Origin of the sequence: Bacillus sp. FSL K6-0268 (assembly GCF_038005425.1) — a bacterium.
Taxonomy (GTDB): Bacteria; Bacillota; Bacilli; order Bacillales; family Bacillaceae_G; genus Bacillus_A; species Bacillus_A thuringiensis_S.
The window spans coordinates 4,604,653-4,835,338 of the sequence record NZ_JBBOTF010000001.1; the positions used below are offsets into that span (position 1 = coordinate 4,604,653).

The window sequence follows — 230,686 nt, forward strand, 5'->3', positions numbered from 1 at the left end:
TATGAGTCGCAATATCATATATAGTAAGTTTCGGTTCAAAGATGTATACCTCCCATTCCGATTTGGATTATCCTAATTCGTTCAACTTATAACTAGCGTGCTCTGCTGATTAAAGTCTTACTTTAGCGGCAGTAAATCTCCCGCCAAAGCCCAATTGATGAAGGCCAATAATCAGTGGAAGATGCCCAACTGATTAAAGTGTTACTTTATGTTATAGTGGAATGATGGATTTAGCCTGCTTTTTTCGGTATATGAATGGCTGTGAAAGCCTATTCGTGATGCTACTACTATATGGTAAAAACTTCATTTTCTCTTCTTTTTATTTTACCTGTTTCTTATTAGAAAAGAAAGAAGAGACGACTGTTTTCAAAAATGTATACATGCTTAAATTTTTTTGGTGAAAGTCTCTTTTTAGAATGTATAAAAAATTGAAGGTGTTATCGATAAATAGGCATCTGTATAGCATGTATAACGATAGGTTTAAAGGTATTTTTGTTTGGAAATGAGTTCATTATTTTCAGAAAGGAAGTGTAAACATGATTAGTCAGTCAACGTTATTTTTATTCATACTACTTATTATAGGACTTATTGCTAAAAACCAATCGCTTACTGTAGCTATTGGGGTGTTATTTCTATTAAAATTTACGTTTTTAGGAGATAAGGTCTTTCCTTATTTACAAACGAAAGGAATTAACCTAGGTGTAACGGTCATTACAATAGCGGTGCTCGTACCGATTGCGACGGGGGAAATAGGTTTTAAACAACTTGGAGAAGCGGCGAAATCGTATTATGCGTGGATTGCTTTAGCTTCAGGTGTAGCAGTCGCTTTGTTAGCGAAAGGCGGCGTGCAATTGTTGACAACGGATCCTCATATTACAACTGCGCTTGTTTTTGGGACAATTATAGCGGTTGCGTTATTTAATGGGGTTGCTGTTGGTCCGTTAATTGGGGCTGGAATTGCCTATGCGGTTATGAGTATTATACAAATGTTTAAATAAGGAATTTTATAGTAATATAAAATTTTTGAATTCTTTCTGTTCACAAAAGTCAGATAATTGTTTATAATAGGATTAGAAACTTTGAAAAGTTACATAACAGCAGAGACTTTACACCAGATAAAATAAAAACAACATAAAACAATTTTATAATGATATTGTTTTATGTTGTTTTTATCATAAAACTCTTCGGAATGTATTTTCCTCACTAACTTGTTGTTTTGAGCGTGAGGATTCGGGGAGACATTCACGCTCATGCTTTCCATGTAAACCATGGACAATAAGAGGGGAACATCGCAACAAATTTGCATGATCGTGCATTTTGCTTGCCTAAAGAGTGAACGGGCGTTCATAATTCATAAGGGGAGCAAATAGATATAAGGAGCAAGGTTGGGAGAATTTTCAGGAAAAGGAGAGAATGTCATGACTGTTATTCGAGGTTTAGAAGGGGTAGTAGCAACAACATCATCTGTGAGCTCTATTATTGATGATACATTAACTTATGTTGGGTATAATATTGATGATTTAGCTGAGAATGCTACGTTTGAAGAAGTAGTGTACTTATTATGGCACCGCAAGCTTCCTAATGAAAAAGAACTAGCGGAATTTAATGAAATTGTATCTGAATACTATAAAGTTCCAGGTGAGATTTTAACATATTTGAAACAAGTAGATTTAAAAATTGCACATCCGATGTCTGTTTTACGAACTGCAATTTCCATGCTATCATTATACGATGAGAGCGCTGAAATTATGGATGAAAAGTCTAATTATTTGAAAGCGGTTAAATTACAGGCTCAAGTGGGAACTTTAGTTGCTGCTTACGCGAGAATCCGTAAAGGTTTAGATATTGTTGAGCCAAGAAAGGATTTATCATTAGCTGCAAACTTCTTGTACATGTTAAATGATCGCGAGCCAAATGAAGTTGAAATTGAAGCTTTTGATAAGGCACTTGTACTTCATGCAGATCATGAGTTAAACGCTTCTACATTTACTGCACGTGTTTGCGTAGCTACACTTTCAGATGTATATTCTGGTATTACAGCAGCAATTGGTGCATTAAAAGGTCCTCTTCACGGTGGGGCAAATGAAAATGTAATGAAGATGTTAACTGAAATTGGCGAAGAAGAAAATGTAGAATCATATATTCATAATGCTCTTCAAAATAAAGTGAAAATCATGGGCTTTGGCCACCGTGTGTATGAGCAGGGTGATCCACGTGCAAAACACTTACGTGAAATGTCTAAGAGATTATGCGTGCTTTTAGGAGAAGACAAATGGTATAATATGTCTATCAAAATTGAAGACATTGTAACAAAAGAAAAAGGTCTTCCACCAAATGTTGATTTCTATTCAGCTTCTGTATACCATTGTTTAGGAATTGACCATGACTTATTTACACCTATTTTTGCAATTAGCCGTATGTCAGGCTGGTTAGCTCATATTCTAGAACAATATGAAAATAACCGTTTAATCCGTCCACGTGCTGATTATAATGGACCAACGCATCAAGTGTATGTTCCAATCGCACAAAGATAAGCAAAAAACACTATTTTGATAGTGAAAATACGCTTTCAAAAGTCTGATTTTTTCGGAAAGATGTAATGATTAGAATATTTTAATTTGACTAACGGTTTGAACTGAGGGGTTATTCCCTCAGTTTCATACATATGAAATTTCAAACATGGGGGTTATCACATTGACGACAGGTGAAAAAATTACTGTAACTAATGGTGTTATGAATGTACCAAACAATCCGATTATTCCATTTATTGAAGGAGATGGAATTGGTCCTGATATTTGGGCAGCTGCATCTCGCGTAATAGAAGCAGCAGTTGAAAAAGCTTATGATGGTGAGAAGAAAATCGTTTGGAAAGAAGTGCTTGCAGGGGAAAAAGCATTCAACCAAACAGGCGAGTGGTTACCAGAAGAGACTTTAAATTTAATCCGCGAATATTTAATCGCAATTAAAGGTCCACTTACAACTCCAGTTGGCGGTGGTATTCGTTCTCTAAACGTAGCACTTCGTCAAGAATTAGATCTATATGTATGTCTACGTCCAGTTCGTTATTTTGAAGGTGTTCCTTCACCTGTAAAACGTCCGGAAGATACTGATATGGTTATTTTCCGTGAAAATACAGAAGACATTTATGCTGGAATTGAATATGCACAAGGATCTCCAGAAGCAGAAAAAGTTCTTGCTTTCTTAAAAGAAGCAATGGGTGTTAATAAAATCCGCTTCCCAGAAACATCTGGTATTGGTATTAAACCAATCTCAGAAGAAGGGACAAAGCGTCTTGTTCGTGCTGCAATTCAATATGCAATTAACGAAAAACGCTCTTCTGTTACATTAGTTCATAAAGGAAACATTATGAAATTTACAGAAGGTGCTTTCAAAAACTGGGGTTACGAAGTAGCGGAACAAGAATTCGGCGACAAAGTATTTACTTGGGCTGAATATGATCGCATTGTTGAAAAAGATGGTAAAGATGCAGCGAATAAAGCGATGGCAGACGCTGAAGTGGCTGGAAAAATCATCGTAAAAGATTCTATTGCAGACATCTTCTTACAACAAATTTTAACTCGTCCACGTGAGTTCGATGTTGTTGCAACAATGAACTTAAATGGTGACTATATCTCTGATGCACTTGCTGCACAAGTAGGTGGAATTGGTATTGCACCTGGTGCAAACATTAACTATGTGACTGGACATGCTATCTTTGAAGCTACACATGGTACAGCTCCAAAATATGCAGGTTTAGATAAAGTAAACCCATCTTCAGTTCTTCTTTCAGGTGTATTATTATTAGAACACTTAGGATGGAACGAAGCTGCGAAATTAGTAACAGATTCAGTTGAGAAAACAATTGCATCAAAAGTAGTAACATATGACTTCGCTCGCCTAATGGAAGGTGCAACAGAAGTGAAATGTTCTGAGTTTGCTAATGAGCTTATTAAAAACATGGATGTAGCGATAATCAAAAACGCATAATTAAAGCGGGGGGTAAATTATGACAATCAAACGCAAGAAGGTTTCAGTCATCGGTGCAGGATTTACAGGAGCAACAACGGCATTCTTATTAGCACAAAAAGAACTTGCAGATGTTGTATTAGTGGACATTCCACAACTGGAAAATCCAACAAAAGGGAAAGCGTTAGATATGTTAGAAGCGAGCCCAGTACAAGGTTTTGATGCTAACATTATTGGAACATCTGATTACGCAGATACTGCTGATTCTGACGTTGTCGTTATTACAGCAGGTATTGCACGTAAGCCTGGTATGAGCCGTGATGACTTAGTAGCAACGAACTCTAAAATTATGAAAAGTATTACGCGCGACATTGCAAAACATTCACCAAATGCAATTATTGTTGTGTTAACAAATCCAGTTGATGCAATGACATATTCTGTATTTAAAGAAGCAGGATTCCCGAAAGAGCGTGTAATTGGCCAATCGGGCGTATTAGATACAGCTCGTTTCCGTACATTCATCGCACAAGAATTAAATCTTTCTGTAAAAGACATTACAGGATTTGTTCTTGGTGGACATGGTGACGACATGGTACCTCTTGTGCGTTATTCTTATGCAGGCGGTATTCCGTTAGAAACGTTAATTCCGAAAGAGCGTTTAGAAGCAATCGTAGAACGTACACGTAAAGGTGGCGGTGAGATTGTAGGCTTATTAGGAAACGGTAGTGCATATTACGCACCAGCAGCTTCTTTAGTTGAAATGACAGAAGCAATCTTAAAAGATCAACGCCGTGTATTACCAGCTATTGCGTACCTTGAAGGTGAGTATGGTTATAGTGACCTTTACTTAGGGGTACCAGTAATTCTAGGTGGTAACGGAATTGAAAAAATTATTGAATTAGAACTTCTTGCAGATGAAAAAGAAGCGTTAGATCGCTCTGTAGAATCTGTACGTAACGTAATGAAAGTTCTTGTTTAATAATTGAATAGTAGTGAAAAAGATTCGGGATTCCGAATCTTTTTCTACTATTTACCGAATTGTTTTTTTGAAATAATATGAAAACGCTATCATTTGTAATATCCTATAATGAAACTGTAGATTTATACTATACATTGCCCTCATCATAGTAAATTTCGGATAAGGTATCGCTTTTAGTAGGATAATAAGGTGAAAAAATCGGAGGGGGTTGTAACATGTTAAAGAAAAAAGTTCAAATTGGTCGTAAAATGGATGAAATTACAGTAGGAGAGAAATTATCTATCACTGAAAAAATTGAGGATAAAGATTTGTTATTGTACTTAGGGTTAACGAATGATGCCAATCCATTATATATTCAGCATGATTACGCATCCCAAACTCCGTATGAAAAGCCGATTGTACCAAGCATTATGCTAACGGGAATGATTACAACGGCAGTTACGAAATATTTACCGGGTCCAGGAAGTCATATTACTAGGAAGGACCTTACGTTCGTGAAGCATGTTCACCATTATGAAACGTTACAAATCCACTTTGAAGTTGTGGCTGTTTCTGAGGAGGAACATACAATTGATATGCTTGTATCTGCTCATGATGAAAAAGGAGAAACTGTTGTAAAGGGTTCATTAACAGTAACGCCACCTTATAAATCTGTTTCCATTATGGAAAAAGCATTAGATAATTTTTAAAAGATGAAAATATGAATAGCGCTAGCATACCTTGAATAAGGATGCTAGCGCTATTTTTAGTTGAAGAATCCTTCTTTGAACCCTTCAGCAAATTCTGAGCAACCCGTTTTAATCGTATCCCAGCTCGGAGCGTTGAAAGCAAGGATACATGTGACTGCTAAAGATAGAATGGGTAGTATTAGTCGCATAATAGACCTCCTGATTGTATTAATTTATATATTAAGATTAATGATATAAATATCGGTAATTGAAGTCAATGAAAGGAGTGATTCTTTTAAGTGAGGTGGAAAAAAGAAGAAGTTATCTTTGAAACGATACGAGAAACTGAAGTGTGGGGCGATTTGATCGCGAATGAAATGTACGGGAGATTATTTGATGGATATGAAACGCTAGATTATAAAATAGCGTATGCTCTTTCGTTTTTCCTAGCACAAAATCAAGATTTTATCCCGCATTAACGGGCAGTAAGATCCCACCTCAAAATTCAGCGAAAGCAAAGAAGTTAGGTCGGGAATCAACTGCCCGTAAAAGCCCGATTGATTCAACTAATAATCAGTGGGGAATGAACAACCCCCACTGATTAAAGTTTCACTTTATAGTTCATACGGAAGTGAGCTTTAAAGAAGAGAGAGCAATCTATAAAGTTTGGCAAAATCCTGTGTAGTTGCAGGTGAAGCGTAATTACGTCTACTTTCTCAATTCTACACAAACGATCTCCATGAATAGACAATTATATTGAGAGGGACCTTGTTTTCTAGTATGATGAGAATAACGGGGGAAATACTAGGATGAAGAAGGTTTCAAGTCTATAACTTGGAGGAAAAGAATGAACAATCGTATTTTAGTAGTTGATGATGAGGAATTTATCTTAACTTTAATTGAATTTAATTTACAACAAGCTGGGTTTGAAGTTATAACAGCGATGGATGGAGAAATGGCGCTTCAAAAAGCGACAACAGAACGCCCAGATTTAATTATATTAGATTTAATGCTTCCGAAAATGGATGGTATGGAAGTGTGTAAAGAATTACGATTGCAGCGCGTTATGACGCCGATTTTAATGTTAACGGCAAAAGATGATGAGTTTGATAAGGTGCTAGGTCTTGAACTTGGGGCAGATGATTATATGACGAAGCCATTTAGTCCAAGAGAAGTTGTTGCTCGTGTGAAGGCAATTTTGCGCCGCACGAAATTACAACAAGAAGAACAAGTTGCAGAAGCGCCAGATGAAGATAGCATTACAATTGCAGAACTTAAAATTTTACCGGAGTTTTATGAGGCTTATTTCCAAGGAAGAAAGCTTGAATTAACACCAAAAGAATTTGAACTACTTGTGTATCTCGCGAAAAATAAAAGTCGCGTGTTGACGCGTGATCAATTATTAAGTGCTGTATGGAATTACGATTTTGCTGGTGATACACGAATTGTTGATGTTCATATTAGCCATTTGCGCGATAAAATTGAACAAAATACGAAAAAACCGACGTACATTAAAACGATACGTGGTTTAGGATATAAATTAGAGGAGCCAAAAGGGAATGAATAAATTTCGTTCCAGGCTTCTTTTTACATTTGTTTCTCTTATTGTATTTATTTTAGTTGGACTAGGCTTATTGCTAGAAACTGTGTTTGAAAACTACTATATAGATCATGCTAAAGAGAGAATGGTAAAAGAGACGGAGTATGTTGCGGCGTTAGCAGAAGAGCAAGGTTTTGATAAGGTCCTAAAAAATCCATACGTATTTGAAAAGTTAGAAGAAAAAATACCAGCTTCTATCGTATTTGTGAATGAAAAAAAGAAAGTTCAATATAGAAAAGGACAAGAATTGGCATTTAGTCCAGAGACGATTCAAGAACTTTCTTCGGAAGTGGCAAAACAACGAAGTAAAGTGATTACGAAAGAGACAGATCGAAAGAATCAATTTTATCATACGGTGTTCGTTCAAGATGTAGAAGGAAAACAAGGATACATTTTGGTGAAAAGTACAATCGATCCTTTAAGAGACGTACATCAAAAAACGTGGGGATTATTAATTATCGGATTTGTCATTGCTTGTCTCGTAGTTGTATTTTTAGGTATGAAAATTACAGGGCAATATATTAGGCCGATTGAATCAGTTACGAAAGTTGCAATTGAATTGGCGAAGGGTAATTATAAAGCACGTGCATACGAAAGTCATTCGGACGAAACAGGAATGCTGAGTAAAGCAATTAATATTTTAGCTCGTAACTTACAAGAGATGACACTGGAACAAGAAATGCAGCAAGATCGTCTGCATACGTTAATTGAAAATATGGGAAGCGGAATGATTTTAATTGATAGCCGCGGATATATAAACCTTGTAAACCGCTCTTATAAGGAAACTTTTCACGTAACAGATGAAGAATATTTAGATCGCTTATATTATGAATCGTTTCATCATACAGAAATTATTGAGCTTGTAGAAGAAATCTTTATGACAGAAGTGAAAGTGCGTAAACAAATGTTATTGCCACTTGGAATTGAGCGGAAGCACTTTGAAGTATATGGAGCACCGATTATCGGGACAAACCATGAATGGAAAGGGATTGTTCTCGTATTCCATGACATAACAGAGTTAAAGAAATTAGAACAAATGAGAAAAGACTTTTTAGCGAATGTTTCTCATGAATTAAAGACACCGATTACTTCTATTAAAGGTTTTTCAGAAACACTCTTAGACGGAGCGATGGATAATAAAAAATTCTGCGAACATTTCTTGCACATTATTTTAAAAGAAAGTGAGCGCATGCAAGGGTTAATTGAAGATTTATTAGATTTGTCGAAGATCGAACAACAAGGATTTAAATTAAATATGGGAACCGTTGATATGAAGGGGCTGCTTGAAGATATTCATATGGTGCTTGATAATAAAGCAGGAGAAAAAGAAATCTCTTTACAAGTGAATGTATTAAAACGTGCCTCTGTTATTGGAGATCCAAGTCGTCTGAAACAAATCTTTATTAATTTAATTAATAACGCGATCGTATATACACCGGCTGGAGGCGTTGTTTCAGTAGAGTTAGCGGAAGATAAATATAATGCTTATATAAAAGTATCGGATACTGGAATTGGTATTAGTAAAGAGGAAATTCCGCGTATTTTTGAACGCTTTTACCGAGTGGATAAAGCGAGAAGTAGAAATACTGGTGGTACAGGCCTTGGATTATCAATTGTAAAGCATTTAGTAGAGGCGCATCAAGGTACGATTACAGTAGATAGTGAAGTTGGAGAAGGGACAACGTTTACAGTTGTTTTACCGAAATCAGCAACTGAAAAATAGGATGAAGGATGTTTACAATATATTAACAATGTCTTAATTAAATATTAATAAAGCTCTGTTAATATAATACATGAAAACCCCTTCATCCAAGGAGTAATTTTGGACGAGAATAGTTAAACTGTTCTCGTCACTTCCCTTTATGCCAATATAAGTCTGTTTTATATATGAAAGAAAAGAACCGTTATTTTTCTTCTCTCTATTAGTCATGTTAATATAGAGAGAGGAAAGGAACGGTTTTTTTCTGTGAAAAAAATCATTTCAAATTTGCATGGGGAGGTTTCTGATTTGGAAAAAAAGGTCGTATTAGTAGATGGTAATAATATCGCGTATCGTGCTTTCTTTGCACTACCGCTTTTAAATAACGACAAAGGTATACATACGAACGCAATTTACGGTTTTACAATGATGTTAATGAGAATATTAGAGGAAGAAAAACCGACGCATATGTTAGTAGCATTTGATGCGGGTAAAACGACATTCCGTCATAAAACATATAGTGAGTATAAAGGCGGACGTCAAAAGACCCCACCTGAATTATCAGAACAATTCCCGTTTATTCGTGAGATGCTTGATGCATTCAACGTACCGCGTTATGAATTGGAAAATTATGAAGCGGATGATATTATGGGAACGCTAGCAAAAGAAGCAAGCGAACAAGGAGCAAGTGTAAAAGTTATTTCAGGAGATAAAGATTTACTTCAACTTGTTTCTGATAACACGCTTGTATGTATTCCGCGAAAAGGGATTACGGAAGTAGATGAATATACGAAAGAAGCTTTATTTGAGAAATATAGCTTATCACCAAAGCAAATTATCGATATGAAAGGTTTAATGGGAGACCAATCAGATAATATTCCGGGTGTACCAGGAGTTGGTGAAAAAACTGCGATTAAATTGTTAACACAGTTTGGAACGGTTGAAGAAGTGTATGACAATCTAGATCAAGTAAGCGGGAAGAAATTAAAAGAAAAACTGGAAGCAAATAAAGACCAAGCTCTTATGAGTAAAGATCTTGCAACTATCATTACAGATGCGCCGATTACAGTGCATGTGGATGATATGGAATATAAAGGATATGAAGCAAGTGATGTCGTTCCAATGTTCGAGAGTTTAGGATTTACATCTCTTTTAAATAAATTAGGTGTTACGCCAGAAGAAACGGCTCCAGCTGAATTAGATGATATTACATTTGATATTGTGGAAGAAGTTACCGAAGAAATGCTTCAGCAAGATAGTGCGCTTATTGTTGAAGTACAAGAAGATAACTATCATAAAGCAGATATTCAAGGTTTTGGTATTCAAAATGAAAATGGTTGCTACTTTATTCAAAAGGACATTGCTCTTAAGTCAGATGCATTTAAAGACTGGCTTGCAGATGGAGAGATGAGAAAGCATACATTTGATGCGAAGCGTGCAATCGTTGCACTGAAATGGAACGGTATAGATATACAAGGGGTTGACTTTGATCTATTAATCGCTGCTTATTTACTTGATCCGGCTGATACAGATAAAGATTTCCGTACTGTAGCGAAAATGAAAGAAACGCATGCTGTGAAATCTGACGAAGAAGTTTATGGAAAAGGCGCGAAGCGTGCTGTTCCAGAGTTAAAAGTAGTAGCGGAGCATGTAGCTCGTAAAGTGCATGTATTATATGATGTAAAGCAAACATTCGTTGAAGAGTTAGAGAAGAATGAGCAATATGAACTGTTTACAGAGTTAGAATTACCACTTGCGCGTGTATTAGCTGATATGGAAGTAAAAGGTGTAAAAGTTGATACAGAGCGTCTTCGTAATATGGGAGAAGAACTTGCAGGCAGATTAAAGGAAATGGAACAGGAAATTTATAAGCTTGCGGGAACAGAATTTAATATTAATTCACCGAAGCAGCTAGGTGTTATTCTGTTTGAGAATTTAAACTTACCGGTTATTAAAAAGACGAAAACAGGTTATTCTACGTCAGCTGATGTACTAGATAAGCTTATGGATCACCATGAAATTATTCCAAACATTTTACATTATCGTCAATTAGGGAAACTAAATTCAACTTACATTGAAGGTTTACTGAAAGTTGTACATGAAGATTCATCTAAAATTCATACTCGTTTTAATCAAGTGTTAACACAAACAGGTCGATTAAGTTCGACGGATCCGAACTTGCAAAATATCCCGATTCGATTAGAAGAAGGAAGAAAGATTCGTCAGGCATTTGTTCCATCAGAAGAAGGTTGGATTATGTATGCGGCTGATTATTCACAAATCGAGCTGCGTGTATTAGCTCATATTGCAAATGATAAAGGGCTAGTTGAAGCATTCCAACATGACATGGATATTCATACGAAAACAGCTATGGATGTATTTGGCGTTGAAAAAGATGAAGTAACTTCAAATATGAGACGACAAGCGAAAGCTGTTAACTTCGGAATTGTGTATGGTATTAGTGATTATGGTCTTTCGCAAAACTTAGGGATTACAAGAAAAGCAGCAGCGGAATTTATTGAAAAGTATTTAGAAAGTTTCCCTGGTGTACAAGAATACATGGAGGACATCGTAAAAGATGCGAAACAAAAAGGATATGTGGCCACATTATTAAATCGTCGCCGTTATATTCCAGAAATTACGAGTCGTAATTTCAATTTACGTAGCTTTGCTGAGCGTACAGCGATGAATACACCAATTCAAGGTACTGCAGCAGATATTATTAAAAAAGCGATGATTATTATGGCAGATCGTTTAGAAGAAGAAGGCTTACAAGCGCGTCTTCTTCTACAAGTACACGATGAATTAATATTTGAAGCACCAAAAGAAGAAATTGAAAAATTAGAGCAGCTTGTACCTGAAGTAATGGAGCATGCAATTGAACTCGCAGTTCCGCTGAAAGTTGATTATTCTTACGGTCCAACTTGGTACGACGCAAAATAAGGAAGTGATGAAATGCCTGAATTACCAGAGGTTGAAAACGTCAGACGGACACTTGAAAATCTTGTAACAGGAAAAACGATTGAAGATGTTATTGTTACTTATCCAAAAATAGTGAAACGACCGGATGATGCAGAAATCTTTAAAGAAATGCTAAAAGGCGAGAAGATTGAAAATATAAAGCGAAGAGGAAAGTTTTTGCTTCTATATGTAACAAATTATGTTATTGTTTCACATTTGCGTATGGAAGGTAAGTTTTTACTACATCAAGAGGATGAGCCGATTGATAAACATACGCACGTCCGTTTCTTATTTACAGATGGAACTGAATTACATTATAAAGATGTGAGAAAGTTTGGTACGATGCATCTCTTTAAGAAAGGTGAAGAGATGAATCAAATGCCTCTTGCTGACTTAGGTCCGGAGCCGTTTGATGCTGAATTGACACCGCAGTATTTACAAGAAAGATTGCAAAAGACAAATCGTAAAATAAAAGTTGTGCTATTGGACCAGCGTCTTTTAGTAGGGCTTGGAAATATATATGTTGATGAAGTTTTATTCCGTTCTCAAATTCATCCGGAACGGGAAGCTTCTTCTTTAACAGTAGAAGAAATTGAGCGGATTTATGAGGCTACCGTTACAACGTTAGGTGAAGCGGTAAAACGTGGCGGAAGTACAATTCGGACGTATATCAACTCACAAGGGCAAATTGGTTCATTCCAAGAACTCCTAAATGTATATGGAAAAAAAGGAGAGCCGTGTGTAACTTGTGGTACGATATTAGAAAAAACAGTAGTTGGCGGGCGAGGAACGCATTACTGCCCAGTTTGTCAGCCTAGAATATAGAAAAGAGATAACATCGGATAGGCATTTGTCATATACATACAGCAGAGCTATGTATAAGGGAGGAGCTTACCGATGTACCTTTATTTATCTCTTATTTTATTAGCTTTTACATTAAGCTTAGATAGCTGTAGTGTAGGGCTAACATATGGGTTAAGAAGCGTAAGAATTCCACTAAAATCAATTATAATTATCGGAATCTGTTCAGCGGCTGTTATGCTTGTTTCAATGGGAATTGGACATATGATCGCGAAAATATTTTCACCTGTTATCGCAACGCGTATCGGTGGGCTTGTTCTTATTGGAATAGGGATTTGGGTGTTATATCAATTTTTTCGAAGTGAGAAAAAAGAAGAACCGAAGCAAGAGGAGAAGGTCTGGAAATTAGAGATTGCCTCGCTAGGGCTAGTAATTCAAATTTTACGGAAACCGACTGTAGCAGATTTTGATAAATCAGGCACCATTTCTGCAGGAGAAGCATTACTTCTTGGTATCGCTCTTTCTGTAGATTCATTTGGTGCCGGAATTGGTGCATCTTTATTAGGGTATGCACCCGCTATGATGGCGATATTAGTTGCAGTTATGAGTTCTTTGTTTTTGTTTATTGGAATGAAACTTGGGACGGTTTTATCGAATGTGAAGTGGTTACAAAAATTTACATTCCTGCCTGGAGTATTACTCATTATTATTGGAATTTGGAAAATGTAAGTATGGGCGTGGAACATTAGTTTCGCGCCTTTTATTATGAGGAGGATTATGATGACAGTAGTAATTGGATTAACAGGAGGCATTGCAAGTGGAAAAAGTACAGTGTCTCAAATGTTTCGTGAATTGAGCATACCAGTTATTGATGCAGATATTATTGCGCGAGAAGTTGTAGAGCGAGGAAAACCAGCATATAACAAAATAGTAGAAGTATTTGGAACGGAAGTGTTGCAAAAAGACGGAGAACTGGATCGGCCGAAATTAGGGAGTGTCGTTTTCTATAATGAAGAAAAACGATTGCAGTTAAACAAAATTGTTCATCCTGCAGTACGTGAGGAAATGAATAGACAAAAGGAAATGTACATAAAAGAAAGTATGCAAGCGATTGTGTTAGATATCCCTCTTTTATTTGAAAGTAAATTAACAAGTCTCGTTGACCGTGTTTTAGTTGTAGCAGTTACTCCTGATACACAATTAGAACGTTTGATGAAACGAAATGGTTTTTCCGAAGAAGAAGCAACGGCGCGTATTCAATCTCAAATGCCGTTAGCGGAAAAAGTGAAAAATGCAGATGAAGTGATAAATAATGATGGCACAATTATGGGAACGAAAACACAATTGCAGGTGATTTTAAAGAAATGGAACATTATTGACTAAAAAATTGTGAAATTAATGAAAATGCTTAGTGACATATCCCCTTTTTGTGTTATACTATTATTGGGATTGGAGATAAATAGTATAACGCATTCAAGGGGGATAACATATTATGACTCGTGTGGCAATTAATGGATTTGGACGTATTGGGAGAATGGTATTTCGTCAAGCAATAAAAGAAAGCGCATTCGAAATTGTAGCAATCAATGCAAGCTATCCATCTGAAACGTTAGCACACTTAATTAAATATGATACAGTTCATGGTAAGTTTGACGGAACAGTAGAAGCATTTGAAGATCACTTATTAGTTGATGGAAAAATGATTCGCCTTTTAAACAACCGCGATCCAAAGGAATTGCCTTGGACAGATTTAGGTGTTGAAGTTGTAATTGAAGCAACTGGTAAATTTAATTCAAAAGAAAAAGCAATTCTTCACGTTGAAGCTGGAGCGAAAAAGGTTATTTTAACAGCGCCTGGTAAAAATGAAGATGTAACAATTGTAGTTGGTGTGAATGAAGACCAATTAGATATTACAAAACATACTGTTATTTCAAATGCATCTTGTACAACAAACTGTTTAGCGCCTGTTGTAAAGGTGTTAGATGAGCAGTTCGGAATTGAAAACGGTTTAATGACGACTGTTCACGCTTATACAAATGACCAAAAAAATATTGATAACCCACATAAAGATTTAAGAAGAGCGCGTGCTTGCGGACAATCAATCATTCCGACAACGACAGGTGCCGCGAAAGCGCTAGCAAAAGTTCTTCCGCACTTGAACGGAAAACTTCATGGTATGGCACTTCGTGTACCAACGCCAAACGTGTCTCTTGTTGACTTAGTAGTAGACGTAAAACGTGATGTGACAGTTGAAGCTATTAATGAAGCTTTCAAAACGGTTGCAAACGGTGCGTTAAAAGGTATTGTAGAATTCAGCGAAGAGCCTTTAGTATCTATCGACTTTAATACAAATACACACTCAGCTATCATTGATGGTTTATCTACAATGGTAATGGGTGATCGTAAAGTGAAAGTACTTGCTTGGTATGATAACGAGTGGGGCTACTCTCGTCGTGTTGTAGATCTTGTAACGTTAGTTGTTGAAGAGTTAGCGAAACAAGAAAATGTGCAACACATTTAAGTGAATAAGGGGGAGGGCAAGGCAATATTTGCCCTCTTTTTTTATTTTTTTCTGAAAAGGAAAAAAATTATATGAGTATATTTTAAAAAGTGGACATACCACGAAACGTTGTGATTACTGCATTTGTGAATCGTTTATTTTTTTTAGGGAAAAGTAAAGAGGAAAATATGACAGAAAATCGAAAAAACTGTTGTTGCAAAATGAAAATAAACAAAGTATACTAACACTCGTAAACTTAAGAGCTGAGGTACGTAGTCACTACTTAAAGGGTTAGGACCTCTCTGGACTAACTTTCCCCCGTGGTAGTGGAGCAAGCCAAATTGCAAATTAGTTTTCAATTCGAACAGTTAGAATAAATTTACAAGGGGGAACTGTAGAATGGATACTATGGATACGATGGGTCGTCACGTGATCGCTGAACTTTGGGATTGCGATTTCGACAAGCTTAATGACATGCCGTATATTGAACAATTATTTGTGGATGCAGCACTAAGAGCTGGTGCTGAAGTGCGTGAGGTTGCTTTCCATAAATTTGCACCACAAGGTGTAAGTGGAGTAGTAATTATCTCGGAATCACATTTAACAATTCATAGCTTTCCGGAGCACGGTTACGCGAGTATTGATGTTTATACTTGTGGGGATCGTATTGATCCAAATGTTGCTGCAGAATATATTGCAGAAGGTTTAAACGCGAAAACGCGTGAGAGCATCGAGCTTCCTCGAGGCACTGGTAGCTTCGAAATTAAGCAGAGAGAAACAAAAGCTCTTTAAAAAAGAACATAATTGATTTAAAATGTAAAGAGGTGTATAATGCACCTCTTTTTTAGTTTATAAAAAAGAGGTAATATAACGTACTGGTTAGTTGAATAAATTGTACTCTTGCAAATGAGGTAGTGCCCTATATACCATCTTATTTTTAAGGATGAGATGATAAAGTGATGCGCTGAAACTTAAAGTGGTAAGAGAGTTAGAATGAGTTATATAATATTGTATATATATTTTAGGTGAAGTGAGTAGAGAAAAATAAAGAGTATAGTGTAAAGGAGTGAATGAATTGCGTTGTCCATCCTGTTCTCATAATGGTACAAGAGTGTTAGATTCGCGTCCGGTAGACGAGGGGCGCTCTATTCGAAGAAGGAGAGAGTGTGAAAGTTGCTTAAGTCGCTTTACGACCTTTGAAAGGGTAGAAGAGTCACCTCTTATCGTTGTAAAAAAAGAAGGCACACGAGAAGAGTTTAATAAAGAAAAGATTTTACGTGGTTTAATTAAAGCGTGTGAAAAAAGACCAGTATCTTTAAGACAATTAGAAGAAGTAACACAAAGCGTGGAACGTGAACTGCGTAATTTAGGTATATCAGAAGTGAAAAGTGATATGATTGGTGAAATTGTTATGGAAGAACTTCGCGATATTGATGATGTTGCTTACGTACGCTTTGCTTCTGTATATCGTCAATTTAAAGATTTAAATGTATTTATTGAAGAATTAAAAGATATACTGCAAAAAGAAAGAGAGTAGAAGTTGTATTTTATTCTCTTTACATACCGTAAGTAATAGGATAAGAGAGCTAGAAGCGTAAGCTAATAGCTCTTTTTCACTAAGAATTTATATAATGAAGATAGAACGAATGAAGTAGAGGATAGATTGGATGAGAGAAAGGAAAAGCAATAATGGAAAAACAGTCATGGATGGAGCTATTGCCGATTGATCGTTATAAAGTAAGTGCGAAAGGGCTACTGCATAATTACGACCGAAAAGTATTAACGATGTTGTATCAGCCGTTAATAGGTAGTAGAGCTTTTAGCTTATACATGACACTATGGGGGGAGCTAGAGCAAGATCGTGTATTTGGAAAAGAGAATACACATCATTCCCTTATGGTGACTATGCAAATGCAACTTCCTGAAATATATGAGGAACGAGTAAAGTTAGAGGCAATTGGGCTTTTGAAGGTATATATTAAGAAAGAAAAAGATATTCGAATGTTCATATATGAGTTGCAACCACCTTTATCTCCAAAGCAGTTTTTTGATGATATTGTTTTAAGTATCTTTTTATACAATCGATTGAGTCGGACAAAATATAATCAAGTAAAGCAATATTTCTTAGAAGAAGAATTTGATTTTGCTTCTTATGAAAATGTTACGCGCTCTTTCAATGATGTGTTTGGTTCGTTTAATCCAGGACAGCTTGAGCATGCGCAAGAAGATCTTCGTATCCCAAAAACGACAACTATGCCAAGTAACGAGAAGGGAGACGCTCCGAAAGTTTGGAATGATTTCTTTGATTTCTCTTTATTTGTAGATGGATTGTCCGCTCTTGTTCCTAAAAAGTCGATTACAGGTCAAGTAAGAGACTGCGTTATAACACTTGCTTACGTGTATGGTGTAGATGTGTTATCGATGCAAAATATCGTTCTTGGTGCGGTGACAGAGATGCAAACAATTGATATGGAAAGGCTTAGAAAAGGAGCTCGCGATTGGTATCAATTTGAAAATGGTCAAGCATTACCGGTATTAAGTGAAAGAGTACAGCCTCATGCTGCACGTACGATGAAAGAGAAAGAGCCTTCATCGCAAGAGGAGATGCTAATAAAGCAGCTAGAGGAAATCTCGCCAAAACAATTATTGAAAGAGATTTCTGGTGGTGCAGAGGCAACGAAAGCGGACTTGCAAATCGTTGAAGATGTCATGATTAATCAAAAATTGACACCAGGAGTTGTGAATGTACTTATTTATTACGTTATGCTACGCTCAGATATGAAACTTGCGAAAACGTATGTCGAGAAGATTGCTGGGCATTGGGCACGTAAAAAGGTTGGTACAGTAGCGGACGCGATGGCGTTAGCGAAAGAAGAGAACCGTCAATATCAAGAGTGGGCTGAGACGAAGAAAAAAGGCCGTACGGCGAAGAAAACGGTACGGAAAGAAATGGTACCAGATTGGCTTAAGGAAGAAGAGCCGAAGGAACAAGAGAAAGAAACGGCGAAGAAAGATGTAAGTGTAGAAAAAGATGCAAGTACGTTAGAAGATGAACGAAAACGATTAGAAGAAGTGTTAAAAAAATATAAGCGTGATTAATAGAAGAGAATGAACGCTCTTTGAGATAATATGAAGTGACCTCCTAGATTATCAAGTCAGGGATTTTAACCCATAATAATGAATGAAAACATTATGAATGGGGTTATACCCTATGATAATAGGAGGCCACTATGGAAAATATAATATATATTGGGATGGATGTCCACAAGGAAAGTTTTAGCTTATGTGCACTACACGGAACAACTGGGGAAATTGTAAGAGAAGCACGATGTGCTTCAAATGTATCTCTCGTAAAAAAATTCGTTGAGAAACTGAAAACAAAATATGGTGAAGATATAAAAATTAAAGCTGGATATGAGGCTGGTTGTTTAGGGTATTCACTTCATAATCTTCTTGAACAAAATGGAATTGATTGTGATATTTTAGCTCCCACAACAATGTACAGTTCATCAAAAAACAAAATGGTGAAAAATGATAAATTCGATGCCAAAATGATTGCTCTTAATTTAGCAAATGGCACCTATAAAGAAGTATATGTTCCAGAAGAAGAGGATGTTGCCGTGAAAGAGTATATCCGCATGTTAGGTGATTTTAAAACATCTTTGAAAAAAATAAAACAACAGATAAAAGCATTCCTTTTAAGACATGGCTATGTGTATGAAGGGAAATCAAGCTGGACAATCGCTTATATGAAATGGTTAAAGAATCTTGATCTACAAGGATTATTCAAAGAAACGTTAGGCGAATACCTATTACAGTATGATGTTCTAGTCGATAAAATTGAGCGGTTCAGTTTGAGATTAGAAGAATTATCTCATCGTGAAAGGTACGAAGAACCAATCGCAAAGTTAAGATGCTTAAAAGGTATAGATACAACATCGGCAATGACTGTTCATGTGGAAATTGCAGACTTCACTCGTTTTCCCACGGCTAAAGCATTTATGGCTTATGTAGGATTGACGCCAAGCGAAAGCTCAAGTGGAGAGAAAATCAGTCGACGTTCGATTACAAAACAAGGAAATTCGACCGTTAGGTCTACTCTTGTAGAATGTGCAAATGCGTTGGTAAAAGGAGCAATCGGATTAAAATCGAAGCGAGTGAAAGCAAGACAAAAAGGGCAACGAAGCGAAGTGATTGCTTATGCGGATCAGGCTGTAGAAAGGTTACAAAGAAAATATTATCGCATGATATATCAAGGGAAGCCTAGAAATGTTGCCGTTACAGCTATCGCAAGAGAACTGGGGTGTTTTATATGGGGATTAGAAACAGGTAAAATTCACCGAAAATAAAGAGGGAAGGATATGAAGTTGATTGATTCATAGTTAGAAATCAAAGGTATCAATTGATGGCATAGATGAGCTTCAGAGATAGTGAATTACAGGTCTGGCTATCTATGACTCACCTCTTCTGGCATGGCTGAAATTCTGATAAACAAGCTATTTATTAGAATTTGAAAAGGTGTGATCCACGCAGTGAGATTATAAGAGCCTAACGACGAACCATTAACCTGAGGTAACCAATCCACGAATAACAGAGTGGTTAACTGTCGATAGATCTTATTTCTGAAGCTTTTGTATGCCATCAAGAAAAATATTATGGGTGAAAAACTATTGACAAAGGTCACTTCATAACAGGTGAGAAAATGGAGCATATTCAAAATTCATTTGCAAAATTAATGGGAAATGAAAAATTTAAAAATAGATATGAAGTATTAAAGGCAGAAGTAATGGCGCATCCGCGTGTGAAAGAATTTATAGACGAACATAAAGGTGAAGTAACGACTTCTATGATTGAGCGCAGTCTTGTGAAGCTATATGAATATATTGGACAAAGTGTAGGTTGCGTGGATTGTCCGGATTTAGGTTCATGTAAAAATATGCTGCAAGGGTACGAGCCAAAGCTTGTTATTCAAGGGAAAATGATTGATATTCAATATGATCGCTGCGTTAGAAAAGTAGCACATGACGAGAGAAAGAAATATGAAAAACTCGTTCAAAGTGTATATATGCCAACGGATATTTTACAGGCAACTATGGAAAACTTAGACCCTTCTGATTTAAATGCACGTATCGATGCAATTGGTGCAGCGAATGAATTTTTAAGTACATATGAACCAGGTAAAAAAGCACAAGGTTTATATTTGTACGGTAAATTTGGTGTAGGAAAAACGTACCTTTTAGGAGCAATTGCGAACGAGCTTGCTCGAAAGAAAATAAGTTCGATGCTCGTATACTTCCCAGAATTTTTACGTGAAATCAAAAGTTCGATTCAAGATAATTCGATTGGTGAAAAGATTGATGCGGTTAAACGCGTACAAGTTTTAATGTTAGATGATATCGGGGCAGAAGCAATGTCAAGCTTTGTGCGTGACGATGTGCTTGGTGCAATCTTGCAATTCCGTATGTTAGAAAACTTACCGACGTTCTTTACGTCTAATTTTGATTTTAAACAACTGGAACACCATTTAACGTATACACAGCGTGGTGAGGCTGAAGAAATGAAGGCAGCACGTATTATGGAACGAATTAAATATTTAGCGAAACCAATTCCGATTGGTGGGAAAAATCGTCGTCATAAGTAAAAGAGCAAGCTGAGTGAACTGCACCCCAATTGTTAGACACAGTCTAACAATTGGAGGTGCAGTTTTTCTATGGCTAAATTTACAGCTGATGAAAAAATACAAATCGTTCTACGTTATTTGAACGGAAATGAAAGTTATCGAGAAATGGGTAGATCGCTCGGTATAAGTGACACAATCATTTTGAATTGGGTAAACCAATATAAACAGAATGGTCTGGAAGCTTTTCTAAAACGATGTACAAATTACACACAACAATTTAAACTAGACGTACTAAACTTTATGATTGAAAACGGTATGTCCTTATTTGAGACGGCAGCTATCTTTAATATTCCTGCCCCTTCAACGATTTCTGTTTGGAAAAAACAGCTCGAAACACAAGGAATTGATGCCCTTCAATCTAAGAAAAAGGGGCGTCCATCCATGAAAAAAGATTCAAATAAACAATTAAAACAACATTTAGCTGAAGGGTCAGTCGAAGCACTTGAAGCACGCATTAAACAGCTTGAGATGGAAAATGAGTACTTAAAAAAGTTAAATGCCTTAGTTCAAAACAAGGAAAAATCACAAAACAAGACAAAGCGCAAGTAATCTATGAATTAAGGCATAAATATTCGGTGAAGGCACTCGTGGAGCTAGCTACTATTCCTCGAAGCACGTATTATGATTTAGTAAAGAAAATGAATCGTCCAGATGTAGATGCCGATTTGAAAGCTGAGATTAAAGCGATTTATGAGGAAAATGAAGGTCGTTATGGTTACCGTCGCATTCGTGATGAATTAACGAATCGTGGCCAGAAAGTGAACCACAAGAAGGTTCAGCGCATTATGAAAGAGCTTGGGTTAAAGTGTGTTGTGCGTATGAAGAAATATAAATCCTATAAAGGAAAAGTCGGTAGAATTGCACCTAATATTTTAGAGCGTAATTTTCATACAGATGCACCGAATCAAAAGTGGGTAACAGACATCACAGAGTTTAAATTGTTTGGAGAAAAACTGTATGTATCACCTGTATTAGATTTGTATAATGGTGAAATTATTACCTATACAATTGGTTCTAGACCGACGTATTCGCTTGTTTCAGACATGTTAGAGAAAGCATTGGAACGTTTACCTGAAACGCACCAGCTACTGATGCATTCGGATCAAGGATGGCATTATCAAATGAGACAATACGTCCGTACACTAGAATCAAGAGCTATCGTCCAGAGTATGTCTCGAAAAGGCAACTGTTACGACAACGCAGTAATAGAAAATTTCTTTGGGATTATGAAATCGGAGTTCCTCTACATAAAAGAATTTGAAAATGTAGAGCACTTTAAAATAGAATTAGAAAAATATATAGATTATTATAATACGAAACGGATTAAGGCAAAATTAAAAATGAGCCCGGTACAATACCGGACTCACTTTTATCAAGCTGCCTAATCAAATAACCGTGTCTAACTTTTAGGGGTCACTTCATGAGAAGCTTGCTCTTTTGTATTATAGTGATATTTTCTTTTCAAATATGAGGTCGAAATATTCAGGTTGTCCAAAACTGCCAATCGTAGGGGCGACAATCTGTACGAACCTCCAGTCATCTCTAGCATGTTCTTGAATAATTTCTTGGTAGTCTTCAGCTAGTTTTGAGCGAGTGAGCCCCCAATGGAATTCGACTTTTACGAATTTATATTCGAACATTCACATACCCCCTTTTAGTGATAAATAAAGTATACAATAAAAAATTCATAGTAGCTTGTATCATTTTTCTCTCCCTCCCTTAATATATATAAAATTAGCAAGCCAGATTGAGTGGATTTTCTAACGATAGGAAATGTAATTCTACTAAGAGTGAACTTCACGCGGAAAGGACTCTTATAGGATTTGTAACGTATAGATACAGTCCTTTAGAGCAGGGATAAAAGGGGGGACAAAAGTGATTGAAATTTGCTTCGAAGAAAAAAATGATGCTATGCACGTATATAGACAATTGCTGAAAAGAGCGGAAGTGTTATATAAGGAAACGAGTGTGTATTTACAGGAGCAAAAAGTGGTGATTCACATACCAGTACATGAATCGAATTATATTGAAAAGATCTTATTGCCAGTAATGGTGTATTTCATTGTGAATGTGAAACAAAATGAGTGGATTTATACGATCTTAAAAGAAAAGTTTTTTTATGAAGAACAAGAAGAGTGTCATCAAATATTGCACATGGCACATGAGATTTTAAAGGGAAGAAGAAAAGGTGTAGCTCAGGATTTAACTCGTAACGCATTTGAGTCATATATTAAGTCTTCTTTAAATAATTGGCTTTGTGATCCGCTCTCATTCTCGTTTTCATCATATATCCGTTTTCGTCTTCGTACATATAGGGAAATGGTGGCTAAACTTGCGGAAGTGGCAATTGATGAGTATAAGATGGAGCAAGAATACCAAATGTTCATTGAAACGCTTCGGCAACAAGTGAGTAGCCGTAAATCACGCTTGTCCTGTGTGCATCTTATTTTTGATGAAAGCTTTATCTTTTATGATGATAAAGGTAGACGTTTAAAACAGGAGAAGTTGGTCCAATATATAGATGAAGAATTATTAAAGCAAAATGATGTATATATTGATACAAAAGTAATTGCGCCGCTTCTTTCTATTTCGCCAAAAAAGATTTATTTATATACGAAGGAACAAGACCATAATATGATTATTACTTTGCGAAATGTGTTTCAAGAACGGGTCCAATTACATGGATTACATGATTTTGAGCGCAATGTGAAAAATTTAAAAAATAAAGGTAACGCCCTTGATTTTCTAAGTTTTTGAGCATATAATTACCTACATAAATGAAATATATCGAAATGTCATGATGAGGACATGAGTAGTTTTCTACGATTTTCAGAGAGGGAAGCCTTAGGGTGTGAGCTTCCTAGTACGGGATTATTACTTACCACCTCTAAACTTTAGCAGTGAACGATTCTTTTAGTAATTGCTAACGGACAACACCGTTATGTTGAACTTGAGCAATTAACGATCATGTTAATTGGAACAAGGGTGGAACCACGAATTCAACACTCGTCCCTTTTTATGGGATGAGTGTTTTTTATTTTGAGAAAAAGAGGAGTGACCAGTGATGGCAGATGTAGTTAAAATTACTTTCCCTGATGGAGCTGTGAAGGAGTTTCCAAAAGGCGTAACAACTGAAGAAATCGCAGCTTCTATTAGCCCAGGCTTAAAGAAAAAAGCTGTAGCTGGAAAATTAAACGATGAGATGATCGATCTTGTTACACCAATCGAAGAAGATGGTGCAGTTTCTATTATTACATTAGATTCTGAAGATGGCTTATATATTTTACGCCATTCAACAGCCCACCTTTTAGCCCAAGCGTTAAAACGTTTATATAAAGATGTTAAGCTTGAGCTTGGCATTGGCCCAGTAATTGAAAATGGCTTCTATTACGATATCGATATGGAAGAAGCAATTACAGTTGAAGACTTCAAGAAAATCGAAAAAGAAATGCAAAAAATCGTGAACGAGAACTTAGAAATCGTTCGTCATGAAGTACCACGTGCAGAAGCACTTCGTCGCTTTGAAGAAATTGGCGATGAGTTAAAATTAGATTTAATTAACGACCTTCCAGAAGATGCAGTTATTTCAATCTATGAGCAAGGCGAATTCTTCGACCTTTGCCGTGGTGTTCACCTTCCATCTACAGGGAAAATTAAAGTGTTTAAATTATTAAGCGTTGCAGGTGCTTACTGGCGCGGCGATAGCAATAATAAAATGTTACAACGTATTTACGGTACTGCATTCGTTAAGAAAGCAGAACTAGATGAGCACTTACGTATGCTTGAAGAAGCGAAAGAGCGCGATCACCGTAAATTAGGTAAAGAATTAAAACTATTTACTAATAGCCAAAAAGTAGGACAAGGTTTACCACTTTGGTTACCAAAAGGTGCAACAATTCGTCGTATTATCGAGCGTTACATCGTTGATAAAGAAGCAAGCTTAGGTTATGATCACGTATACACTCCAGTATTAGGAAGCAGAGAGTTATATGAAACTTCTGGTCACTGGAACCACTACCGTGATGGCATGTTCCCATCAATGGAAATGGATAATGAAGAATTAGTTCTTCGTCCAATGAACTGTCCTCACCATATGATGGTTTATAAAAATGATATTCACAGCTACCGTGAATTACCAATCCGTATTGCGGAACTTGGAACAATGCATCGTTATGAAATGTCAGGTGCGTTATCTGGATTACAACGTGTACGCGGAATGACTTTAAACGATGCGCACATTTTCGTTCGTCCAGATCAAATTAAAGAAGAGTTAAAACGTGTTGTAAACTTAACTCTAGAAGTGTACAAAGATTTCGGTTTAGAGAACTACTCATTCCGTCTATCTTATCGCGACCCAGCAGATACTAAAAAGTATTATGCGGATGATGAGATGTGGGAAAAAGCACAAGGTATGTTAAAAGAAGCTATGGATGAAATGGGTCTTGATTACTATGAAGCTGAAGGTGAAGCGGCATTCTACGGTCCAAAACTGGATGTTCAAGTTCGTACTGCTCTTGGAAAAGACGAAACACTTTCAACTGTACAATTAGACTTCTTACTTCCAGAACGCTTTGAATTAACTTATGTTGGTGAAGACGGTAAGCAACATCGTCCAGTTGTAATTCACCGTGGTGTTGTATCAACTATGGAACGCTTCGTAGCCTTCTTAATTGAAGAATACAAAGGTGCATTCCCAACTTGGTTAGCTCCAGTTCAAGTACAAGTAATTCCAGTTTCTCCGCAAGTACATTTAGACTATGCGAAGAAAGTACAAGACGAATTGCGTCGTGCTGGTATCCGTGTTGAATTAGACACTCGTGAAGAGAAGATTGGTTACAAAATCCGTGAAGCACAAATGCAAAAAATTCCGTACATGCTTGTAGTAGGTGACAATGAAGTAACTGAAAACGGCGTAAACGTACGTAAATATGGTGAACAAAAATCAGAAACAATCGCATTAGATGCTTTTGTTGACATGATTAAAGTAGAAGGAAAACGATAAGAAAAAGCCGCGGTATACCGCGGCTTTTTTATGTAATATACTTGAGGGGAATTAGAAAAAATACCCATGTAACACTTATCGTAAAAAAGTATTGCAAGTATGTTAGTTGTTTGTTACAATATTTCTTGTTGTTAGTAAAACACATCGCGTCTTCTTGACAGACGTCATGTCCTATGATAAACTCATCAAGGATAATAGAATATTGTTTTGTGGAACAAGTAGAAGCACCCGCTTCTCACCTGATGGACGCATTCGCAGTTAGCAGGTAAATGTATTTCTTACTTAAGATTTTACAAGTGTGGGTGTCGTATGCCCGCACTTTTTTTGTCGGGTTCTATGACTACAAAATATGTTCTGAGAAAACCTTGGAGGTGGCTTACTATTAGCAAGGATATGATGATTAACGAGCAAATTCGTGCACGTGAAGTACGTTTAGTTGGCGCAAATGGCGATCAACTTGGAATCAAGTCTCGTAATGACGCTTTAGACTTAGCTGCAAATCTTAATCTTGATTTAGTATTAGTTGCTCCAAATGCGAAACCGCCAGTATGCCGCATTATGGACTACGGTAAATTCCGCTTTGAGCAACAGAAGAAAGAAAAAGAGCAGCGCAAAAATCAAAAAGTAATTAGCATGAAAGAAGTTCGTTTAAGTCCAACAATTGATGAACACGACTTTAACACAAAACTTCGTAATGCTATCAAGTTTTTAGAGAAAGGCGACAAGGTTAAAGCGTCAATTCGCTTTAAAGGACGTGCCATTACTCATAAAGAAATCGGTCAACGTGTTTTAGATCGCTTCTCAGAAGCTTGTGCTGAAGTTAGTACAGTTGAATCTAAGCCTAAAATGGAAGGACGCAGTATGTTCTTAGTTTTAGCACCGAAAAACGATAAGTAATAGATAGAGGAGGAAATACCTATGCCTAAACAAAAAACTCATCGCGGCGCTGCAAAGCGTTTCAAAAAGACTGGATCAGGTAAACTGAAACGTTCTCACGCTTACACAAGCCATTTATTCGCTAACAAATCTACAAAAGCTAAACGTAAACTACGTAAAGCTGGTGTAGTAAGCGCTGGTGACTTCAAACGCATTCGTCAAATGCTTGACAACTTAAAATAAGTTCGGCTGATATATAGAACAATTAGGAGGTAATATTATGCCAAGAGTAAAAGGTGGTACAGTTACTCGTCAACGTCGTAAAAAAGTTATAAAATTAGCAAAAGGTTACTACGGTTCAAAAAATACATTATTCAAGGTTGCTAACCAACAGGTTATGAAATCTCTAATGTATGCATTCCGTGACCGCCGTCAAAAGAAACGTGACTTCCGTAAATTATGGATTACACGTATCAACGCAGCAGCTCGTATGAATGGTCTTTCTTACAGCCGCTTAATGCACGGTCTTAAAAATGCTGGCATCGAAGTTAACCGCAAGATGCTTGCTGACTTAGCTGTTCATGACGAAAAAGCTTTCGCTGAATTAGCAACAGTTGCAAAAAACAACATTAACTAATTAATTAGTTGAAACCTTAGAAGAATTTTCTTCTAAGGTTTTTTGTTTGTATTCAGAGAGAAGTTTGAAGTTCTAAAGATTAACGGATGTGCTGTTATCGATATGACAAAATTAATATAAAAACTATAGCGGTATAGAAGAATATATATGTGAAGTCAGGAGAATCCTCCTGGCTTTTTTTAATTCTGCTCTTTTGGAAAGAAGAGTATCTTTCCTAGCCGAAACGACACTGCTATAATGGAAAGATGATATGGAACTTTCATCAGATGAACAATTTAAGAGCGATGACTGAAACGTATTTGTAAATTAAGGACAAGCTATTTTATAAAGAGGTAGATAGCTGACTTATTCATAAGAACTGAAACATAATAATGAACTTTGAGATGAAACAACATTGTTGCGTAAAATGCGATGTTGGAGGAGGACAATAGAATGGACTTACTACAACTATTTAAATTACAAAAAGAATTAGATGACCGTATTGCAAAAGAACATGACTTACAACCGAAAAAATTGTTAAAAGAAAAAATGTTAGCTCTTCTTGTAGAAATTGGAGAACTTGCAAATGAAACACGTTGTTTTAAATATTGGAGCAACAAACCAGCTTCGGAACGTGGAGTAATATTAGAAGAATACGTAGATGGTTTGCATTTTATTTTATCAATCGGAATTGATTTAGGGATTGATAAAAACTTCCTATTCTATAAATGTGCACAAACGAATAAAACACAAGTGGAAATTTTCTTAGACACATACGCGAAAGTAATTCGTTTTACAGATCAACCATCTATTACAAACTATATTGAATTATTTACGAGCTATCTTCGACTTGGACAAGCGCTTGAATTTGAGCAAGAAGAGATTGAAAAAGCGTATTTAGATAAAAATGAAGTAAATCATCAGCGTCAAACACAAGGATACTAATTTAATTTTTGAATATTTCAATTTAATTATTGTATAATGAATTGACTGAAGAAAAAGGAGGGTGTTGGCAATGACAAAATTAGACGCGACATTGACAATGCTAAAAGAATTAACAGATGCACGTGGTATTGCCGGTAACGAGCGTGAACCACGCGAAGTAATGAAGAAATATATCGAGCCATTTGCAGACGAGCTTTCTACTGATAATTTAGGAAGTTTAGTTGCGAAAAAAGTAGGGGAAGAAAACGGCCCGAAAATTATGGTTGCAGGTCATTTAGATGAAGTTGGCTTTATGATTACGCAAATTGATGACAAAGGTTTCCTACGCTTCCAAACGGTGGGTGGCTGGTGGTCACAAGTTATGCTTGCACAGCGCGTGACGATTGTAACGCGTAAAGGAGATGTAACAGGTGTAATTGGTTCAAAACCACCGCACATCTTACCTCCAGAAGCACGTAAAAAGCCAGTTGAAATTAAAGACATGTTCATCGATATCGGTGCTTCTAGCCAAGAAGAAGCAATGGAGTGGGGCGTACGACCAGGAGATCAAGTTGTACCTTACTTTGAATTCCAAGTGATGAAGAATGAAAAAATGTTACTTGCAAAAGCATGGGATAACCGAATCGGTTGTGCGATTGCAATTGACGTATTAAAACAATTAAAAGATGAAAAGCATCCAAACGTTGTATACGGCGTTGGAACTGTACAAGAAGAAGTTGGTCTTCGTGGTGCAAAAACATCTGCGAATTATATTAAACCAGATATCGCGTTCGCAGTAGATGTTGGTATCGCTGGAGATACACCGGGTGTAACGTCAAAAGAAGCGCAAAGTAAAATGGGCGATGGACCACAAATCATTTTGTATGATGCTTCTGTTATTGGACATACAGGTTTACGTGATTTCGTAGTTGATGTTGCTGACGAATTACAAATCCCATACCAATATGATTCAGTAGCGGGCGGGGGAACTGATGCGGGTGCGATTCATATTGCTGTAAACGGTATTCCTTCTATGGCAATTACAATTGCAACGCGCTATATTCATTCTCATGCAGCAATGTTACACCGTGATGATTATGAAAATGCAGTAAAGTTAATTGTAGAAGTTATTAAACGTCTTGATAAGGATGCTGTACATAACATTACATTTAATTAATAGAAAAAGCGAAGGAGATTTTCCTTCGCTTTTTTATGTTTTAAAAAGGTCGTTCTAATCCTGCTGCAGTATGAGCGCCTAAAATAATTAAACGAGTTAATTGCATCGCCATAAAATGCGGGGTATATATCATTCCTCTTTTTAACCATGACATAATCATTCCGATGTGAGCCCCTGTCACATAACTAATCAAAATATCACGAGGAACCATAAGATCTTCGTCATCTGGTTGGGAAATAGACAAGCTTAATGTTAAATGCACTTGTATCGTTTTCATCATTTTATAAGAGTAGTTTCCGGCAGCTTTATCCCCAAGCATAACGTTATAAAAGTTTACATTTTCTGCGATATGTTCGAATAAAGCCAAAAATGTAGGATGAGGTGAATCGAATGTAAGTTGAAAATCTTCTTTATTTCTATTTTTCGGTTTAATTACTTCTGCTAGCTTCTCTAACATTTCTTCAATACTTTTGTCTAATAGGTCATATTTATCATGGTAATGGCTATAAAATGTAGCGCGATTTACAGGAGCACGTTCTGCGATATGTTGCACAGTTACATTTTCAAAGCCTTTTTCGCCTACTAAAGCGACAAAAGCATCCTGAATGAGTTGTCTCGTTCGCTTTACACGTGGATCATTTGTATTTTTAATAGACATTTTACTTCTCCTCGTTTAATTTTCTATACTTAAACAACATATTGGTATTATATTGTTGTTTAAGCAACATTTCATACGTAAATTGTCGGTTGTAGATTCAAAATAATTATTTATAATTATAAACGATAGTCCTTCAGAAATCAGCACCGCTCGCAGGTAGATAAGTTTCGATTTACGCTGCAGATGGTGTGATTTTTTCGTTAAAAGGTTAATATAATTAACAATTAAACAATCTAAACAATAAGGACATAAATAGTTTAGAAAAAAATTATATGCGATATAAGGAGAGGAATGCAATGAATCAGTTTCGAAGAATGGTAATTATCAACATTATCACATTAATTGTACTAGTTGGCGGCGGTATTGGCGGTTATTACTATTACAACCAAACGGAAAATTACTTAAAAACAGACAATGCAAAGATCGATGGAAAGGTAATTCCGGTTGCTTCACCAGTAGCAGGGAAACTAACTGACTGGAAAGCTGAAGTTGGAAAAAATTACAATGAGAACGATAAATTAGGAGCTGTTACTGTAGCAGCAGCTAATGGAGAACAAACAGTAGATGTAACAATTCCACAAAATGCAACGGTTGTACAATCAAACGCAACAACAAATGCTTTCGTTGGAGCAGGTAGCCCGATTGCTTACGCATTTGATATGAACAATTTATGGGTAACAGCAAACATTGAAGAAACAGATGTTGATGATGTTCAGAAAGGTCAAGACGTAGACGTGTATGTAGATGCATACCCAGATACAACGTTAACTGGGAAAGTAGAACAAGTTGGTTTAACAACAGCAAATACATTCTCGATGTTACCATCAAGTAATTCAACAGCGAACTATACGAAAGTAACACAAGTAGTGCCAGTTAAAATTTCATTAGATCATAGCAAATCAGTAAATATTGTTCCTGGAATGAATGTGTCAGTTCGTATTCATAAGTAAGGGGGAGATGAGATGTCCTCAATTGCAATTGTAGGATATGCACTATTTTGTATAATCGTCTTCTTCCTTGTAAATCGTCTTTTACGAAAGAAAAAAACGAACGTGGGAGAAGAACAAGTCCCAGCCGTAAGTAAAATAGAAGTAAGTAAGCTAGAAGCAGTAGAGAAAGAAAGTGAACAAAAGCAAGAAGCCGAAATTTCTAATGTAGTTGAATTAGAAACAGGCAAGCAAGAAGAAGTAAAACAAGAAAAAGAAATGCCGAAAAAACAAACGTCTATGCCTATAGAGGATGTAAATGTAAAAGCAGTTGTAACAGTATTAATTCTCGGCATGTTCGTTTCTATTTTGAACCAAACAATCATTAACGTTGCATTGCCTCCGTTAATGAATGAATTTAACGTATCAACTTCAACGGCGCAATGGTTAATTACAGGGTTTATGCTTGTAAATGGTATTTTAGTGCCGATTAGTGCCTTTTTAGTTTCACGATTTACGTATCGTAAATTATTTGTAGCGGCAATGTTATTCTTCACAGTAGGATCTATCATTTGCGCTACTTCAGGAAACTTTACAATGATGATGACAGGCCGCGTAATTCAAGCAGTTGGTGCGGGTATTTTAATGCCGGTTGGTATGAATATCTTTATGACATTGTTCCCGCCTCATAAGCGCGGAGCGGCGATGGGATTACTAGGTGTTGCAATGATTTTAGCACCAGCTATCGGACCAACTGTAACAGGTTGGGTGATTGAAAACTATAGCTGGAACTTAATGTTCTATGCGATGTTTATTATCGGTTTAATTATTACGTTCCTATCTTTAAAATTCTTTACACTAGCTCAGCCAGTGTCTAAAACGAAATTAGATATATTCGGTGTTGTTAGTTCAAGTATTGGACTAGGAAGCTTATTGTACGGATTTAGTGAAGCTGGAAATAATAGTTGGACTAGTGCAGAAGTCATTATTTCACTTGTTATCGGTGTAATTGGTTTAGCGTTATTTATTTGGAGAGAGTTAACAACGGACAATAAAATGCTTGATTTACAAGTATTTAAATATCCAGTATTTACTTTTACTTTAGTAATTAACGCAATCGTTACGATGGCATTATTCGGGGGTATGTTATTGCTTCCAGTATATCTGCAAAACATTCGTGGCTTTACGCCAATTGAATCTGGTTTACTACTTCTTCCAGGATCATTAATTATGGGGATCATGGGACCAGTAGCGGGTAAATTATTCGATAAATATGGCATTCGTCCATTAGCGATAATTGGATTGGCAATTACGACGTATGCGACATATGAATTTACAAAATTATCGATGGATACACCGTATAGCGTTATTATGACGGATTATATTATACGTTCAATTGGTATGTCATTCATTATGATGCCAATTATGACAGCTGGTATGAACGCACTGCCGATGAAATTAATTTCTCACGGTACAGCAACGCAAAATACGTCAAGACAAGTAGCTGGTTCAATCGGAACAGCGATTTTAATCACACTTATGACGCAACAAACAACTGCTCACGTAGCAGATTACGGCAACATGTTAACAACATCAAACCCAATTTTAGTTGATAAAGTACACGGTATGGGGCAAAGTTTAGCAGCGATTGCCGGATCAGCTCAAGCAGGAGATGCGATGAGCACACAACTATTATATGGACAAATTTCAAAGCTATCTGCAATTAACGGTATTAACGATGCCTTCTTAATTGCAACGATACTAGCAGGTATTGCTTGGGTGTTATCGTTCTTCTTACAATCAGGCAATAAACCAAATAGAAAAGCAGGGAATTAAATTTCCTGCTTTTTTGTTTTCTTATAAAAAGATGCAATTAGATATAGAATGAATCACCTGCAGACATGAGTTCCCAGAAAATAACTCCTAATAGTCCCGCAATAAAAATAATGAATCCCATGTTGCGTATACTTTTAATTTTCATTTGTAATCCCCTTACCCCTGCTAATAATCCAGTTAAAGAAAACAATATCCAGTATAAAGTAGTTGAAATAGGGAGGATTGTCTCGCTATTCACCCCCATGCTCCAAAAAACAAAAGGTAGCGTTACAAAGGAAAAGCTAAGTACCCCCATTAAACCAACAAATAATTTCCGATGTTTAATACTAGTAATAATTAAAAAAATACCACCGAAAAATCCGCATAAGACAAGAAGTGGCATATAAACAATCCAAAGGAAGCTAAACATATATAATCTCCTTTTATGTAATGAGTTATATTTTACTACATCAGGTTCATTTTGGATATTATTAATAAATATGTATAAATTGATAGAAATGGGTAGTAATGATACGGATTATCCAAAAGTGCTAATTGAAGAAGAGTTTGAAGTTGTGATAAAAGAGTAAAAAGAGGTATCGTGATGATACCTCTTTTTAACTGAAGAATGCCAACGTATTATTTATAATATGAAATAACATAGCTGGAAGAATGGATTTTGTTTTCTTACATAAAATAGCCATTAATAATCCCATGAAGAAAGTAATTACCATTACTCCAAGTGAGTATGTATGAGCGATACCAAAGAAGAAACTTGTTAAGACTGCTGCAATCCAAAATGGAAAGCGCTCAGAGAAGAAATGAAGTATAAAACCACGGAAAATAAGTTCTTCAAAAATTGGTGTGAGTATTGCAAATCCGAGAAGTAATAGTATTTGATATTGCTTAAAAACGTCTAAGTTTAGTGCGGAAGATTGTTGCTTTGTTGCGTCTTGGAACACATAATTTAATAAGAAGTAGTTGATTATGATGTTTATAGCGAAGAAAAGAAGTAAATATACGTATGTGCGCCATTCTTTCAGTGCTTTAAAGTTAAAAGAGTTCAGTAATAATCTTTTCGCAGGTTTGAATTTAAAAATAAAGAATAACAACATGGCTAGTTGTAACCCTATACTTGCGGTGTTTGCAATAGATTCATACAGGGCAATTTGCTTTTTATTTGTAAGACTAGCCGTATAAATTGTTAAGGGCATTATTGCTAGGAACAAGGTAATGAGTCCAGTTCCGAAAAAAGCGAATAAAACGGAGCTAATAAATTGTCCCCATGACATAGAGTGTTTCTGTTCATCAGAAAGTTGTGTAGCGGATTGCATCTGTGAAATCACCTCTTTATATTTGTATATTAAATTATAGATTAATTTGTTTCTGAATGTAACATTTAAATATTACATACAAAGGTGTATTTTTCGTAAAATAATAAAAGAGGTATCACCCTGTAGTGATGCCTCTTTCTCATTGATAACTATGTTTTGCCTTGTTATTCAATTTTGCTTGCTCTATTTGCAATTCACGCTCTACCAATCGATCTAATTGCTGAATAGCTTTAGGTGCTTTTTCATAAGAAATCGTTCTATAATGATGAGCTCCGCCTGGTTCTTCATCTGCTTCGTCTGCCCATTTAATAATGCTTTGAAGAGATGTTCTTTCAATTTCTTGTTCCACTAAGAAAGAATCTGTATGCAGAAGAATCGCGATAGAAATTTCTTTTGCTAGTTTTGGATGTTCTCCCAATCTAATAAGCAATTTATGTGCTCTTTCTGCACCTTTAATTGCATGGATATCATTCTTTTTATATAAGTCATAGTCCCATTCGCCGCCTGTGTACCACGTATGATGTCCGATATCATGAAGGAAACCGGCTTTTGTCGCAGCATCGACTGAGGCGTGGTGCTTTTTAGCTAAGTGAAACGCATGGTAAGCGACAGCGATCGCGTGGACCATTCCGGAACGGTTTACGTATTTTTGTGTAATGTGATGTTTAAAAACTTGTTCAAGCGTAATACGGTGCATAAAACATTCACTCCTTTTATCTAATGATGTATACGAAGAAAAATCGATCGGTTTAAATGTATTTTGAACATTGTACTCCATCATAGTTCGTTAGTAAAGTAGAAATGTTTAGGAGAAGAAAAATTTTTTTCGTAAAAAAATCACCTTAGCTTATGCGAAGGTGATTTTCAAATTGCTTATTTTTTTAATCCTTGCTCTAGTGTTTCTAACATTTCGTGCTTTTCATTTTCATCAGCGTTTTTCCAAATGACTTCAAATAAGACGCCAAGACCTGGAAGCATTTTTTCTTCACCGCTTTGAATTGCATCGACAATTGTTTCTTGTAATTGATCTTGTGAATTACCAGATACATTCGCTAATACGGCACCGCGTAAATTAAAACTCATTGTTTTCACCTCTTCTTCAGAATTGAAACTGACGTTAGTTTTTGTTCTTTTTTATGTAAATATGTATGAAAAATAGGCTATAATGATAAGACAAGAAGAGAGGGAACTACATATTATGAAAAACATTGATTCAGTACAAAATCCGCGTGTAAAGCAGTGGAAAAAGCTGCAAACGAAAAAAGAACGCGATAAAAAAGGTTTATTTTTTGTAGAAGGATTCCACTTAGTCGAAGAAGCTTTGAAGGCAGGAATTGTAACAGAACTTATCGTTTCAGATCAGACAGACCTTCCGAAAGATTGGACAGTTAATGATGTAGAAATGTATATCGTGCCTGAGGCTATTGTAAAAATACTTCGTGAAACAGAAACGACGCAAGGTGTATTTGCTGTTTGTGAGAAGCATGAGAAAGAAGTAGCTCTTACTGATGGAAAATTCCTTTTATTGGATGAACTGCAAGACCCAGGTAATTTAGGAACAATTATTCGTACAGCTGATGCAGCTGGTATTCACGCCGTTGTGCTTGGAGAAGGTTGTGTTGATGTTTACAATAGTAAAGTACTCCGCTCTACACAAGGTTCTATTTTCCGCTTGCCAATTGTAAAAGGGAACTTAGAAGAATGGGTAGACAAGTTAAAAGAAAATAACGTTCCTGTATATGGAACAGCTCTTGAAAATGGAGTTCCGTATGGTGAGGTAACTCCGGCCGGAAGTTTTGCATTAATTGTTGGAAATGAAGGAAATGGCGTACGCCAAGAAATTCTTACAAAAACGGATCAAAACTTGTATATTCCGATTTACGGCGGGGCAGAATCATTAAATGTTGCGGTTGCAGCAGGGATTTTAACGTATTATTTACAAAGCCCAGTTGCGAACAAATAAAAAACTTCTTATAATAAGTTGAAGTACATTATATTAAAAGTTAAATAACGAAAAACGTTGATAGAGAAGAGTAGCTTACAAAATCGCCATATAGGGAGAGAGTGCCGTAGACTGAAAGCATTCTTATGGTAGACGGAAGTGAATTCACCTCTGGAGTTGACGCCAGGACCATGTATATGTAAAGGCGTTCCGGTCAGAATTGATCGTTATAACTAATGAGTGGGCAGACTTGTTCTGTCAATTTAGGGTGGTACCGCGAATTTACCTCGTCCCTTTTTGGGAGCGAGGTTTTTTTATTTTTAAAATTAGGAGGGTTCCAAAATGGAAGCACGTTTAAAAGAGCTAAAGCAAAAAGCGTTAGAGCTTATTGAAGAAGCGAAAGAGCTAAAGGGCTTAAACGACGTACGCGTAGCGTATTTAGGAAAAAAAGGTCCAATTACAGAAGTATTACGCGGCATGGGAAAATTATCAGCAGAAGAGCGTCCACGTATGGGAGCATTAGTGAATGAAGTACGTGAAGCGATTCAAACGCGTCTAGAAGACAAAATTAGCAACTTAGAAAAAGCAGTAATTGAAGCGAAATTAGCTACGGAAACAATTGATGTTACATTACCAGGTCGTCCTGTTGAAACAGGTTGTCACCATCCGTTAACAGCTGTTGTTGAACAAATTGAAGATGTATTCATCGGTATGGGTTATGAAGTAGCTGAAGGAACAGAAGTAGAAAAAGACTACTACAACTTCGAAGCACTAAACTTACCGAAAGATCACCCAGCACGTGACATGCAAGATACATTCTACATTACAGAAGAAACGTTACTACGTACACATACATCTTCTGTGCAAGCACGTACGATGGAAAATAATAAAGAAAAAGGCCCAATCAAAATTATTTGTCCTGGTAAAGTGTATCGCCGCGATGATGATGATGCGACGCATTCACATCAGTTCATGCAAATTGAAGGCCTTGTAATTGATAAAAACATTCGTATGAGTGACTTAAAAGGTACACTGCAAGTATTCGTGAAAAAGATGTTCGGTGAAGATCGTGAAATCCGTCTTCGTCCAAGTTTCTTCCCATTCACAGAGCCATCTGTAGAGATGGATATTTCTTGTATGATGTGTCATGGCAAAGGTTGCGGCACTTGTAAAGGAACTGGCTGGATTGAAATTCTAGGCGCAGGTATGGTTCACCCGAACGTACTTGAAATGGCTGGTTATGATTCAAAAGAATATCAAGGTTTCGCATTCGGTATGGGCGCAGAGCGTATCGCAATGTTGAAATACGGCGTAGATGACATTCGTCATTTCTATACAAATGATGTACGTTTCTTACAACAATTCAAACGAGCGTAAGGGAAGGAGAGGATAAATATGTTCGTATCATATCGTTGGTTACAAGAGTATGTAGATATTAAAGATGTAACAGCACAAGAACTAGCAGACAAAATCACGAAAAGTGGTATTGAAGTAGAAGGCGTTGAAGTATTAAATAAAGGTGTAAAAGGTGTTGTAGTTGGTCACGTATTAGAATGTGAAAAACACCCAGAAGCTGATAAATTAAGCAAATGCTTAATCGATATCGGTGAAGAAGAGCCAGTTCAAATTATTTGTGGAGCTGCTAACATTGCAAAAGGTTTAAAAGTGCCAGTTGCAAAAGTTGGTGCTGTACTTCCTGGTAACTTCAAAATCAAAAAAGCAAAACTACGTGGTGAAGCTTCTCACGGTATGGTTTGTGCTCTTCAAGAGCTTGGCATTGATGGAAAGTTAGTTTCAAAAGAATATGCAGATGGTATCTTTATCTTCCCAAGTGACGCTGAAGTTGGTGCAGATGCACTTGAAATTTTAAACTTACACGATGAAGTACTTGAGCTTGGTTTAACACCAAACCGTGCAGATTGCTTAAACATGTTAGGTGTTGCATATGAAGTGGCTGCTATTTACGGCCGTGAAGTAAAACTTCCAGCTATCGACTTACAAGAAACAGCAGAAAAAACTTCTGATTACATTTCTGTAAGTGTAGAAGCGAAAGAAGAAAATCCATTATACATTGCAAAAATGGTGAAGAACGTAAAAATTGGTCCATCACCAATGTGGATGCAAACCCGTCTTATGGCAGCTGGCATTCGTCCAATTAGCAACGTAGTTGATATTACAAACTACATTTTAATGGAATACGGTCAACCGTTACATGCATTCGATTACGATAAATTAGGTTCAAAAGAAATCGTTGTTCGTCTTGCAAAAGAAGGCGAAAAAATTGAAACATTAGATGATCAAGAGCGTACATTACAAAGCCACCATCTTGTAATTACAAACGGAACAAAAGCTTTAGCTGTTGCTGGTGTAATGGGTGGGGCGGATTCTGAAGTTACAAATGAGACAGTAAACGTTCTAATTGAGTCTGCATACTTTGCAGGTCAAACAGTGCGCCGCACATCAAAAGACTTAGGTCTTCGTAGTGAATCAAGTGCACGTTTTGAAAAAGGAATCGACCCAACACGTACATTTGAAGCAATTCAACACGCAGCTGCCTTAATGGCGAAATATGCTGGCGGTGAAGCACTTGAAGGTGTAGTAGAAGCTGATAACTTACAAGTACAAGAGCGCACAGTATCTGTTACTGCTGAAAAAGTAAACCGTGTATTAGGTACAAATATTTCTGCGAGTGAAATGGGTACAATGTTCGCGAACTTGAAATTTCCATTCACAGAAGTAGAAGGAACATTCCATGTAAATGTACCAGCACGTCGTCCTGATATTACAATTTCAGAAGACTTAGTAGAAGAAGTGGGCCGTCTATACGGTTATGACCACATTCCAGTTACATTACCTTCTGGAACGATGACTCGTGGTAAATTAACATCAGCACAAACGAAACGTCGTAAAGTACGTCGCTTCTTAGAGGGTGCTGGTTTATATGAAGCAATCACGTATTCATTAACGAGCGCTGACAAAGCGAAACAATACATGATTGAGCCAAACGAAAAGGCACCTGTAAACCTTGCACTTCCAATGAGTGAAGAGCGTAGCCAACTTCGTTTAAGCTTAGTGCCACAATTGCTAGAAGCAGTTTCATACAATGTTGCTCGTAAAAACGACAGCGTTGCTTTATACGAAGTAGGTTCTATCTTCTTACCAACAGAAGCAGGAGAACTTCCGAAAGAAGAACAACACCTTGCAGGTGTTATGACAGGTCTTGCTCTTCACCATGCATGGCAAGGTGAGAAGAAAGTAGTAGACTTCTTCGTTGTGAAAGGTGTACTAGAAGGACTATTCGACGTACTTGGCGTTTCAAACCAAATCACATATGCACCAGCGAAACGTGAAGGTATGCACCCAGGTCGTACAGCTGACATCGTATTAGATGGCGAAGTAATTGGTTTCATCGGTCAATTGCACCCAGAAGCAGAAAAACAATTAGATGTGAAAAATACATTCGTATTTGAACTATCTCTTGTAAAAATATTCGGTGCAGACGCTGAAGAAACTTACTACTCAGCAATTCCGCGTTTCCCATCTATGACACGTGACATGGCTGTTGTAGTAACAAAAGAAACAAAAGCTGGTGAAATGAAGCAAGTCATTGCTGAAGCTGGCGGAGAACTTTTGAAAGACGTAACACTATTCGACTTATACGAAGGTGAAAAAATGGAAGAAGGCAAGAAATCACTTGCATTCTCTATGACTTACTTCGATGCAGAACGTACGTTAACAGATGAAGAAGTAACAGAAGCGCATAACCGTGTATTAACAACGGTAGAAGAGAAATTTGGTGCGGAGTTACGTAAGTAATTAGAGAATTGCCGGATTCATTCCGGCAATTTTTTTATTGCACAATCGTCGACAGATGTCGGTAAGTCGATATATTACAAAAATCGCTTATATATTTTATGGCATCTTGCATCTTTCTCTCGAATGTAGTACATTAATTTTAGTTTAACAAAATGAAAGACGATGATAAGGAAAAGTAGTATATACTATAATCCAAAGCGAGTCAGGGGCGGTGAGAGCCTGATGAGGCGGTATATGTGAAGAACACCTTGGAGTTGCTAACCGAAATTGAATCTTGTATTCAAGAGTAGACTTAGACGGGAAGCCGGCCTGTTACAAACCGGGAAGTATGTATTACATACGAGTTAAAGTTGGTCTTTATGACAAATTGGGTGGTACCGCGAAGTTTAACCTTTCGTCCCTTTATGGATGAAAGGTTTTTTTGTATTTAAATATATCAGCAAAGGGGAATTTCACTATGGAAAACACATTAGTAAAAAGTCTGTATAGAGATACAGAAAAGTATGCAGGTCAAACAGTACAAGTATCAGGGTGGATTCGTAATTTACGTGATTCAAAAGCATTTGGTTTCATCGAATTAAACGACGGTAGCTTTTTCAAAAGCGTTCAAATCGTTTTCGATACAGAATTAGAGAACTTTAAAGAAATTGCAAAGCTTCCACTTAGCTCTTCAGTGAAAGTAGAAGGTAAAGTAATTGCAACGCCTGGAGCGAAGCAACCATTTGAAATTAAAGCAGAAAAAATTGATATCGAGGGCTTATCAGATTCTGATTACCCACTTCAAAAGAAGCGTCATACGTTTGAATACTTACGTACAATCGCTCACTTACGTCCAAGAACAAATGCATTCTCTGCAACGTTCCGCGTACGTTCTATCGCAGCATTTGCGATTCACCAGTTCTTCCAAGAGCGTGGATTCGTACATGTTCACACACCAATCATCACTGGTAGTGATACAGAAGGTGCTGGCGAAATGTTCCGCGTAACAACACAAGATTTAAACAACGTACCAAAAGGTGAAGACGGACAAGTTGATGAGTCAAAAGACTTCTTCGGTAAAGAAACAAACTTAACAGTAAGTGGACAGCTGAACGCTGAAGCGTATGCATTAGCATTCCGTGATGTATATACATTCGGACCTACATTCCGTGCAGAAAACTCAAACACAACTCGCCACGCTGCTGAGTTCTGGATGGTTGAGCCTGAGATTGCATTCGCTGAGTTAGGCGATGTAATGGATCTTACAGAAGATATGCTGAAATATGCAATGAAATATGTATTAGAGCATGCACCAGAAGAAATGGACTTCTTCAACAGCTTCGTTGATAAAACAGTTCTAGAGCGTATGAACAACGTGATTAACTCTGACTTCGGTCGCATCACATATACAGAAGCAATTAAAGTACTTCAAGAATCAGGTGCTGACTTCAAGTACCCAGTAGAATGGGGTATTGACTTACAAACAGAGCATGAAAGATACTTATCAGAAGAGATCTTCAAACGCCCTGTATTCGTAACTGACTACCCGAAAGACATTAAAGCGTTCTACATGCGTATGAATGAAGATGGAAAAACAGTAGCTGCTACTGACCTTCTAGTTCCTGGCATCGGCGAATTAATCGGCGGAAGTCAACGTGAAGAAAGAATGGACGTTTTAGTAGACAGAATTAAAGAATTAGGTATGAACGAAGAGGACTACTGGTGGTACTTAGAACTTAGAAAATACGGCGGTACAAAACACGCTGGATTCGGTCTAGGTTTCGAGCGCTTCCTAATGTACATCACTGGTATGGCTAACATCCGTGACGTAATTCCATTCCCAAGAACTCCAGGTTCTTCTGAGTTCTAAAATATGAAAAAAGCGAGAGGATTTCCTCTCGCTTTTTTGTTTGCATAGTTTATGACCCCGTAGCAAAAAGTAACGCGAAGGGGTGAGTATAAAATGAGTAAAAAAGTGAAAAAAGATCATTCAAGATCGAGCCTAGGTTCTCCGGAAGTAGAAGGACAAGGAACGACGACACATGAAACAGGTTCTCATAAGGTATCTTCATCTAATAAGAAGCAGAAACAAAGCTAACATAAAAAAGGAGAGTCTTAGGGGCTCTCCTTTTTATGTATTACATCTTGTTATCGTTAATCTCTTTTGTAATTTGATCTATGTCTTTGTCTAATCGATCTAAATAGAAAAACCATAGTAAACTCATGAACACGTGATAGATGGCCATAACGCTAAGGCTATCAGATATGTTTTCGAATGTGGATTTAGTAGTGAAGAAAGTGCCCCAAACAGTAGAAATAATGAAGTAAGAAAGTGGACCTACGAGATGTACGAAAACATATAATAACTTTTTCACTTTTACAGCGTTTATATAAATTCCCTCCTTTAAATTATTGAATGCAGGCTTTTCACTTAGTATCTGAATGTTTTCTCTAATTTTGAACTGTCTTTCGTGTGGATCGCCTAGTAAAATATTTAGAATCATTTGTAGAAGTAGCAATGGGAATCCCCTCATATGTTAGAATAATCTGTATATTGTAATTGTCACAAAACTATAAGGACAATAGTAGGGTGAAACAAAAAACAGGAGTTTGTAGGCTCCTGTTTTTGTCGATACTATTTTAATAAGCGAAACGCCTTCTCCGTATTAGCGAAATGCAGTTTCACAAACTCGGGTAATCGTTCTTTACCAAGCTTTTGAATTAATTTAGCTGCAGCAATATCAACTTGTTTACCAGCACCTTTTGGAAGTGGCATACCAGCTTTTTTGCTTAGTTCGTCAAACTGTTTTACGAATGAGTAGCGAGCTAAAATAGAAGCAGCGGCTACTGCTAAATGGACGCTTTCACCTTTCGTCGCGAAATAAACATTTTCACGCTGTACCTGTTTTTGTTTTGCTAAATATTTATAGTATGTATCAGGTTGTGTGAATTGATCGATTAAGACGCCTTCAGGTTTTGTAGGTGCCATTTTACCTAATAAGTTTGTAATAGCTTTATTATGTAGCAAGGCTTTTAGCTTACCTTGGTTGTTTCCTTTATCAAATAGCTCGTTATATTTTTCATTATGAAGGACAAGAGAGCTGTAAGGAACAACATGTAGAAGTTGTTTCGCAATGGCAGTAATTTGATCGTCATTTAAGTTTTTAGAGTCTTTTACACCAAGTTCTTTTAGTAGTGGAATTTGCTTTGCATCTACATATACAGCAACGACTGTCATCGGTCCAAAGAAATCTCCCGTACCAACTTCATCAGACCCTACAATAGACATTGTACTGATGGAAGCAGGCGGTGCATAACGATGTGAATCGACAGTTTTTTTTACAGCTGTTTTGGGTGTTTGAGAGACAGTTTGCCAACGAGAAGCTTCTGCTTCAGCGCGGCCTCCTTGGAACATTACTTTTCCAGATTTATACGCTGTAATCGTGCAAGATGGTACCTTTGCCATGAAGATCCCGCCTTGCGGAGTTTTCGGGCTAAGCGAATGTTTATATTGTTGTTTCATGTCTTCAATTACTGTAGAATTTGTTTGAATTACGATAGAATTTGACATAATGGTCGCCCCTTTTTTTATATTGTTATTTTTATCATATCGGATTGTTCTTTCTGTTTCCATATTATGAAGGTTCATGGTATGATAAACTTTAGGATTCTGTACGTGATTGGAGGCCGGTGAGTTGTCACAACAAAAGGGAAAGAAAAGTCGAATTAATGTAGAAATCTATGGTCAACAATATTCAGTTGTTGGCGATGAAAGTACAAGTCATATCCGCATGGTAGCAGCGATTGTGGATGATAAAATGCGCGAACTCAATGCCAAGAATCCTTCGCTTGACACGAGTAGACTAGCGGTATTGACGGCGGTAAACGTCATACACGATTACATAAAATTAAAAGAAGAACATGAGAAATTGAAAGAAAGTATGACAAAAAAAGGAATGGAATAACATGATTGATATTATTATCATTTTACTGCTTGTTATGGGATTTTTCCTCGGCTTACGCAGAGGGTTTATTCTGCAACTTGTAAAGTTAACAAGCTTTATTATCGCATACCTTGTTGCATACTGGTACTGTAAAGATTTAGCGCCAGCACTTGCGAAATTTATTCCGTATCCATTTGATAAAAACGTATCTGTTCCAGAATGGATTGATGCAAATAATATTGAGACAGTATTTTATCAAGCGCTTGCGTTTATCATATTGTTTATTATCACTAAAATTGCACTTTCATTACTTGGTAATTTGTTAAATATGTTTGCAGAAATACCGGTTTTAAAGCAAGTAAATGCGTTTGCGGGGGCAATCCTCGGATTTTTAGAAGTATATATTATTTTGTTTGTCTTAATTATCATTGGAAACATACTTCCGATTGAACAAGTACAAACACCATTACAAAAATCATCAATTAGCAAAATAATTGTAGACGATACACCGATTCTATCTGAAAAGGTGAAGGAACTATGGCAGACAGGTAGCAGAGTATAACTTCTCTTTTTTCGGAAAGAGAAGTTTTTTTCTATGAAAGAAAGGCGGGGCAATGATGAAAGTAAATAAAAAACAAGTTATCAAATTATTAGAGACAATCGGGCTTTTTATGGAACTAAAGGGTGCGAATCCATTTAAAATATCTGCATTTCGTAAAGCGGCAGCAGCATTAGAAAGTGACGATCGTAGTCTTTCTGAAATTGAAGATTTCACAAAGATTCCAGGCATCGGAAAAGGAACAGCAGCCGTTATTCAAGAATATATAGAATCGGGAACATCTGAAGTATTACAAGAACTTGAGAAAGAAGTACCAAGTAGCTTATTGCCGTTATTAAAACTACCAGGACTTGGTGGTAAGAAGGTAGCTAAGTTATATAAAGAACTTGGTGTTGTTGATATGGAATCGCTAAAAGCTGTTTGTGAGGAAAATAAAGTACAGGCTTTAGCAGGTTTCGGTAAGAAGACAGAAGAGAAAATATTAGAAGCAATCGATCAAGTAGGCTCTCGTCCAGAGCGTTTACCAATCGCGATGGTATTGCCTATTGCCGGGGAAATAGAGGAGAAATTGTCGAATATTGCTGAAGTAATTCGTTTCTCTCGCGCTGGTAGTTTGCGCCGCGCGAGAGAAACAGTGAAAGATTTAGATTTTATCATTGCAACCACAGAACCAGCAGCGGTACGTGAGCATTTACTACAATTCGATAATATGATTGAAGTAATCGCAAGTGGAGATACGAAAGTTTCGGTTCGTCTTCAATATGAATATGATATTTCAATCGATTTTCGTTTAGTAAAACCAGAAGAGTTTATTACAACTCTTCACCATTTCACAGGATCAAAAGACCATAACGTAAAAATGCGTCAAATCGCAAAAGATAGAGGCGAGAAAATTAGTGAGTACGGTGTAGAAAACTTGGAAACAGGTGAAGTGAAAACATTTGAGAATGAAGAAGACTTCTTCGCTCATTTCGGTCTGCCATTTATTCCGCCAGAAGTGCGTGAAGATGGAAAAGAAATTGAATTAATTAAAGAGTATCCGAACTTAATTCAGTTTTCCGATATACAAGGTGATTTACATATGCATACAACTTGGAGTGACGGTGCTTTTTCTATTGAAGAAATGGTACAAGCGTGCCGTGCTCGTGGATATAAGTTTATGGCGATTACTGATCACTCGCAATATTTGAAAGTAGCGAATGGTTTAACGAAAGAGCGTCTTCGTGAGCAAGCGAAAGAAATTGAACGTATGAATGAAAAGTATCCAGACATTACAATTTTACGCGGAATTGAAATGGACATTTTACCAGATGCCTCGCTTGATTTTGATGATGAAGTATTAGAAGAATTAGACTATGTCATTGGAGCGATCCACTCTAGCTTCTCACAAGACCGTGAAACGATTATGAAGCGTCTGCGTACTGCACTTGAGAATAAACATGTCACAATGATTGCTCATCCGACAGGACGTCTTCTCGGGCGCCGTGAGGGTTATGATGTAGATACAGATTTATTAATTGAACTCGCAAAAGAGACAAATACAGTTTTAGAATTAAATGCGAATCCGAACCGTCTAGATTTAAGCGCGAAATTATTAAAACAAGCACAAGATGCTGGTGTAAAAGTAGCGATTAATACGGATGCTCATACACTTGAAATGTTAGAAGATATGGAAACAGGTGTAGCTGCAGCACGTAAAGGTTGGATTCAAAAAGATAACGTGATTAACACGTGGGATATTGAACGTTTATTAGACTATATTAAACGTAATAAGTAACACAAGGGGGACCTGCAACATGTTAGAAAGAACGTTGCGTGTATTAGAATACAATAAAGTAAAAGAACAATTACTTGAACATACAGCCTCTTCACTTGGCCGTGATAAAGTGAAGCATTTAGTGCCGAGCACTGATTTTGAAGAAATTGTAGAAATGCAAGATACAACGGATGAAGCAGCGAAAGTCATTCGTTTAAAAGGTAGTGCACCATTAGGTGGCATTACGGATATTCGTTCAAATGTGAAGCGTGCAAAGATTGGAAGCATGTTAAGCCCGAATGAGCTACTTGATATTGCGAATACGATGTATGGTAGTCGCAATATGAAACGTTTCATTGAAGATATGGTTGATAACGGTGTCGAGCTTCCGATTTTAGAAACTCATGTCGCTCAAATTGTATCTTTATATGATTTAGAAAAGAAAATTACAAATTGCATCGGTGATGGCGGTGAAGTAGTCGATAGCGCGAGTGATAAACTGCGTGGTATTCGTACTCAAATTCGTACTGCGGAAAGTCGTATTCGTGAAAAGTTAGAAAATATGACGCGTTCTTCAAACGCGCAAAAGATGCTGTCTGACTCGATTGTAACGATTCGTAACGAACGTTACGTAATCCCAGTAAAACAAGAATACCGCGGCGTATATGGTGGTATTGTTCACGATCAATCTGCTTCTGGACAAACGTTATTTATTGAACCGCAAGTCATTGTAGAATTAAATAATGCACTACAAGAAGCACGAGTTAAAGAAAAACAAGAAATTGAACGTATATTATTAATGTTAACAGAAGAAGTGGCAGTAGAAGCCGATATCGTTTTATCAAACGTAGAAGTAGTTGCAAATCTTGATTTCATCTTTGCGAAAGCTTTTTATGCGAAGCGAATTAAAGCAACGAAACCAATCGTAAATAACGAGCGTTATATGGATTTAAGACAAGCTCGTCATCCGCTAATCGATCCAGAAATTATTGTGCCAAATAACATTATGCTAGGTAAAGATTTCACGACAATTGTTATTACAGGACCGAATACAGGTGGTAAAACAGTTACGCTGAAAACAGTTGGTATTTGTGTATTAATGGCGCAATCTGGTCTTCACATTCCAGTAATGGATGAGTCAGAGATTTGTGTATTTAAAAACATCTTTGCTGATATTGGTGATGAGCAGTCGATTGAACAAAGCTTAAGTACGTTCTCCTCACATATGGTGAACATTGTAGATATTTTAGAAAAAGCTGATTTTGAAAGCTTAGTTTTATTTGATGAATTAGGTGCTGGAACAGACCCGCAAGAAGGTGCTGCACTAGCAATTTCGATCTTAGATGAAGTATGTAACCGCGGTGCTCGTGTTGTTGCTACGACGCATTACCCAGAATTAAAAGCATACGGATACAACCGTGAGCAAGTTATTAATGCGAGTGTTGAGTTTGATGTAAATACATTAAGTCCAACTTATAAATTATTAATCGGTGTACCAGGTCGCAGTAACGCCTTTGAAATTTCAAAGCGCCTTGGATTATCTGATCGCGTTATTGATCAAGCACGTAACCACATTAGTACAGATACAAATAAAATTGAAAATATGATTGCGAAGTTAGAAGAAAGCCAGAAGAACGCAGAGCGTGACTGGAACGAAGCAGAGGCACTTCGCAAACAATCTGAGAAACTTCATCGTGAGTTGCAACGTCAAATTATTGAGTTTAACGATGAGCGTGATGAAAAATTATTAAAAGCGCAAAAAGAAGGGGAAGAAAAAGTCGAAGCTGCGAAGAAAGAAGCAGAAGGTATTATTCAAGAACTTCGTCAATTGCGTAAAGCACAGCTTGTAAATGTGAAAGATCATGAGCTTATTGAAGCGAAGAGCCGTCTAGAAGGCACAGCGCCAGAGCTTGTGAAGAAACAAAAAGTAAACGTAAAAAACACTGCGCCGAAACAACAGTTACGGGCAGGTGATGAAGTAAAAGTATTAACGTTCGGTCAAAAGGGTCAATTACTTGAAAAAGTAAGTGATACAGAGTGGAGCGTACAAATCGGTATTCTGAAGATGAAAGTAAAAGAATCTAACATGGAATACATTAACACACCGAAGCAAACAGAGAAAAAAGCAGTCGCAAGTGTGAAGGGTAGAGATTACCACGTTTCATTGGAACTTGATCTTCGCGGTGAACGTTATGAAGATGCAATGATGCGCGTTGAAAAATATTTAGACGATGCCCAGCTTGCAAGTTATCCTCGTGTATCAATCATTCACGGTAAAGGAACAGGAGCGCTTCGCCAAGGTGTACAAGATTACTTGAAGAAGCACCGCGGCGTGAAGAATTACCGTTACGGTGACATGGGCGAGGGAGGCCTAGGCGTAACAGTTGTCGAATTAAAATAGAAAACAACGAAACAAAGGGGAAACCATTATATGTTTATGGACAAACTTGCAAAAGTATTGTTAGCTTGTTGTGGAATATTTTTGGTGATTGGGGTTATTTATTTAGTTGTTTTTGCGAATTGAAAAAGCGTCAATCGTGGCATAATGATATTGCCATAGATTGACGCTTTTAATATATGTGAAAAGGAATAAAACATGAAAATCAACCAATACATAAGCGAAGCAAAATCCTGCTCAAGACGTGAAACAGATCGCCTCATTAAAGCTGGACGCGTGGCTATTAACGGCGAAATATGTACGCACGGTGCACTCGTGAGCGATGGTGATGTAGTAACGATTGATGGGCAGGTTATTGCAAAAGAAGAGAAAGAGAAGGTGTATATAGCCTTTCATAAGCCGGTCGGAATTACTTGTACAGCAGCCGATCATATTGAAGATAATATTATTGATTATATCAATTATCCAGAGCGAATCTTTCCAGTTGGGCGATTAGATAAAGCATCAGAAGGACTTATCTTATTAACGAATGACGGTACGATTGCGAATCAAATTTTACATGGTAATCATGAGCACGAGAAAGAATATGTTGTCACAGTCGATAAACCTTTTACGGACTGGTTTATTAATGAGATGTCCAGCGGTGTAAAGATTAAAGATGGTATGACGAAGCCGTGTAAAGTGACGAGAGTCGATCAATCAACATTTCGTATCATTTTAACGCAAGGGATGAACAGGCAAATTCGTAGAATGAGCCGTGCTTTCGGGTTTACTGTAATAAAGCTAAAGCGAGTACGCATTATGAATATAGAGCTAAATGAGCTTGAAGTAGGAAAGTGGAGGAGCGTTACATCGGAGGAAATAGACATTCTAATAGATCAGTTATAGGGAGGAAAAGTTTTCTCCCAATATTTTTTGTCAGAAAAAATAAAACTATTGATTTTTTAAAAAATAGCCCATATAATAAAAAACAACAAGTTTCGACAAGATATTTTATAAAAGTAATGATGAGGACATGAGTTGTATTTTACGATTCTCAGAGAGGGGAGCCTTAGGCTGTGAGCTTCCTAATACGAAAAGACAAGCTTACCACCTCTAAACTTCAAGAGTGAACTGCATGCATGATGCATTGTAATTCTTGGCGGATAAAACCGTTATCAATTTACACGAGCTATAAAATGAGCTTATTTCGTTATAAATTCATTTTATTAGAATAAGGGTGGAACCACGATTTCAACACTCGTCCCTTTGTTAGGGACGGGTGTTTTTTGCGTTCTTTTACGGGGAAGTGTGCTTGAAAGAGGATATGTGACGGATTCTTTTTCAGAATATTTTGTCAATTAATTATTTTAGGAGGTTAGTAGAAATGAAATCATCTTTAAAGTTTTCAGAGATGTTTGCAATAAGTTTAATGTTATTTGCACTGTTTTTTGGTGCAGGTAATATGATTTTTCCACCAGCGTTAGGGCAAGGTGCTGGAACGGACGTATGGATCGCGCTGTTTGGTTTTATTGTAACAGGCGTTGGACTACCTTTATTAGGCGTAATTGTTATAGCTTTAAAGGGAGATATTAATGAGCTAGCAGGACGTGTACATCCTATATTCGCACTTGTTTTTATCACTGCCATTTATTTATGTTTAGGCGTATTCGTAAGTGTGCCGCGTACAGGAACAGTAGCTTATGAGATGAGTGTTGCACCGTTTTTACCAAGTGAGATAGCAGGTCAGTCATATCCACTTGTTATCTTTACACTTATTTTCTTTGCAGTAACTTTCTATTTAGCTTTAAATCCTTCGAAATTAGTGGGGCGTATTGGTAAAGTGCTAACTCCAATATTATTAGCTGTTATTGCAATTATCGTAGGTAAAGCACTTATTACACCAATTGGAGAATTTGGTGCACCGACAGAAGTGTATAGTGCTCCTCTCTTCAAAGGATTTATTGATGGATATTTAACTTTAGATGGACTTGCAGCACTTGTATTCGGAAATGTTGTAATTCATGCGTTAAAAGAAAAAGGCATTACAAATAAAAATAGTATTGCAAAAGTAACAATCTTTGCAGGATTTATTGCAGCGCTTGGTCTACTACTTGTGTATTTAGCGCTTGCTTATCTTGGAGCTTCTAGTGTGTCACTTGGAATGGGCGCAAACGGAGGAATTATTTTAACAAATGTGGTGAATCATTTATTTGGCAGTTACGGAACTTTATTACTAGGGATCGCAATTACAGCAGCATGTTTAACAACTTCTGTAGGTATTGTTGCAGCTTGTGGTGATTACTTCTCTTCCTTATTACCAAAGCTTTCTTATCAAAAAGTCGTTTTCATTTTCTGTGTATTAGCATTTATGGTAGCAAATCTTGGGTTAACTCAGTTAAATGCATTAGCATTACCAATCTTAATCGCTATCTATCCAATTGGAATCGTACTTATCGTATTATCACTTGTTGAAAACTACGTTCGTCTTCCATTAGCGATGTATGTGGGGGGGATTGTAGGAGCATTTGCAATCAGTTTCTTTGATGGATTACACAATGCAAACCTTCAAATTGCAGCGCTAGCACCTATTTTAGATAAGATTCCATTATATAGTGTAGGAATTGGTTGGTTAGTTCCAGGCATAATCGGTATAGGATTTGGTTATATAGTTTCTAAGTTTCAAAAGCAGGAAATTGCTGTAGAAAAATAGAGAAAAGAGGCTTTCTATAATAGAAAGTCTCTTTTTTTGTAGAAAAAGCCATATATAGAGAAATTCAGATATTAAAAATTTTATACGTAATATAGTTGACAAAAAATTTATGAGTAGGCTAAGATTGACTTAGTTGTGGAAATATTGGAAGGGAAGTGAGGGATAAGGGGTTTCTATAACTATAGTGTTGTTATGGGAAGAGGTGAAAGAAGAGGCGAAGAGATAGTTTATTTTTTTTGATTTATATTGAGAATGATAATCAATAAAAAAGTTTTATAATTTTTTCTCAGTTTCTATGCCTTTGTATAAGGAATAGGGTGAGATATTATTTTTAATATTCAATGAGAATGATAATCAATAATACTTATGTTACATAAAAGAATGCTAATTAAATAATAGGTAAAAGAGATTATTTTTTTCTTATAAATTGAGAATAATTATCATTTTCAAAAAGTGAAATGAAAGATAACCAAGGAGGAAACAAGAAAAATGAAAAAGGTTTCTGTATTACCCGCTTTTATTATAACGTTCGTATGTATGCTAGCTTTTCTTGTAATGCCATACGGAAATGCTTCAGCAAAACTAGCTGATGGTACTTACGATATTAATTACGTAATTCAAAAAGCGGAAAATGATTCAGCTTCAATGGCAAATGACTATTTTGAAAAGCCAGCAAAATTAGTAGTGAAAAACGGTGAGATGAGAGTACAAGTTCCGATGAATCATAGTGCTTGGATTACAGAATTTAAAGCACCAGAGAACGGGGATTTTGTTGATGCGAAAGTTGTTAGTAAAGATGAATCGGCAGATAAAAGAACAGTAGAGTTTAAAGTAGATGATTTATCCAAACCGGCAGCTGTAAAAATTCATGTTGTTGTACCAAATGCAAACTATGACCACCACTACACAATTCGTTTTGCTTTTGATGCAAATGTAAAAGCTGTAGGTGGCGATAACGGCATAGCTGCTACTACAAAAAATAATGATCAAGCGAAAACAGATACACAAGTAAAAGAAGAGAAAACAAAAGTAGAGAGTAAGGAAACAGCTAAAGAAGTGAACAAAGAAACAAAAAATGAAAATGGAAAAGCTGAAAAAACAGATAATCCAAAAACAGGCGATGAAGCACGTATTGGATTGTTTGCAGCGTTAATTCTTATTTCAGGTGCTTTCTTAATTCGTAAAGTGAAGTTGAGTAAATAAATCTTTTGAAGGGTGATGAATATATGTTTAAACAATTTAAAATGATTATTGCCGTATTTGCTGTTTTATTTACGTTTATCGCAACACTAGGTTTACAAGATGCAAAGGCTGCTACAAAACTAGCTGATGGAAAATATAATATTGCTTTTACTGTATGGAAAGGCGATAAAGATGAATCGTCTAGAATGAATAGTTATTTTGAAAGCCCAGCAACATTAACAGTTAAAAATGGAAAACAATATGTTTCATTTAAAGTGAAAGATAGTGCTTCTATTAAAAGTTTCCAAGTAGAAAAAGATGGTCAATTTGTAGAAACAACCGTGTTAAGTGAAAACAAAAAAGATAATACTAGAGTTGTAGAATTTGAAGTTGCTGACTTGTCAAAAAAACTAAATGGCAAGGTGAAAATTAATATTCCAATTATTAATTATAATGCTTCGTATGATATTCGCTTTGTATTTGATGGGAATAGTATTAAATAATTTTCAAAAGGGAGAGTCGTTCCATTGAACAGGTATACAAAAATTATTGTTGCTATGTTTTTAATGATATTTACATTCGTATCAACATTACAACCACTTGCAGTTCAAGCAGCTACCAAGTTGGCTGACGGTGAATATTCAATTGGCTTCAAAGTTTTAAAAGATACATCAGATGAAGAATCAATGATGAATCAATATTCAGTAAGCCCGGGAACTTTAAAAGTGAAGGATGGGAAAAAGAAAGTATCCTTTACATTAACAAATAGTTCATGGATTACGAAGTTTGAAACAGAAAAAGCAGGTAAGCTAGTTGCGACAAATGTAATTAGTGAAGATAAAGAAAAAGATACAAGAGTAGTAGAATTTGATGTAGAAGATGTAGAGAAGGTATTAAATGCAAAAGTAAAAGTAGATATTGATTTTTTAAATTATCATCATGAGTACGACGTTCGTATTGCATTTGATCAAAATAGCATTACACCAATTCATGTAGAAAAACCAAATGAAAAAGAGGACCCAGCTAATAAGCCAGATCCAAATGAAACTACCGATCCAGGTCAGAAGCCCGACCAAAAGCCTGACCCAGATCAACAACCAAATTCTAACACAATTACAGATGGTGCGTACAGCATTCCATTTAAAGTATTAAAAGATCAAACAGATGAAGAATCTAAGATGAATACTTACATGGTAAATCCAGGAGTATTAAAAGTAGAAAACGGTAAGAAAAAAGCAATTGTAACACTAAAAAGTAGCTCATTAATTAAAAATTTCCAAACGGAAAAAGATGGCGCATTTGTTGATGCAAAAGTAGTGAGTGAGGATAAGGAAAAAGATACAAGAGTAGTAGAGTTTGAAGTAAACGATTTATCTAAAAAACTAAATACAAAAGTATTTATCGAAATGGCATCAAGAAATTATAAGCAAACGCATGATGTACAACTTTTATTTGAACAAGATAAACTTGAACAAATTAAAAATGAAGAGAAACAACCAGAAGTAGAAAAACCAGAAGTAGAAAAACCAGAAGTAGAAAAACCAGATGAAAATAAAAAACCAGATGCTGAAACAATTAAAGATGGTGAATACAGCATCAATTTTAAAACGTTAAAAGATCAAACAGACGAAATTTCAATGATGAACACATATACAAAAAGTCCAGGTGTGCTAAAAGTAAAAGATGGTAAGAAGTATGTATCATTTACGTTAACGAACAGTTCTTGGATTACAAAATTTGAATTTGAGAAAAATGGTTCGTTTGTTGATGCAAATGTAATAAGTGAAGATAAAAAAGCTGATACACGCGTAGTGGAAGTAGAAGTGCCAGATTTATCGAAAAAGTTAAATGCAAAAGTAAAAGTAGATATCGATTCAATGAATTATCACCATTTTTACGATATTCAATTTGCATTTGATAAAGGTAGCATTAAGCCGTTAGATAACCAAGGTGGAAACGACAATCAAGGCGGAAACAACAACCAAGGTGGAAATAACAACCAAGGCGGAAACAACAACCAAGGCGGAAACAACAACCAAGGTGGAAACGACAATCAAGGCGGAAATAACAACCAAGGTGGAAACGACAATCAAGGTGGAAACAATAACCAAGATAATAACACAACAATTGATCCAAAAGCTCTTAAAGATGGTGAATACAGCATTGGCTTTAAAGTGTTAAAAGATCAAACAGATGAAATCTCAATGATGAACACATACACAAAAAGCCCAGGTGTATTAAAAGTAAAAGATGGTAAGAAATACGTATCGTTTACATTAACAAATAGTACATGGATTACGAAATTTGAATTTGAGAAGAATGGTTCTTTCGTTAATGCAAAAGTGTTAAGTGAAAATAAAGAACAAAATACAAGAGTAGTAGAAGTAGAAGTAGAAGTAAACGATTTGTCTAAAAAATTAAATGCAAAAGTAAAAGTTGATATTGATTCAATGAATTATCACCATTTCTACGATGTTCAATTTGTATTTGATCAAGACAGTATTAAAGCTTTAGGGAACCAAGGTGGAAACGACAACCAAGGCGGAAACGACAACCAAGGCGGAAACGACAACCAAGGTGGAAACAACAACCAAGGTGGAAATAATAACCCGAGAGTAATAGTTGATCCGAAAAATTTAGTAGATGGCCAATATGATATTACATTTAAAGTATTAAAAGATAAAACAGATGAAATTTCAAAGATGCATGACTATGTTGTAAATCCAGCGAAATTAATCGTAAAAGATGGTAAAAAATACATTGAGATGACGCTGAAAAATAGTGCGTGGATTACGAAATTCCAAACGGAAAACAAGGAACTATTCGCTGATGCGAAAGTAGTAAGCGAAGATAAAAATGCAAATACGCGAGTAGTACAGTTTGAAGTAGAAGATCTATTTAAAAAATTAAACGCAAAAGTAAAGGTAGACATCGATGAGATGAACTATCATCATTTCTACGATGTACAAATTCAATTTGATACAAATAATATCGGCGCGTTAGGAACTATTAAAGAGGAACCGAAGAATGAACCGGAAAATCCAGTGACTACACCGAAAGTAGATAATGTAAAAACAGTAGGTACTCCTGATTTTAACCGAAATGCAGATGGTCAGAAGAAAAAAGAAGATACAAAAAATGATTCAAAAAAAGAGAAAAACTCAAAAACTGCAGATACAGCACAACTTGGTTTATATATGGTGTTACTGCTAGGTTCACTTGCTTTACTAGTTCGTAAATATAGAGCAGGTAGATTGTAATTTTTGGAGTCTTGATGCATGTTCGCGTGCATCAAGACTTGTTTCATATTGTATGGAAGGGAGTGGTGATTGAGAGTGAAGAAAATCGTAAGTGTACTAATGGCTATCATTTTGTTAATGAGTATAGCCGGGTGCTCGTCACCAAAAAAAGAAACAGCAAAGCAGGTAAAGAGTGAGAGTAAAGAGCGCGTTGTTGCAACAACAGTGGCTGTTACTGAAATTATGGATGCGTTAGAAGTAGATTTAGTCGGTGTTCCAACAAGTTCTAAAACTTTACCGAAGCGATATAAAGGTTTACCTGAAGTTGGGAATCCAATGAGTCCAGATATGGAAAAGGTAAAGTCATTAAAGCCTTCAGAAGTGTTATCTGTGACAACACTTGAATACGAATTAAAGCCAGTTTTTGATGGTGTGGGTATGAAAGCAAACTTTTTAGATTTAACGAGTTTAAAAAATATGCAAAGTTCTATTAGCGATTTAGGTAAGAAATATGGACGTGAAAAACAGGCTGAAGCAGTAGTAACTAAGTTAGATAAAAAGGTTGCTAGCATTCAAAAGGAAGTAAAAGGAAAGAAAGAACCGACAGTGCTTATTTTATTAGGTGTGCCGGGAAGTTATTTAGTAGCAACAGAGCATTCTTATATTGGAGATTTAGTAAAACAATTAGGTGGTAAAAATATTGTGCAAGGTGAACAAGTAGAATATTTAGCTTCTAATACAGAGTATTTAAAGAAAGCTGATCCAGATATTATTTTACGAGCAGCTCATGGTATGCCTGATGAGGTTGTAAAAATGTTTGATAAAGAATTTAAAACAAATGATATTTGGAAACACTTTGCTGCGGTTAAAAATAACCGTGTTTATGATTTAGAAGAGCGTTTATTTGGAACGACAGGCAATTTAGCAGCAATTGAAGCTTTAGATGAATTGAAAAAAATGATGTATCCGTGATGCATTTTAATATAAAGGAAGAGTAGAATGAATAAAAAAACTTGGAGTTTCCTCATTGTTACTGCATTGCTCATTGTTATGACATCATTGTCAGCGATGAAAGGGAGTTTAGAAGTAGGTATTGTTGAACTTGTACAAGGGATATTTATAGGTGGAAATGAAGATGTTGAAGTCATTAAAGATTTACGTTTCCCTCGTATTATTATTGCGCTGTTCACTGGAGCGGCTCTTGCTGTTTCAGGGGTGCTTTTTCAAGCTGTTATGAAGAATCCACTCGCTGATGCTGGGGTAATCGGTATATCTTCAGGAGCAAGTTTTATGACACTCGTTATTATTACTTTGTTCCCGCAATTCTTTTTCTGGACCCCCGTATTCGCCTTTTTAGGTGGTGCGCTTGCGTGTTATCTCGTTTATTCGTTTTCATGGAAGTCAGGGTTAAGCCCACTTCGCATTATTTTAATTGGTATTGCCATTAATGCGATGTTTACTGGATTAAATGAATCATTCGTTACGATTTGTGGGTATTTTATTAAAAGTATTAAGCAAACGACGACTTCTAACATAACAATGAAGACGTGGGGCGATGTAGAAATAATGGTGACTTATGGAACGATTGGTCTTATTCTTGCTCTGTTCGTAGGAGCTTGGTGTAACTTATTATCGCTACAAGATAAGACTGCGAAAAACTTAGGCTTGCACGTGACGAGAGTTCGTCTTATTATTTCTGCCATTGCAGTACTCTTAGCGGCAGTATCAACAGCGATTGCAGGTGTTATTGCTTTTGTAGGATTGCTAGTTCCGCATATTTCAAGACAATTGGTCGGTTCAGACCATAAAGTATTAATTCCATTTTCTGCTCTTGCAGGGGCGTTATTAATTTTGACGGCGGATACGATTGGAAGGTTAATTGTGCCACCTAATGAAATTCCAGCAGCAACAATTATGGCGGTTATTGGTGGTCCATTCTTAATATTCTTGCTTAGAAAGAGTGATAAAGTTCATGGAAATTAAAAATGTAACCTTTTCATATGATAACGTAACAAATCGTTTAAAGTCTGTTAGTAGTGAAATAGAAATTGGGAAAATTACAACAATCATTGGCCCGAATGGATGCGGGAAATCAACATTACTTAGTGTCATGTCTAGAAATCACGTTCCTAGCAGTGGAGAAGTAATACTTGATGGGAAAGCGATTAGTGAATATAAACCGAAAGAGTTTGCTAGAAAGCTAGCAGTTGTCCACCAACAAAATGAGGCTCCAGCAGATATTACAGTGGAAAAGCTAATAAGCTTTGGGCGTATGCCATATAAAAATATTTTCTCTCCGCAAACAGATGAAGATAGAGAAGCGATAGAGCGTGCACTAGTATGTACGAATTTACAAAGTAAGCGTGATAAGCCAATCTATGCTTTATCCGGTGGAGAGAGGCAGCGAGTTTGGATCGCAATGACATTAGCTCAAAATACACCAATGCTTTTCTTAGATGAACCGACAACCTATTTAGATATTTACTATCAGCTAGAAATATTAGAATTAGTGAAAGAGTTAAATGAAGTGTATGGATTAACGATTGTAATGGTATTACATGATATTAATCAAGCCATTCGTTATAGCGACCATATTATCGTTATGAAAGATGGAGAGATCATTACGAAAGGTAATCCTAATGATGTAATAACAGAAGAGATGGTTAAAGCAATATATGGTGTAGATGTCATTGTAAAACAGGATGAAGATACTGGATTATATATGGTACCTATGGGAATCTAAAGGCTGAGTATAATCCGTTTTGAGGTGATAATTTGAATAGCAAGAACGGACGGAAAAAGAATTCTTTTTTTCAACGCATACTTACAATTGCGTTTTTAGGAATCTTTTTCTATTCAATGTATGAGTTGGGTGGGATTTTCATGGATTATTATGAAAATCGTAAAGTAATGGCTGAGGCACAACATATTTATAAAAGAAGTCCAATGGAAGAAAAATCGGAAGACGGAGAGGTACGTAAACAGTTTCAGGATCTCCAGAAAATTAATCCAGAGATAGTCGGATGGATTACGATGGATGATACACAAATTAATTATCCAATCGTTCAAGCAAAAGATAATGATTACTATTTATTTCGTAATTATAAAGGTGAAGATATGAGAGCGGGAAGCATTTTTATGGACCATCGTAATGATGTGAAATCTCAAAATCGAAATACGATTTTATATGGCCATCGTATGAAAGACGGTTCTATGTTTGGTAGTTTAAAAAAAATGTTGGATGAAGACTTTTTCATGTCCCATCGTAAATTATATTACGATACATTATTTGAAGGATACGACGTTGAAGTTTTTTCAGTATATACGACAACAACGGACTTTTATTACATTGAAACGGATTTTGAAAATGATGCAGTATATACATCGTTCTTAAAGGAAGTTCAAGAAAAATCACTGTACAAAACGGATACGGAATTGACGGCTAATGATGAAATCGTAACACTTTCTACTTGTGACTATGCGCTTGATCCAGAGGCTGGAAGGCTAGTTATACACGCAAAGTTAGTAAAAAGAAATTAAAGAAAAAAGTATAGAATATGAGAAGTGATAGATAACGCTTCTCATATTCTATACTTTAAAAAAGAACTGTTTTTACTGTGCTGCAGCCATTGGCATACGTACAACTTTTACATCATAGTAAGCAATTTTATTATCAAGAATATATTCTGGCATTCCACCTTGATGTGAGTGAGCATCTTTAAATGCGGCGCTCTTTGTCCAACCTTGGAAATCTTCTTTTGCATTCCATCGAGTGCTAATTGTTACCTCATCATAATCAACTGTATTTTGCGTTAAAAGAACTTCTAGACCTAAAAAGCCTGGCATCGTTTCAACTTTACCTACTTTATTAAAACGCTCAATTAATTTATGTCCATTTCCCTTTGTAATTTTAGCTGTATTTGTAACAATAATCATGTTTATTCCTCCTATAAATGTAGCTATATTTTCAAGAACTCATATACATTAAATGATAATGAAAATCATTATCATTGTCAATGGTAAATGTGAAATATATAATTTTTTTCTATTATTTTGGACAGTGAGATTTCCATTTCAAAACGTAGTAAATATGTGGCGGTTAAGTGCGAGAATGAGCGAGTTGTACTAGCAAAGCAATAATATGGTATAGTGAAACGAGGCTGTTTTTTCGGGCTCGTTTTTTAAATGCTTCCTATAGAGAAAGCATGCAAATGGAAAGGAAGTTATTATATGCGATCAGAAGTAACTATAAAAATAAAACCGAAATTTATAAAAGAAATTAAAAGTGGATATCCACTTATTTTAAAAGATGCAATTCAAAATTTAAACGATGTTCGTGAAGAAGGGACAATCATCAAAGTAGTAGATGAGAAGAACAACTTTGTCGGAAAAGGTTATTATGGAAAACAAAATAAAGGATACGGCTGGATTTTAACGAGAAAAGAGAGTGAACAAATTAATCAATCTTTCTTTGAAAGTAAAATCAAATCTGCCTTACATAAACGAAAACAATTTTATAAATCAAGTGATACGACAGCATTCCGCGCCCTAAACGGTGAAGGTGATGGTCTTGGCGGACTAATTATCGATTATTATGACGGCTACTACGTAGTAAGTTGGTATAGTGAAGGGATTTATACTTTCAGAGATGAGATTATAGCAGCTCTGCAAAAAGTAGCAAACTTTAAAGGCATTTATGAGAAGAAGCGTTTTGATACGAAAGGGAAATATATTGAGGGTGATGATTTCGTAGCAGGAGAGCGCGGTGAGTTCCCGCTTATCGTAAAAGAGAACGGTGTGAACTTCGCTGTTTATTTAAATGACGGGGCAATGGTTGGTGTATTTTTAGATCAACGTAACGTTCGAAAACAAATTCGTGATAAATATGCAAAGGGAAGAACAGTGTTAAATATGTTCTCTTATACAGGTGCTTTCTCTGTATTTGCAGCGCTTGGCGGAGCGAGTAAAACGACGAGTGTTGACCTTGCAAATCGTAGTTTAAGTAAAACGATTGAGCAGTTTAGTGTCAATGAAGTTGATTATGAAGCACAAGATATTATTGTAGAAGATGTATTTCTTTACTTCAAATATGCAGCTAAGAAAAAGATGAAATTTGATATGGTCGTACTTGATCCTCCAAGCTTCGCCCGATCAAAAAAATATACATTTAGTGCAGCAAAAGATTATAAAAATTTATTGAAAGAAACAATTGCTATTACAGAAAATAACGGTATTATCGTTGCTTCTACAAATTGTAGTGCATTCGATATGAAAAAGTTTAAAGGCTTTATCGATACAGCCTTTAAAGAAATGAATGGCAAATATAAAATATTAGAAGAACATTCTTTACCAGAAGATTTCCGTACCATTGATCAATTTAAAGAAGGAGACTATTTAAAAGTAGTTTTCATCGAGAAAATTAAAGGTTAATAAAGAAAAAGGAGCTCGAGTTTACTTGAGCTCCTATTCTTATTGAACGATATTTTGTACTCTACCGACTTGCCCGTCCTGCAATCGCACTTTAATGCCATGTGGATGGGAAGGGGAGTTTGTTAAAATATCTTTTACAATGCCACGTGTTAATTTGCCTGTTCGTTGATCTTGTTTTAATACAATATCAACTTCAAGGCCGGGTGCGATATTAGAACGTTTTTGTCCGTTCATTTACACACCTGTACGTCTACGTTGGTTGTTTGTCTTCTTTGTTTGTTGGTTTTGTAATTTTTTCGTTTCTTGGTTTTGATTTTTTGCATTTTGACCATTTCCATTTCCTTGCTTTTTCTTAGCAAGTTGTTCACGCATTAAATCAGCTAAGCTTACTTTTTTGTTTTCTGACATGATAAGTCTCCTTTATATAAAGTTAATTATGAACAATCGTAGTGAATTTCATCATATCATTGTTAAGGAAGGAAGGGAAGTTGGTTTGAAAATTCATATAACTGTTTCCAGCATTCATTCGTTGCGATACAATTGATATGTTAATGTTTGTAAAAAAAGGGGATAGACATATGTCACATCATATTTTATTAGTTGAAGATGATATTTCAATTCAAGAGATGGTGGAAAAATATTTATTAAAGGAAGGCTTTCAAGTTACGATGGCGTCTGACGGGGAAGCAGGGGTGCAAACCTTTTTTAAATCATCTTTTGATTTAGTGATCCTTGATATAATGATGCCGAAGTTAGACGGATTAGAGGTTGTACGTATTATTCGTGAAAAAAGTGCTGTTCCGATTTTAATGATGTCGGCAAAAGATACAGATGTTGATAAAGCTGTTGGCTTAGGACTTGGAGCAGATGATTACATTTGTAAGCCATTTTCTATGATTGAATTGGCTGCACGTGTAAAAGCAGGGATTCGGCGGTCTACGAAATACTCGGCTACAGAAACAACAGAAAAGATGATTCAGATTGGCGATTTAACAATCGATCCAATTAATTTTACTGTAGAAAAAAACGGGAACCCTCTCAAGCTCACTTTAAAAGAATTTGAGATTTTAAAACTGTTCGTAAAAAATCAAAATCGTGTATTTACAAAAGCGCAAATATATACGTTAGTTTGGAATGAAGAGTATTACGGTGATGATAACGTTATTAATGTTCATATGAGAAGATTGCGTGAGAAAATTGAAAGTGATCCATCTAATCCAGAATATATTAAAACGTTATGGGGCATCGGCTATAAGTTGGAAGTGATGTAATATGGTCAATTTGTTAATAGGTATTATTTTTATATTGTTATGTGTTATTTATATGCAATATAAAATGAGAAAACATAGTAGTAAAAATTTACGATACACATATGAAAAGTTAGAAAGTATTGTAAATGACAAAACAGGCGAGACGTTACTCGTTATGACAGATGATCTAGAATTGCAAAAATTATTAGTGGCAATTAATCAATTATTAGATGCAAAACAGAAAACGAATGCAGATCATGCCAAAGTAGAAATTTCGATGAGAAAAATGCTTTCAAATATTTCGCATGACTTGAAAACACCACTAACAGTTATTCTTGGATATACAGAAATGTTAAATAAGGATAAAACGATAAGTGAAGAAGAACAACAAATATTACTTGAAAAAGTGCATACGAAAACATTAGAAGTGATGGAGCTAATTCATAAGTTTTTTGATTTGGCAAAATTAGAATCTGGTGACAAAGCAATTGAAATGACAAAAGTAAATATGAATGAAGTTTGCCGCGAGAAGATTTTATCTTTTTATGATTTAGTGACGACGAAAGGTTTTCAGGTTCATATTGATATACCAGAAAGAAATATATACGCACTTGGAAATGTAGAAGTATTAGGCAGAGTATTGAATAATTTAATATCAAATGCAATTACATATGGAGATGATGGAAAGACACTCGGTATGACTTTAAGAGATGATGAAACGAGTGTGTATATAGACGTATGGGATAAAGGAAAAGGAATTGATGAATCTCATATTGATAAAGTGTTTGAGCGAATGTACACACTTGAAGATTCAAGAAATAGATCGTACCAAGGAAGCGGTCTAGGATTAACGATTACGAAACGGCTTGTGGAAGCGATGGACGGAGAAATACATCTTTCTAGTAAGCCCTATGAAAAAACAATTTTTACAGTTGTATTAAAAAAGATGCTGTTTTAGCTTGTAGAGAAGTAAATTCTACAAGCTTTTTTTCAGCGTAAGGAATTTGTAAGGAACGGGTAAGAAAAAAGAGATTTCTGTTGTCTATTATAGAAATATAGAGTATTGCGAAAGGGGAAAGTAACATGACATATATAGTAAAAACAAACCAGTTAACGAAAGTGTTTAAAGGGAAAGAAGTTATTTCCGGTGTTAACATGCATGTGAAAAAAGGAGAAATTTATGGTTTTTTAGGACCAAACGGTGCTGGTAAAACAACGATTATGAAAATGATTACAAATTTAATAAAACCGACGAGTGGTGATATAGAAATTTTCGGTGAGAAATTAACAGATACATCGTATGAAGTATTAAAAAGAATGGGGACAATTATTGAATACCCAATCTTTTATGATAAATTAACGGCGAAAGAAAACTTAGACCTGCATTGTGAATATATGGGCTACTACGATAAAAATGCAATTGACCATGCTTTACATTTAGTGAAACTACAAGGGGTAGATAATAAAAAAGTAAAAGATTTTTCATTAGGAATGAAACAACGACTCGGTATTGCAAGGGCAATCGTGACAAAGCCAGAATTGCTCATTTTAGATGAACCAATTAACGGTTTAGATCCAATTGGCATTAAAGAGTTACGAGACTTATTTAAAATGCTCTGCAAAGAATACGGTATTACATTATTAGTTTCTAGTCATATTTTAGGTGAGATGGAATTAATGGCCGATACAATTGGTGTGATTCAAAATGGAAAACTAATAAAAGAAGTTTCAATGAAGAGTATTAACGGAAAGCAAACAGAGTACATTGAAATCACTGTTCCTGATGTGAAACGTGCAGCTTATATTTTAGAAGATAAACTTGGTATAAAAAACTACAAAATAATGAGTGGAACCATGATTCGTGTGTATGATACGTCAGTGTCTCAGCAGGCCATTTCAAAAGCACTTATTATGAACGATGTGGAAATTGAAAGTATTAATAAGAAACATAGTTCCTTAGAAGAATATTTCTTAAATGTAATGGATGGAGAAGGTATTCATGCTTAATGGACTGTGGCTGAACCTGGTAAGTGGATTTATCGTAATGCTAATAAGTGGAATTTTATATTATAGAAAACCAGAGCGGAAATGGTTGTTAATTCTACTAGTGATAGGAATGTTAAGCTTCGTTACTGCTGGAATTAGAATGTTAGCAGCATAAAGACAGTTATATAAAGAATGGAGGAGTGGTTTGTATGCTTAGATTAATGAAGCTCGAATGGAAGAAACATAAATTATCTAGTTACTTTAAAGGGGTAGCAATTTGTATTATAGCAATTTTCGCTGCAGTAAGCCTTATGGCGTTGGGAATTAAAGCCGAGGGAGACGTGCTCTTCTTTGACTTCACGCAACAAATGGTTTTAATAAACACTTTTATTAGGATAACATTCATTATTTTTAGTTCGGTCATTTTATCACGGTTAGTAATAGACGAGTATAAGAACAAAACAATGCAACTATCGTTTATGTACCCGCTGCAAAGGAAAATGCTAATGAGGGCGAAATTAACAATTGTTTTTTGTTTTTGTTTTGTGAGCACGATTATCGCTACTTTCATTATTAGTTTGCTCGTTTATTTTGTGAGTCCAATGATGGGACTGATTGAAACACCTGCTACGATAGGCGAAATAATAGCTATCGTTCCAGCTACTATTATAAGTGCATTTATGATATCTGGTATAAGTTTAATTCCTTTATTTTTTGGAATGAGAAAGAAATCGACACCTACAACGATTACTTCCGCAGTAATAATTGGTATGCTGATTAGTGGTAACGTTGGGGCTGGAAACGGTCAAGTAAGTATGTTTGATTTTATAGCTATCCCAATTGTGCTCTGTTTATTAGGGATTTTCATTAGTTATCTATCTTATCGTAAAATCGACAAGGTTGATGTGGCATGAAGTAAGCTTAAAACAACAACGAACTGGGGTATGAATGGTGAAAAAGATAATAGTAATTGCAATTTTACTTATTACAATTGCTAGTGTGGTTTTGGGGGTTAAGGTGTTTCAGGGGAAAGGAGGACTATCATGTTACGTCTTATGAAGCTAGAATTGAAAAAGTTTAAGCTTGGCTGGTACGTAAAAGGGGCAGTTATTGCAAATATTACTATACTGGCATTAATGATCTTTACGAGCATCGTTGCTCAAGTAGAAGGTGATCCGGAAATAAGAGATCCGCAGATGATGTTGTTAACGGCTAGTACATTAGTAAGAGCAACATTTATTGTTTTTGGTAGTGTGTTAATCGCAAGGTTAATAATTGGTGAATATAAAAATAAAACAATAATACTTATGTTTTCTTATCCTATTAATCGGAGAAAAATGATGATTAGTAAGTTGGTCATTACAGCGACATTAACATTTATAACAGTTATTGTATCTAACATTTTAATAGTAGGAGTTTTCTTTGGGATAGATAGCTATTTTTCAATTCTTCCTAATCCATTTACAGTAGATCAATTAGTGCAAGAAGGAATAAATCTTGTTCCTTTAGCTATTGCAACTGCGGGAATAAGTTTAATCCCGCTATATTTCGGAATGCGTAAACGTTCAGTGCCAACTACAATTGTTTCATCTATTATTGTTGTGTCAATCGCAATTAATAACCAGCCAATATTTCCGATAGCGACTTTTCTACCTCTTCAATTCACATTTTCAGCGATCGGTATGGTGATTGCTTATTTTGGGATTAAAAATATTGAGAGTGAAGATGCATTATAAAGTTTCACATGAAACAAGTTACAGAAAAAGACAAGATATGTAAACATCTTGTCTTTTTTGTCGTTACATTTTAGGAGCTTCCATTCCAGCCGCAGCCCATTCTTCTTTTGCGGGACCATATACGCCAGGAACTGTTAAGCCGGCTTGTCGCATTAAAACCGTCATTTGCCCGCGGTGGTGATTTTGATGATTAATGAGTGTCATTAAAAATATAGAATTCGGCATAGGGCGACCAAAGAAGTCATTAATAGTAGCTAAGTCTTTATCAGTCCATTTACTTTGAAGTGTTTCAACAAAAGCCGCGTTTACTTTACGGTATTCATCTGCAATTGTTTTTGCAGAAGTTGGAACAGGATAATCTTTCGTTTCTCCTTCAAACTTTAGCCCTGTGCCAGATAGTATCACAGGAATTGCCGTCACGATATGCCAAGCAACTCTTCCTAAAGTCCAATGTTCAGGTGCAATTTCCTGTGATAAAGATGCATCGGTTAATGAATCAAGCATTTTCTGAGTAGACTCTGCTTCGTATGTCCATGATTGTAAAAAGCCTTCAATTGTTTGGTACATTATTGTTATCCCCCTCTACTTATGTTCATAGATTAAGTTCGAGAAGAAATGACAAGTTCCCTTTATGTTTTAATGATGGTATTTAAAATTTTATATATAAATTTTATGATACTATTGAGTGTATATAGAATTATATTAATTTAGGGAGATATTATGAAAAGATTGATTTTAGGAATCATAATTTTATTTTTAATGGTAGGATGTAGCAATGAAACCTATAAAAAAGCAATGGATCAAGGGAAATTGGCGTTAGCGAGTAAAGAATATGACACGGCAGTAGCATCATTTGAGCTAGCATTAGAAGAGAAAAAGGATGATAAAGAAGCAAAGGTATTAAAAGACCAAACTACTAAGATGATAAGTTCGATAAAAGAGAAATCGAGTGGAAATATAGAACAAGCAATAGGTTTGTTTCAAGAAGTAGAAAAGATGAAAGATGGTTCCGCAATCCTTCAAAGTCAAGCGAAAGAACAAAAAGATTCGCTCATAGAGCATAAAGAGTTAAAAGGTCAATATATAGGTCAATTGGAAAAGGCAGAGAAGTTAAAGAGTGATAAAAAGTATGAAGAGGCTAAAGGGATAGTAAATAAAATTGTTAACGATACTGGCCAAAATCAACAATTTATTTCGGAAAATCAACGGGCCGAAGAGCTGAATAAGCAAATCGATGGCTTACTAACTCAACAAGCAGAAGTTAAGAAAAAAGAGGAAGAGTTAAAAAATGAAAAGAAAAAAGAGGCTGATATTGGAAAGTTAAAGGGGTCTTGGATGTCATCAGAAAGTACAGACAGGCCAGTTGGGTTGGAAATAGAATCTATTAATAGTGAGAAAACAGGCGGAGAATTTATGGAACATAATATTTTTGGGAAAGGGACTACTATAGGAGACTTTCGAATATTAAGTGTGGACCAAGGGATTATTTCTGTAGAGCTTGTATTTTTAGTGGGGGAAATAAAGCATAAGGCTGATTTGAAAATTGAGGAGAACACATTAACTGTACATCATGAGTTTATGGGGAGTACTAAATCTGTGAAATTAGTGAGATCAGAGTAATTTATCCGGCTATTCGTCGGACAGTAAAACTTCCACCTCAAGATTCGGCTGGAGCAAAGAAGTTAGGTGGGAGATCCACTGCTCATAAAAGTCCGATTGGTGTGGGCTAATAATCAGCGGGGATGAAGAAACCCCCCACTAATTAAAGTTTCACTTTATTTAGTATATAAAAAGGAGGCTTCTAAAACGAAGCCTCCTTTTTAATTAACCTTCTTCCCACTCTTCCTCATCAACCATAAGAAATAAGGTGCTCCAAGTACAGCAACGACAAGTCCAGAAGGAATTTCTTTCGGATATGCAATTGTTCGTCCGAGTAAATCAGCAATGGAAAGAAGGATTGCTCCAAATAGTGCGGAGCAAACGAATAATCTTTGATGATTCATACCAACGACGATTCGTGCTAAGTGTGGCGCAACAAGACCTAGAAAGGCAATTGTACCGACAGCTGCGATATTTACAGATGCAAGTAGTGTTGCTAACACAATGAGGGCAAGGCGCGTTTTATTTACTGGTTGCCCGAGTCCCGTTGCTAAATCGTCTCCAAGTACGAGAACATCAAGTTGTTTTATTAAGAAAAAGATAATGAATACAAGAATTAGCGATGGATATAGAATGATATTTTCTAAGTGATTCCATCCTCTTGCATACGTGCTACCTGATAGCCATGTTAAAGCAGCAGCAACGTTCAAATTTGCTCTAACGATAAAGATTTGAATAATCGCTGAACCGAGAGCTGAAATACCAATTCCTATTAAAGCAAGGGCTGTTGGGCTAAATCCTGATTTCCATGAGAAGAAGAGAACAATTCCAACTGAAAGTAGTCCGCCGATAAATGCACCAATTGGTAGGAAGAAACCAGGAAGTGCGGGAAAGACATACATAATAGTTAAAGCACCAACACCAGCTCCCGATGAAATACCAATAATAGAAGGATCGGCGAGTGGGTTTCGTAATATACCTTGGAAAACAAGCCCACTTATTGCAAGGCATGCGCCAGCAATAGCAGCAACGAGCATTCTTGGTAAACGAAGGTTCATCATCATATTTTTATCAAATTGTGTTAATTGTCCTGATATAACATTTGTAATACTTTCGATATAAGCGTTACTACCGATTGTAACACCAAGAGTAATTGTCACAATGCAAAGTGTGATAGAGATAATGATTACCTTTTTATAAGAGTAATAGCGAGAACTAGCTCCAGCTGCATTCGCTCCGTTATCATTCATATATTGTTTCGATTTCATCATTCGATAGACTAAGTAAATAAGCCAAGGTGATCCAATCATTGCCGTGACTGCTCCGACAGGAAGTTCAGCCCCAGTTGGATCTATTAGTCTACCAACGACATCAGCTCCAAGTAATAGTACAGCTCCCCATAAGAAAGAAGAGAGAAGGAGAGTAAAGTGTTGACGGTAGCCAATAAGACGCATTAAATGTGGTGCAACTAAGCCAACAAATCCAATTGGTCCAACAACAGTTACAATTACTGCTGTTAAAAAGATCGCAGCAATGAAGGCGATAAGACGTGTTACTGCTGTTTTTTCACCAAGAGAAACAGCGACATCATCACCAAGTAAGAGAATGTTGAGTTTACGAGACATAAATAGTAAAACTAGGAAAGAAATAATGATAAATGGAAAAGCAAATTGAACGCCATCCCAGTTATTTTGAATAAGAGATCCAGCTCCCCATAAAAATAAACCAGCTGTTTCATTTTCATAGAAAAGCTGCATCGTTCCAGTAAAGGCAGAAAGCATTAATGTAACGACCATACCAGCTAGTGCCATTCTAAGTGGGGTTCCCTTTTTTCCACCAGAAATACGGTATACAAATAAAGCGGTAATAGCACCGCCGATAAATGTGAAAAGAAGTGAATTAATTTGCAGACCTTTTGGTAAAAAAATTGTAGCCGCTACTAGAAAGAAATATGCGCCAGAGTGAATACCCATTGTACTGGATTCAGCAAGTGGATTTTTCGTTAATGTTTGTAAAATGACCCCAGATGCAGCAAGAGCACCTCCAGCTAAAATGGCAATTACGGCCCTAGGTAATCGAAGCATAATTAAAGTTTGATGCTCTAGTGATTGGTTCGGTGAGATAAGAGCATCAATAATCATACTATAGGAAATGTTTGCTTGACCTTGTCCGATATGAATAAAGAAAAGGAGGAGCAAGAGAGCTGCTCCTCCTCCGAATACAAGACTTGCTCGAAGTGTATGTTGTAGGCTATTCATTGTGTAATCACTTCTTCGCTGTCATTACATCTGCTACTTGTGTTGCTAAAGATGTTGCAGACTCAGGACCACCGAAAATCCAAGTGTCGCCTTTTAATTTATACATTTTGTTTTCTTTTTTGAACTTTAATTCTTCCCAAGCAGGGTTGCCTTTTAGTTGAGTGTCAAAAATGTTATCTTCATCCGCTACAATGTAAATGAAGTTTGAATCTTGTACACTTTGTAATGATTCTACAGTTGTTTGTTTGAAACCATCTGGCTCAGATTTTCCTGCTTCAAAAGTATTTGTTAAACCTAATTTTTTTGTAACTTGTAAAGCTAAAGAATTGTCAGTTAAGATACGGAATGTTGGTACGTTTTTAGCAGTAAATGCTTGTGCCATTGCGATGTTTTTATCTTTTAAGTCTGCTTTCTCAATTTTTGCTTTTGCATCAGCGAAGGCTTTATCCATATCAGCTAATACTTTTTTACCTTCTTCTTCTTTTCCAACTGCTTTTGCAATTTGTTTAAATGTTTCTGTCATTTCAGCAAAGTGATCGTTATTGCTTGTTGATGGATCAAACATAACTGTTGGTGCAATTTGCTCTAATTCATTTTTAATTGCTTTACTACGGAATGAAGCTGTGATAATTAAATCTGGTTTTAAACGGCTAATTTCTTCTAAGTTTGGTTGTTGACGTGTCCCTACATCTACAACATCTTTACTTGGTTTTGTTTTTGTATTTACCCATTTATTATAATTCTTAATGTCTGCCATCCCTACTGGCTGAACACCAAGTGCTAATAAGTCTTCTGAATATACCCACTCAAGTACAACTACTTTTTTCGCTGGTTTATCTAACTTTGTTTCCCCTTCAGCGTGTTTAATTGTTATAGCTTGATTTTTATTGTCCGCTTTTGTTTCCTTTTTCTCCTCTTTTTGCTGTCCGCATCCAACAGCGAATAGAAGAACTACTATGAAAATACTGAGAATTTTCTTCATCTTCTGCCCCCAAATTAAGTGTTTTTTGTAACTAGCACCATAAGTGAAAATGGTTATCAATTACAACACCCAAATCATACTATGAGGATAATTTAAGTGTCAATATTTTTTTAAAATTTTGAATAAAAATAACAAGTTATACGGATTTTTATATATTATAGTTGCTATTTATGAAGAATCAGCCTCTTTACTAAAAAGATTGGCGAATGTGGAAAGTTTAAATGGGAACTTGTCTGTGTACGAAAGCGTAATGTGTATGGTTAATAATCTGTGGAGATGGGGCGAAAGTACAAGCAAAAGGAGAGTGAATCGCATGTAATAATTACTAGAATGTATGGAGGAAATCTGTGTTTTATCCCCCACTAGGCTAAGTATTTCTTTGTTATTTAGATAGGTGTTTTTTGATTCGGTGATTGCGCTAAAAAGATCGAATGTAAAGGAAGTGATCAACATGTCTTCATGGAGTAATAACATAAATGGATATTGTGGGTGTAATAATCAAAATGGTGTACATGTTGATTCATGCTGTTTTAGTTGCGATGGGACAGTTCCTAAGGTTGGTCCAACCGGTCCGACGGGAGCGACAGGAATAACAGGAGCAACAGGCTCAACGGGAGCGACAGGAGTAACAGGCGACACAGGGGCAACGGGAGCGACAGGAGTAACAGGAGCGACGGGAGTAACAGGCGATACAGGTCCAACGGGAGCGACAGGAATAACAGGGGCAACGGGAGCGACAGGAATAACAGGAGCAACAGGCCCAACGGGAGTGACAGGAATAACAGGGGCAACGGGTCCAACAGGAGCAACAGGTGGCACAGGCCCAACGGGGGCGACAGGAGTAACAGGAGCGACGGGAGTAACAGGCGATACAGGTCCAACGGGAGCGACAGGAATAACAGGGGCAACGGGAGCGACAGGGATAACAGGAGCAACAGGCCCAACGGGAGCGACAGGAGTAACAGGCGATACAGGGGCAACGGGAGCGACAGGCCCAACAGGAGCAACAGGCACAAGTATAACGGCAACATACGCATTTGCAAATAATACGTCGGGAACAGCAATATCGGTACTACTAGGTGGAACAAATGTCCCGCTTCCAAACAATCAGAATATCGGTCCAGGTATTACAGTGTCTGGGGGGAACACAGTATTTACGGTTGCAAATGCAGGGAACTATTATATTTCATATACAATTAATATAACCGCTTCATTATTAGTTAGTTCACGAATTACAATTAATGGGGCACCGCTTGCTGGGACTATTAATTCTCCTGCATTAGCAACGACATCATTTAGTGCGACAATTATTACGACCCTTGCGGCGGGGAGTGCAATTAGTTTGCAATTATTTGGTTTGTTAGCTGTTGCGACATTATCAACAACTACCCCAGGAGCGGTATTAACGATTATAAGATTAAGTTAATGACAAACTCTCTTACTCTTTTAAGATTAGGAGAGTTTCTACATATAATAAGAAGTTAATGAAGTAAAGCATAGTTATAAAAAAGTCAGAATATTATGATTGTAACGCTATGGTGACTATAATATAATGAAAATAACCATCATGAATGAACATTCATTTATCCCGCATTAACGGGCAGTAAGATCCCGCCTCAAAATTCAGCGAAAGTAAAGAAGTTAGCTGGGTGATTAACTGCCCGTAAAATCCCGATTGGTGTGGGCTAATAATCAGTGGGGCTGAAAAATCCCCACTGATTAAAGTTTCACTTTATTTTTTATGTATTTGAAGGGGGAATGAAGGTGGAAAAAACATGGTTGAAAAGTTATCCAGAGGAAATTCCTAGTACGATTTCTTATGATATTCAGCCACTTCATGGATATGTAGAACAGATGGCTTCTCGCTACCCAGAAAAGAAAGCGCTTCACTTTTTAGGGAAGGATATTACGTTTTCGGACTTCCATGATAAGGTGAAGAGGTTTGCAAATTATCTTCAAAAGCTCGGTGTGGAAAAGGGTGATCGAGTTGCTATTATGTTGCCGAATTGTCCGCAAGCTGTAATTGGTTATTACGGTACATTACTTGCGGGAGGTATCGTAGTACAAACCAATCCACTGTATACAGAAAGGGAATTAGAATATCAGCTTCATGACTCGGGAGCAAAAGTAATTCTTTGTCTCGATTTAGTGTTTCCAAGAGTAACGAATGTTCAATCTGCTACAAAAATTGAGCATATTATCGTAACTCGTATTGCAGACTTTTTACCATTCCCTAAAAATCTATTGTATCCATTTGTGCAGAAAAAACAGTCGAATTTAGTTGTGAAAGTATCAGAGAGTGAAACGATTCATCTTTGGAATTCAGTAGAAAAAGAAGTGAATACGAATGTTGAGGTGCCTTGTGATCCTGAAAATGATCTAGCTCTTTTACAGTACACAGGAGGAACAACCGGATTTCCGAAAGGAGTTATGTTAACGCATAAAAACCTCGTCTCTAACACGTTAATGGGAGTTCAATGGTTATATAATTGCAAAGAAGGAGAAGAAGTCGTTCTTGGGGTTCTTCCATTTTTCCATGTTTATGGTATGACAGCTGTTATGAATTTAAGTATTATGCAAGGATACAAAATGGTCCTTATTCCAAAGTTTGATATGAAAATGGTTTTTGAAGCGATTAAGAAGCATAAAGTGACATTGTTTCCAGGGGCACCAACTATTTATATCGCTCTTTTAAATAGTCCGCTTTTAAAAGAATACGATATTTCTTCTATTCGTGCTTGTATTAGTGGATCAGCACCACTGCCAGTAGAAGTACAGGAAAAGTTCGAAAAAGTTACAGGTGGTAAACTAGTAGAGGGATATGGTTTAACAGAATCATCTCCGGTTACACATAGTAATTTTTTATGGGAAAAGCGAGTGCCGGGTAGCATTGGAGTTCCGTGGCCAGATACAGAGGCAATCATTATGTCACTTGAAACTGGTGAGGCATTACCACCAGGAGAAATAGGGGAAATTGTAGTGAAAGGTCCTCAAATTATGAAAGGATACTGGAATAAGCCAGAGGAAACAGCGGCTGTATTGCAAGATGGCTGGCTCCATACAGGTGACGTTGGATACATGGATGAAGATGGATTCTTCTATGTAAAAGATCGCAAGAAAGATATGATTGTCGCGAGTGGATTTAATGTGTATCCTCGTGAAGTTGAAGAAGTATTATATGAGCATGAAAAAGTGCAAGAAGTAGTGACAATTGGAGTTCCAGATCCGTACAGAGGAGAGACAGTTAAAGCATTTGTTGTGTTAAAAGAAGGTACGGAGTGCTCTGAGGAAGAATTAAATCAGTTTGCACGTAAATATTTAGCGGCTTATAAAGTGCCGAAAGTATATGAGTTTAGAGATGAATTGCCGAAAACGACAGTAGGGAAAATTTTACGCCGTGTTTTAATGGATGAAGAGAAGAGAAAGAATGAGGATGAGCAAACGGGCTAAGGCCCTTTCTTTTTGAAAAAATAGGATTGACACTTTTCTAAATAGTCAGTATTATAAGAATATGAATGACTATTCATTCAGTCATCTTCTTGAAGGGGACAGTAAAGTGAAGAAAAATAGACCGAAATACAATCAAATTATTGATGCGGCAGTCATTGTGATTGCGGAGAATGGGTACCACCAAGCGCAAGTTTCTAAAATCGCAAAGCAAGCTGGGGTAGCTGATGGCACGATTTATTTATATTTTAAAAATAAAGAAGATATATTAATATCCTTATTCCAAGAGAAGATGGGAGATTTTGTCGAAACAATTCGTCAAAAAACAGCAGGAATTGAAAGCGCTGTATCGAAGTTATTCATGTTGGTAGAAACGCACTTCTTGCTGTTGTCACAAAATGATCCCCTTGCTATCGTTACGCAATTAGAGCTCAGGCAGTCCAATCAAGACTTGCGCCTTAAAATAAATGAAGTATTAAAAGGCTACTTACAAGTTATGGATGAGATTTTAGAGACTGGTATAAAACAAGGTGAATTTCAAGCAGATTTAAATGTTCGCGTGGCAAGACAAATGATCTTTGGAACAGTAGATGAAGTTGTGACCAATTGGGTAATGAGCGATCATAAGTATGATCTGGTCGCACTTTCAAAAACGGTACATGGGCTACTCATTGCAGCTTGTGGTTATCGTCAATAATGGGAGGGATCATGTTGAAATTCCTATCTGTAAGAGTTGAAGATCATATCGCGGTGGCGACGTTAAATCATGCACCAGCAAATGCGATGTCTTCACAAGTTATGCATGACGTTACTGAATTAATTGATCAAGTGGAAAAGGATGATAACATTCGTGTTGTTGTTATTCACGGTGAAGGACGTTTCTTCTCAGCAGGAGCAGATATTAAAGAATTTACATCTGTTACTGAAGCGAAGCAAGCAACAGAATTAGCACAGCTTGGACAAGTTACGTTTGAGCGTGTTGAAAAATGTTCAAAACCAGTTATTGCGGCAATTCATGGAGCGGCACTGGGCGGCGGCCTTGAGTTTGCTATGTCTTGCCACATGCGCTTTGCAACTGAAAGTGCAAAACTTGGTTTACCTGAATTAACACTTGGATTAATTCCTGGCTTTGCAGGTACACAGCGCTTACCACGTTATGTTGGGAAAGCAAAAGCTTGTGAAATGATGTTAACAAGTACACCAATTACTGGTGCAGAAGCATTGAAATGGGGACTTGTTAACGGATTGTTCTCTGAAGAATCACTTTTAGATGATACGCTTAAAGTCGCAAAACAAATTGCTGGAAAAAGTCCAGCAACAACTCGTGCTGTACTAGAGTTATTGCAAACGACCAAATCGTCTCATTACTATGAAGGTGTACAACGTGAATCACAAATTTTTGGTGAAGTATTTACGAGTGAAGATGGAAGAGAAGGTGTAGCTGCATTTTTAGAAAAGCGTAAACCTTCATTTAGTGGCAGGTAGTTCAATTATTTTTTTAATATAAATTAACAGAAAATTAAAATTGATAGAATCTTTCTGAAAAACAAGGGGGTAAATGGAATGAACATCTACGTACTCATGAAACGAACATTTGATACAGAAGAAAAAATCGTAATTAAAAACGGTGCAATTTACGATGGCGAAGCGGAATTCATCATCAACCCTTACGATGAATATGCAATTGAAGAAGCAATTCAAGTAAGAGACGCACAAGGTGGAGAAGTTACAGTTGTAACAGTCGGTGGCGAAGATAGTGAGAAAGAACTTCGTACTGCATTAGCGATGGGCTGTGATAAAGCGGTATTAATTAATATTGAAGATGATGTAGAAAATGGTGACCAGTTCACGACAGCAAAAGTGCTTGCTGAATATTTAAAAGATAAAGATGCAGATCTAATTTTAGGTGGAAACGTTGCAATTGATGGTGCATCTGGACAAGTAGGTCCACGCGTAGCTGAAGCGTTAAATATTCCGTATGTAACGACAATTACAAAACTTGAAATTGACGGTACAAATGTGAAGATTGAGCGTGATGTTGAAGGTGATACAGAAGTGATTGCAACTTCATTACCAGTGTTAGTAACAGCACAGCAAGGTTTAAATGAACCTCGTTATCCATCGCTTCCAGGTATTATGAAAGCGAAGAAAAAGCCACTAGAAGAATTAGAATTAGATGATTTAGATTTAGAAGAAGATGATGTGGAAGCAAAGACAAAAACAATTGAAATCTATTTGCCTCCTAAGAAAGATGCAGGAAAAGTGTTACAAGGCGAGCTGCAAGATCAAGTAAAAGAACTTGTATCGTTGCTCCATACAGAAGCGAAAGTAATCTAATAAAATACGAAATTATATATGCAGGAGGGAAAATCTATGGCTCGTAAAGTATTAGTAATGGGTGAAGTTCGTGATGGATCGCTACGTAACGTTTCGTTTGAAGCGGTAGCAGCAGCAAAAACAATTGCAGAAGGCGGTGAAGTAGTAGGTCTTCTAGTTGGAGACAGCGTTGCCTCTTTTGCAAATGAATTGATTCATTACGGTGCAGATCGCGTTGTGACAGTTGAAAATGATAAATTAAAATCATATACATCTGATGGTTATGCACAAGCGTTTTTAGCTGTACATGCTGAAGAAAATCCAGAAGGTATTGTCTTTGGACATACAGCACTTGGTAAAGATTTATCACCAAAATTAGCAGCGAAGCTTGAAGCTGGTTTAGTTTCTGACGTAACTGCTTTAGAGGTTGAAGGTGGAAATGTTATCTTCACTCGTCCGATTTACTCTGGTAAAGCATTCGAGAAGAAGATTGTAACAGACGGCATCTTATTTGCGACAGTGCGTCCAAATAACATTGCAACTCTGGAAAAAGATGAGTCTCGCAGCGGTGACGTATCTTCTATTACAGTTGATGTGAAAGATTTACGTACAATCATTCAGGATGTTGTCCGTAAAACAGCAGAAGGTGTTGATCTTTCTGAAGCGAAAGTTATTATCGCTGGCGGACGCGGTGTGAAGAGTGAAGAAGGATTTAAACCATTAAAAGAGTTAGCTGACGTACTAGGCGGCGCTGTTGGGGCATCTCGTGGTGCTTGTGACGCTGAATACTGTGAGTACTCATTACAAATTGGTCAAACTGGTAAAGTTGTTACGCCAGACTTATACATTGCATGTGGTATTTCTGGTGCGATTCAGCATTTAGCAGGTATGTCTAACTCAAAAATAATCGTTGCGATTAATAAAGATCCAGAAGCAAGTATCTTCAAAGTAGCTGACTACGGTATTGTCGGTGACTTGTTCGAAGTTGTACCTCTTTTAACAGAAGAGTTTAAAAAGTTAAAAGTACATTCATGATTTAAGTACCCTTGAGTTCCAAGTGAAGTACCCCTATATATAGAAAAAGGTGAGAGATCCCCTGTCTCTCATCTTTTTAGTATTTAATCCGTATTTTTATATAGTATAAAGGAACATTTTTTTGTTACAATACATAACGATACATATTATTCGCCACGTATATAAGTTAATGATATACTCTTGGTAGAATATACTTGAAGGAGGAAATAAAATGGCAATTGTAAACGCAAATGACCAAAGCTTCGCAGCTGAAACTAGCGAAGGTGTTGTATTATTAGATTTCTGGGCACCTTGGTGTGGACCTTGTAAAATGATCGCTCCTGTATTAGAGGAAATCGATGCAGAATTAGGCGAAAAAGTAAAAGTAGTAAAAGTAGATGTTGATGAAAACCAAGAAACTGCTCGTCAATTCGAAGTAATGAGTATTCCAGCTCTTTTCGTATTAAAAGACGGTAAAGTAGTTGATCAAGCGTTAGGTTACAAACCGAAAGAAGCGTTAGTAGAATTAGTTTCTAAACACTTCTAAAATAAAAAAAGCTACCAAATGGTAGCTTTTTTTATTTTCTTTTTTAGATCCTTTCCGTTACAATAAAGGAACGTATGTTGGGTGTTTTGGCATAGTATGTTTTCAAGTGAAAATAAAAATGCTAAGCATGTAGAAATGGAGGGAGACGAGTGCACGAACATTTGAAAGAAAAGTTGGCTATTTTACCAGATCAACCTGGTTGTTATTTAATGAAAGATAAGCAAGGAACGGTTATATATGTCGGAAAGGCAAAAGTGCTTAAAAATCGTGTGCGCTCGTACTTTACTGGTTCACATGATGGGAAAACACTGCGGCTTGTAGGAGAAATTGTTGATTTTGAATATATTGTAACCTCTTCGAATTTAGAAGCACTTATTTTAGAGTTAAATCTAATTAAAAAATATGATCCGAAATATAATATTCAATTAAAAGATGATAAAACATATCCTTTTATTAAAATTACAGCGGAGAAACAACCGCGCTTACTCATTACTCGAAATGTAAAAAAGGATAAAGGAAAGTATTTTGGTCCTTATCCAAATGCACAATCTGCTCATGAAACGAAAAAACTGCTAGATCGTATGTATCCACTTCGGAAATGCACGAATATGCCAGATAAAGTTTGTTTGTATTATCATATGGATCAATGTCTAGCGCCTTGTGTGAAAGAAGTGACGGAAGAACAAAATAAAGAAATTGTAGATGAAATTATTAAGTTTTTAAATGGTGGGCATAAAGAAGTTCGTTCAGAATTAGAAATAAAAATGTATGAGGCCTCAGAGAAACTAGAGTTTGAACGTGCAAAAGAGTTGCGTGATCAAATTGCTCATATTGATGCGATTATGGAAAAACAAAAAATGATTATGAGTGACTTAGTGGATCGCGATGTGTTTGGATATGCAGTGGATAAAGGATGGATGTGTGTTCAAGTTTTCTTCGTTCGAAAAGGCAAGCTAATTGAACGTGATGTTTCTATGTTTCCGATTTACGATGAACCAGAAGAGGGCTTTTTAACGTTTATCGGCCAATTTTATGAAAACAGTAGTCATTTTAAGCCGAAGGAAATTGTCGTTCCAGGAAGTATAGACTCGGAATTAGTAGAGCGCTTTTTAGAAGTGGAAGCGACACAGCCGAAACGTGGTAAGAAAAAAGACCTTGTAGAATTAGCAAATAAAAACGCAAAAATTGCTCTTGAAGAGAAGTTTTACTTAATCGAACGTGATGAAGAACGAACGATTAAAGCGGTAGATCATTTAGGAAAGCAGCTTGGAATTGAAACACCGTATCGTATTGAAGCGTTTGATAACTCAAATATTCAAGGAACAAATCCCGTTTCTGCAATGATTGCTTTTATCGATGGGAAACCAGCGAAGAAAGAATATAGGAAATATAAAATTAAAACGGTTCAAGGGCCAGATGATTATGAGTCTATGAGGGAAGTTGTGAGACGCCGTTATACAAGGGCGCTTAAAGAAAATTTACCTTTACCGGATTTGATTATTATTGATGGCGGAAAAGGCCACTTGGCGGCTGCAAGTGATATTTTAGAGGATGAGCTCGGATTATATATTCCGATGGCAGGTCTTGTAAAAGATGACAAACATAAAACCTCCCATTTAATTATTGGAGATCCCCCGGAACCTGTGGTGCTTGAGAGAAATAGCCAAGAATTTTATTTATTGCAGCGTATTCAAGACGAGGTGCATCGATTTGCGATTACATTCCATCGTCAATTACACGGGAAATCTGTCATTCAATCAGCATTGGATGACATTCCAGGAATCGGTGATAAACGGAAAAAGGTATTGTTAAAACATTTTGGTTCATTAAAGAAGATGAAAGAAGCTTCTGTAGCAGAATTTGTCGAAGCAGGTATGCCAAAAAATGTTGCAGAGACGATTTATACGTATTTAACAGATAAGAAGACGTTGTAGTTTACAACGTCTTCTATTTTTTGTTATAATTTCTGAAGATTTAAAATAAATAGACGTGAATGAAAATACAAAAAAGTCAACTAAACTGATATGTCTAGTTGACTGTAGGTAATGCTTACACTTCAATGAGATCTTTTATATCCCATTTCACAAGAAATGTAATAGAGTCAGAACGTTTTTTCTTTTCTTCATATGACTCTGCAACGACGTTCCGTTGCTTTTGAATTTGTTCAGCGATGAATCCAGCTTCTAGTTGATAAGAAGAATGCCTTTTTTGTTTTTGACGTTCTGCAATGAGTGTGCCTTTAAGTTGGAACTGCATTTCACGACGCTTATGTTCAATAATGCTTAAAGTGCCCCAGCCAGCCTTTTCAAAGAACTGAATGACTTCTTCAATTGTTTCTAGCGGATATTTTCTTGCAAGGTTTCTACCAGACCAGTATAAAATACCATCTAAATCGTTGCCGATTAAATCAGGTAGTAATTCTTCACGTAGCAATTCATAAGCGAAGGCGTTCAATGAAACATCTTCTAAAGATGTTATATCGATTGTATTTTTACTCACAATATTCCCCTCTTTCTATAGGGATTATTATATAACATTTTTCATTTATAAAAACAGATTTTTCTTTAGGGAAATCTCAATATCTGAGAAGAAAAAAAGAATTGGCAAATTATATGCAAATTATGTATACGTTTTCTTGACGCTTCGACAAAAATAGGGGTAAAATGAACTTGTTATCAAATTATGCTGAAATATTTCGAATAATTTTTTCAGTTTTTCTTATGCCAATAGTGAAAAAACATTATTGTTATAAATTAATCTGAAAACAGCAGTCAAACATTCAAGGGGGTAATGGGGACATGAAAGGCCGCGAGTATACGTTTCGTAAGTGGCACTCATTAATGGGGGTCATCCCGGTTGGTGTCTTTTTGACGCAACATCTAATTGTAAACAACTTTGCAACAAGAGGAGCAGAGGCTTTTAACAAAGCTGCAGGCTTTATGGAGCTCCTTCCATTCCGGTATGCGCTAGAAATTTTCATCATCTTTTTACCGATACTGTACCATGCTATATATGGCTTATATATTGCATTTACAGCTAAGAACAATGCGGTTTCTTACGGTTATTTCCGTAACTGGATGTTCGTCTTCCAAAGAATTTCAGGTATCGTTACGCTGATTTTCATTTCTTGGCACGTCTGGGAAACTCGTATTCAAGCAATGTTAGGTAAAGAGGTAAACTATGATATGATGGCAGATATTTTAAACAATCCAGCTATGTTTGCATTCTACTTAGTTGGTGTTGTTTCAACAATTTTCCACTTTGCAAATGGACTATGGACATTCTGCATCAGCTGGGGAATTACAGTATCTCCACGTTCACAAAGAATCTCTACTTATGTAACATTAGCTATTTTCTTAGGTCTATCTTATGTAGGTGTGAGTGCATTATTAGCGTTCATCGATCCACAGCTAGCAAATCAGTAAGGAGTGGGAGAGCATGAAAGGGAAACTTATAGTAGTCGGCGGTGGCTTGGCTGGCTTAATGGCAACGATTAAAGCGGCAGAAGCAGGAGTGAATGTTGAACTGTTTTCTTTAGTACCAGTAAAACGTTCACATTCTGTATGTGCTCAGGGCGGAATTAACGGTGCCGTAAATACGAAAGGTGAAGGGGATTCTCCATGGATCCACTTTGACGATACAATTTATGGTGGGGACTTCTTAGCGAACCAACCACCAGTTAAAGCAATGTGTGAAGCAGCACCTGGTATCATTCATTTAATGGACCGTATGGGTGTTATGTTCAACCGTACGGAAGAAGGACTTCTTGATTTCCGTCGATTTGGTGGAACACAACATCACCGTACAGCATTCGCTGGTGCAACAACTGGACAGCAATTACTTTACGCATTAGATGAGCAAGTACGTCGTCATGAAGTAGCAGGACTTGTAACGAAATATGAAGGTTGGGATTTCTTACGAGCTGTTGTTGATGATGAAGGTGTGTGCCGAGGAATCGTTGCACAAGACTTACAAACTATGGAGATTAAAAGTTTCGGAGCTGATGCCGTGATTATGGCAACAGGGGGCCCTGGTATCATTTTCGGAAAATCAACAAACTCCATTATTAATACAGGTACAGCAGCGTCTGCTGTATATCAGCAAGGCGCATATTATGCAAATGGTGAGTTCATTCAAATTCACCCAACGGCAATTCCAGGAGACGATAAATTACGTCTTATGAGTGAATCTGCACGTGGTGAAGGTGGACGTGTTTGGACATATAAAGATGGTAAGCCATGGTACTTCTTAGAAGAAAAATATCCGGCTTACGGAAACCTTGTACCTCGTGATATCGCAACGCGTGAAATCTTTGATGTTTGCGTAGAGCAAAAACTAGGTATTAACGGTGAAAACATGGTGTACTTAGATCTTTCTCATAAAGATCCGAAAGAACTAGATATTAAACTTGGTGGAATCATTGAAATCTATGAGAAATTTACAGGTGATGATCCTCGTAAACTACCAATGAAAATCTTCCCAGCTGTTCACTATTCAATGGGCGGACTATGGGTTGACTATAAGCAAATGACGAGTATTCCAGGTTTATTTGCAGCAGGTGAGTGTGATTATTCTATGCACGGTGGTAACCGCCTTGGTGCAAACTCACTATTATCAGCAATTTATGGTGGTATGGTAGCAGGACCAAACGCAATTGAATATATGAAAGGTCTTTCTAAATCATCAGATGCTGTTTCGTCTACTGTATATGAGCAAAATGAATTAATCGAAACAGAGAAATTTAACAATATTTTAACGATGGATGGTAATGAAAATGCATATGTTCTTCATAAAGAGCTTGGAGAATGGATGACAGATAACGTTACAGTAGTTCGTGAAAATAAAAAGTTATTAGAAACAGATGCGAAAATTGAAGAGTTAATGGCTCGTTACAAACGTATTAACATTAACGATACAGCGAGATGGAGTAACCAAGGTGCTTCATTTACACGTCAACTTGCAAATATGTTTGAGTTAGCACGTGTTATTACAATTGGCGCATATAACCGTAATGAGAGCCGCGGGGCGCATTACAAACCTGAATTCCCAAATCGTGATGATGCAAACTTCTTAAAAACTACGATGGCAAAATTTGAAGGAGAAGGAAATGCACCAGCATTCCATTACGAAGACGTTGATGTTTCATTAATTAAACCACGTAAACGTGATTATTCTTCAAAACATGATGTAGCTGCTAAGGGTGAAGAGAAGGGGGATAAACAACATGTCTGAGAAAACAATCCGCCTCATCATTACGAGACAAGATGGACCAGATGCACAAGCGTTTGACCAAGAGTTTGAAATTCCATATCGTCCGAATATGAATATTATTTCGGCGCTTATGGAAATTCGTCGTAATCCTGTTGATTCAAAAGGGAATCAAACAACTCCGATTGCATGGGATATGAACTGCTTAGAGGAAGTATGCGGAGCATGTTCAATGGTTATTAACGGAAAGCCACGTCAATCATGTACGGCTCTTATTGATCAATTAGAACAGCCAATTCGCTTAAAGCCGATGAAGACATTCCCAGTTGTACGTGATTTACAAGTTGACCGCAGTCGCATGTTTAATGCTCTAAAACGCGTTAAAGCTTGGATTCCAATTGATGGTACGTATGACCTAGGTCCAGGACCAAGAATGCCTGAGAAAAAGCGTCAATGGGCTTATGAGCTTTCAAAATGTATGACATGTGGTGTTTGCTTAGAATCATGTCCAAACGTAAACAGTAAGTCTGACTTTATTGGACCAGCGCCGTTATCACAAGCTCGCTTATTCAACTCACATCCAACGGGTGAAATGCATAAAGCAGATCGCTTACGTGCAATTATGGGAGATGGAGGACTAGCGAACTGTGGTAACTCTCAAAACTGTGTGCAATCATGTCCGAAGGGTATTCCTTTAACAACTTCAATTGCGGCATTAAACCGTGATACAACAATTCAATCGTTCAAAGATTTCTTTGGTAGCGATAATAACTATTAATAAATATTGCCTCTTCATCTTGAAGGGGCAATATTTATAACTGTATTTTTCAGTTTATTCTGTTTTTTTGAGAGGAAGAGGAGATAACGTTGAAGAGAATTTCTTATATTGAAGACTTCGAGAAATGGGAAAGTGGTTTTTTATTTTACAATCCTGTAAAGGTTCGTTTTGGTGAAGTAGATATGTTTGGACATGTAAATAATGTCGTTGCTTTTACTTATTTTGAAGAAGCTCGTATCGCGTTGTTTAAAGAACTTGGATTTATGCAAGAGTGGACACATACATCATCAGACACGATGATCGTTGTTGCGGATTTACAATGTAATTTTATTAAGCAAATATATTATGATGAACAGTTGAAGGTGTATGTAAAGGCAGGATCGGTTGGGAATTCTTCTTTGGATTTACATTATATGGTGAAGAATGCAGAAGGAGAGGTTTGTTTAGTAGGTCGTGGAATGATGGTTCAAGCGTCGAAAAAAACAGGAAGAGGCGAACCGTGGCCTGAAGAATGGAAGAAGAAATTACTACAATGATAGAGTGAAAGAAAAATAAGAGAGCAATTTGCTCTCTTATTTTTTGTCTTCCATCGCTTCTTCTAATGTTAAGTGATGTTTATATAGGTATGTAGCGTATGGATTACCAACGTAGCGTAAGTGCCATGGTTCATATGCATATTCTGTTGTATCTGTTTTATCTTCTAAGTAACGAATGACAAAGCCGAATTCATGAGCGTGTTCCGCGACCCATTTTCCTTCTGCTGTCTCCCCGAAAATAGGCTCTAATTGAAATTTAGCTGTTTTTGAACTAATATCCATTGCTAAACCCGTTTGGTGTTCACTCGTACCAGGAATTGCGCTTACTGAATTAGCCTCAGCTTTTCCTTGACGCCTAACGTATGTATCATGCAACGATTTTTGGCGTTTGTATGAACGATAACCAGATACAGCTGTAAGATCAAGCCCTTCTTTTTTCGCAGCTTTGAACATGTTTTCAAGTGCCTCTGCAGCATCTTTGCGTAGCAATGTTTTTTCTTTATCTTTTGGACTAGCAAATGGTACGTTTGGTCTCGTTAAGTCTTCAGGAATGTATCCATCTGGTAGTTTTCGATGTTTATTAATTAAGACAAGATTAGATTTTGGATTTGTTACAACTGAAAAGTTATTGTCTATTTTCTTTGCATTATGATCAGCTTTTGGAAAAGCAGGAATCTCTTCTTTTGGGTGGTTAGTATGTTTTTGACTTTCGACAGCTTTCGCTTCATTATGTAGTGGTGATTTAGAACCAAAGTAAGTGAAAGATGTGATACCGATTACAATAGTAGTGGCAGAAATAATTATTATCTTTTTCATAATGCCTTGTAATCACAGTCCCTTCTTAATAAAATGTGTATCGTTTTTTTATTATAAGTCTAGTTTGTTGGAAAAGGAATATAAGAGTCATAACGTAATAGAAATGCAAAGAAAATGTCAGAAAATGTGTGAATTTGTAGTATTTTTTTATATAATTCATTTCTTATCTTTCATGAATTGCATTTTTTATGTAATATATATACATAAGAAGATGTAGCGATTATCGAGAATAAAGAACTTCTTGTATAGACTAGGAGTGAATGGGAATGGATTTTGCAACAATTATTGGACTTGTTTTAGGATTTTTAGCAGTGGTAGTAGGGATGGTCGTCAAGGGCGCTGACGTAACAGCCTTATTAAATCCTGCCGCAGCATTAATTATTTTTATCGGTACATTTGCTGCAGTATGTATTGCATTTCCGATGAATCAACTAAAAAGGGTTCCAAAACTATTTAAAGTTCTTTTTGGTTCAAATAAAAAGGATTTAAGTTATGAACAGTTGCTAGAATTATTTGTTCATTGGACATCTGAAAGTAGAAAATACGGTATTTTGTCTTTAGAGCAACAATTAGACAAAATTCAAGATGAATTTCTTTTGCGCGGTATGAAATTTGTGATTGATGGCGTATCCGCAGAAGATTTAGAGCAAATTTTGGAATCTGAATTAGAGGCAATTGAAGAAAGACATGCAAAGGGAGCTGCTATTTTTTCACAAGCTGGTACGTATGCACCGACATTAGGAGTTTTAGGTGCTGTTATCGGTCTTGTAGCTGCGCTTGGTAACTTAACTGATATTGAAAAGTTAGGTCATGCTATTTCGGGTGCATTTATTGCAACGATTTTTGGTATTTTTTCAGGGTATGTATTATGGCATCCATTTGCAAATAAGTTAAAGCAAAAATCTTCAGCTGAAATTGAGAAAAAACGTTTAATCATTGATTGTTTATTAATGTTACAAGAAGGTACATATCCGTTTATTATGAAGAACCGCATTTTAGGTGCACTTTCTGCAACTGAGCGTAAAAAGCTAGAAAAAGGAGCAGAAAAAAATGCGGAGTAAGAAAAATAGAAGAGGCAAAAAGAAAAAACATGATGAGCATATCGATGAAACGTGGTTAATCCCATATTCTGATATGTTAACGTTGTTATTTGCATTGTTTATCGTTTTATTCGCAATGAGTAGTATAGATGCTGCGAAGTTTAAACAGATGGCAGTTGCTTTTCGAAGTGAATTAGCCGGGGGAACAGGTAACAAAGAATTTTTAAGTGATCAAAAGCCAAATGATGAAAAAGAATTATCGGCAAGTAGCCTTGAGGCAGAACAAGCAAAAAAACAAGAAGAAGCTAGAGCTAAAGAAAAAAAAGAGATGGATGAATTGAAAGCATTACAAAAAAAGATTGATCAATATATTAATGAAAAACAATTATCCTCTTCTTTTCAAACTAAATTAACTGAAAAGGGATTAATGGTGACAATATTAGAAAATATACTGTTTGATTCGGGGAAAGCAGATGTGAAATTAGAATCTTTAGGGATTGCAAAAGAAATGTCTAGCTTACTTGTTTCAGCGTCACCTCGTGAAATTACAGTATCCGGTCATACGGATAATGTCCCTATTGCCAATGCACAGTTTGCGTCGAATTGGGAATTAAGTACGCAGCGGGCAGTTAATTTTATGCAAGTATTACTGCAAAATAAAGAATTACAACCAGAAAAATTTAGTGCGATTGGTTACGGAGAATACCGTTCGATTGCTCCAAACGATACACAAGAAGGAAAGGCAAAGAATAGACGTGTGGAAGTATTTATCTTGCCTTTAACAGAGAAAGCAAAATAAAGAGGATGGCGAATGCCATCCTCTTTATTTTACTTCAAATGATTTTAAGTTGTCGCGACGGATTTTATCTTTTTCTGCATCTGATTTTTTGAAATCATAATCATATAAAGCGCCTTCCCAATCGCCATACATTGGATTCGGGAAAATAATGAATTTCTCACCAAATTGTACTTTTGAATCTTCTACTGTTTGGTTACGATCTTTTACAGATTTTCCATCAAAACCTGTGAAATCAGATAAGTTATCACCGAAGAATAAGACAATATCATGAGTTTGAGAAACGAGTTCACGGCGTTTTTCTTTTCCTTTTTCTTTCGGATCTTGTAGTAATATATGTTCTTTCGTTGCTTGAGGAGCACCTACACGCTCAAGATTTTTAATTGTTGCATCTAGTTGGTTCGTTTTACGATTTGAGATATAGTAAATATCTACACCTTTAGACTCTGTATATTTTAAGAAATCAATTGCGCCTGGAAGGGCTTCAGCCTCAGCTTTGTTAATCCAATCATCCCATTTGTAAGGATAACCTTTGCCTGTTTTTACGCTCATTGCTTGATGAGGACTGTTATCTAAAACAGTTTCGTCTAAATCAAGTACGATAGCAGGTTTTTTCTCTGTCCCTTTTGCAAGAACTGCATCAAGTTTTAATTGACCAATGTTGTACCCTTGGTAGTAAAGTGCTTTCGTTTCACCGGCTGTTTGATACCATAAATCAGCCATTAATTGTTGTTCTGTTAATTTTACTTTCTCTTCTTTCGCCACTGTTTTCTCTGGTGTTCCTGAACATGCTACAAGTGATGTAGATAGAACCGCTACAGATAATAAAGTGGTAATGCCCCTCTTCATCTTCATATGTATCCTCCTTGATGTTAGAAAATCATTTTATATTATATATTAAAATATAATATTTTTATATGAACATTTGCATATTGTCTTTTATATATATAGTAGTATGTCCTATATTAGAAAGATGAGCAAAATAATAACAGTTGTTTTGACAAGTTTAATTGTCGAAATGACAATTATAATTGACAAAGAGCGCTTTATTATTTACAATTTTAACTAAATAGAACAAATGATGGATTAATGACGGTGTTTACATATAAGAGGATGAAGTGTAGCGCTATATTTTGTCTTGAATAAACATAGTCTTTGAAAGAGAGTACGAATGATACTAAAAGGGAGGCTTTAAACTTTGAGTTTACAAATTCAAAACTTAACGAAACAATTTGGGGAATCAAAAGCTGTTAACGGTTTACAAATTTCGTTACCAAAAGGTGAAGTACTAGGGTTACTTGGACGAAATGGTGCAGGGAAAACAACAACAATCAAAATGCTTCTCGGATTATTAACGCCTAATGAAGGTTCGATTACGTGGGATGGAAAAGCATTTGGGAATAGTGGCGTAACAATTGGGTATTTACCAGAAGAAAGAGGTTTATATACAAAAAGTAGAGTAATAGACCAGCTGCGATATTTTGGTAGATTAGAAGGGATGTCGAAGAAAGAAGTAGATCACGCTATTGATCACTGGTTAGAGCGTTTAGCGATACCAGAATATAAATTTAAAACGGCTGGAGAGCTTTCAAAAGGGAATCAGCAAAAAATCCAATTAATTGCTGCTCTTCTTCATAATCCGGAACTTCTCATTTTAGATGAACCATTCAGTGGCCTTGATCCAGTTAATGCCGGGATGTTAGCTAGTATTATTGAAGAACAAGTACAGAGCGGAAAGACGATTATTTTATCAAGTCATCGTATGGAACAAGTAGAGGCTTTTTGCCAACATGTATGTATTTTGAAAAAAGGTGAAGCAGTCGTAAAAGGACAGCTAAGTGATATTAAGAAAGAATACGGTTTCCGTAATTTAACGATTGAAGATACAGTAGAGAATGAAAAGGGATTAGAAGCTATACATGTATCGTATGAAAAACAACAAGGCCTTCTTTATGTGAAAGTACAAGGCGATGCGGAAGCTCTCGAGATTTTGCAACAGTTGCAAGAGCAAGGTGTTAGCTTACGACAATTTAAAATGTTAGAGCCGACGTTAAACGAAATCTTTGTAGAGAGGGCGAAATAACGATGCGTAAATTTTCTCACGTATTTTCATTTTATTTTAGGGAAGCGTTTTTATCTAAAAAATCATTAATTACGAGTGCGATTTTATTTTTAGTTGTGTTTGGGATTTTTGCATTTAATCATTTTACTTCAGGCGATGATAAAAATAAGGATAAAGATAAAATTGCAGTTGTAGTAGAGAGTTCCACATATAAAGTACAAAAAGATGAGCTAAATAAGCTATTGCCATCAGCAAAAATAACACTGGGTTCAAAGGATGATTTTGATAAACTGCATAAGCAAGTAGAAGATGGCGATTTAGATGGTCTATTCCATGTGACGGAAAAGGGTGGGGCTCCATCGATTACATATATGTATAATGGATTTCCAAGCCAAGCAACTTCCGCAATTATGGCAGGATATTTAAAGCAACAATATACGATGGTGACGATTGCCAAAAATAATGTTTCACCAGAAATTGCACAGCAATTACAAACAGAAATTCAAGTAAAGCAAGAAGCGATAAAAGATCGTACATCTTCTTTCGGAATTGCCTATTTCTTTACATTTGCTTTATATATGTTTATTGTAGCGTTCGGAAATACAATCGCAATGAATATTGCATCTGAAAAGGCGTCACGTGTAATGGAAGTAATGCTTCCGAAAGTGAAGCCTCTTACAATGATGTATGCGAAAATTTTAGCGGTTGTTTCAACGGCGTTATTGCAACTTGTCATATTGGCGTGTGGTTATCTTATTCCATATTTGTTGGGTTGGGTTGATTTAGAAAGTGCCTCACTATTTGGTATTCCAATTGACTTTACGAAATTAGATGCAAAGGTTATCAGCATGTTTCTTGTTTATTTCATTACGGGATATTTACTATATGCGATGATGTATGCTGCTGCTGGAGCTGTCGTGTCTAAGACGGAGGATTTACAAGCTGTATCTTTCCCGGTAATGATTTTAATTATGGCTGCATTCTTCATTAGTATTAAATCATTAAGTGATCCGAATAGTACTATCGTTGTTGTAAGTTCTTACGTTCCATTTTTTACACCGATGGTTACCTTCTCACGTATTGTAGCTGGTGAAGCAGGTATGCTAGAAATTACGATAACATTAGCGGTCTTATTGGCGACAATTGCGGTATTAAATGCTGTTACAAGCCGCATTTACGTAAACGGCGTAATGAATTACTCAGATAAAGTTAAATTTAAAGATTTAGCGAAATTTATAAAGCGTCAATAATGAGAGAAAAGCATGATTTCCTATTGAAATCATGCTTTTTCTTTATGTATAAATTAAAAATAGTATATAATAATAAGAGTTGTCTTTTAATAGAATGAATAAAAAGGAGGGTGTGCAGATGGGGATTAGTAGTCGTTTTACAGTAGGTGTTCATATGCTGACATTACTTGCGATAGATCGAAACTCTCGCTGTACCTCTGAATGGATTGCCGGTAGTGTGAATACAAATCCAGTTGTGATTCGTCGCATTACAGGAATGTTGAAGAGAGCAGGACTTGTTGATGTACAAGCTGGTAAAGGTGGTACGACACTTGCTCGAGATTTAGAAGAAATTACATTACTTGATGTATATAAAGCAGTGGAAGTTGTAGAAGAAGGACAGCTATTTTCCTTCCATGAAAATCCCAACATTGAATGTCCAGTAGGAGCTAATATTCAATCAGTATTAGAAATTATTTTAATGCAAGCGCAAGAAGCGATGGAAAACGTACTTGCAAATGTAACGGTAGATCAATTAGTTACAAATTTAAAGTCTAAAATGAAAGAATAAAAAAGCGAGCTTCCTCATAATGAGGGCTCGCCTTTTTTTATTCAGAAATATTGAAAATTCTATTTTTCAGTATTTAAAATGAATTTACCTACGATAGCTGCGAAGATACCACCAAGAATTGGTGCTACGATGAATACCCATAGTTGAGAAAGTGCTTCTCCACCAACAAATAAAGCTGGTGCGATACTACGAGCTGGGTTAACAGATGTTCCAGTTAACGGAATTCCTAATAAGTGAATTAAAACTAATGTGAAACCAATTACTAGTCCCGCTAAAGAAGAACTGCCTTTTTTACCTGTTACAGCGACGATAACTAAAATGAATACGAAAGTTAAAATGAACTCAACTAAAAATGCTCCAGATAAACCAAGAGTTCCGAAACCATTTTGTCCTAAATTATCTAAAGGTGTTTTAGCAGATTTTAAAATTGTTACTAACGTTGCAGTTCCTAATAAACCACCTAAAATTTGAGCTAATACATAATAACAAAGTTCCATAGCGTTCATTCGTTTGTTGATGAACATAGCTATTGATACTGCTGGGTTAATGTGACATCCAGAAATTGTTCCGATGCTATATGCCATAGCTACAATAGATAGACCGAAAGCCATAGCGATTCCTAATGTTCCAATTCCTTCAATTCCGCCGCCAGTGACAGCTACTCCAGTTCCGAATAATACAAGTACAAATGTACCAATAAATTCAGCGATTGCTTTTTTTAACATAATTTACCTCCTATTAATGCGCATGAAACGTATTATAACATAAGTTTTAGTATAAACAGCCAATGAAGTACTATTCTGATAAGGCGAAATAGGGGGACAATAAAAAAGGGTATGGTTCATCTCTATAGAACCATACCCTTTTTTTATGCTGATTTTTTCTGTTTAACGACTGGAACAGAACGGTTTAAAATACTATTTGCAACCATTCCTAACATAATAATAATCATTCCAATGAGGGAAAGTCCTCCAGGGAATGAACCATTTAAGAAAATGATTTCGCCAAGCACGGTAAATACCATCGTTCCAGCTTGTGTTGCTTCAACTGCCCCGAGTAAGGCGAGGTTATCTTTTGCTAAGTCAGTAGCAAAGAAAAATGTCATCGTTGCAATAACGCCGGAACATAATGCTAATAAAAGCCCTTGAAGCATTTGGCTGGATGTTGGAATGCCAGTAGTAGAAAATCCATATACACCAAGCAAAATTGTTATAGGAAGACTTCCAATAGCCATTCCTAATACACGTTGGAACGTATCAAGGCGTCCGCCAACAAGTTCCATCATTTTTCGGTTACCGAACGGATATAAGAAAGCGGCTAATACGACAGGTAAAAAACCTGAAATGAACTGAGTCATTGTAATATGGCCTGCTGCAGTTGCTTGCATACAAATTACACCAAGTAAAATAAATAATGCAACATATAAGCTACGAAGTGGAATTTTTCCACGTACAAGTTTCGTACCTGATTTTGTTTCTATTTTCACGAAAAATAGTGGTGATAGTAGTAAACCAGCTAAAATCGTAACTTGCCAAGTTCCAGCAACGAGCCAAGCTGGAGAAAAGACAGCTGCGAAACTTAATAAAGAATAAAAACCAATACCTGCAACGGAACCCCATCCGATCCATGCTAATGGATGTTTTTTTAATTCTTCCCATAATCCCCTAAAGTTTTTGCGAAATAAAACGATAAGGAATAAAATAGGAAGAGCAAATAAAAAACGGAAGGAAGCTGTCCAAGCCCAGCTCGTTCCAGATACATTCATTGCTCTATTAATAATAAAGGTTGCAGAAAAAAAGGCAGATGATAAAAGACCTAATAAAATTGCGCGCATAAAGTATAGCACTCCTTTCGAAAATAAATAATTATGTATAGTATGATATACTTTAATTAAATAAAAGTAAACTATTTTATACTTTAAGGTGGTTTTATATATGAAAGAAAATGAAGATATACAAACGAAAGAAGTCATTCAACAAGTTGGACAGTTATTGAGACAAATTCGAAATGAACAGAAATTAAGTTTAGAAGAATTAGCTCATAAAACAGGAGTAAGTAAATTAACATTAGGAAAAATTGAAAGAGGGGAAACAAATCCGACGCTAGCTGTCATTTGGAAAATAACGAAAGGGTTATCAATTCCTTTATCCAGATTGATGGTTGTTGGAGAACCTGTAGCTGTTGCGCGCTGTGGAGAAGGATTTGCAGTAGATGAAGGACAAGCGTGGCATTTAGAAACGATGTTCCGTTATACGAAAGAAACAGGGATGGAAATGCACCGTGCTTGTTTACGATCAAATAGTATATATGAACCAGAAGCTCATCATGAAGGTGCGATTGAGCTTGTAACGATAATGAAAGGGAAAGTGTCTATTCAAGTGGAGAATGATGTATACGAATTAAATGAGTTTGATTCCATCCAATTTGAAGCGAATAAGAAGCATGTTTATAAAAATGAAGAAGAAGAAGTGGCGGTATTACATTTAACGATGAAATATTCTTCATGAAAAAATCACCTATAGAATTCTATAGGTGATTTGCTCTTCTTAAGTATATGAAATGATACCATTAGTACGAACGTGGCATAAGTAATAAACAAATGAAATAAACTAAAAATCCTGTCCCAAAACATAAAACAGCAATAACCCAAATGATACGAATAAGAGTAGAGCTAATATCAAAATATTCTCCTAAACCACCACATATACCAAATAGCATTTTATCAGTTTCGGATTTACATAACTTTTTTGACATATTCCAATCAACTCCTTTTTATATCAAACTGCATACTTTTATTCTATATGGAAATTTATGAGAAGACTATGGGGTTGTATTACATTTTTTTTTGAGAGACGATCATATTAATTGTCTTAATTTTCAGTGGATATTAAACTTGTAGTTATGAGGTGATTTTTAATAAAGGGTGGGGAAATAGGGATGACAGTATATTGGTTGACTAATGTAATGCTTGAATCAAGGTATACATATGAAGAAGAGAGAATTTCGCGAACAGAAACAGAATTATGTAGTTTACTCATTGAAGATGGACGAATTAAAAAAATTATAGAAGGGGTTGTTCAAGAAGAAGATATAGTAATGCTTGATGCTAAGCACTTATTGATGTTGCCAGCTTTCGAAGAGATGCACATTCACATTGATAAAACATATTATAGTGGCCCCTGGAAAGCTTGTAAGCCAGCAGAAAGTATTTTTACACGTTTTAATGAAGAAGAAAAAATTTTACTAAAGCAATTAGCAACTGCTCAAGATAGAGCGGAAAATATGCTAGAGTTACTACTGCAAAATGGTGCAACGAATATTAGAACGCATTGTAATGTTGATCCGATTATTGGACTTGGTAATTTGGAGGCGACGTTAGCGGCATTAGAAACATATAAAAATCGAGTGTCTAGTAGAATTGTTGCGTTTCCGCAACATGGATTATTGCGCAGTAATTCTGTGCAACTCGTGAAAGATGCGATGCGTATGGGTGCTCATCTAGTCGGAGGAGTAGATCCAGCTACAGTGGATAATGATATTGAAAAATCATTACATACAATTATGGATATCGCAGTAGAATTTAATGCGGATGTTGATATTCATTTACACGATGAGAATAATCTTGGAACGTTTACGATGAAGAGATTGGCAAGTTTAACAGAAGAAGCAGGGTGGCGAGGGCGTGTAACAATTAGTCATGCACTTGGACTTGGTGGTGTTACTGATAAAGAGGCTGAAGAAGTGGCAGAAAGACTCGCAGCTGTAAATATTGATATTACTTCAACAGTACCAATTGGTAAACAAGTAATTCCAATTCCGTTATTAGATAAAAAAGGTGTTAAAGTTTCATTAGGAAATGATAGTATTACAGATCATTGGTCACCGTTTGGAACAGGTGATATGCTTCAAAAGGCAAATCGATTAGCAGAGCGTTTTGGATGGAGTGACGAAAGGTCTTTAGGAAAAGCAATTCGCTTTATTACGGGAGGAAAAGAAACGTTAAATAATGAAGGGAAGCGGGTATGGCCGAATGTAGGGGATGAAGCGAGCTTTGTTTTGACAAATGCGACATGCACTGCTGAAGCGGTAGCACGCCAAACAGAAAAAAGTTTAGTCGTGTATAAAGGAAATATTGTTGTTGGAAGCTTAAATGAGCTGGAATTCAATAATCTTGTGTAGAAGAATCGTTTAAATACCTTGGGGAGGGTTCTAATTGTGAATATAGAACTCTTCTTTTTTATTCTTACAATATATTTTTTATAGGAAAGCTAGAAGGGATGGACATTTTGGACAATCAACATAACCAAAATCATATTATGGGAACTTTGCAATGGTTTATATTTCTATTAGCAAATTCAATCGCACTACCAATTGTCGTTGGTGGATTATTTCATTTTACGACGGAAGAAATATTTTATTTAATGCAGCGTACGTTTTTTGTAGTTGGTATATCTTCTTTCTTACAAGGATGGATTGGGCATAGACTTCCAATTGCGGATGGACCAGCTGGATCTTGGGTTGGTGTATTTACAGTACTTGCTTATGCAACTGCCGGACAAGATCAATTGCATAGTACACTGCAAATTTTAGAGTTAGGAATGATAATCTCCGGTGTTATTTTAATAGGATTAGGAGTAACTGGTTTTATAGGACGTATTTTATTTTTATTTACGCCAGTTGTGACAGGGACGTTTTTACTTTTATTATGTTTACAATTAAGTGGTGTATTTTTAAAAGGAATGCTAGGAATTACAGCTACTATTTCTCAAATCGATGGATTTACAGCGATAATTGCGTTTAGTATATTTTTGTTCGTTATTATACTGTCTAATTTTGGAAGAGGTTTTATCAAAAGTTATGCAGTTTTAATAGGATTAATTAGCGGGTGGATTATTTTTCTCATTGCAGGAAAAGTGACGGTTCCATCTCAAGTAACTCATTTTGTACAACTTCCACAAATGTTTGCTTGGGGACTTCCAAAATGGAATACTGGTATGGCAGTATCCAGTTTCGTTATGGTATGTATTTTAGTTTCAAATACAGTGGCAGCTATTATAGCGATTAATCAAGCTACCATTCATAAAGCAACTATTGAACAAAAACAGTTGAAGGATGGTACGTGGGTTGGAGGGATTTCGCATATCATTTCCTCCGTATTTTCAACTGTAGGTATCGTTCCGTTACCAGCAACGGCAGGATTTATACGCTTAACAAAACAAAAATATATACGATCGTTCTTAATGGCATGTGCGTTACTAGTCGTAATGTCTCTTTTTCCAAGTATTATTCGTTACTTAGCATCTTTACCATCGGCTGTCGCATCGGCTGTTTTAATGGCTTCGTTCGTACAATTAATTGGAATTGGATTTAATAATATAAAACAAGTGCCGATGAGTGAAAGGAATGTAACGATTTTAGGAGTGGCAGTATTATTTGGAAGTGGCGTTATGTTTTTACCGTCTGGAGCACTCCAATCCTTGCCGTCTGTTATGCAATATATATTCGGTAATGGTTTATTTGTAGGTACGGTTGTAAGTATATTGCTAGAACAAATATGGTGCGCTGGAAAGTAAGTGGATAAAAAGAGTGTACGCACTGTATAAAAGTCTAAAATAACATAGGAAATAAAGCCCATTTTCATTCACCACCTGCACATTTCGTTCATACAATATCTTGACTAAATAAACACCCAACTTACACATACACAGCTCTGGCTTAAGCAAGGAGGGTTATACCAGTTGAAGGAAAAAGCGTATCAATCTAAACCTTTACTCACAAAGAGAGAAAGAGAAGTATTTGAATTACTGGTTCAAGATAAAACAACGAAGGAAATTGCAGGTGAACTTTTTATAAGTGAAAAGACAGTTCGCAACCACATCTCAAACGCAATGCAAAAGCTAGGGGTTAAAGGACGTTCACAAGCAGTTGTGGAGCTTCTTCGTATGGGAGAGCTCGAACTATAAGAAAGCAGCCGACTTTTATACAAAGAGTCGGCTATTTTTTTGTTTGCTTCACTTGCTATATGAATGATAAGAACACTCCATACATAAATAGGTAATAAGGAGGGGATAAGTTGAAAAGGATACTGTTAGTTTCAACAAGTGCTCATGATATGAATGGACACCCGACTGGTTTGTGGCTTGAAGAGCTCGCAGCTCCTTATCATTTATTTAAAAAGGCTAAGTTTGATGTTGATATTGTGTCAATAAAAGGCGGGAGAGTACCTATAGATAGAGTGTCTATTCCGAATGGTATACCTCGTGAATTCAAGCATGTAGCTTCTTTATTGCAAAATACGAGGCCGATTTCAAATGTTCATTTCTCGGATTATGATGCGGTTTTATTTGGTGGTGGCCACGGGGCGATTGTAGATTTTCCAGGTAATCCATATGTAGCAAATTTAATTGAGAATATGTATAACGATAACCGGATTGTAGCGGCTGTTTGTCACGGAGTAAGTTCCTTTGTCGGTGTGAAAAATAAGGATAGCTCGTTTTTTGTTGCCGGTAAGCGTATAACAGGTTATACAAACGATGAAGAAAAAGCTGTACATTTAGAAAAGCGCGTTCCGTTTTTGTTAGAAAGTAAGTTGAAAGAAGAAGGAGCTTTGTTTTATGTAGCTCCCAATTTTACGCCGCATGTGGTAGTAGATGGGCATTTAATTACAGGACAAAATCCACAGTCTAGCGTGGAAATAGGTAAGGCTATAAAAAGGGCTGTAAATAAATTATAGAAAAGGTGCTCGCTACTCATAAAGGTAGCGGGCATTTTTATCCCGCTATTTGCCGAGCAGCCCGTAAAAGCCCAATTGGTGAGGGTTGATTAAAGTTTCACTTTATCCTAAAATTCCCCCCTCAAAATTGGTTTGTAACCGTCCAGTTGGTGATAATGGATTATAGTTTTTTATGTATAGTATATGAAAATGTAATAAACTAAAAAGGCGTAATAAGTATAATAACTTCATTTATAATCATTCGTGAATTTGCTATACTATTTTGTATGGACAAAAGGGGAGGCTCTTTTAAATGAGAAAAGTCGCATGTGCAAATACTTATATTAATAAAATAAAGCCCGTTATTAGAAAGACGAGTTTTAGCCAATTGAAAATAGATGAAATTGCGAAATATATGGATATTAGTAAAGCTACTTTATATAAACGTTTTTCTTCGAAAGATGAAATTATTGAGGCGGTAGTAGAGGATTTCATGAATTATCTACTCGAAGGTGATGTGGATAATCAAGATGAAAGCATGTCTTTTGCAGAACGTTTCCAAAAGACGTTTATCCACTCTTTAAAATGTGTGACATATATTTCGGATGTTTTTTTGCAAGATTTGAAAGAAGCATATCCGCATTTGTCAGATCAATTAGTCGCTGCACAACAAAATCGTAATCATAATTTGCAAATGTTTTTTGAAGCGGGTATGGAACAAGGCTACTTTAATAAGATGAACGCACAATTATTTATGGTGCAAGATGATGTGATGTTAAGACGTATTATAGATCATTCTTTTTGTATTCAGTACGATATTACGTTAAAGAAAGCGATACTTGATTTTTATCAATTGAAGAAGTATCAACTTTTTAAACCAGAGTATATAGATGCAATTGATAATTCGGAAATTGAAAAAGAAGTTATTGCTATTTTGCAAATGATTTCGTAAAAAAGCAGATCTCCCTTAATAGAGGGAAATCTGCTTTTTTAGTACATATTATTTTTGCAACTGTTTTAATACTAATTCGGCTACTGGACCACCTGAAGCTGGGTTTTGACCAGTGATAACACGATTATCTTCTAAAGCATAAGCTTCCCACGGTTGCGCGGCTTTTTCGTAAAGTCCTCCATTTTTAATGAGTTCATCTTCTGTTAAAAATGGAACGAATTGATCTAATTCAGCTAATTTTTCTTCTTCATTTGAAAAGCCTGTTACCTTCTTACCACTAATTAAACGATCCCCATTACTTAATGTAATATGAAATAAACCAGCAGCTCCATGACAAACGGAAGAAACAATTCCGCCGTTTTCATAAATGTTGCGGCAAATATTTTGAAGTTGTTTATTTTCTGGGAAGTCCCAAATAACCCCGTGACCACCTGCGTAATAAATAACAGCGTAGTCTTCTGGATTCACTTCACTCGGTTTCATTGTAGAACCGAGGCGATTCATAAACTCTTTCTTTTGATACCATTCCCAATCGACGCTCTCCGCCATTGCTAAACTATGTGGATCAATTGGTGTATAACCGCCTTGTGGGCTGACATAATCGACTTCGTAACCCGCTTCTTCTACTTTTTTTACGAAATGTACAGCTTCACCAAGCCAAAGTCCGGTAGCCCTATTTAAATTTGGATATTTTTCTACACTTGTTAATACAACTAACATTTTTTTCTTCATCATAATCCTCCTATAATGTCTCTTCTATATAAAAGTTCTGTATTCGTTTCGTTTTATTAAGTTAAAAAATGCAAATTTGAATAATCATGCCAGTCCTTTTCATATCGGATTCGAAATTAGTGTATAATAAATTTCGAACAAAGTAAACTAAAAAGACTAAATTAGTTTATTTTGTATATTTTTCGTTGACAAACTGTAATGCTGAAACTATGATAGTTCCATGAATATCGAACAACATTCTTGTTTCGTGTCGAATTCAATTTACCCCGCTATTTTCCGGGCAGTAAGACCCCCACCTCAAAATTCAGCGGAAGCAAAGAAGTTAGGTGGGGGATCAACTGCCCGTAAAAGTCCGATTGATGAGGGCTGGTTAAAGTTTCACTTTATCGCGCGATAAGGTAATACCTTTTATACATTTAATGAAGTTGTTTAGTGGTGATACAACATTTAAATAACTTCATTTTTTTATCTATAGTTTGACAGTTTTAAAATTGCAATCAGGAGAGTGTTACACATGGGGAAAGATATAAGTAACCATTCGAAATGGTTTGTTTTTACATTATGTTTTATTGTTTTGTTAGGACCGATGAACGCTGTGTTATTTAATGTAGCGCTAGAGGATATTGCCAATGATTTATCAATTAGTCAATTGAAAGTAAGTTGGGTTGTAGTAGGGTATTCTTTAGTCGTCGGTATCGGTTCGATGATATATGGAAAACTGGCTGATCGTTACAGTGTAAAAAGGCTATTAATTATTTCTATTATCATATTTGTAGCGGGTTCTATTGTTGGTTTTTTGAATCAATCTTATGAGATTATCATTTTCGCAAGGTTAGTGCAGGCGAGCGGAGGAGCAGCGTTTATTGCGCTTAGTATGATTGCGGTGGCGAAATTAGTTGCTCCAACTAAAAAACCGGGTGCGTTAGCAATGATTAGTTCTTCTATTGCATTAGCAGTTGGTATTGGACCTTTAGTTGGTGGGGCAATTACAAATACGTTAGGGTGGCCGTATTTATTTTTATTTATGGTTATTTCAATGGTTGGTATTTTCTTGCTCGTAAAATTTATGCCAGAAGAGGTGCAACATACCGATGAAGTGTTTCACTTGGATTTCATTGGAGCAGTTTTATTATTTGTATTGATTACGACCGTTTTATTAGGAGTGAATATTAATAGTTGGCTTTTTTTGTTATCTGTTGCTTTCCTATTTTTATTCAAGGCTCATATGAAGAGAGCAGAGTCGCCGTTTATTGATATTGAGTTGTTTACAAATAAACCATTACTGCGTTTAATAGCGGTCGGATTTATCATTAATGTGGCGTTATGTGCTAGTTTATTATTATTACCATTACTGTTAGGAAGAGGGCACGGATTGTCTCCGTTCGTTATTGGAATTGTATTGTTTGTTGCATCTCTCTTTGGTATTGTATCTAGTTTTATTACCGGAAAGATTATTCCTGCGTTTGGGAATGTGAGGATGATGTATGTAGCGTCTGTAGTTATGATCATTGGCTTTTTAATTTTAGGGATTATTCCAGACGGGAACTTACTCTTTATTTTATTTGCGGTTATTTTAACATTTATGAGTTATTCGGCAATTCAAGTATCATTAAACACATTTATTCCGAAAACATTAAATCCAGCTAAAGTTGGAGTTGGCCTTGGTTTATATAATTTAATTAACTTTTTCGGTATGGCATTCGGACCAGCTGTAGCGAGCAAAATTATGGAATCTACAAATAGTTATCGATTGAATTTTATTTTGATCGTCATTTTAATTTCTGTTCATTTCGTCTTATTAATGGGAATGTCTTCTTTTCAAAAAAAGATGGATCAATGAATATGCACTTTATATAGAAGAAACCGACTTTCTTATAGAAGGTCGGTTATTTTTCTATCTTGCAAATTATGAAAAAAAGGAGCAAAATAAAAAAGGTCCTAGTCTATACATGGGCAAATGAAAATTTTCATACAGAAGCATTTGAAGTGAGCGAACTTAAAGTGTGTAAAATATAATGATAAACATAAAAGATGATGAATGAGAAAATGGGTGATGAAGTTGAATAGAGCAATCGGTGTTATCGATTCAGGAGTTGGCGGTTTAACAGTAGCGAAGGAATTAATTCGTCAGTTGCCGAAAGAGCGTATCATATATTTAGGAGATACAGCACGTTGTCCTTATGGTCCACGTTCTCGAGAAGAAGTACGTCAATTTACGTGGGAAATGACGGAGCATTTACTAGATTTAAATATTAAAATGTTAGTTATTGCGTGTAATACAGCAACTGCGGTTGTATTAGAAGAGATGCAAAAACAATTACCAATTCCAGTAGTGGGAGTTATTCACCCAGGATCACGTACAGCTTTAAAAGTGACAAACACGTATCATGTTGGGATTATTGGAACGATTGGAACTGTGAAAAGTGGTGCATACGAAGAGGCGTTAAAGTCTATTAATAACCGTGTTATGGTAGAAAGTTTAGCTTGTCCACCTTTCGTTGAACTTGTAGAGAGTGGGAATTTCGAAAGTGAAATGGCGTACGAAGTTGTAAGAGAAACGCTGCAACCACTGAAAAGTACCGATATTGATACCCTTATATTAGGGTGTACACATTATCCGATTTTAGGACCTGTTATTAAAAAAGTAATGGGAGATAAAGTACAACTAATTAGTTCTGGTGATGAAACAGCACGTGAAGTAAGTACAATCTTATATCATAGTAAAATGTTGAATGAAGGAGAAGAACAAAGCGATCATCTCTTCTTAACAACAGGAAAAATAGGCTTGTTTAAAGAAATTGCATCAAAATGGTTCGGTCAACCGATTGAAAATGTGAAGCATATTCATTTAGAAAAAGAATAATAGTAGAATTCATATAAGTAAGCTCCTGAGAAATCAGGAGTTTTTGTTTATCCCGCTATTTTCCGGGCAGTAAGACCCCCACCTCAAAATTCAGCGGAAGAAAAGAAGTTATGTGGGGGATGAACAAAACTCCCACTGATTAAAGTTTCACTATATAAGAGGCACAGCTTGTTCTAAAATGTGAAACGGCTCGTATACATAATAGTACAAACTTAGATTTTAGGGGGGAATGGCATGCCTAAATCCACTTTTAAATGGGTTGTTGGTGCTACTGTGAGCGCTGTTTTACTAACAGGGTGTGGCTTTATAAATCAGGAGAAAGCAACTGAACAAATTGATCCGCCAAAACAAGTTACGTATACAGAGGGTGGGAAGAAAGAAGTAGCTAAAAAAGATAAGCAAGGGCAAATGGTAAATAGAGAACTATACCTTGTTGATAAAAATGGTTATGTTGTACCACAAACGTTAGCTATACCTACTCCGAAAGCAAATGAGACTGTGAAGCAAACGTTAGAATACCTTGTGAAAGATGGACCGGTAACGAATTTATTACCGAATGGGTTTCGTGCAGTCATTCCGGCGAATACAACGATGACTTTAGATTTGAAAAAGGACGGGACGGCAGTTATTGATTTCTCTAAAGAAATGAAAAACTATGCGAAAGAAGAAGAGCGTCAAATCATTGAATCTATAGCGTGGACGTTGACGCAATTTACAGAGATAAAACAAGTGCAGTTCCAAATAAATGGTGAGAAATTGGCGAAGATGCCGGTTGCTGGTACACCGCTTGGTGAAGGAGTGAGCCGTGCAAATGGTATTAACTTCGATGATGAACAAGTAGCAGATGTAACAAATACAAAACCAGTCACACTGTATTTTATGGCGCAAAATAATAATAAACAGCAATATTACGTACCAGTAACGCGCCGCGTTGCTGAAGGAAAAGAAAATGATTATGCAGCAATTATAGATGAGCTTGTAAAAGGTCCGATTCATCAATCGCTCCTGAATGATTTTAATCCAGGCGTTAAGCTTATTACGAATCCGAAATTACAAGACGGAAATCTTACATTAAACTTTAATGAAAATATATTTGTAAACCCAGATAAAAATATGATTTCAAATTACGTATTGAAGTCGTTAGTTTTATCTTTAACAGAAAAGAAAGGTGTGAAAAATGTTTCTATTGAAGTGAATGGAAAAGCAAATCTTATAGATGAAAAGGGCGGAAAGTTAATAAAACCTGTAGATCGTCCAGAAAACGTGAATACAGGTAGTTTTTAATCTTGAATAATTTGATATACTTAAGTAAGAAAGGAGAATTGCTTTTTGGGTTCTCCTTCTTTTATTGTATACATATCATACATTTAAAATTGGCTATACTAACGAGTAGTAATTAAGAGGAGGTTATTTTTATGCGAGTAGATGGTAGAGAGAAAACAGAATTACGCCATATACATATTCATACGAATTATTTAAAACATCCAGAGGGATCTGTATTAATTGAAGTTGGGGATACAAAGGTGATTTGCTCAGCGACAATTGAAGAGCGTGTACCACCGTTTATGCGTGGAGAAGGAAAGGGCTGGGTAACAGCTGAATACGCGATGATTCCGCGTGCAACAGAACAACGTACAATTAGAGAGTCAAGCAAAGGGAAAGTAACAGGACGTACAATGGAAATTCAGCGTCTAATTGGACGAGCATTACGTGCGGTAGTTGATTTAGAAGCGCTTGGCGAGAGAACAGTTTGGATTGACTGTGATGTTATCCAAGCAGATGGTGGAACGAGAACAGCGTCTATTACAGGTGCATATGTAGCGATGGTACTAGCTTTTGAGAAGTTATTACAAGCAGAAAAAGTATCTAAAATTCCAGTAAAAGACTATTTAGCAGCAACGTCAGTAGGGATTGTTGAAGAGCAAGGTGTTGTTTTAGATTTAAACTATGCAGAAGATTCTAAAGCAGACGTTGATATGAACGTGATTATGACTGGAAAAGGCCAATTTGTTGAAGTGCAAGGAACTGGAGAAGAAGCGACGTTTAGTAGAGCGCAGTTAAATGAACTACTTGATGCTGCGGAAAAAGGCATTTTCCAACTGATTGATATGCAAAAAGAAGCTTTAGGCGACATCGTATCTCATATAGAGTAGAGGTGGAAAGTATGAAACAAGTTGTTGTAGCGACAAAAAATATGGGTAAAGTACGTGAGTTTGCTGAGTTATTTGAGCGATTTGATTTAGAAGTAAAATCATTACACGATTTTCCTCATATTGAAGAAGTTGAAGAAACAGGTGAAACATTTGAAGAAAATGCGATCTTAAAAGCGGATAGTTTGAGTAGACAGCTGAATTCGATCGTAATTGCGGATGATTCGGGTCTTATTGTAGATGCTTTAAACGGAAAACCAGGAGTGTATTCAGCGCGTTTTGCTGGTGAACCGAAAAATGATCAAGCAAATATCGATAAAGTGTTACAAGAATTAAATGGCATTGACTTTGAAAAGCGTAAAGCACGTTTCTATTGTGCATTAGCAGTTGCTTTCCCTGAAGGTGATAAAAAGCCTGTCATTGTAAATGGGACATGTGAAGGATTTATTTTAGAACAAAGCCGCGGAGAAAATGGTTTTGGATACGATCCGATCTTTTATGTGGAAGAATACAAAAAAGCAATGGCGGAATTAAGTTCAGATGAGAAAAATGCTATTAGCCACCGTGGTCGTGCTCTTCGTAAGTTAGAAGAAAAAATCCCGGAATGGTTTTTAGGAGAATAAGGGAGAGAGTATGATGAAAGCTTTAATCGTAAGCGATAGTCATAGCTCTGTGAAGGAATTACAGCAGTTGAAAGAGAAATATGAAGGGAAAGTAGATATCATGATTCATTGCGGTGATTCAGAGCTAACGCCTGCTCATGAAGAAATGCAAGGTTTCCGTGTTGTAAAAGGAAACTGTGATTATGCTAACTTTCAAGATGAAATTGTAACTGATGTAAATGGAATTCGCTTCTTAGTTGTGCATGGACATCGCCATAATGTGAAAATGACATTACAAACGCTAGCGTACCATGCGGAAGAAGTAGGAGCGCAAGTTGCATGCTTCGGACATTCTCACGTATTAGGTGCGGAATTAATCGACGGCGTTTTATTTATTAATCCAGGCAGTATTTTATTACCACGTCAGCGTGTAGAAAAGACATTTGCTGTATTAGAAATGGATGAAAATCAAATGGAAGTTCGTTTTGAAACATTAGACGGACAACTAGTTGAACAAGCAGTTTTTAAAAGAGGATAATAAAATTTATCCTCTTTTAAAAAAGGTGTTGACTTTATGTATGGTTATACATATAATAAATATTGTCGATAGGGCAACGGCGCTAACGAAGAAAAGAAAATAACATATGCGGGTGTAGTTTAGTGGTAAAACAAGAGCCTTCCAAGCTCTGGTCGAGAGTTCGATTCTCTTCACCCGCTCCATGTCCCAGTAGCTCAGCCGGATAGAGCATACGCCTTCTAAGCGTACGGTCGGGAGTTCGAATCTCTCCTGGGACGCTAACAAAAACCTTGTTATCTTTTGATAACAAGGTTTTTGTTTGTCTAAAAATTGATGTTTGGGTTATAAGTGTAGTTCATTCTTAATATCTGCGACCTTTCCTTCGATATTAAGCAGTTGCATATGTACTTCTTTTTCTTAAATAAAAAGAGCGCCGTTTATCCCGCTATTTGCCGGGCAGTAAGACCCCCAACTCAAAATTCAGCGGAAGCAAAGAAGTTAGGTGGGGTCGGGCTGTCCGTAAAAGTCCGATTGGTGAGGGTTGATTAAAGTTACACTTTATGCGCCCTGTTCCTCATATTTAATTTAAAGAATCAATAGGCTTATGGTAGAACTCAAATCCATATCCAGATTCTCCTAATTGTTCACTTGCAATGTTATAAAAGTTTTTACCATTCTAGTGTGATTGAGTAGCCGTTATCGGAACTTATCCCTGATAGTGTGTTACAATTAATAGAAGCGGAAAACGAGAATCTCCAATTGACTGGACGTGTGATTAGTTGGACAGTTTAAGAAGGTTGTATAAAAAGGGAGATGGCGCAAAGATGGCGAGAACAAAAGAGAATGATTTAACGGAGAAATTGGCAGAAGGTCAACGGAAATATGGTGACGGCAACTTTACAGTACAGAACATCGGTGATGAAACTAATCCGAATTGGACTGTCGTAAAAAATGTGAGGAAGGGATCGGCAGGCATTCGCGAAGGAGAAGATATATTAAGACTGCGATCAAAATATATAAAATAGTACGGAATGGGCGGAGCGGGAGTTCGAATCTCTCCTGGGACGCTAAAAAAACCTTGTTATCTTTTGATAACAAGGTTTTTTGTTTTAAATTAGTTATTAATAAACTTCTCAAATACAAAACCATAATCTTTCACATTGTATTGTTTCTTCGTATCAACAAGCCAGTTAAAGGCAATCTCGTTCATCTCTTTAAATTGCTCTGCTAAGTTTACTTGTGCGTTTGAAATACGGCTGAAAGCATTAGATGCCATATCTAAACTTTTATGTGCATATTGTAAAGTAATGTCGTTGTCGTATGAAATTTCTTCAATTTTAAGTAAAGCCTTATATAAATCTTTTAATTCTTCAATATGTTTTTTATGAACATCAATTGAGTAATGCTCATCTCCCATTTGAAACTTAATTTCTATATCTAAATCAATCGTTCCTGCAGTTTCAAGTGCTACGTTTTTAATTTGATATTTACTATAGCTATAGCGGCGCAGTGTGCGTTTTTTACTTGTTGCGCTTGTACCATCTAGGTGGAGTAATCCTTTGTTTGTGAAGCAATATTCATCTGATTTGGATTTAATTAGAAAATAAATTTTCTCTCCATCTTCGTGCATCACGTAATCATCAGCATCAACTTTATCGTAATCTTTCGGTGTAATGACAGAACCTACATCGCTTAACCCTAAAACATCAGCAGCTACTTTTTTGAACATATATAATCCCCCTTGTAAATTAAATTCTTAATTGTACAAAAATATATTAACATGATTTTCATTTTTTGTTTTCTTGTAATACGAAAATATCTGAAGGTAAGTTAAGAAAAGTAACGCATAATTATTTTGATCCTAAATTATTTAGTAAATCTATTAGTCTAAGAGTCGATTCGCCGAAAAGTAACCAAGAGAAAAAAGCTAATTTTGCAAGTGATTATAGAGAAATTTCGTGAAAGCACCTCAAGCGATATGAGGTGTTTTTCAATCCCTTTTTGAAATCTTACAATTCTGTAAGGTAACTGTAAGGTAGTTCGATGGTAAGAAATTGCTAATCTTTTATAATGAAGATAACAACGATAAAACGAGGAGGAAGAAATGATGAAAGGGTTAGTTGTAACGGGCTTAACGGTTGCTTTTGGATTTGTAGCGTATGAGAAATTAACGTATGTAGTCGATGTTGTGAAACATTTGATTGCTTAGAGAAAACAGCTATGAGAGGGAAAGGGAATGAGTGAATGAATGGAATGGTTATTTGGAATTATAGGTACTTGTAGTGTAGTGTTATTGTTCTTTGTCCCAAGTGGTATACTTAGTTCGACAACAAGTTTGTTCTTCTTAAGTTTGTTTGCTTGTACGATGCTTATTATTATGTTTTTAATGAAGCGAAGTAAACCAATCTTCTATTTTAGCATGATTGTTATGGCAATTATTGTTCTCCAAATTATTACCCTTGTAATATACCCCACAATTATAAAAGCTTTCCATTAATGATGAATCCTCTGCGCTTGTTGCTGGGGATTTTTATTTGTACAATTTTAATTTTTAGTAGAGATTTACTCGTATCGGAATATAAAAATTAAATATTTTTATATTTCAAACAAATGATTTAGGGATGTTGTGTTCTCATTACGCATTTGATATATTTACTTTGAGCATAATTAAAATCAAGAAAAAGAGGCGGACGTATGGATAAAAAAGAAAATACGGTCGTATTGTTTCCACAACTATCAGAGCGCTATATTGATGAAGGTTTTTTAGCGCTGAAAGAGCGGAAATTCGAAGATGCATTGCGTTGCTTTGAAATATTACGTCAGTATAATGCGGAAACGGAACAAACGGAATTAGCTTCAGTTATTTGTTTACTCGAATTAAAACGTATGGAAGAAGCGAAAGATAAATGTGAACAGTTGCTTAAAACAGGAGTTGTCTTATTTGGTGATATTCTTGAAACGTACGTAACAATTTTAGTTCAAACAAATGATTATGAAGGTGTTATTGAAACTGTTGAAAAGGTTTTACAAACGAAAGATATAATGCCTGATCAAAAGGAAAAATTAGCGCAGCTTGCTTTATTTGCAGAAGGTATGCTAAATGAGGGAGACGCATCGCTAGTGGATTCAAACTTTGAATTAGATGAGTTTACTAATGAAATTTTTGGAGAAAACTTTGGACAGAAGCTAAGAGCGATTCAGCGACTTTCGTTAAAAGATTTAGATCTTGCATTACCTGTTTTAAAGAAATTTTTAATAGACGAAGAGCAGCACCCCTATTTGAAAACTTCTATTTTGTATAAAATGATAGAAAGTCAGGTAGAAGAAGAAATAGAGGTAGAAAAGTTTGGAAATACGATTAAGGTGATTCCAGCATTTACAGGTCATAATGAGGAGCAATCCAATAACATTATACATAAATTATCAAGCCGATTAGAGCAAAATTATCCCGATATATTTGAAGCGATGGTTACATATTGGAAAGAGTTGCAAATTAGCGTTTTCCCATTCGCTCTATTAATGGATAAAGAAGAGATTTGGTCAGCTGTTTTAGAGAGAATTGGAAGAAAGCGTTTCGGATTGGCTATTGATGAAGAAGAGCTTATGGCAGCATATAATATCGAATTGGAAGAGTTTCATATTGCCTATCAATGGTTATTACGTGTTGAAAGAGAAGGATATTTGCCCGTATAATTATGAAAAAGAATCGTTCAGTTCTTGAAACGAGCATATTCTATGTTATAATGTAAGGGTTGCAAAAGGCAGAAATCTGCCTGTTTGTAAGAGAAGAGAAGTGCAATTCTCTTACTTAATATGTTTCATATTATTCTCGAACAAAATATACCGTAGTTGTCTTCTGGGCAATTAGTAGATTGGAACATTATATCTGAAAGCTTTTGCTAGAGGGTTATTTGTGTATTTGTTATTTCAAAAAAGAGATAATGAAGATTTTAATCTATAGAGGTATGTGCATACATTATTATAGTTGGAGGGAAAGAATAAATGTCTACAAAATGGGAAAAATTAGAAGGTAACGTTGGCGTTTTAACAATCGAAGTTGATGCTAAAGAAGTAAACAACTCTATCGACGCTGCGTTCAAAAAAGTAGTAAAAACAATTAACGTACCAGGTTTCCGTAAAGGAAAAATGCCTCGTCCATTATTCGAACAACGCTTTGGTATTGAATCTTTATACCAAGATGCTTTAGATATCATTTTACCAAAAGCATACGGTGAAGCGATTGAAGAAGCTGGTATCTTCCCAGTTGATCATCCTGAAATCGACATCGAGAAGTTCGAAAAAAATGCTAACCTTATCTTCACTGCAAAAGTTACAGTGAAACCTGAAGTTAAATTAGGTGAGTACAAAGGTTTAGCAGTAGAAAAAGTTGAAACAACTGTAACTGACGAAGATGTAGAGAACGAATTAAAATCTTTACAAGAGCGTCAAGCTGAACTAGTTGTTAAAGAAGAAGGAACTGTTGAAAACGGTGATACAGCTGTAATCGACTTCGAAGGTTTCGTTGATGGCGAAGCATTTGAAGGCGGAAAAGGCGAAAACTACTCTCTAGCAATCGGTTCTGGTACATTCATCCCAGGTTTCGAAGAGCAAGTAATCGGTCTTAAATCTGGTGAGTCTAAAGACGTTGAAGTATCATTCCCAGAAGAGTACCATGCTGCTGAATTAGCTGGCAAACCAGCAACATTCAAAGTAACAATTCACGAAATCAAAACAAAAGAACTTCCTGAGTTAAACGACGAGTTCGCTAAAGAAGCAGACGAAGCGGTTGCAACTCTTGATGAATTAAAAGCAAAACTTCGCACAAACTTAGAAGAAGGCAAAAAGCACGAAGCTGAGCACAAAGTACGTGACGAAGTAGTAGAATTAGCTGCTGCAAACGCTGAAATCGAAATTCCAGAAGCTATGATCAACACTGAGTTAGATCGTATGGTTCGTGAATTCGAGCAACGTTTAAGCCAACAAGGTATGAACCTTGAGCTTTACTACCAATTCACAGGTACTGACGCTGACAAATTAAAAGAGCAAATGAAAGAAGATGCACAAAAACGTGTAAGAATCAATCTTGTTCTTGAAGCTATCATTGAAGCTGAAAACATCGAAGTTACTGAAGAAGAAGTAACTGCAGAAGTTGAAAAAATGGCTGAAATGTACGGTATGCCAGTAGACGCTATCAAGCAAGCTCTTGGAAGTGTAGACGCTTTAGCTGAAGATCTTAAAGTGCGTAAAGCTGTAGACTTCTTAGTAGAAAACGCTGCATAATAAAATAACAAGGCACGATTTTAATCGTGCCTTGTTTTATAAATATAGAAATATATTTATAAAACTTTTCGATGGAGAAGGAAATGTTCCTTTACAAGTCGAATATACATATTTCAAAAGTTTTAAAATTTTTTTATTTGTACATAACTAGTCATATTATTTGTATTTCTCGCCACGTAGTGACATAATATGTATTTACATACGATACATTTATCGTGTACATACGAAGGCAAGAGGTTAGCACTTTGTAAGGGGTGTGAAAATATGTTTAAATTTAATGATGAAAAAGGGCAATTAAAATGTTCTTTCTGTGGTAAAACACAAACGCAAGTTCGAAAGTTAGTGGCAGGTCCAGGTGTTTACATTTGTGACGAGTGTATCGAACTTTGTACTGAAATTGTACAAGAGGAGCTTGCGAAGGACGAAGAAGTAGAATTCAAAGATGTACCGAAACCGGTAGAAATTCGTGAAATCTTAGATGAGTATGTCATCGGGCAAGATAGCGCGAAAAAAGCACTAGCGGTAGCGGTATATAATCATTACAAACGCATTAATTCTAACAGCAAAATTGATGATGTAGAATTAGCGAAGAGTAATATCGCACTTATCGGGCCAACAGGTAGTGGTAAAACATTACTGGCACAAACGTTAGCGCGTATTTTAAATGTTCCATTTGCAATCGCGGACGCAACATCTTTAACAGAAGCTGGATATGTTGGGGAAGATGTAGAAAATATCTTACTAAAATTAATTCAAGCAGCTGATTATGATGTAGAGAAAGCGGAAAAAGGAATCATTTATATTGATGAGATTGATAAAGTGGCACGTAAGTCCGAAAATCCATCAATTACACGTGATGTATCTGGTGAAGGTGTGCAGCAGGCACTTCTGAAAATTTTAGAAGGTACTGTAGCAAGCGTTCCACCTCAAGGTGGTCGTAAGCATCCGCACCAAGAGTTCATTCAAATTGATACAACGAACATCTTATTCATTTGTGGTGGAGCGTTTGATGGCATTGAGCCGATTATTAAACGTCGCCTTGGTGAGAAAGTAATTGGATTTGGTTCTGAGAAGAAAAATGCTGATGTAAATGAGAAGCATGTTTTATCTCACGTATTACCAGAGGATCTTTTAAGATTTGGTTTAATTCCAGAGTTTATCGGTCGTCTTCCAGTTATTGCGAACCTAGAGCCACTTGATGAAGATGCTCTTGTTGATATTTTAACGAAACCGAAAAATGCACTTGTTAAGCAATTCCAAAAACTATTGGAGCTTGACGATGTTGAGTTAGAGTTTGAAGAAGGTGCACTAATCGAAATTGCGAAAAAAGCAATTGAACGTAAAACGGGTGCTCGTGGACTTCGTTCTATTATTGAAGGCTTAATGCTTGATGTAATGTTCGAACTTCCATCTCGTAAAGATATCGAGAAGTGTATTCTTACAAAAGAAACAGTAGCTGATAATGAACCGCCAAAATTGGTGTTACAAGACGGTACTGTACTTGATACAAAAACATCTGCATAATGCGAAAGGGAAACAGCAATTTTTATAATTGCTGTTTTTCTTTATGTTTAGCTACGTTCCTCCGCGGAAATACTAAGAGATAAAATATTGCGGGAGGAAATAAATAATGAGCTGGACAAATATATTTTTAGTTGTTCAACTTGTTTTTGGTGTAATTGTCGGATTATATTTCTGGCATTTACTTCGAAATCAACGAACACAAAAAGTTTCAATTGATCGAGAATCGAAAAAAGAATTAGAACAGCTTCGTAAAATGCGTGAGATTTCTTTAACAGAGCCGCTAGCAGAAAAGGTGCGTCCTACAACCTTTTTAGATATTGTAGGGCAAGAGGACGGGATTAAGTCGTTAAAAGCGGCTCTTTGTGGTCCGAATCCGCAACATGTAATCATATATGGCCCGCCAGGTGTTGGGAAAACAGCGGCAGCACGTCTTGTATTAGAAGAAGCGAAACGAAATCCTAAATCTCCATTTCGTACGAATGCAACATTTATTGAACTTGATGCGACGACAGCTCGGTTTGATGAACGTGGTATCGCAGACCCTTTAATTGGTTCGGTGCATGATCCGATTTATCAAGGTGCTGGGGCGATGGGACAAGCAGGTATTCCGCAACCGAAAAAAGGTGCTGTAACAGATGCGCATGGTGGTATTTTGTTTATTGATGAGATTGGCGAACTCCATCCGATTCAAATGAACAAAATGTTAAAGGTGTTAGAAGATCGAAAAGTATTTTTAGAAAGTGCGTACTATAGTGAAGAAAATACGATGATCCCAACATATATACATGATATTTTCCAAAAAGGCTTACCGGCAGATTTTCGCTTAGTTGGAGCAACGACACGTTCGCCAGAGGAAATTCCTCCTGCTATTCGGTCACGTTGCTTAGAAGTATTTTTCCGTGAATTAGATACGGAAGAAATTCAAAAAGTAGCGAAAAATGCCGCGGAAAAAGTAGAAATGCAAATAGGCGAAAATGGTATTGAAATGATTGGGATGTATGCAAGAAATGGACGAGAAGCGATTAATCTCGTGCAAATCTCTGCTGGTATGGCGATAAATGAAGAACGTTCTTTCATTAAAGATGAAGATATAGAGTGGGTTGTTCACTCAAGTCAGCTTACACCGAAATACGAAAAGCACATTTATCCGATTCCAAGGATTGGTCTTGTAAATGGTCTTGCTGTATACGGACCAAATACAGGTGCGTTATTAGAAATTGAAGTAACAGCAATTCCGGCGAAAGATAAAGGGTCGGTAAATGTTACCGGAATTGTAGAAGAAGAAAGTATTGGTAGTCAAACGAAATCGATTCGCCGTAAAAGTATGGCAAAAGGCTCTGTTGATAATGTATTAACAGTACTTCGTTCTTTAGATGTGTTGCCAGAAGGATACGATATACATATTAATTTTCCAGGTGGTATCCCAATTGATGGACCTTCTGCAGGAATCGCTATGGCAACAGGTGTATATTCTGCGGTGCATCGCACATATGTAAATAATGAAGTAGCGATGACAGGTGAAATAAGTATACACGGAGAAGTAAAGCCTATTGGTGGCGTGTACGCAAAAATAAAAGCTGCGAAAAAAGCGGGAGCTAAGAAAGTCATTATTCCTGCTGAAAATATGCAACCATTTTTGTATACTATAAAGGGAATCGAAATTATTCCTGTCCGTAAGTTAAAAGAAGTATTTGAGTTAACATTTATGCAAGAAAATGCGCATAGAGAGCTAGATGTACATACTAACGTAGACGAAACAGATGCACAATCTATGTAAAAATAAACAATAATAAAATTTGCCAGACTTCGTTTAAGTTTGTATGCTTAATCGGAGTCTTTTTTCTTTTCGTGAGGTAGAAAAATAAGCTATTTATAATTGTGAGGAATCTCAGCAATTGCATCTAGGTGTATTGTAATATAAAATAGTTGAACAGGAGTTTAATTTATTATGGAGGTGCTATGTCTAGTATGAATACGAACGAAAGAATCGTGCCCCTCCTACCATTAAGAGGCGTTCTCGTATATCCAACGATGGTTTTGCATCTTGATGTAGGACGTGATAAATCGATACAAGCACTAGAGCAGGCGGCAATGGATGAAAATATCATCTTTTTAGCAATGCAAAAAGAAATGAATATCGATGATCCGAAAGAAGATGACATATATAGTGTAGGTACAGTGGCGAAAGTCAAGCAAATGTTAAAATTGCCGAACGGTACGCTTCGTGTCCTTGTGGAAGGTTTACATAGAGCAGAAGTAATAGAGTTTATCGAAGAAGAAAATATAGTACAAGTGTCTATTAAAACGGTAACTGAAGAAGTAGAAGATGATTTAGAAGAGAAAGCTCTTATGCGTACGTTACTGGAGCATTTCGAACAATATATTAAAGTTTCGAAAAAAGTTTCAAATGAAACATTTGCAACGGTAGCTGATGTAGAAGAACCAGGGAGATTAGCTGATCTAATTGCTTCTCACTTGCCGATTAAAACGAAGCAGAAACAAGAGATTCTAGAGATTGTATCTGTAAAAGAACGATTACATACACTTATTTCAATTATTCAAGATGAACAAGAGTTACTTAGCCTAGAAAAGAAGATTGGACAAAAAGTGAAACGTTCAATGGAGCGCACGCAAAAAGAATATTTCTTACGTGAGCAAATGAAGGCGATTCAAACTGAACTTGGCGACAAAGAAGGTAAGGGCGGAGAAGTAGAAGAACTTCGTGAAAAAATTGAACAGTCAGGAATGCCTGAAGAAACAATGAAGGCTGCGCTGAAAGAATTAGATCGTTATGAAAAGTTACCAGCAAGTTCTGCGGAGAGTGGTGTTATTCGCAATTATATTGATTGGTTATTAGCGCTTCCGTGGACAGAGGCAACAGAAGATATAATTGATCTTGCTCATTCAGAAGAGATTTTAAATAACGATCATTACGGTCTTGAAAAAGTGAAAGAGCGTGTACTTGAATATTTAGCTGTACAGAAGTTAACGAATTCATTAAAAGGACCTATCCTTTGTTTAGTAGGCCCTCCTGGGGTCGGCAAAACTTCGTTAGCGCGTTCAATTGCAACATCATTGAATCGTAAATTTGTCCGTGCATCTCTTGGTGGTGTGCGTGATGAATCTGAAATTCGTGGTCACCGCCGTACATATGTTGGAGCAATGCCAGGACGCATTATTCAAGGTATGAAAAAGGCGAAAACAGTTAATCCAGTCTTCTTATTAGATGAGATTGATAAAATGTCTAACGATTTCCGTGGAGATCCATCAGCGGCATTACTTGAAGTATTAGATCCAGAACAAAACCATAACTTCAGTGATCATTACATTGAAGAACCATATGATCTATCGAAAGTTATGTTTGTAGCAACCGCTAATACACTTTCAAGTATTCCAGGTCCATTACTTGACCGTATGGAAATCATTTCGATTGCTGGCTATACAGAACTTGAAAAAGTACACATTGCTCGTGAGCATTTATTGCCGAAACAATTAAAAGAGCATGGCTTACGAAAAGGTAATTTACAAGTGCGTGATGAGGCGCTTCTTGAAATTATTCGTTATTATACACGTGAGGCTGGTGTTCGTACGCTAGAACGCCAAATTGCAAAAGTTTGCCGTAAAGTAGCGAAAATTATCGTTACAGCAGAACGTAAACGTATCGTTGTGACAGAGAAAAAGATTGTTGATTTACTTGGTAAACACATATTCCGTTATGGGCAAGCTGAAAAAACAGACCAAGTTGGTATGGCAACAGGTCTAGCTTATACAGCAGCAGGCGGCGATACACTTGCAATTGAAGTTTCTGTAGCGCCAGGAAAAGGGAAACTAATTTTAACGGGGAAACTTGGGGATGTTATGAAAGAATCAGCACAAGCTGCGTTTAGTTATATACGCTCTCGTGCAGAAGAGCTTCAGATTGACCCGAATTTCCATGAGAAAAATGATATTCATATTCATGTTCCAGAAGGAGCAGTTCCAAAAGATGGACCGTCAGCAGGTATTACGATGGCAACGGCACTTATTTCTGCACTAACAGGTATTCCTGTAAGTAAAGAAGTAGGTATGACAGGTGAAATTACACTTCGTGGTCGTGTATTACCAATTGGTGGCTTAAAAGAAAAAACATTAAGTGCTCACCGCGCAGGCTTAACAAAAATTATTTTGCCAGCAGAAAACGAGAAAGATTTAGATGATATTCCAGAGAGCGTAAAAGAAAACCTTACGTTTGTGCTTGCATCTCATTTAGATGAAGTATTGGAGCACGCATTAGTAGGAGTGAAACAATGAAAGTAACAAAAGCAGATATTGTAATTAGTGCTGTTAAACCAGAACAATATCCAGACAGTGATTTACCAGAAATTGCATTAGCAGGTCGTTCAAATGTCGGGAAGTCTTCCTTTATTAATAAAATTTTAAATCGTAAAAAGTTAGTGCGTATTTCTTCTAAACCAGGAAAAACGCAAACACTGAACTTTTTCTTAATCAATGAGATGATGCATTTTGTTGACGTTCCAGGTTATGGATATGCGAAAGTGTCTAAATCGGAGCGCGCGGCATGGGGGAAAATGATTGAAACGTACTTTACAACGCGTAAGCAATTAGACGCAGCTGTATTAGTAGTTGATTTACGTCACCAACCAACAAGTGATGACGTGATGATGTATGATTTCTTAAAGCATTATGAAATCCCAACAATTATTATTGCGACGAAAGCCGATAAAATCCCGAAAGGGAAATGGCAAAAGCATTTAAAAGTTGTAAAAGAAACGCTTGCTGTTGAAATTGGCGATGAAATCGTTCTATTCTCTTCTGAAACAGGACTTGGAAAAGAAGAAGCGTGGAAGGCAATTCATAAAATGACAAAAACAAAAAACGCGTGACGAATGTCGCGCGTTTTTTTCTTTATATAAGCTGTTAACGTACGTTTAATGTAACTTCAATATTACCTCGTGTTGCTTTAGAGTAAGGACATACACCGTGAGCCGCTTCTACAAGTTCTTTTGCTTCGCTATGTGAAACGCCAGCGACATGTACATCAAGCACGGCAGATAGGCCAAAACCACCATCTGTATCTTTTCCGATAGAAACGTGAGCGGTTACTTCTGTACTTTCTACTTTCATACGTTTTGTACGAATGACAAGTTGTAATGCACTATCAAAACAAGCTGCATAACCAGCTGCAAATAGTTGTTCTGGATTTGTTGCTTCTCCGCCTGCACCACCTAGTGCTTTCGGCATTTTTACATCATGATTTAATATGCCATCATCTGAAACTACTTTCCCATTTCTTCCACCTGTTGCTGTTACTGAAGCAGTATATAATTTATCCATATTTATTCCCCTCGTATATTAATATTTAAGCCCTATCTCAGGCTTAGTTTTTCTCTCTAATAAGAGTCCAGTAATAAAGAAAATACTTGGACGTCTCAAGATATTTCTAGATAATGGTCTTAGGATCATTTGGGACAATTCTGTATTCCCCTGTGGATTTACCACACGAAAAGAGTGTTTCTCAGTGAACGCGCGGGGCTCCCTACTCGCAGGCTGAGCAGCCTGATCCTCGAACCTAGATGTTAGTAGCTCTAGGGCGGCTTTCGATTCAGGACTAGCTCTTATACACGAGGTTGTTGGTCGGCGTACACACTAGAGATATCTCGAGACGTCCAAGCAATGATTCTAAATCGAAAGGAGGTCTCTTACGTGAGATTATTTGTTGGTCTAGATGTAAGTTCGTTTGATATGAAAGTTTGCTTTTTAAATGGTGAAGGAGAAAAGCTAGATTCTTTTTCAGTCAGTAATGACTTACCAGGTGCACAGGTACTTAAAGAACGATTATTACAGTGCACAACCAATCAAGAGGTTGAAACTTTAAAAATCGGCTTAGAATCTACATCTGTTTACAGTTTTCACCCATCCATGTTTCTCCATCATGACGAAGACTTAAAAAGATTTGGCACAAAGGTATTTCTTCTAAATCCAAAACAAGTCGCAAACTTCAAGAAAAGTTATTCAGACATGAATAAGACTGACGAAATTGATGCCTTTGTCATCGCTGATTATTTACGATTTGGGCGAAATCAAATGTCCATCGTGAAAGAAAGTCAATACGTGGCATTACAGCAATTAACAAGAGCTCGTTATCAACTCGTTAGAATGTTGACAAAGGAGAAACAACATTTTCTACAACACCTAAGTTATAAATGTAATACGTTCTCACAAGAAGTCGATTCTTCTATATTTGGTAACGCCATGATGGAATTGTTCCTTGAAAAATTCAGTCTAGAAGAGCTAGCTGACATGCCTTTAGAGGAACTCGCTGAGTTCCTACAGGAAAAGAGTAAAAATCGATTTGGTGACCCGAAATGTGTCGCATCAACCATTCAAAAGGCTGTTCGCACGTCGTACCGTTTAGATAAGGTGGTAGAAGACTCAATCGATATTCTTTTAGGAACATCAATCGAAATCATTCGTACCTATCAAAGACAAATTAAAGAACTAGAAAAATCTATTAAGCGGATCATGGCTGGATTAACGCAAACATTAGAATCCATTCCTGGAATCGGGCCTATATATGCCGCTGGTATTATCGCTGAAATTGGCCAAATCGAAAGATTTGACGATGAAACCAAAATCGCAAAATATGCCGGGTTATATTGGCGTACATACCAGTCTGGCCGGTTCACCGCTGAAAATACTTCATTATCTCGTAATGGGAATCATTACTTGCGGTATTACTTAGTTGAAGCCGCCAACTCTGTAAGAAAGCATGTATTGGAATACCAAGAATATTACGCAAAAAAGTATAATGAAGTACCAAAACATCAACACAAACGTGCACTCGTTCTAACCGCAAGAAAATTTGTGCGATTGGTGGATGCGCTACTACGTAATCACCAACTCTTTACGCCTGAAAGGTGTGTGAAAGTGTGACATAAAACTTGTCATCGCTACCTTTCAATCAATTCCAGTATTTTACATGCGGTGCTGGTCTAGTTTCGTGATGTCTTTTTTAAGCAATTTGTCCTTTGATAACTTCAAAATATATTATTTTTCAGTTGACATACTACCGCAGGTCTTTTCCATCATTAATTGTTTTCATTGTTTCAATTAGTTTATTTAGCTCAATTAATAAAGAGCGATATTCTTGCTCTGTAATTCCTAAATTTGTAGCCATCGTTGTCGGTAATGAACAAGCCTTTTCCTTTAAATCTTTGCCTTGTTCTGTTAATTCAATACAAACTTTTCGCTCGTCTTCTTTGGAACGAACACGTTTTACAAGTTTTAATGATTCCATTCGTTTTAACATAGGTGTTAACGTACCGGAATCTAAAAATAGACGTTCTCCAATTTCTTTTACTGTTAGTCCATCTTGCTCCCATAGTACGAGTAAAGTAATGTACTGGGGATACGTAATACCCATCTCTTCTAAATAAGGTCGATAAAAACGAGTAACCTCTCTAGAACAGGCATAAATAGAAAAACAAAGTTGGTTATCTAGATGCAAAGAGTCCTCTGTCATACATAACTCCCTTCTAATTAAGTTGTGCACAATTTAATTTTGTAAAATCAATATAACGAAAAAGAAATAAAATGTCAAATACATTGTATTGAGAAAGTGTTTGCTACATTTTGGAACAATCATACATATTTTCCTTCATGATGAAAGAAGATAGGAAAGATGATGTTATAATTTATATGGAATAGTTTCCATCACTTGATTATGAGGACTTTTTTTGGTAACGTACAAATAGAGTTATTAATTTATAATCATTATAAAGTAGAAGATTTTTTTATTAGTTTACTGAATCTCCTTTATTACATACGGAGAATAATTAAAAAATAATCGGTTGTTCACACGATTGTCAGATTCATAAGAGGAAAGTTGTATTATGATAGTAGATAAAGTGATAAAACGGGTGAAGGGGGACATGCTGCGTGCATATTCTTGTTGTTAGTGTAAATTATCGAACAGCCCCTGTAGAATTTCGTGAGAAACTCACATTTCAGGCAGCAGAGCTAGAGCGAGCGATGACTACATTACAAAATCAAAAGAGCGTGTTAGAGAATGTCATTGTATCAACTTGTAATCGCACTGAGATTTATGCTGTTGTCGATCAATTACACACGGGACGGTATTATATTAAGAAGTTTTTAGCTGATTGGTTTCAGCTTGAAATAGAAGAAGTCGCGCCATATTTAACTATTTTTGAACAAGATGGTGCAATAGATCATTTATTCCGCGTAACGTGCGGTTTAGATTCGATGGTAGTCGGAGAAACGCAGATTTTAGGTCAAATAAAAGATAGCTTTTTAGAAGCGCAACAAGTTAAAGCAACAGGCACAATTTTTAATGAATTGTTTAAGCAAGTCATTACATTAGCAAAACGTGCCCACTCAGAAACAACAATCGGGGAAAGTGCAATGTCTGTTAGTTATGCTGCTGTTGAGCTTGGAAAGAAAATATTTGGCGAGTTAACAGATTGTCATGTGCTTATTCTTGGTGCTGGTAAAATGGGCGAACTTGCACTGCAAAACTTATATGGAAGTGGTGCTCGTAAAGTAACAGTTATGAATAGGACACTTTCGAAAGCAGAAGTAATGGCTGAGAAATATATGGGACATGCAAAATCGTTAAGCGAATTGCAATGTGCATTATTAGAAGCAGATATTTTAATTAGTTCAACTGGTGCATCTGAGTATGTCATTACGAAAGAGATGATGACAAAGGTGGAGAAAATGCGCTCTGGTCGCCCTTTATTTATGGTTGATATTGCAGTACCACGTGATATTGATCCAGCGATTGATGAGTTAGAAGGTTCTTTTTTATATGACATTGATGATCTGCAAGGAGTAGTGGAAGCAAATCGTGCTGAGCGTTTGAAAGAAGCGGAGAAAATTCAATTTATGATTGAAGAGGAAATTGTTCTATTTAAAACGTGGTTAAGTACACTTGGTGTTGTTCCATTAATATCAGCTCTTCGTGATAAGGCACTTGCAATCCAAAGTGAAACGATGGTAAGCCTAGAGCGAAAAATACCAAACCTTAGTGATCGTGAGAAAAAAGTCATTAGTAAGCATACGAAAAGTATTATTAATCAATTATTAAAAGACCCAATTTTAGTAGCGAAAGAAATAGCTGCTGAAGAGGGAGCGAGCGAAAAATTAGCGTTATTTGCGAAGATTTTCGATTTAGAAACGGAAGAAGTAGAGAGTCGTGCGGAAGAAGTAGAACATAAAAGAGTGTGGACACCATCCGTTCCATCTTTATAATTTGGAAGGATGATCGGATGAGTTTTTTAAATAACAGTATTATTTATCATATTGCAATTATTTTATATGCTTGTAGCATTAGTTTATATTTTATAGATTATTTCCAAAGTAACCGAAAGGCGAACCGATTTGCTTTTTGGTTACTTTCGATTGTATGGGTATTGCAGTCTATTTTTATGTTGCTTAGGGCGACAGATTCAGAAACGAACCCCATTTTAACTTTATTATCAGGGATTTATTTTTATGTTTGGTTATTGATTACGATGTCGTTAGTCATAAATCGATTTATGCGCGTTGACTTTTTAGTCTTCTTTACAAATGTTGTTGCATTTGGCGTAAGCGCTTTTTCTATTTTTACACCGCTCGGAAAGATGTCGCCAGTACTTGCAGAGCAATTAGTTTCAGAACTTGTATACGTGCATGTTGGAATGGCGATTATTTCTTATGCAACGTTTACGGTATCATTTATTTTTTCTATTATGTATTTACTGCAATATCGCCTATTAAAAAAGAAAAAGTGGAATGCGAGATTAAGAAGGTTAGGGAATTTACCGAAGCTTGAATCTACGTCTTACGGATTAAATTTATTTTCTGTTCCATTTTTCTTACTAGCAATTTTATTAGGATGTATATGGGGATATACAAAATTAGATAATTTTCATTGGTATGATACGAAAGTAATTGGTTCGTTTGTCGTTCTATTTGTATACTGTGCGGGCTTGTATTTAAGAGCGGCAGATGTATTGCAAGGGAAGAAAATTGTACTGTGGAATGTAGGGGCCTTTCTCGTAATGCTAGTTAACATTTTTTTATTAAGTAGTTTATCTAATTTCCACTTTTGGTATTTATAATGAGGAGAGAGAATTATGCGCAAAATTATTGTAGGGTCACGAAAGAGTAAGCTAGCATTAACACAAACAAACTGGTTTATTGATCAGTTAAAAGCACTTGGTTTACCATATGAATTTGAAGTGAAAGAAATTGTCACCAAAGGTGATGTGATTTTAGATGTTACTCTTTCAAAAGTAGGCGGAAAAGGTTTGTTCGTTAAAGAAATTGAGCATGCGTTACTTACGAAAGAAATCGATATGGCTGTACATAGTATGAAAGATATGCCAGCCGTACTTCCAGAAGGGTTAATGATTGGCTGTACACCAAAGCGTGTTGACCCTCGTGATGCTTTTATCTCAAAAAATGGAGCATCGTTTAAAGAGTTAGCGGAAGGTGCTATTTTAGGTACGAGTAGTTTAAGACGTAGTGCACAGCTACTCGCTGCGAGACCAGATTTACAAGTGAAGTGGATTCGCGGAAATATCGATACACGTTTACGTAAATTAAAAGAAGAGGATTACGATGCGATTATTTTAGCGACAGCTGGATTACAAAGAATGGGCTGGGATGATGAAGTTATTACAGAACATTTAGATGAAACGTTATGTGTACCTGCTGTAGGACAAGGTGCATTAGCGATTGAATGTCGTGAGGATGATAAGGATTTATTGCAGTTGTTAGCGCATATGAATGATGCGATAACAGAAAGAACAGTGGCAGCGGAGCGAGTATTTCTTCATAAACTTGAAGGTGGATGTCAAGTTCCAATCGCTGGATATGCAACCCTTAAAGAAAACGATACAATCGAATTAACAGCTCTTGTTGGCTCTATGGATGGCTCTGTTTTATTAAAAGAGACAGTAGTAGGTACTAATCCTGAGGAAGTAGGATTAGAAGCCGCGGGCCGTTTAATTAAACAAGGCGCCAAAGAACTCATTCTTGCTGCAAATAAGGAGCAACAATAAATATGAACGCTCTCGCTGGAAAAACGGTATTGATTACACGTGCCCAGCATCAAGCGAAACAAATGAGTGTAGCAGTGAAAGAAAAGAGCGGAATTCCATTGGAAATTCCGCTTTTGCATATGGAAGGTATGTCTCATAGGCAAATTCAACATATTGAAGGGCAGCTACATTCGTATGACTGGGTTATTTTTACGAGCAGAAATGGTGTAGCTTTTTTTCTAGATAGTTTGAACAAGAAACTACCGCTAACCATTAAAATTGCTGCGGTAGGTGTGAAAACAAAATTAGAGTTAGAAAAAAGGGGCTATCAAGTTCATTTTGTTCCAACTTCATTTGTTGCAGAAGCATTTGCAGAAGAGTTTCTAAAAGAATTAAGTGGAAACGAACGTATTTTATTTCCGAAAGGGAATATAGCAAGAGAGGTAATTCCGGTTGCACTTCGGGAAATTGGTGTTTCTCTAGATGAGCTAATCGTATACGGTACGAAAGTGAATATAGAAAAAAAGCAAGAGCTTATAGCGGCATTGAAGTTAGGGAAAGTAGACATTATTACATTTACGAGCCCTTCAACTGTTACTAGTTTTGTTCGTTTACTTGAGGGTGCAAACTGGAGAGAATGGACAAAAAAATGTACAATTGCTTGTATAGGACCTATTACGGAAAAAGAGGCAAGCCGTTATTTTCCGTCTGTTATTGTGCCGAAAGAGTACACTGTAGAAGCATTACTACAATGTGTTTGTGAATCTATAAAATGAAAGAATGGGGATAGAAATCTATGAACTCTTTACAATTTAATCGTCATCGTCGTTTAAGACAAAGCGGTAGTATGCGTGCACTTGTGCGTGAAACGTTTTTACATACGGAAGATTTTATTTACCCTATTTTTGTATTAGAAGGTGAAAATGTTCGTAATGAAGTTCCTTCTATGCCAGGCGTATATCAAATGTCTTTAGATTTATTGCAAGCTGAAATGCAAGAAGTTGTTGATTTAGGTATTCGTTCTGTTATTGTATTTGGTTTACCTGCTGAAAAAGATGAAGTTGGATCATCAGCATATTGTGATCATGGAATTGTACAACGTGCTATTCAACAAATTAAAGGCGATTTCCCTGAGCTAGTAGTAGTTGCAGATACATGTTTATGTCAATTTACAAGTCATGGTCATTGCGGTGTAATTGAAGATGGTATTATTTTAAATGACGAGTCTCTTGCAGTTCTTGCGAAAACAGCTGTAAGTCAAGCGAAGGCAGGAGCGGACATTATTGCGCCATCAAACATGATGGACGGCTTCGTAACAGCAATTCGCCATGCATTAGATGAAAATGGTTTTGGACACGTGCCAGTTATGTCGTACGCTGTGAAATATTCATCAGCGTTTTATGGGCCATTCCGTGATGCTGCGCACGGTGCGCCGCAATTTGGTGACCGTAAAACATATCAAATGGACCCAGCGAACCGTATGGAAGCATTCCGTGAAGCAGAATCAGATGTAATGGAAGGGGCTGATTTCTTAATTGTAAAGCCAGCTCTTTCTTACTTAGATATCATTCGTGATGTGAAAAATAACTTTAATTTACCAATCGTTGCTTACAACGTAAGTGGTGAATATTCAATGATTAAAGCGGCAGCGCAAAATGGTTGGATTAATGAAAAAGAAGTTGTGCTTGAAAAATTAATTAGCATGAAACGTGCAGGAGCAGACTTAATTATTACGTATCATGCGAAAGATGCAGCAAAATGGTTGCAAGAAGGAGGCGTTAAATAATGAAAAAGTTTGATAAGTCAATTGCAGCGTTTGAAGAGGCGCAAGATTTAATGCCTGGTGGCGTAAATAGCCCAGTTCGTGCCTTTAAGTCTGTTGGGATGAATCCGTTGTTTATGGAGCGTGGTAAAGGCTCTAAAGTATATGATATTGATGGAAATGAATACATCGACTACGTATTATCATGGGGGCCTTTAATTCATGGGCATGCAAATGATCGTGTTGTTGAAGCGTTAAAATCTGTTGCTGAAAGAGGTACAAGCTTCGGTGCACCGACAGAAATCGAAAATAAATTAGCGAAACTTGTTATTGAGCGTGTACCATCGATTGAAATTGTCCGCATGGTTAACTCTGGAACAGAAGCGACAATGAGTGCACTACGTTTAGCTCGTGGTTATACAGGCCGTAATAAAATCTTGAAATTCATCGGTTGTTACCACGGTCATGGTGATTCGTTATTAATTAAAGCTGGTTCTGGTGTGGCGACTCTAGGTTTACCAGATAGCCCTGGCGTACCAGAAGGTGTAGCGAAAAATACGATTACAGTAGCTTATAATGATTTAGAAAGTGTGAAATACGCTTTTGAACAATTCGGTGATGATATTGCTTGTGTAATTGTAGAACCAGTGGCAGGGAATATGGGTGTTGTTCCTCCGCAACCAGGATTTTTAGAGGGACTTCGTGAAGTAACAGAACAAAACGGTGCACTGCTTATTTTTGATGAAGTAATGACAGGATTCCGTGTTGCTTATAACTGTGGACAAGGTTACTACGGTGTAACACCTGATTTAACTTGTTTAGGTAAAGTAATCGGTGGTGGCTTACCAGTAGGAGCGTACGGTGGTAAAGCAGAAATTATGCGCCAAATTGCGCCAAGCGGACCGATTTATCAAGCTGGTACTTTATCAGGTAACCCACTTGCAATGGCAGCAGGTTATGAAACGTTAGTACAGTTAACGCCAGAATCGTATGTAGAATTTGAGCGTAAAGCTGAAATGTTAGAAGCTGGATTACGTAAAGCAGCTGAAAAACATGGCATTCCACATCATATTAATCGTGCAGGTTCTATGATTGGTATTTTCTTTACAGATGAGCCCGTTATTAATTACGATGCAGCAAAATCTTCAAACTTAGAGTTCTTTGCGGCTTACTATCGTGAAATGGTAGAACAAGGTGTATTCTTGCCACCATCTCAATTCGAAGGTTTATTCTTATCGACAGCACATAGTGACGCAGATATTGAGGCGACAATTGCAGCGGCTGAAATTGCAATGTCAAAATTAAAATAATGTATTAGGGAAAAATCGCTCTCCATAAGGGGAGCGATTTTTTTTATTCATAAAGTAAGCTTTCCCTACATAAATCTGTAATGACATATAGTTTGGGAGGGGGAAAAGAAGTGGCTGCAGATCATTCGTTACGATTTTCATTAAAAGAATCTGTTTGGTTCCAAAAGGGACAGGAAGTCGATGAACTTTTGTCAATTTCGTTAGATCCAGACGTTGAGATAGAAGAGCTTGATCATGAAGTAATCGTGAGAGGGCAATTAGATTTAACGGGAGAGTATGTTGCAAGGCAAGATGATTCGGCGTATTCACTAAGAGAACTATCGCCAGCAAAGTCAATTGATTATGTAGAAACAAGGGAAGATGGGGTTAATGAACTTGTTCATTCCTTTCCGCTTGAAATATCAATTCCGAGAAATCGCGTGAAAGTAATTGAAGAACTATATGTATCAATTGAGGAATTTGATTATGAATTAAAGGAAAATGGTTGCTTACAATTATTAGCGGATATATCTATTACTGGTTTATGTGATGAAGAGAGAAGCGAGGATGAAGAAGAAACGGTGTATGCTGATTTAGAAGAAGATTCAGCGCAAGAGGATGAGAATAGACCGGCGCCCCATGTAGAAGAACCAACATACAAGGAATCAGATGAGTGGGAAGATTACGCATTTGAACCGTTCCAATTAGAGGAAAGAAAAGAGCAGGAATTAGAAGAAGAGAAAATAGAAGAACATGAATTTGTGGAACGTGAAGAGGAGCAAGAAACAACGCCGCAATTTGAATTGTTCGGACGAAAAGATTTCAAGAAAGAAAAAGCGAAAAAGCAGGAAGAACAAGAAGAAGAGTACTCACAGCGAGATGAAAATGCGCTTTATTTAACAAAACTATTTACGAAAGAACCGGAAGAGGAATTTACAAAGTTAAGAATGTATTTCGTACAAGAAGGGGATACAATTGAATCTATTGCAGACCGTTATGAAACATCGGTACAAAATTTGTACCGTGTCAATCAAACAGAAGATATATTTTTAAATACGGGGCAAATTATTTATATTCCCGTTTCAAGAGTAAAGGCGAAATAAAGAAGTGAGTGTTTTCACTCACTTCTTTTCTTAGAAGTTATGTTTTGAATAGAAAGGGTTATTCGTATGGATATTGAATTGCGAAATCACTATGAACCTATCGTGAGGCAATATAGATTGGATACGCAGCATATGGAAGAGCACGGAAATGTAATGAAAATTTATACGAATCAAGGTCCATATGCACTTAAGAAAATAGAAGGCAGAAAGTTAGAGCGGAATAACTTTCTGCATCATATTCAATATTTGAAGGAGAAAGGTTTTTCAAATTATGTACCTATATACCATGCGACGGATGGAAATTATATTTTAAGTGACGGGACGTATAATTATTATTTAATGCCTTGGTTAGAACGTGCAGAAGGAAATGGTGAGGACAATGATCAATACCATAAAATGTTTCAGACACTCGGAACGTTGCATCAAAAAACTGTGAAGGAAGAAACGTATACGGAAGAAGATTTAGAAAAACATTATACAACTATATCCAATCGCTGGGAAAATGATGGTGAGATGTTAGAAGAGTTTCTCGTAGAATCTGAATCAAAATGGTATATGTCCCCGCTTGAATTGCAATATTGTACGTACTATCATCATGTAATGAGAGCGCGTGAATTTGCAACGAAGCAATTAAATGAGTGGAACGATGCGATGAAAGAAAAAGATAAAACGCGTATTACTTTTGTACATGGTAACGTGTCACTTAATCATTTTTTATTTGACTATGAGCGGAATGGCTATTTTATTAGTTTGGAAAAATCGAAGTTTGCAACGCCTGTGCAAGATATAGTAGGTTTTTATTCACGGTCTTTAAACACATATCCGATCGCAAGAAGTGATCGGTTTGAATGGTTTCAAATGTATCAAAAAAATTTTCCGTTTACGAAAGAAGAGCAACTTCTCATGTTTGCTTATATGACGTACCCATCACAATTTATTCGACAAATCGGTTCGTATAGAAAAAGAAAAGATAATCGCAACGAGGAAAATGAATTGCTGGAAGTAAAGAGTTTGCAACAATCGCATTGGCTCGTTAGCAATATAGAATATTTCCTATCACAATTACAAGCTGCCCAGCAAGGGAACGGGTAAAGTAAAACTTTAATCAGCGGGGCTCCCGCCTAACTTCTTTGCTTCAGCTGAATTTTGATGTAGGGATCTTACTGCCCGCAAATAGCGAGATAAAGAAGATAAGTAGAGAATGCTACTTATCTTTTTTGTGCGCCTGAAAATTCATAGACTTAAATTTATCTTGACGAATAAGGTTTCGTTTTTTACACTATTGTATATAATAATTAACAATCATATAAATGCCTTGAAGGGGAAGAGTATAACATGAAACGTCTTCAGAGAGGAGAATCATTAGCTGGGAGATTCTCTAGATAGTTATGTTAGAAGGTAGCCCTGGAGCATCTTTTCTGAACGGAATAGTTCTTATTAGGAAAAGACGGATTTGTCCGTTATCAAATTAAGAGTATAAGCAAATTATGAATTTGTTTGTAAATAAAGGTGGTACCGCGATGTCCCTCGTCCTTTTTGGATGAGGGACATTTTTTATTTTAAGGAGGGAAAATAATGTCAAACACGGAAAAGAATTTACCAACTAAATATGATCATATGTCCGTTGAAGAAGGCCTTTATCAATGGTGGCTTGAAGGCAAATATTTTGAAGCAACAGGAGACGAGAAGAAACAACCGTATACAATTGTAATTCCACCTCCGAACGTAACTGGTAAGTTACACTTAGGTCATGCTTGGGATACAACTCTTCAAGATATTTTAACTCGTACGAAGCGTATGCAAGGATACGATGTACTATGGCTTCCAGGAATGGACCATGCTGGTATCGCAACACAAGCGAAAGTAGAAGGAAAACTTCGTGAAGAAGGTATTTCACGTTACGATCTTGGCCGTGAAAAATTCCTTGAAAAAGCTTGGGAGTGGAAAGAAGAGTACGCTTCTCACATTCGTCAACAATGGGGGAAAGTTGGTTTAGGACTAGACTATTCTCGTGAACGCTTCACATTAGACAAAGGTTTATCAGATGCGGTTAATAAAGTATTCGTTCAATTATACGAAAAAGGCTTAATTTACCGTGGTGAATATATCATCAACTGGGATCCAGCAACACGCACAGCTCTTTCTGATATTGAAGTAATTCATAAAGAAGTTCAAGGTGCATTCTACCATATGAACTATCCGTTAACAGATGGTTCTGGCCACATTCGTCTTGCGACAACTCGTCCAGAAACGATGCTTGGTGATACAGCAGTAGCAGTTCATCCAGAAGACGATCGTTACAAACATTTAATCGGAAAAACAGTTACACTTCCAATTGTAGGCCGTGAGATTCCGATTATTGCTGATGAGTACGTAGAAAAAGACTTCGGAACAGGTGTTGTAAAAATTACACCAGCTCATGACCCGAATGATTTTGAAGTAGGTAACCGTCATGACTTACCACGCATCTTAGTAATGAATGAAGATGGATCGATGAACGAAAAAGCTGGTAAGTATAACGGTATGGATCGTTTCGAATGCCGTAAAGCATTAGTGAAAGACTTACAAGAGGCTGGCGTATTAGTAGAAATCGAGCCTCATATGCATTCAGTAGGTCATAGTGAGCGTAGCGGTGCAGTAGTTGAGCCTTACTTATCAACACAATGGTTCGTAAAAATGGCTCCACTTGCAGAAAAAGCAGTAGCACTTCAACAAAAAGAAGAAGAAAAAGTAACGTTCGTACCAGAGCGTTTTGAAAACACATACTTACGCTGGATGGAAAACATTCATGACTGGTGTATTTCTCGTCAATTATGGTGGGGACACCGTATTCCAGCTTGGTATCATAAAGAAACTGGTGAGGTATACGTAGGTACAGAAGCACCAGCAGATATTGAAAACTGGAATCAAGATAATGACGTACTGGATACATGGTTCAGTTCAGCGCTATGGCCGTTCTCAACACTTGGTTGGCCGGATGAAGATTCAGCAGACTTTAAGCGCTACTATTCAACAGATGCATTAGTAACTGGTTATGACATCATCTTCTTCTGGGTATCTCGTATGATTTTCCAAGGTTTAGAGTTTACAGGCGAGCGTCCATTTAAAGATGTATTAATTCACGGTTTAGTTCGTGATGAGCAAGGTCGTAAGATGAGTAAATCTCTTGGTAACGGTATTGACCCAATGGATGTTATCGAGAAGTACGGTGCAGATGCAATGCGCTATTTCTTATCAACAGGAAGTGCACCAGGTCAAGATTTACGCTTCAGCATGGAGAAAGTAGAATCTACTTGGAACTTCATTAATAAAATTTGGAATGCATCACGCTTCGTATTAATGAACATGGATGATATGAAGTATGAAGAAATCGATTTAACTGGTGAAAAATCAGTTGCAGATAAGTGGATCTTAACTCGCTTAAACGAAACAATCGAAAGTGTAACACGTAACATGGATAAATATGAGTTCGGTGAAGCTGGACGTTCATTATACAACTTCATTTGGGACGATTTCTGTGACTGGTACATTGAAATGGCGAAGCTTCCACTATACGGTGAAGATGAAGCAGCTAAGAAAACAACTCGTTCTATTTTAGCTTACGTATTAGACCAAACAATGCGTCTATTACATCCATTCATGCCATTCGTAACAGAAAAAAATTGGCAACATTTACCACATGAAGGCGAATCTATTACAGTAGCTGCGTGGCCAACAGTTCGCGAGGATTTACAAGATACGGAAGCTGCGGCAGAAATGCACCTTCTAGTTGATATCATTCGCTCTGTTCGTAACATCCGTGCAGAAGTAAATACGCCAATGAGCAAAAAAGTTCAAATGCAAATTAAAGCAAAAGATGAGGCTGTACTTGCTCAACTTACGAAAAACAGCTCTTACATTGAGCGTTTCTGTAATCCAAGCGAATTAACAATTCAAACGGATTTACAAGCGCCAGAAAAAGCAATGACTGCAATCGTATCAGGTGCAGAGTTATTCTTACCATTAGCTGATCTTATCAATCTTGATGAAGAGAGAGCTCGTCTTGAGAAAGAACTTGAGAAGTTCGATAAAGAAGTAGAACGTGTACAGAAGAAACTTTCTAACCAAGGTTTCGTAGCGAAAGCTCCTGCGGCAGTTATTGAAGGAGAGCGTGCGAAAGAGCAAGATTACCTAGAAAAACGCGAAGCAGTTCGTCAACGTCTAGTAGATCTTGAAAAGTAAAAATGTTTTTAGAGACTCACTATATTGGTGAGTCTCTTTTCTTTGCGTATAATAGAACTATGAAAGTTGTCTTTTGAAAGGGGAAAAGCATACGTGATACATACATACGAAGAAGCGATAGGGTGGATTCATAGCCGATTGAAATTTGGAATTAAGCCAGGATTAGAAAGAATGAGATGGATGCTAGAAGAACTCGGAAATCCAGAGCGTCATATAAAATGTGTTCATCTTGCTGGTACAAATGGAAAAGGTTCAACGTTAACATATATGCGCTACATGTTAGAAGGCGCGAAATATAAGGTAGGAACGTTCACCTCTCCTTATATCGAAACATTTAATGAACGCATTAGTGTGAATGGGACACCAATTGCAGATGAAGAGATTACTGAACTTGTAAAGATGGTAAAACAAGTCGTGGAAAAACTAGATGAGACGGATTTAGGGGAAGCGACGGAGTTTGAAATTATTACTGTTATGGCAATTTGTTATTTCGGTAAAGTCAATTTCTGTGATGTTGTTTTATTTGAAACAGGGCTTGGTGGACGTTTTGATTCTACTAATGTTATACACCCTGTTCTCACGATTATTACGAATATCGGTCACGATCATATGCATATTTTAGGGAATACACTAGGAGAAATTGCATATGAAAAGGCGGGGATTATTAAATCTGGTGTGCCGGTAATTACTGGTGTGCAGGACGAAGAAGCTTTGGAAGTCATTCAAAATGTTGCAAAGGAAAACCATGCAAACCTATACGAACTTGACAAGCATTTTACAGCGTTACATAAGCAGTCTAAAGAAGATGGGGAAGAGTTTGATTTTACTTGTCCTTTTGCCGCATTTGAAGATTTGCAAATCTCAATGAAAGGCATTCATCAAGTAGGAAATGCAGCGCTAGCACTTATGGCAGTCATGTATGTAAAAACATATCTATCATTTTTAATTGAGGAAGAGGAAATAAGAACGGGATTACGGGAAGCGTATTGGATTGGGCGCTTTGAAAAGCTGCAAAGTAACCCGGATATTATTATAGATGGTGCCCATAATCCAGAAGGTATTGAAAGCCTTGTGAAAACAGTAGAAGCGCATTACAAAGATAAAAATGTAATAGTTTTATTTACTGCCCTTGGTGATAAACAATTGCATAACATGGTAGGCCAATTAGAAACCATTGCAGATGAAATTATTTTTACAACATTCGCCTTTGATCGTGCTATCTCTGCTGATAAACTTGCATCATATTCACAAAAAGAATCAAAATTAGTTTTTGAAAATTGGAAAGAGGCAATTGATACAAAAGTTGAAATGATAGGAGAAAATGATGTTTTCATCATAACAGGTTCTCTTTATTTCATTTCTGAAGTTCGAAAATATATTCGCGAGAAAAACTAGATAGTCTTTGCTATCTAGTTTTTTGTTCTACAAATGAAGTCAAAAGCATACATATAAGATAAATATATAGGGTTATTTGGCGAATTTCTCTGACAAATATCTCGTTTTTTTGTGAAAGGAATATGATATGATGCGGACAACGATAAGAGGTGAGGTGTGAGTGTATGGACAAGCAATCACGAACGATCTCAGTGAAAGTGAATGGAACAGAAGCGAAGTATGAGGAAAAGAAGAAAGATGAATTTGAATGGATGGTAGTAGAAGGTGAACGACCGAGAAATGTTGTTCCGTTTCAAAAAGCGAAATCGATGTCTGTGGAAAAATACCGAAAGAAGTGGAGTAATACATTAATTGCAATCGTTGCAACCGCAATTATTATCGGTACGGCGTTTGGAATGGGGATGCTTCATTTACTCACCGGACAAGGAACGACAGGAGGAAGTGAAGTAACAGCTTCCAAGCCGACTGGGAATGGAGAATCAAAGGTGGGTGGAACGGCAGGACAAACATCAGAACCAAAAGAAGAAAAACAAAAAGCACAGGCAGGAGTGTCATTGGATCCGATGAAATTATTTTTTGTTCAAGGGGGGCTTTATTCTTCTGAAGAAAAGGGACGAGCAGCTCTTGAAGAATGGAAAGGCAATGGGGGCATTGGAGCTTTGAGACCGAGCGGGGATAAGTATGCAATAGTTGTTGGTATTGCTAGCGATGAACAGGCTATAAATCAATTAATGACTCAGTATAAAAATGATGGTGTCTCCGTTTTAAAAAAGAACTGGGATATAACAGATAAAGCGTTGCTGAAAGATGATAAAGAAGTAGGAACATTTTTAACAAAAGTGCAGCCATTATACACTCATTTAGCAAAATATGCTTCTAGTGTACAAGTTGGTGGAAAAAGCAGCGCAAAAGATATAGAAGCGATTGAAAAAGAATGGAAAGCGATTGAAAAAGAGGGGAAAAGTATGAAGCAAGAAGAAGCAAAGAAACTGTATATGTATACGTCGGTAGCTGTACAAACAGTAAAAGATGGGAAAATGGATAAGGAATCTTTGGTGAAATTAAATCAAGTTATTATTGATGGCCTACTTTCGTATGAAAAAATTGTTTCGTAGAAAGTGAAATGATAGGATAATAAAATGAGTAAGAAAGAAGTACATGTACTTCTTTCTTTTCTTTTGAATTTAGAGCAAAGTGCTTTCTCTATGACAGGAATATAATCGTATGCAATAAAGAATTGTTATTTTAGTTAGAGAAATTAATATTTCTTTCATTTGTGGACAAACTATTCCTTTGATACGATTGATATAAATTGTTCTGCTTCATGTGAGAAAGGAAGGAGAAAATATGAAAAAAATAATTTTAGCTTCAGGATCACCTCGGAGGAAGGAATTGCTTGAGTTAGCTAGCATACCATTTGAAATCGTTGTAAGTGAAGTAGAGGAAACAATTGGTGCATATTCATCGCCTTCTGATATTGTAATGTCGCTTGCCTTGCAAAAAGCATCAGCGGTGGCAGAAAATAATAGTGATCACATTGTGTTAGGTGCAGATACAATTGTTACATATGAGTCGCGTATTCTTGGTAAGCCTTCTAATGAGGATGAGGCGAAAGAGATGTTACAATTACTATCAGGGAAAACACATGAAGTGTATACAGGTGTTGCGATTATATCAAAAGAAAAAACGGTTACTTTTTATGAGCGTACAGAAGTTACGTTTTGGGAGCTAACAGAAGAGGAAATTGATACATACGTCACGTCGAAAGAACCTCTTGATAAAGCCGGTAGTTATGGGATTCAAGGTAAAGGATCTATTTTCGTTCAAAATATTCAAGGGGACTACTATAGTGTAGTTGGCTTACCAATTGCACGTCTCGTTAGGGAATTAAAACAATTTGATATTGATGTAACCCATGCGTAAAATTGCATGGGGTTTTCTTTGAGAGAACAAATAAAGGAGTGGAGAGATGAACGGTATTCGTGATGTTGTAAGAGAAGAACAGCCACGGGAGCGTTTATTGTTAGAAGGTGCCGGAAGTTTATCAAATCGAGAGCTTCTCGCAGTATTACTCAGAACAGGTTCTAAAGAAGAAACAGTGTTAAAGTTATCAGATAAAATTTTACACCAATTTGATGGCTTACGTATGTTGAAAGATGCAACATTAGAAGAGCTAATTAGTATACATGGTATTGGGATTTCAAAGGCATCGCAACTTATGGCAGCCTTTGAACTAGGCAGAAGAATGGTGCGTTTAGAATATCAAAATAGATATAGTATTCGAAGTCCAGAAGATTGTGCGAAATACATGATGGAAGAAATGCGTTTTTTACAACAAGAGCATTTTGTTTGTGTAAATGTAACATAAACACTAATAAAATTCTATATCTAATACTTCTGTTACTCCATCTTTTTTATCAATTTTGATACTCTCTATAAACATGCTCATAAATTGTTTCTTTTCGTCAGGAGATAGATGAGACCAATTCTTTTTGATATTATTCACTTTTTCTTTTATCACAGCTACATCTATCTCTTGATGGTTATTCACCTCTAAAGTTTGTAACTTTTCTTTGGCAGAATTCAATAGTATTTTTGTTTCATTCATCCGTTCTGTAAATTCATCGTCTGTCATTAAGTCGTTTGACCAAGCCTTTTGGTATTTTTCTCTTTGTTTTTCCACTTTTTTTATTTGTTTTTTTAGTATTTCTAATTCGTTATTTTCATTATTTATTTTAGGTACTTGTTCAAACTGTAAATTTGAAATGTAATTCATTAATGCAGATTCTATCTTTCTTTCACTAGTAGCAAAAGGTTTAGTTGTAAGTTTATTCAGTGCACACGACTGGCATCGATATTGATTACACTCCACATGTTGCTCATCTTTTTTTCTGTAATATCTGGATCGTTCACTACTTAAACGATTCCCACAATTAGGACATATTAATTTCATTTGATATATATAAATTGAATGTGTTTGTCTCTTTTTAATGTTTTGTCTGCTAGATAATATCTTTTGTAATTGTATAAACCGCTCCTTAGTAAGGATTCCTTCATGTGCACCTTCAATTATTTCGTTAGACCACTTTATAGCTCCGTACAGGGCGTTATTAGAAAGAATATCTAATATGGTACGTATATGCCATTTGTAGCCCCTTATAGGCTTAACGTAGCTGTCTAGATGGATGGCGAGTTGTCTGATGGAGTAACCTTCTTCAATTTTTCTTACCATATCTAAAACCACTTTACTTTCAATCTCATTTATTACAAGTTTGTTATGTTTATTTTTATCGAATCCAAAAGGAGCTTTTGCTGAATATTCTCCTTGTCTAGCTTTTTCTAATTGACCCATTCTTACACGTTCACCTAAATTTTCTCGTTCCCATTGAGCAAGTGCAGCAACAATTGTAATGAACATTCTTCCCATTGCTGTAGAAGTATCATAAACCTCTGTTGCAGATTTAAAAGCACAGTTATATTTATCAAATGCATCAAGTAACTTGTACAGATCCATAACAGAACGAGTTAAACGATCTAAACGATAAACGAGAACAGTAGTGATTAAGCCTTGCTGAATGTGATTTAATAAAATATTTAATTGTGGTCGATTCGTATCCTTTGCTGATACACCTTCATCCACATAAAACTTAAAATTATCCCAGTCTTGTGCTACACAATATGCTTTTAATTTTTCGCGTTGAGCTGAGATAGAAAAACCATCTCGTGCTTGTTCCTCTGTACTTACTCTTATATAAATCCCAACAGTCACTATTATCTCTCCTTTTAAAAAAATAGGACAGCTGTACGGGCTGTCCATTAAATTCCTAGCGCTAAGGATTTAATCACCTTTTGTATTAGTCTAATGAAACTAAGTACATTACTACTTTACCGTGTATTTTTATATTAGCGGCATCTTCGTAAGATACTGTGTAATCAAAGAAACAATTATCATAAGAGTCTGGTCGGAATATTAACCGTTTATTTTCCTTGTCATTAAAGAAACGCTTTACACAATAATCACACCCATTACTAAAAACAACCATGTCATTATCATAAAGTTCTTCTAATGTCACTTCTTTTACGGCAATTAAAGAAGAGTGAGGTATGACTTTATTCATTGAATCACCATTAACACGAGTCATAAAAATATCTTCTCTACCTGCCCATTTCCCCATTAATGAATCAGGAATACGTATAGTTTCCAAATCCATTTCTGTCATTCCGTCAACTTGTATAGGTAAACCAGCTGAAATTGAAGTTGGGAAATAAGTGTAATCAGATTCATTTACTAAAGAAATAATTTGATTATTAGCTTTATACACCTCATTTGTAGGTGGAAACAAATCATTAATGGATATATCTAATGCTTGTGCAATTGCGAAGAGCACATCTTGCTCAGGTTCATTTGTACCATTTTCATAAGATGAAATTGTATTATGTTTTTTTCCTATTTGTAAACCCAATTCTTTTTGTGTCATTTTCTTTAGTTTCCTAAAGTTTTTAATTTGTTGACCAACATATTTAGAAACATCTTGTTTCATGAAGTTTCACCTTCTTTCTTACTTTATTATATCATATTTCATGAAGTTTTAAACTAAAAATTTCATATAACAAGAAAATAAATAATAAATTTCATAAAATATGAAAACGATTGTTGAATTATGTCAGAACTTCTTGTAATATGAAGTTATCGAAAGTGAGGTGGATTATTTTGCAAGAAAAACTAGTATCATTGCGTATGTATAACAGGTTAACGCAGCAAGATATGGCTGATTTAATAGGAACTGATAAAAGAACATATGTTAATAAAGAGCATGGAGTTACCCAATTTAAAGCCAATGAAATGTTCTTGATCGCTCAAAAACTTGGAAAAGGTATTGAAGAAATTTTTTTACCAACTAACTTCATGAAACATGAAGTTTTGGAGATGGATGGTGCTGTTAATGGAACGAACTGTATTGGATAATCCACCAAGTGAAGAAACAAAGTTAAGAATGGTGGAATTCTTCATGAAAACATCTATCCCTCGTATTTTAGAAGAAGAACGTAAAGAAAAATTATATAAGGAAGGTGACCAATCATGAACGGAGTATTATCCGCAAGTAAATTAATGAAAGCATCAGATGTTGTAAAAAGATGTGCAGAAATGAGAAATAGTCCAGCGTTATTACTCATTACTGAATTAGAAGCAAAGTGTCAGTTAAGGGAAATGAACCGTAAGGTTTCAGATCGAAGGGAGGTGAGTTAATTGAAGGAAGTAACATTAGTTTTTAAATCAGGAGTTAAAACAAGTTTTACAGTAGAGCAATTTAAAACATTTAAAAATAGTTTTGGATTTTTATCAGGAATTGAATATGAAGGTGCTACTGGAAAGGTACCATTGCACATTGGTGTGAGTAATATCGATGCAATATTTGTGGAAGACATTATTGAAGAGGAATCTAAGGAGCCAGATCAACCAATTGAAGATTTCTATGGTTGTGAAATTAAACAAGATGATAAGTATTTTATGTTTGGCCAGGATGCCGTACTTGAAGGAAATCTAACAAATTACTTAATTGCGGAACAAAGTGTTGAATGCTTTCGAGCTGTATAAAAGGAGAAACCGCCAGTTGGGGCTGACGGCCTAATAAAAACACATGTTGAGGTCATTATAGCATGAAATGAATGCATGTAAAGGAGTGAACGATCATAATTGAAAATCCAATGATTATAGGAAATCCAAATGATTCAGCGATAACGAATGTTATGGGGCATTGTGCGAGTTGCAATAAGGAAATCTACTGCGGTGAAGAGTACTTGGATTTTGAAGGTGATTGTATACACAATTCAACAGAATGCGTTAAGGAATACGTTGTTGTACATTCTACCCAAAAGATAGCAGGTGAATGAAATGAACTTACAACAAAAGATTGAAAGTGAGATATCCATTTTAAGGCGTCTAATTGATCGATACAAACTTTGTGATGATTCGGAATCCATTTGTATGGTGATTGCCTATGAATATGGATTGCAGATGTTGATAGAAGTATATGAAATGAGTAAACAAAAAGAGGTGCTGCCGTTTTGAATGGTGGAATTGAAGAACTAGAAAAGTCATTAAGTGTGGAACAACGAAGGTTAAGTGAACACAAAAGAGAGTTAGAAAGGTTAATAGAAAAGAAACCGATTGTGGAACAAAATATTTGGAACACAGAAAGTAAAATTTTTGATTTGGAAGCTTCTATTTTTGTTTTGAAAAGCATGGCGAAGGAGTGAATCAATTGGAAATCACAAACGGTGCTGCCATTACTAAAAGTAAAAAAGCAAAAATCATTATCTATTCAAAGCCAGGTAACGGTAAAACAACGGTTGCTGGATTGTTACCAGGCAAAACATTAGTCTTGGATATTGATGGGACAAGCCAAGTTTTAGAAGGATATGAAAATGTAGATGTAGCTAAAATTGATGGTGAAAATCCACATGATAGCATCCTACAATTTTATGCATTAGCAAAAGTAAATATCGCTAAATACGATAACATCTTTGTTGATAATTTAACGCATTACCAAAAGTTATGGCTACTCAAAAAAGGTGAAAATACGAAAAGTGGTATGCCGGAATTAAAGGATTACGCTTTACTAGATAATCATCTTCTAAAGGTAGTAGAAACGTTTAACTCATTAGATGCAAATGTTATTTTTACAGCTTGGGAAACAACAAGAAATATCATTCATGATGATGGGCAGCAATATACACAATTCATTCCAGATATTCGGGATAAAATCGTCAATCATATTATGGGAATTGTTCATGTGGTTGGTCAATTGGTTAAAAAGACAGATGGTACAAGAGGATTTGTTTTAGAAGGTAATCAAAGTGTTTTTGCTAAGAACCATCTTGATGTGCGGAAAGGCTGTATACAAGAAGAATTAATCATGTCATCCGCAAACTAATAAACAGGGGGAAATAAATAATGAGTTTCTTTAAATTTGATGAAACAAACGTAAATACAGGTTTTGAATTAGTTGCTGAAGGTAAATATGAAGCGGTAATTGTAAATGCGGAAGCTGGCAAAACACAAGCTGGTAAAGAGAAATTATCAATAGATTTTGAAATTCGAAGTGATGTAACACAACATCATCAAGGAGCAAAAGTGCTGTATAACATGTTTACGTTCGAACATGAGGTTTCGGTTAGAATCGTCAATTCTTTATTAAAAGCATGTGGTTTTGGAAATCATCATGCTTTCGCATCTGCTGAAGATATGGGGAAACAACTTCTCAATAAGAATCTACAAATCACAGTAAAACATGAAGAGTACGATAAGATTGTGGATGGTCAAAAACAAAAACGTACGGTAGCCAAGGCAAAATATTATGATGTGTCAGACGTAAATCCGATAATAAGTGGTCCAGCAGTAACAGTCGGTGATGATATGTTACCGTTTTAAATAACTACATAGAGAGGTTGGTTTGTACCGACTTCTCTTTTTTATATCTTAAAAGGCTAACCGGAGGTTGTAATGAAAAAGAATCCATACAATTTTAATGAGATACCAACAGAGCTGAAAAACTTACCGCAGTGGGTGCTTTGGCGCAAAGAAGAGAGAAATGGAAAACCGACGAAGATACCGTATCAAGCCAACGGCGAAATGGCGCAAGCAAATAATAGGCGTACATGGTCGACATTTGCAACAGCGGTCAAGTTTTATTTAGAAGGCGATTATGACGGAATAGGGTTCGTGTTCAGCAGGCAGGATAACTATATAGGAATAGACATTGATAAGTGTGTTGTGGCCGGAAAAACAAATACTTTTGCAACAGAAATTATCGATACATTAGACAGTTATACAGAGTTTTCACCATCAGGAAAAGGTATCCACATCATTATCAAAGGGAACCTTCCACAATTTGTTTTAGGTACTGGAAGGAAGAATACCAAGCATGGTTTAGAAATTTACTCATACGGACGATTCTTCACATTCACTGGAAATCGAGAAAATTCTAATGATGTGTATGATCGTACGGATGAATTAGCAGAAGTGTTTGAACAGTATTTCGATGATAGTGACATACAAGGTCGCGTGAATTTAGCAGAATTTGAAAAAGATGAAATCAAAATTTCAAATGATGCTTTATGGGAGAAAATGTTCCGTAGTAAAAATGGCGATGAAATTCGCTCATTATACAATGGAAGCCTAATTAATAAAGATCATTCGGCAAGTGACCTTTCTCTATGTAACCATTTAGCATTTTGGACAGGGAAATCAGCAACACGAATGGATTCCATGTTTCGTGAGACGAGCTTAATACGTGATAAATGGGACGTTATCCATTTCAGAGATACAAACGAAACATATGGGGAAAGAACGATAGCAACGGCTATTTCATCTACTTCTTCCACAATTCTAGATTATAAGCAACCATTCGATGAATTTTCATTTGATTTTATAAGTGAAGATGTAGCTGAAGTTGTGGAAGACAAACCAAAAAGGAAATTTAAACTAACGGAACTTGGAAATGCGGAACGTATTGCTTATGAATACGGCCATGTAATTAAATTCGTTCATGATATCGGTTGGTATATATGGGATGGAAAACGATGGAGAGTGGATACGAAGAAAGAAATTGAAAGAATTACAGCAAAAGTTCTCCGTAGTCTTTCTAAATCAGAAGATGAATCGGAAATAAAATGGGCACGTATGTGTGAGCGTAGAAATGTAAGAATGAATAGTATCAAAGATCTTATGCCATTGGTCCCAGGAGCGCGTGAAGATTTTGATAGCCATAAATATTTATTCAATGTTGCAAATGGAATGGTAGACTTACAGACGGGGCAGCTTCGTCCGCATGATCGGGAGGTATATCTATCGAAAATCACCAATGTTACATTTGATGAGCAAGCGAAATGTCCAGAGTGGATGAAGTTTTTAGAACAAATTTTTCAGGGGAATCAAGAGTTGATGGAATATATGCAACGATTGATTGGCTATTCTCTTACTGGAGAAATTGCCGAGCAAATCATGGTCTTCTTAATCGGTGGAGGTTCTAACGGAAAATCAACTTTTATCAATATCATTAAGGACCTTATGGGTGATTATGGAAGACAAGCGAAGTCCGATACTTTTATCAAGAAGAAAGAAACAGGAGCGAATAATGATATTGCTAGGTTGGCTGGGGCCCGGTTTGTATCCGCCATCGAAAGTGAAGATGGGGAGCAACTCTCAGAGACCTTTGTCAAGCAAATAACAGGTGGTGAGCCTATATTAGCAAGGTTCTTACGGCAAGAGTTTTTTGAGTTCATACCCGAATTTAAAGTGTTTTTTACAACAAATCATAAGCCGGTCATAAAAGGTGTAGATGAAGGAATTTGGAGACGTATTCGTTTGATTCCATTCAATCTACAGTTACCAAAAGAAAAACGAGATAAGAAATTGCCAGAGAAACTTAGCTTGGAAATGCCGGGTATTCTGAACTGGGCGATTGAAGGTTGTCTGAAGTGGCAGCAGTCAGGTTTAAATGATCCGGCGATTGTTAGGAAAGCCACAGGTGATTACAAAGAAGAAATGGATATACTTGGTCCATTTATGTTTGAGTGTTGTTTTAAAAGAGATGACGTTCAAATGGAAGCAAAACAATTATATGAAACGTATGCGAATTGGTGTTTTAGAAATGGTGAGCATCAATTAAAAAATAGGGCATTTTATCGGATTTTGGAAACGCAGGGTTTTAAAAGAGAGCGTGGCAACAGAAATAAGTATTACATCAAAGGTGTTACTTTAGTAGACCAAAATAATACTGATAAGCAATCAAAGTTACTGGAAAACGAAGAAAATAGTGAGAATGTTACTAAAAGTAACACATTTAAAATCTCGTAAAAAACCTTATGTATCAAGGGATAAAGGTGTTTTTTATACTCTTTTTGTTATTTTTGTTACTAAGTACAACCATAAACAAAAAAAATATATATATATTCTTTATTAGGAGCGCTAAAGGTCTCATGCGGTAACATTGGTAACAAAATTCTCGAATCCCTTGGGGCTGTAAGGATCGTGTTGATTTCAAAAAGTAACACATCGCTTATTTTAGGTGTTTTTCAGTAACAATTTTAAATAATTTTTGATAACAAGAATGGATGAATAAAATGTTTGAAAAATTTATTGAGGAAAATATTGAACGAGATAGTAAGAGTTTTGAGCTATTAGAAAACTTATATAAGCGTTATTTAATATATTGCAAAGCTCATAATTTGAAACCTATTGGTAGGAATGGATTTACTTATAGATTTACTAAAAATCGAATTGGAGTATTGCATAAATCAAAAGGTAAATCAGCTAGGTGGGGAGTGAGATTACTTCCATGCAAGTATTAGAAATTATAAGTTTAATTTGGAAATCGGGTGCAAATATCTATCTTGATCCAAGTGATGGACGAATCGGAATAAAACGACAGAACTTAATTCCTGTGGAAGTAATGCAAGCTGCGGAGAAAAATTTCAATGGTATTGATACTTGGTTTAAGTCCTGGAAGGATGCAAACAACGAAAAGATTACAATCTTGAAGATTTTTTATGAGTTTTCTGGTTGGAAACATAACCGAAAGTTACATGATTGGTTGCTTGCTGATACAGATTCATTACAAATGTTCTATGACTGGACGATTGCGCTTGCGAAGAATGGATGGACAGACGTGTATGAAGATTATCGACCATTTGAAAATGATGAATCGAATGCGATGGCAAGGAAGATATATGAACGTGCAGTTATACATGCGAAGAAAGGAGTAGGAGCATGATCAGTTATCGTTATACCGATACGGAAATAAATAACATTCTTAAAACACTCACCATCGTGATGGATACGAGAGAGAAAGATAATACTCATATTCGAGATTATTTACATCAAAAGGGAATATCGATAAAAAATCAAAAATTAGATACTGGCGATTACGGCTGTATGATACCGAAAAATGAAGAGCTGGGCATATTTCGTGATATCTATTTAGATAGCCGAGTAGAACGGAAAGCCCATATGGATGAAATCACAGGAAATTTACAAAAAAATACGCAAACAGCATTTGAGAATGAATTAATTCGATCAAAAGAGATTCCCTTCACCTTAATTGTGGAGGACCTACATGGATATGAGAAGATGTTGCAAGGGAAGTATCATTCCAAATACAATCCACTAGCGTTACTGGGAAGGCTAAATACATTTAAAGCAAAATACGGTTTTGAAATCGTGTATTTGGATAAGAAATTCAGTGGGAATTGGATTTATCATCATTTTTATTATCAAGCGAAACATTACTTTAAATTGGGGGCTTTTTAGGAGATAAAAAAGAGGACTCTTATATGAGAGCCCTGAGAGGAAATTAGGTGAATCGCAAATTCAAAAAATTGGCGTATGAATAGTATATCCAAAGTATAAAAATATATACAACAAAGCAGCTAGCAAATGCTAACTGCCCAGTTGATAAGAGGAATTTCGTTAAATTAGATCTCAGTTTTCAATAGATTCAGCTATTCACCAGCTTATGGATAGTATGAGCAGAAATTAGAATTTTATGCAGGAAGGAAAACATGAAAGCATATAGCAGGCTAGGTACATCATGTATACGAGTATAAAGTGAAACAAAAGTATGTTTTGAAGAAAAAAGACTGACAGAAACCTAGGAAATCGGGGGTTGAATTCTTTCTGAATACCATAGGTATCTAGAAGGGTAAAGTATCTGTAAATGGATGTTAAGTATGTATAATGAGTTTTGAGAATGCAAGGTGTGTTTTTGAAGGGCTTATCTGTAACCTACCTTGCCATCATGAAAAATAGAGAAATTTGAGGAGTCCACACCATGAATGCAAAAGAAATAAGAATGTATATATTAGATTTGCAAGACAAGCATTGCGCAACGTGTGAATATCGGGCAAATCAGTCTCCGAAGTATTGTTTGAAGAATTGTAAGGTTGGAGAAGAATTGTATAGATTAGGAAAAAAATTAGCTCCTTGTGTAGGACAAGTCAGAGAAAATCCGAAACGGAAAAATTGGGAAGAATTGATGCCGAAAATTTTAGAAATGTTACAAAGAGAACTACCGATGTATGTAATTGCTATAGAAGTAAACTGTGAAGTGAACACGTTGCAGAAGCAACTCAAAAAAATGGGATTATGGCAGTCAACAAGCAGAAAACAAATACAAGAAAATGCTCATAAAAGATGGGATGAACGATGTAAACAAGCTGTCATGTTCGTGAAAAAGGACTTACTTATCAAGCAATCTGTCAGCAATTAGGGTGTAGTCGGAACAGTTTGTATCATCACCTTAAAAAAAGAGGGCTAAAGTAAACATGAAACCGATGTGTGTATAGAATTACAAAATTATAAAAGTGTAGATGTGGTGAGGTAGAAATAACAGGAACGAGAGTAGGTGTATCGTCATTGTTCAATTGGCTGAAAGAATATCAAAGGTTAGAAGAGGAGATTGCCTATTTAGAATATAATCTAGATAAAACAAAAGCAGAATTAAAACGCTGGGTCAGTGGTGATTTGCGAGAGGTACGTTTAACTGCTGAATCGGAAGGTGCAAAGGTAGAAGAACGTATAGAAGCAATTGAATATGAGTTAGCGCACAAGATGAATGCAATGCAGGATGTATTGAAATTGATAAATAGGTTCAAAGGTTTAGAAAATAAAATGTTAAAAATGAAATATGTGGACGGAATCACGTTAGAAGAAATAGCAGAGAACATGAATTACAGTTCGAGTTATATCTATAAGAAACATGCGGAAATCATAAAAAGAATAAAATTTGCTGAAGAACTTGCACTTTACTGACACTCAGTTTTATGAATGTTCACTCTTGAAAATATCGATTATAGTAATAACATAAAATTTTGACGAGAGAGTAACTGATGTATAGTTACTCTTTTTAGTACATCTGAATTTATCTCTTGGTACAGGTAATATATATGATTTTTGTTCTTTCTTTTTTCAGTTAGAGTAATGCTATATATGTGTATAAGAGAGGCAGAAGTTGATGCGAGTGAAAAAGGATATGTCAACACAATGGAAAGCAGATTTTCAGGCTATTCAAGAGGAAAAAAGAAGGAAGAAAAAAGAAAAGAAAAAGAATAAAAAATATAATATTCCGGGCCGTACAGCTGACTTTATGAATAGAGAAGATACGTATTATAAAAAGAATGGGGTATGGAAGCAAAAGAAGAAATAAGTCAGAGGACTGGATGATGAATTGTAAAAGTAGAAACGGGTGAAGGAATGAAGAATGCCAGAATAAAAAAGTGTGGTGGGTTTATTCTATCTAGATGTAAGGTATCCTGTGCATTCTTCGCCCTTCTGAAAGAAATGTTGGAAGAAAACAGATGGATTGTAACTGCTTACCAAGTTAAGGGTCTGAAATAAACAGTAGATAGTGTCAGTTTTCTACCCATTTTTAGTATATACACAAAAATGGTTTTTAAAACCAAAAATAATAGAAAATTCTTAACACTGTATTGATAAGTGAATACGATAAAGTATGGGCAACGAAATATGTCACCTTTGGAGAGCAAACTGGTCATGTGCTTTCTTTTTTGTTTAATTTACCAATAATACAGAACTTTTTTTCAAAGACCTTCCTCGCTATATAAATGATATAAGAGCAGCCATTTCTTTGGTTGCTCTCTTTTGCGTTAATATGTATGTTTGTGGAAATGAGGCATAGATCTAAAAAATGGACATATAAAGTATATAGAAAATATATGAAGAATTGGTCATTTTGACAAAATGAGGGAGATACAGATGGATAGCGCTTCTAAAATTATTTTATCAAATGGGAAAGAATACATTGTACCGACTCAGATTGGTATGTTGATTGGAAAGACATTTGTAAATGGAGAAGGGGAACTCCTTGATACATTAATCTTGGTTACTCATATAGATGTGGAGACGGGAAATGAAATGCAGGTTGCTTTAAATCCGCAGTACATAGTAGCAATTGAAGAATCTAGTATAAGGATACAACCTCATATACCTTCCGTATTTAGAATTGAAAAATGAATAAGGATATAGAGTGAAAGTATCCATTCGGATGCTTTTATTTATTTTGTTGGAGGTATGTATGAAACAAACAAAACAAGAACAAGCCGTGATCATAGGCACATTTATTTCAATGTTAGGACAGGACCTTGTAAATGAGCGTATCGATAAACAGAAATTAGAAAAGACAATTCCAACCTTTAATGAGTTGGAAGATAATACAACACCAAAGCAAAGAAGAGAAGCGATGGTTAGTTTGTTAGATAAAACTATGGATGAATTTTTAAAGAAGTAGAAAGAAATGAAAAGCACAGCTGCAGCATCATCTGTGTGAGATAAGCAACTGTGCATATGAAGTGTAAAAAAGTCCATTATAACCATAATTGGTATTCGGAATGTTAGGGTACTTTTACTATAACAAGATGCAGACAAGTATAGAATCATAAATATAACCTTTTACAAATGTAAAAGGGAAGGGATAAAGAACAGTTGTATAATTTATAACAAAGGGAAATAATGGTGTAGGTTTAATAGGAAGTATACAACATGTTCCTTATCCTTCATGGAGTAACTGAAAGGATGAAGCGCATACATATTCATACATTTCAAAGATGTAGAATAGTTAATTGGGGTCATTCAATGTACAAAGCCGTAGTGAAAGTTCTTCATCCACTCTTATTATTTGTTAATTTTGGTTTTGTATACCAATAAAAATGAATATAAATTAGCAAATGCCCAAATGGTATTTGAATGAGAACAGATAAGACGAGGAGTGGAGAAGATGGAACATATTGAAACAGAGGTACAAAAGAAAATTGATGCGCTCGGTCTAAGTCCTTTGGACGATATAATTTATCATAGATATTTTAAAAATCGAACGGTAGTAGAAATGGATGAACTTCAGTTTAAATATTATAAAATGTATGGTCAACAACCTATGTTCTATTCAATGACTCATCTTATGGATTCGACAATAGAAGAATTAGTAAAGAATGATGAAAAGAATCAAAAACAATTCAATCCTTCCTTTTTTATGAGATTAAAAAGAAGGGTTGATAGATGGTTGTTTAGAGGAGTAGTTCGAAAGTAGAGTGGTAAAGAGAGAATGAGAGAATATAAAACAAAACAACAAAAACGTAAGTTCTATGACAGTAGGGCATGGAAACAATTGCGAGAAGAAGTAAAAAAGCGAGACAATTATGAGTGTCAGGAATGTAAACGAAATGGTCGTGTACAAACTGATACCAATGAGTACAGTGAGCGTGCCAAGCGTAAGAAGATTCAACTCGTTGTCCATCATATAAAAGAACTAGGACATCATCCAGAACTTGCATTAGAAATAGATAACTTAGAAACAGTCTGTGTGGATTGCCATAATAAAGAACACGGTAGAACATTCAAAAAGAAACCGAACAAATGGGAAAACGATGAAAAGTGGTGAAAATGATTCAGGGATAAGGCCCCCCGGTTCGAAGGTTGGGCTTTTTTTCGTCTAAGGGGCACCGGAGGAGGGGGTTAACTGTCAGGTTTTTTTCGGAAATACGCGCGTAAGGGGGGTGGGTAGATGGCTGTTAGTATTGTAAGGGTAAAGGAACAGTTAATGAATAGTATTGATACGACAGATTTAGTTGAAGTTGAAAAGGTGGAACGCTATATTGATCTAGTTAAAGCATTTCGAAAAATTAATAAAACGATAACGAAAGAAGGGGAATCCGTAACAATTAAAAATGGAACCCAAGTTTTCGTTAAGGCCCACCCTCTTATAAGTGAGAGGAATAAAATTAACAGTTCTTTAATTGCGTTAGGGAGAGATATAAAGTTTGTTGTTAAGAATACTATCCCTGATACAGGATATAACAAAAGTGATCTTACATGATTAAGCAAAAATATGTAGAAGAATATATTGAACTTTATCGAAGTGGGAAAGTGAAGTTCAATAAAGAAAGAGAACTGTTAATTGGATATCTAGAAAAATACGTTTTAAACAGAGACGATTTGTATTTTGATGATGAAATGATTGAGGATTGTATTAACTTCGGTGAGAAGTGGTATTTTCCGTTACAATCATTTCAGAAATTCTTAATAGCATTCGTTTTTTTATTTTATAAGAAAAATGGACGCGTATTTTATCGGAAATTCCTATGGATGTTAGGACGTGGTGGCGGTAAAAATGGTCTGATATCTGTAATTATTCACTTTTTAATTAGTGAATTGCACGGTATTCCAGAGTATAACATCTCTGTTGTTGCGAATAGTGAGGAACAAGCGAAAACAAGTCCTGACGAAGTGCATAAATGCGTAAAGAAAAATGAGGTTTTACAGAGAGCGTTTAAAACCACATTAACTCAAACTGTTTCAAAGGCTACTGAAAGTATACTAAAGTTTAGAACTTCCAACGGAGATACAAAAGACGGTTTGCGTGATGGTGCAGTTGTATTTGATGAAATACATCAATATGAAAGTAATAAAGACGTTCGCGTCCATATCAGCGGCTTAGGGAAAAAGAAAAACCCTCGTGAATTTTATATTGGTACAGATGGTTATGTACGAGATGGCTTTTTAGATAAACAAAAAGAAAAAGCTATGAAGGTTTTAAATGGTGAAGCTCGTCCTAATGCCGTATTTCCTTTTATCTGTAAGCTTAATGATGAAAAGGAAGTTGATGATATTGATAATTGGGAATTAGCTAATCCTATGTTATCGCAGCCACTAAGTGAGTATGCTGAGGGATTACTTGAAACGATAAAGGAAGAATATGAAGATTTAGAGGATGATCCAAGTAACCGAGAAGAATTTATGACAAAGCGTATGAACTTACCAGTTACAAATCTAGAACGATCTGTTGCAAAATGGTCAGAGATTCTTGCTACAAACCGTCCATTCCCTGATTTATATGCTCAAGAATGTATAGGAGCGTTAGACTTTGCGAGTATTCGAGATTTCGCAGCATGTGGTCTTTTATTTAGACAAAATGGTGAGTACATTTTTAAAACCCATTCCTTTGTGCGTAAAGAATTTGTTGATATTTATTATGGTTATTCTAAAAAAGCTGGCGAGTATAAAAAACAAAAATTTGCTCCTATAAAAGATTGGGAAGAGCAAGGTCTACTAACAGTTGTGGATGAACCAACTATTAATCCTCAACACATTGTTGATTGGTTTGTAGAAATGCGAGAACAATATGGAATTAAAAAGATTATAGCTGATAACTTCAGAATGGAAGCAATAAGACCATTATTAGTAGCAGAAGGATTTGAAATAGAGGTTATACGAAACCCGAAAGCAATTCATAGTTTGTTAGCTCCACGTATTGAAATGGCGTTTGCAAATAAACAAATTGTTTTTGATGATAATCCGTTAATGCGTTGGTATACACAAAATGTATTGGTTGTTATCAAAAGTGATGGAAATAAAATATACGAAAAGAAAGAGCCTGTTCGTAGAAAAACAGATGGGTTCCAATGTTTTGTTCATGCTCTTTATAGGGCGGATGAGATACAAGAAGCAACTGACTTTGTTATAGGTAACATTAAATTCTAATAAAGGGGGTGATAATCATTGGATGGTTAGGTTCAGTATTTAAAAAAAATAAAGAATTAGAATTCATGCTGGATCTGGACATAATAACTGATACAGCAAACAGGCTTCATATGAAACGATTGGCGATTGATACATGCGTTTCATTTTTAGGAAGGACAATTAGTCAATCTGAATTTAGAGTAAGAAATGGTAAAGCATTTAAGAAGGATGAGCTTTATTATCGATTAAATGTAAGACCAAACAAGAATATGACCGCAAGTACCTTTTGGGAAAGGTTTGTTCGCAAACTTATTTATGATAATGAGTGTTTAGTTATACAAGCAGATGATGGTGATTTACTTATTGCAGATGGATTCCAACATAATGAGTATGCTGTGTTTGAAGATACCTTTACTGATGTAAGGGTAAAAGATTATACGTTTAAGAGAAGTTTTAAGCAAAGCGAAGTTATTCATTTGAAGTATCGGAATGATAAATTATCTCCACTTATTGATGGATTGTTTGCAGATTACGGTGATTTATTTGGTAGGATACTAAACTCACAGAAACGTAAAAATCAAGTTCGCGGCACGGTTGATATGGATATGATTGGTGCTAAAACTGAGGAACAAATAGCAAAGCTACAAGAGTTTATAGACAATATGTATAAGTCAATCGGTTCAAAAGATATAGCTATTGTTCCACAGCAAAAAGGTATTCATTATAACGAGATATACAATGGTGTTGCAAATGGTCCAAGTGTGGAAGAAATCAATAAAGTAACAAATGGTTTCTTGAATCAAGTAGCTATGGCAATTGGTATTCCTATAGCTCTGATATATGGAGAAATGGCTGATGTAGAAAAGCAAACGAAAAATTATATACTTTTCACAGTACGACCATTATTAAAAAAGCTATCTGATGAAGCGAACGTTAAATTCTTTGAAATGAGTGAATATCTTTTAGGACGAAAAATTGAGGTTAAGGCTGTTTCCTATCAAAGTATATTTGATCTTGCGACAAGTATTGATAAACTCATTTCTTCAAGTGCATTTACAGGAAATGAAATTCGTTCAGAAGTAGATTATGAGGAGTCGGATGATCCAAATCTAAATATCCATCATATTACGAAGAACTATACAAAATTAAATGAATCTGAAGGGGGTGAGAAATGATGGAGCATGTGAATATGAATAAGCTTTTGAACTTAAAACGAGATATTCGTTTTGAAGCTAAAGGTGAAAATGAATACAAATTAACTGTTTATGGGTCAATTGGTGGATGGCTTAGTGAAAACAATGCTGAAGCAGTAAGAAGAAAAATTCAAGATGTTAAAGCAGAAAAAATTCACGTTCATATTAATTCTGGTGGAGGTTCCGCTTTTGATGGTGTAGCAATTTGTAATCAATTAAAGCAGCATAGTGCAGAAATTATAGTTCATATTGATGGTTGGGCAGCTAGTGCCGCGTCTGTAATTGCAATGGCAGGTGATAAAATCATTATGCCTAGTAATACTATGATGATGATTCATCAAGCAAGTACCTTTGAATATGGAAATGCAGATTTATTTGAAAAAACAGCACGAGATTTACGAAAGATTGATTCAGCTTTAGCAGCATCTTATAAAAAACGTTTTGTTGGGACAGACGAAGAATTAAAACAACTTTTAAAAGATGAAACTTGGCTAACAGCAGAAGAAGCGGTCGCTCTTGGTTTAGCTGATGAAATTGCTGATGAAATTGAAATTGATGATACGCAAGAAGATGAAGAAGTGGAAGTTGTAGAAAATTTTAAAGAAGATTTAGTAGCTAAGTATATGAAACAACCAAATAATCAAAATCCCAAAGAGCCTATTCAAGAGCCTGTTCATACAAAACAGAATCTGAGTACGCTCTTTTTAACTTTAGGAGGAAAATAAAATATGGTTATTAAGTTTAATAATTTCGAAGATAAAAAACTAGCTTTCGCGAAAGCAACACAAGAAGGTACAGCAGAAGAACAATCAGCAGCATTAAATTCTATGATTGGAGCACTTGCTACGGATGTTCGTTCAGATATTTTAAATCAAGTGAATGAATCCATGGTAGATCGTTCTATTATGCAATCTCGCGGTGCTAATGTACTAACAAGTGAAGAGATGAAGTTCTTTAATGCCGTTGTTGAAGATGGTGGTTTTAAATCTACTGAAACTTTACCTAAAACAACACAAGAGAGAATTTTTGATGATTTAGTTCAAGGTCATCCGTTGCTAGAGCATATCGGCTTAGAGAATTTAGGAGCCGTGACAGAATTTATTTATGGAGATCCAGAGGGTGCAGCTGTATGGGGACCGTTATTTGGTGATATTAAAGGACAATTAAATGCTACATTCCGAAAAGAGTCAATTACTCAACTGAAATTAACTGCGTTTATTCCATTAGCGAATGATATGTTGAAGCTTGGTCCAGTATGGGTGGAACGATATGTTCGTACTATGATTACAGAAGCGATGTCAGTAGGTTTAGAACGTGGTTTTGTAGTAGGGACAGGTAAAGAAGAACCAATTGGGTTATTAAAAGATCCTAGCGGAAGTGTAGTGAATGGAGTATATCCAGATAAAAAGCCAGCAGGAACTTTAACGTTTGAACCGGGTCGTAAAACAATTAATGAATTAAAAGGCGTGGTTAAATTATTGGCTAAAAAATTAAATCCTGATGGTAAAACAGATGCAGATAGACCTAAAAATATAGCTGGTAAAGTAGTTATGGTAACAAATCCATTCGATACTTTTGATATTCAAGCAAATGCTACAACTCAAAATGCGGCAGGTGTATATGTAACGAGCTTACCTTTTAATCCAATCCCAACTGAATCTGTATTTGTACCTCAAGGACAAGTGGTGTTCTTTGTTAAAGGGGAGTACATTGCAGCGATGGGTGGAGCGGAGCCAATCCAAAAGTATAATGAAACACTCGCTTTAGAAGATGCAACACTTTATATTGCTAAACAACACGCTACAGGTAAGCCAAAGGATAAATATACTTCACAAGTTTATACATTGAAACTTGAAGAAGTAACACCACCGACACAAGGGTGATGTAAATGGAAACAGTAATTTCAAATGAAATAGTACAGGAATTTAAAGATAGGATGCACTTAGGGGATGAGGAAGGTGATAACCTAAAGCGCATCCTTTCTACGTCTAACAAGGCATTACTTAGGATTTGTGGGAATTATGATTTAAATAAAGACGAGGAGTTCAAAGAATTAGTTTTTGAACGTTCTCGTTATGTTTATAACGATGCATTAGAGTATTTTGACAAGAATTTTTTAAGTCAGATTAATAGTTTAGGTATCGATAAAGCATTAGAAGAAATTAAATTGGACGGTGATTAATATGCGTCCTTTTCAGTATAAAAAACCAATGAATACAGGTGATTGTAGAAATCGAATTATCATTGAACAACCTGAAGTAATAAAAGATGATTTGAATCAAGAAGTTGAAACAGGTAATTGGCAAGAAGTAAAAAAAGCATGGGCAATGATAAAAACGGTAAAAGGTTCGGAGTACATTGAAGCTTCGGCTTCACAGTCCACGCGAATTTATCGGTTTGTTATTCCTTATACAACAGGTATTACAGAGTTAATGCGAATTAAAATGAAGAATCGTATCTTTGATATTATTGAACCGCCAATGAATGATGATGAAATGTATCAAACATTGACTATTATCGCAAAGGAGCATATTTGATATGAATGATTTTGCGAGTGAGATTGCTAGGGAATTACAAAGATATGCAAATGTTGTGGAAGAAGAGTTACTGACAGCAGAAGAAGACGTTGCTGATGTTGCTGTAGAAAAATTAAAGCAAGGTAGTCCTAAAAAAACAGGGGCATATCGTAAAGGATGGTGTAAGAAAAAAGAAGGTAATAGTGTTGTCGTCCACAATTCACAAGGACAACTAACACACCTTTTAGAAAAAGGACATGCGAAAGTTGGCGGTGGACGTGTTCCAGCACAGGTGCATATCCGCCCAGTTGAAGAGTATGTAATTGATGAATTGCCAAGACGTATCGAAAGGGCGGTTCAACAATGACATTAGTTGAATTAACAAAAATTCTTGAAGCTACAGGTTATCCTGTGGCTTATTCGCATTTCACAGCAACGCCAGGTAATCCTGTACCAAGTCCTCCGTATATGTGTTTTCTTGCTGATGGATCAGCAAACCTAATGGCAGACAACAAAGTGTATCACAAAATAAATGATGTAATTATTGAACTTTACACAACAAGAAAAAACTTAGTTGCAGAAGCCAAACTTGAAAAAGTCCTAGACGATCATGAGATTCCTTATGACTCACCAATTGAAGGGATTATTGAATCAGAAAATATGTATCAGAAAATATACGAAATGAGGTTGATATAAATGAGTAAAGAAAATAAAGTTACGTTTGGTTTGAAGAATGTACATTATGTCCCATTTGATATTCAAGATTTTTTAGTAAAGTTTGCGACACCGATTCCATTACCTGGTGGGGTTGAACTAACATTTGAACCACGTGGTGATTTGATTGAATTCTATGCAGATGACATGCTTTATTACGCAGCAAGCAATAACCAAGGTTACGATGGAACATTGAGCATTGCTACTATCCCAGAACAATTTGCTATTGATGCATTAGGTGAGCAGTTAGATGAAACCGACGGTGTATTAAATGAATTAGCTGATGCGAAAGGGAAACCATTTGCACTACTATTTGAATTCGATGGCGATGTAAACGCGACTCGACATGTTATGTATAACTGTGCAGCAAGCCGTCCAACAATTGCATCTAAAACAAAAACAAATTCAGCTGAACCAAATACAAATGAATTGAAGTTTGTTTCTAGTCCAATTGTTTTAGCACCAGGAGGAAGACCTATGGTTAAAACAAAAACAACGTCTAAAACAACTCAAGCTATTTATGATAATTGGTACAAAGAAGTGTACGTTAAAAAACCAGCAGCACCAAAAGGAGCGTAATAGTAAATGGAAAAGACAATTACAGTAGATGGTCAAGATATTCGTTTAAAAAGTACAGGAGGGACACCAGTCCGATTTAAAGCACAATTTGGAAAGGATTATTTTGCACAACTTCTCAAGTTAGCACCACTTGGGAAAATTGATATGGAGAATCTAGATCCAAGTAAGTTAGATAGTGTGGATTTTGAAGTATTTTATAATCTTGTTTGGACTATGGCGAAAACGGCTGATCCAAAGATACCAGAGCCGATGGTATGGTTAGATTCATTTGATGAATTTCCAATCATAGAAATCTTAGAAGATATTCAAGATATGATAGCTTCCACAATTCAATCTAAAAAAAAGTTGTAGAAAGCAATAATAATAGTCAACAAGGAGCGAATCAGGGTGATGTATTCACCACTGAGACGTTCCTTGTTTTGTGTTATAAATGCAAACTTACAAAAGCAGATTTAGAAGATATGACAATTGGTATGTGCCTTGATTATATCGATGAATATTTAGAAATGCAGAAGCCACCACAAGAAAAAACACGGAAAGCAACGCAAGCAGACTTTAATAGTTTCTAAAGAAGAGAGATAATATGAAGTGACCTCCTAGATTATCAAGTCAGGGATTTTAACCCATAATAATGAATGAAAACATTATGAATGGGGTTATACCCTATGATAATAGGAGGCCACTATGGAAAATATAATATATATTGGGATGGATGTCCACAAGGAAAGTTTTAGCTTATGTGCACTACACGGAACAACTGGGGAAATTGTAAGAGAAGCACGATGTGCTTCAAATGTATCTCTCGTAAAAAAATTCGTTGAGAAACTGAAAACAAAATATGGTGAAGATATAAAAATTAAAGCTGGATATGAGGCTGGTTGTTTAGGGTATTCACTTCATAATCTTCTTGAACAAAATGGAATTGATTGTGATATTTTAGCTCCCACAACAATGTACAGTTCATCAAAAAACAAAATGGTGAAAAATGATAAATTCGATGCCAAAATGATTGCTCTTAATTTAGCAAATGGCACCTATAAAGAAGTATATGTTCCAGAAGAAGAGGATGTTGCCGTGAAAGAGTATATCCGCATGTTAGGTGATTTTAAAACATCTTTGAAAAAAATAAAACAACAGATAAAAGCATTCCTTTTAAGACATGGCTATGTGTATGAAGGGAAATCAAGCTGGACAATCGCTTATATGAAATGGTTAAAGAATCTTGATCTACAAGGATTATTCAAAGAAACGTTAGGCGAATACCTATTACAGTATGATGTTCTAGTCGATAAAATTGAGCGGTTCAGTTTGAGATTAGAAGAATTATCTCATCGTGAAAGGTACGAAGAACCAATCGCAAAGTTAAGATGCTTAAAAGGTATAGATACAACATCGGCAATGACTGTTCATGTGGAAATTGCAGACTTCACTCGTTTTCCCACGGCTAAAGCATTTATGGCTTATGTAGGATTGACGCCAAGCGAAAGCTCAAGTGGAGAGAAAATCAGTCGACGTTCGATTACAAAACAAGGAAATTCGACCGTTAGGTCTACTCTTGTAGAATGTGCAAATGCGTTGGTAAAAGGAGCAATCGGATTAAAATCGAAGCGAGTGAAAGCAAGACAAAAAGGGCAACGAAGCGAAGTGATTGCTTATGCGGATCAGGCTGTAGAAAGGTTACAAAGAAAATATTATCGCATGATATATCAAGGGAAGCCTAGAAATGTTGCCGTTACAGCTATCGCAAGAGAACTGGGGTGTTTTATATGGGGATTAGAAACAGGTAAAATTCACCGAAAATAAAGAGGGAAGGATATGAAGTTGATTGATTCATAGTTAGAAATCAAAGGTATCAATTGATGGCATAGATGAGCTTCAGAGATAGTGAATTACAGGTCTGGCTATCTATGACTCACCTCTTCTGGCATGGCTGAAATTCTGATAAACAAGCTATTTATTAGAATTTGAAAAGGTGTGATCCACGCAGTGAGATTATAAGAGCCTAACGACGAACCATTAACCTGAGGTAACCAATCCACGAATAACAGAGTGGTTAACTGTCGATAGATCTTATTTCTGAAGCTTTTGTATGCCATCAAGAAAAATATTATGGGTGAAAAACTATTGACAAAGGTCACTTCATAACAGGTGATTCAATGCAGAAAAAAATAAAATTTTTAATAATGATTACACTTATTATATATATAAATAATTTTACTTTTGCTTATATTAATGGATATAAAACTTTAATTGGTGTTAGCGCATTATGGGCTATTTCACCTTTCCTGTTGTTAACGATTGCATCTTTTATACTAGCGAGTGATTACAAAAAAGACTATTCAATAGTAAAGAAAGAAGCAAGAATAAGTTTTATTTTAAAAGTTATTTCATGTATTGTTGCATTTTACAATTATAAATTTGAAATAGGTTCTCTAGAATATATTATGAGATTTGTAATCATAGCTATTTTATGTATTATAAATTTAAATTTGGAATATAAAATGTATAGAATAGTAAAAAAATATATTCCTAAATTAGATGAAGAGGAAGTTAAACCTGTATCTGAGAAAGAGAAATGGAATATCAAAAATTATGGAAGAGCAGCGACATTAGGGGTAGGATCGTTCATTTTAGTCGTGACAGGCGGCATGAATATTGTATTCATTGCTCAAATGAGTAGGTATTATGGGTTAATTTGTATTTGTATATTCATTGTTTTTCTAAAGATGAATTATGATAAAAATATGTTATTTTATCAAGATAAGGTCATAGGAAAGCGTATTTTTTTGAAAGATGCATTTTATGCAAGTTTAGGATTTGGATATAATTGTGCAGTAGCTTTTAATTTTATCTCGGGGAATGATTTTATTGAGAATACGGCATTAATTGTTGGGATTTGCTTCTTATATCCTACTATTGTAACGAACAGAAAGATTGCTTTAAGACAAAGAGAAGTGTCGAAAGTCATTAGAGATAATTTTGAGTACTACTATAATGACGAAAATAATCCTTATAAATAAGGTTAATTTGAGAACAAATATTTAAGTAGTACGTTTAAAAATCCATCTTTTAGGAAGAGGTGTAAAAGTAGTCTACGGCACTTCTAAAAGATGGATTTATTTTTGTTGATATAAGATAAGGACAGTAAATTCAACCTACGTGTATGTGAAGTGAAAAAGAATTGTCTTTTAAATGAGGCCATTGAAAAATTCATTACTTTGAAAAAACATGCATTTTATTGGTATCTAGAAATGGGAAAGAGTCTGATATCTCTATATAGTAAGTGGACTTTTTCAGTGACCACGTTTTAAATAGACGTTTTTTTATTTCTACGTAATTAAAATTAACATAGAAATAAATGCTTTTAATATAGGATTGATGATTTTATTCAACAAACGAAATAAGTTAAATATTGAACGAATAACTGTTATAAATTTAGAGTTCTTCTTCATTTCATATATCTTTCCTTTACCTCCAATTATAGTTCGGATATTTTTTTAACTTCTTTTTCCTTTGCTTTAAATTCTTTTTTGTATTGTCTGAAATCTTGCTTATTAACCCTGAATTTCTCTCCAGTAGCATCATGTTTTACTACATATGTTGTACGCTTGAATTCTCTAATGTAATAGATGACTAATCCAACTAAAAGGGATATACACATTGTTGCTGGGATAGCGATAATACAAAGAACGATAATGAAAGCTGAAATTTTATCTGATTCATAAACTCTTTTTAGAACTAAACGTTTTCCAGTTGCAGCCTGTGCTTGTTCTAATTGTTGCATACGTTGTAGCGATGCTATCGTATCATAACTCATGAAAACCCCTCCTTAAAATAACACCTAAATCATACCAATTTCATGTAATACCTGTAAATGTGCGGTTCTAATTTATTGATGAATTAGAACAATCGTTCTATAATTATGCAAACAAACGTTCTTTCAGAGGTCATCACATGAATAATTTGCTTACATGCTCTTTTAATCAAAAAATACCAATTGAATTAATATATTTAAACGGTTCAGGAGATTTCTCTCAAAGAACTGTTATTGTTAGAAAAATATATGAGGATCGTATATTGGTGTATTGCATGGAAAAACAACAAGTTAGAATGTTGAAATTAACTAATATACTATCTATTGATAAAGTAAGAATAAAATATCAATATGCTTAAAACGCTCAATGAGGTGATATTATATGACAAACGGAGTACCAAAACCACCAAAGAAGAAAAGTGGTTCAAAAAAGGAACCTAGACCATACATGGATGAATTTGAACAACAAGCAGCTGCTGAATTAATTCAATTAGCAATGCAAGATGATATGGGATTAGTGTTTACAGTGTATCGAAAAGATAAAGAACCAGATATCATTCAAGGCAAGATCGTTAAACTTGAACAACAAATGGGTAGAATTGTAGTGAGTGATGGCCCAAATATAATATATAAAATGCAATTCATGGATATTTTAAAAATCGAAACGCCTAGTTAATTTAGCTAGGTGTTTTTTATATGGCCATAAATTCTTTATCAAAGTAGAACTTGTCCATTAATTTATTTACAATCCCGTTGAAATAAGCGAATTTACCCTTTTTCATTTTTGTGCCCGCTTTAATTTTCATAATAAACTCTTTAATAGCTTTTAAGCCAATAGTAAGTTCCTGGTCTTTAGTAAATGCTTTATCACCTGTTGTATGGTTAACGATTTTATTACACTGTCTTACGACCTTCCACAGTTCTTGAATTGTTTTAGATTCATTGTAAAAAGAGTTAACTAAAGAAATAAAACGTTCTGGTACCCAATGAGCAACGAAATCAGCTTGTTCAATATTCTCTCCTAGAGCATTACTATTCTCATTACTATTACGTTTGTTTATATCTTTTATATTTTGTTTTAAGGAAACAGGTTTTGTTTTAATGGTAGGACACTTTGTAGGACTTTTTGCATCTACCTTGTTGGACACTTCTTCCACAATTGGTTGAATGATAATAGCGTTAGAAGTTTGAAGCATATCTTTTTTACGTTTCATCGATACTTGCTGAATCATCTCTAGATCCACAAGTTTCTTCATTAAACGTTGTACAGTTTTATATGAAACTCCTATCATGTCAGCAATTGAATTTTTGCAAAGGAAACTAACGCCTACATATTTGCAGCTGTGGCGCTTTAAAATTTCAAGTAATTCAATTAGTTTAGATTGTACATCGGTACGCTTAATAGACATACGGATAATGTCTCTATATGTACGTATAGTTTTGTTCAATTCTTCTAATTCTATAAATGGTGATAAGTTACGGAATGATTCTTCACTTGCTATAACATCTATGCATTTCTTTTCCATATTATATGTCTCCTTCTTGGAAACAAAAAAGCAACGTCACCAATAATTTGGTAAACGTTGCTTAATAGACCCTGCATGATGTACAATAACTCATGAGAGTATAGCAAGTGTTTACCTGGTCAGCTCAGGTGAATGGTATAAGAGTGTTGGTAGCACTACTTATACACGCTGTGCTCTTTTGTTTTGTAATTTTTCGTATTTACGTGAACTTTATATGTTTATATTTAAATACAAAAAATCAAGTTCTACATAGGCAAACGATTTTTATTGGAAGTTTAAACACGTCAATTGTACACCCCAGGGAAGTTTTTAAAGAAGCCTTCCGTCGTGCAGCAGCCTCTATTATATGTCTTCATAACCATCCCTCAGGAGATCCCACGCCGAGCCGTGAAGATATTGAAGTAACAAAACGTTTAGTAGAATGCGGCCAGATTATCGGAATTGAAGTGCTAGATCATATTATAATAGGTGACCATAAATTCGTGAGTTTAAAGGAAAAAGGTCATATTTAAGACTATGCTTTTTACTTATTTTGTTTTATAATGTGATTTATGAGTTTTTTGTAGAAATTTATCTACAAAAAGGATAAAGATATAAAAAACGTACTGTTTTTATAATATAAAGTAAGAAAAAATGAGTCCGTGAAAACAAGAAAGGAAGATAAATAATATGTTTGGATTTGGTGGATTTACTCGCGATCTTGGAATAGACTTAGGAACTGCGAACACGCTTGTATATGTAAAAGGAAAAGGTGTAGTTTTACGTGAACCTTCAGTAGTTGCGTTACAAACTGATACGAAACAAATCGTTGCTGTAGGTAGCGACGCAAAACAAATGATTGGTCGTACACCAGGGAACGTTGTGGCACTTCGCCCGATGAAAGACGGTGTAATTGCTGATTATGAAACAACTGCAACAATGATGAAATATTACATTCAACAAGCTCAAAAATCAAACGGTTTCTTCTCACGTAAGCCGTATGTAATGGTATGTGTACCATCTGGTATTACAGCTGTAGAAAGACGTGCAGTAATCGATGCGACTCGTCAAGCGGGTGCTCGTGATGCTTATCCTATCGAAGAGCCATTTGCAGCAGCAATTGGTGCAAACTTACCTGTTTGGGAACCAACTGGTAGTATGGTAGTTGATATCGGTGGTGGTACAACAGAAGTTGCAATTATTTCTTTAGGAGGTATTGTAACAAGTCAGTCAGTTCGTGTTGCTGGTGATGATATGGACGATTCAATCATTCAGTACATTAAGAAAAGCTATAACTTAATGATCGGTGAAAGAACAGCTGAAGCATTAAAATTAGAAATCGGTTCTGCAGGCGAGCCAGAAGGTATCGAGCCTATGGAAATTCGCGGTCGTGATTTAGTAAGTGGTTTACCAAAAACAGTACTAATTCAGCCAGAAGAAATTGCAGATGCATTAAAAGATACAGTAGATGCGATTGTAGAATCAGTTAAAAATACACTAGAAAAAACTCCACCTGAATTAGCAGCTGATATTATGGACCGCGGTATTGTATTAACAGGTGGCGGGGCATTACTACGTAATTTAGATAAAGTAATTAGTGAAGAAACAAAAATGCCAGTTCTTGTTGCAGAAGACCCATTAGATTGCGTAGCAATTGGAACAGGTAAAGCATTAGACAATATCGATCTTTTCAAAACTGCTGCTCGATAATATTGCAAAATAAAAATCAGTGAAATTAAGAGGGTGTGAACGTGCCACAGTTTTTCTTAAACAAAAGATTAATTGTTTTGTTAGTTAGTATTATTCTTCTCGTGGCATTGATTGGAATCTCATTGAAAGAACGGAACAGTTTAACATGGCCAGAGCAGTTTGTTAAAGACACTGTCGGTGTTGTAGAACGTGTATTCCAAAAGCCAGCGAAATACGTAGCTGGATTCTTCGAAAATGTAGAGGATGTAAAGCGCACGTATGAAGAGAATAAAGAATTAAAAGCAAAATTAGATAATTATGCAGGTCTATCAGGGAAAGTAAAACAATTAGAAGATGATAACAAGAAGTTACAAGAGTTAACTGGAAAAAAGGAGTTGCTGAGCGATTATACTGAGATTCCAGCTACTGTTGTTTCTCGTAGTTCAGATAAATGGTACGATTTAATTGGAATTGATAAAGGGGCACAGCAAGGAATTAAAAAAGATATGGCTGTTATGACTTCACAAGGTTTAGTTGGACGTGTGAAAAGTGTATCTCAGTTTACATCATCAGTAGAGTTATTAAGCTCTATGAGCCGAACAAATCGTGTATCTGCTATTGTACAAGGGCAAGAAAATATCTTTGGTTTAATTGAAGGTTACGACAAAGAAAAACACTTACTTCTTTTCACAAAGATTGGTTCTGATGCAAAAGTAGAAAAAGATCAAATGGTTGTAACATCTGGACTAGGTGATATTTTCCCGAAAGGTCTTGTAATTGGGAAAATCGTTGATGTACAACCAGATGCATACGGCTTAACAAAAACAGCTTATGTAAAACCTGCCGCTGATTTAAATGACGTAGAGCATATTATGGTTGCTAAACGTAAAAAGCCTTCAGCGCCATTAGAATAGGAGGGAGAGAAGAGATGATGAAGATTTTAAAAAGAGCAGCTCTTCCTCTTTTGCTCCTTTTTGTGTTTCTATTTGAAAATATGTTTGCTACCATTGTTCCAACAAATGTGTTTTGGAAAGAGAGTATAGCAGCACCGCATTTCTTTATAATCGTCTTATGTTTTATTACAGTGTATTATAGTCCGGTCCAAGGGATTTATTACGGACTATTATTTGGTTTCTTATTTGATACCGTATACACAGAACTTGTCGGTATATATATTTTTGCTTATCCGATTTTAGCTTATTTAGTTTATAGTGTGATGAAAGTACTGCAATTGAATTTATTTATTGTTGTTTCCATCATATTAGCTAGCGTTGTAGCACTAGAGTATTATGTGTATGGATTTTTAACTTTGTTGGGACGTACTCATATGCCAGCGTATGTCTTTTTCACAGATCGTCTCCTTGCTACTTTATTGTTAAATGCTATTTTCTTGTTGATAGTTTGTTTCCCACTGAGACGATATATATTGCGTCTTTCAAAAGCGATGGAAGAAAAAGAAAAAAGGATTTTCTAATTTTATGTCGAATTGAATCGGTGGGGTGAACTTTAGTGGAAGAAAAAAAGCAACAAAATGTAACGATAAAAGGGACAAAAGATGGGATAACGCTTCATTTAGATGATTGTTGTTCATTCTCTGAATTGTTGATAGAATTAGACGAAAAACTTTCTACACATTACTACGATGGTGATGGACGCTCTTTAATTGAAGTGCATGTGAAAGTAGGAAATCGTTATTTAACAGAAGTCCAACAAGAAGAGATTCGTACGTTAATTCGTAATAAAAAGAATCTTGTTGTGGATTCAATTAAAAGTGATGTTATCACTAAAGCAGAAGCAATAGCTTGGAAAGAAGAAACAGAAATTGTCCCTATTTCCAAAATTGTTCGCTCTGGACAAGTTTTACATGTAAAAGGAAATTTGTTGTTAATTGGAGATGTTAATCCAGGCGGAACGGTTATCGCTGGGGGGAATATTTTTGTTGTAGGATCATTAAGAGGAATTGCACATGCTGGGTATTATGGGGATTCGGATGCTGTAATCGCTGCATCTGTTATGAACCCGATGCAACTTCGAATTAGTGATGTGGCAATGCGGGCTCCGGAAGAGAAAGAAGACGGAGCGGAGGCGGCAGAATGTGCGTATATTAATGAGAACAATCACATTGTTGTCGATCGCCTGCAACTTCTCACTCATCTTAGACCTAATTTAACAAAGTTAGAAAGGGGAATTGTATAGCTGTGGGAGAGGCAATAGTAATTACATCTGGAAAAGGCGGAGTAGGTAAAACTACAACGTCTGCGAACATTGGTACGGCCCTAGCGTTATCTGGAAAGAAAGTGTGCTTAATTGACACAGATATCGGTCTTCGAAATTTAGACGTAGTAATGGGGCTGGAAAATCGTATTGTATTTGATCTTGTTGATGTCGTTGAAGGGCGTTGCCGTTTACCTCAGGCTCTTATTAAAGATAAACGTTTTGATGATCTTTATTTATTACCTGCAGCACAAACGAGTGATAAATCAGCGGTAACACCTGAACAAATGGATGAATTAATACAAGTATTACGTCAAGATTATGATTACATATTAATTGATTGTCCTGCGGGGATTGAGCAGGGATTTAAAAATGCGGTAGCTGGTGCGGATAAAGCAATCGTTGTTACGACGCCAGAAGTATCCTCAATGCGCGATGCGGATCGTATTATTGGGCTTTTAGAAAAAGAGGATATTGAACCACCAAAACTTGTTATTAACCGTGTACGTAGTCATATGCTTCATGAACAGGATATGTTAGATGTTGATGAAATTGTACGTACATTGTCAATCGAGCTTCTTGGTGTTGTCGAAGATGACGATGAAGTTATTCGAGCTACAAATACAGGTGAACCTGTGGCGTTGCAACCAAGCGGAAAAGCAGCGTTGGCTTATCGTAATATCGCAAGACGCTTGTTGGGTGAGAATGTACCATTACAAGCATTTGAACAAGAAAAGGTATCGGTATTTGCAAAGGTAAAAAACTTCTTTGGAATCCGTTAAAAGCACTTCGCACATATGCGAAGTGCTTTCTTTTTTCTTCACACGAATATCTTTCTTTCTTAGCTCATACACATGTACAAACTGTATACAACTGTTTCTATTGAAATTAGCTTACGGAAAGAAAGGAGACAGTATGAAGAATAGACGCGTAGAAGAAATTAAAAAGCGGATTGCGAAAAGGAAGGCCGAGCAAGAAAGGATGGAGGAAGAGCAGTATTTTACCGGAGGGAATTTTGGTAGCGAAACAGTATTTATTGAAGAAGGAGAAAAGGAAATTCACCCTTTATTTCGAAAGGAAGTCTTTTTCTTCAAAGTTTTATTATCAGCAATATTAGTTCTTTCGGTTGCTATTTTATATAAGAATGCCCCGTCTTCGTTCGATGGTGCTAAAGCTGTTACAGAAAAAGTGATGAAAGAGGAATTTCAGTTTGCTACTGTAGCGAAATGGTATGAAAAGCAATTTGGAAAACCGCTTGTATTTTATTCACCGAATGAGAAAAAAGAAGGAAGTATTCAGCAAAAAAATTATGCAATTCCTGCTTCTGGAAAAGTAATGCAAGGGTTTCAAAAAAATGGCCAAGGTGTATTTGTCCAAACAGCTACAAATGCAACAGTTGAGTCAGTGAATGAAGGATTAGTTGTTTTTGCGGGTAAGAAAGAGGAACTTGGAAATACAGTTCAAATTCAACATGCAGATGGTACGGAGTCATGGTATGCAAATTTAAACGATATGTCAGTGAAATTATATGATTACGTTTCAAAGAAACAAAAAATTGGAACGGTGAGTAATGATACAAATGATAAAAATGGAAAGTTTTATTTCGCGATAAAAAAGAATGAAAAATTTATTGATCCGATCCAGGTGATATCATTTGATTAAATATAGGGACGTCTTAACGAAAATTTCCGTGCATCCATTATTTTGGGTTATCATTGTCATTGGTATTTTTACTGCACGTTTTAAAGAATTAATACTGTTATTTTGTATTGTTCTTATTCATGAACTTGGGCATGCTCTTGCAGCAGCGCACTATAATTGGCGTATAAAAAAAATTCAGCTTTTGCCGTTTGGTGGCGTGGCTGAGCTTGAGGAACATGGTAATAAGTCGTTGAAAGAGGAACTTGTTGTTGTAATTGCAGGACCGATTCAACATGTTTGGATGATGCTAGTAGGTTATATATTATTTGAAGCCGGTTGGCTGAACGCGGATTTATATTATTTCTTTATGTGGAATAATATAATTATTTTAGCGTTTAATTTACTCCCTATTTGGCCGTTAGATGGCGGGAAAGTATTGTTTAATATACTATCATATCGTTTTCCTTATTTACAAGCACATGGAAAGATGATGAAATTGTCATGTGTTTTTTTTGGTGTAATATTAGGATGGCAGTTACTCTGGAATAGCAATAATATTATGATGTGGGTACTACTCATGTTTTTGGCAGTGTCGTTATATCAAGAGTGGAAACAAAGACGGTATGCCTTTATGCGTTTTTTATTAGAACGTTATTATGGGAACAAAAGAGGAATTGAAAAGATTGCACCTATTGAAGTGCAATCAGAAGATCATTTATATAAGATATTCACAAAATTTCGTAGAGGATATAAGCACTCTATTATCGTCCATGGAAAATATAAAGAACATTACACATTAGATGAAAATGAACTGCTCTATGCATATTTTACTGAAAAACGAACAACTTCATCAGTTGAAGAATTAATCGGTTAGTGTTGACGATAGCACTAACCTTTTATTATTGTAAAAGCAAAGAAGATTATAAAGTGAGGAAATAATTTTGAAAACGTTATATGTGAATTACGCTGGATCGGAAAAGCGCGTTGCAATTGAAGAGAAGAAAAAAATTGTTGAGTTTTTATGGAAACGTAATGAAGAGCAAGAGATTGTTGGGCATATTTATGCCGGACGTATCGTAAGAACAATCGCTGGAATGAACGCAGCATTTGTAAACATCGGTTTAGAAAAACATGCGTATCTTTCATACGATGATGTACCATCTTGTTATCGTATACATGAAGGGCAAGCGATTCTCGTACAAGTTGTAAAAGAGGCAATTGATACGAAAGGGCCTAAATTGACAGCGAATATAGAATTTACCGGGAAATATGTCGTTTATATGCCGTTTGATGAGATGCGCGCTGTTTCTCGGAAAATAAAAAATAATAAAAAAAGACAACAGTTACTCCAAATTGAGGTAGAAGGAACAGGGGGTTACATTTTCCGCTCTGCTTCTGAAAAAGGAGCGATTGAAGAAATACAAGCTGAAATGCAAATGTTACAGCAGTTATATGAAGAGCTAAAAAGAAAAGAGGGCCAAGGAAAGGCGCCGTTATTACTTCATCGACCGGCCACCTTTTTAGATCGTGTATTCCAAGAGAATCCGATTGAAACAATTGAAAAAGTAGTTGTAGATACAAGAAGTATAGTAAAAGAATTAGAGGGAAAGATTGGAAAAGAAAAAGTATCTTTTTATAATGAAAAATCTTCAATGTTTAACCATTTTGGAATAGAGCGTGAAATCGAGAAAGCACTTCAAAAAATTGTATGGCTCCCGAATGGTGCTTATTTAATTGTGGAACAAATGGAGACGATGACTGTAATTGATGTGAATACGGGCAAGTTTACTGGAAAACAGAATTTACAAGATACAGTCCTTCGTACAAATGAAGTGGCAGCTGAAGAGATTGCACGTCAATTAAGACTGCGTGATATCGGTGGTATGATATTAATTGATTTTATTAATATGAAAAGAAGAGAAGATAAAGAAATGGTAAGAGAATGTCTCATGGCTGCTATGCAAAATGATCGCACATATACAAGAGTGCTTGGGTTTACAGAGTTAGGGATTTTAGAGATGACACGTAAACGTAAGAAACATTCTTTACGCGACGTATTACTAGAAGAATGTGTACCGTGCAAAGCGACGGGGTATATGATGTCATATGAGACAATTGCGTATGAGTTAGAGAGAGAGCTAATTACATATGGCAATATAGAGGATGAGGCAGTATTAATCGCTGCACCTAAAGACTTGCAAAAACAATTTTTGCAAAAAGAATTACAAAAAAATATTCCATTTGAAATTTATTTCAAAGATGATATGATCGAAAAGTATGCAATTGTCCGTTTTGGAAGTAAAACAGAAATTGTAGAGCGGAAAAAATAGTTAGCAGAACATTTATTGACAACCGTCTATGATTCATGATAACATCTTTATGTTATAGTTTATAGCACCTAAACGGCTATATGCTACAACCGCACAAGACAGGTTCCCTAAAGGCATATATGTCTACCTCGTTTTTGGCGAGTCTTAGTAATTAAGAGGAGGTGCAAGTATGTACGCAATTATCGAAACAGGTGGAAAACAAATTAAAGTTGAAGCTGGTCAAGCAATCTACATTGAAAAATTAGATGTTGAAGCTGGTGAAACTGTTACTTTTGACAAAGTTCTTTTCGTTGGTGGCGAAAACGTTAAAGTTGGTAGCCCAGTTGTAGAAGGTGCAACAGTTACTGCGAAAGTTGAAAAACAAGGTCGCGCTAAGAAAATTATCGTTTTCAAATACAAAGCGAAAAAGAACAATCGTAAGAAACAAGGTCATCGTCAACCTTACACTAAGCTAGTTGTTGAAGCTATCAACGCTTAATCCAGGTTAACATGATTAAAATTACGATAAGTCGCACGAAATTAGGAAGTATCCAATCATTTAAAATGACTGGACATGCCGATTATGCGCCACATGGACAAGACCTTGTCTGTGCTGGAACTACAGCGGTTGTGTTTGGTTCTATAAATGCAGTGGAAGAACTTTGTAATGTGCAGGCAACTATTGAACTCGGAAGTGATGGCGGATTCTTAACGTATGAATTGCCTAATGATTTAGACGTTCATACAGTAGAAAAAGCACAGATACTTTTGGAAGGATTGGTTGTTTCGCTTAAGACGATCGAACTTGATTACGGAAAGTATATCCGTTTAATAGAAAAAGTGCAGGAGGTGTAACGTATGTTAAGATTAGATCTTCAGTTTTTCGCATCTAAGAAAGGTGTAGGTAGTACAAAGAACGGTCGTGACTCTCAGTCAAAACGTCTTGGTGCTAAACGCGCAGATGGTCAAACGGTTTCAGGTGGTTCAATTCTTTACCGTCAACGCGGTACAAAAATTTATCCAGGTGTTAACGTTGGTCGTGGTGGCGATGACACTTTATACGCGAAAGTTGACGGCGTAGTACGCTTTGAGCGTCTTGGCCGTGACCGCAAACAAGTGAGCGTATATCCTGTTGCTCAAGAAGCATAAGAACTCACGGAAAACTCTAACCTGAGTGCAGGTTAGAGTTTTTCTATATTAAGGGGTATCTAAATGAATGAAAAATGGACAATTATAGATGCATTGCGCCATTCAAGACATGATTGGCTCAATCGTATGCAGATGGTGAAAGGAAACCTTTCCCTTGGAAAAGTGGAAGAAATTCATAGTCTCATCGATCGTTTTGTCCAAGAAGCGAGACAAGAATCCAATCTGATGGGGCTATCAATGCCTTTATTTTCAGAGTGGATTTTAACATATAATTGGAAACAGCAGCCGTGCTTATTGGAGTACGAAGTATTAGGGAAATTACATAACTTATCTCACTTAGATGAGACTGTATGTACATGGACGAATCAATTTTTCTCGATGCTTCAGCATAGTTTAGACGTATATGTTGAAAATTATGTTTGTATCACAATTGAATGTGACGCGGATAATGCTCGTTTCTTTTTTGATTTTCGTGGTAAGCTAACGAGTGTAGAAGAACTACAGAATTGGCTTGCGACCCAAAACAATAAATGGTATTCCATTTCTTATACAGTGCGAGACGAAGAAGTCTCAGTTATATTACAACCAATTGAAAAAGTGTGGTGAAATAATGTTTGTAGATCAGGTCAAGATATATGTAAAAGGCGGCGACGGTGGTAACGGTATGGTTGCGTATCGTCGTGAGAAGTATGTTCCTAAAGGTGGCCCAGCAGGTGGCGACGGCGGTAAAGGTGCAGATGTTGTTTTCGTAGTTGAGGAAGGCTTACGTACATTAATGGACTTCCGCTACCAACGTCATTTCAAAGCTGATCGCGGTCAGCACGGAATGAGTAAAGGTCAGCACGGACGTAAATCTGAAGATTTAATCGTAAAGGTTCCACCAGGAACAATAGTAAAAGATGAAAAAACTGGTCAAATTCTTGCCGATTTAGTAACGCATGAACAAACTGCTGTAATCGCAAGAGGTGGCCGTGGTGGCCGTGGTAACTCACGTTTCGCAACAGCTACGAACCCAGCACCAGAAATCGCTGAAAACGGAGAACCAGGTCAAGAACGTGATGTCATTCTAGAACTTAAAGTACTAGCAGATGTTGGACTTGTTGGATTCCCAAGTGTAGGTAAATCTACATTATTATCTGTTGTATCATCAGCACGTCCGAAAATTGCAGAGTATCACTTTACAACAATCGTTCCGAATCTTGGTGTTGTTGAAACTGGTGATAACCGCAGCTTCGTGATGGCTGACCTTCCTGGACTAATTGAAGGCGCACATGCTGGCGTTGGACTTGGACACCAATTCTTACGTCATATCGAGCGTACACGTGTAATTGTACATGTTATTGATATGTCTGGTTTAGAAGGCCGTGAGCCATATGAAGATTATGTTACAATTAATAATGAATTAAAAGAATACAATATGCGTTTAACAGAGCGTCCGCAAGTTGTTGTAGCAAACAAAATGGATATGCCAGATGCAGAAGAGAACTTACAAGCATTTAAAGAGAAAGTGGGAGACGAAGTAAAAATCTTCCCAATTTCAGCTGTAACGAAACAAGGTGTTCGTGATTTACTATTTGAAGTAGCGAACTTATTAGAAACAACACCAGAATTCCCAATGTACGATGTTGTCGAAGAGTCTGAAGCAAGTGTAATGTATAAATTTGATGCTGAAAGTCTTAAATTTGAAATTACACGTGAAAGTGACGGCACATTTGTTATTTCTGGTTACGATATCGAGAAGACATTCAAAATGACAGACTTCTCACGTGATGAATCTATACGTCGTTTCGCTCGCCAAATGCGCGGAATGGGTATTGATGAAGCGCTTCGTGCACGTGGTGCAAAAGACGGAGATATTGTAAAAATTCTTGAATATGAATTTGAATTTATCGATTAAGACTGCCGAAATATGGCAGTCTTTTTTTTATCCCACTATTTGCCCGTAGAACCTCCACTGATTAAAGTATCACTTTATATTGCAATAGTTAGATTATTATAGGGAAAAATCCCCACTAATTAAATTTTCAATTTATAATGGAAAAAGGAGTAAATGTAGAAGAATTCTTTTATGGGGAGAAAAAGAACATGTATAAAATATTAATTGTAGAAGATGATGAGAAAATTGCGGGAATATTAGAGGAGCATTTAGAAAGGTATGGCTATCAATCATTTAGAGCAAGTGATTTACGTCATATAAAAGATGAGTTTGTAAAAATAAATCCTCATCTTGTGTTACTTGATATTAACTTACCGTACTTTGACGGTTTTTATTGGTGTCGTCAAATTCGTACTGTATCGAATGCGCCGATTATTTTTGTTTCTGCAAGAACAGGGGAAATGGATCAAGTGATGGCGATTGAAAATGGCGGCGATGATTATATTACGAAGCCATTCCATTTAGATATCGTAATGGCAAAGGTGAAGAGTGCGCTTCGCCGTGGCTATGGAGAGTATGCCTCTGCTGCTGAGAGTGATTGTTTAGGTGTAAATGGACTGTTGTTATTCCCGTCCCAGCATATCGTTGAGTGGCAGGGACAACAAACTGAACTGACAAAAAATGAGTTTTACTTATTAGAGTGTTTAATGAAACAGGTGAATCAATATGTAACGCGTGAAGAACTGTTAGAAGCTCTATGGGATGAAGTAGCATTTGTGGATGATAATACATTAACCGTAAATGTAAAACGTGTAAGGAAGAAACTAGAAGAGCTAGGCATTAAAAATGCAATTGTAACGAAACGTGGATATGGTTATGCGCTTCTTACGGAGTGGGGCGAAGGGCATGAAGGTTAAAAATTACCTCGTGGATCGCTTTCCTTTAATTCTTTCTTATATTGTTAGCCTTTGTTTATTTGGGCTCGTTTTGCAGTTGCAAAGTCTTTTAGAAAAGAAATCCATTGATTGGAGTACGTGGTTATATGGACTTTTATTAGGAACAGTTGTGTTTACTGTATACCTCATTTACGATTATCGAAAACGGAGTGTGTTTTTAAAGAGGATCGAAAAGTACGTTACTGGCGGAAATACATTACATGACTCTTTACTTATTGATGAATCTTATACATCAGAGCAAGAAATGGTCGTTGAATCTTTTACGTTATTAAGACAGCAATATATGAATGAAATTCATAAACAGCATGCGAAAGAGCAACAGCAAATGATATTTATGAACCAATGGATTCACCAAATGAAAACACCAGTATCTGTTATTGAATTATTGTTGCAGAAGTTTGGCAAAGAGCATCGTGAGGCAAGAGTAACAGTTGAAAGTATCCGTGAAGAAAATAACCGTATACTAAATGGGTTAGATTTAGCGTTACATATGGCAAGACTAGAGCAGTTTGCGAAAGATTATAAGGTAGAAGTAGTAAATGTTATAGATATCGTGCGAGGTATTATTAATGAAAACCGAAAATCCTTCATTCAATCGTCTGTATTCCCGAAAGTGATGTTTGAAGAAGATACTTGTATGGTTGCATCTGATAGAAAATGGCTGAGCATTGCTATAGGTCAAATTGTTGTAAACGCAATCAAGTATACCAAAATTTCAGCGGTAGAGAAAAAAGAAATTCAATTTCAAATTGAAGAGAAAAATCAAAAGGTGTTATTACATATTAAGGACAATGGAATTGGTATTCCAGAGCAAGACGTAAAGCGCATATTTGACCCATTCTTTACGGGAATAAATGGACGTAAAACGAGAGAAGCGACTGGGATGGGCTTATATATTACGAAGGAAATTTGCGATAATTTACATCATGGAATGTATGTTCAATCGGCTGAAGGAGAAGGGACAACATTCACGTTCCAATTTGTAAAAGATGAAGAATATCATACATTGATGAGAAAAATGACAAAACTGTAAGATAACAAAACGTTTTGTAAGGGAAATCACTCGTTTCTTTTTCTTATTTTTCTTATAGTAAATGTAAGAAGAAAACACATAGGGGGATTAGAAATGAGTGTTCTTGAAGTAAAAGGATTAACGAAGGTGTACCAATCAAAAGGTTCAGTAGCGACGACTGCTTTAAACGATATAAATTTTAAAATAGAAGAAGGCGAATTTGTAGGGATTATGGGTCCTTCGGGAAGCGGGAAAACAACGCTTTTAAATTTATTGGCGACAATTGATAAGCAAACTTCAGGTCATGTGCTTGTAAATGGGGAAGAAATTAATCAAATGCGTGCTGCAAAATTAGCGGAGTTTCGCCGTACACATTTAGGGTTCATCTTCCAAGATTTTAACTTACTTGATACGTTATCTATTAAAGAAAACATTATTTTACCACTTGTAATGGCGAAGAAATCTGTAAATGAAATCGATGCGAAAGTACTGGAAATTGCGAAGTTTTTAAACATCGAAGAAATTTTAAATAAAAAAGTATACGAAGTATCAGGCGGACAACAGCAACGTGCAGCAGCTGCGAGAGCGATTATTCATGAGCCTACGTTAATTTTAGCAGATGAGCCGACTGGAAACTTAGATTCGAAGTCAGCAAAATCATTAATGAGCGCGTTGCAAGACTTACATGAACAAAAGAAAGTGACAATTGCAATGGTAACGCATGATCCAGTAGCAGCGAGTTATTGCGAACGTATTCTATTCATTCGCGACGGAGAAATTTTCTCAGAAATACATAAAGGAAGAACGAAACAAGCCTTTTTCCAAGAAATTCTGGACGTACTTGCGATGCTAGGAGGAGAATATCATGAACTTTCGCCAGCTCGCGCTTAATAACGTAAAAGGGAATTGGCGTAACTATAAAGCGTTTCTTATAAGTAGTTGTTTATCGATTGTCGTATTTTTCATGTATGCTTCTTTTATTTATCATCCAGATGTCGTAAGCGGTAATATTAGTATGAGAAAGATGATTACAAAAGGATTAGAATCGATGAATTATATTGTGGTCATCTTCTCGGCACTCTTTATTTTATATGCAAATTCAACGTTTTTACGAGCAAGAAAAAAAGAGTTTGGTCTACTAACATTAATAGGCGGAACGAAATCGCAGCTCGGCCGAATGATTATATTAGAACAACTGATGTTAGGTGGTATTGCAATTGTAGTTGGTATTGGGGTTGGAATGCTTTGTTCAAAATTATTTTTCCAAGCGTTAAGCGTATTATTGAAAATAGATAAGACACTTCCACTCGTTTGGAATAGTAAAGCAGTTCTTATTACAGCTGGTGTATACTTTATTCTATTTTTAATCCTATCATTATTTAGTGTTTGGACAGTAGGACGCTTGCAAATTATTGATTTATTAAGAGAAGCAAGAAAGCAAAAAGTAGAGCCGTTTGCATTTACATGGTTAAGTGTAGTTGGTATAGGATGTATTATTGCTGCATATGTACTTAGCTTCCAAGTAACGTTTCTGAATTTCATCATCCTCTTTTTACCGGTGGTAGGACTGACAATTGGCGGAACGTATTTACTATTTACACAAGGTAGTACAGTTGTATTAAAAGCATTACAAAAAAGAAAGCAATCTTTCTATACGTATCCAAATATGTTTGTTCTTAGCAACCTTATTTATAAAATGAAAGATAATGCTCGTTTTCTATTTGTAATTTCTATTATTACGGCGATTGTATCCTCGGCAGTTGGCACGCTTTACGTATATTTTGAAAATTTGAGTGCGAAAACGGTAGAACTTACACCACATGCTATCTCATATGAGGAAAAGGGGTTAAATACATATAGCCTTATTAATGAAGAAAAGGTACAGGAGCTTGTGAAGAGACACGGGTTTGAAGATGCGCGAAAAGTAACATACATAAAACTACCAGCAACACAGAAAATAACGTTGTTTAATAGTGAACATGAAGTACCGATGACGATTATTTCAGAAAAAGAATATAATGCGGAAGTGCGTAAACAAAAGAGAGAGCAACCTTCAGAAATTCATAATGCAATGGGTAGTGCAACGATGGTTATGGTTGATATGTCAAATGAACTGATGAAGATAGATCGTACGAAACCGTATGAATTTACAATTAACGGACAAAAGCAGTCTGTTCAATTAAATGCCCCAACGCAGTATTCTGTTTTTAATGATAGTGAATATCTCGTTGTAAATGATCAAGATTTTGAGAAATATGCAAAACTCGTACCAGATGAAGAAAAGAGGAAATATTACGGTTATTATATTGAGGATTGGAAAAGTACAGAAGATCTTGTATTAGATTTGAAAAATGAAATTGCACCAGAAAAGCAAGGAGAATTGAGAAATTCAGTGTTTGCGTATAAGGATATAAGAGAAGGTGGAGCAATTACAATGTTCATCGGTTTCTTCGTAGCAGTACTGTTCTTCTTCTTCGCTTGTAGTATGACATACTTTAAATGGTTTAACGATAAAGAACAAGATCGTATTCAATTTAAATCGTTAAAGAGAATCGGTATGACAGATAAAGAAATTCGCAAAATTGCGATTCGACAAATGGGAGTTATCTTCTTTATCCCAATTTTAATCGGTTCCATTCATAGTGGAGTTGCTCTTCATACGTTAGGGAAAATGCTTTATATTGATTTGTGGAAATCAGGTGCGCTTGTAATTGGAGCATACATTTTAGCTTCTGCCATTTACTTTATGATCGCGCAAAGAGGATATTTAAAACACGTAAAAAGCTAGGGGAATCTCTAGCTTTTTGCCTATGTAGTAAGTTACAGGAGGACGATAGATGAACATTCGGCAACTAGCGCTGCAAAATATAAAAGGAAATTGGCGTAATTATAAAGTGTTTTTCTTAAGTAGTTGTTTTGCAATATTTGCTTCTTACGCATATATGTCTGTCATTGTGCATCCATATATGCAAGAGACGATGTGGTATCAAAACGTACGCTGGGGACTTATCATATGTAATGTTATAATCATTTCTTTTTTCGTCATATTTATTTTGTACTCTACTTCTATTTTCATAGAAGCACGTAAGAAAGAATTAGGGTTATATATGTTAATGGGAGCAACGAAGTCTAACGTAATAGGAGTGATTATGACCGAGCAAATTTTAATTGGGGTCTTCGCGAATATTTTCGGTATTGGGCTTGGTATGATATTTTTAAAACTCTTTTTTATGGTATTTAGTATGTTACTGGGGCTTCCGAAAGAACTGCCTGTCATATTTGACGTAAGGGCGATTGGTGTAACATTTATTACATATATAGTCGTTTTTATTCTATTATCTTTTATAAGTGCTTTACGTATATGGAATATAAAAATCATTCGGTTATTGAAAGAATTTCGAACAGATAAAAAAGAGAAGAAAACATCAAAGTGGCTCTGTTTATTCGGTTTTGCTTGTTTAGTGGGCGGGTATGCGTTGGCGCTACAAGTGACGATGGCTACGATAGCGATATACTTTTTCCCTGTGTCTATACTTGTCTTTTTTGGAACGTACTTTTCTTTCGCGCATGGTGCTACCCAAGTGTTAGAAATGATAAAGCGAAATAAAAAGATTATGTATACATATCCGTATTTATTTATAGTGAATCAATTGTCACATCGAATGAAGGAAAATGGTCGCTTTTTCTTTCTGATGTCTATGGCAACGACGTTTGTAGTTACAGCAACAGGTACGGTGTTCTTATATTTTTCTAGCATGCAAGATATGTGGCGAACTGGAGGGATACACTCGTTTTCGTACATAGAAAAAGGTATTTCTACTCATGAAGTCTTTGAAGAAGGTGCGGTTGAAAAATTACTGCATCAATATGAGTATGATGATTTTCAATATATGAGTTTTATTGGAGTGTATGCATCCTTTCAGTCTAATAAGGGAGAAACAACAATAGCACCGCTTATAAAAGAAAGTGAATATAACCAAGAAGCGAGGAAACAAAAACAGAAAACGTATCGTCCTAAAAAAGGTACAGTGACACTCGTTTATTATAATAAATACAATAATTCGAATGTATATAATCAAAAAGAGATTCAATTGCGAGTAATGAATCAACCATATCAATTCGTATTTAACGGTCAGAAAGAAGGTGTTCAATTTAACCATCATCCCTCGTACATTAATGGTCTGTTCTTCGTTATGAATGATGAAGATTTTGACAGTATAGCAAATCAGGTTCCTGATTCTGAAAAAATGATATATAGAGGCTACACATTACCAAATATCGAAAAGACGAAGAAATTAAATGAAGATTTACGGAAACATATGAAACAAGATAATAATGCATTTCGAAGCAATATGGAGTTATATGTAAATATGAAAGAAGGCGGCGATATTACTCTATTTGTAGGCTCATTTATTAGTATATTATTTTTTCTTACTTCATGTAGTATCGTGTATTTTAAATGGTTCCATAATATTGCATCGGACCGAAAGCAGTATGGTGCACTCTCTAAACTTGGAATGACGAAGGAAGAAGTATGGAAAATTTCTCGTTGGCAATTATGTATGCTATTTTTTGCGCCAATTATAGTAGGGAGTATGCATAGTGCAGTTGCGTTATATACGTTTCATAATACGCTTTTTATGGATGGATCATTAAGAAAAGTAGGTTTGTTCATTCTGTTTTATATCGCAGCATGTATCATTTATTTCTTCTTCGCTCAAAGAGAATATAAGAAACATTTAGACTAGCGAAAGCTAGTCTTTTTTTAATATTCGAAATTTGCATAGAAGAATATAAAAAAGTATGGTATAACAGTAAGAAAACGAAAAAGAGGGGAAAAGACGATGATTCGAGTAGGATATTTAGGACCAGAAGCAACATTTACAAATATGGCGGTGAGTCGTTTTTTTCCGGAAGCAGAGCATGTACCGTATCGAACGATTCCAGATTGTATAGATGCAGCTGCAAATGAAAATGTAGACTTCGCAGTTGTACCGTTAGAAAATGCAATAGAAGGTTCAGTGAATATAACGGTTGATTACCTTGTACATGAGCAGCCGCTTTCCATTGTAGGAGAAATTACAGTACCAATTCAGCAGCATTTACTTGTACATCCGCAGTATGCAGAAGTGTGGGATGAAGTATATGCGGTGCATTCTCATCCGCATGCCATTGCACAGTGCCATAAATTTTTAAATGAAGAATTAAAAGGAGTAACTGTTCGAGATATGACATCCACAAGTGCCGCTGCGCAATATGTGAAAGAACATCCTGAAGAGAAAATTGCCGCTATTGCAAATGAAGCAGCTGCAGAAAAATATGGATTAACAATTGTGAGGCGTAGCATTCATACGCATAAAAATAATCACACACGTTTCCTAGTACTCCATAAGAAAAAGAAAGCAGTACTCCCGAATAACGGAGAGAACCGCGGAGAGAAAACGACGCTTATGATAACGTTACCTGCAGATTATGCAGGTGCCCTATATCAAGTGTTATCAGCTTTCGCATGGAGAAAATTAAACTTATCAAAAATCGAATCGCGTCCGATGAAAACAGGTCTTGGAAATTACTTTTTCTTAATCGATGTCGATAAAGCGTATGATGACGTATTATTGCCAGGCGTAACGATGGAACTTGAAGCACTCGGTTTTTCTGTTACTGTGCTGGGGAGTTATTCTTCTTATTGGTTGTAAAGGGAGCTGTTGTTAAACTTGTTTGAAATGAAAAGTTGTTTATCGGTTTGAGGCAGAGTAAGCTATCGATTCTATTGGAGTAAGTGATGTAATTAAGCTAGCAAAATAAAGAAGCCGTCCTAAAAGATATTTTAGGACGGCTTTCTGTTAGGAATAGGTCACTCTTTTGTCGTGTTTTTAGTACGCATCATTACAACTATTATAATAATAGGATTCATCATTGTTCGAATTACCGCAGCAAATACAATTCGTTTGTTGTATTAATAGATTAAGTGTAGATGGAGCTACAGTATCTGAGAAAGTAATACTCAAAACATCTTCTACTAAAAATGTTTTAATATCTCCTGGTGTTAAGGTAAATGTAAGTGGAGAGCGATGGTTTAATCTTGCAATTGTTAATCTAATCGTTGTTGCAAATGCAGGACTGAAACTAAATTTAATAAGTGTCTTATTATGATTTTTAGTGAAGTTTTCAAATACAGTTCGAGGAATTCCAGTTGTTATATCAAGATCTTGAGGGGTATCTTCCGTACCGAAAATAGTATAGTTCTGTATAAAACAGTTAGTTGAATCTGAATTTGAAGAATTACATGGATGATCATTTTTCTTATAATATTTTTTTCCATTTTTTAAGAAGTAATCTGCCATAACTAATCACTCCCTTCATATATAAGGGTTAAAGGTTGTCCATATATAATATGAAATATATTTTTATATGTTTGGACGTGAAGGAAGAGAAAATAAAAATACTCCCATTAGATAAACAGATTTTTATTTTTTATCTGTCTACCTAATGGGGAGCATATCAGAACTTAATACTGTTTTACCTGGTGGGATTCTTTATTTTAACTTCACAAGACGCTCTTCTAACTGACCACGCCAAATATCAGCTAGTTCTGGAACAGCAAGAATTTTTTCTATGCCATCTTTATCTTTTCTATTATGAAAATAGATTTCGTTAGAGAACAACACAGAAATATTGCTCGGTTGACGTTCTAGTAATGTAATTTTAGAATCTTTACGTACAGTACCTTCTTGAAGAACACGGCATAGGTAGCCAGTAAATCCAGTTGCTACAATGCGCGGCAAAATGCCAGGAATACCGAGGCGTTTTGAAATAGTGCTACAAGGTACTCTTGCTTGTGTCACTTGAATGATTGCTTCACCTAGTTGATATGTATCTCCGATGCAAACATCACGCTCTAACATATTTGTTACGGTAATGTTTTCGCCAAATGTGGAAGCTGGAAGCGTAGTTTGAAATTCCTCTTCCCATAGTGCGTAATGCTCGTGTGGGTATACACAAACAGCTCGATCAGGACCGCCATGATGTTTTAAATCTGCTACGTCATCGCCGAGGAATCCATCTTTTGAGAGGAAAGCTTCTTCTGTAAGTTCCTTACATATACCAGTAATCATTTCTTTATCTTCGCTATATTTCATTTGTTTCGGTTTGCCAATGCTAAAGTGAACGAGTTTAATTCCCATAAGTGATCTCCTTTACGATTGATTACAATATTATAGCATTAAAAAAGCACAGAGAATTATAAAAACTCTGTGCTTTACATTAATAAACGAGAAATCCTGCTTTATCCAGTGCCTTGCAAGCAGCATCTAACTTTTCTTTAGAATCGGCCTCAATTGTATGTAAGTGAATACCATCTGTTAGTTGCGAAAGGTAAGAAGCATTTGTGTTTTCTATTTTTTGTAAATATTGTTCTACATCAAAGCGATTACTTACCATAATAGATGCTGTTAAATCGCCGTATACAGGATGCTCAACTTTTACGTCTTTAATCGTAACACCGTGATCAACAAGCATTGTAAGTTCTTGACGTACTTCTGCTGGTTTGTGCTGGCATACGATTACGCGTTCAAAAGCTTGTTGTTTCTCTTGTGGCTTTAAATATAAATAGCCTTGAGCAGTCGCAATAATTGGTTCGTTTCGTGCTTTAAGTAAGGAAATATCTTGCACGATAACTTGCCTACTTACGTTTGTCTTCTTCGATAGTTCATTTCCAGATAACGGCTCATTTGCAGCGAGAAGCCACTGGAGGATAAGCTGTCGTCTTTCTTCACCTAAAATCTTTTTTTGTTCATTTTGTTTCATTATGATTTAACACCTCTATAAAATTGATTTCCAATTGTGTGTAGTGCATGAATAGTAGTATCAATTTGATCTTTCGTTGTTTGTTGTCCGAAAGAGAAGCGGACATATTGTTTGGCCTCTTCATACGTTTTTCCAATTGCAAGCATGGTTTTCGAAGGTTCTTGTTTACCGACTTGGCAAGCACTTCCGGTGGAAATGGCAATACCATGACGATTACATTCTAGCATAGTATATTGACCTTCTATTCCTTTTATTGTAACCCCAACAATATGTGGTAAACAAGAAGTAGAATGACCTTCTACTTCAATTTCTAGCGGAAGTGTTTGTATTTGCTCTAAAAAGTAGGATCGTAACTCTTTAAAACGTAAACTTTCTTCCCATTGAGTTTTTAATATATTTTCAGCAGCTGTTAAAAAAGATGCGATGCCGGGAACGTTAACTGTACCTGGGCGAAATCCTTTTTCGTGAGAAGTTCCTGGAAATACTTGTTCCCAGCGAGATTGCGGATTTATGTAGCAAGCGCCGACACCTTTTGGTCCGTATATTTTATGTGCTGAAACAGAAAGACTATCAATCCCCATCTCAAAAACATGGATAGGCAGTTTACCAAACGTTTGCACACAATCCGTATGAAATAAAACATTATATTTTTTCAAAATTGCCCCGATTTCTGTAATGTTTTGAACGGTTCCGATTTCAGAGTTTCCATGCTGTATACTTGCTAGCACAGTATCTTCTGTAATAGATGCCTCTAAATCTACTAAACAAATGAGTCCGCTTTTATCAACAGGAATTTCAGTGATCGTATAGCCTTTTGATTTTAGAGATTGAAAATAACTTCGAATGGATGCATGTTCCATAGGTGTCGTAATAATATGCTTCTTATTTCGGGCATTTAGAAGTGATTGGATCGCAAGATAGTTTGATTCTGAGCCACCGCTTGTGAAGAATACTCCTTGTTCTTTTCCACCAATCATTTCCGCGAATGTTTTTCGGCAAACTTGTAATAAAGAAGAAGCCGTTCCTCCAATGTCATGTAAACTTTGTTCATTTCCGAAGTATTGAGAAGCTGCTTTCATATATGTTTGTAACGCTTCCTCGCTCATAGGTGTAGTAGCTGCATAGTCAAGATATATCATCATGTAAGTTCCTCTCTCTAGTAAGAGTTACATTTCTTTTACTTTTTAAATGGTAGTGAAAATAAGAATTATAAAAAAACTCTTGTCATTATTTTAAAACTATGTAAATATAGGTGTCAAGACAGTTGAAAAGTGTAAAGTAGGAGGCAACAATTATGCCAAGTGCAGATGTCTTAATTATTGGAAGTGGCGTTGCGGCACTTCGTGTTGCAAAAGAGATTTGTCACGAAAAGAATGTGATTATTATCACAAAGGAGACGAAACGTAATAATAATACACATTTAGCTCAAGGTGGAATTGCCGCAGCGGTAGCTACATATGACAATCCTAATGATCATTTTGAAGATACGTTAGTAGCAGGGTGTCATTATAATAATGAAGAAGTGGTCCGTTATTTAGTCGAGGAAGGGCCGAAAGAAATTAATAACCTTATTGAAAGAGGAATGAAATTTGATGGAGATGAAACAGGTCCTCATCTTGGAAAAGAAGGAGCGCATCGAAAACGTCGTATTTTACATGCAGGTGGCGATGCAACAGGAAAGAATTTATTAGAGCATCTTATTCAAGAAGTAGCTCCATACGTTACGGTAGTGGAACAGGAAATGGTGCTCGATTTTATTATAGAAAAAGATAAATGTGTTGGGGCTTTAACTCGTAACAATAAAGGAGAACTGAAACGTTACAATGCAGATTATACGGTGTTAGCTTCAGGGGGTATTGGCGGTTTATACGCCTTTACTTCTAATGATGAGACAATTACAGGCGATGGACTTGCAATGGTGTACCGTGCAGGCGGAGAGCTTGTAGATTTAGAGTTTATACAATTTCATCCGACGATGTTATACGCGGGTGGGCGTTGTTCCGGCCTCGTGTCCGAAGCTGTTCGCGGAGAAGGAGCTGTTCTTATAAATGGAAAAGGGCAGCGTTTTATGATGGATATACATTCCGAACAGGATCTAGCGCCTCGTGATGTAGTCGCAAGGGCTATTCATGAACAGCTACTTGCGGGTGAAAAAGTGTACTTAAACATCGAAATGATTCAAAACTTTGAACAACGCTTTCCGACCGTGTCATCGATATGTAAAACAAATGGAGTCGATATAAATAAAAAACTTATTCCAGTCGTGCCCGGTACTCATTTTCACATGGGCGGCGTGAAAACGAACTGTGATGGAGAGACGTCTATTCCGAACCTATACGCAGTCGGTGAAGTAGCTTGTAATGGGGTTCATGGTGCAAATAGATTAGCGAGTAATTCATTATTAGAAGGTCTTGTGTTTGGAAAAAGAATCGGACGACACATTTTATCTAGAGAGACAAAAGAAAAGGTGAGCATGCTAGCCGAAAAGGAAGCGAAGTTTATCGTTCTGAATCATTTACCGACGAAAGAAGAAATACAAAAATGCATGATGAAATATGTTGGGATTGTGCGAACAGAGCAAAGTTTATCTTATGCGAAGAGATGGCTTAGTAAGTACGGTGTTCGAAATATGATATTACAACATGATGTTCTTACGAATGAAGAGATAACACTTATTAATATGTTAACGGTTTGTGAGCTTATAGTTGTGTCAGCTCTGCAAAGAGAAGAAAGTATTGGTGGGCATTACCGGAGTGATTATCCAGATAGAAATGTAGGAAAGAAAGAGATTGTTCGAGTAAAGAGAAAACTACAACTTGTGTGATGAGGGGAAGAGGGGCTTTATGAACACGATAAAAGTGAAAGAAGCATTAAATCGATTTTTTTTAGAAGATATAGGAGAAAGAGATGTAACATCTCAGCTTATTTTTCCAGATAACTTGCTTTCAAAAGGAACGTTTCTTTCGAAGGATACAGGGGTCTTTGCAGGACGTTTAGTAATTGAATCGGGATTTAAATTAATAGATGAGAGAATTGAAGTAGAGCTTCATAAAAAAGATGGGGATCTTGTAGAAAAAGGCGAAATCATTGCAACTGTGCAAGGTCCAATTGCATCGTTATTAACAGCAGAGCGCGTTATATTAAATGTTATCCAGCGTATGAGCGGAATAGCGACGATGACGCGTAAAGCGGTTCTTGCTTTAGATAGCAGCCATACACGTATTTGTGATACGCGAAAAACAATGCCGGGGCTACGTATGTTTGATAAGTATGCAGTCGTGTGCGGAGGAGGATTTAATCACCGTTTCGGTTTATATGATGGTGTCATGATCAAAGACAATCATATTGCCTTTGCGGGTTCTATTACGAAAGCTGTTACATCGCTGAAAGAAAAATTAGGACATATGGTGAAAGTAGAAGTGGAAACAGAAACGGAGGAGCAAGTGAGAGAGGCTGTAGCGGCTGGTGCGGATATTATTATGTTTGATAACCGTACGCCAGATGAGATTAGAGAGTTTTCAAAGATTGTACCAAGTGCCATCGTTACGGAAGCATCAGGAGGCATTACAATTGAAGATTTATCGAAATACGGAAAAACAGGGGTAGATTATATTTCACTTGGAGCGTTAACACATTCAGTGAAAGCACTTGATATTAGTTTCAATATTGAAGGATAAGGAAAGTGGCTTAGAGGGGGGGAGAAAGGAATATGAGTATTTTAGAAAAAGTGCAACCAATTGAAACGATGTTACCGGAGCGTTATCACAAGATGTCAAAAGAAGATATGGAAAAGCGTGTTCATGAAATTAAAGAAAAAATGGGAAAAATGTTATTCATTCCAGGACATCATTACCAAAAAGATGAAGTGGTACAATTTTCAGATGCAGCAGGGGATTCACTTCAGCTTGCGCAAGTTGCAGCGAGCAATAAAGACGCAAAGTATATTGTGTTTTGCGGGGTGCACTTTATGGCGGAAACAGCAGATATGTTAACGACAGATGATCAAATCGTTATTTTGCCAGATATGCGTGCAGGATGTTCGATGGCAGATATGGCAGATATTGAACAAACAGAAAGAGCGTGGAAAGAGCTCACGAAATTATTTGGAGATACGATGATTCCGTTAACGTATGTGAACTCTACAGCTGCAATTAAAGCGTTTTGTGGTCGTAACGGAGGAGCAACAGTAACTTCTTCTAATGCAAAGCAAATGGTATCTTGGGCGTTTACTCAAAAAGAACGTCTCGTCTTTTTACCGGATCAACATTTAGGAAGAAATACAGCGTACGACTTAGGTATCCCGTTAGATAAAATGGCAGTATGGGATCCGCATACGGATTCTTTAGAGTACGATGGAGATATAGAAGAAATTCAAGTGATTTTATGGAAAGGTCATTGTTCAGTTCATCAAAACTTTACAGTGAAAAACATAGAGAATGTACGAAAAAATCATCCGGATATGAATATTATTGTACATCCAGAATGTTGCTATGAAGTTGTAGCTGCTTCAGATTATGCAGGGTCAACGAAATATATTATTGATATGATTGAATCAGCGCCATCTGGTAGCAAATGGGCGATTGGTACAGAAATGAATTTAGTGAATCGAATTATTCAGCAACATCCAGATAAAGAAATTGTTTCGCTTAATCCATTTATGTGTCCATGTTTAACGATGAACCGAATTGATCTGCCTCACTTATTATGGGCACTTGAAACGATAGAAAGAGGAGAAGAAATTAATGTTATTAGTGTAGATAAACAAGTAACGGCAGAAGCGGTTCTTGCATTAAATCGTATGTTAGAGCGTGTGTAAAGCAACGGTATTCCCGTTGCTTTTTTTCATGCACATAATCATAACGAGAACGAAATGGGCATACATTGTTGTGAAGAAATCATTGCGATTTTTTTATGCTTATTCCACTTCAAATGATATTGAAAATCGAAGAAGTGATGAAAGTGAAAAGAAGTTAACGTTATTTAGAAAGAGTTACTTCATGAGATTTGTTACTTATAGATAAGTTATACAGGAGGGGGAAAATTTGAAAATTCATATCGTGCAAAAAGGGGATACCCTTTGGAAAATTGCGAAAAAGTACGGAGTGGATTTTGATACGCTGAAACAAACAAATACACAACTTAGTAATCCTGATCTAATCATGCCAGGTATGAAAATTAAAGTGCCATCAAAGAGTGTTCATATGAAACAACAGGCTGGAGCAGGCTCAGCGCCTCCAAAGCAATACGTAAAAGAAGTGCAGCAAAAAGAATTTGCAGCAACACCAACTCCGCTTGGAATAGAAGATGAAGAAGAAGTTACGTATCAATCAGCACCAATTACACAGCAGCCAGCTATGCAACAAACACAAAAAGAAGTGCAAGTAAAACCGCAGAAGGAGATGCAAGTAAAGCCGCAAAAAGAAGTACAGGTGAAACCACAGAAGGAGATGCAGGTAAAGCCGCAAAAAGAGATGCAAAAAGAACAGCCAATTCAAAAAGAAAAACCAGTTGAAAAACCGTCTGTTATTCAAAAACCACCTGTGATAGAAAAACAAAAACCGGCGGAAAAAGAAAACACGAAGTTTTCGGTAAATGTATTACCGCAGCCGCCACAACCACCAATAAAACCAAAAAAGGAATATAAAATTTCAGATGTAATAAAAAAAGGAAGCGAGTTAATTGCTCCTCAAATTAGTAAAATGAAACCTAACAATATCATTTCTCCGCAAACGAAAAAAAACAATATAGTATCGCCGCAAGTGAAGAAAGAGAATGTAGGGAATATAATATCGCCGCAAGTGAAAAAAGAAAATGTAGGGAATATAATATCACCGCAAGTGAAGAAAGAAAATGTAGGGAATATAGTGTCACCGCAAGTGAAAAAAGAAAATGTAGGGAATATAGTGTCACCACAAGTGAAGAAAGAGAATGTAGGGAATATAATATCGCCGCAAGTGAAGAAAGAGAATGTAGGGAATATAGTGTCACCACAAGTGAAGAAAGAAAACGTAGGGAATATAGTATCACCAAATGTATCGAAAGAAAATGTAGTTATTCCACAAGTCATACCGCCAAATATTCAAATGCCAAATATAATGCCAATTATGGATAACAACCAACCACCAAATATGATGCCGATTATGGATAACAACCAACCACCGAATATGATGCCAATTATGGATAATAATCAAATGCCGAATATGATGCCAATTATGGATAATAATCAAATGCCGAATATGATGCCAATTATGGATAATAATCAAATGCCGAATATGATGCCGATCATGGATAACAATCAAATGCCGAATATGATGCCAATTATGGATAATAATCAAATGCCGAATATGATGCCAATCATGGATAACAATCAACCACCAAATATGATGCCAATTATGGATAATAATCAAATGCCGAATATGATGCCAATTATGGATAATAATCAAATGCCGAATATGATGCCAATCATGGATAACAATCAAATGCCGAATATGATGCCAATTATGGATAACAATCAACCACCGAATATGATGCCATATCAAATGCCGTATCAACAGCCTATGATGCCGCCGAATCCATATTATCAACAACCAAATCCATATCAAATGCCATATCAGCAAGGGGCGCCGTTTGGACCGCAATATACGTCTATGCCAAACACGAATATGATGCCAATGGATAATCAAATGCCGCCGCTTGTGCAGGGTGAGGAAGATTGTGGATGCGGAGGAGAAAGTAGACTATATAGTCCACAACCAGGCGGTCCGCAATATGCGAATCCTTTATATTATCAACCAACTCAATCTGCATATGCACCACAGCCAGGAACGATGTATTATCAACCAGATCCACCAAATGTATTTGGAGAGCCCATTTCAGAAGAAGAGGCCGAAGAAGAAGTTTAAAAAGGCGGGAGTATTTCCGCCTTTTTTGCATGCGTGTTAATTAAGGAAATGAAGGGTTTTTATGAAGTGCTAGAAAATTCCCAGTGAAATATTAACAGTGTAAAAACCCTCTCTGTTACTCATCATAAGAGGGAGCTTTTCAGAAGAGAAGCTCATTCTAACAGAGGGGGTTTTTGTATTGAATACGAAAGTAAAAGTGATTGCTGCTTCTTTGTTAGTTACCAGTGCATTAGCTGCATGTGGTACACCAAAAGATAACAATGCAATGGATGGACGTAACTACAATTACGAGCGTACATCTTATAATGATACACACCAGTATCGTGATAATGTAACGCGTAATGATCGCTATACAGATTATGTAACATATAGAAATGGTCGTAACGATACAGGATATAACAATTATTACCGAGATGTAAATTACAACGGTCAAATTGCTAATCCACATCCAACACGTAATATTACAATGAACAATTCATACATTAACAATGATGGTAAAACAGCAGAAAAAATTACAAATCGTGTGAAACGTATGAATAACGTGGACCGTGTGTCTACAGTTGTATATGGAAACGATGTGGCGATTGCGGTAAAACCGCGTAATACAGTGACAAATGAAACGGCGATGGCGAACGAAATTCGTCAAGCTGTTGTAAATGAAGTTGGAAACAGAAATGTCTATGTTTCTGTAAGAAATGATATGTTTACTCGTGTCGATGCAATGAGCACACGCCTACGTAACGGTACAGTTACAAACGATTTTAATCGTGATATAGGAAATATGTTCCGAGACATTCGTTACGGTTTAACTGGTACTATGCGATAGCAAAACAAAAGAGGAAGGGATAGCCCTTCCTCTTCATTCATCGTTGTCTTGTAAACGACGTTTTTTAATAAAATAACTAACGGAGTAAGAAACTAAAAAGCATATGAGGAAAACACTACCTGTTAGAATAGCTTCAAATAGAGGTCTTTCAGGACTGAAAATGAGATAAATAATAGTAATAATAATTCCAATAAGAAGAGAGCGTAAAACAAGCTTGTAATAAGGGGGTAATTTTATTTCCTTTTCGCCTTCTTCTACATCGATTGAAACACTTAACTGTAAATAAGCAAGTAAAATACTCGTAAGCATAAATAATAGCCATAATGGAGATTTCGTAATTTGATCAATTCCTTCAGTGGATCCGATATAGCCTAAAATCCCAACTACCCCAATGTATTGAAAAAGAAAGGCCATACGTATGTTTTTTAATGTTTGAAGAATGAGACGTTCATCCTTTATTTTTTCACAATATTCATCCCCTACTTATTATGATTTCGCTTTTATATCTATTGTAATATATATTACAATTATCAGTTTGTAATTTACATAAAATAATTTGGATGAAACAGGAAATAAGATATTTTTATAAACATGTTGCACTTATACTTTATTAATGTTATATTAACAAAGCGATGAGCTAATTTACGTAAGACGAGAGATATGCTTAAGTGCTAAACACGCGAATGTGGTCGCCTGGTCTCTCGCCGTAAACGCATCAAGACGCCTGCTTTGCAGGCGTCTTTCATTTTATATAAAAGTAAATGATACATGCAGATGAGGTAAATGCCTATCTGCATTTTTTATTTTTTCGAAAGAAATGTAATATGGATAAAACCCCCATTTCCGGAAAAACTACTAATGAAAGTTTGATTTTGCCTAGAAGAGGTGAACGGAAATGAAATGGATACTGATTGCGGTGCAAGCTTTCGTTATGATGTTTTGTTTCGTTTATGAAACGAATGTGAAGGCGGAAGGGCCAGTACCAGAAGTAACGAAAAAAGAACCCGAAGTTACAATTTTATTAGAGCGTATGTATGTTGATGGAGAAGTAAGTGAGGAAATACTTACAGAAAAAGTGGTGGATTTAGAAAAGTTTTTACAGCAGTATAAAGAATGGCAGCTCGTTGATCGTGATGATGTACAAATTGTATTGCAAAAGAAAGTTGATGATATTTCTCCGTTATTGAAAACGAGCGGTTATTTTGGCGTGTCAGAGGAAGGGATATTACAAATTTTCAAAGGTGTACCGAAAAGTGATAATGCGATTCACTCCTTCTTCCAAATTGATATGAAAAAGCTTGAGAGTTATGAGCGTGCGAAATTGAAGCGTGGTATTCGGATTAAATCAAAAGAAGGTTTTGTGAGAACGATTGAAAAAATGAAGCAATACGCAGTGCAAAATAAGAAAAAAAGCAGCTCATGGTGAGCTGCTTTTTCTTACTTATTCTTAGCTAAAATTTCTTTTGCGATTTCATCGATTAGCATATCTTTTCCGATTGGATTGAATGCTTTCGTATTGAAGATTTCGTTTGATACTTCATATACATGATTGTTTTTCACAGCTTTATTGTCTTTCCAAACGGCACTGTTTTTGTAGTCTTCGTAAACTTTATCAGCTTCGCCGCCAAAGTTTACAATAAACATTTGATCAGGTTGGAATGCAACAAGACCTTCTAGCGATACTTGCGCCATTGTTTGTTTTAAATCTGTACCTTTTGTTGCTGGAAGTTTTAAGTCATTAAAGATGATGTCACCGTATCCGAAGCTGCCGTATACGCGGAAGTTTTGTGGTGTAACTGCAACGAACATAAAGTTCTCATCTTTTGTTTTCTCTTTAATTTTTTTAGATAAAGAGTCTGCTTTCTTATCGTAGTCTGCAATCCATTTGTCTGCTTTCTTCTCTTCGCCAAATAGCTTACCTACTTCTTTAAATTTACCACGCCAGTCTTCTAAGTTTGTTTCTAGAACAACTGTAGGTGCAACCTTTTCTAGTTGATCATAAATTTTTAATTGACGGTTGTTTAAAATAATTAAGTCTGGTTTTAAAGCAGTAACAGCTTCTAAATCAACTTTAGGTGCCCAGTACCAACCTACTGCTTTTACTCCATCTAACTTATCTGTTAAGTGATTTTGGATTTTATCTTTATATGTATTTGCTGTACCAACAGGTTTGTGTCCAAGAAGTAATAGTTCTTCTGTTGATCCAGATAAGTCAACAATTCTCTTTGGATTTACTGGAATTGTTGCTTCACCTTTAGCATGTTTTACAACTTTTGTTTTCGGTTGTTCTTTTGCTTTCGATTCTTCTTTTTGAGAAGAGCAGCCAACGATAGAAAGAACAACAAGCATAATAGTAAATAAAATAAATAGCTTACGTTTCATCCTGATGTAACCCCTTTAATTAGTATTGATAATCATTATCGACCTCTGTATATTAAGGTGCTTTAACCTTTCTGTCAATGGAAAATAACAGAAGTTTCAAGTGGAGAACATTTGTTGGGGCAGTCTCGCTTTTCTATCATTAAATATGTTAAAATGGAATACATGATTTAAGAGGGAGAGATCGTATTTTGTTTGAATATGTTACAGGTTACGTGGAGTATGTAGGGCCGGAATATGTCGTAATTGATCATAATGGAATTGGTTATCAAATTTTCACACCGAATCCGTATGTATTTCAAAGAAGTAAGCAAGAAATCCGTGTCTATACATATCATTATGTGAGAGAAGATATTATGGCACTTTACGGGTTTAAAACACGTGAAGAGCGTTTATTATTTACAAAGTTGTTAGGCGTGTCTGGCATTGGGCCAAAAGGCGCTCTTGCAATTTTAGCTTCTGGTCAAACAGGACAGGTCGTTCAAGCGATTGAGCATGAAGATGAGAAGTTTTTAGTGAAATTCCCAGGCGTCGGAAAGAAAACAGCACGCCAAATGATTTTAGATTTAAAAGGAAAACTAGCAGATGTCGTACCAGATGCATTTGTTGATTTATTCTCAGACACAGAACGTTTTGATGAGAAGAAAGGTACATCAGCTGAGCTTGATGAGGCACTGGAAGCTCTGCGCGCACTTGGATACGCAGAACGCGAAGTTTCTCGCGTTGTACCAGAGTTATTAAAAGAATCATTAACGACGGATCAGTATATTAAAAAGGCACTTAGTCTTTTACTAAATGGTAAGAGGTGAGTATAATGGACGAACGTCTCCTTTCAGGGGAATCTGCATATGAAGATTCGGATTTAGAATATTCATTACGGCCACAGACGCTCCGTCAGTATATTGGCCAAGATAAAGCGAAACATAATTTAGAAGTATTTATTGAAGCGGCGAAAATGCGTGAAGAAACGTTAGATCATGTGCTTTTATATGGACCACCAGGTCTTGGTAAAACGACGCTTGCGAATATTATTGCTAATGAAATGGGCGTTAATGTTAGAACAACTTCAGGTCCGGCAATTGAAAGACCAGGAGATTTAGCTGCTGTATTAACAGCGCTTCAGCCAGGAGATGTATTATTTATTGATGAAATTCATCGTTTGCATAGATCAATTGAAGAAGTATTGTATCCTGCAATGGAAGACTTTTGCCTTGATATCGTAATTGGAAAAGGGCCTTCAGCACGTTCTGTACGCCTAGATTTACCGCCATTTACATTAGTTGGAGCAACGACACGCGCCGGAGCATTATCAGCGCCGCTTCGTGACCGATTCGGTGTACTTTCAAGGTTAGAGTATTACACAGTAGATCAGCTTTCTGCGATTGTTGAACGTACAGCAGAAGTATTCGAAGTTGAAATTGATTCGTTAGCTGCGCTAGAAATTGCAAGGCGTGCTCGTGGTACACCTCGTATTGCAAATCGTCTTTTAAGACGTGTACGTGATTTCGCGCAAGTTCGTGGTAACGGAACGGTTACGATGGAAATTACACAAATGGCATTAGAGCTACTGCAAGTAGATAAATTAGGTTTAGATCATATTGATCATAAATTACTGCTTGGTATTATTGAGAAATTCCGTGGTGGTCCAGTTGGATTAGAAACGGTTTCAGCAACAATTGGAGAAGAATCTCATACGATTGAAGATGTGTATGAGCCGTATTTATTACAAATTGGCTTTTTACAACGAACGCCAAGGGGCCGAATTGTAACGCCGCTTGCGTATGAACATTTCGGAATGGAGATACCAAAAGTATGACGGAGATGCCAAAGCTGCTTATTACAGCGGGGATCTTACTCATTGTTGTTGGATTAGCTTGGAAGTTCATTGGAAGGCTTCCAGGCGATATTTTTGTTAAAAAAGGAAACGTTACCTTTTATTTTCCTATCATTACATGTATTGTGTTAAGTATTGTATTATCTTTTATTATGTATATAATAAATCGATTCAAATAAGAAATAGGTGGATATAGCTATGGATATAAATCTGTTTGATTTTCATTTACCAGAAGAACTTATTGCACAAGTCCCGTTAGAAGATCGTGAAACATCAAGATTAATGGTGTTAGACCGTGAAACAGGTGATATTGAGCATAAACATTTTACGGACATTCTTTCCTACTTACATGAGGGGGATTGTTTAGTTTTAAATGAAACGAAAGTTATGCCTGCTCGTTTGCATGGTGTGAAAGAAGATACAGGCGCACACATTGAAGTACTTCTTTTAAAACAAGAAGAGGGCGATAAGTGGGAAACGCTTGTAAAGCCAGCGAAACGTGTAAAAGAAGGAACTGTTATCTCTTTTGGCGAAGGAAAATTAAAAGCAACTTGCACAGGAACTGCAGATCAAGGTGGACGTCAGCTTGAATTTTCATATGACGGCATCTTCTATGAAATTTTAGATGAACTTGGGGAAATGCCACTTCCTCCATATATTAAAGAGACGCTAGAAGATCGCGATCGCTATCAAACAGTATATGCGAAAGAAATTGGTTCAGCAGCAGCGCCGACTGCGGGACTTCACTTTACAGAAGAGTTACTTGAGAAGTTAAAGCAAAAAGGCGTTCAGTTAGCATTCATTACACTTCACGTAGGACTTGGAACATTTAGACCAGTTTCTGCAGATACGATTGAAGAACACCATATGCACGCAGAATATTACCATATGTCTGAAGAGACAGCGGCATTATTAAATCGTGTAAAAGAGAATGGTGGACGTATTATTACTGTAGGTACGACATCAACTCGTACGTTAGAAACAATTGCAACAGATCATAACGGTAAGCTTTGCGCCGCTTCTGGATGGACAGATATTTTCATGTATCCGGGATATGAATTTAAAGCAATTGATGGTTTAATTACAAACTTCCACTTGCCGAAATCAACATTAATCATGCTTGTAAGTGCATTTGCAAATAGAGATAATGTACTTCATGCTTACAATGAAGCAGTAAAAGAAAAATATCGTTTCTTTAGCTTCGGTGATGCAATGTTCGTTGCATCTCACGCTAAAATGAGAAACAAATAAAAGGAGTAAGTTATGACAGCAATTCGTTATGAATTTATTAAGACATGTAAACAAACGGGTGCCCGTTTAGGTCGTGTGCATACACCGCACGGTTCATTTGATACACCAACATTTATGCCAGTTGGTACACTTGCGACAGTTAAGACAATGTCACCAGAAGAATTAAAAGCAATGGATTCTGGCATTATTTTAAGTAATACGTATCATTTATGGCTACGTCCAGGTCATGAAATTATTCGTGAAGCAGGCGGCTTGCATAAATTTATGAACTGGGATCGTGCAATCTTAACAGACTCTGGTGGTTTCCAAGTATTCAGTTTAAGTGACTTCCGTCGTATTGAAGAGGAAGGCGTTCACTTCCGTAACCACTTAAATGGAGATAAATTATTCTTATCACCAGAAAAAGCGATGGAAATTCAAAATGCATTAGGTTCAGATATTATGATGGCATTTGATGAGTGTCCACCATTCCCAGCTACTTTTGAATATATGAAGAAGTCTGTAGAACGTACAAGCCGTTGGGCAGAACGTTGCTTAAAAGCGCATGAACGTCCACAAGATCAAGGTTTATTCGGTATTGTACAGGGCGGGGAGTACGAAGAGCTTCGTCGTCAAAGTGCAAAAGACCTTGTTTCAATGGACTTCCCTGGTTACGCTGTAGGTGGTTTATCTGTAGGTGAGCCGAAAGATATTATGAACCGTGTACTTGAGTTTACAACACCACTTCTTCCAGATAATAAGCCACGTTACTTAATGGGAGTAGGTTCTCCTGACTCATTAATCGATGGTGCAATTCGTGGTATTGATATGTTTGACTGCGTACTTCCAACTCGTATCGCTCGAAATGGTACATGTATGACAAGTGAAGGTCGTCTAGTTGTAAAAAATGCGAAATTTGCAAGAGACTTCGGTCCGCTTGATCCAAATTGTGATTGCTATACATGTAAAAATTACTCTCGTGCGTACATTCGTCACTTAATGAAATGTGATGAAACGTTCGGAATTCGTTTAACGTCTTATCACAACCTTCATTTTCTGTTAAACTTAATGGAGCAGGTGAGACAAGCTATTCGTGAAGACCGTCTTGGCGATTTCCGCGAAGAATTCTTTGAACAGTATGGCTTTAATAAACCGAATGCTAAAAACTTCTAATACATAATTTAAAAGGAGGAACAAAAGATGAATGCAGGTATGATGAATATCGTTATGATTGTTGCGATGTTTGCGATTTTCTATTTCTTATTAATTCGCCCGCAACAAAAGCGTCAAAAAGCAGTTGCTCAAATGCAAAACGAATTAGCAAAAGGTGATGCTATCATAACAATTGGTGGCTTACACGGTACAATCGAATCAGTAGATGACACGAAAATTGTTATTAAATCTGGTGGTTCACACTTAACTTTCGATCGCAATGCGATTCGTGAAGTTGTGAAAAACTAATGTGGAAGGCCCTGCATGAAATGTGCAGGGCCTTTTTTAGTTACTTTGCTTTGACATATTTACACCGAAAATACCACCGAGTGTACTCGCCCCCATTAATGCTAATTGATAAAGTAATTGTGAGTTCGATAAAGTTTGAGAAAAGCCTAAATAGTTAACTAGAAAAACGAGTATAGTGAACGTGAGACCTGTTGTGAGACCTACCAGCCACCCTTTCCCCTGTGCTTTGTTGCCAGCAATAAAACCAGACATAAGCATAGATAAAAGAGCGAGTATAAAAATAGTAACGGCTAATGTCCCTTCGTTTATATTCGTAAACTTTAATAAAAGAGCCATAATCATGCTAGTAAGAGATGCGAGAATTAATAGTGTAGTAATACCGAATCCGATTGCAGTGGATAATTTTTTCGTTCCATCCATTTATACATTCCCCCTTTTTAATACAAGCATATTTTCCTTTTGTCTAAGTTAGACTAGTTTCTTTTTTATAGGGGAGTCTATACGTAAAAAAGGAGATGTAGAAATGGAATGGATATCAATAATTGGACGGACAATGCTTTTGTATACCATCATCTTAATTATTTTTCGTCTTATGGGTAAACGTGAGATAGGAGAGCTAAGTGTATTAGATTTAGTCGTATTTATTATGCTTGGAGAAATGGCTGTAGTAGCAATTGAAAATACCGATAAATCACTTTGGCATCAATTAATTCCGATGACTTTTCTTATGTGCATCCAAATTATTTTGTCAGTCATTTCCCTAAAGTATCAACGCTTTCGGCATTTAATAGAAGGTGAGCCGGCTATTCTTGTAAACGCGGGGAAGATTGATGAAAAGAAGATGAGAAAGCAACGTTATAATATAGATGATTTAATGATGCAATTAAGGGAGCAAGGAGTTGGAGATATTCGGGATGTAGAATATGCTATTTTGGAACCGTCTGGGAAGTTATCTGTCTTTCAAAAACAAAAAAATAAACAGGATGTATTGCAGTTTACTCTTCCTCTTATTATTGATGGAGAAATTCAATCTAGTCATTTACAAATGATTGAACATACAGATGAATGGCTTATTGAGAAATTAAAAAACTTAGGTTATAACGATGTGACACAAATTTTATACTGTAGTTTTCAAAACGGAAAATTTTTTGTTGATGTAAAAGAAAATTAGAGATTTATTCTTTGAAAGAGTAAGAATGATTAGTTTAACTAATAATCAGTGGAGATTACCCCACTGATTAAAGTTTCAACTTATTTCAAAAATGAAAGTTTACGAATGATAGGGAGACGACTTAACTCTTCTTTTCGAATGAGTTTGAAGGTGAAGAGAAGTACGATATAAACAATTGTTGTTAAAGTGATTTCCCATAATGTTTGTATGCCGAGGGAATGAGAGAAAATAATATATTTATGAATATAAAAACCGAAGGCGCCTGCGATACCGATGGCAAGTCCGCCGAAAATATAGTCTTTTGCGTAAATGGTAAATGTAATCTTTTTTAAAACAGTAGCGTAGTGAAGAAATGTTACTGTTACAATATTTGCAGCGATAGCGAGAGCAACTCCCATCATTTGAAATTCTGGCCTTGAGGCTAGTACAAAAATAACAATTAATTTCACGGTGGCGCCAATAAATGTATTCATCATTGCAGCTCTTGCTAAGTTTAAAGCTTGCAAAACAGAGGTCAGTGGACTTTGGAAATAATGAAATAAAAAGCAAGGTGCAAGAAGTTGAATGAATGCTGTTGCGCTGTCTGATCCGTACATAAGAGTTAAAACAGGAGAAGCGAATACATATAATATAACGACAGACCATCCCCCGGTAATTAATGAAATTCGAAGTGCTTGTTGTAAGCGGTGCTCCACTAATTTATGTTGTCTTTTTGCCATCGCTTCACTAATAGAAGGGACGAGCGCTGTAGAAAGAGCGTATGTAATAAAGGCGGGTAGTGATAGGAGCGGGAATGCATAACCGTTTAACATGCCGTATTGCTGGGTTGCAACAGAAGCAGCGACACCAGCGATTGCTAAGCTTTGCATAACGACAATAGGTTCAAAAAAATATGAAACGGAGCCGATTAAACGACTTCCTGTAGTGGGAAGAGCTATATCCATAAGGGAATAAAATGTTCCTTTGCTCTCCTTTACAGTAGTGAAAAATCCAGAGCGTATTGATAAATGTTTTTCGCGCTGAAATAACGTGAGTAAAAATAATAAGGATGCAACTTCACCGAGAACAGCTGATAACATAGCACCGGCTGCAGCATATTCTACGCCGTAAGGTAAAAATAATTGAATGCATATAGCGATAATGGTAATGCGGACAACTTGTTCTAGAACTTGTGCATAAGCGCTAGGTTTCATATTTTGTTTCCCTTGAAAGTAACCGCGCAAAACAGAAGAAATGGCAATAACAGGAACGACGGGCAAAATGGCTATTAATGGATAGTACGTTCTTTCGTCGGTTAATAATGTTTTTGCTAAAATAGGTGTGAGGAACATAATTCCGATTGTTAATATGATACTAATAACGGATGTAACAGCTAGTGATACAGTTAATATTTTTTTAACTCTTTGTTTATCGTTCACAGCTTCCGCTTCTGCTACAAATTTTGCGATTGCGACAGGAAGACCGATTTGTGTTAATGTAATTGCTAAAATGAATGTAGGAACGGCCATCATATAAAGACCAACGCCTTCTTCACCTAAAATACGTGCCATTACTATACGATTGATGAAACCGAGTATTTTTGTAATAAATCCGGCTATCATTAAAATAAATGCGCCTTTTAAAAAGCTTTGTCTCGTCATGTTCTTCTCCTACCTTCTCAAAATCAATGGAATGATTTACAATAATTTATATGCACGTACGAGACAAGAATGACAAGCATTTAAGAGAGTGAACTATGATAGCGCTCTTGAAAGTAGTTATTGCTGTCCATTAGAGCGGGATTAAAGCGACTTTTTCGTGCTGAAATAAGAAGGAGATGTTATAGATGTTAGATAAAGAGGCTTTGGTAGAATCATACCGCGGACAGTTACAAGTCGTTTTAGAAAGTAAAGTAGAAGAGTTTCACATGTTCGGTTACGACCGAGTGACAGATGATGATATTTGGAAGTTTCTCAAAGTGAAAAAGTGGAAAAAGATAGACAGTGATGTTAGATTATATGAATTGGTAAATGATGTATTAAGAGTAAGTGCTAATGAGTATATGACATATTTAACTGTTGAAGCGTACCAAGCGCCACTTTGGTCATTTGATGAGTACGAAAATAAATAACCGACTGCAATTGGTTTGTTCTTCCTTTTGCAGTATAATGATATGTATTGATAAAGAGGAAATAATTATGTCTAAGATTATATATAAAGGAGGTAGTGAAGAGGAAAATAAATGATGAAAGTCTAGGTAGTGTAAAAGCTTACCTATACAGCTAGTGATGAACTAGCAAAAATTATAGAAAGGAAGTCTACTAACTAGGCGTATGCACACGTATAAAAGTGAATCGTAAGAGATTTATTTAAAGTGTTAGTAGCAGAAAGAGGGTACATATGGCAAAGCGTGGTACGAGAATTGCCGCCTTTTTCCTCATCGTCTTATTAATCGGTGGAGTAATTGGTGCGGCGGGAAAAGACATAGCAAAAGGAATTAGTCTAGGACTAGACCTTCGCGGTGGTTTTGAAATTCTGTATGAAGTAAAACCAGCCAAAAAAGGTGATAAAATCGATCGAGACGTACTTGTAAGTACAGTAGGTGCTCTTGAAAATCGTGTCAATGTTCTCGGTGTAAGTGAGCCGAACATTCAAATCGAAGGGCAAGATCGAATTCGTGTACAGCTTGCTGGTGTACAAGATCAGCAAAAAGCACGTGAAATGTTATCAACACAAGCGAAATTAACATTCCGTGATGTGGATGATAACCTTCTTATGGATGGAACGGATTTAAAAGGCGGCGGAGCGAAGCAAACATTTGATGAGCAAGGCCGTGCGAGCGTAGGTCTTACACTGAAAAGCGCTGAAAAATTCCGTGCAGTAACTGAAAAAATTTCTAAAATGCCACCACCAACGAATTTAATGGTAATTTGGCTTGACTTTGAAGAAGGAAAAGATTCGTATAAAGCAGAATCTGCAAAACCGAATCCGAAGTTCTTATCAGCGGCAACAGTAAGCCAAGTATTTAACCAAGCTGAAGTATCTATCGTAGGTGGAAACTTCACAGTTGAAAGTGCGAAACAACTTTCATCTTTATTAAATGCAGGTGCACTTCCTGTTGATTTAAAAGAAATGTATTCAACATCTGTTGGAGCGAAATTTGGTCAACAAGCGTTAGAGCAAACGATTTTCGCTAGTGCGATTGGTATCGCTCTTATTTTCTTATTTATGCTTGTATTCTACCGTTTACCAGGACTTGTAGCGGTTATTATGTTAGGTCTATACATTTTCGTTACATTACTTGTCTTTAACTGGATGCATGCAGTTCTTACGTTGCCAGGTATTGCGGCGTTAGTGCTCGGGGTAGGTATCGCAGTTGATGCGAATATTATTACGTACGAGAGATTGAAAGAAGAGCTGAAAATTGGTAAGTCCATGATGTCGGCATTTCGTGCTGGTAACCATCGTTCATTAGCAACAATTCTAGATGCAAACGTTACGACTCTTGCAGCAGCTGGTGTGTTATTCGTTTATGGTAATAGCTCTGTAAAAGGATTCGCAACAAGTTTAATCGTAAGTATTTTAGTTGGTTTTATTACGAACGTATTCGGTACTCGTTTCTTACTAGGTTTACTTGTAAAGAGCCGTTACTTTGATAAAAAACCAGGATATTTTGGTGTGAAACAAAAGGATATTATTCCATTAACAAAAGGTGTAGTACATCCGCCAACGAGATTTGATCGTATTAACTTTGTAAATATCGGTCATAAATTCCTTATCTTCTCGATTGTAGTTGTGATTGCGGGTGCAATTATCTTACCAATTTTCAAATTGAATCTTGGTATTGACTTTGCAAGTGGTACACGTATTGACTTGCAATCAAAACAAGCCGTTACGGTGTCTGATGTTCATAAAGATTTTAAAGAATTGAACATTGATGTGAAGGAAGAAAATATTGTACCGACTGGAGATGACAATAAAGGTTTCGCAGTTCGTACATTAGGTGTTTTATCAAAAGATGAAATTGCGAAAACAAAAACATTCTTCCACGATAAATATGGTACAGATCCAAACATAAGTACAGTTTCACCGACAATCGGGAAAGAAATTGCACGAAATGCATTTATCGCTGTACTGATTGCTTCTGCAGTTATCATTTTATACGTAAGTATTCGATTCCGATTTACGTATGCGTTATCTGCAGTGCTTGCGTTACTACATGACGCATTCGTTATGGTTGTTATGTTTAGTATTTTCCAATTGGAGGTAGACTTAACGTTTATCGCTGCAGTACTAACAATCATCGGTTATTCTATTAATGACTCGATTGTTACATTTGATAGAAACCGTGAATTATACAAACAGAAAAAACGAGTTCGCGATATAAAAGACTTAGAAGAAATCGTAAATGCAAGTATTCGCCAAACGCTTGGTCGTTCGATTAACACAGTATTAACAGTGTTATTCCCAGTAATTGCACTGCTTATCTTCGGTAGTGAGTCATTACGTAACTTCTCGTTTGCGTTACTTGTTGGATTAATTGTAGGTACGTACTCTTCTGTTTTCGTTGCTTCTCAAATTTGGTTAATGCTTGAAAACCGTCGTTTGAAAAGAGGTAAAAACAAGAAGAAGGTTGAGAAAGTAGAATCTGAACCGCAAGTATAGAAAAGATGATGTCTCTTTATGAGGCATCTCTTTTTTCGTTTGTGGATACAATAAGATAGCAACTTTTTAATGGGAATAATATGGAAGAAAGTGGTGGTTTTATCGCTGTTTTTGTTAAAATAAAATGATAGGTTAAGAAAAGAAGGGATTTTAATTATGGAAAAAGATGAACGTTTTAAACAGGCCGAGTTTGGTGCTATTGTCGGGATCGTTGGTAATATTATATTAGCAATTGTAAAGGCGGTAATTGGTTATATCGGGAACAGTAAAGCACTGTTAGCAGATGCGGTGCATTCTGCATCAGATGTAATTGGTTCGCTAGCTGTACTTTTTGGATTGCGAGCGGCAAAGCAGCCACCTGATGAAGATCATCCGTATGGTCATGGTAAAGCGGAATCGATTTCAGCGATTATTGTTGCGGTATTATTATTTATTGTGGGACTCGAGATAGCGATTTCGTCTATAAAAGCTTTTTCGCAGGAACTAGAACCACCGAAAGGAATTACGATTTTTGCTGTTGTTCTTTCGATTATCGTGAAAGAAGGAATGTTCCAATATAAATTCCGATTAGGGAAGAGGGTAAATAGTGATGCAATTATTGCAAATGCATATGAGCACCGTTCGGATGTATTTTCTTCAATTGCAGCTTTAATCGGTATTTGTGCAGCTATAATCGGTGGTAGGCTTGGTGTAGACTGGCTTGTATACGCTGATCCGATTGCAGGATTAGCTGTTTCACTTCTTGTTGTAAAAATGGCATGGAGCATTGGAGCGGAAGCAATTCATGCAACGCTTGACCATGTTCTTCATGAGGAGGATGTTATTCCGCTTAGAGAAGCAGTTCTTCAAGTAGATGGTGTGAAAAAAATTGGTTCTTTATATGCACGGGAGCATGGTCATTATGTTATTGTCGATATTAAAGTGTCTGTAGATCCATACATTACTGTAGAAGAAGGACACCGCATTGGAAAACATGTGAAAGAAATACTTATGAAACAAGAGAATGTACAAAATGTATTCGTACATATAAATCCGTATTCTCCAAATTAAACATCATTAACATTTTTGTATATAGATATTGCATCGTAGTTTGCATTATATTGTCACCCCTTAATCTGTCTTGTATAATAAACAGGTTAAGGGGTGATTTCGTGTTACAACCGAAGACGCGTTGGAAAGAAAAAGAATATAATGACGAGCGAGTGAGTGAATTAGCAAGTAAATTACAGTTATCGCCACTTGTCGTTTCATTATTCCTCGGTAGAGGACTAGATACAGAAGATAAGATTTTAGATTTTTTAAATACAGAAAATCAAGAATTTCATGATCCATTTTTATTAGAAGGAATGGATAGAACGGTAGAACGTGTAAATAAGGCGATTCAAAATGGAGAGCAAATATTAATATTTGGTGATTACGATGCGGACGGAGTAAGTAGTACGACGGTTTTATATCTTGCTCTTCAAGAATTAGGTGTAGAAGTAGAATTTTACATTCCAAATCGTTTTACAGAAGGGTATGGACCGAACGAAGAAGCGTTTCGTTGGGCGCATAGCGCAGGGTTCTCACTGATTATTACTGTCGACACTGGCATCGCAGCAGTACATGAAGCGAATGTAGCAAAGGAGCTTGGAATAGATCTAATTATTACAGATCACCATGAGCCACCGCCAGAATTGCCAGAAGCACTTGCGATTATACATCCGAAATTAGATGGCGGTGTATATCCGTTTCACTATTTAGCTGGTGTAGGTGTTGCGTTTAAAGTTGCGCATGCACTATTAGGCCGTGTACCAGAACATTTATTAGAGATTGCAGTAATCGGTACAGTAGCCGATTTAGTATCACTTCATGGTGAAAATAGGTTGCTAGTGAAACGCGGTTTAAAACATATGCGTATGACGAAAAATATCGGACTAAAGGCGCTATTTAAAGTTGCTAACGTTTCGCAAAGTGAAATTACAGAAGAGAGTATTGGCTTCTCACTCGCACCGCGTATTAATGCGGTCGGACGTTTAGAAGATGCAGCGCCGGCTGTACACCTTTTATTATCAGATGATCCAGAGGAAGCGAAAGAGTTGGCCGAAGAAATTGATGAGCTGAACAAACTGCGAAAAGATATTGTAAAGCAAATTACAGAAGAGGCTATCGCTGAAGTTGAAAATAACTTCCCACCAGAAGAAAACAAAGTATTAGTACTTGCAAAAGAAGGCTGGAACCCAGGGGTAATTGGAATTGTTGCTTCTAAATTAGTTGAACGTTTTTATCGTCCGACGATTGTATTAAGCATTGATCCTATTAAAGAAACAGCAAAAGGCTCAGCGCGTAGTATTGCAGGATTTGATTTGTTTGCAAACTTATCAGATTGTAGAGAGTTATTGCCACACTTCGGAGGGCATCCGATGGCAGCCGGAATGACGCTACATATGAATGATGTAGATGAATTACGTCGCCGCTTAAATGAACAAGCAGATGCAATTTTAACAGAAGAAGATTTTATTCCAATTACAGCAGTTGATGTTTTTTGCAAAGTAGAGGATGTAACGCTAGCGGCAATTGAAGATATGCAAAAACTAGCACCGTTTGGTATTGGAAATCCGAAACCACGTATTGCAGTGAAAGATGCAGAGTTAGAAAGTATTCGCGCAATCGGATCAGATGGCTCTCATTTAAAAATGGCTCTTCGTGATGGACAAGCAACACTGGATACAATTGGATTCGGTTTCGGTGCATATGCGAAAGAAATCTCTCCAGTTGCAAAGGTATCTGTAATAGGGGAAGCATCCATCAATGAATGGAATAATTTTAAGAAGCCACAACTAATGGTACAAGATATTGCTGTAGAGGCGTGGCAATTATTTGATTGGCGTAGTATGCGTAATGCAGAAGCAAATTTAGCAGAACTTCCGAAAGAAAAAATAACAATGGTGTATTTTTCTGAAGAGGTATTGAATAAATTTTCTTTAGAGGACTATAAAGAAAAGCTTATGCATGCGTCAGAAGTAACGCATTTAGATGATCAATACATCGTGTTACTCGATTTGCCAAAAGGAACAGATGAATTACGTGAGTTATTTAAAGTAGGATTCCCAGCGCGAATTTATACGCTGTTTTATCAAGAGAATAACCATTTATTTAGTACAGTTCCTACGAGAGAACATTTTAAATGGTACTATTCTTTCTTAAACCAAAAAACACCATTTTCTTTAAGACAATATGGAGAACAACTATGTCGTCATAAAGGTTGGTCAAAAGATACAGTAAATTTCATGACACAGGTGTTTTTTGAGTTAGAATTTGTTACAATAAAAGATGGCGTCATTTTTATGGCAGACAAAAAACAAAAGCGTGATTTAATTGAATCGAACACATATCGTGAGAAAATGAACCACTTACAATTAGAAAAAGAATTGGTTTATAGCACATATCAGCAACTATATACATGGTTTGAAACGATTCGTAATCATAAAGAAGTAGAACAGTTAGGGTAAAGGATTTGTATTTACAAACCTTTTAGATCTGAGGAGGATTCAGAAATATGGATTTCAAGCAACATATCGCAATTGTACCGGATTATCCGAAAGAAGGTATTGTGTTCAAAGACATTACACCTTTAATGAATGACGGTAAAGCATACAAAGCAGCAACAGATGCAATCGTTGAGTACGCAAAAGAAAGAGATATCCATGTTGTAGTAGGACCAGAAGCTCGTGGTTTCATTATCGGTTGCCCAGTTTCTTATGCGTTAGAAGTAGGATTTGCACCAGTTCGTAAATTAGGGAAATTACCACGTGAAGTAATTACAGTTGACTACGGTAAAGAATATGGTAAAGATGTTTTAACAATCCATAAAGATGCAATTAAGCCAGGTCAACGCGTATTAATTACAGATGATCTATTAGCTACAGGTGGAACAATCGAAGCGACAATTAAGTTAGTTGAAGAGCTAGGCGGAGTTGTAGCAGGAATTGCATTCTTAGTAGAGCTTACTTACTTAGATGGTCGTAAAATGTTAGATGGTTACGATGTATTAGTATTAGAAAAATACTAATCACTATATAGGTAAAACTACGGTGATAAAAAGTACCCGTGAATCTCTTGGAGAGGAGCGGGTACTTTTGTATAATTGAACAAAAAATCATGGTGAAATGTCAGTAAAATCTTTTCCTTTTCACAATTCACAATCATTGGGTTATAATGATAGAATATAATTTATTCTATTAAATAAAGATAAAGTCAATTTTCAATAAAAGGTGATTCGATGGCAAATGAGCAGGTACTAACAGCTGAACAGGTACTCGAGAAAGCAAGTCAATATTTAGCGGATGAAGATATTGAGCTAGTGGCACGTGCCTATGAATATGCACGTGATGCGCATAGCGAACAATATAGAAAATCGGGTGAACCGTATATTATTCATCCGATTCAAGTTGCAGGTATTTTAGTTGATTTACACATGGATCCAGCTACGGTATCAGCAGGTTTCTTACATGATGTAGTGGAAGATACAGAGATTACGTTAGAAGATATTGAACGGGAATTTAACAAAGAAATTGCTATGCTTGTTGATGGTGTTACAAAGCTTGGGAAAATCAAATATAAATCTCACGAACAACAACAAGCAGAAAACCATCGCAAAATGTTTATTGCAATGGCTCAAGATATTAGAGTTATTTTAATTAAACTAGCTGATCGTCTTCATAACATGCGTACATTGAAACATTTGCCTCAAGAGAAGCAGCGTCGCATAGCGAATGAAACGTTAGAAATCTTTGCACCTTTAGCACATAGACTCGGAATTAGTACTATTAAATGGGAGCTAGAGGATACGTCACTTCGCTATTTAAATCCACAGCAATATTATCGTATTGTAAATTTAATGAAGCGTAAACGTGCAGAACGTGAAGAATATTTAGACGAAGTAATGACTGGTATTCGTGAGAAATTAAAAGAAGTTGCAATTCAACCTGAGATTTCTGGAAGACCGAAACATATTTACAGTATCTATCGTAAAATGGCACTGCAAAATAAGCAGTTCAATGAAATTTACGATTTATTAGCTGTACGTGTTGTTGTAAATAGTATTAAAGATTGTTATGCGGTGCTTGGAATTATTCATACGTGCTGGAAGCCGATGCCAGGTCGTTTTAAAGATTATATTGCAATGCCAAAAGCAAATCTATATCAATCTCTTCATACGACCGTAATTGGACCGAAAGGTGACCCACTTGAAGTGCAAATTCGTACGAAAGAAATGCACGAAATTGCAGAATTCGGGATTGCGGCACACTGGGCGTATAAAGAAGGAAAAACAGCAGAAACAACAGGTACATTAGAGAAGAAACTCACATGGTTCCGTCAAATATTAGAATGGCAAAATGAAGCTTCTAATGCAGAAGAATTTATGGAGTCATTAAAAATTGATTTATTCTCTGACATGGTATTCGTCTTTACACCGAAAGGCGATGTAATGGAATTACCACTTGGATCGGTTCCGATTGATTTCGCGTATCGTGTCCATTCGGAAATTGGGAATAAAACAATTGGTGCAAAAGTAAACGGTAAAATGGTGACGCTGGATTATAAATTAAAAACAGGCGACATCATTGAAATTTTAACGTCGAAACATTCCTATGGCCCAAGTCAAGATTGGGTAAAACTTGCTCAAACATCTCATGCAAAAAATAAAATTCGTCAATTCTTTAAGAAACAACGTAGAGACGAAAATATTGAAAAAGGCCGTGAACTTGTTGAAAAGGAAGTACGTGGTCTAGAGTATGAGATGAAAGAAGTATTAGCGCCTGATAACTTAAAACGCGTCGCTGAGAAATTTAACTTTGCAAATGAAGAAGATATGTTTGCAGCAGTTGGATATAGCGGAATTACAGCTTCGCAAATTGTTACGCGACTAACGGACAAGTTCCGCAAACAACGCGAAGAAGAAGAGATTGTTGAAGTTAAAGAAGTTCGTAAACCGATGAAAATTCGAAAATGGGATTCTGGTGTAAAAGTAAGCGGTGCTGATAATTTATTAATCCGTTTATCGAAATGCTGTAACCCAGTTCCGGGCGATGATATCGTTGGATATATTACAAAAGGCCGAGGCGTATCGATTCACCGCCGTGATTGTGTAAATGTTCATACAGAAGAAGCTGTAGAAAGATTATTAGAAGTAGAGTGGGAAGGTAGCCCTGAAAAAGAAATTGAGTATAACGTTGATATTGAAATTTCAGGTTACGATCGCCGTGGTTTATTAAATGAAGTACTGCAAGCTGTTACAGAGACGAAAACGTACATTTCAGCTGTTTCTGGTAGAAGTGACCGTAATAAGATGGCGACAATTAATATGTCAATCTCAATTCGTAACTTACAACATTTGAAAAAAGTAGTAGAACGCATTAAACGTGTTCCGGAAATTTATGCAGTACGACGCATGATGCATTAATAGGGAGTGTAGAAAGATGAGAGTTGTTTTACAACGATCAAAGAAAGCGTCTGTCACGGTAGACGGTGAGATCGTAGGACAAATTCCGTTCGGTTTAACATTACTAGTTGGCATTACGCACGAAGATACAGAAAAAGATGCAACTTACATTGCGGAAAAAATTTCAAACTTACGTATTTTTGAAGATGAGAGCGGAAAGATGAATCATTCTGTACTTGATGTAGAAGGACAAGTTCTATCTATTTCGCAATTCACATTATACGGAGATTGTCGCAAGGGGAGACGTCCAAACTTTATGGATGCTGCGAAACCTGACTATGCAGAGCGTTTATACGATTTCTTTAATGAAGAAGTTCGCAAACAAGGATTGCATGTAGAAACAGGGAAATTCGGAGCAATGATGGACGTTTCTTTAATCAATGATGGTCCGGTGACCTTAATTGTAGAAAGTAAATAGTGTTGATAAAAAAGAGAGGGTTATATAATCCTCTCTTTTTTATACATTGTTGTATGTTTTGTTCATTTATCATACGATTAATTTGAAGGGGAATAAAAGGAAAAGAAGGTGTAGTATGCTTCAAGAATTTAATATAGCTTTACGTTTTATGCTAGAGTTATGTATTCTTGGGATTGTTGGATACTGGGGGTTTCGAGTAGGAACAACAACAGCTATAAAAATTACACTTGCTATTATTATTCCGATTGTTGTTGCTGCCATTTGGGGGTTATTTGGAGCTCCACATGCAGAATGGGAAGTAAAAGGTATATTACATGTATTATTAGAAATTATCGTATTTGGAGTAGGTGTTGCAGCATTATATCATTTGAAGCATCATATGCTAGCAAGTGGACTGGCTATTGTTATTGTTATAAATCGAATACTAATGTTTATTTGGAATCAATAGCAGTTTCGGTTATGTATAACTCTCTCATCAATATGGAACAATAAAAAGTAAAACATCCATATTGAATGTGAGGGATATACGTATGCGCATGAATGAAAAAGGGCATTCTGTTACAAATGGTGCAAATCAACTATTTAACGTGAATTTTCATGATTTTATTTCAAAAGAGCAAAACAATACTTCAATGGAGCTTGCTTCCGAGTTTGGGATTTCTCTTCAAGATGTAAAGCGTCTAAAGAAGCAGATTGAACGTTCTTAGAGCACTTGACAATCCTACTTAACAAACGTATAGTAATTTTATATTTACATATGAATATAACCGTTGATAGAGAAGAGTAAATGAGACACACATGGAAAGAGAAGGAATGTCTTAGGCTGAAAACATTTCTGCATGATGACTGATTGAATGACACTCTAGAGGTTTCAACTTGAACGGCATATATGCTTAGTAGGGATGAACGCATATTTAAGCGTTATTAAAAAAGTGGAAGCATACGTGCTTCAATTAGGGTGGCACCACGGGTATAATACTCTCGTCCCTACTGTTTAAACAGTAGAGGCGGGAGTTTTTTTATTTTTATTAAGATTAAAACAATTTGAGGAGGAACTGAATATGTCTATTCAAATCCCACGCGGAACGCAAGATATTCTTCCCGGCACTGTTGAGTTATGGCAGTATATCGAAGGGCAAGCACGCGAAATTTGCCGTCGTTACAATTATAAAGAAATTCGTACACCAATTTTTGAGCACACGGAGCTATTTTTACGTGGTGTTGGTGATACGACAGATATCGTACAAAAAGAAATGTACTCATTCCAAGATCGTGGAGAGCGCAGCTTAACATTACGTCCAGAAGGTACTGCACCTGTTGTACGTTCTTACGTTGAAAATAAAATGTTTGGTGATGCAACACAACCAACGAAATTATACTATATCGGTCAAATGTTCCGTTATGAAAGACCACAAGCAGGTCGCTATCGTCAATTCGTACAATTCGGTATCGAAGCAATCGGCAGTAATGATCCTGCAATTGATGCAGAAGTAATTGCACTTGCTGTTGAATTTTACCGCGGCATGGGCTTAAAAAATATTAAAGTTGTATTAAACAGTTTAGGTGATGCAGCGAGCCGTCAAGCACACCGTGATGCATTAATCGCACACTTTGAGCCACGTATCGGCGAATTCTGCTCTGACTGTCAATCTCGCTTAGAAAAGAACCCACTTCGAATTTTAGACTGTAAGAAAGACCGTAACCATGAATTAATGGGAACAGCACCATCTATTACAGAATACTTAAACGAAGATTCAGCAGTATACTACGACAAAGTTCAAGAACTATTAACGATGATGGATGTTCCATTTGAAAAAGATCCGAACTTAGTACGTGGTTTAGACTACTATCAACACACTGTTTTTGAAATTATGAGTGAGGCAGAAGGTTTCGGTGCGATCACTACATTAAGCGGTGGTGGCCGTTATAACGGACTTGTACAAGAAATCGGTGGACCAGAAATGCCAGGTATCGGTTTTGCAATGAGTATTGAACGTTTAATTATGGCGCTAAAAGCTGAAAATATTGAATTACCACTTGAACATAGCATTGATTGTTACGTTGTAGCGCTCGGTGAAAAAGCGAAAGACCATGCTGCAAAAGTTGCGTTCAATCTTCGTAAAGCTGGATTGTCAGTTGAAAAAGATTATTTAGATCGCAAAATGAAAGCACAATTTAAATCAGCAGATCGTCTAAAGGCGAAATTTGTAGCTGTATTAGGAGAAGATGAGCTGGATAAAGGTATCATTAACTTAAAAGATATGGCAACAGGTGAACAAGAAGAAGTAGCGTTAGATGTATTTGCTTCATACGTAGCAGAGAAATTAATATAGGGGGAACTTACAGTGGCTGAAAGAACACATGCATGTGGAAAAGTAACAGTAGAAGCTGTTGGACAAACAGTTCAATTAAAAGGTTGGGTACAAAAACGCCGTGACTTAGGTGGATTAATCTTTATCGATTTACGTGACCGCACAGGTATCGTACAAGTTGTATTTAACCCAGAAACATCAAAAGAAGCGTTAGAAGTAGCAGAAACAATTCGTAGTGAATACGTATTACACGTAGAAGGTACAGTTGTTGAACGTGGTGAAGGCGCAATTAATGACAATATGGCAACTGGTCGTATTGAAGTACAAGCAACAAAAGTAAATGTACTAAATGCAGCGAAAACAACGCCAATTATCATTGCTGATGATACAGATGCATCAGAAGATGTGCGTTTAAAATATCGTTATTTAGACTTACGTCGTCCTGTAATGTTCAACACATTCAAAATGCGTCACGACGTAACAAAAACAATTCGTAATTTCTTAGATACAGAAGAGTTTTTAGAAGTCGAAACACCAATTTTAACGAAAAGCACGCCAGAAGGAGCTCGTGACTATTTAGTACCAAGTCGTGTACATGATGGTGAATTCTATGCATTACCACAGTCACCACAGTTATTTAAACAGCTTCTTATGGTCGGCGGATTTGAGCGTTACTATCAAGTAGCACGTTGTTTCCGTGACGAAGATTTACGTGCGGATCGTCAACCAGAATTCACGCAAATCGATATCGAAGCTTCATTCTTAACACAAGATGAAATTTTAGATATGATGGAGCGTATGATGACGAAAGTTATGAAGGATGCAAAAGGTGTAGAAGTTAGTGCACCATTCCCTCGTATGAAATATGCTGATGCAATGGCTCGCTACGGTTCTGATAAGCCAGATACACGCTTTGAAATGGAACTAACAGACTTATCTGAGTTTGCAGCAGGTTGTGGATTTAAAGTGTTTACAAGTGCTGTAGAAAGCGGCGGACAAGTAAAAGCAATTAATGCAAAAGGTGCTGCAAGTAAATACTCTCGTAAAGACATCGATGCATTAACTGAATTTGTGAAAGTATACGGTGCAAAAGGTCTAGCTTGGCTTAAAGTTGAAGAAGACGGCCTAAAAGGACCGATTGCGAAATTCTTCGGTGAAGAAGATGCAAACGTGTTAATGACTACATTAGAAGCTACTGCTGGCGACTTATTACTATTTGTAGCAGATAAGAAGAGCGTTGTTGCAGATAGCTTAGGCGCACTTCGTTTACGTCTAGGTAAAGAGCTTGAGTTAATTGACGAAAGTAAATTTAACTTCCTATGGGTAACTGATTGGCCACTACTTGAGTACGATGAAGATGCAGATCGTTACTTCGCAGCTCACCACCCATTCACAATGCCATTCCGTGAAGATGTTGAGCTACTAGAAACAGCACCAGAAAAAGCACGTGCACAAGCATATGACCTTGTATTAAACGGTTATGAGCTTGGTGGCGGATCACTTCGTATTTACGAGCGTGACGTACAAGAAAAAATGTTCAAAGCACTTGGATTCTCACAAGAAGAAGCGCAAGAGCAATTCGGATTCTTATTAGAAGCATTCGAATACGGTACACCACCACACGGCGGAATCGCATTAGGTTTAGACCGTCTTGTTATGTTACTTGCAGGCCGTACGAACCTTCGTGATACAATTGCATTCCCGAAAACAGCAAGCGCAAGCTGCTTATTAACAGAAGCTCCAAGCCCAGTTGCAGAAGCACAGCTTGAAGAATTGAACTTAAAATTAAGCTTGAAAGAAGAGAAGTAAGAATAGGGTCTAGATGGTTATACTATAACCGTCTAGACTTTTTTTGAGAGGAAGTTTAAAAAAGTCCGGTTCAGATGGAGGTCGCATCTCGTCGTTACTTCGCCAGTCCGGTGCTCGAGTAGTTAAAGCTACACTGCGCTCCTCCTGGCATAAGCGCCTCGAGCTGCTCGTCCCTCTGAATCCTCCTTTTTAAACATGTATTGGAGAGGAAGTTTAAAAAAGTCCGGTTCAGATGGAGGTCGCATCTCGTCGTTGCTTCGCTAGTCCGGTGCTCGAGTAGTTAAAGCTACACTGCGCTCCTCCTGGCATAAGCGCCTCGAGCTGCTCGTCCCTCTGAATCCTCCTTTTTAAACATGTATTGAAAGGGAAGTTTAAAAAGTCCGGTGTACACTATGTTTTCATTTTCGAAATATGTATTTTTAGGAATTCTATAACTTTTTCTATACAAATAGTCGGAAAAACGCTAGAATACATGGTAGACCATTTTTGTAATAGGAGTGTAGAGCTGAATGTTACATCAATTTTCACGTAATGAATTAGCCTTCGGTAAAGAAGGACTTGAAATATTAAAAAATAGTACAGTCGGTATTTTAGGAATTGGTGGCGTAGGGTCATTTTCGGCAGAAGCGTTAGCACGTTCTGGCGTAGGACGTCTCGTATTAGTTGATAAAGACGTTGTAGATATTACAAACGTAAACCGTCAAATTCATGCTTTAGTATCTACTGTAGGACGTTCAAAAGTAGAATTAATGAAAGAGCGTATTGCAGACATTAATCCGGAATGTGAAGTAATTGGACTAGAAATGTTTTATACAGATGAAACATATGAAGAGTTCTTTAAACACGGTTTAGATTTCGTAGTGGATGCATCTGATACAATTACGTTCAAAATCCATTTAATTAAACAATGTTTACGTCGTAAAATTAAAATTATCTCATGTATGGGTGCAGCAAATAAAATGGACCCAACTCGTTTCCGTATTGCGGATATCTCTAAAACACATACAGATCCAATTGCGAAAGTAATTCGTACGAAGCTTCGTAAAGAGGGTATTAAAAAAGGTGTAAAAGTTGTCTTCTCTGACGAGAATCCAATCGTAATTCGTGAAGAAGTACGTAAAGAGATCGTACCAGACGAAAATGCAAAAATTCGTAAAGCGAAATTACCACCTTCATCAAATGCATTCGTACCATCTGTGGCAGGCTTAATTATGGCAAGTCACGTTGTACGTGAACGTATTAAAAACGTAGAAGTGAAACGTGTGGGGCAAGAATAAAGTGAAAGCATATATCCATTTTGGATATATGCTTTTTTATATGTATTAAAGAAATAAAAATATTTGCATTACTACTAGTTCAAATGTGAGCAAGGCTAGTAAGTAATGATTATATTTACCCAATCTATTTTGGGCGTTTCTTTGTATGACAGGGAGGAATGTTATTGTCAATCTTTGTCGTTAAATCGATATCCTTTGTCGAATCGTTGATATATTGCAAGTTGTGATAGATATATTTGAAAAATCGTTGATATATTGCAAGTTACGATAGATATATTTGAAAAATCGTTGATATAATTTCAATTACCGATATATATGGTTCACCGAAAACAAACAAGGATGTCACTTTTTTAACTAAGTGACATCCTTGTTTTTAATTCTCTGCAGAATAAATAATATCTAAATTCCCGTTTTGATCGGTTTTGAAAATCGGGGCAATTTGATCTTCTTGCTCTTCGACTGAAACAAGTTTTCGAGCACGATCCATAATTCTAACAAGCATCGCGTAATCTTCTTCGATTGCTTGTTGTTTTTTTGTGAGTACCGCTAATTTTGCTTCAAGTTCATTATTCGTTTTTTGTAGGGAAGTGAGCTGATTTTGTAATACATCATTTTCAGTTTGCAACTTTGCGATTGAAGGGTTATTATGTTCCATGTTTTGCAAAAATGAGATGACATTTTGCATTGTAAGTTCCTGTTTACTTGGCGTAATATCTTCTGAAAACTCAGCATCGATTACGAGTTGTTTCGTTTTCGTGAACTGATCTTTTTCTATTTTAGCTTCAGAACGTTTTAATTCTTTACGTTGTTTTTTTGCAATCTGCACTGCATCTTCGTAATTCGCTCGTACTTCAGCATTCCATCTAAAGCCACAAGCTGCTGAAGTGCGGTTCAACGCATCGCCGACTTCATCAAATGCTTTTATTTGTGTACTTCCGCTGCGAATATGTCGTAAAACAGTTTCTGCTAAAAGGAGATCATCTTCTTTTGTCCATGCATCTTGACGTGTTTTCATAAGCGAAGCCTCCATAATGGTGACGTTTTCGTTTATGTTACCCTTTATTTTTCGTTTTATTCGAAGTTTGTAATCTTTCATAAACAGTAGAAAGTGCTTGCTCAAATTTTCCTGTCGTTTTCGGTTTATAATATTGCTTGTTTTTTATTTTATCAGGTAAGTATTGTTGCCTTACCCAGCCGTTTGGATGGTCGTGTGGATATAAATATCCAATGCCTCTTCCAAGTGATTCTGCGCCTTTGTAATGACTATCTTTTAAATGGCTTGGAATATCACCTGTTTGATCGTTACGTAAATCATGTAGTGCAGCATCCAGTGCTTTATAAGCTGAATTTGATTTTGGTGATAAGCATAGCTCGATAACGGCATTTGCAAGTGGGATGCGTGCTTCTGGGAATCCGACTCGTTCAGCTGATTCAATTGCAGCTAGTGTACGCGGTCCAGCTTGTGGGCTAGCAAGTCCAATATCTTCATAAGCCATAATAAGAAGGCGTCTGCCAATACTTTGTAAATCACCTGCTTCAATAAGGCGTGCTAAATAATGGAGCGCTGCATTTACATCACTTCCGCGCACTGATTTTTGAAATGCTGATAATACGTCATAATGAGCATCGCCGCCTTTGTCGTGAACGAAGCTCTTCTTTTGTAAGCATTCTTCTGCAATCTCGAGTGTGATTTCAGCCGCTTGATCGTCTGTAGTAAAGCTGGATAATACAGCAAGCTCAAGTGCGTTATAAGCGGAACGCATATCACCACCAGAGGCGTTTGTAAAGTGATGTAGTGCTTCATCTGTTATCGTTACAGCATATTCTCCAAGGCCTTTTTCTTTATCTTCTAAAGCTCTTTTTAACCCAATTAAAATATCATCTTCTGTTAGTGCGTGTAATTCGAAAATTTGACATCTGCTTCGAATAGCGGAGTTTATTGCATGGAATGGATTACTTGTCGTTGCACCAATTAAAGTAAGAAGTCCGCTTTCTAAATGAGGTAATAGAAAGTCTTGCTTTGCTTTATCTAGACGGTGAACTTCATCTAAAATTAAAACGAGGTGTCGATGCATCTTCGCTTCTTGTACGACAACTTCCATATCTTTTTTATTGTGAGTAACAGCGTTTAATAGACGAAACGGGGTACCGGTACTTCCTGCAATTGCACTGGCAATGGATGTTTTTCCTGTACCTGGAGGACCGTATAAAATCATAGATTGAAAATGATTTGCTTGGACCATTCGCCATAAAATCTTTCCTTCACCAACTAAATGCTGTTGCCCAATAATTTCTTGAATATTTGTAGGGCGCATTCGATGTGCGAGTGGTTGTTTCATTTAGACCGTCTCCCTTAACATATAATCTCGTTCTATCGTATCATTTTTTTCTACGGAATTTGAAATAGTATGCTGTTTTATGGGAAAAATGAAGATGAATATTTTCATTTTTCTTTCAATTGTAATAATTCCCGAGTTTTTCAATGTGATTTTATGTTATCATTTTGATACACAAGTTGAAATTTCTTATAATACTATATTATGCTATAATTTCATAGGATTTTAAATTGTGTTCTTTTTATAAATAAGATATAACCAATAGAAGTGAAAATTTGAAAAGAGGTGCAAAATAGATGAAGATTTCAACAAAGGGCCGCTATGGCTTAACAATTATGATCGATCTTGCAAAAAAGTTTGGTGAAGGTCCGATTTCATTAAAATCAATTGCGCAGGCGCATGACTTATCGGAGCATTACTTAGAGCAATTAATTTCACCACTTCGTAACGCTCGTCTAGTGAAGAGTACGCGAGGTGCATATGGCGGATATGTATTATCTGATCAACCAGCTAACATTACAGCTGGGGATGTGATCCGTGTATTAGAGGGACCGATTAGTGTTGTAGAAATGATAGAAGAAGAAGAGCCAGCACAGCGCCAGTTATGGATGCGTGTTCGTGATGCGGTGCAAGAAGTGTTAGATAGTACAACGTTAGAAGATTTAGTACGTTATGAGGAAGAAAATCACGGGGGCTATATGTTTTACATTTAATTCCTTGTGAAACGATTTGGAAAGAAGGAGATTTAATGGAACGCATTTACTTAGATCATGCTGCGACATCTCCGACTCACCCAGAAGTGGTCGAAAAGATGATTCCATATATGACAGAAATATTCGGGAACCCGTCTAGTATTCACTTTTATGGACGTCAAACTCGTCACACAGTAGATGAGGCGAGACGAGTGTGTGCACGCAGTATTCATGCGAATCCGAATGAAATTATATTTACGAGCGGTGGTACAGAAGCTGATAATTTAGCGCTTATAGGTGTAGCACGTGCGAACCGTCATAAAGGTAATCACATTATAACGACGCAAATTGAACATCATGCGATTTTGCATACGTGCGAATTGTTAGAGCGTGAAGGGTTTGAAGTGACATATTTACCTGTCGATGAAACAGGGCGCATTCAAGTTTCTGACATACAAAAGGCATTAACCGAAGAGACGATTCTTGTATCTGTTATGTTTGGGAATAATGAAGTAGGGACAATGCAACCAATTGTAGAAATAGGAAAGCTACTAAAGGAGCATCAAGCTTATTTCCATACAGATGCGGTACAAGCTTATGGTTTGGTAGAAATTGATGTGAAAGAGTTTGGTATTGATTTATTATCCATTTCAGCCCATAAAATTAACGGACCAAAAGGTGTAGGGTTCTTATACGCTGGTGCAAATGTGAAATTTGAGCCGTTATTAATAGGCGGAGAGCAAGAAAGAAAACGCCGTGCTGGTACGGAAAATGTGCCTAGTATTGCTGGGCTTCAGCATGCAATTCTTATTGCTGAAAAAACTCGTGAGCAAAAAAATGCCCAATATGAAGAGTTTAAAGATATAATGGTATCTGTCTTCAAAAATGAAGGCATTACTTTCGAGGTAAACGGAAACTTAGAACATCGCTTACCGCATGTGCTTAATGTAAGTTTTACAGGAATGAACATTGAACCGTTTCTTGTGAACTTAGACCTAGCTGGCATTGCAGTATCAAGTGGTTCTGCTTGTACAGCTGGTTCGATTGATCCATCACATGTATTAGTAGCGATGTTTGGAAAAGACTCCGATCAAATACGTTCATCCGTACGCTTTAGTTTTGGGCTTGGAAATACGAAAGAGCAAATTGAAAAAGCGGCGTACGAAACAGTGAAAATCGTGAAGCGATTAACACAAAATTAGCATGGGAGGTGACATGATGAACAAACTACCTCACGAAACACGCGTTGTCATCGGAATGTCCGGTGGCGTCGATTCATCTGTAGCAGCACTTTTATTAAAAGAGCAAGGTTATGATGTAATCGGAATTTTTATGAAAAACTGGGATGATACAGATGAGAATGGTGTCTGCACAGCAACTGAAGATTACAATGATGTAATTGAAGTGTGTAACCAAATCGGTATTCCGTATTATGCAGTAAACTTTGAAAAACAATACTGGGATAAAGTATTTACGTACTTCTTAGATGAGTACCGAGCTGGTCGTACACCAAATCCAGATGTAATGTGTAATAAAGAAATTAAATTTAAAGCATTTTTAGAGCATGCAATTGCGCTTGGTGCTGATTATGTAGCAACAGGCCATTATGCACGCGTTGCTTATATGGACGGCGAATATAAAATGCTTCGCGGCGTTGATGACAATAAAGATCAAACATACTTCTTAAATCAATTAAGCCAAGAGCAATTATCAAAAACAATGTTCCCGTTAGGTGAATTAAAGAAACCGCAAATTCGTGAAATGGCGAAAGAAGCTGGCTTAGCGACAGCGGCGAAAAAAGATAGTACAGGTATTTGCTTCATTGGTGAGCGTAACTTTAAAGATTTCTTAAGTAACTACTTACCAGCGCAACCAGGTGTAATGCAAACATTATCTGGTGAAGTGAAAGGAAAGCATGACGGTTTAATGTACTATACAATTGGACAACGTCATGGACTTGGAATTGGTGGTAACGGTGATCCGTGGTTTGCTGTTGGGAAAAACTTGAAAGAAAACATTTTATATGTTGATCAAGGATTCCATAACGAACTTCTATATGGTGATGAAGTTATTGCTATGAATGTAGGATGGGTAAGTAACAAAGTAAAAGAAACAGAATTTAAGTGCACGGCGAAATTCCGTTATCGTCAAGAAGACAATAAAGTAACGGTTCAAATCGTTGATGAAAATACAGTTCGTATTCTTTGTGATGAGCCAATTCGTGCAATTACACCAGGACAAGCAGTTGTGTTCTATGATGGAGATGAGTGCTTAGGCGGTGCTACAATTGATGAAGTATACCGTAGTGGTAAGAAATTGGATTATTTAGGATAAATGAGAAGCCTCTGCCGATTAGCGGTTAGAGGTTTCTTTTACATAAAGCGAATTTTCGTTCGCTTGGAAAATACATTCTTTGTTATAATTTGTTGTAGAGGTGAAGGACATGTCAAACAAACTTGAAACAGGTATTCAATATATGCAAGAAGGAAATTGGGAAGAAGCAGCTAAAAATTTTACAGAAGCAATCGAAGAAAATCCGAAAGATGCGCTTGGATACATTAATTTTGCAAATTTATTAGACGTATTAGGTGATAGCGAACGAGCGATTTTATTTTATAAACGTGCACTAGAGTTAGATGATAAATCTGCAGCTGCCTATTATGGTTTAGGAAATGTATATTATGGCCAAGAGCAATTTACTGAGGCGAAAGCTGTATTTGAACAAGCAATGCAAGCTGGATTACAATCAGCTGATGTAACATTTATGTTAGGTATCACACATGTACAGCTTGGAAATGATCGTCTTGCACTACCATTCTTACAAAGAGCAACAGAATTAGATGAAAACGATGTGGAAGCTGTATTCCAGTGCGGACTTTGCTTCGCTCGACTAGAACACATTCAAGAGGCGAAACCTTATTTTGAAAAGGTATTAGAAATGGATGAAGAGCATGCAGATGCGTATTACAATTTAGGTGTTGCGTACGTATTTGAGGAAAATAATGAGAAGGCTCTCGCTTTATTTAAGAAAGCAACTGAAATTCAGCCAGATCACTTTTTAGCGGGTAATGGCGTTCGTTTATTAGAGCAAGAAGCTGAATAAGATAAAAATATAGTTTAATGGGTAGTTATCCCTCATCTAAAGAGGTGGGGGATGTACTGCTCATTAAAGTGAAAATATCGGAAAGGAGAGGAAAGATGGGAAATCAACATGCAATGGATTTGTTTGAGGAAGAGAAAAAGTTTATAAAAGCGCAAGTTCTTCATACCATTTTCCACAACGAAGAAAACCTCTATTCCGTTGTCAGTATGAAAGTCATTGAAACGAATGAAACATATGACGAAAAGAAAGTAATGATAAACGGTCATTTTCCCCGCATGCATGAAGATGAAGTGTTTACATTGACAGGTCACTTTAAGGACCATCCAAAGTATGGAAAACAATATATGGTTGAAACATTTAAAAAAGAATTGCCGCAAACAAAAGCAGGTATGGTGCAATATTTAGCGAGTGATTTATTTAAAGGGATAGGAAAGCGTACAGCGGAAAAAATTGTGGATCATCTCGGGGAACATGCTATTTCTAAAATTATGGATGACCCTGAGGCGTTAAATGGTGTTGTTAACAAACAAAAGGCTCAGGAAATATATGAGACAATTGTTGAACATCAAGGATTAGAGAAAGTAATGAGCTTTTTAAATGGTTACGGTTTTGGAACGAAACTTTCTATTAAGATTTACCAGCAATATAAAGAGATGACATTAGAAGTGATTCGTAATAATCCGTATCAACTTATTGAAGAAGTGGACGGGATTGGTTTTGGACGAGCGGATGATATAGGGCGTGCGTTAGGAATATCGGGTAATCACGACGACCGTGTACGAGCGGGATGTTTTTACACATTAGAGAATGTCTCATTGCAACTTGGTCACGTTTATATGAGGAAAGATCAACTTGTAAGAGAAACGATGTCACTTTTAAACAATCAAGAAGGAAGAGTGACTGAGGAAGATATTATAGGTTGTATTGAAACGATGCAAAGTGAAGGGAAAGTCATCATAGAAGAAGAACGAGTGTATTTAGCAACTTTATTCTACTCTGAAAAAGGTGTTGTAAAGTCTATTCGTCGATTGATGAATCAAGAGGAAACACCTTCATTTCCTGAAGCAGAAGTGTTAAAAACATTAGGTGAAATTGAAGAACAGTTAAACGTGCAGTATGCACCGTTTCAGCAAGAAGCGATTCAAACGGCACTTCATAAGCCAATGATGTTATTAACAGGTGGACCAGGAACGGGGAAAACAACTGTTATTAAAGGGATTGTTGAAATGTATGCGTCACTTCACGGATTATCGTTAAATCCGAATGAATACAGTGATGATAATCCATTTCCAATACTATTAACAGCTCCAACAGGAAGAGCAGCGAAGCGGATGAGTGAATCGACAGGACTTCCAGCTTGCACAATTCACCGTTTGCTTGGCTGGACGCCAGAAGGATCTTTCCAGCGTAATGAAACGGATCCTGTCCAAGGTAAGCTCCTTATTATTGATGAATTTTCAATGGTTGATATTTGGCTTGCGAATCAGCTATTTAAGTCGCTACCGACGAACATTCAAGTTATCGTTGTAGGTGATGAAGATCAGTTGCCATCTGTAGGACCTGGACAAGTATTAAAAGATTTATTAAATGCAGGCGCAGTTCCGACAGTGAAGCTTACTGAAATTTATCGTCAAGCAGAAGGCTCATCTGTTATTCAACTTGCCCATGCAATCAAAGACGGCACGCTCCCGCCAGATTTAGCACAAAATAAAAAAGATCGTTCATTTATCAGCTGTACAGGGGCTCAAATTGTTGAGGTTGTGAAAAAAGTTTGTGAAAATGCTAAAACAAAAGGATTTAGTGCAAGGGATGTCCAAGTATTAGCGCCGATGTACCGCGGGCCTGCTGGTATTAATGTATTAAACGAAGCATTGCAACAAGTATTTAATCCGAAGAGGGAAAAGAGTAAAGAAATTGCTTACGGTGATGTTGTATACCGAAGAGGCGATAAAGTACTGCAACTCGTTAATCAGCCAGAGAGCCAGGTGTTTAATGGTGATATTGGAGAAATTGTTTCGGTGTTTTATGCGAAAGAAAACGTTGAGCAACAAGATATGATTATCGTTTCATTTGATGGAATTGAGGTAACGTATACAAAGCCCGATTTAAATCAAATTACGCATGCATATTGTTGTTCCATTCATAAATCACAAGGTAGTGAATTTCCGATTGTTATTATGCCGATCGTGAAAAGTTACAACCGTATGTTACGTCGTAATTTAATTTACACGGGCATTACAAGAAGTAAGAAGTTCCTTATTATTTGCGGGGAGGAAGCAGCTTTCAAATCCGGTGTAAATCGCCTTGATGATGCAATGCGTCAAACAACTTTGGCTAGTCGCTTGCAGGAATCACAAGGAGAAGTACAGATGGTCACAGTTAATGGCGAAGAAATGGACGTGGAAAACATTTCACCGTATGATTTCATGTAACAAGGTGAAATTATATAGTGAAACTTTCAAACGCATAGCGTTGAAAGGCTCCAGCGATGTATAAACGAATGCAGTTTGGACATAATGGCGAATAGAATCTGGGAGTCTGTAAGGAGATGAAAGCCATATGTTCATTTGTCCAAATTGCAAAGGGAAAGACATTGGAAAAATAGGTGTCAACCAATTTTATTGCTGGAATTGTTATATCGAATTATCGGTTTCAAAGGGGAAAATCCATACGCATCAAGTTGAGGAAGATGGTTCATTAAGCTCTCTTGATGATTTATTTGATGAGAATGAAAGAACGATCGGATAACGAAAAGGGGGATTTACTTTGAATCTACGCAATTCATTAATCGCATTAGGTGTTGGAGCTGCAGCATATCAATATGCTCGTAAGCAAGATGTATTTTCAAAACGCAATATGAAAAAAGCACGTAAGATGATTAAGTCTTACTTATAATCATTTCGATAAAGTGAAAAACTCCCTTATTGACGAGGGAGTTTTTTTATGCGCTCATATGCAAATAAAAAAGTCCGATTTCTGAGAAAAGATAAGATAGACCGTAGCAGCCAACGCCGAGTATTCCATACTGCCATAATTGCTTCGCTTTTTCTTTACGTGAGGAACGAATAAAGAACCCCTTCCAAATACCAAACCCGATACAAATCCATTCAAGAATCATAAAAAGTGCTGATAATCCAAGCATAAACAAAACCATAATTAGCCCTCCTGATTATATTAATTCATGCTGTATTCTCAGGGGTGGTTGTCCTTGTTATGTTATTTATATGTACGTCTTTAAAAAACAGTATGGTCCGTATGAAAAGATTTTAAAAGTTTCGCACATAACCTACCCCATTTATTTTCAAAATAAAGGTGGAGGAGGTTTTTCATGTGAAGAATCTTAAAATCATTTGGATATATCGTTTAGGATTATTATTACTTGTTTTTCTTTGTTTGCTCGTCTTTTTAAAAATTAAGCCACTATGGGCACCGATTATTTTTGTATTTAAAGTAGCAATCACGCCATTTCTTATCGCTTGTTTTATTGCGTATTTATTGCATCCTTTAATTGAAAAAATCCATAAGGAAGGGATGCCCCGTACACTTGCCATTTTGCTTATTTATATCCTTTTCTTTGGCGGAATTGGTTATGGGATTTATAAAGGAACGCCAGTCGTTATTAAACAGTTACAAGAGATTAATGAACAATTTCCGCAGTTTACAAAGATGTACGATTCGTGGATGGATGGCGTTACAGAACAAACAGCGAATTTCCCTTCGTTCATTCATGAAAAGGTGAAACAACTTTTTGTGGGTGTGGAAACGAAGATTCAAGCGCTTTTAAATAAAGTGATGAGTACAGCTCGTGGTGTACTCGATTCATTGCTCATTATTTTCTTAATACCGTTCATTGTATTTTACATATTAAAAGATTATGGTGAGTTTTATCATATCTTTTGGAAACTAGTCCCAAGTAAATGGCGAGGTACGGGGCAAATGCTTGCGAAAGAAATTGATAAGTCACTTGGAAGTTATATTCGAGGACAGTTATTTGTTTGTTTGGTATTAGGGGGAGTATCAGCTCTTTCTTTTTGGTTTATCGGTATGAAATATCCATTATTGCTTGGTATTATTATTGGGGTAACGGATATAATCCCGTACTTCGGCCCTATTTTAGGAGCGATCCCGACGTTAATGATTGCAGCAACAGTATCAACGAGCTTACTTATTAAGGCGGGTATTACGATTGCTATTTTGCAATTTGTGGAAAGTAACATTTTATCGCCTTACATTGTTGGTAAGTCACTTCGTATGCATCCCGTTATTATTATGCTTGCATTACTAGTTGGAGGGGAAGTAGCTGGTATTGTAGGGTTACTAATATCGGTTCCCATCTTAGCAGTTATTCGCACCGTCATTGTTCATGTGAAGCCTCTCTTGAAAAAAGAAGATGTGTAAGTATAGAAGCCCTCTATGTAAGAAATAGAGGGCTAATCGTATATTTATTTAGAAATCTGCTCGTGTATCTTTTGAACGAGGGAGCTCACATCATTTGTTTGAATATGTTTTATTTTTTTCCATTCGTTATCATACATAAATACAATTTGATTGTTGAAAAGACGCTTTTGTTCTTTTAGATTAGAAATTTTTGCGAAAGAGTACTCTTCAAATATTGGATTGTTACTTACATCTGGTCCATAAAAGAATAGCCTTTTGTTCGTTAAAATCAATAGGCCTGGTCTCGCGACGGAACGATAAATAAATATGTCTAATGAACATGCTGCGTAAAGTAATATTGTTTCGTTAGTCGCTAATATGTTTTTAGCTTTGCTAAGTAAGGTTGTCATTGTGATCGCTCCTTTATTTTATTAACAATAATTTAATTATAGCAAAAAAGGTAATATTTATAATTTTTTATAAATTATTCTTGTAAGGAGATTCCGATTTGTTAATAAACGCATAATATATGAAAAGGCTGTTAAGAATGAATAGTAGAATACCTATGATAAATAAGCAATTAATACAATATAAATGATTATCTACATTGACAAACTTAAGAGAATTCTATTATATTTAGTCATATAATACATTAAATCAATGACGGAACAAGTACGTTACAGTCCATTTATAGAGAGAAGCTTCCATATGGCTGAAAGAAGCTTTAAATGAAGGGTAACAGAAAGCTAATCCTGAGAGCAGCTAATCACTGCCGTCTTGCCACGTTACGGCACCATGAGGTGATGAATTGATTGTTATTGTAATCAATTCATAATTAGGGTGGTATCGCGAGTTAACTCTCGTCCCTTTTATAGGGACGGGAGTTTTTTATATTTAAGGAGGAAAATACAATGAAACAACTAACAGGCGCACAAATTCGTCAAATGTTTTTAGACTTTTTCCAAGAAAAAGGACATGCAGTAGAACCTAGTGCATCACTAGTTCCACATGAAGATCCATCTCTTCTATGGATTAATAGTGGTGTAGCTACATTAAAAAAATATTTTGATGGACGTGTAATCCCACAAAATCCACGTATTACAAATGCTCAAAAATCAATTCGTACAAACGATATTGAAAACGTAGGGAAAACAGCTCGTCACCATACATTCTTTGAAATGTTAGGAAACTTCTCAATCGGTGATTACTTCAAAGAAGAAGCAATTACATGGGCTTGGGAATTCTTAACGAGCGACAAATGGATCGGATTCGATAAAGAATTACTATCAGTTACAATCCATCCAGAAGATGAAGAAGCATTCACAATTTGGAATGAAAAAATGGGCGTTCCAAAAGAGCGTATTATCCGCTTAGAAGAAAACTTCTGGGATATTGGTGAAGGACCAAGTGGACCGAATACAGAGATTTTCTATGACCGCGGGGAAGCTTACGGTAATGACTTTAGTGACCCAGAATTATATCCAGGCGGAGAGAACGAGCGTTACTTAGAAGTATGGAACCTTGTATTCTCTCAATTTAACCATAATCCAGACGGTTCATATACACCACTTCCTAAGAAAAACATTGATACAGGGATGGGTCTAGAACGTATGACATCTATCGTTCAAGATGTGCCTACAAACTTTGATACAGACCTATTCATGCCGATGATTGGTGCAACAGAATCAATTTCTGGTGAGAAATATCGTAATGGCGATTTAGAAAAAGATATGGCATTCAAAGTAATTGCTGACCATATCCGTACAGTAACATTCGCTGTTGGTGACGGTGCTCTTCCATCTAACGAAGGTCGTGGTTATGTATTACGTCGCTTATTACGCCGCGCTGTTCGTTATTCGAAGAAATTAAACATTAACCGTCCATTCATGTTTGAATTGGTACCGGTTGTTGGAGAAGTAATGAAAGACTTCTATCCAGAAGTACTTGAAAAGAAAGATTTCATTGCGAAAGTTGTGAAAAATGAAGAAGAGCGTTTCCATGAAACACTTCATGATGGTGAAGCAATTTTAGCTGAAGTTATTGCAAAAGCAAAAGAAGAAAAAACAACTGTTATTTCTGGAGTAGATGCGTTCCGTCTATATGACACATACGGTTTCCCAATCGAATTAACAGAAGAATATGCAGAAGAAGCTGGTATGACAGTTGACCAAGAAGGCTTCGAAAATGAAATGGAAAAACAACGTGAGCGTGCACGTGCTGCTCGTCAAGACGTTGACTCAATGCAAGTTCAAGGCGGTGTACTTGGAGAAGTTAAAGTAGCGAGTGAGTTCGTTGGTTACGGTACAGTTGCAACGGAAAGTAACGTTGTTGCACTTGTGAAAAACGGTGAGTACACAGATAGCTTACAAGCAGGGGAAGAAGGACAGTTAATTCTTGACGTAACACCATTCTACGCTGAGAGCGGTGGACAAATTGCTGACCGTGGTTACCTTCTTGCTGACGGCGTGAAAGTTCTTGTAAAAGACGTACAAAAAGCACCAAATGGTCAAAACTTACACAAAGTAGCTGTGGAAGAAGGCACGTTAACGAAAGATGCAGCTGTGAAAGCTGTTATCGATACGAAAAACCGTAGTAGCGTTGTGAAAAATCATACAGCAACTCACTTACTACACCAAGCATTAAAAGACGTACTTGGAACGCATGTTAATCAAGCAGGTTCTCTTGTAACTTCTGAACGTCTACGCTTTGACTTCTCTCACTTCGGTCAAGTGCAAGCTGACGAATTAGAAAAAATTGAGCGTATGGTAAACGAGAAAATTTGGGAAAGTATTAACGTTGAGATTTCTCAAAAATCAATCGGAGAAGCAAAAGAAATGGGCGCAATGGCATTATTCGGTGAAAAATACGGTGATGTTGTACGCGTTGTACAAGTTGGCGATTACAGCTTAGAGCTTTGCGGTGGTTGTCACGTTGATAATACAGCTTCTATCGGTATTTTCAAAATCGTTGCTGAGTCTGGTATCGGTGCAGGAACTCGTCGTATTGAGGCGGTAACTGGTAAGTCTGCATACGAATTAATGAACGATCAAGTAGGTTTATTAAAAGAAGCAGCAGGAAAAATGAAAACAAATCCGAAAGATATTTTAACAAGAGTTGATGGTCTATTTGCTGAAGTGAAACAACTTCAAAAAGAAAACGAATCTCTTGCTGCGAAATTAAGCAATATTGAAGCTGGAAACTTAACTGATTCTGTAATGACAGTTGATGGTGTGAATGTATTAGCAGCGAAAGTAAATGTTGCAGATATGAACAACTTACGTACGATGATGGATGATCTAAAAAATAAATTAGAGTCAGCAGTTGTTGTATTAGCGTCTGTTAATGACGATAAAGTAAACATCCTAGCAGGTGTAACGAAAGACTTAATTAGCCAAGGTTACCATGCTGGTAAACTTGTGAAAGAAGTAGCTTCTCGTTGCGGCGGTGGCGGTGGTGGCCGTCCTGATATGGCACAAGCAGGTGGTAAAAACCCAGCTCAAGTCGAAGAAGCTTTAGCATTTGTACAAGAGTACGTTAAATCTGTTTCAAAATAAAGAGATAGTAGTGTACAATGGTAGGGAGAGGAGAAGTTCTTCTCCCTATACTTACTATATAAGTGAGGTGCTTGAAATGGACGGTTTTGATAAAACAATGAAGTTTAGCATTCAAGATGAAAAACAGAGTGTCCATGTAAATGATGTACTTTTAACTGTGTATGATGCACTTCAAGAAAAAGGCTATAATCCGATTAACCAAATCGTCGGTTATTTATTAAGTGGAGACCCAGCATACATACCTCGCCATAAAGATGCACGAAGCATCGTTCGTAAGCTTGAACGTGATGAGATCATTGAAGAGCTTGTGAAGTCTTACTTGAAACATCATCGTGAGGAGTAGTTTATGCGGATATTAGGTTTAGATGTAGGTACAAAAACAGTCGGAGTTGCAATGAGCGACGAAATGGGCTGGACAGCACAAGGATTAGAAACAATTAAGATTAACGAAGAACGAGGTCACTTTGGTTTTGATCGTATTTCTGAGTTAGTAAAGCAGTACAATGTGGACAAAATAGTAGTAGGTTTACCTAAAAATATGAATGGTACAATTGGCCCACGTGGTGAAGCGTGCCAACAATTTGCAGAAAACCTACGAGAGCTGTTACAATTAGACGTTGTAATGTGGGACGAGCGTTTGTCGACGATGGCAGCGGAACGTCTACTCATTTCAGCGGATGTAAGCCGTAAGAAGCGAAAACAAGTAATCGATAAGATGGCTGCAGTCGTAATCTTACAAGGATTTTTAGATAGTAAATAAGAGGTGACCAAAATGGAAGAAAATCAAATTACAATTGTAGACGAAAAAGGTAACGAACATTTATGTGAAATTATTTTCACTTTTGATGCTGAAAAATTTGGTAAAAAATCATACGTAGTCTTCTCTCCAATCGGTGAAGTAGACGAAGATGGAGACCAAATTTATGATGCAATGGCTTATGAGCAAAATGAAGAAGAGGGCGGAAGTTTACTTCCAATCGAATCTGAAGAAGAGTGGGAAATGGTACAAGAAATGTTCAACACTCTTGCTGATGAGCAAGAAGCTGAATAATAAGTACTGAAAAGATGGACGACATACAGTCCATCTTTTTTTTGTATTTATATGTAAAATGAAAGATTTTTTGTCGAAACTGTGTAATCCTTTGTAGTATAATGAGACGGATTGTAGAAAAATAAAATGGATACTAAAAAAGATAGGCGAATTTGTTGTGGCTTTCCATCATGCTGTATAGAAACATATACATATGGTCTACAATTGAATAAGGAGGAAGAGTTTTGATAGAGAATCAAGTGAAAAAGAAGCGTAGACGCATCTTTTTATTTTCGATTATTGCACTGCTTTTAGTTTGTGGTTCAGTCTATGCGTATATTTCATCCGCATTAGGACCAGTTGATAGCGGGAATAAAAAAGAGATTGAAGTAGAAATTCCGAAAGGATCATCTACAAGTAAAATTGGAGAAATTTTAGAAGAAAAAGGCGCTGTGAAAAACGGTACAGTTTTTAGTTTTTATACAAAGGCTAAATCGAAAAGTTTACAAGCAGGTACATATTTATTAAATCCTTCGATGAATGCTAAAGATGTTATCGAACAAATGTCATCTGGCAACGTGCATCGTCCAGCTCTTTATAAAGTGACGATCAAAGAAGGAGCTCAAGTAACTGAAATTGCAGAAACGATTGCGGCAGAACTAAAGTGGAATAAAGATGATGTTACGCGTCAATTAAACGATAAAGCATTTATTCAAAAAATGCAGCAAAAGTATCCGAAGTTATTAACGGATAAAATCTTTGATAGTAATATTAAATACCCATTAGAAGGTTATTTATATCCTGCGACGTATTCATTTTATAAGAAAGATACGACGTTAGAAGAAATCGTAATTCCGATGCTTGAGAAAACAAATGCAATCATTGTTCAAAATGAGGCAAAAAT

Annotated in this window: 235 protein-coding genes, 2 tRNA genes, 4 pseudogenes and 9 other annotated features (2 of these 250 running past the window's edge); of the genes and pseudogenes, 199 read left to right on the top strand and 42 right to left on the bottom strand. The window is 36.4% G+C overall.

Going from position 1 to position 230,686, the window contains the following annotated elements; genetic code table 11:
* On the bottom strand, positions 1-39 hold the 5' end (the start) of the coding sequence (gene ytvI / locus MHI28_RS24025; RefSeq protein ID WP_001081375.1) for a sporulation integral membrane protein YtvI. It extends 1,080 nt beyond the left edge of the window; only the first 39 of its 1,119 coding nucleotides appear in the window; the start codon lies at positions 37-39; the stop codon falls past the left edge of the window.
* Between the two features lie 497 nt (positions 40-536).
* On the opposite strand from ytvI, the gene MHI28_RS24030 reads away from it, so the two are divergent.
* The 5 genes from MHI28_RS24030 (at position 537) to MHI28_RS24050 (ending at position 5,634) form a co-directional block, all read left to right on the top strand.
* Entirely contained in the window at positions 537-998 is a 462-nt protein-coding gene (locus MHI28_RS24030) for a DUF441 domain-containing protein (protein WP_000625507.1), read from the top strand.
* A 387-nt stretch (positions 999-1,385) separates the two neighbouring features.
* Positions 1,386-2,534, top strand: a complete 1,149-nt coding sequence (citZ, locus tag MHI28_RS24035; RefSeq protein WP_000503651.1) for a citrate synthase — start codon at positions 1,386-1,388, stop codon at positions 2,532-2,534.
* 160 nt (positions 2,535-2,694) lie between these two features.
* Positions 2,695-3,987 carry an NADP-dependent isocitrate dehydrogenase gene (gene icd, locus MHI28_RS24040; protein WP_000206893.1) on the top strand — a complete coding sequence of 431 codons (1,293 nt, stop codon included), beginning with the start codon at positions 2,695-2,697 and terminating at the stop codon, positions 3,985-3,987.
* A gap of 19 nt (positions 3,988-4,006) precedes the next feature.
* Complete coding sequence (mdh, locus tag MHI28_RS24045; RefSeq protein ID WP_000153232.1) at positions 4,007-4,945, top strand: malate dehydrogenase; 939 nt, start codon at positions 4,007-4,009, stop codon at positions 4,943-4,945.
* Between the two features lie 215 nt (positions 4,946-5,160).
* Complete coding sequence (locus MHI28_RS24050) at positions 5,161-5,634, top strand: MaoC family dehydratase (protein WP_000914181.1); 474 nt, start codon at positions 5,161-5,163, stop codon at positions 5,632-5,634.
* A 56-nt stretch (positions 5,635-5,690) separates the two neighbouring features.
* Here MHI28_RS24050 and MHI28_RS24055 read toward each other — a convergent pair whose 3' ends face one another.
* A complete protein-coding gene (locus MHI28_RS24055) occupies positions 5,691-5,822 on the bottom strand; it encodes a hypothetical protein (RefSeq protein WP_001237011.1) in 132 nt (43 codons plus the stop codon).
* Positions 5,823-5,912: 90 nt separating this feature from the next.
* Between MHI28_RS24055 and MHI28_RS24060 the strand changes: the two genes are divergently transcribed.
* From MHI28_RS24060 to MHI28_RS24125, 14 genes are all read left to right on the top strand, one after another.
* Positions 5,913-6,092 (top strand): hypothetical protein, encoded by a 180-nt coding sequence (locus tag MHI28_RS24060; RefSeq protein WP_001267361.1) that lies wholly within the window; start codon positions 5,913-5,915, stop codon positions 6,090-6,092.
* 368 nt (positions 6,093-6,460) lie between these two features.
* Positions 6,461-7,180: a two-component system response regulator PhoP gene (phoP, locus tag MHI28_RS24065; protein ID WP_001065220.1), complete on the top strand. Its 720-nt coding sequence runs from the start codon at positions 6,461-6,463 to the stop codon at positions 7,178-7,180.
* Positions 7,173-8,936, top strand: coding sequence for a sensory box histidine kinase PhoR (gene phoR / locus MHI28_RS24070; RefSeq protein ID WP_001032097.1), 1,764 nt, complete (start codon positions 7,173-7,175; stop codon positions 8,934-8,936). The genes phoP and phoR overlap by 8 nt, the downstream gene beginning before the upstream one ends.
* Before the next feature lie 285 nt (positions 8,937-9,221).
* Positions 9,222-11,855: a DNA polymerase I gene (gene polA, locus MHI28_RS24075; protein WP_000412808.1), complete on the top strand. Its 2,634-nt coding sequence runs from the start codon at positions 9,222-9,224 to the stop codon at positions 11,853-11,855.
* A 12-nt stretch (positions 11,856-11,867) separates the two neighbouring features.
* Complete coding sequence (mutM, locus tag MHI28_RS24080) at positions 11,868-12,698, top strand: DNA-formamidopyrimidine glycosylase (protein WP_340828315.1); 831 nt, start codon at positions 11,868-11,870, stop codon at positions 12,696-12,698.
* A 72-nt stretch (positions 12,699-12,770) separates the two neighbouring features.
* Positions 12,771-13,403: a sporulation membrane protein YtaF gene (gene ytaF, locus MHI28_RS24085; protein WP_000281730.1), complete on the top strand. Its 633-nt coding sequence runs from the start codon at positions 12,771-12,773 to the stop codon at positions 13,401-13,403.
* Between the two features lie 51 nt (positions 13,404-13,454).
* The gene (gene coaE, locus MHI28_RS24090; protein ID WP_000219323.1) at positions 13,455-14,057 is read left to right on the top strand and encodes a dephospho-CoA kinase; all 603 of its coding nucleotides are present in this window, start codon (positions 13,455-13,457) and stop codon (positions 14,055-14,057) included.
* A gap of 109 nt (positions 14,058-14,166) precedes the next feature.
* A complete protein-coding gene (locus tag MHI28_RS24095) occupies positions 14,167-15,195 on the top strand; it encodes a glyceraldehyde-3-phosphate dehydrogenase (RefSeq protein ID WP_000198979.1) in 1,029 nt (342 codons plus the stop codon).
* A 387-nt stretch (positions 15,196-15,582) separates the two neighbouring features.
* Positions 15,583-15,966 (top strand): adenosylmethionine decarboxylase, encoded by a 384-nt coding sequence (speD, locus tag MHI28_RS24100; protein ID WP_002003660.1) that lies wholly within the window; start codon positions 15,583-15,585, stop codon positions 15,964-15,966.
* Positions 15,967-16,249: 283 nt separating this feature from the next.
* On the top strand, positions 16,250-16,711 hold the full coding sequence (gene nrdR, locus MHI28_RS24105) for a transcriptional regulator NrdR (protein WP_001203687.1): 462 nt from the start codon (positions 16,250-16,252) through the stop codon (positions 16,709-16,711).
* 152 nt (positions 16,712-16,863) lie between these two features.
* Positions 16,864-18,273, top strand: a complete 1,410-nt coding sequence (locus MHI28_RS24110; protein ID WP_000415033.1) for a replication initiation and membrane attachment family protein — start codon at positions 16,864-16,866, stop codon at positions 18,271-18,273.
* 131 nt (positions 18,274-18,404) lie between these two features.
* Positions 18,405-19,523, top strand: coding sequence for an IS110 family transposase (locus MHI28_RS24115; protein WP_277548338.1), 1,119 nt, complete (start codon positions 18,405-18,407; stop codon positions 19,521-19,523).
* 353 nt (positions 19,524-19,876) lie between these two features.
* On the top strand, positions 19,877-20,815 hold the full coding sequence (gene dnaI / locus MHI28_RS24120) for a primosomal protein DnaI (protein ID WP_000400117.1): 939 nt from the start codon (positions 19,877-19,879) through the stop codon (positions 20,813-20,815).
* Positions 20,816-20,884: 69 nt separating this feature from the next.
* Positions 20,885-22,239 (top strand): IS3 family transposase gene (locus tag MHI28_RS24125; protein WP_208730123.1). Its coding sequence is split into 2 segments (ribosomal slippage): positions 20,885-21,338 and positions 21,338-22,239, totalling 1,356 coding nucleotides; the frame shifts between segments, so codons are not numbered across the junction.
* A gap of 57 nt (positions 22,240-22,296) precedes the next feature.
* Here MHI28_RS24125 and MHI28_RS24130 read toward each other — a convergent pair.
* Positions 22,297-22,494 carry a DUF4177 domain-containing protein gene (locus MHI28_RS24130; RefSeq protein ID WP_340828316.1) on the bottom strand — a complete coding sequence of 66 codons (198 nt, stop codon included), beginning with the start codon at positions 22,492-22,494 and terminating at the stop codon, positions 22,297-22,299.
* A 235-nt stretch (positions 22,495-22,729) separates the two neighbouring features.
* Here MHI28_RS24130 and ytxC point away from each other — a divergent pair, with 235 nt between their 5' ends.
* The 7 genes from ytxC (at position 22,730) to MHI28_RS24165 (ending at position 29,449) form a co-directional block, all read left to right on the top strand.
* The gene (gene ytxC / locus MHI28_RS24135) at positions 22,730-23,611 is read left to right on the top strand and encodes a putative sporulation protein YtxC (protein ID WP_000569624.1); all 882 of its coding nucleotides are present in this window, start codon (positions 22,730-22,732) and stop codon (positions 23,609-23,611) included.
* Between the two features lie 31 nt (positions 23,612-23,642).
* Positions 23,643-23,871: a binding site (T-box leader), on the top strand.
* Positions 23,872-23,918: 47 nt separating this feature from the next.
* Positions 23,919-25,856, top strand: coding sequence for a threonine--tRNA ligase (thrS, locus tag MHI28_RS24140; protein ID WP_000786077.1), 1,938 nt, complete (start codon positions 23,919-23,921; stop codon positions 25,854-25,856).
* Between the two features lie 210 nt (positions 25,857-26,066).
* Positions 26,067-26,187: a sequence feature (ribosomal protein L20 leader region), on the top strand.
* Positions 26,188-26,249: 62 nt separating this feature from the next.
* The gene (gene infC / locus MHI28_RS24145) at positions 26,250-26,753 is read left to right on the top strand and encodes a translation initiation factor IF-3 (RefSeq protein ID WP_000973215.1); all 504 of its coding nucleotides are present in this window, start codon (positions 26,250-26,252) and stop codon (positions 26,751-26,753) included.
* A gap of 21 nt (positions 26,754-26,774) precedes the next feature.
* Positions 26,775-26,975, top strand: coding sequence for a 50S ribosomal protein L35 (gene rpmI, locus MHI28_RS24150; protein WP_001125945.1), 201 nt, complete (start codon positions 26,775-26,777; stop codon positions 26,973-26,975).
* A 37-nt stretch (positions 26,976-27,012) separates the two neighbouring features.
* Entirely contained in the window at positions 27,013-27,369 is a 357-nt protein-coding gene (gene rplT / locus MHI28_RS24155; RefSeq protein WP_001138362.1) for a 50S ribosomal protein L20, read from the top strand.
* A gap of 432 nt (positions 27,370-27,801) precedes the next feature.
* Entirely contained in the window at positions 27,802-28,293 is a 492-nt protein-coding gene (locus MHI28_RS24160; protein WP_000365052.1) for a dUTP diphosphatase, read from the top strand.
* Between the two features lie 70 nt (positions 28,294-28,363).
* The gene (locus MHI28_RS24165; protein ID WP_000163554.1) at positions 28,364-29,449 is read left to right on the top strand and encodes a M42 family metallopeptidase; all 1,086 of its coding nucleotides are present in this window, start codon (positions 28,364-28,366) and stop codon (positions 29,447-29,449) included.
* 40 nt (positions 29,450-29,489) lie between these two features.
* On the opposite strand, the gene MHI28_RS24170 is transcribed toward MHI28_RS24165, so the two are convergent.
* A complete protein-coding gene (locus MHI28_RS24170; protein ID WP_000023661.1) occupies positions 29,490-30,107 on the bottom strand; it encodes a TetR/AcrR family transcriptional regulator in 618 nt (205 codons plus the stop codon).
* 296 nt (positions 30,108-30,403) lie between these two features.
* Between MHI28_RS24170 and MHI28_RS24175 the strand changes: the two genes are divergently transcribed.
* Entirely contained in the window at positions 30,404-31,057 is a 654-nt protein-coding gene (locus tag MHI28_RS24175; protein WP_001071417.1) for an HlyD family secretion protein, read from the top strand.
* Positions 31,058-31,069: 12 nt separating this feature from the next.
* Positions 31,070-32,869 (top strand): DHA2 family efflux MFS transporter permease subunit, encoded by a 1,800-nt coding sequence (locus MHI28_RS24180; RefSeq protein ID WP_000094778.1) that lies wholly within the window; start codon positions 31,070-31,072, stop codon positions 32,867-32,869.
* A gap of 37 nt (positions 32,870-32,906) precedes the next feature.
* On the opposite strand, the gene MHI28_RS24185 is transcribed toward MHI28_RS24180, so the two are convergent.
* From MHI28_RS24185 to sspI, 4 genes are all read right to left on the bottom strand, one after another.
* A complete protein-coding gene (locus MHI28_RS24185; protein ID WP_000490825.1) occupies positions 32,907-33,278 on the bottom strand; it encodes a hypothetical protein in 372 nt (123 codons plus the stop codon).
* Positions 33,279-33,465: 187 nt separating this feature from the next.
* Positions 33,466-34,182 (bottom strand): CPBP family intramembrane glutamic endopeptidase, encoded by a 717-nt coding sequence (locus MHI28_RS24190; RefSeq protein ID WP_001190242.1) that lies wholly within the window; start codon positions 34,180-34,182, stop codon positions 33,466-33,468.
* A gap of 139 nt (positions 34,183-34,321) precedes the next feature.
* Positions 34,322-34,879, bottom strand: a complete 558-nt coding sequence (locus MHI28_RS24195) for an HD domain-containing protein (RefSeq protein WP_340828317.1) — start codon at positions 34,877-34,879, stop codon at positions 34,322-34,324.
* A 176-nt stretch (positions 34,880-35,055) separates the two neighbouring features.
* Complete coding sequence (sspI, locus tag MHI28_RS24200) at positions 35,056-35,265, bottom strand: small acid-soluble spore protein SspI (RefSeq protein WP_000009509.1); 210 nt, start codon at positions 35,263-35,265, stop codon at positions 35,056-35,058.
* Between the two features lie 82 nt (positions 35,266-35,347).
* Between sspI and MHI28_RS24205 the strand changes: the two genes are divergently transcribed.
* The 5 genes from MHI28_RS24205 to MHI28_RS24225 all read left to right on the top strand — a co-directional run bounded on the left by MHI28_RS24205 (position 35,348) and on the right by MHI28_RS24225 (position 42,017).
* Positions 35,348-36,145, top strand: a complete 798-nt coding sequence (locus tag MHI28_RS24205; protein WP_002162478.1) for a TrmH family RNA methyltransferase — start codon at positions 35,348-35,350, stop codon at positions 36,143-36,145.
* A 48-nt stretch (positions 36,146-36,193) separates the two neighbouring features.
* Positions 36,194-36,422: a binding site (T-box leader), on the top strand.
* Positions 36,423-36,466: 44 nt separating this feature from the next.
* Entirely contained in the window at positions 36,467-37,501 is a 1,035-nt protein-coding gene (gene pheS, locus MHI28_RS24210) for a phenylalanine--tRNA ligase subunit alpha (protein ID WP_000388222.1), read from the top strand.
* An 18-nt stretch (positions 37,502-37,519) separates the two neighbouring features.
* The gene (gene pheT / locus MHI28_RS24215) at positions 37,520-39,940 is read left to right on the top strand and encodes a phenylalanine--tRNA ligase subunit beta (RefSeq protein ID WP_000498180.1); all 2,421 of its coding nucleotides are present in this window, start codon (positions 37,520-37,522) and stop codon (positions 39,938-39,940) included.
* A 153-nt stretch (positions 39,941-40,093) separates the two neighbouring features.
* Positions 40,094-40,345: a binding site (T-box leader), on the top strand.
* A gap of 52 nt (positions 40,346-40,397) precedes the next feature.
* Positions 40,398-41,789, top strand: coding sequence for an asparagine--tRNA ligase (gene asnS / locus MHI28_RS24220; protein WP_000432189.1), 1,392 nt, complete (start codon positions 40,398-40,400; stop codon positions 41,787-41,789).
* Between the two features lie 93 nt (positions 41,790-41,882).
* Positions 41,883-42,017 carry a YuzL family protein gene (locus MHI28_RS24225; RefSeq protein ID WP_000039593.1) on the top strand — a complete coding sequence of 45 codons (135 nt, stop codon included), beginning with the start codon at positions 41,883-41,885 and terminating at the stop codon, positions 42,015-42,017.
* A 40-nt stretch (positions 42,018-42,057) separates the two neighbouring features.
* Here MHI28_RS24225 and MHI28_RS24230 read toward each other — a convergent pair whose 3' ends face one another.
* Both MHI28_RS24230 and rnhC read right to left on the bottom strand, forming a co-directional pair.
* Positions 42,058-42,309, bottom strand: coding sequence for a hypothetical protein (locus MHI28_RS24230; RefSeq protein ID WP_033668924.1), 252 nt, complete (start codon positions 42,307-42,309; stop codon positions 42,058-42,060).
* A gap of 245 nt (positions 42,310-42,554) precedes the next feature.
* A complete protein-coding gene (rnhC, locus tag MHI28_RS24235; RefSeq protein ID WP_000071595.1) occupies positions 42,555-43,490 on the bottom strand; it encodes a ribonuclease HIII in 936 nt (311 codons plus the stop codon).
* A 124-nt stretch (positions 43,491-43,614) separates the two neighbouring features.
* Here rnhC and zapA point away from each other — a divergent pair, with 124 nt between their 5' ends.
* The 13 genes from zapA (at position 43,615) to srtB (ending at position 59,229) form a co-directional block, all read left to right on the top strand.
* A complete protein-coding gene (zapA, locus tag MHI28_RS24240) occupies positions 43,615-43,884 on the top strand; it encodes a cell division protein ZapA (protein ID WP_000082701.1) in 270 nt (89 codons plus the stop codon).
* Position 43,885: 1 nt separating this feature from the next.
* A complete protein-coding gene (locus tag MHI28_RS24245; protein WP_000565409.1) occupies positions 43,886-44,425 on the top strand; it encodes a CvpA family protein in 540 nt (179 codons plus the stop codon).
* A gap of 55 nt (positions 44,426-44,480) precedes the next feature.
* A complete protein-coding gene (gene polX / locus MHI28_RS24250; protein ID WP_000867525.1) occupies positions 44,481-46,199 on the top strand; it encodes a DNA polymerase/3'-5' exonuclease PolX in 1,719 nt (572 codons plus the stop codon).
* 19 nt (positions 46,200-46,218) lie between these two features.
* A complete protein-coding gene (locus tag MHI28_RS24255) occupies positions 46,219-48,579 on the top strand; it encodes an endonuclease MutS2 (RefSeq protein WP_000893725.1) in 2,361 nt (786 codons plus the stop codon).
* 195 nt (positions 48,580-48,774) lie between these two features.
* Positions 48,775-49,464 carry a 23S rRNA pseudouridine(2604) synthase RluF gene (locus MHI28_RS24260; RefSeq protein WP_086413545.1) on the top strand — a complete coding sequence of 230 codons (690 nt, stop codon included), beginning with the start codon at positions 48,775-48,777 and terminating at the stop codon, positions 49,462-49,464.
* Positions 49,465-49,571: 107 nt separating this feature from the next.
* Positions 49,572-49,827 (top strand) — a binding site (T-box leader).
* A gap of 115 nt (positions 49,828-49,942) precedes the next feature.
* Positions 49,943-51,268 carry a branched-chain amino acid transport system II carrier protein BrnQ6 gene (gene brnQ6, locus MHI28_RS24265; RefSeq protein ID WP_000842652.1) on the top strand — a complete coding sequence of 442 codons (1,326 nt, stop codon included), beginning with the start codon at positions 49,943-49,945 and terminating at the stop codon, positions 51,266-51,268.
* Between the two features lie 489 nt (positions 51,269-51,757).
* A complete protein-coding gene (gene isdC / locus MHI28_RS24270; protein ID WP_000757956.1) occupies positions 51,758-52,471 on the top strand; it encodes a heme uptake protein IsdC in 714 nt (237 codons plus the stop codon).
* Between the two features lie 23 nt (positions 52,472-52,494).
* Entirely contained in the window at positions 52,495-52,953 is a 459-nt protein-coding gene (locus MHI28_RS24275; protein ID WP_000476164.1) for an NEAT domain-containing protein, read from the top strand.
* Positions 52,954-52,977: 24 nt separating this feature from the next.
* Complete coding sequence (locus MHI28_RS24280) at positions 52,978-55,710, top strand: NEAT domain-containing protein (protein WP_340828318.1); 2,733 nt, start codon at positions 52,978-52,980, stop codon at positions 55,708-55,710.
* A gap of 69 nt (positions 55,711-55,779) precedes the next feature.
* Positions 55,780-56,661: a heme ABC transporter substrate-binding protein IsdE gene (gene isdE / locus MHI28_RS24285; protein ID WP_001264109.1), complete on the top strand. Its 882-nt coding sequence runs from the start codon at positions 55,780-55,782 to the stop codon at positions 56,659-56,661.
* Between the two features lie 27 nt (positions 56,662-56,688).
* Positions 56,689-57,672 carry a FecCD family ABC transporter permease gene (locus MHI28_RS24290; protein WP_001036829.1) on the top strand — a complete coding sequence of 328 codons (984 nt, stop codon included), beginning with the start codon at positions 56,689-56,691 and terminating at the stop codon, positions 57,670-57,672.
* Positions 57,662-58,432 carry an ABC transporter ATP-binding protein gene (locus tag MHI28_RS24295; RefSeq protein ID WP_000403765.1) on the top strand — a complete coding sequence of 257 codons (771 nt, stop codon included), beginning with the start codon at positions 57,662-57,664 and terminating at the stop codon, positions 58,430-58,432. The genes MHI28_RS24290 and MHI28_RS24295 overlap by 11 nt, the downstream gene beginning before the upstream one ends.
* A gap of 32 nt (positions 58,433-58,464) precedes the next feature.
* Positions 58,465-59,229 (top strand): class B sortase, encoded by a 765-nt coding sequence (gene srtB, locus MHI28_RS24300; RefSeq protein WP_002162479.1) that lies wholly within the window; start codon positions 58,465-58,467, stop codon positions 59,227-59,229.
* 72 nt (positions 59,230-59,301) lie between these two features.
* Here srtB and isdG read toward each other — a convergent pair whose 3' ends face one another.
* The gene (isdG, locus tag MHI28_RS24305; RefSeq protein WP_000587818.1) at positions 59,302-59,625 is read right to left on the bottom strand and encodes a heme oxygenase; all 324 of its coding nucleotides are present in this window, start codon (positions 59,623-59,625) and stop codon (positions 59,302-59,304) included.
* Between the two features lie 294 nt (positions 59,626-59,919).
* Here isdG and MHI28_RS24310 point away from each other — a divergent pair, with 294 nt between their 5' ends.
* On the top strand, positions 59,920-61,119 hold the full coding sequence (locus tag MHI28_RS24310) for a class I SAM-dependent rRNA methyltransferase (protein ID WP_001255945.1): 1,200 nt from the start codon (positions 59,920-59,922) through the stop codon (positions 61,117-61,119).
* Positions 61,120-61,158: 39 nt separating this feature from the next.
* Here the strand turns inward: MHI28_RS24310 and MHI28_RS24315 are convergent, their stop codons facing one another.
* Together MHI28_RS24315 and MHI28_RS24320 are read right to left on the bottom strand one after the other, a co-directional pair.
* Positions 61,159-61,353, bottom strand: a complete 195-nt coding sequence (locus MHI28_RS24315; RefSeq protein WP_001014310.1) for a YwbE family protein — start codon at positions 61,351-61,353, stop codon at positions 61,159-61,161.
* The gene (locus tag MHI28_RS24320) at positions 61,354-61,527 is read right to left on the bottom strand and encodes a hypothetical protein (RefSeq protein WP_001293576.1); all 174 of its coding nucleotides are present in this window, start codon (positions 61,525-61,527) and stop codon (positions 61,354-61,356) included.
* Between the two features lie 170 nt (positions 61,528-61,697).
* Between MHI28_RS24320 and MHI28_RS24325 the strand changes: the two genes are divergently transcribed.
* The 6 genes from MHI28_RS24325 to MHI28_RS24350 all read left to right on the top strand — a co-directional run bounded on the left by MHI28_RS24325 (position 61,698) and on the right by MHI28_RS24350 (position 66,091).
* Positions 61,698-62,390: a response regulator transcription factor gene (locus tag MHI28_RS24325; RefSeq protein WP_000018046.1), complete on the top strand. Its 693-nt coding sequence runs from the start codon at positions 61,698-61,700 to the stop codon at positions 62,388-62,390.
* A 1-nt stretch (position 62,391) separates the two neighbouring features.
* On the top strand, positions 62,392-63,327 hold the full coding sequence (locus tag MHI28_RS24330; protein ID WP_000247670.1) for a HAMP domain-containing histidine kinase: 936 nt from the start codon (positions 62,392-62,394) through the stop codon (positions 63,325-63,327).
* Between the two features lie 125 nt (positions 63,328-63,452).
* Positions 63,453-64,376, top strand: a complete 924-nt coding sequence (locus MHI28_RS24335; protein WP_000221121.1) for an ABC transporter ATP-binding protein — start codon at positions 63,453-63,455, stop codon at positions 64,374-64,376.
* Positions 64,369-64,530 carry a hypothetical protein gene (locus MHI28_RS24340; protein WP_000931814.1) on the top strand — a complete coding sequence of 54 codons (162 nt, stop codon included), beginning with the start codon at positions 64,369-64,371 and terminating at the stop codon, positions 64,528-64,530. The genes MHI28_RS24335 and MHI28_RS24340 overlap by 8 nt, the downstream gene beginning before the upstream one ends.
* A gap of 34 nt (positions 64,531-64,564) precedes the next feature.
* On the top strand, positions 64,565-65,269 hold the full coding sequence (locus MHI28_RS24345; RefSeq protein WP_000945208.1) for an ABC transporter permease: 705 nt from the start codon (positions 64,565-64,567) through the stop codon (positions 65,267-65,269).
* A gap of 129 nt (positions 65,270-65,398) precedes the next feature.
* On the top strand, positions 65,399-66,091 hold the full coding sequence (locus MHI28_RS24350; RefSeq protein ID WP_000945188.1) for an ABC transporter permease: 693 nt from the start codon (positions 65,399-65,401) through the stop codon (positions 66,089-66,091).
* Between the two features lie 63 nt (positions 66,092-66,154).
* On the opposite strand, the gene MHI28_RS24355 is transcribed toward MHI28_RS24350, so the two are convergent.
* Positions 66,155-66,658, bottom strand: a complete 504-nt coding sequence (locus MHI28_RS24355; protein WP_000284975.1) for a DinB family protein — start codon at positions 66,656-66,658, stop codon at positions 66,155-66,157.
* A 153-nt stretch (positions 66,659-66,811) separates the two neighbouring features.
* Between MHI28_RS24355 and MHI28_RS24360 the strand changes: the two genes are divergently transcribed.
* Entirely contained in the window at positions 66,812-67,711 is a 900-nt protein-coding gene (locus tag MHI28_RS24360; RefSeq protein ID WP_000825582.1) for a hypothetical protein, read from the top strand.
* Positions 67,712-67,911: 200 nt separating this feature from the next.
* On the opposite strand, the gene fhuB is transcribed toward MHI28_RS24360, so the two are convergent.
* Both fhuB and MHI28_RS24370 read right to left on the bottom strand, forming a co-directional pair.
* Complete coding sequence (fhuB, locus tag MHI28_RS24365; RefSeq protein WP_001087105.1) at positions 67,912-69,948, bottom strand: Fe(3+)-hydroxamate ABC transporter permease FhuB; 2,037 nt, start codon at positions 69,946-69,948, stop codon at positions 67,912-67,914.
* Between the two features lie 7 nt (positions 69,949-69,955).
* Complete coding sequence (locus tag MHI28_RS24370; RefSeq protein WP_000722824.1) at positions 69,956-70,930, bottom strand: ABC transporter substrate-binding protein; 975 nt, start codon at positions 70,928-70,930, stop codon at positions 69,956-69,958.
* A gap of 451 nt (positions 70,931-71,381) precedes the next feature.
* Here MHI28_RS24370 and MHI28_RS24375 point away from each other — a divergent pair, with 451 nt between their 5' ends.
* The 8 genes from MHI28_RS24375 to uvrC all read left to right on the top strand — a co-directional run bounded on the left by MHI28_RS24375 (position 71,382) and on the right by uvrC (position 80,188).
* The gene (locus MHI28_RS24375; protein ID WP_000100367.1) at positions 71,382-72,356 is read left to right on the top strand and encodes a BclA C-terminal domain-containing protein; all 975 of its coding nucleotides are present in this window, start codon (positions 71,382-71,384) and stop codon (positions 72,354-72,356) included.
* A gap of 338 nt (positions 72,357-72,694) precedes the next feature.
* Positions 72,695-74,380, top strand: a complete 1,686-nt coding sequence (locus tag MHI28_RS24380; protein ID WP_000416318.1) for a long-chain-fatty-acid--CoA ligase — start codon at positions 72,695-72,697, stop codon at positions 74,378-74,380.
* 106 nt (positions 74,381-74,486) lie between these two features.
* Positions 74,487-75,074, top strand: a complete 588-nt coding sequence (locus MHI28_RS24385; protein WP_000742213.1) for a TetR/AcrR family transcriptional regulator — start codon at positions 74,487-74,489, stop codon at positions 75,072-75,074.
* Between the two features lie 11 nt (positions 75,075-75,085).
* Positions 75,086-75,862: an enoyl-CoA hydratase gene (locus MHI28_RS24390; RefSeq protein ID WP_000911292.1), complete on the top strand. Its 777-nt coding sequence runs from the start codon at positions 75,086-75,088 to the stop codon at positions 75,860-75,862.
* A 78-nt stretch (positions 75,863-75,940) separates the two neighbouring features.
* A complete protein-coding gene (gene etfB, locus MHI28_RS24395) occupies positions 75,941-76,714 on the top strand; it encodes an electron transfer flavoprotein subunit beta (protein WP_001029028.1) in 774 nt (257 codons plus the stop codon).
* A 36-nt stretch (positions 76,715-76,750) separates the two neighbouring features.
* Positions 76,751-77,728: an electron transfer flavoprotein subunit alpha gene (gene etfA / locus MHI28_RS24400; RefSeq protein WP_000101957.1), complete on the top strand. Its 978-nt coding sequence runs from the start codon at positions 76,751-76,753 to the stop codon at positions 77,726-77,728.
* A 211-nt stretch (positions 77,729-77,939) separates the two neighbouring features.
* Positions 77,940-78,254: a thioredoxin gene (trxA, locus tag MHI28_RS24405; protein ID WP_001018943.1), complete on the top strand. Its 315-nt coding sequence runs from the start codon at positions 77,940-77,942 to the stop codon at positions 78,252-78,254.
* A gap of 149 nt (positions 78,255-78,403) precedes the next feature.
* The gene (gene uvrC / locus MHI28_RS24410) at positions 78,404-80,188 is read left to right on the top strand and encodes an excinuclease ABC subunit C (RefSeq protein ID WP_000544289.1); all 1,785 of its coding nucleotides are present in this window, start codon (positions 78,404-78,406) and stop codon (positions 80,186-80,188) included.
* Between the two features lie 115 nt (positions 80,189-80,303).
* Here uvrC and MHI28_RS24415 read toward each other — a convergent pair whose 3' ends face one another.
* Complete coding sequence (locus MHI28_RS24415; RefSeq protein WP_000042214.1) at positions 80,304-80,753, bottom strand: YslB family protein; 450 nt, start codon at positions 80,751-80,753, stop codon at positions 80,304-80,306.
* A 299-nt stretch (positions 80,754-81,052) separates the two neighbouring features.
* On the opposite strand from MHI28_RS24415, the gene sdhC reads away from it, so the two are divergent.
* The 4 genes from sdhC (at position 81,053) to MHI28_RS24435 (ending at position 84,776) form a co-directional block, all read left to right on the top strand.
* Positions 81,053-81,679 carry a succinate dehydrogenase cytochrome B558 gene (gene sdhC, locus MHI28_RS24420; protein ID WP_000678354.1) on the top strand — a complete coding sequence of 209 codons (627 nt, stop codon included), beginning with the start codon at positions 81,053-81,055 and terminating at the stop codon, positions 81,677-81,679.
* A 13-nt stretch (positions 81,680-81,692) separates the two neighbouring features.
* Positions 81,693-83,486, top strand: coding sequence for a succinate dehydrogenase flavoprotein subunit (gene sdhA, locus MHI28_RS24425; protein WP_000676742.1), 1,794 nt, complete (start codon positions 81,693-81,695; stop codon positions 83,484-83,486).
* Positions 83,479-84,240 carry a succinate dehydrogenase iron-sulfur subunit gene (sdhB, locus tag MHI28_RS24430; RefSeq protein WP_001291827.1) on the top strand — a complete coding sequence of 254 codons (762 nt, stop codon included), beginning with the start codon at positions 83,479-83,481 and terminating at the stop codon, positions 84,238-84,240. The genes sdhA and sdhB overlap by 8 nt, the downstream gene beginning before the upstream one ends.
* Before the next feature lie 89 nt (positions 84,241-84,329).
* Positions 84,330-84,776 (top strand): acyl-CoA thioesterase, encoded by a 447-nt coding sequence (locus MHI28_RS24435; protein ID WP_000822726.1) that lies wholly within the window; start codon positions 84,330-84,332, stop codon positions 84,774-84,776.
* 36 nt (positions 84,777-84,812) lie between these two features.
* Here the strand turns inward: MHI28_RS24435 and MHI28_RS24440 are convergent, their stop codons facing one another.
* Positions 84,813-85,592 carry a M15 family metallopeptidase gene (locus tag MHI28_RS24440; protein WP_000720211.1) on the bottom strand — a complete coding sequence of 260 codons (780 nt, stop codon included), beginning with the start codon at positions 85,590-85,592 and terminating at the stop codon, positions 84,813-84,815.
* 266 nt (positions 85,593-85,858) lie between these two features.
* On the opposite strand from MHI28_RS24440, the gene motA reads away from it, so the two are divergent.
* Positions 85,859-86,653 (top strand): flagellar motor stator protein MotA, encoded by a 795-nt coding sequence (motA, locus tag MHI28_RS24445; RefSeq protein ID WP_000344862.1) that lies wholly within the window; start codon positions 85,859-85,861, stop codon positions 86,651-86,653.
* On the top strand, positions 86,643-87,431 hold the full coding sequence (motB, locus tag MHI28_RS24450) for a flagellar motor protein MotB (protein ID WP_001256733.1): 789 nt from the start codon (positions 86,643-86,645) through the stop codon (positions 87,429-87,431). Before motA ends, motB begins: the two co-directional genes overlap by 11 nt.
* Before the next feature lie 24 nt (positions 87,432-87,455).
* On the opposite strand, the gene MHI28_RS24455 is transcribed toward motB, so the two are convergent.
* Positions 87,456-88,283, bottom strand: a complete 828-nt coding sequence (locus MHI28_RS24455; protein WP_000782773.1) for a 5'-nucleotidase, lipoprotein e(P4) family — start codon at positions 88,281-88,283, stop codon at positions 87,456-87,458.
* Between the two features lie 343 nt (positions 88,284-88,626).
* Between MHI28_RS24455 and MHI28_RS24460 the strand changes: the two genes are divergently transcribed.
* The 3 genes from MHI28_RS24460 (at position 88,627) to MHI28_RS24470 (ending at position 91,290) form a co-directional block, all read left to right on the top strand.
* Positions 88,627-89,511: an ABC transporter ATP-binding protein gene (locus MHI28_RS24460; protein WP_000058118.1), complete on the top strand. Its 885-nt coding sequence runs from the start codon at positions 88,627-88,629 to the stop codon at positions 89,509-89,511.
* Positions 89,512-89,513: 2 nt separating this feature from the next.
* A complete protein-coding gene (locus MHI28_RS24465) occupies positions 89,514-90,740 on the top strand; it encodes an ABC transporter permease (RefSeq protein WP_001224985.1) in 1,227 nt (408 codons plus the stop codon).
* Positions 90,741-90,858: 118 nt separating this feature from the next.
* Positions 90,859-91,290, top strand: a complete 432-nt coding sequence (locus MHI28_RS24470) for an Rrf2 family transcriptional regulator (protein WP_000512998.1) — start codon at positions 90,859-90,861, stop codon at positions 91,288-91,290.
* Positions 91,291-91,349: 59 nt separating this feature from the next.
* Here MHI28_RS24470 and MHI28_RS24475 read toward each other — a convergent pair whose 3' ends face one another.
* A complete protein-coding gene (locus MHI28_RS24475; protein WP_000913211.1) occupies positions 91,350-92,015 on the bottom strand; it encodes an aquaporin in 666 nt (221 codons plus the stop codon).
* Between the two features lie 143 nt (positions 92,016-92,158).
* Positions 92,159-93,124, bottom strand: coding sequence for a DMT family transporter (locus MHI28_RS24480; protein WP_001201632.1), 966 nt, complete (start codon positions 93,122-93,124; stop codon positions 92,159-92,161).
* A 100-nt stretch (positions 93,125-93,224) separates the two neighbouring features.
* Between MHI28_RS24480 and MHI28_RS24485 the strand changes: the two genes are divergently transcribed.
* Positions 93,225-93,797, top strand: a complete 573-nt coding sequence (locus MHI28_RS24485; RefSeq protein WP_000661914.1) for a helix-turn-helix domain-containing protein — start codon at positions 93,225-93,227, stop codon at positions 93,795-93,797.
* 61 nt (positions 93,798-93,858) lie between these two features.
* Here the strand turns inward: MHI28_RS24485 and MHI28_RS24490 are convergent, their stop codons facing one another.
* Positions 93,859-94,044 (bottom strand): PspC domain-containing protein, encoded by a 186-nt coding sequence (locus MHI28_RS24490; protein ID WP_000038411.1) that lies wholly within the window; start codon positions 94,042-94,044, stop codon positions 93,859-93,861.
* 183 nt (positions 94,045-94,227) lie between these two features.
* Here MHI28_RS24490 and MHI28_RS24495 point away from each other — a divergent pair, with 183 nt between their 5' ends.
* From MHI28_RS24495 to MHI28_RS24515, 5 genes are all read left to right on the top strand, one after another.
* Positions 94,228-95,469 carry an amidohydrolase family protein gene (locus MHI28_RS24495; protein ID WP_000219573.1) on the top strand — a complete coding sequence of 414 codons (1,242 nt, stop codon included), beginning with the start codon at positions 94,228-94,230 and terminating at the stop codon, positions 95,467-95,469.
* 98 nt (positions 95,470-95,567) lie between these two features.
* Entirely contained in the window at positions 95,568-96,863 is a 1,296-nt protein-coding gene (locus tag MHI28_RS24500; RefSeq protein ID WP_002162482.1) for a purine/pyrimidine permease, read from the top strand.
* Between the two features lie 165 nt (positions 96,864-97,028).
* The gene (gene gerE / locus MHI28_RS24505) at positions 97,029-97,253 is read left to right on the top strand and encodes a spore germination transcription factor GerE (protein WP_000659484.1); all 225 of its coding nucleotides are present in this window, start codon (positions 97,029-97,031) and stop codon (positions 97,251-97,253) included.
* A 149-nt stretch (positions 97,254-97,402) separates the two neighbouring features.
* Complete coding sequence (locus MHI28_RS24510; protein ID WP_044784586.1) at positions 97,403-98,023, top strand: type 1 glutamine amidotransferase domain-containing protein; 621 nt, start codon at positions 97,403-97,405, stop codon at positions 98,021-98,023.
* Between the two features lie 292 nt (positions 98,024-98,315).
* A complete protein-coding gene (locus MHI28_RS24515) occupies positions 98,316-98,954 on the top strand; it encodes a TetR/AcrR family transcriptional regulator (RefSeq protein WP_001233033.1) in 639 nt (212 codons plus the stop codon).
* Positions 98,955-99,002: 48 nt separating this feature from the next.
* On the opposite strand, the gene MHI28_RS24520 is transcribed toward MHI28_RS24515, so the two are convergent.
* Positions 99,003-99,686 carry a type 1 glutamine amidotransferase domain-containing protein gene (locus MHI28_RS24520; protein ID WP_000728522.1) on the bottom strand — a complete coding sequence of 228 codons (684 nt, stop codon included), beginning with the start codon at positions 99,684-99,686 and terminating at the stop codon, positions 99,003-99,005.
* Between the two features lie 514 nt (positions 99,687-100,200).
* Here MHI28_RS24520 and MHI28_RS24525 point away from each other — a divergent pair.
* From MHI28_RS24525 to MHI28_RS24565, 9 genes are all read left to right on the top strand, one after another.
* On the top strand, positions 100,201-101,526 hold the full coding sequence (locus MHI28_RS24525) for an MFS transporter (protein ID WP_000513860.1): 1,326 nt from the start codon (positions 100,201-100,203) through the stop codon (positions 101,524-101,526).
* Positions 101,527-101,739: 213 nt separating this feature from the next.
* Positions 101,740-102,549: a glutamate racemase gene (gene racE, locus MHI28_RS24530; protein WP_000774005.1), complete on the top strand. Its 810-nt coding sequence runs from the start codon at positions 101,740-101,742 to the stop codon at positions 102,547-102,549.
* A gap of 234 nt (positions 102,550-102,783) precedes the next feature.
* On the top strand, positions 102,784-103,833 hold the full coding sequence (gene gerM, locus MHI28_RS24535) for a spore germination protein GerM (RefSeq protein ID WP_001126744.1): 1,050 nt from the start codon (positions 102,784-102,786) through the stop codon (positions 103,831-103,833).
* A gap of 131 nt (positions 103,834-103,964) precedes the next feature.
* Positions 103,965-104,702 (top strand): ribonuclease PH, encoded by a 738-nt coding sequence (rph, locus tag MHI28_RS24540; RefSeq protein WP_001261763.1) that lies wholly within the window; start codon positions 103,965-103,967, stop codon positions 104,700-104,702.
* Positions 104,703-104,713: 11 nt separating this feature from the next.
* On the top strand, positions 104,714-105,322 hold the full coding sequence (locus MHI28_RS24545) for an XTP/dITP diphosphatase (RefSeq protein WP_000815948.1): 609 nt from the start codon (positions 104,714-104,716) through the stop codon (positions 105,320-105,322).
* Between the two features lie 13 nt (positions 105,323-105,335).
* Positions 105,336-105,839 (top strand): metallophosphoesterase, encoded by a 504-nt coding sequence (locus MHI28_RS24550; protein WP_000645510.1) that lies wholly within the window; start codon positions 105,336-105,338, stop codon positions 105,837-105,839.
* Positions 105,840-105,947: 108 nt separating this feature from the next.
* Positions 105,948-106,021: transfer RNA gene (locus tag MHI28_RS24555), tRNA-Gly, on the top strand.
* A 1-nt stretch (position 106,022) separates the two neighbouring features.
* Positions 106,023-106,096: transfer RNA gene (locus MHI28_RS24560), tRNA-Arg, on the top strand.
* Between the two features lie 546 nt (positions 106,097-106,642).
* Positions 106,643-106,843, top strand: coding sequence for a hypothetical protein (locus tag MHI28_RS24565; RefSeq protein ID WP_000124591.1), 201 nt, complete (start codon positions 106,643-106,645; stop codon positions 106,841-106,843).
* Positions 106,844-106,932: 89 nt separating this feature from the next.
* Here the strand turns inward: MHI28_RS24565 and MHI28_RS24570 are convergent, their stop codons facing one another.
* A complete protein-coding gene (locus tag MHI28_RS24570) occupies positions 106,933-107,547 on the bottom strand; it encodes a PH domain-containing protein (protein ID WP_000475213.1) in 615 nt (204 codons plus the stop codon).
* A gap of 519 nt (positions 107,548-108,066) precedes the next feature.
* Between MHI28_RS24570 and MHI28_RS24575 the strand changes: the two genes are divergently transcribed.
* The 7 genes from MHI28_RS24575 (at position 108,067) to ysxC (ending at position 117,505) form a co-directional block, all read left to right on the top strand.
* Positions 108,067-108,315, top strand: a complete 249-nt coding sequence (locus MHI28_RS24575; RefSeq protein ID WP_001983650.1) for a hypothetical protein — start codon at positions 108,067-108,069, stop codon at positions 108,313-108,315.
* A gap of 197 nt (positions 108,316-108,512) precedes the next feature.
* Positions 108,513-109,511: a hypothetical protein gene (locus MHI28_RS24580; RefSeq protein WP_000358275.1), complete on the top strand. Its 999-nt coding sequence runs from the start codon at positions 108,513-108,515 to the stop codon at positions 109,509-109,511.
* 309 nt (positions 109,512-109,820) lie between these two features.
* Entirely contained in the window at positions 109,821-111,098 is a 1,278-nt protein-coding gene (tig, locus tag MHI28_RS24585; RefSeq protein ID WP_000105215.1) for a trigger factor, read from the top strand.
* Between the two features lie 264 nt (positions 111,099-111,362).
* Positions 111,363-112,622: an ATP-dependent protease ATP-binding subunit ClpX gene (clpX, locus tag MHI28_RS24590; RefSeq protein WP_000472289.1), complete on the top strand. Its 1,260-nt coding sequence runs from the start codon at positions 111,363-111,365 to the stop codon at positions 112,620-112,622.
* Between the two features lie 106 nt (positions 112,623-112,728).
* Positions 112,729-114,399 (top strand): ATP-dependent protease LonB, encoded by a 1,671-nt coding sequence (lonB, locus tag MHI28_RS24595; protein WP_000119171.1) that lies wholly within the window; start codon positions 112,729-112,731, stop codon positions 114,397-114,399.
* A 182-nt stretch (positions 114,400-114,581) separates the two neighbouring features.
* Positions 114,582-116,912: an endopeptidase La gene (lon, locus tag MHI28_RS24600; protein WP_000097281.1), complete on the top strand. Its 2,331-nt coding sequence runs from the start codon at positions 114,582-114,584 to the stop codon at positions 116,910-116,912.
* Positions 116,909-117,505, top strand: coding sequence for a ribosome biogenesis GTP-binding protein YsxC (gene ysxC, locus MHI28_RS24605; protein ID WP_000869118.1), 597 nt, complete (start codon positions 116,909-116,911; stop codon positions 117,503-117,505). Before lon ends, ysxC begins: the two co-directional genes overlap by 4 nt.
* A gap of 34 nt (positions 117,506-117,539) precedes the next feature.
* On the opposite strand, the gene MHI28_RS24610 is transcribed toward ysxC, so the two are convergent.
* The gene (locus MHI28_RS24610) at positions 117,540-117,956 is read right to left on the bottom strand and encodes an organic hydroperoxide resistance protein (protein WP_340828319.1); all 417 of its coding nucleotides are present in this window, start codon (positions 117,954-117,956) and stop codon (positions 117,540-117,542) included.
* A gap of 369 nt (positions 117,957-118,325) precedes the next feature.
* On the opposite strand from MHI28_RS24610, the gene MHI28_RS24615 reads away from it, so the two are divergent.
* Positions 118,326-119,555 (top strand): IS110 family transposase, encoded by a 1,230-nt coding sequence (locus MHI28_RS24615; RefSeq protein ID WP_100909797.1) that lies wholly within the window; start codon positions 118,326-118,328, stop codon positions 119,553-119,555.
* Between the two features lie 133 nt (positions 119,556-119,688).
* Here MHI28_RS24615 and MHI28_RS24620 read toward each other — a convergent pair whose 3' ends face one another.
* Positions 119,689-120,144, bottom strand: coding sequence for a MarR family winged helix-turn-helix transcriptional regulator (locus tag MHI28_RS24620; protein WP_098902493.1), 456 nt, complete (start codon positions 120,142-120,144; stop codon positions 119,689-119,691).
* A 416-nt stretch (positions 120,145-120,560) separates the two neighbouring features.
* Here MHI28_RS24620 and hemA point away from each other — a divergent pair, with 416 nt between their 5' ends.
* The 13 genes and pseudogenes from hemA to MHI28_RS24685 form a co-directional block, all read left to right on the top strand.
* A complete protein-coding gene (hemA, locus tag MHI28_RS24625; RefSeq protein WP_000547868.1) occupies positions 120,561-121,895 on the top strand; it encodes a glutamyl-tRNA reductase in 1,335 nt (444 codons plus the stop codon).
* 17 nt (positions 121,896-121,912) lie between these two features.
* Positions 121,913-122,746 carry a cytochrome c biogenesis protein gene (locus MHI28_RS24630; protein WP_000009002.1) on the top strand — a complete coding sequence of 278 codons (834 nt, stop codon included), beginning with the start codon at positions 121,913-121,915 and terminating at the stop codon, positions 122,744-122,746.
* Positions 122,747-122,761: 15 nt separating this feature from the next.
* Positions 122,762-123,691, top strand: coding sequence for a hydroxymethylbilane synthase (hemC, locus tag MHI28_RS24635; protein ID WP_001226403.1), 930 nt, complete (start codon positions 122,762-122,764; stop codon positions 123,689-123,691).
* A gap of 2 nt (positions 123,692-123,693) precedes the next feature.
* Positions 123,694-124,446, top strand: coding sequence for a uroporphyrinogen-III synthase (gene hemD / locus MHI28_RS24640; RefSeq protein WP_000992324.1), 753 nt, complete (start codon positions 123,694-123,696; stop codon positions 124,444-124,446).
* A 20-nt stretch (positions 124,447-124,466) separates the two neighbouring features.
* Positions 124,467-125,456 (top strand): porphobilinogen synthase, encoded by a 990-nt coding sequence (hemB, locus tag MHI28_RS24645; RefSeq protein WP_001087080.1) that lies wholly within the window; start codon positions 124,467-124,469, stop codon positions 125,454-125,456.
* Positions 125,456-126,742, top strand: coding sequence for a glutamate-1-semialdehyde 2,1-aminomutase (gene hemL, locus MHI28_RS24650; RefSeq protein WP_000712938.1), 1,287 nt, complete (start codon positions 125,456-125,458; stop codon positions 126,740-126,742). The genes hemB and hemL overlap by 1 nt, the downstream gene beginning before the upstream one ends.
* Positions 126,743-126,852: 110 nt before the next feature.
* Positions 126,853-127,824 carry a stage VI sporulation protein D gene (gene spoVID, locus MHI28_RS24655; protein WP_000718528.1) on the top strand — a complete coding sequence of 324 codons (972 nt, stop codon included), beginning with the start codon at positions 126,853-126,855 and terminating at the stop codon, positions 127,822-127,824.
* A 66-nt stretch (positions 127,825-127,890) separates the two neighbouring features.
* Entirely contained in the window at positions 127,891-128,916 is a 1,026-nt protein-coding gene (gene ysxE / locus MHI28_RS24660; protein WP_000350652.1) for a spore coat protein YsxE, read from the top strand.
* Positions 128,917-129,130: 214 nt separating this feature from the next.
* Positions 129,131-129,362 (top strand) — a binding site (T-box leader).
* A gap of 37 nt (positions 129,363-129,399) precedes the next feature.
* Positions 129,400-132,045: a valine--tRNA ligase gene (locus tag MHI28_RS24665; protein WP_340828320.1), complete on the top strand. Its 2,646-nt coding sequence runs from the start codon at positions 129,400-129,402 to the stop codon at positions 132,043-132,045.
* A gap of 93 nt (positions 132,046-132,138) precedes the next feature.
* Positions 132,139-133,440 (top strand): bifunctional folylpolyglutamate synthase/dihydrofolate synthase, encoded by a 1,302-nt coding sequence (locus MHI28_RS24670; RefSeq protein ID WP_000582079.1) that lies wholly within the window; start codon positions 132,139-132,141, stop codon positions 133,438-133,440.
* 164 nt (positions 133,441-133,604) lie between these two features.
* Complete coding sequence (locus tag MHI28_RS24675; RefSeq protein ID WP_000360997.1) at positions 133,605-134,555, top strand: hypothetical protein; 951 nt, start codon at positions 133,605-133,607, stop codon at positions 134,553-134,555.
* Positions 134,556-134,787: 232 nt separating this feature from the next.
* Positions 134,788-135,363 (top strand): Maf family protein, encoded by a 576-nt coding sequence (locus MHI28_RS24680; protein WP_000720491.1) that lies wholly within the window; start codon positions 134,788-134,790, stop codon positions 135,361-135,363.
* A 46-nt stretch (positions 135,364-135,409) separates the two neighbouring features.
* Positions 135,410-135,796: pseudogene (locus MHI28_RS24685) on the top strand (UPF0758 domain-containing protein); the annotation flags it as partial.
* A 15-nt stretch (positions 135,797-135,811) separates the two neighbouring features.
* Here MHI28_RS24685 and MHI28_RS24690 read toward each other — a convergent pair.
* On the bottom strand, positions 135,812-137,209 hold the full coding sequence (locus MHI28_RS24690) for a recombinase family protein (RefSeq protein ID WP_098856362.1): 1,398 nt from the start codon (positions 137,207-137,209) through the stop codon (positions 135,812-135,814).
* An 85-nt stretch (positions 137,210-137,294) separates the two neighbouring features.
* The gene (locus tag MHI28_RS24695) at positions 137,295-137,981 is read right to left on the bottom strand and encodes a helix-turn-helix domain-containing protein (RefSeq protein WP_000806798.1); all 687 of its coding nucleotides are present in this window, start codon (positions 137,979-137,981) and stop codon (positions 137,295-137,297) included.
* 170 nt (positions 137,982-138,151) lie between these two features.
* On the opposite strand from MHI28_RS24695, the gene MHI28_RS24700 reads away from it, so the two are divergent.
* The 32 genes and pseudogenes from MHI28_RS24700 to MHI28_RS24860 all read left to right on the top strand — a co-directional run bounded on the left by MHI28_RS24700 (position 138,152) and on the right by MHI28_RS24860 (position 158,992).
* Positions 138,152-138,406, top strand: coding sequence for a helix-turn-helix transcriptional regulator (locus MHI28_RS24700; RefSeq protein WP_001156583.1), 255 nt, complete (start codon positions 138,152-138,154; stop codon positions 138,404-138,406).
* The gene (locus tag MHI28_RS24705; protein WP_006921263.1) at positions 138,384-138,524 is read left to right on the top strand and encodes a hypothetical protein; all 141 of its coding nucleotides are present in this window, start codon (positions 138,384-138,386) and stop codon (positions 138,522-138,524) included. The genes MHI28_RS24700 and MHI28_RS24705 overlap by 23 nt, the downstream gene beginning before the upstream one ends.
* On the top strand, positions 138,521-138,688 hold the full coding sequence (locus tag MHI28_RS24710; protein ID WP_164727816.1) for a hypothetical protein: 168 nt from the start codon (positions 138,521-138,523) through the stop codon (positions 138,686-138,688). Before MHI28_RS24705 ends, MHI28_RS24710 begins: the two co-directional genes overlap by 4 nt.
* Positions 138,689-139,036, top strand: a complete 348-nt coding sequence (locus tag MHI28_RS24715) for a YqaI family protein (RefSeq protein WP_340828321.1) — start codon at positions 138,689-138,691, stop codon at positions 139,034-139,036.
* A 297-nt stretch (positions 139,037-139,333) separates the two neighbouring features.
* A complete protein-coding gene (locus MHI28_RS24725; RefSeq protein ID WP_167332609.1) occupies positions 139,334-139,510 on the top strand; it encodes a hypothetical protein in 177 nt (58 codons plus the stop codon).
* On the top strand, positions 139,507-139,698 hold the full coding sequence (locus MHI28_RS24730; protein WP_023521063.1) for a hypothetical protein: 192 nt from the start codon (positions 139,507-139,509) through the stop codon (positions 139,696-139,698). Before MHI28_RS24725 ends, MHI28_RS24730 begins: the two co-directional genes overlap by 4 nt.
* A gap of 5 nt (positions 139,699-139,703) precedes the next feature.
* Complete coding sequence (locus MHI28_RS24735; RefSeq protein ID WP_340828009.1) at positions 139,704-140,375, top strand: AAA family ATPase; 672 nt, start codon at positions 139,704-139,706, stop codon at positions 140,373-140,375.
* 20 nt (positions 140,376-140,395) lie between these two features.
* Complete coding sequence (locus MHI28_RS24740; RefSeq protein ID WP_340828100.1) at positions 140,396-140,872, top strand: DUF669 domain-containing protein; 477 nt, start codon at positions 140,396-140,398, stop codon at positions 140,870-140,872.
* Positions 140,873-140,944: 72 nt separating this feature from the next.
* Positions 140,945-143,299 carry a phage/plasmid primase, P4 family gene (locus MHI28_RS24745; protein WP_340828322.1) on the top strand — a complete coding sequence of 785 codons (2,355 nt, stop codon included), beginning with the start codon at positions 140,945-140,947 and terminating at the stop codon, positions 143,297-143,299.
* Between the two features lie 481 nt (positions 143,300-143,780).
* Positions 143,781-144,215 carry a hypothetical protein gene (locus MHI28_RS24750; protein ID WP_088029290.1) on the top strand — a complete coding sequence of 145 codons (435 nt, stop codon included), beginning with the start codon at positions 143,781-143,783 and terminating at the stop codon, positions 144,213-144,215.
* The gene (locus tag MHI28_RS24755; RefSeq protein WP_340828042.1) at positions 144,212-144,751 is read left to right on the top strand and encodes an ERCC4 domain-containing protein; all 540 of its coding nucleotides are present in this window, start codon (positions 144,212-144,214) and stop codon (positions 144,749-144,751) included. The genes MHI28_RS24750 and MHI28_RS24755 overlap by 4 nt, the downstream gene beginning before the upstream one ends.
* Positions 144,752-145,271: 520 nt before the next feature.
* Positions 145,272-145,709 (top strand): zinc-finger domain-containing protein, encoded by a 438-nt coding sequence (locus tag MHI28_RS24760; protein WP_340828005.1) that lies wholly within the window; start codon positions 145,272-145,274, stop codon positions 145,707-145,709.
* Positions 145,694-145,762, top strand: a complete 69-nt coding sequence (locus MHI28_RS24765) for a hypothetical protein (RefSeq protein ID WP_254849831.1) — start codon at positions 145,694-145,696, stop codon at positions 145,760-145,762. The genes MHI28_RS24760 and MHI28_RS24765 overlap by 16 nt, the downstream gene beginning before the upstream one ends.
* 93 nt (positions 145,763-145,855) lie before the next feature.
* A complete protein-coding gene (locus MHI28_RS24770; protein WP_340828323.1) occupies positions 145,856-146,251 on the top strand; it encodes a hypothetical protein in 396 nt (131 codons plus the stop codon).
* Between the two features lie 202 nt (positions 146,252-146,453).
* Positions 146,454-146,645 carry a hypothetical protein gene (locus MHI28_RS24775; RefSeq protein ID WP_336295107.1) on the top strand — a complete coding sequence of 64 codons (192 nt, stop codon included), beginning with the start codon at positions 146,454-146,456 and terminating at the stop codon, positions 146,643-146,645.
* Between the two features lie 569 nt (positions 146,646-147,214).
* Complete coding sequence (locus tag MHI28_RS24780) at positions 147,215-147,472, top strand: hypothetical protein (RefSeq protein WP_257156179.1); 258 nt, start codon at positions 147,215-147,217, stop codon at positions 147,470-147,472.
* A 61-nt stretch (positions 147,473-147,533) separates the two neighbouring features.
* Positions 147,534-147,746: a hypothetical protein gene (locus tag MHI28_RS24785; protein WP_098856472.1), complete on the top strand. Its 213-nt coding sequence runs from the start codon at positions 147,534-147,536 to the stop codon at positions 147,744-147,746.
* A gap of 486 nt (positions 147,747-148,232) precedes the next feature.
* Positions 148,233-148,541: a hypothetical protein gene (locus MHI28_RS24790; protein ID WP_061656728.1), complete on the top strand. Its 309-nt coding sequence runs from the start codon at positions 148,233-148,235 to the stop codon at positions 148,539-148,541.
* A 15-nt stretch (positions 148,542-148,556) separates the two neighbouring features.
* Positions 148,557-148,892 (top strand): HNH endonuclease, encoded by a 336-nt coding sequence (locus MHI28_RS24795; RefSeq protein ID WP_078187444.1) that lies wholly within the window; start codon positions 148,557-148,559, stop codon positions 148,890-148,892.
* Positions 148,893-149,015: 123 nt separating this feature from the next.
* The gene (locus tag MHI28_RS24800) at positions 149,016-149,327 is read left to right on the top strand and encodes a P27 family phage terminase small subunit (RefSeq protein WP_069355130.1); all 312 of its coding nucleotides are present in this window, start codon (positions 149,016-149,018) and stop codon (positions 149,325-149,327) included.
* Positions 149,324-150,991, top strand: coding sequence for a terminase TerL endonuclease subunit (locus MHI28_RS24805; protein ID WP_098856376.1), 1,668 nt, complete (start codon positions 149,324-149,326; stop codon positions 150,989-150,991). Before MHI28_RS24800 ends, MHI28_RS24805 begins: the two co-directional genes overlap by 4 nt.
* 8 nt (positions 150,992-150,999) lie before the next feature.
* Positions 151,000-152,145 carry a phage portal protein gene (locus tag MHI28_RS24810; protein WP_098856375.1) on the top strand — a complete coding sequence of 382 codons (1,146 nt, stop codon included), beginning with the start codon at positions 151,000-151,002 and terminating at the stop codon, positions 152,143-152,145.
* Positions 152,145-152,888 carry a head maturation protease, ClpP-related gene (locus MHI28_RS24815; RefSeq protein ID WP_098856377.1) on the top strand — a complete coding sequence of 248 codons (744 nt, stop codon included), beginning with the start codon at positions 152,145-152,147 and terminating at the stop codon, positions 152,886-152,888. The genes MHI28_RS24810 and MHI28_RS24815 overlap by 1 nt, the downstream gene beginning before the upstream one ends.
* A 3-nt stretch (positions 152,889-152,891) precedes the next feature.
* Complete coding sequence (locus MHI28_RS24820) at positions 152,892-154,046, top strand: phage major capsid protein (RefSeq protein WP_098856374.1); 1,155 nt, start codon at positions 152,892-152,894, stop codon at positions 154,044-154,046.
* 5 nt (positions 154,047-154,051) lie between these two features.
* Complete coding sequence (locus tag MHI28_RS24825; RefSeq protein ID WP_098856373.1) at positions 154,052-154,345, top strand: hypothetical protein; 294 nt, start codon at positions 154,052-154,054, stop codon at positions 154,343-154,345.
* Position 154,346: 1 nt separating this feature from the next.
* Positions 154,347-154,700, top strand: a complete 354-nt coding sequence (locus tag MHI28_RS24830; protein ID WP_098856372.1) for a phage head closure protein — start codon at positions 154,347-154,349, stop codon at positions 154,698-154,700.
* A 1-nt stretch (position 154,701) separates the two neighbouring features.
* Positions 154,702-155,046, top strand: coding sequence for an HK97 gp10 family phage protein (locus MHI28_RS24835; RefSeq protein ID WP_098856371.1), 345 nt, complete (start codon positions 154,702-154,704; stop codon positions 155,044-155,046).
* The gene (locus tag MHI28_RS24840; RefSeq protein ID WP_098395486.1) at positions 155,043-155,375 is read left to right on the top strand and encodes a hypothetical protein; all 333 of its coding nucleotides are present in this window, start codon (positions 155,043-155,045) and stop codon (positions 155,373-155,375) included. The genes MHI28_RS24835 and MHI28_RS24840 overlap by 4 nt, the downstream gene beginning before the upstream one ends.
* The gene (locus MHI28_RS24845) at positions 155,376-155,972 is read left to right on the top strand and encodes a major tail protein (protein ID WP_098856370.1); all 597 of its coding nucleotides are present in this window, start codon (positions 155,376-155,378) and stop codon (positions 155,970-155,972) included.
* Positions 155,972-156,323: pseudogene (locus MHI28_RS24850) on the top strand (hypothetical protein). The gene MHI28_RS24845 and the pseudogene MHI28_RS24850 overlap by 1 nt, the downstream one beginning before the upstream one ends.
* A gap of 333 nt (positions 156,324-156,656) precedes the next feature.
* Positions 156,657-157,775, top strand: coding sequence for an IS110 family transposase (locus MHI28_RS24855; RefSeq protein ID WP_277548338.1), 1,119 nt, complete (start codon positions 156,657-156,659; stop codon positions 157,773-157,775).
* A 353-nt stretch (positions 157,776-158,128) separates the two neighbouring features.
* Positions 158,129-158,992: a hypothetical protein gene (locus MHI28_RS24860; RefSeq protein WP_098856525.1), complete on the top strand. Its 864-nt coding sequence runs from the start codon at positions 158,129-158,131 to the stop codon at positions 158,990-158,992.
* Positions 158,993-159,450: 458 nt separating this feature from the next.
* On the opposite strand, the gene MHI28_RS24865 is transcribed toward MHI28_RS24860, so the two are convergent.
* Positions 159,451-159,789, bottom strand: a complete 339-nt coding sequence (locus tag MHI28_RS24865; protein ID WP_098856526.1) for a hypothetical protein — start codon at positions 159,787-159,789, stop codon at positions 159,451-159,453.
* A 137-nt stretch (positions 159,790-159,926) separates the two neighbouring features.
* Here MHI28_RS24865 and MHI28_RS24870 point away from each other — a divergent pair, with 137 nt between their 5' ends.
* Both MHI28_RS24870 and MHI28_RS24875 read left to right on the top strand, forming a co-directional pair.
* Positions 159,927-160,145, top strand: coding sequence for a hypothetical protein (locus MHI28_RS24870; RefSeq protein WP_098856527.1), 219 nt, complete (start codon positions 159,927-159,929; stop codon positions 160,143-160,145).
* Positions 160,146-160,168: 23 nt separating this feature from the next.
* Positions 160,169-160,462, top strand: coding sequence for a YolD-like family protein (locus MHI28_RS24875; protein ID WP_098856528.1), 294 nt, complete (start codon positions 160,169-160,171; stop codon positions 160,460-160,462).
* A gap of 16 nt (positions 160,463-160,478) precedes the next feature.
* Here the strand turns inward: MHI28_RS24875 and MHI28_RS24880 are convergent, their stop codons facing one another.
* On the bottom strand, positions 160,479-161,312 hold the full coding sequence (locus tag MHI28_RS24880; RefSeq protein ID WP_340828324.1) for a helix-turn-helix domain-containing protein: 834 nt from the start codon (positions 161,310-161,312) through the stop codon (positions 160,479-160,481).
* A gap of 206 nt (positions 161,313-161,518) precedes the next feature.
* Here MHI28_RS24880 and radC point away from each other — a divergent pair.
* The 20 genes and pseudogenes from radC to pheA form a co-directional block, all read left to right on the top strand.
* Positions 161,519-161,824 (top strand): annotated as a pseudogene (radC, locus tag MHI28_RS24885) (RadC family protein); the annotation flags it as partial.
* A 157-nt stretch (positions 161,825-161,981) separates the two neighbouring features.
* Complete coding sequence (gene mreB / locus MHI28_RS24890) at positions 161,982-163,001, top strand: cell shape-determining protein MreB (RefSeq protein ID WP_000466736.1); 1,020 nt, start codon at positions 161,982-161,984, stop codon at positions 162,999-163,001.
* A gap of 41 nt (positions 163,002-163,042) precedes the next feature.
* A complete protein-coding gene (gene mreC, locus MHI28_RS24895; RefSeq protein ID WP_001135484.1) occupies positions 163,043-163,894 on the top strand; it encodes a rod shape-determining protein MreC in 852 nt (283 codons plus the stop codon).
* Positions 163,895-163,908: 14 nt separating this feature from the next.
* A complete protein-coding gene (gene mreD, locus MHI28_RS24900; protein WP_000975762.1) occupies positions 163,909-164,454 on the top strand; it encodes a rod shape-determining protein MreD in 546 nt (181 codons plus the stop codon).
* Between the two features lie 35 nt (positions 164,455-164,489).
* Positions 164,490-165,176 carry a septum site-determining protein MinC gene (gene minC / locus MHI28_RS24905; RefSeq protein ID WP_000391514.1) on the top strand — a complete coding sequence of 229 codons (687 nt, stop codon included), beginning with the start codon at positions 164,490-164,492 and terminating at the stop codon, positions 165,174-165,176.
* Between the two features lie 2 nt (positions 165,177-165,178).
* Positions 165,179-165,976, top strand: coding sequence for a septum site-determining protein MinD (gene minD, locus MHI28_RS24910; protein ID WP_000503309.1), 798 nt, complete (start codon positions 165,179-165,181; stop codon positions 165,974-165,976).
* A 133-nt stretch (positions 165,977-166,109) separates the two neighbouring features.
* Positions 166,110-166,856 (top strand): stage IV sporulation protein SpoIVFA, encoded by a 747-nt coding sequence (gene spoIVFA / locus MHI28_RS24915; protein WP_000797477.1) that lies wholly within the window; start codon positions 166,110-166,112, stop codon positions 166,854-166,856.
* Entirely contained in the window at positions 166,849-167,709 is an 861-nt protein-coding gene (locus MHI28_RS24920; RefSeq protein ID WP_000599047.1) for a M50 family metallopeptidase, read from the top strand. Before spoIVFA ends, MHI28_RS24920 begins: the two co-directional genes overlap by 8 nt.
* 67 nt (positions 167,710-167,776) lie before the next feature.
* The gene (locus MHI28_RS24925) at positions 167,777-169,165 is read left to right on the top strand and encodes an Rne/Rng family ribonuclease (protein ID WP_000855476.1); all 1,389 of its coding nucleotides are present in this window, start codon (positions 167,777-167,779) and stop codon (positions 169,163-169,165) included.
* Between the two features lie 77 nt (positions 169,166-169,242).
* Positions 169,243-169,320 (top strand) — a sequence feature (ribosomal protein L21 leader region).
* 14 nt (positions 169,321-169,334) lie between these two features.
* Positions 169,335-169,643 carry a 50S ribosomal protein L21 gene (rplU, locus tag MHI28_RS24930; RefSeq protein ID WP_000270907.1) on the top strand — a complete coding sequence of 103 codons (309 nt, stop codon included), beginning with the start codon at positions 169,335-169,337 and terminating at the stop codon, positions 169,641-169,643.
* 11 nt (positions 169,644-169,654) lie between these two features.
* Positions 169,655-169,999 (top strand): ribosomal-processing cysteine protease Prp, encoded by a 345-nt coding sequence (locus tag MHI28_RS24935; protein WP_002082112.1) that lies wholly within the window; start codon positions 169,655-169,657, stop codon positions 169,997-169,999.
* Positions 170,000-170,002: 3 nt separating this feature from the next.
* On the top strand, positions 170,003-170,293 hold the full coding sequence (gene rpmA, locus MHI28_RS24940) for a 50S ribosomal protein L27 (protein ID WP_000944957.1): 291 nt from the start codon (positions 170,003-170,005) through the stop codon (positions 170,291-170,293).
* Between the two features lie 63 nt (positions 170,294-170,356).
* Entirely contained in the window at positions 170,357-170,899 is a 543-nt protein-coding gene (locus MHI28_RS24945; RefSeq protein WP_001003585.1) for a sporulation initiation phosphotransferase B, read from the top strand.
* 4 nt (positions 170,900-170,903) lie between these two features.
* Positions 170,904-172,190: a GTPase ObgE gene (gene obgE / locus MHI28_RS24950; RefSeq protein WP_000497121.1), complete on the top strand. Its 1,287-nt coding sequence runs from the start codon at positions 170,904-170,906 to the stop codon at positions 172,188-172,190.
* A 188-nt stretch (positions 172,191-172,378) separates the two neighbouring features.
* Positions 172,379-173,086 carry a response regulator transcription factor gene (locus MHI28_RS24955; RefSeq protein WP_002082113.1) on the top strand — a complete coding sequence of 236 codons (708 nt, stop codon included), beginning with the start codon at positions 172,379-172,381 and terminating at the stop codon, positions 173,084-173,086.
* Entirely contained in the window at positions 173,076-174,158 is a 1,083-nt protein-coding gene (locus tag MHI28_RS24960) for a HAMP domain-containing histidine kinase (RefSeq protein ID WP_000865418.1), read from the top strand. Before MHI28_RS24955 ends, MHI28_RS24960 begins: the two co-directional genes overlap by 11 nt.
* Before the next feature lie 93 nt (positions 174,159-174,251).
* On the top strand, positions 174,252-175,028 hold the full coding sequence (locus MHI28_RS24965) for an ABC transporter ATP-binding protein (protein WP_000114530.1): 777 nt from the start codon (positions 174,252-174,254) through the stop codon (positions 175,026-175,028).
* Positions 175,003-176,925 carry an ABC transporter permease gene (locus tag MHI28_RS24970; RefSeq protein WP_001011408.1) on the top strand — a complete coding sequence of 641 codons (1,923 nt, stop codon included), beginning with the start codon at positions 175,003-175,005 and terminating at the stop codon, positions 176,923-176,925. The genes MHI28_RS24965 and MHI28_RS24970 overlap by 26 nt, the downstream gene beginning before the upstream one ends.
* A gap of 49 nt (positions 176,926-176,974) precedes the next feature.
* Positions 176,975-178,885 carry an ABC transporter permease gene (locus MHI28_RS24975; protein ID WP_001026364.1) on the top strand — a complete coding sequence of 637 codons (1,911 nt, stop codon included), beginning with the start codon at positions 176,975-176,977 and terminating at the stop codon, positions 178,883-178,885.
* A gap of 96 nt (positions 178,886-178,981) precedes the next feature.
* Positions 178,982-179,833 carry a prephenate dehydratase gene (gene pheA / locus MHI28_RS24980; protein WP_000621701.1) on the top strand — a complete coding sequence of 284 codons (852 nt, stop codon included), beginning with the start codon at positions 178,982-178,984 and terminating at the stop codon, positions 179,831-179,833.
* A gap of 177 nt (positions 179,834-180,010) precedes the next feature.
* Here pheA and MHI28_RS24985 read toward each other — a convergent pair whose 3' ends face one another.
* From MHI28_RS24985 to MHI28_RS25000, 4 genes are all read right to left on the bottom strand, one after another.
* The gene (locus MHI28_RS24985; RefSeq protein WP_000796366.1) at positions 180,011-180,481 is read right to left on the bottom strand and encodes a hypothetical protein; all 471 of its coding nucleotides are present in this window, start codon (positions 180,479-180,481) and stop codon (positions 180,011-180,013) included.
* A gap of 192 nt (positions 180,482-180,673) precedes the next feature.
* The gene (locus tag MHI28_RS24990) at positions 180,674-181,321 is read right to left on the bottom strand and encodes an MOSC domain-containing protein (RefSeq protein ID WP_000511662.1); all 648 of its coding nucleotides are present in this window, start codon (positions 181,319-181,321) and stop codon (positions 180,674-180,676) included.
* Positions 181,322-181,400: 79 nt separating this feature from the next.
* Positions 181,401-181,943, bottom strand: coding sequence for a transcription repressor NadR (locus MHI28_RS24995; RefSeq protein WP_000812273.1), 543 nt, complete (start codon positions 181,941-181,943; stop codon positions 181,401-181,403).
* Positions 181,943-183,085: an IscS subfamily cysteine desulfurase gene (locus MHI28_RS25000; protein ID WP_000973781.1), complete on the bottom strand. Its 1,143-nt coding sequence runs from the start codon at positions 183,083-183,085 to the stop codon at positions 181,943-181,945. The genes MHI28_RS24995 and MHI28_RS25000 overlap by 1 nt, the downstream gene beginning before the upstream one ends.
* A 152-nt stretch (positions 183,086-183,237) precedes the next feature.
* On the opposite strand from MHI28_RS25000, the gene nadB reads away from it, so the two are divergent.
* From nadB to MHI28_RS25025, 5 genes and pseudogenes are all read left to right on the top strand, one after another.
* Positions 183,238-184,767, top strand: coding sequence for an L-aspartate oxidase (gene nadB, locus MHI28_RS25005; RefSeq protein ID WP_001138541.1), 1,530 nt, complete (start codon positions 183,238-183,240; stop codon positions 184,765-184,767).
* 19 nt (positions 184,768-184,786) lie between these two features.
* Positions 184,787-185,620 carry a carboxylating nicotinate-nucleotide diphosphorylase gene (nadC, locus tag MHI28_RS25010; protein ID WP_001092241.1) on the top strand — a complete coding sequence of 278 codons (834 nt, stop codon included), beginning with the start codon at positions 184,787-184,789 and terminating at the stop codon, positions 185,618-185,620.
* A gap of 32 nt (positions 185,621-185,652) precedes the next feature.
* Positions 185,653-186,759, top strand: a complete 1,107-nt coding sequence (nadA, locus tag MHI28_RS25015; protein WP_000025283.1) for a quinolinate synthase NadA — start codon at positions 185,653-185,655, stop codon at positions 186,757-186,759.
* Positions 186,760-186,985: 226 nt separating this feature from the next.
* Positions 186,986-187,142 (top strand): annotated as a pseudogene (gene safA, locus MHI28_RS36210) (SafA/ExsA family spore coat assembly protein); the annotation flags it as partial.
* A 1,881-nt stretch (positions 187,143-189,023) separates the two neighbouring features.
* Positions 189,024-189,671 (top strand): YhcN/YlaJ family sporulation lipoprotein, encoded by a 648-nt coding sequence (locus tag MHI28_RS25025; RefSeq protein WP_001093530.1) that lies wholly within the window; start codon positions 189,024-189,026, stop codon positions 189,669-189,671.
* Between the two features lie 33 nt (positions 189,672-189,704).
* Here MHI28_RS25025 and MHI28_RS25030 read toward each other — a convergent pair whose 3' ends face one another.
* Positions 189,705-190,085 (bottom strand): hypothetical protein, encoded by a 381-nt coding sequence (locus MHI28_RS25030; RefSeq protein ID WP_000874883.1) that lies wholly within the window; start codon positions 190,083-190,085, stop codon positions 189,705-189,707.
* 481 nt (positions 190,086-190,566) lie between these two features.
* Between MHI28_RS25030 and MHI28_RS25035 the strand changes: the two genes are divergently transcribed.
* On the top strand, positions 190,567-191,097 hold the full coding sequence (locus tag MHI28_RS25035; protein WP_000871202.1) for a BofC C-terminal domain-containing protein: 531 nt from the start codon (positions 190,567-190,569) through the stop codon (positions 191,095-191,097).
* Positions 191,098-191,108: 11 nt separating this feature from the next.
* On the opposite strand, the gene MHI28_RS25040 is transcribed toward MHI28_RS25035, so the two are convergent.
* Positions 191,109-192,053 (bottom strand): iron-hydroxamate ABC transporter substrate-binding protein, encoded by a 945-nt coding sequence (locus MHI28_RS25040; protein ID WP_000823610.1) that lies wholly within the window; start codon positions 192,051-192,053, stop codon positions 191,109-191,111.
* A gap of 188 nt (positions 192,054-192,241) precedes the next feature.
* On the opposite strand from MHI28_RS25040, the gene ruvA reads away from it, so the two are divergent.
* Genes ruvA through yajC form a run of 6 tightly spaced genes read left to right on the top strand, consistent with a single transcriptional unit; the run spans position 192,242 to position 196,575 of the window.
* On the top strand, positions 192,242-192,859 hold the full coding sequence (gene ruvA / locus MHI28_RS25045) for a Holliday junction DNA helicase RuvA (protein WP_000464512.1): 618 nt from the start codon (positions 192,242-192,244) through the stop codon (positions 192,857-192,859).
* A 5-nt stretch (positions 192,860-192,864) separates the two neighbouring features.
* Positions 192,865-193,866: a Holliday junction branch migration DNA helicase RuvB gene (ruvB, locus tag MHI28_RS25050; protein ID WP_000344464.1), complete on the top strand. Its 1,002-nt coding sequence runs from the start codon at positions 192,865-192,867 to the stop codon at positions 193,864-193,866.
* The gene (locus MHI28_RS25055) at positions 193,863-194,063 is read left to right on the top strand and encodes a DUF2905 domain-containing protein (protein ID WP_000138162.1); all 201 of its coding nucleotides are present in this window, start codon (positions 193,863-193,865) and stop codon (positions 194,061-194,063) included. The genes ruvB and MHI28_RS25055 overlap by 4 nt, the downstream gene beginning before the upstream one ends.
* Before the next feature lie 19 nt (positions 194,064-194,082).
* Complete coding sequence (queA, locus tag MHI28_RS25060) at positions 194,083-195,135, top strand: tRNA preQ1(34) S-adenosylmethionine ribosyltransferase-isomerase QueA (protein WP_000354016.1); 1,053 nt, start codon at positions 194,083-194,085, stop codon at positions 195,133-195,135.
* Positions 195,136-195,147: 12 nt separating this feature from the next.
* On the top strand, positions 195,148-196,287 hold the full coding sequence (tgt, locus tag MHI28_RS25065; protein ID WP_000125365.1) for a tRNA guanosine(34) transglycosylase Tgt: 1,140 nt from the start codon (positions 195,148-195,150) through the stop codon (positions 196,285-196,287).
* A gap of 27 nt (positions 196,288-196,314) precedes the next feature.
* Positions 196,315-196,575 (top strand): preprotein translocase subunit YajC, encoded by a 261-nt coding sequence (yajC, locus tag MHI28_RS25070; protein ID WP_000991113.1) that lies wholly within the window; start codon positions 196,315-196,317, stop codon positions 196,573-196,575.
* Positions 196,576-196,611: 36 nt separating this feature from the next.
* Here yajC and MHI28_RS25075 read toward each other — a convergent pair whose 3' ends face one another.
* On the bottom strand, positions 196,612-196,995 hold the full coding sequence (locus MHI28_RS25075; RefSeq protein ID WP_000349145.1) for a TIGR04086 family membrane protein: 384 nt from the start codon (positions 196,993-196,995) through the stop codon (positions 196,612-196,614).
* A 103-nt stretch (positions 196,996-197,098) separates the two neighbouring features.
* Here MHI28_RS25075 and MHI28_RS25080 point away from each other — a divergent pair, with 103 nt between their 5' ends.
* Entirely contained in the window at positions 197,099-197,746 is a 648-nt protein-coding gene (locus MHI28_RS25080; RefSeq protein ID WP_000454822.1) for a DUF421 domain-containing protein, read from the top strand.
* An 80-nt stretch (positions 197,747-197,826) separates the two neighbouring features.
* Here the strand turns inward: MHI28_RS25080 and spoVB are convergent, their stop codons facing one another.
* On the bottom strand, positions 197,827-199,386 hold the full coding sequence (spoVB, locus tag MHI28_RS25085) for a stage V sporulation protein B (protein ID WP_000198293.1): 1,560 nt from the start codon (positions 199,384-199,386) through the stop codon (positions 197,827-197,829).
* Positions 199,387-199,571: 185 nt separating this feature from the next.
* Here spoVB and MHI28_RS25090 point away from each other — a divergent pair, with 185 nt between their 5' ends.
* The 12 genes from MHI28_RS25090 to MHI28_RS25145 all read left to right on the top strand — a co-directional run bounded on the left by MHI28_RS25090 (position 199,572) and on the right by MHI28_RS25145 (position 214,690).
* Entirely contained in the window at positions 199,572-199,856 is a 285-nt protein-coding gene (locus MHI28_RS25090; protein WP_000884549.1) for a post-transcriptional regulator, read from the top strand.
* Between the two features lie 269 nt (positions 199,857-200,125).
* Complete coding sequence (gene secDF, locus MHI28_RS25095) at positions 200,126-202,390, top strand: protein translocase subunit SecDF (protein WP_001119057.1); 2,265 nt, start codon at positions 200,126-200,128, stop codon at positions 202,388-202,390.
* Positions 202,391-202,546: 156 nt separating this feature from the next.
* Positions 202,547-203,440, top strand: coding sequence for a cation diffusion facilitator family transporter (locus MHI28_RS25100; protein ID WP_086413536.1), 894 nt, complete (start codon positions 202,547-202,549; stop codon positions 203,438-203,440).
* 101 nt (positions 203,441-203,541) lie between these two features.
* A complete protein-coding gene (gene recJ / locus MHI28_RS25105) occupies positions 203,542-205,881 on the top strand; it encodes a single-stranded-DNA-specific exonuclease RecJ (protein ID WP_000941242.1) in 2,340 nt (779 codons plus the stop codon).
* A 47-nt stretch (positions 205,882-205,928) separates the two neighbouring features.
* Positions 205,929-206,441 (top strand): adenine phosphoribosyltransferase, encoded by a 513-nt coding sequence (locus MHI28_RS25110; protein ID WP_000346218.1) that lies wholly within the window; start codon positions 205,929-205,931, stop codon positions 206,439-206,441.
* 210 nt (positions 206,442-206,651) lie between these two features.
* Positions 206,652-208,835, top strand: coding sequence for a GTP diphosphokinase (gene relA, locus MHI28_RS25115; protein ID WP_001262795.1), 2,184 nt, complete (start codon positions 206,652-206,654; stop codon positions 208,833-208,835).
* A 16-nt stretch (positions 208,836-208,851) separates the two neighbouring features.
* On the top strand, positions 208,852-209,292 hold the full coding sequence (locus tag MHI28_RS25120) for a D-tyrosyl-tRNA(Tyr) deacylase (protein ID WP_001266969.1): 441 nt from the start codon (positions 208,852-208,854) through the stop codon (positions 209,290-209,292).
* Between the two features lie 115 nt (positions 209,293-209,407).
* Positions 209,408-209,740, top strand: coding sequence for a YrdB family protein (locus tag MHI28_RS25125; RefSeq protein ID WP_000938750.1), 333 nt, complete (start codon positions 209,408-209,410; stop codon positions 209,738-209,740).
* 82 nt (positions 209,741-209,822) lie between these two features.
* Positions 209,823-209,999 (top strand): hypothetical protein, encoded by a 177-nt coding sequence (locus MHI28_RS25130; protein WP_001242605.1) that lies wholly within the window; start codon positions 209,823-209,825, stop codon positions 209,997-209,999.
* A 54-nt stretch (positions 210,000-210,053) separates the two neighbouring features.
* Positions 210,054-210,284: a binding site (T-box leader), on the top strand.
* Between the two features lie 69 nt (positions 210,285-210,353).
* On the top strand, positions 210,354-211,625 hold the full coding sequence (gene hisS / locus MHI28_RS25135; RefSeq protein ID WP_000027086.1) for a histidine--tRNA ligase: 1,272 nt from the start codon (positions 210,354-210,356) through the stop codon (positions 211,623-211,625).
* 12 nt (positions 211,626-211,637) lie between these two features.
* Complete coding sequence (gene aspS, locus MHI28_RS25140; RefSeq protein ID WP_000840901.1) at positions 211,638-213,413, top strand: aspartate--tRNA ligase; 1,776 nt, start codon at positions 211,638-211,640, stop codon at positions 213,411-213,413.
* A gap of 509 nt (positions 213,414-213,922) precedes the next feature.
* The gene (locus MHI28_RS25145) at positions 213,923-214,690 is read left to right on the top strand and encodes a tRNA threonylcarbamoyladenosine dehydratase (protein ID WP_000903182.1); all 768 of its coding nucleotides are present in this window, start codon (positions 213,923-213,925) and stop codon (positions 214,688-214,690) included.
* Positions 214,691-215,063: 373 nt separating this feature from the next.
* Here MHI28_RS25145 and MHI28_RS25150 read toward each other — a convergent pair whose 3' ends face one another.
* Both MHI28_RS25150 and MHI28_RS25155 read right to left on the bottom strand, forming a co-directional pair.
* Complete coding sequence (locus tag MHI28_RS25150; RefSeq protein WP_000857697.1) at positions 215,064-215,705, bottom strand: RsfA family transcriptional regulator; 642 nt, start codon at positions 215,703-215,705, stop codon at positions 215,064-215,066.
* Between the two features lie 37 nt (positions 215,706-215,742).
* Positions 215,743-217,029: a replication-associated recombination protein A gene (locus MHI28_RS25155; RefSeq protein ID WP_000812913.1), complete on the bottom strand. Its 1,287-nt coding sequence runs from the start codon at positions 217,027-217,029 to the stop codon at positions 215,743-215,745.
* Between the two features lie 293 nt (positions 217,030-217,322).
* Between MHI28_RS25155 and cymR the strand changes: the two genes are divergently transcribed.
* From cymR to MHI28_RS25190, 7 genes are all read left to right on the top strand, one after another.
* Positions 217,323-217,739: a cysteine metabolism transcriptional regulator CymR gene (cymR, locus tag MHI28_RS25160; RefSeq protein ID WP_000704116.1), complete on the top strand. Its 417-nt coding sequence runs from the start codon at positions 217,323-217,325 to the stop codon at positions 217,737-217,739.
* Positions 217,740-217,774: 35 nt separating this feature from the next.
* Positions 217,775-218,920 (top strand): cysteine desulfurase family protein, encoded by a 1,146-nt coding sequence (locus tag MHI28_RS25165; protein ID WP_000439891.1) that lies wholly within the window; start codon positions 217,775-217,777, stop codon positions 218,918-218,920.
* 16 nt (positions 218,921-218,936) lie between these two features.
* Complete coding sequence (gene mnmA, locus MHI28_RS25170; RefSeq protein ID WP_001038002.1) at positions 218,937-220,052, top strand: tRNA 2-thiouridine(34) synthase MnmA; 1,116 nt, start codon at positions 218,937-218,939, stop codon at positions 220,050-220,052.
* 109 nt (positions 220,053-220,161) lie between these two features.
* On the top strand, positions 220,162-220,821 hold the full coding sequence (locus MHI28_RS25175; protein WP_000066406.1) for a tetratricopeptide repeat protein: 660 nt from the start codon (positions 220,162-220,164) through the stop codon (positions 220,819-220,821).
* A gap of 95 nt (positions 220,822-220,916) precedes the next feature.
* Positions 220,917-223,253, top strand: a complete 2,337-nt coding sequence (recD2, locus tag MHI28_RS25180; RefSeq protein ID WP_000528079.1) for an SF1B family DNA helicase RecD2 — start codon at positions 220,917-220,919, stop codon at positions 223,251-223,253.
* A gap of 127 nt (positions 223,254-223,380) precedes the next feature.
* Positions 223,381-223,569, top strand: coding sequence for a hypothetical protein (locus MHI28_RS25185; RefSeq protein WP_000469281.1), 189 nt, complete (start codon positions 223,381-223,383; stop codon positions 223,567-223,569).
* An 18-nt stretch (positions 223,570-223,587) separates the two neighbouring features.
* Entirely contained in the window at positions 223,588-223,716 is a 129-nt protein-coding gene (locus MHI28_RS25190) for a YrzQ family protein (protein WP_001053553.1), read from the top strand.
* A 46-nt stretch (positions 223,717-223,762) separates the two neighbouring features.
* On the opposite strand, the gene MHI28_RS25195 is transcribed toward MHI28_RS25190, so the two are convergent.
* Positions 223,763-223,975 (bottom strand): hypothetical protein, encoded by a 213-nt coding sequence (locus tag MHI28_RS25195; RefSeq protein WP_000242539.1) that lies wholly within the window; start codon positions 223,973-223,975, stop codon positions 223,763-223,765.
* Between the two features lie 176 nt (positions 223,976-224,151).
* On the opposite strand from MHI28_RS25195, the gene MHI28_RS25200 reads away from it, so the two are divergent.
* Positions 224,152-225,219 carry an AI-2E family transporter gene (locus MHI28_RS25200; protein ID WP_000793127.1) on the top strand — a complete coding sequence of 356 codons (1,068 nt, stop codon included), beginning with the start codon at positions 224,152-224,154 and terminating at the stop codon, positions 225,217-225,219.
* 44 nt (positions 225,220-225,263) lie between these two features.
* Here MHI28_RS25200 and MHI28_RS25205 read toward each other — a convergent pair whose 3' ends face one another.
* Positions 225,264-225,608 (bottom strand): PH domain-containing protein, encoded by a 345-nt coding sequence (locus tag MHI28_RS25205; RefSeq protein WP_000209589.1) that lies wholly within the window; start codon positions 225,606-225,608, stop codon positions 225,264-225,266.
* A gap of 241 nt (positions 225,609-225,849) precedes the next feature.
* Positions 225,850-226,069, top strand: a binding site (T-box leader).
* Positions 226,070-226,109: 40 nt separating this feature from the next.
* Between MHI28_RS25205 and alaS the strand changes: the two genes are divergently transcribed.
* From alaS to mltG, 5 genes are all read left to right on the top strand, one after another.
* Positions 226,110-228,752, top strand: coding sequence for an alanine--tRNA ligase (gene alaS / locus MHI28_RS25210; RefSeq protein ID WP_000811809.1), 2,643 nt, complete (start codon positions 226,110-226,112; stop codon positions 228,750-228,752).
* 76 nt (positions 228,753-228,828) lie between these two features.
* Positions 228,829-229,095, top strand: a complete 267-nt coding sequence (locus MHI28_RS25215) for an IreB family regulatory phosphoprotein (protein ID WP_000348591.1) — start codon at positions 228,829-228,831, stop codon at positions 229,093-229,095.
* 3 nt (positions 229,096-229,098) lie between these two features.
* Positions 229,099-229,512 (top strand): Holliday junction resolvase RuvX, encoded by a 414-nt coding sequence (gene ruvX / locus MHI28_RS25220; protein ID WP_001221202.1) that lies wholly within the window; start codon positions 229,099-229,101, stop codon positions 229,510-229,512.
* Positions 229,513-229,524: 12 nt separating this feature from the next.
* Positions 229,525-229,803 (top strand): DUF1292 domain-containing protein, encoded by a 279-nt coding sequence (locus MHI28_RS25225; RefSeq protein WP_000392246.1) that lies wholly within the window; start codon positions 229,525-229,527, stop codon positions 229,801-229,803.
* Between the two features lie 224 nt (positions 229,804-230,027).
* A protein-coding gene (gene mltG, locus MHI28_RS25230; RefSeq protein WP_000572141.1) for an endolytic transglycosylase MltG crosses the window boundary here: on the top strand, positions 230,028-230,686 show its 5' portion. The gene runs 412 nt beyond the window's last position; the window shows 659 of its 1,071 coding nt (coding positions 1-659); the start codon lies at positions 230,028-230,030; its stop codon lies off the right edge, out of view.

Bases quoted from the DNA above. Each gene is read 5' to 3' on its own strand.
- MHI28_RS24030 (WP_000625507.1), top strand. From the start codon at position 537: ATGATTAGTCAGTCAACGTTATTTTTATTCATACTACTTATTATAGGA.
- mdh (WP_000153232.1), top strand. From the start codon at position 4,007: ATGACAATCAAACGCAAGAAGGTTTCAGTCATCGGTGCAGGATTTACA.
- MHI28_RS24050 (WP_000914181.1), top strand. From the start codon at position 5,161: ATGTTAAAGAAAAAAGTTCAAATTGGTCGTAAAATGGATGAAATTACA.
- MHI28_RS24055 (WP_001237011.1), bottom strand. From the start codon at position 5,822: ATGCGACTAATACTACCCATTCTATCTTTAGCAGTCACATGTATCCTT.
- phoP (WP_001065220.1), top strand. From the start codon at position 6,461: ATGAACAATCGTATTTTAGTAGTTGATGATGAGGAATTTATCTTAACT.
- phoR (WP_001032097.1), top strand. From the start codon at position 7,173: ATGAATAAATTTCGTTCCAGGCTTCTTTTTACATTTGTTTCTCTTATT.
- mutM (WP_340828315.1), top strand. From the start codon at position 11,868: ATGCCTGAATTACCAGAGGTTGAAAACGTCAGACGGACACTTGAAAAT.
- ytaF (WP_000281730.1), top strand. From the start codon at position 12,771: ATGTACCTTTATTTATCTCTTATTTTATTAGCTTTTACATTAAGCTTA.
- coaE (WP_000219323.1), top strand. From the start codon at position 13,455: ATGACAGTAGTAATTGGATTAACAGGAGGCATTGCAAGTGGAAAAAGT.
- MHI28_RS24095 (WP_000198979.1), top strand. From the start codon at position 14,167: ATGACTCGTGTGGCAATTAATGGATTTGGACGTATTGGGAGAATGGTA.
- speD (WP_002003660.1), top strand. From the start codon at position 15,583: ATGGATACGATGGGTCGTCACGTGATCGCTGAACTTTGGGATTGCGAT.
- MHI28_RS24110 (WP_000415033.1), top strand. From the start codon at position 16,864: ATGGAAAAACAGTCATGGATGGAGCTATTGCCGATTGATCGTTATAAA.
- MHI28_RS24115 (WP_277548338.1), top strand. From the start codon at position 18,405: ATGGAAAATATAATATATATTGGGATGGATGTCCACAAGGAAAGTTTT.
- dnaI (WP_000400117.1), top strand. From the start codon at position 19,877: ATGGAGCATATTCAAAATTCATTTGCAAAATTAATGGGAAATGAAAAA.
- MHI28_RS24130 (WP_340828316.1), bottom strand. From the start codon at position 22,494: ATGTTCGAATATAAATTCGTAAAAGTCGAATTCCATTGGGGGCTCACT.
- thrS (WP_000786077.1), top strand. From the start codon at position 23,919: ATGGCAGATGTAGTTAAAATTACTTTCCCTGATGGAGCTGTGAAGGAG.
- infC (WP_000973215.1), top strand. From the start codon at position 26,250: ATGATGATTAACGAGCAAATTCGTGCACGTGAAGTACGTTTAGTTGGC.
- rpmI (WP_001125945.1), top strand. From the start codon at position 26,775: ATGCCTAAACAAAAAACTCATCGCGGCGCTGCAAAGCGTTTCAAAAAG.
- rplT (WP_001138362.1), top strand. From the start codon at position 27,013: ATGCCAAGAGTAAAAGGTGGTACAGTTACTCGTCAACGTCGTAAAAAA.
- MHI28_RS24160 (WP_000365052.1), top strand. From the start codon at position 27,802: ATGGACTTACTACAACTATTTAAATTACAAAAAGAATTAGATGACCGT.
- MHI28_RS24165 (WP_000163554.1), top strand. From the start codon at position 28,364: ATGACAAAATTAGACGCGACATTGACAATGCTAAAAGAATTAACAGAT.
- MHI28_RS24170 (WP_000023661.1), bottom strand. From the start codon at position 30,107: ATGTCTATTAAAAATACAAATGATCCACGTGTAAAGCGAACGAGACAA.
- MHI28_RS24175 (WP_001071417.1), top strand. From the start codon at position 30,404: ATGAATCAGTTTCGAAGAATGGTAATTATCAACATTATCACATTAATT.
- MHI28_RS24180 (WP_000094778.1), top strand. From the start codon at position 31,070: ATGTCCTCAATTGCAATTGTAGGATATGCACTATTTTGTATAATCGTC.
- MHI28_RS24185 (WP_000490825.1), bottom strand. From the start codon at position 33,278: ATGTTTAGCTTCCTTTGGATTGTTTATATGCCACTTCTTGTCTTATGC.
- MHI28_RS24190 (WP_001190242.1), bottom strand. From the start codon at position 34,182: ATGCAATCCGCTACACAACTTTCTGATGAACAGAAACACTCTATGTCA.
- MHI28_RS24195 (WP_340828317.1), bottom strand. From the start codon at position 34,879: ATGCACCGTATTACGCTTGAACAAGTTTTTAAACATCACATTACACAA.
- sspI (WP_000009509.1), bottom strand. From the start codon at position 35,265: ATGAGTTTTAATTTACGCGGTGCCGTATTAGCGAATGTATCTGGTAAT.
- MHI28_RS24205 (WP_002162478.1), top strand. From the start codon at position 35,348: ATGATAAGACAAGAAGAGAGGGAACTACATATTATGAAAAACATTGAT.
- pheS (WP_000388222.1), top strand. From the start codon at position 36,467: ATGGAAGCACGTTTAAAAGAGCTAAAGCAAAAAGCGTTAGAGCTTATT.
- pheT (WP_000498180.1), top strand. From the start codon at position 37,520: ATGTTCGTATCATATCGTTGGTTACAAGAGTATGTAGATATTAAAGAT.
- asnS (WP_000432189.1), top strand. From the start codon at position 40,398: ATGGAAAACACATTAGTAAAAAGTCTGTATAGAGATACAGAAAAGTAT.
- MHI28_RS24225 (WP_000039593.1), top strand. From the start codon at position 41,883: ATGAGTAAAAAAGTGAAAAAAGATCATTCAAGATCGAGCCTAGGTTCT.
- rnhC (WP_000071595.1), bottom strand. From the start codon at position 43,490: ATGTCAAATTCTATCGTAATTCAAACAAATTCTACAGTAATTGAAGAC.
- MHI28_RS24245 (WP_000565409.1), top strand. From the start codon at position 43,886: ATGATTGATATTATTATCATTTTACTGCTTGTTATGGGATTTTTCCTC.
- polX (WP_000867525.1), top strand. From the start codon at position 44,481: ATGAAAGTAAATAAAAAACAAGTTATCAAATTATTAGAGACAATCGGG.
- MHI28_RS24255 (WP_000893725.1), top strand. From the start codon at position 46,219: ATGTTAGAAAGAACGTTGCGTGTATTAGAATACAATAAAGTAAAAGAA.
- MHI28_RS24260 (WP_086413545.1), top strand. From the start codon at position 48,775: ATGAAAATCAACCAATACATAAGCGAAGCAAAATCCTGCTCAAGACGT.
- brnQ6 (WP_000842652.1), top strand. From the start codon at position 49,943: ATGAAATCATCTTTAAAGTTTTCAGAGATGTTTGCAATAAGTTTAATG.
- isdC (WP_000757956.1), top strand. From the start codon at position 51,758: ATGAAAAAGGTTTCTGTATTACCCGCTTTTATTATAACGTTCGTATGT.
- MHI28_RS24275 (WP_000476164.1), top strand. From the start codon at position 52,495: ATGTTTAAACAATTTAAAATGATTATTGCCGTATTTGCTGTTTTATTT.
- MHI28_RS24290 (WP_001036829.1), top strand. From the start codon at position 56,689: ATGAATAAAAAAACTTGGAGTTTCCTCATTGTTACTGCATTGCTCATT.
- MHI28_RS24295 (WP_000403765.1), top strand. From the start codon at position 57,662: ATGGAAATTAAAAATGTAACCTTTTCATATGATAACGTAACAAATCGT.
- isdG (WP_000587818.1), bottom strand. From the start codon at position 59,625: ATGATTATTGTTACAAATACAGCTAAAATTACAAAGGGAAATGGACAT.
- MHI28_RS24310 (WP_001255945.1), top strand. From the start codon at position 59,920: ATGCGATCAGAAGTAACTATAAAAATAAAACCGAAATTTATAAAAGAA.
- MHI28_RS24315 (WP_001014310.1), bottom strand. From the start codon at position 61,353: ATGAACGGACAAAAACGTTCTAATATCGCACCCGGCCTTGAAGTTGAT.
- MHI28_RS24320 (WP_001293576.1), bottom strand. From the start codon at position 61,527: ATGTCAGAAAACAAAAAAGTAAGCTTAGCTGATTTAATGCGTGAACAA.
- MHI28_RS24325 (WP_000018046.1), top strand. From the start codon at position 61,698: ATGTCACATCATATTTTATTAGTTGAAGATGATATTTCAATTCAAGAG.
- MHI28_RS24330 (WP_000247670.1), top strand. From the start codon at position 62,392: ATGGTCAATTTGTTAATAGGTATTATTTTTATATTGTTATGTGTTATT.
- MHI28_RS24335 (WP_000221121.1), top strand. From the start codon at position 63,453: ATGACATATATAGTAAAAACAAACCAGTTAACGAAAGTGTTTAAAGGG.
- MHI28_RS24340 (WP_000931814.1), top strand. From the start codon at position 64,369: ATGCTTAATGGACTGTGGCTGAACCTGGTAAGTGGATTTATCGTAATG.
- MHI28_RS24345 (WP_000945208.1), top strand. From the start codon at position 64,565: ATGCTTAGATTAATGAAGCTCGAATGGAAGAAACATAAATTATCTAGT.
- MHI28_RS24350 (WP_000945188.1), top strand. From the start codon at position 65,399: ATGTTACGTCTTATGAAGCTAGAATTGAAAAAGTTTAAGCTTGGCTGG.
- MHI28_RS24355 (WP_000284975.1), bottom strand. From the start codon at position 66,658: ATGTACCAAACAATTGAAGGCTTTTTACAATCATGGACATACGAAGCA.
- MHI28_RS24360 (WP_000825582.1), top strand. From the start codon at position 66,812: ATGAAAAGATTGATTTTAGGAATCATAATTTTATTTTTAATGGTAGGA.
- fhuB (WP_001087105.1), bottom strand. From the start codon at position 69,948: ATGAATAGCCTACAACATACACTTCGAGCAAGTCTTGTATTCGGAGGA.
- MHI28_RS24370 (WP_000722824.1), bottom strand. From the start codon at position 70,930: ATGAAGAAAATTCTCAGTATTTTCATAGTAGTTCTTCTATTCGCTGTT.
- MHI28_RS24375 (WP_000100367.1), top strand. From the start codon at position 71,382: ATGTCTTCATGGAGTAATAACATAAATGGATATTGTGGGTGTAATAAT.
- MHI28_RS24390 (WP_000911292.1), top strand. From the start codon at position 75,086: ATGTTGAAATTCCTATCTGTAAGAGTTGAAGATCATATCGCGGTGGCG.
- etfB (WP_001029028.1), top strand. From the start codon at position 75,941: ATGAACATCTACGTACTCATGAAACGAACATTTGATACAGAAGAAAAA.
- etfA (WP_000101957.1), top strand. From the start codon at position 76,751: ATGGCTCGTAAAGTATTAGTAATGGGTGAAGTTCGTGATGGATCGCTA.
- trxA (WP_001018943.1), top strand. From the start codon at position 77,940: ATGGCAATTGTAAACGCAAATGACCAAAGCTTCGCAGCTGAAACTAGC.
- sdhC (WP_000678354.1), top strand. From the start codon at position 81,053: ATGAAAGGCCGCGAGTATACGTTTCGTAAGTGGCACTCATTAATGGGG.
- sdhA (WP_000676742.1), top strand. From the start codon at position 81,693: ATGAAAGGGAAACTTATAGTAGTCGGCGGTGGCTTGGCTGGCTTAATG.
- sdhB (WP_001291827.1), top strand. From the start codon at position 83,479: ATGTCTGAGAAAACAATCCGCCTCATCATTACGAGACAAGATGGACCA.
- MHI28_RS24440 (WP_000720211.1), bottom strand. From the start codon at position 85,592: ATGAAAAAGATAATAATTATTTCTGCCACTACTATTGTAATCGGTATC.
- motA (WP_000344862.1), top strand. From the start codon at position 85,859: ATGGATTTTGCAACAATTATTGGACTTGTTTTAGGATTTTTAGCAGTG.
- motB (WP_001256733.1), top strand. From the start codon at position 86,643: ATGCGGAGTAAGAAAAATAGAAGAGGCAAAAAGAAAAAACATGATGAG.
- MHI28_RS24455 (WP_000782773.1), bottom strand. From the start codon at position 88,283: ATGAAGATGAAGAGGGGCATTACCACTTTATTATCTGTAGCGGTTCTA.
- MHI28_RS24465 (WP_001224985.1), top strand. From the start codon at position 89,514: ATGCGTAAATTTTCTCACGTATTTTCATTTTATTTTAGGGAAGCGTTT.
- MHI28_RS24470 (WP_000512998.1), top strand. From the start codon at position 90,859: ATGGGGATTAGTAGTCGTTTTACAGTAGGTGTTCATATGCTGACATTA.
- MHI28_RS24475 (WP_000913211.1), bottom strand. From the start codon at position 92,015: ATGTTAAAAAAAGCAATCGCTGAATTTATTGGTACATTTGTACTTGTA.
- MHI28_RS24480 (WP_001201632.1), bottom strand. From the start codon at position 93,124: ATGCGCGCAATTTTATTAGGTCTTTTATCATCTGCCTTTTTTTCTGCA.
- MHI28_RS24485 (WP_000661914.1), top strand. From the start codon at position 93,225: ATGAAAGAAAATGAAGATATACAAACGAAAGAAGTCATTCAACAAGTT.
- MHI28_RS24490 (WP_000038411.1), bottom strand. From the start codon at position 94,044: ATGTCAAAAAAGTTATGTAAATCCGAAACTGATAAAATGCTATTTGGT.
- MHI28_RS24495 (WP_000219573.1), top strand. From the start codon at position 94,228: ATGACAGTATATTGGTTGACTAATGTAATGCTTGAATCAAGGTATACA.
- MHI28_RS24500 (WP_002162482.1), top strand. From the start codon at position 95,568: ATGGACATTTTGGACAATCAACATAACCAAAATCATATTATGGGAACT.
- MHI28_RS24510 (WP_044784586.1), top strand. From the start codon at position 97,403: ATGAATGGACACCCGACTGGTTTGTGGCTTGAAGAGCTCGCAGCTCCT.
- MHI28_RS24515 (WP_001233033.1), top strand. From the start codon at position 98,316: ATGAGAAAAGTCGCATGTGCAAATACTTATATTAATAAAATAAAGCCC.
- MHI28_RS24520 (WP_000728522.1), bottom strand. From the start codon at position 99,686: ATGAAGAAAAAAATGTTAGTTGTATTAACAAGTGTAGAAAAATATCCA.
- MHI28_RS24525 (WP_000513860.1), top strand. From the start codon at position 100,201: ATGGGGAAAGATATAAGTAACCATTCGAAATGGTTTGTTTTTACATTA.
- racE (WP_000774005.1), top strand. From the start codon at position 101,740: ATGAAGTTGAATAGAGCAATCGGTGTTATCGATTCAGGAGTTGGCGGT.
- gerM (WP_001126744.1), top strand. From the start codon at position 102,784: ATGCCTAAATCCACTTTTAAATGGGTTGTTGGTGCTACTGTGAGCGCT.
- rph (WP_001261763.1), top strand. From the start codon at position 103,965: ATGCGAGTAGATGGTAGAGAGAAAACAGAATTACGCCATATACATATT.
- MHI28_RS24545 (WP_000815948.1), top strand. From the start codon at position 104,714: ATGAAACAAGTTGTTGTAGCGACAAAAAATATGGGTAAAGTACGTGAG.
- MHI28_RS24550 (WP_000645510.1), top strand. From the start codon at position 105,336: ATGAAAGCTTTAATCGTAAGCGATAGTCATAGCTCTGTGAAGGAATTA.
- MHI28_RS24565 (WP_000124591.1), top strand. From the start codon at position 106,643: ATGGCGAGAACAAAAGAGAATGATTTAACGGAGAAATTGGCAGAAGGT.
- MHI28_RS24570 (WP_000475213.1), bottom strand. From the start codon at position 107,547: ATGTTCAAAAAAGTAGCTGCTGATGTTTTAGGGTTAAGCGATGTAGGT.
- MHI28_RS24575 (WP_001983650.1), top strand. From the start codon at position 108,067: ATGGAATGGTTATTTGGAATTATAGGTACTTGTAGTGTAGTGTTATTG.
- MHI28_RS24580 (WP_000358275.1), top strand. From the start codon at position 108,513: ATGGATAAAAAAGAAAATACGGTCGTATTGTTTCCACAACTATCAGAG.
- tig (WP_000105215.1), top strand. From the start codon at position 109,821: ATGTCTACAAAATGGGAAAAATTAGAAGGTAACGTTGGCGTTTTAACA.
- clpX (WP_000472289.1), top strand. From the start codon at position 111,363: ATGTTTAAATTTAATGATGAAAAAGGGCAATTAAAATGTTCTTTCTGT.
- lonB (WP_000119171.1), top strand. From the start codon at position 112,729: ATGAGCTGGACAAATATATTTTTAGTTGTTCAACTTGTTTTTGGTGTA.
- lon (WP_000097281.1), top strand. From the start codon at position 114,582: ATGTCTAGTATGAATACGAACGAAAGAATCGTGCCCCTCCTACCATTA.
- ysxC (WP_000869118.1), top strand. From the start codon at position 116,909: ATGAAAGTAACAAAAGCAGATATTGTAATTAGTGCTGTTAAACCAGAA.
- MHI28_RS24610 (WP_340828319.1), bottom strand. From the start codon at position 117,956: ATGGATAAATTATATACTGCTTCAGTAACAGCAACAGGTGGAAGAAAT.
- MHI28_RS24620 (WP_098902493.1), bottom strand. From the start codon at position 120,144: ATGACAGAGGACTCTTTGCATCTAGATAACCAACTTTGTTTTTCTATT.
- MHI28_RS24630 (WP_000009002.1), top strand. From the start codon at position 121,913: ATGAGTTTTTTAAATAACAGTATTATTTATCATATTGCAATTATTTTA.
- hemC (WP_001226403.1), top strand. From the start codon at position 122,762: ATGCGCAAAATTATTGTAGGGTCACGAAAGAGTAAGCTAGCATTAACA.
- hemD (WP_000992324.1), top strand. From the start codon at position 123,694: ATGAACGCTCTCGCTGGAAAAACGGTATTGATTACACGTGCCCAGCAT.
- hemB (WP_001087080.1), top strand. From the start codon at position 124,467: ATGAACTCTTTACAATTTAATCGTCATCGTCGTTTAAGACAAAGCGGT.
- hemL (WP_000712938.1), top strand. From the start codon at position 125,456: ATGAAAAAGTTTGATAAGTCAATTGCAGCGTTTGAAGAGGCGCAAGAT.
- ysxE (WP_000350652.1), top strand. From the start codon at position 127,891: ATGGATATTGAATTGCGAAATCACTATGAACCTATCGTGAGGCAATAT.
- MHI28_RS24665 (WP_340828320.1), top strand. From the start codon at position 129,400: ATGTCAAACACGGAAAAGAATTTACCAACTAAATATGATCATATGTCC.
- MHI28_RS24675 (WP_000360997.1), top strand. From the start codon at position 133,605: ATGGACAAGCAATCACGAACGATCTCAGTGAAAGTGAATGGAACAGAA.
- MHI28_RS24680 (WP_000720491.1), top strand. From the start codon at position 134,788: ATGAAAAAAATAATTTTAGCTTCAGGATCACCTCGGAGGAAGGAATTG.
- MHI28_RS24695 (WP_000806798.1), bottom strand. From the start codon at position 137,981: ATGAAACAAGATGTTTCTAAATATGTTGGTCAACAAATTAAAAACTTT.
- MHI28_RS24705 (WP_006921263.1), top strand. From the start codon at position 138,384: ATGGAACGAACTGTATTGGATAATCCACCAAGTGAAGAAACAAAGTTA.
- MHI28_RS24710 (WP_164727816.1), top strand. From the start codon at position 138,521: ATGAACGGAGTATTATCCGCAAGTAAATTAATGAAAGCATCAGATGTT.
- MHI28_RS24725 (WP_167332609.1), top strand. From the start codon at position 139,334: ATGAACTTACAACAAAAGATTGAAAGTGAGATATCCATTTTAAGGCGT.
- MHI28_RS24740 (WP_340828100.1), top strand. From the start codon at position 140,396: ATGAGTTTCTTTAAATTTGATGAAACAAACGTAAATACAGGTTTTGAA.
- MHI28_RS24745 (WP_340828322.1), top strand. From the start codon at position 140,945: ATGAAAAAGAATCCATACAATTTTAATGAGATACCAACAGAGCTGAAA.
- MHI28_RS24750 (WP_088029290.1), top strand. From the start codon at position 143,781: ATGCAAGTATTAGAAATTATAAGTTTAATTTGGAAATCGGGTGCAAAT.
- MHI28_RS24755 (WP_340828042.1), top strand. From the start codon at position 144,212: ATGATCAGTTATCGTTATACCGATACGGAAATAAATAACATTCTTAAA.
- MHI28_RS24760 (WP_340828005.1), top strand. From the start codon at position 145,272: ATGAATGCAAAAGAAATAAGAATGTATATATTAGATTTGCAAGACAAG.
- MHI28_RS24775 (WP_336295107.1), top strand. From the start codon at position 146,454: ATGCGAGTGAAAAAGGATATGTCAACACAATGGAAAGCAGATTTTCAG.
- MHI28_RS24780 (WP_257156179.1), top strand. From the start codon at position 147,215: ATGGATAGCGCTTCTAAAATTATTTTATCAAATGGGAAAGAATACATT.
- MHI28_RS24785 (WP_098856472.1), top strand. From the start codon at position 147,534: ATGAAACAAACAAAACAAGAACAAGCCGTGATCATAGGCACATTTATT.
- MHI28_RS24790 (WP_061656728.1), top strand. From the start codon at position 148,233: ATGGAACATATTGAAACAGAGGTACAAAAGAAAATTGATGCGCTCGGT.
- MHI28_RS24795 (WP_078187444.1), top strand. From the start codon at position 148,557: ATGAGAGAATATAAAACAAAACAACAAAAACGTAAGTTCTATGACAGT.
- MHI28_RS24800 (WP_069355130.1), top strand. From the start codon at position 149,016: ATGGCTGTTAGTATTGTAAGGGTAAAGGAACAGTTAATGAATAGTATT.
- MHI28_RS24805 (WP_098856376.1), top strand. From the start codon at position 149,324: ATGATTAAGCAAAAATATGTAGAAGAATATATTGAACTTTATCGAAGT.
- MHI28_RS24815 (WP_098856377.1), top strand. From the start codon at position 152,145: ATGGAGCATGTGAATATGAATAAGCTTTTGAACTTAAAACGAGATATT.
- MHI28_RS24820 (WP_098856374.1), top strand. From the start codon at position 152,892: ATGGTTATTAAGTTTAATAATTTCGAAGATAAAAAACTAGCTTTCGCG.
- MHI28_RS24825 (WP_098856373.1), top strand. From the start codon at position 154,052: ATGGAAACAGTAATTTCAAATGAAATAGTACAGGAATTTAAAGATAGG.
- MHI28_RS24830 (WP_098856372.1), top strand. From the start codon at position 154,347: ATGCGTCCTTTTCAGTATAAAAAACCAATGAATACAGGTGATTGTAGA.
- MHI28_RS24835 (WP_098856371.1), top strand. From the start codon at position 154,702: ATGAATGATTTTGCGAGTGAGATTGCTAGGGAATTACAAAGATATGCA.
- MHI28_RS24840 (WP_098395486.1), top strand. From the start codon at position 155,043: ATGACATTAGTTGAATTAACAAAAATTCTTGAAGCTACAGGTTATCCT.
- MHI28_RS24845 (WP_098856370.1), top strand. From the start codon at position 155,376: ATGAGTAAAGAAAATAAAGTTACGTTTGGTTTGAAGAATGTACATTAT.
- MHI28_RS24855 (WP_277548338.1), top strand. From the start codon at position 156,657: ATGGAAAATATAATATATATTGGGATGGATGTCCACAAGGAAAGTTTT.
- MHI28_RS24860 (WP_098856525.1), top strand. From the start codon at position 158,129: ATGCAGAAAAAAATAAAATTTTTAATAATGATTACACTTATTATATAT.
- MHI28_RS24865 (WP_098856526.1), bottom strand. From the start codon at position 159,789: ATGAGTTATGATACGATAGCATCGCTACAACGTATGCAACAATTAGAA.
- MHI28_RS24870 (WP_098856527.1), top strand. From the start codon at position 159,927: ATGAATAATTTGCTTACATGCTCTTTTAATCAAAAAATACCAATTGAA.
- MHI28_RS24875 (WP_098856528.1), top strand. From the start codon at position 160,169: ATGACAAACGGAGTACCAAAACCACCAAAGAAGAAAAGTGGTTCAAAA.
- MHI28_RS24880 (WP_340828324.1), bottom strand. From the start codon at position 161,312: ATGGAAAAGAAATGCATAGATGTTATAGCAAGTGAAGAATCATTCCGT.
- mreB (WP_000466736.1), top strand. From the start codon at position 161,982: ATGTTTGGATTTGGTGGATTTACTCGCGATCTTGGAATAGACTTAGGA.
- mreD (WP_000975762.1), top strand. From the start codon at position 163,909: ATGATGAAGATTTTAAAAAGAGCAGCTCTTCCTCTTTTGCTCCTTTTT.
- spoIVFA (WP_000797477.1), top strand. From the start codon at position 166,110: ATGAAGAATAGACGCGTAGAAGAAATTAAAAAGCGGATTGCGAAAAGG.
- rplU (WP_000270907.1), top strand. From the start codon at position 169,335: ATGTACGCAATTATCGAAACAGGTGGAAAACAAATTAAAGTTGAAGCT.
- MHI28_RS24935 (WP_002082112.1), top strand. From the start codon at position 169,655: ATGATTAAAATTACGATAAGTCGCACGAAATTAGGAAGTATCCAATCA.
- rpmA (WP_000944957.1), top strand. From the start codon at position 170,003: ATGTTAAGATTAGATCTTCAGTTTTTCGCATCTAAGAAAGGTGTAGGT.
- MHI28_RS24945 (WP_001003585.1), top strand. From the start codon at position 170,357: ATGAATGAAAAATGGACAATTATAGATGCATTGCGCCATTCAAGACAT.
- obgE (WP_000497121.1), top strand. From the start codon at position 170,904: ATGTTTGTAGATCAGGTCAAGATATATGTAAAAGGCGGCGACGGTGGT.
- MHI28_RS24955 (WP_002082113.1), top strand. From the start codon at position 172,379: ATGTATAAAATATTAATTGTAGAAGATGATGAGAAAATTGCGGGAATA.
- MHI28_RS24960 (WP_000865418.1), top strand. From the start codon at position 173,076: ATGAAGGTTAAAAATTACCTCGTGGATCGCTTTCCTTTAATTCTTTCT.
- MHI28_RS24965 (WP_000114530.1), top strand. From the start codon at position 174,252: ATGAGTGTTCTTGAAGTAAAAGGATTAACGAAGGTGTACCAATCAAAA.
- MHI28_RS24970 (WP_001011408.1), top strand. From the start codon at position 175,003: ATGAACTTTCGCCAGCTCGCGCTTAATAACGTAAAAGGGAATTGGCGT.
- MHI28_RS24975 (WP_001026364.1), top strand. From the start codon at position 176,975: ATGAACATTCGGCAACTAGCGCTGCAAAATATAAAAGGAAATTGGCGT.
- pheA (WP_000621701.1), top strand. From the start codon at position 178,982: ATGATTCGAGTAGGATATTTAGGACCAGAAGCAACATTTACAAATATG.
- MHI28_RS24985 (WP_000796366.1), bottom strand. From the start codon at position 180,481: ATGGCAGATTACTTCTTAAAAAATGGAAAAAAATATTATAAGAAAAAT.
- MHI28_RS24990 (WP_000511662.1), bottom strand. From the start codon at position 181,321: ATGGGAATTAAACTCGTTCACTTTAGCATTGGCAAACCGAAACAAATG.
- MHI28_RS24995 (WP_000812273.1), bottom strand. From the start codon at position 181,943: ATGAAACAAAATGAACAAAAAAAGATTTTAGGTGAAGAAAGACGACAG.
- MHI28_RS25000 (WP_000973781.1), bottom strand. From the start codon at position 183,085: ATGATGATATATCTTGACTATGCAGCTACTACACCTATGAGCGAGGAA.
- nadB (WP_001138541.1), top strand. From the start codon at position 183,238: ATGCCAAGTGCAGATGTCTTAATTATTGGAAGTGGCGTTGCGGCACTT.
- nadC (WP_001092241.1), top strand. From the start codon at position 184,787: ATGAACACGATAAAAGTGAAAGAAGCATTAAATCGATTTTTTTTAGAA.
- nadA (WP_000025283.1), top strand. From the start codon at position 185,653: ATGAGTATTTTAGAAAAAGTGCAACCAATTGAAACGATGTTACCGGAG.
- MHI28_RS25030 (WP_000874883.1), bottom strand. From the start codon at position 190,085: ATGGCCTTTCTTTTTCAATACATTGGGGTAGTTGGGATTTTAGGCTAT.
- MHI28_RS25035 (WP_000871202.1), top strand. From the start codon at position 190,567: ATGAAATGGATACTGATTGCGGTGCAAGCTTTCGTTATGATGTTTTGT.
- MHI28_RS25040 (WP_000823610.1), bottom strand. From the start codon at position 192,053: ATGAAACGTAAGCTATTTATTTTATTTACTATTATGCTTGTTGTTCTT.
- ruvB (WP_000344464.1), top strand. From the start codon at position 192,865: ATGGACGAACGTCTCCTTTCAGGGGAATCTGCATATGAAGATTCGGAT.
- MHI28_RS25055 (WP_000138162.1), top strand. From the start codon at position 193,863: ATGACGGAGATGCCAAAGCTGCTTATTACAGCGGGGATCTTACTCATT.
- queA (WP_000354016.1), top strand. From the start codon at position 194,083: ATGGATATAAATCTGTTTGATTTTCATTTACCAGAAGAACTTATTGCA.
- tgt (WP_000125365.1), top strand. From the start codon at position 195,148: ATGACAGCAATTCGTTATGAATTTATTAAGACATGTAAACAAACGGGT.
- yajC (WP_000991113.1), top strand. From the start codon at position 196,315: ATGAATGCAGGTATGATGAATATCGTTATGATTGTTGCGATGTTTGCG.
- MHI28_RS25075 (WP_000349145.1), bottom strand. From the start codon at position 196,995: ATGGATGGAACGAAAAAATTATCCACTGCAATCGGATTCGGTATTACT.
- MHI28_RS25080 (WP_000454822.1), top strand. From the start codon at position 197,099: ATGGAATGGATATCAATAATTGGACGGACAATGCTTTTGTATACCATC.
- spoVB (WP_000198293.1), bottom strand. From the start codon at position 199,386: ATGACGAGACAAAGCTTTTTAAAAGGCGCATTTATTTTAATGATAGCC.
- MHI28_RS25090 (WP_000884549.1), top strand. From the start codon at position 199,572: ATGTTAGATAAAGAGGCTTTGGTAGAATCATACCGCGGACAGTTACAA.
- secDF (WP_001119057.1), top strand. From the start codon at position 200,126: ATGGCAAAGCGTGGTACGAGAATTGCCGCCTTTTTCCTCATCGTCTTA.
- MHI28_RS25100 (WP_086413536.1), top strand. From the start codon at position 202,547: ATGGAAAAAGATGAACGTTTTAAACAGGCCGAGTTTGGTGCTATTGTC.
- MHI28_RS25110 (WP_000346218.1), top strand. From the start codon at position 205,929: ATGGATTTCAAGCAACATATCGCAATTGTACCGGATTATCCGAAAGAA.
- relA (WP_001262795.1), top strand. From the start codon at position 206,652: ATGGCAAATGAGCAGGTACTAACAGCTGAACAGGTACTCGAGAAAGCA.
- MHI28_RS25120 (WP_001266969.1), top strand. From the start codon at position 208,852: ATGAGAGTTGTTTTACAACGATCAAAGAAAGCGTCTGTCACGGTAGAC.
- MHI28_RS25125 (WP_000938750.1), top strand. From the start codon at position 209,408: ATGCTTCAAGAATTTAATATAGCTTTACGTTTTATGCTAGAGTTATGT.
- MHI28_RS25130 (WP_001242605.1), top strand. From the start codon at position 209,823: ATGCGCATGAATGAAAAAGGGCATTCTGTTACAAATGGTGCAAATCAA.
- hisS (WP_000027086.1), top strand. From the start codon at position 210,354: ATGTCTATTCAAATCCCACGCGGAACGCAAGATATTCTTCCCGGCACT.
- MHI28_RS25145 (WP_000903182.1), top strand. From the start codon at position 213,923: ATGTTACATCAATTTTCACGTAATGAATTAGCCTTCGGTAAAGAAGGA.
- MHI28_RS25150 (WP_000857697.1), bottom strand. From the start codon at position 215,705: ATGAAAACACGTCAAGATGCATGGACAAAAGAAGATGATCTCCTTTTA.
- MHI28_RS25155 (WP_000812913.1), bottom strand. From the start codon at position 217,029: ATGAAACAACCACTCGCACATCGAATGCGCCCTACAAATATTCAAGAA.
- cymR (WP_000704116.1), top strand. From the start codon at position 217,323: ATGAAGATTTCAACAAAGGGCCGCTATGGCTTAACAATTATGATCGAT.
- MHI28_RS25165 (WP_000439891.1), top strand. From the start codon at position 217,775: ATGGAACGCATTTACTTAGATCATGCTGCGACATCTCCGACTCACCCA.
- mnmA (WP_001038002.1), top strand. From the start codon at position 218,937: ATGAACAAACTACCTCACGAAACACGCGTTGTCATCGGAATGTCCGGT.
- MHI28_RS25175 (WP_000066406.1), top strand. From the start codon at position 220,162: ATGTCAAACAAACTTGAAACAGGTATTCAATATATGCAAGAAGGAAAT.
- recD2 (WP_000528079.1), top strand. From the start codon at position 220,917: ATGGGAAATCAACATGCAATGGATTTGTTTGAGGAAGAGAAAAAGTTT.
- MHI28_RS25185 (WP_000469281.1), top strand. From the start codon at position 223,381: ATGTTCATTTGTCCAAATTGCAAAGGGAAAGACATTGGAAAAATAGGT.
- MHI28_RS25195 (WP_000242539.1), bottom strand. From the start codon at position 223,975: ATGGTTTTGTTTATGCTTGGATTATCAGCACTTTTTATGATTCTTGAA.
- MHI28_RS25205 (WP_000209589.1), bottom strand. From the start codon at position 225,608: ATGACAACCTTACTTAGCAAAGCTAAAAACATATTAGCGACTAACGAA.
- alaS (WP_000811809.1), top strand. From the start codon at position 226,110: ATGAAACAACTAACAGGCGCACAAATTCGTCAAATGTTTTTAGACTTT.
- MHI28_RS25215 (WP_000348591.1), top strand. From the start codon at position 228,829: ATGGACGGTTTTGATAAAACAATGAAGTTTAGCATTCAAGATGAAAAA.
- ruvX (WP_001221202.1), top strand. From the start codon at position 229,099: ATGCGGATATTAGGTTTAGATGTAGGTACAAAAACAGTCGGAGTTGCA.
- MHI28_RS25225 (WP_000392246.1), top strand. From the start codon at position 229,525: ATGGAAGAAAATCAAATTACAATTGTAGACGAAAAAGGTAACGAACAT.